The organism is Parachlamydia sp. AcF125 (genome assembly GCF_018342475.1).
Classification (GTDB): Bacteria; Chlamydiota; Chlamydiia; order Chlamydiales; family Parachlamydiaceae; genus Parachlamydia.
On sequence record NZ_JAEMUD010000001.1, the window covers coordinates 692,057 to 922,742 of the forward strand.

157 protein-coding genes and 2 tRNA genes (2 of these 159 cut by a window edge) are annotated in these 230,686 nt (G+C 41.0%); 96 read left to right on the forward strand and 63 right to left on the reverse strand.

From position 1 onward, the window contains the following. Positions 1-307, reverse strand: the start of a protein-coding gene (locus PARA125_RS02820) for an alpha-ketoacid dehydrogenase subunit beta (RefSeq protein WP_213157197.1). Its footprint begins 671 nt before the window's first position; 307 of the gene's 978 nt are visible here — the first part of the coding sequence; its start codon is at positions 305-307; its stop codon lies beyond the left edge, outside the window. A gap of 4 nt (positions 308-311) precedes the next feature. After that, positions 312-1,394 (reverse strand): thiamine pyrophosphate-dependent dehydrogenase E1 component subunit alpha, encoded by a 1,083-nt coding sequence (locus tag PARA125_RS02825; RefSeq protein WP_213157198.1) that lies wholly within the window; start codon positions 1,392-1,394, stop codon positions 312-314. A gap of 213 nt (positions 1,395-1,607) precedes the next feature. Between PARA125_RS02825 and PARA125_RS02830 the strand changes: the two genes are divergently transcribed. From PARA125_RS02830 to PARA125_RS02895, 14 genes are all read left to right on the forward strand, one after another. Further along, positions 1,608-2,015: an acyl-CoA thioesterase gene (locus PARA125_RS02830; RefSeq protein ID WP_213157199.1), complete on the forward strand. Its 408-nt coding sequence runs from the start codon at positions 1,608-1,610 to the stop codon at positions 2,013-2,015. 425 nt (positions 2,016-2,440) lie between these two features. Then, on the forward strand, positions 2,441-3,064 hold the full coding sequence (locus tag PARA125_RS02835) for a DUF47 domain-containing protein (protein ID WP_213157200.1): 624 nt from the start codon (positions 2,441-2,443) through the stop codon (positions 3,062-3,064). 2 nt (positions 3,065-3,066) lie between these two features. Then, on the forward strand, positions 3,067-4,125 hold the full coding sequence (locus PARA125_RS02840) for an inorganic phosphate transporter (protein WP_213157201.1): 1,059 nt from the start codon (positions 3,067-3,069) through the stop codon (positions 4,123-4,125). Between the two features lie 330 nt (positions 4,126-4,455). Then, positions 4,456-5,181 carry an outer membrane beta-barrel protein gene (locus PARA125_RS02845; RefSeq protein WP_249274141.1) on the forward strand — a complete coding sequence of 242 codons (726 nt, stop codon included), beginning with the start codon at positions 4,456-4,458 and terminating at the stop codon, positions 5,179-5,181. A 128-nt stretch (positions 5,182-5,309) separates the two neighbouring features. After that, entirely contained in the window at positions 5,310-6,293 is a 984-nt protein-coding gene (locus tag PARA125_RS02850; protein ID WP_213157202.1) for a hypothetical protein, read from the forward strand. An 18-nt stretch (positions 6,294-6,311) separates the two neighbouring features. Then, on the forward strand, positions 6,312-8,957 hold the full coding sequence (pepN, locus tag PARA125_RS02855; RefSeq protein WP_213157203.1) for an aminopeptidase N: 2,646 nt from the start codon (positions 6,312-6,314) through the stop codon (positions 8,955-8,957). Beyond that, complete coding sequence (locus tag PARA125_RS02860) at positions 8,950-9,747, forward strand: hypothetical protein (RefSeq protein ID WP_213157204.1); 798 nt, start codon at positions 8,950-8,952, stop codon at positions 9,745-9,747. Before pepN ends, PARA125_RS02860 begins: the two co-directional genes overlap by 8 nt. Next, positions 9,740-11,170, forward strand: coding sequence for an RtcB family protein (locus PARA125_RS02865; protein WP_213157205.1), 1,431 nt, complete (start codon positions 9,740-9,742; stop codon positions 11,168-11,170). The genes PARA125_RS02860 and PARA125_RS02865 overlap by 8 nt, the downstream gene beginning before the upstream one ends. A gap of 4 nt (positions 11,171-11,174) precedes the next feature. Further along, positions 11,175-12,164 carry a zinc-dependent alcohol dehydrogenase family protein gene (locus PARA125_RS02870; protein WP_213157514.1) on the forward strand — a complete coding sequence of 330 codons (990 nt, stop codon included), beginning with the start codon at positions 11,175-11,177 and terminating at the stop codon, positions 12,162-12,164. 100 nt (positions 12,165-12,264) lie between these two features. Then, entirely contained in the window at positions 12,265-13,641 is a 1,377-nt protein-coding gene (locus PARA125_RS02875) for an MBL fold metallo-hydrolase (protein ID WP_213157206.1), read from the forward strand. 3 nt (positions 13,642-13,644) lie between these two features. Then, a complete protein-coding gene (locus PARA125_RS02880) occupies positions 13,645-14,760 on the forward strand; it encodes a hypothetical protein (protein WP_213157207.1) in 1,116 nt (371 codons plus the stop codon). Between the two features lie 325 nt (positions 14,761-15,085). Beyond that, positions 15,086-15,919, forward strand: coding sequence for a hypothetical protein (locus PARA125_RS02885; RefSeq protein ID WP_213157208.1), 834 nt, complete (start codon positions 15,086-15,088; stop codon positions 15,917-15,919). A gap of 319 nt (positions 15,920-16,238) precedes the next feature. Further along, positions 16,239-17,099 carry a hypothetical protein gene (locus PARA125_RS02890; RefSeq protein WP_213157209.1) on the forward strand — a complete coding sequence of 287 codons (861 nt, stop codon included), beginning with the start codon at positions 16,239-16,241 and terminating at the stop codon, positions 17,097-17,099. A gap of 349 nt (positions 17,100-17,448) precedes the next feature. Further along, positions 17,449-18,288 (forward strand): AMP nucleosidase, encoded by an 840-nt coding sequence (locus PARA125_RS02895; protein ID WP_213157210.1) that lies wholly within the window; start codon positions 17,449-17,451, stop codon positions 18,286-18,288. Here PARA125_RS02895 and mfd read toward each other — a convergent pair. The 3 genes from mfd to PARA125_RS02910 all read right to left on the reverse strand — a co-directional run bounded on the left by mfd (position 18,285) and on the right by PARA125_RS02910 (position 25,591). Next, the gene (mfd, locus tag PARA125_RS02900; protein WP_213157211.1) at positions 18,285-21,596 is read right to left on the reverse strand and encodes a transcription-repair coupling factor; all 3,312 of its coding nucleotides are present in this window, start codon (positions 21,594-21,596) and stop codon (positions 18,285-18,287) included. The genes PARA125_RS02895 and mfd overlap by 4 nt on opposite strands. 16 nt (positions 21,597-21,612) lie before the next feature. After that, the gene (gene alaS, locus PARA125_RS02905) at positions 21,613-24,243 is read right to left on the reverse strand and encodes an alanine--tRNA ligase (RefSeq protein ID WP_213157212.1); all 2,631 of its coding nucleotides are present in this window, start codon (positions 24,241-24,243) and stop codon (positions 21,613-21,615) included. A 247-nt stretch (positions 24,244-24,490) separates the two neighbouring features. Beyond that, entirely contained in the window at positions 24,491-25,591 is a 1,101-nt protein-coding gene (locus PARA125_RS02910) for a hypothetical protein (RefSeq protein WP_213157213.1), read from the reverse strand. Positions 25,592-25,886: 295 nt separating this feature from the next. Here PARA125_RS02910 and PARA125_RS02915 point away from each other — a divergent pair, with 295 nt between their 5' ends. Both PARA125_RS02915 and PARA125_RS02920 read left to right on the forward strand, forming a co-directional pair. Further along, on the forward strand, positions 25,887-26,468 hold the full coding sequence (locus tag PARA125_RS02915) for a hypothetical protein (protein ID WP_213157214.1): 582 nt from the start codon (positions 25,887-25,889) through the stop codon (positions 26,466-26,468). Positions 26,469-26,500: 32 nt separating this feature from the next. Continuing rightward, positions 26,501-27,094: a hypothetical protein gene (locus tag PARA125_RS02920; protein WP_213157215.1), complete on the forward strand. Its 594-nt coding sequence runs from the start codon at positions 26,501-26,503 to the stop codon at positions 27,092-27,094. A 12-nt stretch (positions 27,095-27,106) separates the two neighbouring features. Here PARA125_RS02920 and tsaB read toward each other — a convergent pair whose 3' ends face one another. Genes tsaB through PARA125_RS02935 form a run of 3 tightly spaced genes read right to left on the reverse strand, consistent with a single transcriptional unit; the run spans position 27,107 to position 31,316 of the window. Continuing rightward, on the reverse strand, positions 27,107-27,793 hold the full coding sequence (gene tsaB, locus PARA125_RS02925; RefSeq protein ID WP_213157216.1) for a tRNA (adenosine(37)-N6)-threonylcarbamoyltransferase complex dimerization subunit type 1 TsaB: 687 nt from the start codon (positions 27,791-27,793) through the stop codon (positions 27,107-27,109). After that, entirely contained in the window at positions 27,790-28,956 is a 1,167-nt protein-coding gene (locus PARA125_RS02930) for a deoxyguanosinetriphosphate triphosphohydrolase family protein (RefSeq protein ID WP_213157217.1), read from the reverse strand. Before PARA125_RS02930 ends, tsaB begins: the two co-directional genes overlap by 4 nt. Continuing rightward, complete coding sequence (locus tag PARA125_RS02935) at positions 28,944-31,316, reverse strand: hypothetical protein (protein ID WP_213157218.1); 2,373 nt, start codon at positions 31,314-31,316, stop codon at positions 28,944-28,946. The genes PARA125_RS02930 and PARA125_RS02935 overlap by 13 nt, the downstream gene beginning before the upstream one ends. 393 nt (positions 31,317-31,709) lie before the next feature. Between PARA125_RS02935 and lon the strand changes: the two genes are divergently transcribed. The 17 genes from lon to PARA125_RS03020 all read left to right on the forward strand — a co-directional run bounded on the left by lon (position 31,710) and on the right by PARA125_RS03020 (position 61,605). Beyond that, on the forward strand, positions 31,710-34,202 hold the full coding sequence (lon, locus tag PARA125_RS02940) for an endopeptidase La (protein ID WP_213157219.1): 2,493 nt from the start codon (positions 31,710-31,712) through the stop codon (positions 34,200-34,202). Between the two features lie 10 nt (positions 34,203-34,212). Beyond that, positions 34,213-34,710 carry an adenylyltransferase/cytidyltransferase family protein gene (locus PARA125_RS02945; RefSeq protein ID WP_213157220.1) on the forward strand — a complete coding sequence of 166 codons (498 nt, stop codon included), beginning with the start codon at positions 34,213-34,215 and terminating at the stop codon, positions 34,708-34,710. Positions 34,711-34,720: 10 nt separating this feature from the next. Beyond that, complete coding sequence (locus PARA125_RS02950) at positions 34,721-35,887, forward strand: rhomboid family intramembrane serine protease (RefSeq protein WP_213157221.1); 1,167 nt, start codon at positions 34,721-34,723, stop codon at positions 35,885-35,887. 520 nt (positions 35,888-36,407) lie between these two features. Then, positions 36,408-37,316 carry a ribonuclease Z gene (locus tag PARA125_RS02955; RefSeq protein WP_213157222.1) on the forward strand — a complete coding sequence of 303 codons (909 nt, stop codon included), beginning with the start codon at positions 36,408-36,410 and terminating at the stop codon, positions 37,314-37,316. 133 nt (positions 37,317-37,449) lie between these two features. Further along, positions 37,450-38,436 carry a tyrosine recombinase XerC gene (locus tag PARA125_RS02960; protein WP_213157223.1) on the forward strand — a complete coding sequence of 329 codons (987 nt, stop codon included), beginning with the start codon at positions 37,450-37,452 and terminating at the stop codon, positions 38,434-38,436. Between the two features lie 112 nt (positions 38,437-38,548). Then, positions 38,549-40,144, forward strand: coding sequence for an ABC-F family ATP-binding cassette domain-containing protein (locus PARA125_RS02965; RefSeq protein WP_213157224.1), 1,596 nt, complete (start codon positions 38,549-38,551; stop codon positions 40,142-40,144). A 24-nt stretch (positions 40,145-40,168) separates the two neighbouring features. Then, complete coding sequence (locus PARA125_RS02970; protein WP_213157225.1) at positions 40,169-40,930, forward strand: TrmH family RNA methyltransferase; 762 nt, start codon at positions 40,169-40,171, stop codon at positions 40,928-40,930. Between the two features lie 201 nt (positions 40,931-41,131). Next, complete coding sequence (gene hemF / locus PARA125_RS02975) at positions 41,132-41,968, forward strand: oxygen-dependent coproporphyrinogen oxidase (RefSeq protein WP_213157226.1); 837 nt, start codon at positions 41,132-41,134, stop codon at positions 41,966-41,968. Positions 41,969-42,453: 485 nt separating this feature from the next. Continuing rightward, the gene (locus PARA125_RS09720) at positions 42,454-42,855 is read left to right on the forward strand and encodes an aromatic acid exporter family protein (protein ID WP_249274143.1); all 402 of its coding nucleotides are present in this window, start codon (positions 42,454-42,456) and stop codon (positions 42,853-42,855) included. Positions 42,856-43,274: 419 nt separating this feature from the next. Further along, a complete protein-coding gene (locus PARA125_RS02985) occupies positions 43,275-44,903 on the forward strand; it encodes a DUF4116 domain-containing protein (RefSeq protein WP_213157227.1) in 1,629 nt (542 codons plus the stop codon). A 741-nt stretch (positions 44,904-45,644) separates the two neighbouring features. Then, positions 45,645-47,297, forward strand: a complete 1,653-nt coding sequence (locus PARA125_RS02990; RefSeq protein WP_213157228.1) for an F-box protein — start codon at positions 45,645-45,647, stop codon at positions 47,295-47,297. 289 nt (positions 47,298-47,586) lie between these two features. Beyond that, positions 47,587-48,807 (forward strand): BaiN/RdsA family NAD(P)/FAD-dependent oxidoreductase, encoded by a 1,221-nt coding sequence (locus PARA125_RS02995; protein WP_213157229.1) that lies wholly within the window; start codon positions 47,587-47,589, stop codon positions 48,805-48,807. A gap of 2 nt (positions 48,808-48,809) precedes the next feature. Continuing rightward, positions 48,810-49,400 (forward strand): 16S rRNA (guanine(966)-N(2))-methyltransferase RsmD, encoded by a 591-nt coding sequence (gene rsmD, locus PARA125_RS03000; RefSeq protein ID WP_213157230.1) that lies wholly within the window; start codon positions 48,810-48,812, stop codon positions 49,398-49,400. Between the two features lie 127 nt (positions 49,401-49,527). After that, the gene (gene secD / locus PARA125_RS03005) at positions 49,528-54,090 is read left to right on the forward strand and encodes a protein translocase subunit SecD (protein WP_213157231.1); all 4,563 of its coding nucleotides are present in this window, start codon (positions 49,528-49,530) and stop codon (positions 54,088-54,090) included. A 335-nt stretch (positions 54,091-54,425) separates the two neighbouring features. Next, positions 54,426-56,207, forward strand: coding sequence for a single-stranded-DNA-specific exonuclease RecJ (recJ, locus tag PARA125_RS03010; RefSeq protein ID WP_213157232.1), 1,782 nt, complete (start codon positions 54,426-54,428; stop codon positions 56,205-56,207). Between the two features lie 230 nt (positions 56,208-56,437). Further along, complete coding sequence (locus tag PARA125_RS03015; protein WP_213157233.1) at positions 56,438-58,093, forward strand: SulP family inorganic anion transporter; 1,656 nt, start codon at positions 56,438-56,440, stop codon at positions 58,091-58,093. A gap of 17 nt (positions 58,094-58,110) precedes the next feature. Beyond that, positions 58,111-61,605 (forward strand): coiled-coil domain-containing protein, encoded by a 3,495-nt coding sequence (locus PARA125_RS03020; protein ID WP_213157234.1) that lies wholly within the window; start codon positions 58,111-58,113, stop codon positions 61,603-61,605. Positions 61,606-61,640: 35 nt separating this feature from the next. On the opposite strand, the gene PARA125_RS03025 is transcribed toward PARA125_RS03020, so the two are convergent. The 3 genes from PARA125_RS03025 to PARA125_RS03035 all read right to left on the reverse strand — a co-directional run bounded on the left by PARA125_RS03025 (position 61,641) and on the right by PARA125_RS03035 (position 65,101). Continuing rightward, positions 61,641-62,798, reverse strand: coding sequence for a CPn0927/CPn0928 family alpha/beta hydrolase fold protein (locus PARA125_RS03025; RefSeq protein ID WP_213157235.1), 1,158 nt, complete (start codon positions 62,796-62,798; stop codon positions 61,641-61,643). Positions 62,799-63,330: 532 nt separating this feature from the next. Then, entirely contained in the window at positions 63,331-63,807 is a 477-nt protein-coding gene (locus PARA125_RS03030) for a hypothetical protein (protein WP_213157236.1), read from the reverse strand. An 883-nt stretch (positions 63,808-64,690) separates the two neighbouring features. After that, positions 64,691-65,101, reverse strand: a complete 411-nt coding sequence (locus PARA125_RS03035) for a hypothetical protein (protein ID WP_213157237.1) — start codon at positions 65,099-65,101, stop codon at positions 64,691-64,693. A gap of 372 nt (positions 65,102-65,473) precedes the next feature. On the opposite strand from PARA125_RS03035, the gene PARA125_RS03040 reads away from it, so the two are divergent. After that, positions 65,474-66,853, forward strand: a complete 1,380-nt coding sequence (locus tag PARA125_RS03040) for an amino acid carrier protein (protein ID WP_249274144.1) — start codon at positions 65,474-65,476, stop codon at positions 66,851-66,853. Here PARA125_RS03040 and PARA125_RS03045 read toward each other — a convergent pair. Beyond that, entirely contained in the window at positions 66,835-67,419 is a 585-nt protein-coding gene (locus PARA125_RS03045) for a DNA-3-methyladenine glycosylase I (protein WP_213157238.1), read from the reverse strand. The genes PARA125_RS03040 and PARA125_RS03045 overlap by 19 nt on opposite strands. Positions 67,420-68,110: 691 nt before the next feature. Between PARA125_RS03045 and ald the strand changes: the two genes are divergently transcribed. Continuing rightward, the gene (gene ald, locus PARA125_RS03050) at positions 68,111-69,223 is read left to right on the forward strand and encodes an alanine dehydrogenase (RefSeq protein WP_213157239.1); all 1,113 of its coding nucleotides are present in this window, start codon (positions 68,111-68,113) and stop codon (positions 69,221-69,223) included. Positions 69,224-69,233: 10 nt separating this feature from the next. After that, positions 69,234-71,996: an Hsp70 family protein gene (locus PARA125_RS03055; RefSeq protein WP_213157240.1), complete on the forward strand. Its 2,763-nt coding sequence runs from the start codon at positions 69,234-69,236 to the stop codon at positions 71,994-71,996. A 140-nt stretch (positions 71,997-72,136) separates the two neighbouring features. On the opposite strand, the gene PARA125_RS03060 is transcribed toward PARA125_RS03055, so the two are convergent. The 5 genes from PARA125_RS03060 to tsp all read right to left on the reverse strand — a co-directional run bounded on the left by PARA125_RS03060 (position 72,137) and on the right by tsp (position 78,983). Next, positions 72,137-72,652: a CDP-alcohol phosphatidyltransferase family protein gene (locus PARA125_RS03060; protein WP_213157241.1), complete on the reverse strand. Its 516-nt coding sequence runs from the start codon at positions 72,650-72,652 to the stop codon at positions 72,137-72,139. Between the two features lie 156 nt (positions 72,653-72,808). Continuing rightward, on the reverse strand, positions 72,809-74,677 hold the full coding sequence (locus PARA125_RS03065; RefSeq protein ID WP_213157242.1) for a heavy metal translocating P-type ATPase: 1,869 nt from the start codon (positions 74,675-74,677) through the stop codon (positions 72,809-72,811). 63 nt (positions 74,678-74,740) lie between these two features. Further along, positions 74,741-75,361 (reverse strand): DedA family protein, encoded by a 621-nt coding sequence (locus tag PARA125_RS03070; RefSeq protein WP_213157243.1) that lies wholly within the window; start codon positions 75,359-75,361, stop codon positions 74,741-74,743. Between the two features lie 22 nt (positions 75,362-75,383). Then, entirely contained in the window at positions 75,384-76,898 is a 1,515-nt protein-coding gene (gene gltX, locus PARA125_RS03075) for a glutamate--tRNA ligase (protein ID WP_213157244.1), read from the reverse strand. Between the two features lie 123 nt (positions 76,899-77,021). Beyond that, on the reverse strand, positions 77,022-78,983 hold the full coding sequence (tsp, locus tag PARA125_RS03080; protein WP_213157245.1) for a tail-specific protease Tsp: 1,962 nt from the start codon (positions 78,981-78,983) through the stop codon (positions 77,022-77,024). A 730-nt stretch (positions 78,984-79,713) separates the two neighbouring features. Between tsp and PARA125_RS03085 the strand changes: the two genes are divergently transcribed. The 7 genes from PARA125_RS03085 to PARA125_RS03110 all read left to right on the forward strand — a co-directional run bounded on the left by PARA125_RS03085 (position 79,714) and on the right by PARA125_RS03110 (position 85,172). After that, complete coding sequence (locus tag PARA125_RS03085; protein WP_213157246.1) at positions 79,714-80,355, forward strand: hypothetical protein; 642 nt, start codon at positions 79,714-79,716, stop codon at positions 80,353-80,355. 321 nt (positions 80,356-80,676) lie between these two features. After that, complete coding sequence (locus PARA125_RS09930; protein WP_283248325.1) at positions 80,677-80,802, forward strand: hypothetical protein; 126 nt, start codon at positions 80,677-80,679, stop codon at positions 80,800-80,802. Further along, positions 80,793-81,104: a hypothetical protein gene (locus PARA125_RS03090; protein WP_249274145.1), complete on the forward strand. Its 312-nt coding sequence runs from the start codon at positions 80,793-80,795 to the stop codon at positions 81,102-81,104. Before PARA125_RS09930 ends, PARA125_RS03090 begins: the two co-directional genes overlap by 10 nt. Before the next feature lie 126 nt (positions 81,105-81,230). Next, positions 81,231-81,704 (forward strand): hypothetical protein, encoded by a 474-nt coding sequence (locus tag PARA125_RS03095; protein WP_249274146.1) that lies wholly within the window; start codon positions 81,231-81,233, stop codon positions 81,702-81,704. A 605-nt stretch (positions 81,705-82,309) separates the two neighbouring features. Then, entirely contained in the window at positions 82,310-82,747 is a 438-nt protein-coding gene (locus PARA125_RS03100; protein WP_213157247.1) for a helix-turn-helix domain-containing protein, read from the forward strand. Between the two features lie 222 nt (positions 82,748-82,969). Continuing rightward, positions 82,970-83,575, forward strand: coding sequence for an NAD(P)/FAD-dependent oxidoreductase (locus PARA125_RS03105; RefSeq protein WP_213157248.1), 606 nt, complete (start codon positions 82,970-82,972; stop codon positions 83,573-83,575). Beyond that, complete coding sequence (locus tag PARA125_RS03110) at positions 83,553-85,172, forward strand: ComEC/Rec2 family competence protein (RefSeq protein ID WP_213157249.1); 1,620 nt, start codon at positions 83,553-83,555, stop codon at positions 85,170-85,172. Before PARA125_RS03105 ends, PARA125_RS03110 begins: the two co-directional genes overlap by 23 nt. On the opposite strand, the gene PARA125_RS03115 is transcribed toward PARA125_RS03110, so the two are convergent. Genes PARA125_RS03115 through mutL form a run of 3 tightly spaced genes read right to left on the reverse strand, consistent with a single transcriptional unit; the run spans position 85,160 to position 89,911 of the window. Further along, the gene (locus PARA125_RS03115; protein WP_213157250.1) at positions 85,160-86,923 is read right to left on the reverse strand and encodes a HAMP domain-containing sensor histidine kinase; all 1,764 of its coding nucleotides are present in this window, start codon (positions 86,921-86,923) and stop codon (positions 85,160-85,162) included. The genes PARA125_RS03110 and PARA125_RS03115 overlap by 13 nt on opposite strands. Positions 86,924-86,926: 3 nt before the next feature. After that, positions 86,927-88,009 (reverse strand): M24 family metallopeptidase, encoded by a 1,083-nt coding sequence (locus PARA125_RS03120; protein ID WP_213157251.1) that lies wholly within the window; start codon positions 88,007-88,009, stop codon positions 86,927-86,929. A 27-nt stretch (positions 88,010-88,036) separates the two neighbouring features. Further along, positions 88,037-89,911, reverse strand: coding sequence for a DNA mismatch repair endonuclease MutL (mutL, locus tag PARA125_RS03125; protein ID WP_213157252.1), 1,875 nt, complete (start codon positions 89,909-89,911; stop codon positions 88,037-88,039). Positions 89,912-90,185: 274 nt separating this feature from the next. On the opposite strand from mutL, the gene PARA125_RS03130 reads away from it, so the two are divergent. Continuing rightward, positions 90,186-92,015, forward strand: coding sequence for an MFS transporter (locus tag PARA125_RS03130; RefSeq protein ID WP_213157253.1), 1,830 nt, complete (start codon positions 90,186-90,188; stop codon positions 92,013-92,015). Positions 92,016-92,028: 13 nt separating this feature from the next. On the opposite strand, the gene PARA125_RS03135 is transcribed toward PARA125_RS03130, so the two are convergent. The 4 genes from PARA125_RS03135 to PARA125_RS03150 are packed head-to-tail and all read right to left on the reverse strand — an operon-like array spanning position 92,029 to position 95,514. Further along, positions 92,029-92,691, reverse strand: a complete 663-nt coding sequence (locus PARA125_RS03135) for a protein-L-isoaspartate(D-aspartate) O-methyltransferase (RefSeq protein ID WP_213157254.1) — start codon at positions 92,689-92,691, stop codon at positions 92,029-92,031. Positions 92,692-92,723: 32 nt separating this feature from the next. Continuing rightward, positions 92,724-93,863 carry a glycosyltransferase family protein gene (locus PARA125_RS03140; protein ID WP_213157255.1) on the reverse strand — a complete coding sequence of 380 codons (1,140 nt, stop codon included), beginning with the start codon at positions 93,861-93,863 and terminating at the stop codon, positions 92,724-92,726. Between the two features lie 12 nt (positions 93,864-93,875). Beyond that, complete coding sequence (locus PARA125_RS03145; protein WP_213157256.1) at positions 93,876-95,042, reverse strand: glycosyltransferase family protein; 1,167 nt, start codon at positions 95,040-95,042, stop codon at positions 93,876-93,878. 22 nt (positions 95,043-95,064) lie between these two features. Then, a complete protein-coding gene (locus PARA125_RS03150; protein ID WP_213157257.1) occupies positions 95,065-95,514 on the reverse strand; it encodes a hypothetical protein in 450 nt (149 codons plus the stop codon). A gap of 675 nt (positions 95,515-96,189) precedes the next feature. Here PARA125_RS03150 and PARA125_RS03155 point away from each other — a divergent pair. The 3 genes from PARA125_RS03155 to PARA125_RS03165 all read left to right on the forward strand — a co-directional run bounded on the left by PARA125_RS03155 (position 96,190) and on the right by PARA125_RS03165 (position 99,760). Next, on the forward strand, positions 96,190-98,358 hold the full coding sequence (locus PARA125_RS03155; RefSeq protein WP_213157258.1) for a GreA/GreB family elongation factor: 2,169 nt from the start codon (positions 96,190-96,192) through the stop codon (positions 98,356-98,358). A gap of 134 nt (positions 98,359-98,492) precedes the next feature. Beyond that, complete coding sequence (gene rdgB / locus PARA125_RS03160) at positions 98,493-99,086, forward strand: RdgB/HAM1 family non-canonical purine NTP pyrophosphatase (RefSeq protein WP_213157259.1); 594 nt, start codon at positions 98,493-98,495, stop codon at positions 99,084-99,086. Then, positions 99,086-99,760 carry an NYN domain-containing protein gene (locus PARA125_RS03165; RefSeq protein ID WP_213157260.1) on the forward strand — a complete coding sequence of 225 codons (675 nt, stop codon included), beginning with the start codon at positions 99,086-99,088 and terminating at the stop codon, positions 99,758-99,760. Before rdgB ends, PARA125_RS03165 begins: the two co-directional genes overlap by 1 nt. Here PARA125_RS03165 and PARA125_RS03170 read toward each other — a convergent pair. Together PARA125_RS03170 and PARA125_RS03175 are read right to left on the reverse strand one after the other, a co-directional pair. Further along, positions 99,761-99,833: transfer RNA gene (locus PARA125_RS03170), tRNA-Ala, on the reverse strand. Positions 99,834-100,020: 187 nt separating this feature from the next. Then, entirely contained in the window at positions 100,021-102,288 is a 2,268-nt protein-coding gene (locus PARA125_RS03175; RefSeq protein WP_213157261.1) for a patatin-like phospholipase family protein, read from the reverse strand. 639 nt (positions 102,289-102,927) lie between these two features. Here PARA125_RS03175 and PARA125_RS03180 point away from each other — a divergent pair. Next, positions 102,928-104,031 carry a phosphodiester glycosidase family protein gene (locus tag PARA125_RS03180; protein ID WP_213157262.1) on the forward strand — a complete coding sequence of 368 codons (1,104 nt, stop codon included), beginning with the start codon at positions 102,928-102,930 and terminating at the stop codon, positions 104,029-104,031. Positions 104,032-104,151: 120 nt separating this feature from the next. Here PARA125_RS03180 and PARA125_RS03185 read toward each other — a convergent pair whose 3' ends face one another. After that, positions 104,152-105,189, reverse strand: coding sequence for a hypothetical protein (locus PARA125_RS03185; protein ID WP_213157263.1), 1,038 nt, complete (start codon positions 105,187-105,189; stop codon positions 104,152-104,154). Positions 105,190-105,207: 18 nt separating this feature from the next. Beyond that, the gene (locus tag PARA125_RS03190) at positions 105,208-105,675 is read right to left on the reverse strand and encodes a hypothetical protein (protein ID WP_213157264.1); all 468 of its coding nucleotides are present in this window, start codon (positions 105,673-105,675) and stop codon (positions 105,208-105,210) included. A 521-nt stretch (positions 105,676-106,196) separates the two neighbouring features. On the opposite strand from PARA125_RS03190, the gene map reads away from it, so the two are divergent. Beyond that, positions 106,197-107,090: a type II methionyl aminopeptidase gene (map, locus tag PARA125_RS03195; RefSeq protein WP_213157265.1), complete on the forward strand. Its 894-nt coding sequence runs from the start codon at positions 106,197-106,199 to the stop codon at positions 107,088-107,090. A gap of 155 nt (positions 107,091-107,245) precedes the next feature. On the opposite strand, the gene PARA125_RS03200 is transcribed toward map, so the two are convergent. The 3 genes from PARA125_RS03200 to PARA125_RS03210 all read right to left on the reverse strand — a co-directional run bounded on the left by PARA125_RS03200 (position 107,246) and on the right by PARA125_RS03210 (position 110,055). Then, positions 107,246-108,253: a 1-acyl-sn-glycerol-3-phosphate acyltransferase gene (locus PARA125_RS03200; RefSeq protein WP_213157266.1), complete on the reverse strand. Its 1,008-nt coding sequence runs from the start codon at positions 108,251-108,253 to the stop codon at positions 107,246-107,248. Between the two features lie 8 nt (positions 108,254-108,261). Next, positions 108,262-109,800 (reverse strand): Rne/Rng family ribonuclease, encoded by a 1,539-nt coding sequence (locus PARA125_RS03205; protein ID WP_213157267.1) that lies wholly within the window; start codon positions 109,798-109,800, stop codon positions 108,262-108,264. Between the two features lie 75 nt (positions 109,801-109,875). Next, positions 109,876-110,055, reverse strand: coding sequence for a hypothetical protein (locus PARA125_RS03210; RefSeq protein WP_213157268.1), 180 nt, complete (start codon positions 110,053-110,055; stop codon positions 109,876-109,878). Between the two features lie 422 nt (positions 110,056-110,477). Between PARA125_RS03210 and PARA125_RS03215 the strand changes: the two genes are divergently transcribed. From PARA125_RS03215 to menC, 4 genes are all read left to right on the forward strand, one after another. Further along, positions 110,478-110,954, forward strand: coding sequence for a YceD family protein (locus PARA125_RS03215; RefSeq protein ID WP_213157269.1), 477 nt, complete (start codon positions 110,478-110,480; stop codon positions 110,952-110,954). A gap of 33 nt (positions 110,955-110,987) precedes the next feature. After that, the gene (gene rpmF, locus PARA125_RS03220; RefSeq protein ID WP_213157270.1) at positions 110,988-111,173 is read left to right on the forward strand and encodes a 50S ribosomal protein L32; all 186 of its coding nucleotides are present in this window, start codon (positions 110,988-110,990) and stop codon (positions 111,171-111,173) included. Between the two features lie 102 nt (positions 111,174-111,275). Then, complete coding sequence (locus tag PARA125_RS03225) at positions 111,276-112,289, forward strand: phosphate acyltransferase (protein ID WP_213157271.1); 1,014 nt, start codon at positions 111,276-111,278, stop codon at positions 112,287-112,289. A gap of 83 nt (positions 112,290-112,372) precedes the next feature. Continuing rightward, positions 112,373-113,356 (forward strand): o-succinylbenzoate synthase, encoded by a 984-nt coding sequence (menC, locus tag PARA125_RS03230; RefSeq protein WP_213157272.1) that lies wholly within the window; start codon positions 112,373-112,375, stop codon positions 113,354-113,356. Positions 113,357-113,944: 588 nt separating this feature from the next. On the opposite strand, the gene lpxB is transcribed toward menC, so the two are convergent. From lpxB to PARA125_RS03260, 6 genes are all read right to left on the reverse strand, one after another. Further along, positions 113,945-115,126, reverse strand: coding sequence for a lipid-A-disaccharide synthase (gene lpxB, locus PARA125_RS03235; protein ID WP_213157273.1), 1,182 nt, complete (start codon positions 115,124-115,126; stop codon positions 113,945-113,947). Between the two features lie 5 nt (positions 115,127-115,131). Beyond that, complete coding sequence (locus PARA125_RS03240; protein WP_213157274.1) at positions 115,132-115,812, reverse strand: lipid-A-disaccharide synthase N-terminal domain-containing protein; 681 nt, start codon at positions 115,810-115,812, stop codon at positions 115,132-115,134. After that, the gene (locus PARA125_RS03245; protein ID WP_213157275.1) at positions 115,809-116,528 is read right to left on the reverse strand and encodes a glycosyltransferase family 2 protein; all 720 of its coding nucleotides are present in this window, start codon (positions 116,526-116,528) and stop codon (positions 115,809-115,811) included. Before PARA125_RS03245 ends, PARA125_RS03240 begins: the two co-directional genes overlap by 4 nt. A 65-nt stretch (positions 116,529-116,593) precedes the next feature. Continuing rightward, positions 116,594-117,364, reverse strand: coding sequence for an alpha/beta hydrolase family protein (locus PARA125_RS03250; RefSeq protein WP_213157276.1), 771 nt, complete (start codon positions 117,362-117,364; stop codon positions 116,594-116,596). After that, positions 117,348-118,619, reverse strand: coding sequence for a polynucleotide adenylyltransferase PcnB (pcnB, locus tag PARA125_RS03255; protein WP_213157277.1), 1,272 nt, complete (start codon positions 118,617-118,619; stop codon positions 117,348-117,350). The genes PARA125_RS03250 and pcnB overlap by 17 nt, the downstream gene beginning before the upstream one ends. Positions 118,620-118,820: 201 nt before the next feature. Then, the gene (locus PARA125_RS03260) at positions 118,821-119,999 is read right to left on the reverse strand and encodes an amino acid permease (protein ID WP_249274147.1); all 1,179 of its coding nucleotides are present in this window, start codon (positions 119,997-119,999) and stop codon (positions 118,821-118,823) included. Positions 120,000-120,137: 138 nt separating this feature from the next. Here PARA125_RS03260 and PARA125_RS03265 point away from each other — a divergent pair, with 138 nt between their 5' ends. After that, positions 120,138-123,842, forward strand: a complete 3,705-nt coding sequence (locus PARA125_RS03265; RefSeq protein WP_213157279.1) for a DEAD/DEAH box helicase — start codon at positions 120,138-120,140, stop codon at positions 123,840-123,842. Positions 123,843-123,974: 132 nt separating this feature from the next. On the opposite strand, the gene PARA125_RS03270 is transcribed toward PARA125_RS03265, so the two are convergent. Next, positions 123,975-125,972, reverse strand: coding sequence for a protein phosphatase 2C domain-containing protein (locus PARA125_RS03270; RefSeq protein WP_213157280.1), 1,998 nt, complete (start codon positions 125,970-125,972; stop codon positions 123,975-123,977). Between the two features lie 602 nt (positions 125,973-126,574). Next, positions 126,575-128,041, reverse strand: coding sequence for a ribosome biogenesis GTPase Der (gene der / locus PARA125_RS03275; protein WP_213157281.1), 1,467 nt, complete (start codon positions 128,039-128,041; stop codon positions 126,575-126,577). Between the two features lie 333 nt (positions 128,042-128,374). Here der and PARA125_RS03280 point away from each other — a divergent pair, with 333 nt between their 5' ends. The 3 genes from PARA125_RS03280 (at position 128,375) to PARA125_RS03290 (ending at position 132,299) form a co-directional block, all read left to right on the forward strand. Continuing rightward, positions 128,375-130,228: a SulP family inorganic anion transporter gene (locus PARA125_RS03280; RefSeq protein WP_213157282.1), complete on the forward strand. Its 1,854-nt coding sequence runs from the start codon at positions 128,375-128,377 to the stop codon at positions 130,226-130,228. A gap of 261 nt (positions 130,229-130,489) precedes the next feature. Continuing rightward, positions 130,490-131,989, forward strand: coding sequence for a WecB/TagA/CpsF family glycosyltransferase (locus PARA125_RS03285; protein ID WP_213157283.1), 1,500 nt, complete (start codon positions 130,490-130,492; stop codon positions 131,987-131,989). A 28-nt stretch (positions 131,990-132,017) separates the two neighbouring features. Continuing rightward, a complete protein-coding gene (locus tag PARA125_RS03290) occupies positions 132,018-132,299 on the forward strand; it encodes a hypothetical protein (RefSeq protein ID WP_213157284.1) in 282 nt (93 codons plus the stop codon). A 249-nt stretch (positions 132,300-132,548) separates the two neighbouring features. Here PARA125_RS03290 and PARA125_RS03295 read toward each other — a convergent pair whose 3' ends face one another. Continuing rightward, on the reverse strand, positions 132,549-133,055 hold the full coding sequence (locus PARA125_RS03295; protein ID WP_213157285.1) for a hypothetical protein: 507 nt from the start codon (positions 133,053-133,055) through the stop codon (positions 132,549-132,551). 663 nt (positions 133,056-133,718) lie between these two features. Between PARA125_RS03295 and PARA125_RS03300 the strand changes: the two genes are divergently transcribed. The 7 genes from PARA125_RS03300 to PARA125_RS03330 all read left to right on the forward strand — a co-directional run bounded on the left by PARA125_RS03300 (position 133,719) and on the right by PARA125_RS03330 (position 139,973). Beyond that, positions 133,719-135,677: a tetratricopeptide repeat protein gene (locus PARA125_RS03300; protein ID WP_213157286.1), complete on the forward strand. Its 1,959-nt coding sequence runs from the start codon at positions 133,719-133,721 to the stop codon at positions 135,675-135,677. A 65-nt stretch (positions 135,678-135,742) separates the two neighbouring features. Beyond that, positions 135,743-135,813 (forward strand) — tRNA-Gly (locus tag PARA125_RS03305). Between the two features lie 90 nt (positions 135,814-135,903). Next, positions 135,904-136,722, forward strand: a complete 819-nt coding sequence (rpsB, locus tag PARA125_RS03310; protein WP_213157287.1) for a 30S ribosomal protein S2 — start codon at positions 135,904-135,906, stop codon at positions 136,720-136,722. Between the two features lie 3 nt (positions 136,723-136,725). Next, positions 136,726-137,565 (forward strand): translation elongation factor Ts, encoded by an 840-nt coding sequence (gene tsf / locus PARA125_RS03315; RefSeq protein WP_213157288.1) that lies wholly within the window; start codon positions 136,726-136,728, stop codon positions 137,563-137,565. Positions 137,566-137,634: 69 nt separating this feature from the next. Continuing rightward, positions 137,635-138,045: a hypothetical protein gene (locus PARA125_RS03320; protein WP_249274148.1), complete on the forward strand. Its 411-nt coding sequence runs from the start codon at positions 137,635-137,637 to the stop codon at positions 138,043-138,045. After that, positions 138,023-138,955: a phosphatidylserine decarboxylase gene (locus PARA125_RS03325; RefSeq protein WP_349305648.1), complete on the forward strand. Its 933-nt coding sequence runs from the start codon at positions 138,023-138,025 to the stop codon at positions 138,953-138,955. Before PARA125_RS03320 ends, PARA125_RS03325 begins: the two co-directional genes overlap by 23 nt. A gap of 448 nt (positions 138,956-139,403) precedes the next feature. Beyond that, complete coding sequence (locus PARA125_RS03330; RefSeq protein ID WP_213157289.1) at positions 139,404-139,973, forward strand: hypothetical protein; 570 nt, start codon at positions 139,404-139,406, stop codon at positions 139,971-139,973. On the opposite strand, the gene PARA125_RS03335 is transcribed toward PARA125_RS03330, so the two are convergent. The 3 genes from PARA125_RS03335 to PARA125_RS03345 form a co-directional block, all read right to left on the reverse strand. Continuing rightward, positions 139,958-140,272, reverse strand: a complete 315-nt coding sequence (locus PARA125_RS03335; RefSeq protein ID WP_213157290.1) for a hypothetical protein — start codon at positions 140,270-140,272, stop codon at positions 139,958-139,960. The two genes, PARA125_RS03330 and PARA125_RS03335, sit on opposite strands and share 16 nt — an antisense overlap. 50 nt (positions 140,273-140,322) lie before the next feature. Continuing rightward, on the reverse strand, positions 140,323-140,913 hold the full coding sequence (locus PARA125_RS03340; RefSeq protein ID WP_213157291.1) for a hypothetical protein: 591 nt from the start codon (positions 140,911-140,913) through the stop codon (positions 140,323-140,325). A 978-nt stretch (positions 140,914-141,891) separates the two neighbouring features. Then, positions 141,892-142,632: a Bax inhibitor-1/YccA family protein gene (locus PARA125_RS03345; protein ID WP_213157292.1), complete on the reverse strand. Its 741-nt coding sequence runs from the start codon at positions 142,630-142,632 to the stop codon at positions 141,892-141,894. A 608-nt stretch (positions 142,633-143,240) separates the two neighbouring features. On the opposite strand from PARA125_RS03345, the gene PARA125_RS03350 reads away from it, so the two are divergent. Next, positions 143,241-146,693: a penicillin-binding transpeptidase domain-containing protein gene (locus tag PARA125_RS03350; RefSeq protein ID WP_213157293.1), complete on the forward strand. Its 3,453-nt coding sequence runs from the start codon at positions 143,241-143,243 to the stop codon at positions 146,691-146,693. Between the two features lie 364 nt (positions 146,694-147,057). On the opposite strand, the gene PARA125_RS03355 is transcribed toward PARA125_RS03350, so the two are convergent. From PARA125_RS03355 to PARA125_RS03365, 3 genes are all read right to left on the reverse strand, one after another. Next, the gene (locus PARA125_RS03355) at positions 147,058-147,396 is read right to left on the reverse strand and encodes a hypothetical protein (RefSeq protein WP_213157294.1); all 339 of its coding nucleotides are present in this window, start codon (positions 147,394-147,396) and stop codon (positions 147,058-147,060) included. Positions 147,397-147,477: 81 nt separating this feature from the next. Next, entirely contained in the window at positions 147,478-149,730 is a 2,253-nt protein-coding gene (locus PARA125_RS03360) for an F-box protein (protein ID WP_213157295.1), read from the reverse strand. A 614-nt stretch (positions 149,731-150,344) separates the two neighbouring features. Then, positions 150,345-153,374 carry an F-box protein gene (locus tag PARA125_RS03365; RefSeq protein WP_213157296.1) on the reverse strand — a complete coding sequence of 1,010 codons (3,030 nt, stop codon included), beginning with the start codon at positions 153,372-153,374 and terminating at the stop codon, positions 150,345-150,347. 697 nt (positions 153,375-154,071) lie between these two features. Here PARA125_RS03365 and PARA125_RS03370 point away from each other — a divergent pair. Next, positions 154,072-156,465 (forward strand): class I SAM-dependent methyltransferase, encoded by a 2,394-nt coding sequence (locus tag PARA125_RS03370; RefSeq protein ID WP_213157297.1) that lies wholly within the window; start codon positions 154,072-154,074, stop codon positions 156,463-156,465. Positions 156,466-156,742: 277 nt separating this feature from the next. On the opposite strand, the gene PARA125_RS03375 is transcribed toward PARA125_RS03370, so the two are convergent. The 3 genes from PARA125_RS03375 to PARA125_RS03385 all read right to left on the reverse strand — a co-directional run bounded on the left by PARA125_RS03375 (position 156,743) and on the right by PARA125_RS03385 (position 160,401). Next, positions 156,743-158,377 (reverse strand): NAD+ synthase, encoded by a 1,635-nt coding sequence (locus PARA125_RS03375; RefSeq protein WP_213157298.1) that lies wholly within the window; start codon positions 158,375-158,377, stop codon positions 156,743-156,745. Positions 158,378-158,479: 102 nt separating this feature from the next. After that, positions 158,480-159,820 (reverse strand): NADH:ubiquinone reductase (Na(+)-transporting) subunit F, encoded by a 1,341-nt coding sequence (gene nqrF / locus PARA125_RS03380; RefSeq protein ID WP_213157299.1) that lies wholly within the window; start codon positions 159,818-159,820, stop codon positions 158,480-158,482. 101 nt (positions 159,821-159,921) lie between these two features. Further along, complete coding sequence (locus tag PARA125_RS03385; protein ID WP_213157300.1) at positions 159,922-160,401, reverse strand: hypothetical protein; 480 nt, start codon at positions 160,399-160,401, stop codon at positions 159,922-159,924. A gap of 141 nt (positions 160,402-160,542) precedes the next feature. Between PARA125_RS03385 and PARA125_RS03390 the strand changes: the two genes are divergently transcribed. The 6 genes from PARA125_RS03390 (at position 160,543) to PARA125_RS03415 (ending at position 177,341) form a co-directional block, all read left to right on the forward strand. Beyond that, a complete protein-coding gene (locus PARA125_RS03390; protein WP_349305649.1) occupies positions 160,543-161,514 on the forward strand; it encodes a tRNA dihydrouridine synthase in 972 nt (323 codons plus the stop codon). A gap of 22 nt (positions 161,515-161,536) precedes the next feature. Then, entirely contained in the window at positions 161,537-162,208 is a 672-nt protein-coding gene (locus tag PARA125_RS03395; RefSeq protein ID WP_213157301.1) for a class I SAM-dependent methyltransferase, read from the forward strand. A 79-nt stretch (positions 162,209-162,287) separates the two neighbouring features. Further along, positions 162,288-164,081, forward strand: coding sequence for a putative Ig domain-containing protein (locus tag PARA125_RS03400; protein ID WP_213157302.1), 1,794 nt, complete (start codon positions 162,288-162,290; stop codon positions 164,079-164,081). Positions 164,082-164,699: 618 nt separating this feature from the next. After that, positions 164,700-165,629 carry a 50S ribosomal protein L11 methyltransferase gene (locus PARA125_RS03405; protein WP_249274149.1) on the forward strand — a complete coding sequence of 310 codons (930 nt, stop codon included), beginning with the start codon at positions 164,700-164,702 and terminating at the stop codon, positions 165,627-165,629. Positions 165,630-165,952: 323 nt separating this feature from the next. Then, complete coding sequence (locus PARA125_RS03410) at positions 165,953-167,305, forward strand: ankyrin repeat domain-containing protein (protein WP_213157303.1); 1,353 nt, start codon at positions 165,953-165,955, stop codon at positions 167,303-167,305. 94 nt (positions 167,306-167,399) lie between these two features. After that, a complete protein-coding gene (locus tag PARA125_RS03415; protein WP_213157304.1) occupies positions 167,400-177,341 on the forward strand; it encodes a hypothetical protein in 9,942 nt (3,313 codons plus the stop codon). 54 nt (positions 177,342-177,395) lie between these two features. Here PARA125_RS03415 and PARA125_RS03420 read toward each other — a convergent pair whose 3' ends face one another. Continuing rightward, positions 177,396-177,572: a hypothetical protein gene (locus tag PARA125_RS03420; RefSeq protein ID WP_213157305.1), complete on the reverse strand. Its 177-nt coding sequence runs from the start codon at positions 177,570-177,572 to the stop codon at positions 177,396-177,398. Positions 177,573-178,018: 446 nt separating this feature from the next. On the opposite strand from PARA125_RS03420, the gene PARA125_RS03425 reads away from it, so the two are divergent. From PARA125_RS03425 to PARA125_RS03465, 9 genes are all read left to right on the forward strand, one after another. Continuing rightward, positions 178,019-179,161 (forward strand): branched-chain amino acid transport system II carrier protein, encoded by a 1,143-nt coding sequence (locus PARA125_RS03425; RefSeq protein ID WP_213157306.1) that lies wholly within the window; start codon positions 178,019-178,021, stop codon positions 179,159-179,161. Positions 179,162-179,440: 279 nt separating this feature from the next. Next, positions 179,441-180,499 (forward strand): dTDP-glucose 4,6-dehydratase, encoded by a 1,059-nt coding sequence (rfbB, locus tag PARA125_RS03430; protein ID WP_213157307.1) that lies wholly within the window; start codon positions 179,441-179,443, stop codon positions 180,497-180,499. A gap of 2 nt (positions 180,500-180,501) precedes the next feature. After that, positions 180,502-181,386: a glucose-1-phosphate thymidylyltransferase RfbA gene (gene rfbA, locus PARA125_RS03435; protein ID WP_213157308.1), complete on the forward strand. Its 885-nt coding sequence runs from the start codon at positions 180,502-180,504 to the stop codon at positions 181,384-181,386. Between the two features lie 14 nt (positions 181,387-181,400). Then, the gene (rfbC, locus tag PARA125_RS03440) at positions 181,401-181,943 is read left to right on the forward strand and encodes a dTDP-4-dehydrorhamnose 3,5-epimerase (RefSeq protein WP_213157309.1); all 543 of its coding nucleotides are present in this window, start codon (positions 181,401-181,403) and stop codon (positions 181,941-181,943) included. 344 nt (positions 181,944-182,287) lie between these two features. After that, complete coding sequence (locus PARA125_RS03445) at positions 182,288-182,908, forward strand: L,D-transpeptidase (RefSeq protein ID WP_249274150.1); 621 nt, start codon at positions 182,288-182,290, stop codon at positions 182,906-182,908. A 64-nt stretch (positions 182,909-182,972) separates the two neighbouring features. Continuing rightward, positions 182,973-183,683 (forward strand): ribonuclease III, encoded by a 711-nt coding sequence (gene rnc / locus PARA125_RS03450; RefSeq protein WP_213157311.1) that lies wholly within the window; start codon positions 182,973-182,975, stop codon positions 183,681-183,683. A gap of 11 nt (positions 183,684-183,694) precedes the next feature. Next, positions 183,695-185,068 (forward strand): DNA repair protein RadA, encoded by a 1,374-nt coding sequence (radA, locus tag PARA125_RS03455; RefSeq protein ID WP_213157312.1) that lies wholly within the window; start codon positions 183,695-183,697, stop codon positions 185,066-185,068. Continuing rightward, a complete protein-coding gene (locus PARA125_RS03460; RefSeq protein WP_213157313.1) occupies positions 185,052-185,744 on the forward strand; it encodes a hydroxymethylbilane synthase in 693 nt (230 codons plus the stop codon). The genes radA and PARA125_RS03460 overlap by 17 nt, the downstream gene beginning before the upstream one ends. After that, the gene (locus PARA125_RS03465) at positions 185,723-186,370 is read left to right on the forward strand and encodes a uroporphyrinogen-III synthase (RefSeq protein WP_213157314.1); all 648 of its coding nucleotides are present in this window, start codon (positions 185,723-185,725) and stop codon (positions 186,368-186,370) included. Before PARA125_RS03460 ends, PARA125_RS03465 begins: the two co-directional genes overlap by 22 nt. Before the next feature lie 553 nt (positions 186,371-186,923). Here PARA125_RS03465 and PARA125_RS03470 read toward each other — a convergent pair. Continuing rightward, positions 186,924-187,100: a transposase gene (locus tag PARA125_RS03470; RefSeq protein WP_502920489.1), complete on the reverse strand. Its 177-nt coding sequence runs from the start codon at positions 187,098-187,100 to the stop codon at positions 186,924-186,926. A 397-nt stretch (positions 187,101-187,497) separates the two neighbouring features. Here PARA125_RS03470 and PARA125_RS03475 point away from each other — a divergent pair, with 397 nt between their 5' ends. The 5 genes from PARA125_RS03475 (at position 187,498) to PARA125_RS03495 (ending at position 190,973) form a co-directional block, all read left to right on the forward strand. Further along, positions 187,498-188,112: a Fe-Mn family superoxide dismutase gene (locus PARA125_RS03475; RefSeq protein WP_213157316.1), complete on the forward strand. Its 615-nt coding sequence runs from the start codon at positions 187,498-187,500 to the stop codon at positions 188,110-188,112. Between the two features lie 201 nt (positions 188,113-188,313). Beyond that, positions 188,314-189,219 carry an acetyl-CoA carboxylase, carboxyltransferase subunit beta gene (gene accD / locus PARA125_RS03480; protein WP_213157317.1) on the forward strand — a complete coding sequence of 302 codons (906 nt, stop codon included), beginning with the start codon at positions 188,314-188,316 and terminating at the stop codon, positions 189,217-189,219. A gap of 21 nt (positions 189,220-189,240) precedes the next feature. Beyond that, the gene (dut, locus tag PARA125_RS03485; protein ID WP_213157318.1) at positions 189,241-189,690 is read left to right on the forward strand and encodes a dUTP diphosphatase; all 450 of its coding nucleotides are present in this window, start codon (positions 189,241-189,243) and stop codon (positions 189,688-189,690) included. Positions 189,691-189,753: 63 nt separating this feature from the next. Continuing rightward, on the forward strand, positions 189,754-190,203 hold the full coding sequence (locus tag PARA125_RS03490; protein ID WP_213157319.1) for a PTS sugar transporter subunit IIA: 450 nt from the start codon (positions 189,754-189,756) through the stop codon (positions 190,201-190,203). Positions 190,204-190,226: 23 nt separating this feature from the next. Continuing rightward, on the forward strand, positions 190,227-190,973 hold the full coding sequence (locus PARA125_RS03495; protein WP_213157320.1) for a PTS sugar transporter subunit IIA: 747 nt from the start codon (positions 190,227-190,229) through the stop codon (positions 190,971-190,973). 55 nt (positions 190,974-191,028) lie between these two features. Here the strand turns inward: PARA125_RS03495 and PARA125_RS03500 are convergent, their stop codons facing one another. The 6 genes from PARA125_RS03500 to sufB all read right to left on the reverse strand — a co-directional run bounded on the left by PARA125_RS03500 (position 191,029) and on the right by sufB (position 199,605). Next, positions 191,029-193,590, reverse strand: coding sequence for an ATP-dependent Clp protease ATP-binding subunit (locus PARA125_RS03500; protein WP_213157321.1), 2,562 nt, complete (start codon positions 193,588-193,590; stop codon positions 191,029-191,031). A gap of 294 nt (positions 193,591-193,884) precedes the next feature. Further along, a complete protein-coding gene (locus PARA125_RS03505; protein ID WP_213157322.1) occupies positions 193,885-194,829 on the reverse strand; it encodes an L-threonylcarbamoyladenylate synthase in 945 nt (314 codons plus the stop codon). A gap of 9 nt (positions 194,830-194,838) precedes the next feature. Beyond that, positions 194,839-196,074, reverse strand: coding sequence for an aminotransferase class V-fold PLP-dependent enzyme (locus tag PARA125_RS03510; protein WP_213157323.1), 1,236 nt, complete (start codon positions 196,072-196,074; stop codon positions 194,839-194,841). Between the two features lie 12 nt (positions 196,075-196,086). Next, on the reverse strand, positions 196,087-197,394 hold the full coding sequence (gene sufD / locus PARA125_RS03515; RefSeq protein ID WP_213157324.1) for a Fe-S cluster assembly protein SufD: 1,308 nt from the start codon (positions 197,392-197,394) through the stop codon (positions 196,087-196,089). Then, positions 197,391-198,152 carry a Fe-S cluster assembly ATPase SufC gene (gene sufC / locus PARA125_RS03520; protein WP_213157325.1) on the reverse strand — a complete coding sequence of 254 codons (762 nt, stop codon included), beginning with the start codon at positions 198,150-198,152 and terminating at the stop codon, positions 197,391-197,393. The genes sufD and sufC overlap by 4 nt, the downstream gene beginning before the upstream one ends. A 16-nt stretch (positions 198,153-198,168) precedes the next feature. Continuing rightward, positions 198,169-199,605, reverse strand: a complete 1,437-nt coding sequence (gene sufB, locus PARA125_RS03525) for a Fe-S cluster assembly protein SufB (protein ID WP_213157326.1) — start codon at positions 199,603-199,605, stop codon at positions 198,169-198,171. Between the two features lie 753 nt (positions 199,606-200,358). Here sufB and PARA125_RS03530 point away from each other — a divergent pair. The 3 genes from PARA125_RS03530 (at position 200,359) to PARA125_RS03540 (ending at position 202,658) form a co-directional block, all read left to right on the forward strand. Continuing rightward, positions 200,359-201,207 carry an RluA family pseudouridine synthase gene (locus PARA125_RS03530; protein ID WP_213157327.1) on the forward strand — a complete coding sequence of 283 codons (849 nt, stop codon included), beginning with the start codon at positions 200,359-200,361 and terminating at the stop codon, positions 201,205-201,207. Further along, positions 201,200-201,673, forward strand: a complete 474-nt coding sequence (locus PARA125_RS03535) for a hypothetical protein (RefSeq protein ID WP_213157328.1) — start codon at positions 201,200-201,202, stop codon at positions 201,671-201,673. Before PARA125_RS03530 ends, PARA125_RS03535 begins: the two co-directional genes overlap by 8 nt. Before the next feature lie 106 nt (positions 201,674-201,779). Further along, complete coding sequence (locus tag PARA125_RS03540) at positions 201,780-202,658, forward strand: aldose epimerase family protein (protein WP_213157329.1); 879 nt, start codon at positions 201,780-201,782, stop codon at positions 202,656-202,658. Between the two features lie 25 nt (positions 202,659-202,683). On the opposite strand, the gene PARA125_RS03545 is transcribed toward PARA125_RS03540, so the two are convergent. Continuing rightward, positions 202,684-204,285 carry a hypothetical protein gene (locus PARA125_RS03545; protein ID WP_213157330.1) on the reverse strand — a complete coding sequence of 534 codons (1,602 nt, stop codon included), beginning with the start codon at positions 204,283-204,285 and terminating at the stop codon, positions 202,684-202,686. Between the two features lie 392 nt (positions 204,286-204,677). Beyond that, a complete protein-coding gene (locus PARA125_RS03550; protein ID WP_213157331.1) occupies positions 204,678-206,285 on the reverse strand; it encodes a hypothetical protein in 1,608 nt (535 codons plus the stop codon). A gap of 425 nt (positions 206,286-206,710) precedes the next feature. Here PARA125_RS03550 and PARA125_RS03555 point away from each other — a divergent pair, with 425 nt between their 5' ends. The 3 genes from PARA125_RS03555 (at position 206,711) to PARA125_RS03565 (ending at position 213,369) form a co-directional block, all read left to right on the forward strand. Further along, a complete protein-coding gene (locus PARA125_RS03555; protein ID WP_249274151.1) occupies positions 206,711-212,146 on the forward strand; it encodes an RHS repeat-associated core domain-containing protein in 5,436 nt (1,811 codons plus the stop codon). Beyond that, positions 212,143-212,715: a hypothetical protein gene (locus PARA125_RS03560; protein WP_213157333.1), complete on the forward strand. Its 573-nt coding sequence runs from the start codon at positions 212,143-212,145 to the stop codon at positions 212,713-212,715. The genes PARA125_RS03555 and PARA125_RS03560 overlap by 4 nt, the downstream gene beginning before the upstream one ends. Positions 212,716-212,799: 84 nt before the next feature. Beyond that, the gene (locus PARA125_RS03565; RefSeq protein WP_213157334.1) at positions 212,800-213,369 is read left to right on the forward strand and encodes a hypothetical protein; all 570 of its coding nucleotides are present in this window, start codon (positions 212,800-212,802) and stop codon (positions 213,367-213,369) included. A gap of 666 nt (positions 213,370-214,035) precedes the next feature. Here PARA125_RS03565 and PARA125_RS03570 read toward each other — a convergent pair. The 4 genes from PARA125_RS03570 to PARA125_RS03585 all read right to left on the reverse strand — a co-directional run bounded on the left by PARA125_RS03570 (position 214,036) and on the right by PARA125_RS03585 (position 224,109). After that, on the reverse strand, positions 214,036-216,753 hold the full coding sequence (locus PARA125_RS03570; protein ID WP_213157335.1) for a tetratricopeptide repeat protein: 2,718 nt from the start codon (positions 216,751-216,753) through the stop codon (positions 214,036-214,038). A 247-nt stretch (positions 216,754-217,000) separates the two neighbouring features. Beyond that, positions 217,001-219,295, reverse strand: a complete 2,295-nt coding sequence (locus PARA125_RS03575) for a tetratricopeptide repeat protein (protein ID WP_213157336.1) — start codon at positions 219,293-219,295, stop codon at positions 217,001-217,003. Between the two features lie 264 nt (positions 219,296-219,559). After that, positions 219,560-221,716, reverse strand: coding sequence for a hypothetical protein (locus PARA125_RS03580; protein WP_213157337.1), 2,157 nt, complete (start codon positions 221,714-221,716; stop codon positions 219,560-219,562). Positions 221,717-222,381: 665 nt separating this feature from the next. Beyond that, entirely contained in the window at positions 222,382-224,109 is a 1,728-nt protein-coding gene (locus PARA125_RS03585) for a hypothetical protein (RefSeq protein ID WP_213157338.1), read from the reverse strand. Positions 224,110-224,512: 403 nt separating this feature from the next. On the opposite strand from PARA125_RS03585, the gene PARA125_RS03590 reads away from it, so the two are divergent. The 4 genes from PARA125_RS03590 to PARA125_RS03605 form a co-directional block, all read left to right on the forward strand. Next, a complete protein-coding gene (locus PARA125_RS03590; protein WP_213157339.1) occupies positions 224,513-227,341 on the forward strand; it encodes a hypothetical protein in 2,829 nt (942 codons plus the stop codon). 190 nt (positions 227,342-227,531) lie between these two features. Further along, the gene (locus PARA125_RS03595) at positions 227,532-228,779 is read left to right on the forward strand and encodes a hypothetical protein (protein WP_213157340.1); all 1,248 of its coding nucleotides are present in this window, start codon (positions 227,532-227,534) and stop codon (positions 228,777-228,779) included. Positions 228,780-228,915: 136 nt separating this feature from the next. Next, the gene (locus tag PARA125_RS03600; RefSeq protein WP_213157341.1) at positions 228,916-230,100 is read left to right on the forward strand and encodes a hypothetical protein; all 1,185 of its coding nucleotides are present in this window, start codon (positions 228,916-228,918) and stop codon (positions 230,098-230,100) included. Between the two features lie 114 nt (positions 230,101-230,214). Continuing rightward, positions 230,215-230,686: the 5' portion of a SycD/LcrH family type III secretion system chaperone gene (locus PARA125_RS03605; RefSeq protein ID WP_213157342.1), read on the forward strand. It continues 98 nt past the right edge of the window; 472 of the gene's 570 nt are visible here — the first part of the coding sequence; the start codon lies at positions 230,215-230,217; its stop codon lies off the right edge, out of view.

Here is a 230,686-nt window from a genome sequence, read left to right on the forward strand (position 1 = left end):
AGCGCATTTTAGCGAGCTCATTCACAATTTGGTCATAAGCGGGAAAAATGTAATCGGCAAATTGGATTTCACAAATAGGTTTTAAGCCCTTCTGGGCCATCCCTATCCCCACTCCAATAATTCCTTGTTCGGCAAGAGGGGTGTTAAAACAACGGTCATCCCCAAAAGCTTCGTGTAGGCCAGCGGTTACGCGGAAAACGCCCCCAAACGGACCCACATCTTCGCCAAATGTCACCAAACGGTCCTCTTTGGCAAATTGTTGATGCAAGGTTTGATTTAACGCTTGGATAAGGTTCATTTCGGGCATGGATCTATCCTCTTTCCCCATACAATTGGTTGATAGCTTGGAATTCTTCTTTTAAGCGTTGCGGGATTTCAAAATAAACGTCTCTAATTAAAGAGGAGAGGGGAGGGGGTTCAGTTTTTTTAGCCGTTTCGATAGCCTCATCGATCTCTTTTTTGCTTTTAGCAAGAAAAGCTTCTTCTTTTTGAGTATTCCAAAGTTTTTTTGATTCCAGATATAAGCGCAATCTGCGAATGGGGCATTTAGTTTCCCAGGCTTTAGCTTCCTCTTCCGCACGGTAACGGCTAGGATCATCTGAAGTGGAATGAGCTCCTAGCCGATAAGTCATAGCTTCAATCAAAATGGGGCCTTTTCCTTCTAGGCAAAGTTGTTTCGCTTTAGACACTGTTTCATGGATAGCAAAAAAATCGTTTCCATCCACCCGAAAAGCTTGAACTCCATAGCCAATTCCTTTGGGATAAATGCCGTCAGAGGCAAATTGATTTGCGCAAGGAGTTGAAATGGCATACCCATTATTGCGGCAAAAGAAAATAGCGGGCACCTTCCGTACCGCTGCAAAATTGAGGCCCACATGAAAATCTCCTTCAGATGTTGCTCCTTCACCAAAGTAAGCAATCGCAATGGCTTTTTCTTGGTGTATTTTCATTGCATAGGCACAACCGGCTGCGTGGGGAATTTGTGTCCCAATAGGAGAGGAAACGGGAACAACATTTAAGGCTTTGGATCCAAAGTGATTTGGCATCTGCCTACCAAGAATCATGTCCTCGTTATTGCCAAACATATGGTGTAAATATTGTTGAACGGTGTATCCCCTCCAAAACATGACCCCCACTTCCCGGTATTGAGGATACATCCAATCTTCCATACTTAAAGCTGCTGCGCTAGCTACGGCACAAGCTTCTTCCCCTGAGGAGCTTAATGCAAATGACACGCTACCTTGGCGTTGAAGAGTAATCATCCGTTCATCAATACTGCGCGTCAAAAGCATTGTTTCGTAACCGCGGACTAATACCTCCTCGGGTATAGAATGCTGACACTCTCTAGATAGAACGCCATTTTCATTTAAATAGGAAATTGTGGAGATTTGCATGTCGTTTTTAAATGTCCTTTTTTATAAACACGCTAAAAAATAACCGATTTTTATTATTCGCACAAGAGTGGGAACTGCTCGCTTGAACCTTTCGATGGCTGGAACCAGAGGGGATTGCGCCACGCTTCCCTTCATTTTAAAAAATCTTGAAAGATTTCTAACGCTTATGCTACACCAAAAGACTCTTTTAACTTTCCACAATGAGAAGACTAGATGTACATTAGTTATAATAAGGTCCGTATGCATGATACCGATATGGCGGGAATTTTGTATTTTCCACGCCAATTTCGATTTGCGCATGATGCTTTAGAAGATTGGGCGGAATCAGAGGGGCTGGGATTTAATCAAGTTTTCCATCACGAAAACTTTATCTTTGTGATTGTGCATGCGGAAGCGGACTATCTGGCCTCCTTGCAGGTAGGCAATAAGCTCGAAGTGCACCTTAATATTGAACGAGTGGGAACAAGCTCGTTTAGTGTAGTTTATCGCATTTACAAAGAAGATAAAGAATTAGTCGGCACAGCCAAGACTGTTCACGTGACATTAGATGCAACCACGCGAAAGAAAATTGAAATTCCTTTGCAATTCAGATCCATTTTAGAAAAGCATTTGGTTAGGTGAATACTAATTCCATTTGCTCTGAAAATAAGGTGATCTCTCAGGCGGTTGATGGCTAAAAACTCCAGAAAGATCTGAGTAGATAGGAAAGTAACTTAAATTGTCTAATTGAAGAAGGGGGCCTTTAAGCATTTCTCTTCTGGCTGCATTTTCAGCTGTTTCCCCTATTCAACCTTTTCAACAGAAATTGCCTTGCCAAGTGGGACTTTCCCCTTTCGATTCATGCAATCCTTTGAATTGCCTATCTTTATGCACTTCAATCGCCCTCTTTTAACTTTGGCCGTTAAATTCCACTCTCTTCCATAAGAAAGGTAAAAGTGCCCTCTAATTGCCTAGTTATGAGTTTTTTAAAAATTTGTATTTATCTTTTTTTGTAAAAATGTCAAAAAAAAATAAGCAATAAGCATCAACCATTGGGGCAAGTTTTTATGTTTTCGAATCTAATTCCTAACGAGACCCGTTTTTTTGAGTTTTTTGAAAAGCTTGTCGATTTAACCTTGGAAGCTACGCAAAAATTTTACACCCTTGTCAAAGATAACGAAGATCCCAAGCATTACTCTCTCTCTATTCAAGCTCTTGAACATAAGGCAGATGAGTTAACCCAAGCCTGTATTGAGGATTTACACCAAACATTTTTAACCCCTATTAATCGAGAAGATATTCACAAGCTAATAACTTGGCTAGATGGGGTGATAGATGGAATTGAAGAAGCGGTTGAGTCGCTGATAATTTTTAAAATACGGGAAATGAGAGCCGATTTTGAGCACTTGGCCCGCATTCTTTTAATGTGCGTAGAAGAACTCTATAAGGCTATCAAACATTTGCGCTTTATGAAGCATACAGAAATCAAGCAACATTGTTCTGTCATTGATGCTTTAGAGGACGAAGGGGATATGACTTTCAGACATGCGATGGGGCGCCTTTTCGAGGAAGAGCTGGATCCTTTGTCTGTCATAAAGTGGAAAGAGATGTATGAAATCTTAGAAAAAACCATTGACCAATGTGAAGAAGTTGCCAATATCGTAGAAGGTATTTTAATGGAGAATTCTTGAAAATGATCTGGGTTATCGTCGCGGTTATTTGCGCTTTAATTTTTGACTTTGTCAATGGGGTGCATGACGCTGCTAATTCGATTGCAACGGCTGTCTCCACACGCGTTCTTAAGCCAAGGACAGCCATTTTTTGGGCTGCTGGTTTTAATTTTGCGGCCATTTTTTTATTTGTACCCCGTGTTGCTGAAACAATGTCTAAAATGGTCAAGATTGAGCCCAGCCAAAGCGACTATGTTTTGGTGGTTTTGATAGGAATTAGCAGCGCTATTTTATGGAATGCATTCACTTGGTTTTTGAGTATTCCTTCAAGCTCTTCCCATGCTTTAATTGGGGGGTATGCAGGGGCTGGGCTAGCACATGCAGGCTGGCATGTCCTAGATTGGGAGAAGTTAAGCGAGATCTTTTTCTTTATTGTGCTTGGACCTTTTCTAGGGTTTTTCGTGGGGTCGATTCTGATGGTTTGCCTGTGTAGGATTTTTTACCGATGCAGCCCTTCTCAACTGGAGAGAGGATTTCGAAAGGGACAGCTTATTTCAGCAGCTTTTTATTCATTAGCGCATGGGGCAAATGATGCCCAAAAGACTATGGGGATCATTTTAGCTATTTTGGTGGCAGCTGGTTTATTAGAACCTAATGTTAAGCTTTCTCTTTTCAATCTAGACACGCTTTGGATTATTCTTTTTTGCCAAGCGGCTCTCAGCTTGGGAACGGCTTTAGGGGGATGGCGTATTGTCAAAACGATGGGAATGAAAATAGCCAAGATTCGGGCTGCAGGGGGCTTTTGCGCAGAATCTGCTGGAGCAATGACTCTTTTTTTGGCTACCTCTTTAGGGGTTCCAGTATCTTCCACCCAAACCATGACGGGAGCCATTATGGGAGTAGGGTCTGTGGGAAAAAAGCTTTCCTCAATCAAATGGAAAATCGTTTTTCAAATGATGATAGCATGGATTTTAACCATTCCCAGCACGGCAGGGGTAGCAATTTGCCTTTCATTTTTGCACTTGCATGTTTTCGGTAAAAATGAGGGAATTCTCAAAGGTGCGGCGGCAATGCTTAACTAAACCTCGCCTAATTTTCTAAGCATAAAAACTTTAAGGCTAGTTCTCCCATTTAATTTTCTGCTTGAATCTTCCTATACGCCTACATAAAGCTCTCGAAAATAGTTTCGTGCTATCCCTTGCTGTATAGATTTTAAGCTATAAAAAAACACTCTCGGGATTTTTACAAGAAGCGGATATTAAAAATTAAAGAATTCCCCTTTTATTGTTAATTGTTTTGCTATCCTTTTGGTTTATCTAAAATGCTGAATTTTCTGGATTTTAATTTTCCTAATGTTTAAAAATGTATACCTATTCTAAAACTTCATACACCTGATTTTTAATGAGGAAATCATGATGAGAGAAACAAGCGGATTAAACTTGAATAAAGTTGCCCGATTTTTGGTCCTTGCCCTCCTTTTAGGGGTGGTAAGCCAGCAAAAAATTCACGCAAAAGTTTGGGGAAAGGTGGATTTTGGCCCAGCTTATGTGCATATCGATGTCTTGAATTCTAACCGCACTGTGAAAAGAATGGACCTGATTGCGTACAAAGCAGATGCCTCTATAATCGTTAAAGACGGCTGGTGTGTAAAGCCGAGCGTTTTGTATGGAGCAAACCAAGGGGATTTATTTACAGCAAGTTTAGGCGTTGGGCATTGTTTTCCTATTGGCGATAAATGGGTTCTAACCCCTGCTGTAGGGATTGGCTATTCTTTCACACGTACTACCTTTAAGATGCCTGTTCAAGGCTACAACTTCATTTTTAAAGAAAGATTTCGCTCCTATTCTCCCTATATCAGTATGGAAGCCACTTATCGTATCAGGCCTGATCTAAGAGTGTCTGGTCAAGTTCAGTACTCCTGGAGTCGTACGCATACCACCATTAAGCAACCGGCACTTAACCAACGGTTGAAAAGTAAAGATCACACGAGTGGCCCAAGTTATGCGGCGATGTTAGAATACGATTTGTCTGAAAAAGTTTCTATCAATGCCGGAGCAGCTTATAACCGTAGTCTGAGTGAAGAAAAGCACGGGATTCGCGGATATGGCGCTAAAGTTGGCCTAGCCTACTGGTTTTAGTGAAAAATTGCGCTCCCCAAAAGCTCGAAAGAGCTTTTGGGAAATTTTCTTTTTCTCATGACTATTAGCAGCAAATAAGCTATAGTGCTTTTTTGAGTTCTATTGTTAACGCTTAAAGGACGGTTGTCATGAGAATCGGGTTAGGTATACTCCTTTATCTCTCCATCTTCTTATCCTTTTTTGAGCACAGCTACGCTGAGCGCCTCATCTTGCATTTCGATTTAAAGGAAACGATCATCGCTTCAGATCGAGTTGCTGGAAAAACGGTAAAAGATACAATCAATCAGGCCCTGGCGTATAAGTACAAAGAAAAATGGAGCGAAACAGTCGCCGAGCCGATCTCTTATCAAGAATATGTCTATCGCTACCTTCTACCTGGAGATAAACAGAGTTCTCAACTTAAAGAAAAAAGACGCCAAAAACTTTTTCATTTTTTGGATTTTATTCAGGCCTCAGCCTATCCCATCAAAAATCAGGTTTTAGCTGAATATCGCTATTGTTTAAGCCAATTGGATTTTGCCGAGCTCCTTCAAATCTTCCCTTCTTTTTTTAAAATGATTCGACATTTGCAAAATCAAAGAATACCCTTTACTTTGCAAATTCGGGCTTTTGGGAATGAGTTACAACAGGTTGTGCAAGCTATTAATAAACAATTGGGATGTGATTTTATTAAAAATTATGCGCGCTTTGAAAATCGATCCCTGTTTCTTGAAAATAGGCCAAGGCCTATTACCTCGCTTCAAGAAATTTATCAATTTTTTAAAATATGCAGCACAGGTTTGCAAGATAAGAGAGAGGAATGGAACGTGCAGCGAGAAAATACAGCCCCGGAAAAATTATTTCCGATCGATTTGGAGGATCCTCATACGATTGCAATTTTCTTTGGGGGTCATACTCTTTCACTCGAGTCACAAAACAGCGTGCATTCGATTGATATCCGGTCTGGCCGCTCCTTATCTGCCCGAGATTTGATGCAGACACATAATCTAGTTATCGTCGACATGCTTCAGGCAATAGAAGATGATGATTATTTCATTAAACATGTGAGCCAAGCTTGTACTCATTCGATGAAACAAAAACGTTTAGAATTATTAAAACCCGTAGAATTTTAACAAACCAAAAGTAGATCCATGAAAAGTGATGCTCCCAAGCCTATTTATTTAGCTGACTATAGACCCCCAGATTATTTGATCGAAACAGTTGATCTCCATTTTGAGCTAGAAGATGAAAAAACAACAGTTGCTTCCAAGCTTTTTATCAAGCAATCAGAAATAGGAAAAGGAGCTCCTCTGGTGTTGAACGGAGAATCTATGCAACTCCTCTCTATCAAGGTTGATGGTAAGCCCCTTGCAGAATCTCAATACCAGTTGGATGAAAAAAGGTTAACCATTCCTTTCCTTCCTGCCTCTTGTATTTTGGAAATTGTGACGCAAATCAACCCGCAAGCAAACACAGCCTTAGATGGACTCTATAAATCCGGTGGGATTTTTTGTACCCAGAATGAGCCTGAAGGTTTCAGACGGATTACCTATTTTCTAGATCGCCCCGATGTCATGTCTAAATATACCACCACAATTGTGGCCAATAAGGAGCGTTTTCCTTTGCTTTTATCTAATGGAAATTTGATTGGAAAAGGGGATCTAGTTGGGGGCAAACATTGGGCGCAATGGGAAGATCCGTTTGCAAAACCATGCTATTTATTTGCCTTAGTGGCAGGCGATTTAGGGTGTGTAGAGGATGTTTACACGACCCGCTCTGGAAGAAAAGTAGATTTAAAGATTTACTGCGATAAAGGGAATGAGTCCAAATGCCAACATGCGATGCAATCTTTGATTTACTCGATGAAATGGGATGAAGATGTTTTTGGCTTAGAATACGATTTGGACATTTATATGATCGTGGCGGTCGACTCCTTTAATATGGGCGCTATGGAAAACAAGGGGCTGAATATCTTCAATACCAATTGCGTCATGGCGGATGCTGCATCAGCCACCGATGATAATTTTACACGCGTTGAAAAAGTAATTGCCCACGAATACTTTCATAACTGGACAGGCAATCGAATCACCTGCCGCGATTGGTTTCAATTGACTTTAAAAGAAGGATTAACCGTTTTTCGGGATCAAGAGTTTTCTGCCGATAGAGGGTCGGTCCACCGCATAGAAGATGTACAAGCTTTGCGCGAATTGCAATTTGCTGAAGATGCGGGACCTATGGCTCACCCCATTAAGCCAAGCTCTTATATTCAGATTAACAATTTTTATACAACGACCGTGTATAAGAAAGGGGCGGAAGTCATTCGGATGATCCGTACGCTGATTGGAAAAGAAAATTTCCGCAGAGGAATCGATCGGTATTTTGAGCTTTATGACGGTCAAGCTGTCACGACGGATGATTTTGTGCATGCCATGGAATGGGCTTCGGGGAAAGACCTAACGACCCAATTTAAGCGCTGGTATACCCAAAGTGGCACTCCTCACTTAGATCTAAGCTTTAAATATGACGCTGCAAATAAACGCTTTGAAATGACGGTTGAGCAGTCTTGTGCGCCCACCCCAGATGGAAGTGAAAAGCTCCCTTTTTACTTTCCATTTAAAGTGGGATTGTTAAACGATAAAGGGGAAAGCCTTTCTTTTATCCCACCAAACAGCTCGGAGAAGATGACGGAAGCAGTGCTGTGTATTTCTCAAGCAAAAGAGACTTTTATTTTTGAAGATGTATTCAGTAAGCCCATCCCTTCAGTCAATCGGGATTTTACGGCTCCCATTACTTTGGCAGCCCCCTATAGCCGTCGCGATTATGCGCTTTTGATGGCCTATGATCCTAACCAGTTTAATCGTTGGGATGCTAGCCAAACGTTGGCCACACAAGTGCTTTTAGAAATGGTAGAAGATTTGCATGAAGGACTTGACCCCATGATGGATGAGGACTTTATGGGGGCGTTTGGAAAAACCTTGGCAGATCCTTCATTAGATAAAGCCCTCAAAGCAAGGCTCTTATCTTTGCCAAGTGAGGAAATGCTGCACCAAAAGCAAAAAGAAATTGACTTCGATGCTGTCCATCTGATGCGGGAATTTGCCATCTTGGAATTAGCGACCCGTTATGAAGAGGAATTGCTAAATACTTATAAAGAATGCCATTCAGATGTAGAATACACGTTTGATGCAGTTTCTGTAGGCAATCGAGCCTTGAAAAACCTCTGCTTATTTTATCTTTCGGCTACTTACAAACCAGAATTTACGCAGCTTTGTGAACAGCAGTTTCTAAAAGCCAAGAATATGACAGATCACTTCTCGGCCCTCGCTTTACTTAATCAGATCGATTCTCCTGTGCGCCAAAAAGCCTTAGATCAATTCTACGAGCGGTGGAAGCATGATCCTCTGGTTATGTGCAAATGGTTAAGCGTACAAGCATTTTGCAAATTAGATGGAGCCTTAGAAAGAGTGAAAGCACTGACAAAAGCTCCTCCATTTGATTTTAAAGTGCCAAACCTTGTGCGAGCGCTTTTTGTCAGCTTTATGGATAACCATGTGCACTTTAATGCCAATAATGGAGAAGGGTATGCATTTTTAGCAGATACTATCCTTTATCTGGATCCCATAAACTCGCAGATGGCTGCTAAACTAGCGGGGGGATTTAAAAAATATGCTAAGCTCGATTTTTTAAGAAAAAAAGCGATGAAGGAGCAGTTAGAAAGAATTTTGGCCCATAAAAATATCTCCAATAACGTCTATGAAATCGTGTATAAAACTTTGAAATCAGACCAAAATGGCTAAACAAGCACAGCGCCTATTTTTTGGATTTGAAGCAGAAGCTCCCTGGCCCGCAGATTTGCCAGCAGGGAGAGTTTTAGAGGAATCTTGTAGGCATATGACTTTAGCATTTTTAGGAAATGTAGAAGGGCAGAAGGTTAACACCCTGCTGCCCACTTTTCCTAAGCCTAGCTTCCAATATGGCTTACTTGGGTATGCTGATCGGCTCACTTTCCTCCCTAAGCAGCATCCGCGTGTGGTGGCTTGGCATGTAGCATGCAGTCAATTGGTTGAAGAATATCAAAAAAAACTTATAGATTGGTTGCAAAAGCAGGGTTTCAAATTTCGGGAGCGAGAATCTTTTCTTCCCCATATCACCATTGCGCGTGCCCCTTTTTCTTTTCAAGTTTGGCGAAAATCTTTCAAACCTTTTCCTATAGTTTTGAAAGCGATCCATCTTTATGAAAGTCTTGGAAACTTAAATTATGTCTCTCGGTGGAGTTATCCTTTAATTCCTCCCTTTGAAGAACTGGAACACACCGCAGATGTCGCCTTTTGTATAAGAGGAGCGACACTTTCCGATCTCTGTATGCATGCTCAGGCTGCTTTATCTTTTCTTTTTCCTCCCATCCACTTGTTTTTCCCTCCCCTGAGCGTCATTTATTCTTTAGAAGAAATCATTAGGCATTTAAATGCAGGGATTACACGGGCCGATGGGGAGTTAGGATGCCCTTTCAAAGCTGTCAGCTTACACGGAGAAATTCGGGAGTCTAAAAACCACTTTTTAGAATGGGAGATGATTGTCGATGTATAATCTAAAAAAAATCCAACCTGCCACCTACCTTTTACCTCAAGAAGAGGGAATGCTTGTTCCTGGATTAGTGATTGCGACAGAGGAGTTGATACGGGAAGGAGATTTTGAAAAACCCCTAGAACAAGTCCGCCATGTGGCTCACCTTCCAGGTATTGTAGGCTATAGCGTGGCAATGCCCGATATTCATTGGGGATATGGATTTCCTATTGGAGGAGTGGCTGCCACGGATGCGGAGACAGGGGTAATCAGCCCCGGAGGAGTAGGCTATGACATCAATTGTGGAGTTCGCTTAGCGTTAGTTCCTCTGCCCTTCAAACAGCTTTCTTCTCGCACTAAAGAGGCCCTCTTAAATGCAATTTTTAAGCATGTGCCCTCAGGCTTTGGGCATGGTTTTTCTAAGATTAAAAAAAAGCTTTCAGATAAAGATTATCGAGAGCTTATCGGCAAGGGAGCAAAGTGGTCGATTGAGCAGGGTTATGGCTTCGAGGAAGATTTAGAAGGTATGGAGAGCCAGGGTTTTATTGCAGGCGGGGGGTTAGAGGCTGTGTCCGTGCAAGCGCGCAAGAGGGGAGAAAGTCAGTTGGGGTCCATCGGTTCAGGAAATCATTTTGTGGAAATTGGAGAAATTCAAAAAATTTTCCTCCCAGAGCTTGCCAAAGCTTGGGAGGTGGAAGAGGGGCAGACCTACATTTTGATTCATTCGGGCTCTCGCGGCTTTGGACATCAGGTTTGTCAAGACTCTTTGGATGATTTTCTCAAGCAAGGGTATGCCAAAGGATTGCCCGATCGGCAGCTTGTGGCAGCCCCTATTCAGAGCGAGGCAGGCCGAAACTATTTCAAAGCGATGGCAGCTGCTGCAAATTACGCTTTCAATAATCGACAGCAAATTTTACATGCTGTTAGGCAAAGCTTTTCAGAAACATGCCAAATTTCACCTGAAGAAATTCGGTTGCTTTATGACGTTTGCCATAATATCGCTAAATTTGAAATGCATGAAATCAAAGGGGAAATGCGCAAACTTTGTGTCCACCGCAAAGGAGCCACGCGAGCTTTTGGGAAGGGGACCGCGGAGCTTAACTCTCTTTTTCAACAAACAGGACAGCCTGTTTTAGTTCCAGGAGATATGGGAAGAGCCAGCCATCTCATGGTGGGGAGGGGAAATCCTTTGACGTGGTGTAGTGCATGTCATGGAGCAGGGAGAGCAAAAAGCCGTATCCAATCCTTGAAGTTGTGGAAACAAAAAAATCCGCTTCATTATATGAAAGAACAAGGGATTCTTGTTAAAGCCCATTCTCCTCGTACGATTGCTGAGGAAATGCCTGATGCTTACAAAGATGTAGACAGCGTTGTAGATGCGGTACAGGAAGCTGGGCTTGCCGATAAAGTAGCCCGATTAAAACCTTCACTCGTCATTAAGGGATGATATGATGCGGGCTATGGTACTTGAGAAACCCGGAACTCCACTCAAACGTGTTACTCTTGCGATTCCCGAGCCTACCTCTACACAGATTCTTGTACAGGTAGAAGCTTGTGGCGTATGCCGAACCGACCTGCACATTCGAGATGGGGAGCTCACTCAGCCCCATCTTCCGCTCATCTTAGGGCACCAAATTGTAGGGATAGTGACAAAGGTGGGAAGCGAAGTTAAAAATTTTAAAGCTGGGGATCGAATTGGCGTGCCTTGGGTGGGGGGTTGCTGTAATGCCTGCGAATATTGTCTTTCTGGACGTGAAAATCTTTGCGATCATGGAAGCTTTACAGGTTATCAACTTCAAGGGGGCTTTGCTGAATATGCCGTGGCGAATGAATCCTTTTGCTTTTCTATTCCTGTTGAATTTTCTTCCCTACAGGCTGCTCCCTTGTTATGTGGAGGTTTGATTGGATACAGGGCTTTAAGAATGAGTGGAGAGGCTAAAAAGTTAGGATTTTATGGATTTGGCTCTTCTGCGCATTTAATGACTCAGTTAGCAGTTTACCAAGGAAAAAGCGTCTATGTTTTTACACGTTCTGGGGATGAAAAAACCCAGGCTTTTGCCAAGCAATTGGGGGCGATTTGGGCAGGTAGTTCTGATGAATTGCCTCCTGTTCAGCTAGATGCTGCGATTATATTTGCGCCTGTAGGAAGCTTGGCTCTGGCAGCTTTAAAAGCGGTGGCCAAAGGGGGAAGGGTTGTCTGTGCAGGCATTCATATGAGTGATATTCCCTCATTTCCTTATTCTCTTCTCTATGGGGAAAGGATGATCTGCTCAGTGACCAACCTCACTAGACAAGATGGCAAGGAATTTTTAGAGTTAGCACCCAAAGTTCCGATTCATAGTCAAATAAATGTTTATCCTTTAGAAAAAGCTAACCAGGCTTTGGATGATTTAAAACAGGGAAAAGTGAACGGCTCTGTAGTCCTACGAATCAAAGAATAAATTAAAATTTATTTGATTTTTATTGTTGATTATAAATGATTATTTAACTACCATGCATGTATTTGTTTATCTATTTATTTTATAATTGTTTCAATTAGCAATGAAAATAAAAAAAAGCGAAAATCCAAATTTATCAATTCATACTTACCTCATCATTGATGAAGAGACACAGCAAGCTGCCGTCGTGGACCCTGCTCGAAATATTGAGCCTTTACTTGCGTTAATTGAAGAAGAAAAGGTTCAAGTGACCTACATATTGGAAACGCATGTGCATGCAGATTTTGTCTCGGGAGCAAAAGAACTTAAGCACCATTTGCAAAAAAAGCCTGTGATTGTCTGTTCGGGGCTAGGGGGGGAAGAATGGCAACCTCGTTATGCTGATCGCCTGATTGCAAAAGATCGCGAAATACTCAACCTTGGTCATTTGGCTTTACAAGCCTGGTACGTACCTGGGCATACTCCTGAACATATCATGTGGCTTATTTTAAAGCAGGATTCTCCCCTGGCTGTATTCTCAGGGGATTTTCTTTTAGGAGGTTCGCTGGGTCGCCCAGACCTTTTAGGGCAAAGCAAACTTTTTGAACTAGCCAAACTGCTTTACCAAAGCGCTTTTCATGTTTTAAGGGATTTACCCGATCATCTACCCGTTTATCCGGCGCATGGGGCAGGCTCTTTTTGTGGAAAAAACATTGCCGATAAAAGTCTTCTCATTCTAGGGGAGGAAAAACGCACAAATCCTCACTTGATCCCCCAAGCAGAAGAAATGTGGATTAAACAATTATTAGAGGGAATGCCTCCGGCGCCTAGTTATTTTTCTCGTTTAAAACAGTTAAATGTTAAAGGGGCGGATTTAATTCAATCGCTTGTTCCTCCTCGCCGGTTAGAAGCTCAGGAATTGCATTCACCCGGCCTGGTTGTCGTAGACCTTAGAGACCAAGAAGCGTTCGCCCAATCATTTGTAAAAGGATCTATTAATATTCCTTTTGGGCTTTCTTTCACTAAGTGGGCAGCTGAAATTCTGCTTGCAGACTCTCCCCTTGCGCTTGTCACCCCTGATATCGAAACTTGTGTCCAAGCTTTGAAGCTGCTTAGGTTGATTGGCTTAGATCATGTGATCGGTTATATGATGTGGCAAGAGGAATTGCTAGCCCCATCCATGAAGGATTCTTTTCCTTTAATGCTTCCCCAGAATGTCCATTTTAATCCTAATGAGCCTATCATTGATGTGCGAACTCGTGAGGAGTGGGATCAAGGACATATAGCAGGAGCGCTTCATATTCCTTTAGCGCTTTTTGCTAAAGAAGAGCTTGAGCTTTCTCCAGACAAGCCCCTTCTTATGATTTGCGGTAGCGGTTATCGCTCTTCAATTGCAGCTTCTCTCGCAAAAAGAAAGGGATTTATCCACTTAGCTAGTATTAAAGGGGGGATGCAAGCTTGGAAAAAGGCCTTATTACCTATTATAAAATCGGAGGATTAAACGATGTCCATTATAAAAGCAACCAGTCACTTAGTGACAAACCATGAAAATTGGCACCTTGAATATCACGATAAACCTGCGGTTCCATTGGCACAAGTTGTGAAAAGATGCTTCCTTTCGGTGTTTATTGTCTCTCCCTTTTTTTTAGCAGTGAGCCCTTTTCTTCTTCCTCTGGGGGTCACAGCTTTTTGCCTGGAAAAAAAAAGACAAAAGAGAACGATGGCGATTTTGGAAGACATTACCCGTTTAGAAAGTTACAAAAAAGCAAGACTTGAAAAGTATAAAAATAAAATAGCTATTTTTGAAAAAAAAGCGCTGCCTTTTTTAGAGAAAAACTCTTTGGGGAGTTTGGTAAATTTACCGACGTATTTTCGAGAATGGGATGAGGATAAAAAGCGAGTTTATTGGAAAAAATTTTCGCAGATAAATTTTTACCAAAACTATCTCTCCCAAAAAAAATTTAGAGAGGAATTTGAAAAACTTGAAAAAATTCAAAAAGAAATGCCGGTTTGGGAAGACACTACCCCTTTAGAAAGTTACAAAAAAGCAAGACTTGAAAAGTACAAAAACAAAATAGCCATCTTTGAAAAAAAAGCACTGCCTTTTTTAGAGAAAAAATCTTTGGGGAGTTTGGTAAATTTACCGACGTATTTTCGAGAATGGGATGAGGATAAAAAGCGAGTTTATTGGAAAAAATTTTCGCAGATAAATTTTTACCAAAACTATCTCTCCCAAAAAAAATTTAGAGAGGAATTTGAAAAACTTGAAAAAATTCAAAAAAAAATGACGATTGTGGAAAAGCAAAATGCTATTTTGCCGAGTGATGACAACAATGAAGCTATCCAAAAAATTCTGGAACTTAAAGCAGTTAAAAACAAATTTAAGTTAATGAGGGCTACAGAAAATCTTAAATTATTTATTTGTGCAATGCTCCCCCTGGGATTTTTGTTCTCACCTTTAGGTAAAGGTCGGTCTTTATTTAAAGGAAAGAAAGAACTTTTGCCTCAGTTGCCACTTTTTGATAAGTATGCTGATCTGGTAGAGGCGCATAATCAGCTTATCGAAAGACATGAATGTCTTGTTCCTTTGTTGATTAAGCCTTTTAAACTTCAAGCTTAAGAGGCCAAGTTTTTTGCTTGTCCTGTGTGTGGTCTCAATGAGTACTTTAGCTTGGATTACATACCAACGGGAGCACTAGCTAGGCTAAGTTTATTAAGTTTTACTGAAGAGCTGCGTTCTCAAAAAAAGGGAATTTTTTGTTAAAGTGAATGAACCTATCCCGTTTTAGTAAATTTATGAGTATTGATAATAATCGCCTTTATCAAATGGCAAGCCGTTTTAGGCAAAAGGCTTTAAGTTTCTCCAAATAGATTGTCTGCTTTAAAAAGGCATGCAAGCTTGGAAAAAAGCCTTATTACCTATTATAAAATCGGAGGATTAAACGATGTCCATTATAAAAGCAACCAGTCACTTAGTGACAAACCATGAAAATTGGCACCTTGAATATCATGATAAACCTGCGGTTACACTGGCACAAGTTGTGAAAAGATGCTTCCTTTCGGTGTTTATTGTCTCTCCCCTTTTTTTAGCAGTGAGCCCTTTTCTTCTTCCTCTGGGGATCACAGTTTTTTGCCAGGCAAAAAAAAGACAAAAGAGAACAATGGCGATTTTGGAAGACCCTACCCGTTTAGAAAGTTACAAAAAAGCAAGACTTGAAAAGTATAAAAATAAAATAGCTATTTTTGAAAAAAAAGCGCTGCCTTTTTTAGAGAAAAACTCTTTGGGGAGTTTGGTAAATTTACCGACGTATTTTCGAGAATGGGATGAGGATAAAAAGCGAGTTTATTGGAACAAATTTTCGCAGATAAATTTTTATCAAGGATCTCTCTCCCAAAAAAGACTTAAAGGCGAATTTGAAAGACTTGAAAAAATTCGAAAAAAAATGGCAGCTTTGGAACAGCAAAATCCCATTTTATCGGGTAGTGATAGCAATGAGGCTATTCAAAAAATTCTGGAACTTAAAGCAGTTAAAAATAATTTTAAGGTAATACAGGCCAAACAAGAGCTTAAATCATATATTTTCTGTATGTTGCCCTTGGGATTTTTGATGGATCCTAAAGGCAAAGACCGGCCTTTATTTGAAAAAAAGAAAGAACTTTTGCCTCAGTTGCCACTTTTTGATCAGTATGCTGATCTAGTAGAGGCGCATAATCAGCTTATCGAAAGACATGAATATCTTGTTCCTTTGTTGGCTAAGCCTTTTAAACCTCAAGTTTAAGAGACCAGCTTTTTACTTGTCCTACGGTCTCAATGAGTCCTTTACCTTGGGTTACATAACCACGGGAACATTAGCTAGGCTAAGATTATCAAGTTTTGCTGAAGGCCTGTGCTCGCAAAAAGTGGAATTTTTTTGTTAAATTGGATGAACCTATCCCTTTTTAGTAAATTTATGAGTATTGATAATAATCGCTTTTATCAAATGGCAATCGTTTTTATAAAAAAGTTTTAAATTTTCTCTAAATAGATTTCTGCTTTAAAAAGACATGCAAGTTTGTAAAAAGTTTCTATTACTGTTTATAAAATAATAGGATTAAACAATGCCGATTGTAAGGACAACTAGTCGCCTAGTGACAAACCATGAAAATTGGCAACTTGAGTATCGGAATAAGAGCCGAGTTATCAGTAAAACGAACGCAAGTATTTCATTTGTGAGAGAATGCGTGATTTCGGCTATTGCTTATCCCATTTTTTTAGTTGGAAGCCTTATTTTTCTTCCTGAAACGCTTTTAGCACGCTATAGGGCAAGCACAAGGCAAGCGAGAACAATGGCGATTTTGCAAGACAAAGCTTTGTTAGAAAGTTATAAAAACAAAAAACTTGAAAAGCATAAAAATAGGATAGTAGCGTTGGAAAAATCGGCGTTACCCCTTTTGGCAACAAGATCTCTTTTAACTTTAAAACCGTTGAGTTATTCCAAAAAATGGAGTGGAGATAAAAAACGAGATTATTGGAATAAATTTTTAGAGACGGATTTTTATCAAGAGTTCCTCTCCACAAAAAATTTCAACGCTTTTCTATTAGAAAGACTCGAAAAAATCCGCAAAAAGTTTTCTGTTTTAGATAAGCAAAATGCTGTTTTACCGGATGATAAGAGCGATTCAGCCCTTCAGGAAATCCTACTCCTCAAGGCGATCAAAAATAAGTTTAAGTTAACCCAGGCACAAAATCATCTCAAAGTGACTTTTTTAAGAATATTGCCGTTTGGATCGATGCTGTATGCTCCAATAAAAGCTTGGTCTTTCTATGAAAGAAAGAAAGAACTTTTGCCCCAGTTGCCACTTTTTAATAAGTATGCAGATCTGGTAGAGGCGCATAATCAGCTTATCGAAAGACATGAATATCTGGTTCCTTTGCTGACTGAGCCTTTTAAACCTCAAACTCAGAGGGCGGGCGGTTAATTTTAAGTAATTGATAATTAGATATTTAAAATTACGATTGAGCTTTTTCATATTCTGTATTAACCTGAGTTTTAAATTGTCTCCTCTCCTCAGTAAAATTATTGGTATAGGCGAAGGAATATCAAGATTACCCCCAAACATAACTCTTAAAAAATATCGATACAAGTTGAGGAATTGTAGAGAAAGAAATGCACGAGATTAAAGTCAGGGCAATCAAATTCCTTTTCCGCTCAAAAAAGAAAAAAGCTATTTCCTTCTTTGATGGGATGGGGAGGAATGATAGAAGAACTTCATAGAAGAAGGCGGGACAGTAGAGGCAAATTGGAAAGAATAATTGGAGAAAAAATTCATGACCGATAGTGAAGTAACGAACTTTGATAGAGAAGAAGAAGAGATTGCAATAGGCACGTTAGAGAGATATTCCGGATCAGATGCCGCTGAATTTCAACCCTATCTCCTGTTAACGAATTTTCCTAAATATGTGCAATATTTTGCTTCAAGCCGCGATGTGCCCATCGTGGAAGGATCGATGTTTTCAGTCGCCCATTCCCCCAAAGAAAAGGTGAGTATTCTCGATTTTAAGATTGGGTCTCCTGCAGCTGCGTTAATCGTCGATTTATGTGCCCATTTGCCCATTAAAGCAAGCCTTCTTTTAGGGATGTGTGGAGGATTAAGGCGCCATTATCAAGTGGGAGACTATTTTGTGCCCGTTGCAGGAATTCGTGGGGAAGGAACTTCAGACTTCTATTTTTCACAAGAAGTGCCAGCTCTTGCAAACTTTCTTGTTCAAAAGGCCGTGACAAATGTCTTGATGGAAGATGGGATTAAATATCATCTTGGAATTACCCATACCACAAACAAACGGTTTTGGGAATTTAACGCAGATTTCAAGGCCCGTTTGAATACGACTCGACCTCAAGCCGTTGAAATGGAATGCGCTACTCTTTTTATGGCAAGCTATTATCACAAGTTACCGCTTGGCGCGTTACTTCTTATTTCAGACCTTCCTTTAAGTCCGAAAGGTATCAAGACTAAAAAGAGCTCCCAAGATGTTTTTACCAAATATACGGGTGAGCATGTGGAGTTAGGAATAAAGGCTATTGAAGAGTTAGATAACTTACTTAAGTTAGAAGAAAAAGGCGTTTTTAGAGGTAGAAGGCGCAAATTTGAAAAAACAATTGGCGACTAACGCCTAAATTTTTCTTTTTCCCACTTTTCTAGAGCTTGTTTGGTCACTCTTTCAAGCTCTTCCGCTGTTTTTATTTTCCCTAATAAAATTTTATGGGAAAGAGTGTGTTTCCCTTTTTTCCATTCAATAGACAGGGCAAGCTTATCAAATTTTAATAAGAGATAACCTCGCTGCGAAGCAAATACACGAATACGTGTAAGCGCTAGCAGCCACTGAACCTGAGTAGGTAGCGGGCCAAACCGATCTTTTAGCTCTTGTTCGATAAGCTCCACATCACTTAAGGCAAGCGCTTCGCCTAAACGTTGATAAATTTCCATGCGTAGGCTGACTTCATTAACATAATCTTCTGGAAGGCAAGCATCATAGTGAAATTCAAGCTTCGTTTCGCATATTCCTGGAGAAAGTTCTCCTTGCAGAGTTTGAACAGTCCTGCGCAAAAGCTTACAGTAAAAATGAAATCCGATGGCTGCGACATGGCCTGATTGCTCAGTCCCCAATATGTTGCCTGCCCCTCGAATTTCCAAATCATGCATCGCAAGCTTCATCCCTCCTCCATAGCCACACGCTTGGGCCAGCGCTTGCAACCTTTTCCGGGCTAAGGAGGGAAGAGAGTTTAAACTGGGGACTAAAAAGTAAGCATAAGCCCGCCTATTCCACCGGCCCACACGTCCGCGCAATTGGTATAAATCGGCTAATCCAAATTGATCTGCACGACTGATGAGAATCGTATTTGCATTGGGAATGTCGATCCCGTTTTCGACAATAGTAGTTGAGACTAAAATATCTGCAGAACCGCTTTTAAAGGCATGGAACACCGCATCGATTTCATCTGCGCTCATTTGGCCGTGTCCTACGACCACCCGTGCCTGAGGTAGAAGTTTTTTGATTTTAGCGGCGACTTCAAAAATTGTTTCAACGCGGTTGTGAATGACGAAAGCTTGCCCATCCCGGGACAGTTCCCGTAGTAGAGAATTTTTGAAAACATGATCGCTTGGTTCTGAAATTACCGTAGTAATAGGCAGACGGTCTTGAGGAGGAGTATTGATGACAGACATATCTCTAGCCCCTACAAGAGACATGTAAAGGGTTCTAGGAATGGGAGTGGCAGATAGAGTGAGGCAATCGACACCCATTTTAATTTTTTTTAAATGTTCCTTGGCCTTCACGCCAAAGCGATGTTCTTCGTCAATAATCAACAAGCCTAAATCGTGAAAGACCACATCTTTGCTAATGAGTCGGTGAGTCCCGATCAAAATATCGATGCTTCCCTTTGCAACCTGTTCCAAGGTTTGCTTAGTTTCTTTAGCCGTACGGAAACGAGAAAGCACCCCAATCCGGACGGGGAAGTTTGACATTCTTTCTATAAAGCTCTCGTAATGTTGCATAGCCAAGACAGTTGTGGGGACAAGTAGAGCCACTTGTTTATGCCCATCCACAACAGCTTTGAACGCGGCTCGCATCGCCACTTCAGTTTTACCATATCCTACATCGCCACAAATCAGCCGGTCCATAGTTTTCGCAGATTGCATATCTTCTTTAATATTTGCAATGGCTTGCAACTGATCTTCTGTTTCTTGATAAGGGAAATCTTTTTCAAAGGCTTGCATATCTGCACTATCGGGTGGGTAAATCGCGCCTACTTCTAAAGAACGGCTAGCATAAAGTTGCAGCAGATCTTTTGTATATCCCACTATCGCTTCTTCTGTTTTTTCTTTGGTTTTCTTCCAACGGGTACTTCCCAAGGTATGCATACTTGGAAGTTCGTCGCTGCTTCCAATATATTTAGTGACAAGATGAGCTTGGTTAAGTGGAACGTACAGTTTGCCGTTCTCAGCATATTCAATTAGAAAAAATTCACTCAATACTCCATTGTGGTTAAGCTTTTTTTCGATTCCCAAAAATCGACCAATTCCATGGTTGAGATGCACCACCATATCGCCGGGAATAAGATGATACGCCTCTGAAGGAGGAGTATGGTAAGTGCTGCGCAGTTTTTGCCGGCGCAATTTATAGCGATGTGACACTTCTGTGAAAGGGATAACTAAGAGCTGTTCTTGAGGAAGAACCAAACCGCTTGAGAGATAACCCTCTTGGTAAATGGTTTGGAGGGGAAGCTGAATGCTTTTTTGAGCTATTTTTTGTTTAAGGGTATTTTCCTCCAATTCACTCGCACATAAAAAATGGAGGCTCGCTTCTCTCGGGATATGGGTAAAGCCCTCTAAAATCTCATTCCCCGACACCTCTTGCTCTTCCTCCCTAAAGGGGAGCAGGTAATCGATTAAAGGGACGAAAGGGGAGAGCCATCGTTTAGCCACTAAATTCTTGTTAAACATGCTAAACGATAAAGCATGCATAGGCGCATTTTCAGAGTAGAAGCCTTTTTCTTTTGCCTGGTGAAGTTTAACTTCTGTAAGTTCTTCAATAGGTTGCCGGCTCCAGTAAATTTTTTGCAAAGGCGCGATTTGGTTAAAAAAATTGTCTATGCCTTGAAAAGAGCGTGTCGGTGCCCCGCAAATGTGAATTAAGGAGGAATAACGATCTTCAAGGGCTAAAAGATCATCAAAAATGACGATAGTTTGCGGGCCTAAATAGTCTAAAATTGTAGAAAGCTTAGAAGACTGTTGGATCAGCTCCATCTCTTGAGCAGGAGTGATCTCAATCTGCTCTATAGGTTTAATCGATCTTTGACCAATCGGATCAAACAAGCGAAGCGATTCAAGCTCATCTCCCCAAAATTCGAGACGGAAGGGATCGGGAGAGGCCACAGGAAAGATATCGATAATTCCTCCTCTGACAGCAAATTCCCCTTTATCAGCAGCTACCGCGGCACGCCGATATCCCATTGCCTGCAGGCGCTGGATGAGATTTTCGAAGGAGAAGGTTTCCCCTTTTTTTAAAGTCAGATAAAGAGAGTCAAAATTTTGAGGGGGAATTAAGCTTTGAAGACAGGCTTGCAAACCGCTAATAATAATGTGTGGTTGCGAAGCTACTGAGACTTGCCGGAGAGCTTTATATCGCTCACCTACAGTATCAGGGCTGGGAGCGATATTTTCTGAAGGCAAAGTTTCCCAGGCGGGGAATTCCAGGAGAGGGGCCTTAGAAAAGAAAGGAAAGTCATGATACAGACGGCTTTCTTCCTGACTACCCCCTGTTAGAATCAAAATATGCTTACCTGTGAGTTGAAGGGCAAAAGAGGCAATCAGAGCTTTAGGAGCATTCCAAAGCTCTTCAATAAGCACTGAATCACCTTGCTGAAGAGCTTCTTGAAGCTCCAATAGTTTTGGGTGTTTTAGAAGTTGTTCGATCACACGGCCTCTTCACTATTTAGAGCGCTTGTAAAAGCTCTCGGAATTTTGTTAAAGCCTCTGCAATTTTGTGAGGGGCTTTACCTCCCGCTTGAGCAATGTTGGGCTTCCCCCCACCGGTGCCTTCAATGATCGGGGCGAGTGTTTTGATGAGTTGGGAAGCATGGATGCCTTTAGTCACAAGATCATCGCTAACCCGAATGATTAAATGGCATTTATCCCCTTCTGCTACAGCTAAAGCAAGGGTGCCGGATCCCATTTTAGCTTGCAAAAGTTCAAGAAAATTGCGCAGTTCAGCGGGTGAAATATCTACTTTAGCAATAATAGCCGGAATATGGCGGATCATTTCGACTTGTCGCACAAGCTCTGTGAGCATCTCTTCCATCTTTCCTTTTTTCAAATTTTTTATTTCTTGGGCGAGTTGTTTATTCTCTTCAAGCAGTTTCTCGATTCTTTCCTGCAATTTCTGAGGCTGAGTTTTCAGCAGTTCTGCTAGAGAATCGACAAACTGTTCGCTATGGCGCGCAAAGCTTTCTGCTTCTTCACCGGTTACAGCTTCAATACGGCGCACTCCAGCTGCAATACTGCTTTCTTTAGCAATACGGAATAAACCGATATTTCCTAAAGCAGAGGTGTGAGTTCCCCCACACAGTTCTTTAGAAAAGTCTGCATCTACAACCCGTACTTTAGCTCCATATTTTTCCCCAAAGAATTGCTTGATATTTGTACATTTTTGGGCCTCATCGTAAGCTATCTCGTAGGTTTTGACGGGTAGGTTTTGCCTAATTCTTTGATTCACAAGATTTTCAATCTCCTGCACTTCTTGCTTGGTTAAAGGTTTGTGATGGCTAAAGTCAAAACGTAAACGACCTGGTTCTACCACAGACCCTGCTTGTTTAACGTGTTCTCCGAGCACATGATGAAGAGCCCAATGGAGGAGATGAGTAGCTGTATGATTATTTTCAATTTTCTGTCTGCGAGGAGAGTTGACGGAGGCTTCAATAAGATCGCCAACTTTTAAATGCCCTTGTACAAGTGTCCCTACATGCGCAATAACCCCTTGATAAGGAGAAATAGTATTAGCCACTTGAAAGAACACTCCATGGGAATTGAGCAGGGTGCCTGTATCGCCAACTTGGCCACCCATTTCTGCATAAAAGGGAGTTTGGTTGAGGATGATCATGGCCTCTTGACCAGCGATGATTTGATCGACAAATTGATCGTTAACCACTAGCCCGGTCACAGTTCCCTTTGAAGTGAGCTGTTGATAGCCTAGAAAAGCAGTGCCTGCATTTGCCTTAATAAAATCGACAAAGATATTAGGCGAGGCAATCTGCTGGGTGGTCTTTTGTACTTGCCGCGATCTTTCTTTGGCTTCATTTTCTAAGACCTCAAACCGCTCCTTATCAATCCCTAAATTAGCATCGCGGGCAATCAGTTCAATTTCTTCTAAAGGAAACCCATACGTATCTTTTAATTTGAAAGCATCGTCGCCTGAAATACGCTGATGCATATGTTGGGCACTTTCGATAATTTGATTAAGAATATTTCCTCCTCGCCGCAGTGTGCGCAGGAAGGCCTCTTCTTCTACCGTTAATATTTCTGCAATTCTTTGTTGCCCCTGTACTAGCTCCTTGTAATCTTCTCCCATCGTAGCCACAAGGCGCGGCAAAATATGGGCTAAAAAAGGGGTGTCCATGCCAAGCGAGCGGCCATAACGCACGGCTCGCCTTAAAACCTTGCGCAACACGTAACCACGATCGACATTGCTCGGTTGAACACCATCTGCAATTGCAAAGGCTAGGCAACGTAGGTGATCGGCAATCACATGGAAGGCGGGAGCTGTTTGTTTATTGTGGGGTTCGTAGGTCTTGTTAAAGACTTGCTCAGTTTGGGCAATTAATTCTCGCAGGACATCTGTACCAAATACAGAATCCACATCCATTTTCAAGCCTACCACTCTCTCTATGCCTGCACCTGTATCAATCGACGGTTTAGGGAGAGGGGATAAGCTGCCATCTTCTAGGCGATTAAATTGCATGAATACGAGATTCCAAAATTCTAAATATCGCTCGCCGGTGACATCTTCGGAAGGATTATTTGCAGGGCCATATTTAGGCCCTCTATCATAATACAGCTCAGAACAAGGACCGCAAGGGCCCACTTCTCCCATGCTCCAAAAGTTATCTTTCTCACCAAAACGAGTAATTTTATTGGCTGGGACATAACGGGTCCAAAGTTCAAAGGCTTCCTCATCATCTCGGAAGACGGTTGGCCAAATAGACTGAGGGTCAAACCCAAATACTTGGGTGGAAATATCCCAAGCGAATTGAATGGCTTCTGCTTTAAAATAATCGCCAAAGGAGAAATTTCCTAACATTTCAAAAAATGTGAGATGGCGGCTTGTATGGCCCACATTTTCTAAGTCGTTGTGTTTGCCTCCTACCCGAATACATTTTTGGCTGGTGGTAGCTCGCTGATAATCGCGCGCACTTTTCCCTAGAAAGACATCTTTAAATTGATTCATGCCTGCGTTTGTAAATAAAAGAGTGGGGTCATCGTGCGGAAAAACAGGGGATGAAGAAATAACACGGTGGCCATGCTCTTTAAAATAATTGAGGAATTGGCGACGGATTCTTTGTGTCTCCATGAAAAATAGCGTCCTTCGTACAGGGTTAGAGAGAAAAAACTTAAGCGATTAACTTGAATTTCGGGCTTTTTTCGATCAAGAGCGGCTTTTGACTTCGCGAACAGGATCCTTCTGCGAGAAGAGCCTACCGTTGGGAATCAAAGCCAGTCTGGATTTCTGCTCCAAAAACACCAAGTTCAGGTTATTAGTATGAGCTTAAAAGATTTATATTCCAAGAAAAGAATACTGCTTTAGGTTAATTCTTCTGTTAAGTGGTGGAGCTTTTTGAAGAACTAAAAATTAATTTGCATCCTCTTAACAGGGCAGAGAACTTCGGAGGAGTTTCAAAAGGAGAGACAAGCAAAGGACTTGGAGGAGAGCGCAGGGGAGAGGTAGACAGAGCATTTGAAGGTGCCTTAAGAGAAGAGGTGAGCTGAGGAGCGCTTGCCACTCTGGGGAGGGGGGATAAACGCTGCTGCATGAGCGCTCCTCGGCGAGGAGATTTAGAGGGAAGAATGACCCACTCCTTTGGAGGATATCGTTCCGTAGGCGGCACAGCTTTTTCCCAAGGAGGTATTAAGTCAGTAATAAAAGCATCGGGAACAAATTCGGAAAGACCAATTCCAACTAGAAAACCAAGTAAACCCGTTTTAACCAAATCGACCATTAACCCTCCAAAGGCAGCTTGAGCTTTTTTGGATGCTTTATTCAGGCTTGCAGCGTTTTTCAACCCTTTGGATAATGAGGCGATAACCTGATCCACAGTAATAGGTATATTCATGGCTAAAAGGATTGCTTGTACCACCTTTTTATGTTTATTTATCTCCTCTAAGAGTTTTTCGCGATTATTCACCAGCATATCCATGGAGCTAGTGGTATGATAAAAAAATTCTCTCACATGATGGCTGTTATGAGGGGGATTACAGGAAAAACTTTCCGCAGCCTCTATCATCAACATGCTAAGCTGAAATGAATCTAATAAAATCAAATAAGCACATCGAGCAATCCGCTGTAGGCGAAAAGAAACCGAATACCCAAATGTTTTGTACCAAACTAAGGTCGAAGGAGAGATATAAGCTTTTTTGGATTGCATAGGCCAGGTGGCTGGATAACGAGGGACGTAATGTCCCTTAAAAGCTAAGACTAATGATTGGTAATGCCTACGAATAGCAGCTTGCTTTTCAATGCAAAGAAAAATGCGATTGGCAATCATAACGGCTTGTGCGATCCCTCGGATGACAGGGATATTTGCGGCTCCTAAAAAATAGGCCGCATTTCCTGCGGCGAGCGTAGCAAAGTTGTTAGGATCTTTATAGGACTGAAACCTTTTCCAATAGCACCACCCTCGGTGAATCGTATGTACTACCATAAAAGGTATCCAGATAATAGCTGGGAGAGGACAAAAGGGGGTGGACATTCTGAGGGTCGTACGAACCAGATCAGAAGCTTGCATAAAAAACCTATGAAATAATTAAATTTATTCTTTAATCGAACAATACTTAATTTTTATTTTATGTTTCCATAGAATTTTTTTGAGGAGAAAGCATTGTTTAGAAAAAAAACAAGAGGTATATTGAAACGGATCTAAAACGTTTAGGAAAGAAACTAAAAAATAAAGCTCTACTTTTAATTAAACGTATGGGCGAATAACTAAAGGAGACCCCATGGTCAGTCCGGTAGCAGGTAATAATATCTCCTCGGAATTGTTTACAGATTCCAAACCAATCACAAGTGAGCAAATTATCCCTGTCTATATTAAATACCGCAGGGCTAAATCCATAGCTTACGTAGGAATGCTATACGATGCGCTTGTGTTATTTAATGCAAAACATTTAAAAGAAACCAAGAATCGGGCCCATATTACCGCTATTTTTAAAGAAGCCCGCTTTGCCATTTTGACGAAAAAAGACGGCGAATTTATAAGTTTGAAAATTCATCGGCATACAGAAGAAGATATCATTCCTTCTACACGCATTAGAGAACTGCTATTTAAAGAAGGAAAAGGGGAAGAAAAATGGATGCTTCCTCAGTCTTTTAAAGAACCTCCTAAAAATTTTATCGAATTTTTTGAAAAGTCTGAGTATGAAAATTATAAAAAATTTTATTTAGGAAAAGTGGAGGTTTTCCCACAACCGATCGAAGTAGAAGCAAGTGCTGCAGCAAAAGGGGAACCTCAAAATCCTCCCTCTAAGGCAAACAAATTATTTAAGTTTTTTAAAAATCCTTTTCCAAAAACATCCAATTAAAAAGCGACTATAACAACCCTATAGGCAAAATTATGACTTTTGGCGATTACCCGTCACATTGGCTGCCGCGCAGGAGCTTATCCAGATGCGAAAAACTACCTGAACCCGTTGTAAAATATGGGGAAAAAATTCCTGTTTATATCCGCAAAAAGCCTCTTTACCCTGTCGATCCTCGTCTAGCTGTAGTAAATGGAAGGGATGTGCTCATAAAGCATGTTAACCGCCTTTTCGAAAAAATGCAAAAAGCCTCCTCGGAAGAGGAAAAGGTTAAGAAAAGGAAGAGAATTATTGAAATTTTGGGAGATGAGCCTTATTTGGGCAGCTGCTTTGCCCTTTTAGAAAGGAAAGAAGAAAACGTGAACGTTCTCACCGTGAGAGAAAGAGAGGTAGAAAAATTAAAAGAGGCTCTTTTTTTATTAGAAATGCAGGCGGAAGGAAAAACAGAAACTTTTTATGTCGATGGCCAAGTCGAGATCCGGGCATTTAATGAACGAGAATACAAACAACATACAGATGCAATAGGGTATGCTCTCAATGCGATGCAAACAAACAATCCTGCCCCGACTCAAGCTAAGCCTGGCTGGAGGGGAAAGATTGGGAGAATTTTTAATAAAAAGTCTTCCTAAATTAGAAGCTTGCTAAAAACAAGCCCTAATTTTTTCTTTTTCGATCTCGGCCTGGGTTTTTCTCAAATAAAGAAGGTCGATATTTCCCTCATGAGAAACCCGGCCTGCTTGAATTTCTTCCAAGGCCGCTTCATAGAGGGCGTGTGGAGAAGGGGATGTTTCTATCCATTCTTTTTGCAGAAAAGGGCATGCTTGTAAAATCTTTGGCTGCAAAATAGATAGGTTTGGCGTAATTAAAACCTCACTTTTCTCAATTTCTTGTGCTAAGTCCTCTAAAAGGCATAATTTTGGCTGAGGTTCAAAGGAAACCTTTCCCTCGGTTTGCACACCGGATTGAATATAAACTCCTCCTATTCTAGCGTCGATCAAGGCAGAAAAGTGGCCATCCTTGGGGGGAACCCAGCCTTTTAAACTGGAAATTCCTATTAAAGGAAGGTGTAAAGAGTAGGCAAGCACCTTAGCACTGATGGCTCCCATTCTAAGACCTGTATAAGACCCAGGACCTGCTCCACAGATGATGTGAGAAAAATCCACAGGATTAAGTTTTAATGTAGTTAACCCCTCCTGAATAGCGGGCAGAAGATGAGAGGAGCTGCTATTTCCAAAGGGGAATGCTTTTTGGAAGACAACCCTTCTGTCTGCAAAAATAGCTATTAACCCTCGTTCGGTACTTGTTTCAATTAAAAGAGAATAATTCATAATTCTATAGGCATGGGAACAATCAGTTGTTGCAACGTTCGCACAAAATAATTATCTGTCATTCCTGCAATGTAGTCAAAAATTTGTTGGATTTCTGAGAACTGAGAACGATAACTTTCAGTTTTATTGTGCAGAAAATGGGACCAAAGGTGGCTATTTTCCCTGTTTTTTTGATGATCATTTAAGAGCGTTTCAAGCAAGATGCGGTAGCTTCTTTGGATTTTCTTTGACTCTACTTTGAGCAAGGGATGGACATAAATATGCTTGAAATTAAATTGGCGCAGAAGTTTAAGCGCTTCAAAGACCTCCTCCGAAAGGGCAATGTAATCTTTGCCATAGCTATTTTTAATGATATCTCGGGCGACAAAGGAGAGAATTTCCCCATTAGAAGTTCCTAGAATTGTTTTGGGAACCATTTTCCTATCCAGAATTTTCAACTGGATGGCGTCTTCAATGTCGCGTCCCAAATAACTAATGGTATCGCACAGTTTAACTAAGCATCCTTCCATAGTGCCTGGAATGATATTGAAATCAGGGTCTTTTAATTTTAAATTTCTTTCTTTAAAGTGATCTTCCCAACTCTTCCCAAAATGAGGTTTTAGAACACACCCTTGCATGCCTCCATCATGGCAGAGGAAGCCGTCATAGACATTTAGGCCTAGATTTAAGGGCTCGATATGAGTAAATAAGTGACAGGATTGCCAGGGGTGAGCAAACGCGGTTAATCCATATTCCTGAGCCAATTTAGAAAGGTATCGCTCTCCTTCATGTCCAAAGGGGGGATGGCCTACATCGTGACCTAAAGCAATTGCTTCAACTAAATCGAGGTTTAGGCGTAAAATTTCTGCAATGCCGCGCGCGAAATTACTCACAAGCTGGACATGCAAACTGCGATGGGTAATGTGATCGTTTTTGACAAGATAAACGACCTGCGTTTTATCCACATAGCGTGCATAGGCCTTAGAGTGCACAATCCGATCCACATCTCTTTTATAAGGCAGCCGGTGGTCTTGCTCTGCCCCAAAATATCTCGTATGGCTTTTGGAAAGCGCAGCATGCCCATGTAAATAACATGCTTCGTTCTCTTCCACAAAATTGCGATGAGTAGAAAAAAAATCTTTCTCATTTATTTCTAAGCTAGAGTGAGCTTTTAACGCATCCATCGGAGTGGTAAAGGGGTAATAAGTTTTTGGTATTTTGCTTGAACTTTTTCATAAAGTTTTTTAATTTGCAGGTTCCCTTCTTGGCCTTCATAAGTTTTTTGAAGAATTAATAATCCTTCCATTCCCTTTGGTAAAACTTCTTGGAAAAGTTCTATGGCTTTTTTCTCATCCCCTATTCGCTTACAAATTTTTTTATACTTTTTGAACCTAGGAAAGAGTAACTTGAAAAAAAATTCGAGAGCATTTAAGTTTTGTGGATTGGGTTTAGAGAGGCCTAAGCCGAACCATCCCTTTAAAGAAACTGTAGTGAGTCTCCCCTTATCATCTATCTGAATATCGTAATCTTCTTGGATTTTAGAGAGCTCAGACAAATTTTCTAGAAACCCTTCCAACTGTTGTGCCTGATCTTTTTCGCGAAAGGGTGGCTGCATTTGATAGATGTAGGGTTCAATTTGCGTTGCTAATCTTACCCACACACTTTCAGGTGCAAGCCACCCAAACTTGACAAACGAATAGTCTATTACAGTTAACTGTCCTGCTTGATAAGTGAGCGTGGAATAGATTTCAGCACAGGGAGCATCATTTGCAAACAAGTTTTCCGGGCGAGTGGTATAGCTTGCTTTAAGTGGAAACTTTATCTCAGCGTCAAATTTGGTTAAATTCCCCTCTAGGAGTAATTTTAACCCGGCTGCTTCAGAAACGTATATTCCAAAGTTTTTATCCACATCCTTTTGGTGGGATTTATTTAGATTTTCTTGAGGATAAAAAACAATCGATTGGTTGAGAATCATCATGAATTCCAGCAGTTTAATTCTCATCAAGGGTTCAATGACGCTTTCAGATTGTTTGGTCGCTTCGGCAATTTTCTTTATCTGTTCTTCAGAAAAATAGGTGTTTTCTTTGAAACGGGCCAGTTGCTCGCAAACAAACGTTTTTTCCTTGGGAGAAGTCGTATATTTCTCAATCAGGGAGGCTAAAAGGTGCTCGAGAAAATTTCCAGGGAGATGGGAAATGGTTAGATCTTGCGCAGTTCCCGGATAAGCGTCCAAAATTTTTTTAACTATAGGAGCGTGTTTGAAATGATCGATGACTTTGCTTGTTTCTTCGGGGTTATTGTATAAATGTTGATAATACAAATCTCGAATGATTGAAAACATTTTCTGATCTAATTCCAACCGTTGATTTTGAATTTTAATAGAAAAATCTTCCGGTTTTTCAATAAAATTCTTTGCGAAAAGCTCAATAGCAGATTCAATGGCACTGGCAAAGCTTATATTTTTATCTACCCCTTGGAGTGTTTTCTGAAGGTTTGTGAGTTGGTAATCGAGGAAGCCATTTTCGCCCATCTCGATAAAATAAGGAGCGCTTTTTTTAGGAATAAATTGTCCCTCCTCTTCCCCATACAATTCACTAAGCGTGAAGCAAAATTCTGAAGAAGGAAATGTGCCGTCATCAGGAAAAGAATTTCTGCCCATTAAAATGATTTGAATTAGACGAGTGACTTTTGCCCGTTGGGTGGAATTAGAGGCCAATAAGATTAAATGAGGAAAATGCTCTTTGGCCAGTTGTAGTGCTTTTTGAAATTGATAAAGAGAGGCTTTTATTAAAGGATTGCCCTCTTCGTCTTTAACCACGCAAATTTTGGCAAACGGATTATATTGAGCGCGGAACGTTTCATATAATGGGGTAGCTTTAGGTAAAGCGCGTAGCCAGCTGTCATTAAAACGGCGCTCCACCTCCTCAAAAAATAGTTGATCGTGTGGTTCTTTTGCGTGTTTTTTGCGAATGGAATGAGCATATTCTAGGAGCAATTCGGGCTCGGAAAAAAGTCCTTCTAAAGTTTGATCGTCGTGTAAAGGAAAAGGTGCACGTTTTTTTGTCTCCTGCTCCGGGGGAGGGGGAAGAGACACAGAGGACGAGGGAGGCGAATTAAGGCTGCGTTTCACTTTCTTACGGATATCTTTAATAGACTGCTCGATTTCTTTTAATTTTCGTCTAATAGATGAATTGGTGGTCCCGCAATTGTCAATCCGCTCATAAATTTTTTGAATAGCGGCAATTTTCTGGGGAGAATAAGAACTGGGCAATTTGCCGACTTCGGTTTTTTTTAGCCCTTTTTTGATTTGTTTTAACTCTTCCCGTAATTTTTCGGAAAGCCAAACGACATTTGGCCATTTATGCGTTTTAAATAAAAAAAACTCTAAGCGATGAAAGAATACGCGAATATGGTCCCAACAGATGCTAAGCGCATTGATATTTAGCTTCTCTTTAACTTTTTCGCCTTGCGTATTAGTGGTGGTTCTCGTCCGCGCGCAAGGAAGTAAATACAAATAGTCGGAGGTTGATAATTGAGTTGTCATATCAGCCAATTCCTCTTCGATTTATTTCAAATCTCGAATTTGGGTTCATAAAAAGAAGCCTTAAAACTTGAGAAAAAGAACTTTTGTTGAGCCTTTGGTAAGTTTATTATAGCAAAAAATGTATAAGCGTCAAAGAGTCTTTATTTAAGGGTAATTAAAGGATTACCGATATTTTTGGGAGTTTTATTTCTTTATACAAGAAATAGGCAAAAAAAAGAAGGATTATGCCGTCCTTCACCTTGAGGATTGAAAAATTTGTTCAAAACAAGTAAAATCACGACTTTTGACTTGTTTTAATCTCAATCTGAGTGGCTTAGCTAACCAACCGGGGTCGAAAGACGCATGAAGGACAGTTTGTGAAGGGCACATACAACAAAAAAACTGAGGCATAATTTGATTCCAGAGAATGAAAATAATCCGCTAGATGTTGAATTTGAAAATGCTTTGTTGGACTCCATAGACAAGGCACCGAAAAATATCAAGCAGGGATCTGCTTTACCAAGCGATCTGTATGTATTTCCTTTATTGCGCCGCCCCTTTTTTCCTGGAATGGCAGCGCCGATTGTCATAGAACCGGGCCCATTTTACGAAATCTTGAAACAAATCGCAAAGTCTGAGCATAAGTGTGTTGCCCTTTTTTTAACAAAATCGGAAGATTCAGATATCTATAAAGTTAACTTTAATGACCTCTATCAAGTGGGCGTAATGGCCCGTATTCTTAGAATCATTCCCATGGAGCAAGGCAGTGCCCAAGTCATTTTAAACATGGAAAAGAGGATTAAATTTGAAGAGTCCTTATCCGATGAAGCCTTTTACTTAAAAGCGAAAGTGAGTTACATCGAAGATAGCCCTATCTTGACAAATGAATTAAAGGCTTATGCCATTAGCATTATCTCCACTATTAAGGAGCTACTTAAACTCAATCCTTTGTTTAAAGAAGAACTGCAAATTTTCTTAGGACACTCAGATTTTACAGAACCGGGTAAACTGGCTGATTTTGCGGTTGCTTTAACTACAGCTTCGCGCGAAGAACTGCAAGACGTTTTGGAGACATTTGATCCAGGTAGGCGAATCGATAAAGCGCTTATCTTATTAAAAAAAGAGCTTGACCTCAGTATCTTGCAAAATAATATTAACCAGAAGATTGAAGCAACTATCTCTAAAAGCCAAAAAGACTTCTTCCTGCGCGAACAGCTCAAAACGATTAAAAAAGAGTTAGGGATTGAGCGAGATGATAAATCTTTAGACCGGGAAAAATTTGAATTAAGGCTTAAAAGTCGAGATGTACCCCCCGATGTCTTGCAAGTAATCAGAGAAGAAATGGATAAACTCAGCGCGCTTGAACCTCAGTCAGCGGAATACGCTGTTTGCCGTGGCTACTTAGATTGGTTGACTATCATTCCTTGGGGGATCTATTCGGAAGAGCGGCATGATTTGCAAGAAGCGGAAAAAATTTTAGCAAAAGATCACTACGGCCTGGAAGATATTAAAGAGAGAATTTTAGAATTCATTGGCGTGGGAAAACTCTCAGGGGGTATTAAAGGGAGTATTATTTGTTTAGTAGGCCCTCCAGGAGTGGGAAAAACCAGCATTGGGAAAAGTATTGCTCGCGCGCTAAATCGCAAATTTTACCGTTTTTCTGTGGGGGGAATGCGCGATGAGGCTGAAATTAAAGGGCATCGCCGCACCTACATTGGAGCTATGCCAGGCAAACTTATTCAAGCCCTAAAGTTTTGCCAAACGACCAATCCTGTGATCATGCTGGATGAAGTAGACAAAATGGGGAGCAGCTATCAAGGAGATCCTGCTTCAGCTTTGTTAGAGGTCCTCGATCCCGAGCAAAACTGCGAGTTTTTAGATCATTATTTGGATGTCCGCTGTAACCTATCAGATGTTCTTTTCATTGTGACAGCGAACGTTTTAGATACCATCCCCGAACCGTTAAAAGACCGTATGGATATCTTGCGCTTATCCGGCTATATTATGCAGGAAAAGATTGAGATTGCTAAAAAATACTTGATTCCTCGCAATCGCAAAGCGATGGGCTTAAAAGCTTCTCAAGTTTCTTTTACCACGGATGCCCTGCGTGCAATTATCAACGGTTATGCGCGTGAATCCGGTGTGCGAAGTCTTGAAAACAATATTAAAAAGATTTTAAGAAAGCTTGCTGTTAAGATTGTGCGAGAAGAGCAAGAAGAAGGGAAGAACAAAAAGAAAAAATCTTCTAAGCAACTAGCAGTACGTGAGAAAATGCATCGCATTGATGGAGATTCTTTAACGGAATTATTAGGTAAACCCGTTTTTGTTTCCGATCGTTTTTATGAGCGTACCCCTGTCGGTGTTTGCATGGGCCTAGCATGGACTGCCCTGGGAGGGGCAACGCTTTACATTGAAGCGATTAAAGTGGCGTCTGAAAAAACAGAAATGAAGCTTACTGGTCAAGCAGGACAGGTTATGAAAGAATCTTCTGAGATTGCTTGGAGCTATTTGCATAGCTCCATTCATAAGTATGCTCCGGAGTACACTTTCTTTGAAAAATCTCAAGTGCACATTCATATTCCCGAAGGAGCTACACCAAAGGATGGGCCTTCTGCTGGAATTACCATGGTGACAGCCTTATTGTCTCTTCTGACAGATACGCCTGTTTTGGATAATTTGGGGATGACTGGAGAGTTAACCTTGACAGGGCGTATTTTAGGGATTGGCGGTGTGAAAGAAAAGTTAGTAGCAGCTTGCCGGTCGGGTTTGAAAACGTTGATTTTCCCCAAAGATAATATGCGCGATTATGCGGAATTGCCCTCTTATATTAAAAAAGGGTTAACAGTCCATTTTGTTGAGCATTATGATGAGGTCTTTGAGATTGCCTTTCCCCAAAGGCATCGATAAAGAGGCGAGCATGAAAAAAACTTGGAAAAAAGCCTGCGAAAAAAAAATATGTCTTCCTGATCAAATAGAGAGCTTTATTTCCGCTTTGAGAAAAACGGGAAAAACGATTGTGACTCTCAATGGATCTTTTGACCTTTTGCATGCAGGTCATCTTCAAATCTTATTTGAAGCTTCACAAATGGGAGATTATTTGATTGTGGCCTTAAATACGGATCGTTCCATTCAAACCTATAAAAATCCTTTGCGCCCTATTATTCCCCTCCACTATCGAATAGAGATGATGGCTGCTTTGGAATTTGTGGATGCTGTCACTTGGTTTGATGAAACCGATCCCCGGAACATTCTTTCAAAAATTAAGCCCGATGTTCATGTGAATGGCTCGGAGTATGGAATGGACTGCATTGAAGCGGAAGTTGTTAAAGCCCATGGCGGACGAATACACATTGTTGACTTAGTACCTGGTCTGTCTACCTCGCAGATTGTGCAGAAAATAGCTGCGATTCATTAAAGGAATAAACATGCGGTTAGTTCATACCTTTCATGACCCAAACCTTGCTCACTCCTTTGGGTCATTTTTGCACAAGCAAGGTGTTGAGTATCAAATTGAGCAAAATGTGAATAAAGATTGGGGAAGCCCCGATTATGGATTGATGAGCAGTGAGATTTGGATCTTCAATGAAGAGGATTTAGAAAAGGTTCAAGGTTGGCTCGATGCGTTCTCTCGCAATCCGGGAGAGCTGAGGTTTAAAAAAAAAGAAGATGAGCAGGAGCTGCTTCCCATGGATCCATTGCTTCCCGAAGAAGAAGCTCCTCCGTTTTTCCATCGTCAAAGGCAAGTTTCTTCAGGAGTCTCCCAACCTATGGGGCGGGTGACTCTCTACTTTTGGTTAGCTTGCATTTTAATTTTCTTCATTAGTCAGTTCACTACTCCCCAATTTGAAACCTCTGCGACTCATCTCCCTTATCCGGTTTCGCTATCATTGGTCAAAAAAGCCTTGCTTTACGATTATCCACAAGCTTTTGAAGTTCTCGATCGGTTTGCCGAAGCATTTGAGGTAGAGAAATTGCCTACTTCTCCAGAAGCAAAAGCTCTTTTGCAAGAATTTTCCCATACTCCTTATTGGGAAGGAATTTATGACCAGATTGTCAAGCATTTTCAGTATTCCGGTGCGATCTGGGAATTTAAAGCCCCTATGTTTGAAAAAATTAGGCAGGGAGAAGTTTGGAGACTCTTTACTCCTGCTCTTCTTCATAGCGACCTTTTTCATCTTTTTTTTAACATGCTTTGGCTGATTGCGATTGGGCAGCAAATTGAGCAGCGCATTGGAAAAGGTAAATATATTTTGTTTATCTTGTTAACGGGTATTTTTTCCAACACCGCTCAATATTTAATGAGTGGCTCAAACTTTTTAGGCTTTTCCGGTATTTTATGTGCAATGATTGCCTTTATTTGGGTGCGGCAACGTTATGCTGCTTGGGAGGGTTATCAGGTACAAAGGTTGACTTTAGGGCTTAGTTTGTTTTTTATTTTCACTATGTTAGGTATCCAATTGCTCTCGTTTGCTTTAGAGGTCATGCAGCTGACAATTCTATCGCCGGGAATTGCCAACACGGCGCATTTGAGTGGAGCTTTACTTGGTTACTTGTTAGGGAAATTGCCCTACTTCTCTTGGAAAGGCTCTTAAATTATCTCGTGGGCTTGGCTGAAACGCTTAAGAATATACCTCAGAATATACATTGCCAACGCCGCACAAAAATGCATGTCGCAAAGCAAATAACAGGCTTGGAGTAACTCTTAAGGCCAAAAATTTTCACACGCAGGGTGGAAAATGGTAATCAATGGACAGCTAGTAGTCACTTGCTTAGACTGCATAAAGCTATTTATCTTTCCCCTAAGATCGAAGGCTTGTTTTTTTAAGGATTGCTTTTTCGACGCTATTTTGTTTTTTTAAGCCGAGCTTTTGAAGTTTTTCTGCAATCACTCGAACTTGATCTGCTAAGGTTTGAGAGGAGGATACCGAATTTGAACTGAAAACGGGGAAACGGAAGGGGATGACGTTACGGGGATGTCACGCTCTTAACCTCCTTGATGAAAGCTAAATTTGAAGTAGATATTCTATGTTTAATTCTTTATGATTACCGAGAAAAAACAACTTATTAACTTGAAAAACGATAGACTTTTTCTGAATTTCCCGAAAGTTAAATATGAGCGTTCGAGACCTTATTATTCTAGGCACTTCAAGTCAGCAGCCAACTCGCTTTCGCAACCACGGGGCTTATCTTTTCCGCTGGAATAACGAAGGTTTTTTATTTGACCCCGGAGAAGGCACACAAAGGCAATTTATCTTTGCGAATGTGGCCCCCACTGTGATCACCCGCATTTTGATTTCTCATTTTCATGGAGACCATTGTTTAGGGCTTGGCTCCATTTTAATGCGTCTCAATCTGGATAAAGTCACCCATCCCATTCATTGTTATTATCCGGCAAGTGGTAAAAAGTATTTTGATCGCCTGCGTTATGGCACGATTTACCATGAAAATATTCATGTGATCGAGCACCCTGTTTCTGAGGCTGGCGTTGTCCACGATGATGGGGCTTTCAGAATTGAGGCCACTTTTTTAGATCACGCCGTCCAAAATATTGGGTGGAGAATTACTGAAGCGGATGCGCGCAAATTTGATCGTGAAAAATTGCTTTCATCCGGCATTGTGGGGCCTCAAGTTAAGGAATTGCAAAAGCAGGGACAGTTAATGAAAAATGAAAAGCTGGTTCTGCTGGATGAGGTAAGTTCCATACGTAAAGGGGATAGTATTGCTGTAGTGATTGATACGCGTGTATGCCCGCAAGCGATTGAAATTGCGAAAAATGCCAAAATTTTGCTTTGTGAAAGTACCTATCTGGAAGAACACCAAGAATTAGCTTACCGCCATTATCACCTCACAGCTAAGCAGGCAGCCCAAATTGCCAAAGATGCAAATGTGCGAGAGCTCATTTTAACCCACTTTTCAGCTCGCTATTTGGATGTAGAAAAAATGGAGGCGGAGGCACGCACGATTTTCCCTGCGACTTATGCGGCCGAAGATTTAAAGGTTTTTCCTTTTATTAAAGAGTAGGGATATGGCTATAGTCTCTTTAATTAATTAAAAAGTTTTATTTAAAATTTAGGCAAATTAGACAATTTCGTAGACAAAAAGCCCTCTTTTTTTACAAGATCAAGGTTTGTTCCCCACAAATGAGGTTTTTAACGTGTTTATCGAAGCTGCCTACCGTTTTCTGGAGTATTTGCGAATTGTTAAAAATGCGTCAGAGCATACAGTTCGCAATTACGCCATCGACTTGAATGCTTTAAAAGAGTATCTCGAGCATGATTTCTTACCAGAAGGCGAGCAGCAGTTGCCTCCTAAAATTCGCTACAATGAGGCCTATTCTGAAAGGCTAAAAATGTATGACTCCTTGTTAAAGTTAGAGGCAATTTCACGTAAAACCATTCGAGGTTTTCTTGCTTACTTAAGTGAGCATCAAGTTCATAAGCGTACAGTTGTGCGCCGGCTTTCTTCTCTACGCTCCTTTTTCAAATATACTCTGACGCAAAAATGGATTTCAACCAATCCTACAGAAGAGCTTGAGTCGCCACGTGTGGAAAAAAAAGTTCCTAACTCTCTTTCTTACGATCAAGTACAGGCATTGTTTGATCAACCTGATGTGAAAACATTGCTAGGGTTTAGAGATCGCGTGATTATGGAGCTTTTCTATAGCTCAGGCTTGCGAGTAAGCGAACTTGTTGCTTTAGATCGGCATGAATTTGACCCAAAAAATTTGTTGATTAAGCTTAAAGGCAAAGGAAAAAAAGAGCGAATCATTCCCATCACTAAAAATGCAGCAGATTGGATTAGCGCTTACTTGACGCATCCTGAAAGGTGCGTAGAGACAGACGGGCATTTGGCACAGCAAGATCCCGATGCTATTTTCTTAAATCGCCTTGGTACACGTTTGACAACCCGTTCAGTGGACCGAAAGTTTGATAAATATTTAACTGCTAGTGGCTTGATTGGCAAGGTGACGCCGCACACGATTCGGCATACTATCGCCACGCATTGGCTTGAAAATGGGATGGACCTTAAAACCATTCAAATGATTCTAGGGCATACCTCTTTAGCCACCACGACTATTTATACCCAAGTTTCTAAAAGCCTTAAAAAGAAAGTATACGATCAAACTCATCCAAGAGCTTAAAGAATGAAGGGGATATAATAGGCTTTTGGTGGATTTTTCACTTTCTTCTTTCTCGTTTTTTTGATAAATTAATCGTATTTTAATCTCCTGAATTTTTGGTAAGTTTAAATTTATGATTACACTTAATAAGATCTCGAAAAGTTTTGGAAGCCGCGTGTTATTTGATGATGTCACCATCACTTTCAACGTAGGCCGTCGTTATGGTTTAACTGGTCCCAATGGAGCCGGAAAATCTACCCTTTTAAAAATTATTATGGGGGTTGAAGAACCTACAAGTGGAACAGTGACTCTGCCGGATCATGTAGGAATATTGCGTCAAAACATCGAGGAATTCAAAGACTTTTTGGTCTTAGATGTGGTGATTTCCGGTAATTCTCGTCTATGGAAAGCGCTGAAAGAACGGGATGCTTTATATGAAGTTGAAATGACCGACGAAGTGGGCATGCGCTTAGGCGATTTAGAAGGAGTGATTGCAGAAGAAGATGGCTATTCAGCAGAAGCAAATGCAGAAGTATTGCTCTCTGGAATGGGATTACCTTCCGAGATTTTCACTAAAAAAATGCATGAAATCCCCACAGACCTTCAGTTCAGAGTCTTGTTATGCCAAGCTTTATTTGGAAACCCAGAAGCTCTTCTTCTGGACGAGCCGACTAACCATTTGGACCTTGAATCGATCGGCTGGCTAGAAACCTTTTTAAGAAATTACAAGGGGACCCTTATTGTCATTAGCCACGACCGTCACTTTTTAAATTCTGTGACCACCGATATCGCTGATATTGACTATGACACTATCATTGTTTATCCGGGCAATTATGACGAAATGATCGTAGCAAAAACAGCTGTGCGGGAGCGTGCCGAACAAGATGCTAAATCTAAAGAAAAAAAGATTTCTCAATTAAGAGAATTTGTGGCTCGTTTTGGAGCTGGAACTCGGGCAAGCCAAGTGCAATCTCGATTGCGTGAAATTAATCGCTTGCAGCCGCAAGAGCTAAAAAAATCCAATATTCAACGTCCTTATATTCGCTTCATTCCCACAGAGAAAGCCCCCGGAAAAATTGTGATTAAATCGGATCATTCCTCCAAAGCCTATGATCACCCGGTCGTTAAAGGTTTTAACCTCGAAATTGAACGAGGGGACAAAATTGGCATTATCGGAAATAATGGCCGGGGTAAAACAACCTTGCTAAAGCTTCTCACTGGTTTATTACAGCCTGATTCGGGAAAAGTAGAATTAGGGCATAATGTGCAAATCAGTTATTTCCCCCAAAACCATAGCGAGATTGTAGAGAAAAAGGATTCGGTTACAGCATTCGAGTGGTTAAAAGAGAGAAAACCGGGCATTTATGATCAAGATATTCGCAGCGTGATGGGAAAAATGCTTTTCGGCGGAGATGATGCTTTTAAGCCTGTGACTTCGCTTTCGGGAGGGGAGACTGCTCGTTTGATTTTAGCAGGCATGATGTTGTCAGAACACAACGTATTGCTATTGGATGAACCCAACAATCATTTGGATTTGGAAGCTGTTTCTGCCTTAGCCTGGGGATTATCGGAGTATAAAGGAACAGTCGTGGTTGTAAGCCATGACCGTGATTTGATTTCCACCGTTGCCACAAAAATTATTTCCTTTGAAGCTGACGGAGTTCATCTATTTGACGGGCCATTAGAGGAATATCTAGTTGCTAAAGAAGAAAAGATGAAATCTTTCTAATGCTTTAGTAAAGCATCAGGTAGCATGTTTGATTTCACAAAAAGAAAGTTTCTCGGCTTACCTATTGAAAGGCAGCATAAAAAATGCGCGGAATTAATCCGTTTTCTTTACGCGCAAAAAGTGGAGAAAGAAGAGAGGGAAAAGCTTTTAGAGACTTATCAAACGCTGCTAAGTTGGATGAAGATGGATTTAATGGCTTTGGGTAATTTCAAGAGCCTAGCTGATCAATTTCATTTTCATCTCAAAAAAGCTAAAATGTCTTTAAAGGAATGGAACCTATTGCCTCAAATTTCCACTCAAGATCGGGAAAAGGGATGGGAAGAGCCCGGCCTTATCGCCATTTATTTGGATAACATCCGCTCAGCTTTTAATGTGGGTAGCATCATTCGGACAGTCGAAGCCTTTTCCCTAGGGAGCGTTTATTTTTCTAAAGACACTCCTTTTATCGAGCATGCCCAAGTTCAAAAAGCATCTATGGGTACTTTTGAATGGGTCACATGCTTTAAAGATGTTTCATTACCTGATCTTCCAAAACCTCTCATAGCCCTTGAAACAAGCCCTGATGCCCTTTCTCTGTATGATTTTGTCTTCCCCGAAATTTTTTCGCTGATTTTAGGAAATGAAGAATATGGGTGTTCTGAGTCCACCTTAAAAGAAGCTGATTTTCTCCTGCAAATTCCTCTTACCGGAAGGAAAAATTCCATAAACGTAGCGAATGCCTTTGCCATAGCGGCCGGGGAGATCTGCAGACAAAAAAGGGTGAGGGAATCTTATGACCAAGTATAAGAAACTCCTCTGTTTTTTCCCCAGGTGGGAAGCTTATTAACGATCTGCTCGTTCGCTGCAGTCTCACCTTTTATGCTTATCCATCCCTTGTTAAGTTAAAAATAAAAATAAGTAAACAGGACAAGGTTGCGTTTAGTGCTGATAAATTTTGGAATAGTATGCTAGCATGAGGCTTTGAACTAAAAAAAAAGAGGTGCCAAGATGCAGCTGAAATCTACATGCTTGCTAGAAAATTTCCAAGAAACATCTGGTTTTCGACAAGAGGTTATCTGCTATCTAAAGCACTTGCGAGACACAATCATTCGGGCTTTTGAGGAGCTTGAAAATGGAGAGGTATTTGAGCGCAAAACTTGGCCCTACCATTCAGGAGAAGGGGGAGGAGAGATCTCGGTTCTTCGGGGAAAGGTTTTTGAAAAAGCTGCTGTGAACTGGTCTGGTGTATTGGGCGATAAATTCCCTATGAATGATGGTGAAGGGGCTTTTTTTGCCACAGGGGTCAGCCTAATCACCCATATGAACAATCCACACGCTCCAACAGCACATATGAATGTGCGTTATATTGAGACGGCGAACCGAACCTGGTTTGGTGGAGGATATGATTTAACTCCGATGGGATTTCCTTATGAGGAAGATACCCTCCATTTTCATGCGGTTGCGAAAGAAACATTAGATCGACATGGGTCTCATTTATACCCCCAATTTTCCCAGAATGCTCGAGATTACTTCTACATTCCTCACATGCAAAGGGAAAGAGGAGTGGGAGGCGTTTTCTTTGATCACTACAATACGGGAGACCTATCGCGAGATTTCTGTATGTGGAAAGATGTGGGAGAAACTTTTACAAAAGCTCTCATCCCCATTCTTAAAAAGAGAATCAATCAGCCTTTTTCTGACGAGGAAAAAGAAGTTCAGCTTAAAAAGCGCGGACATTATGTGGAGTTTAACCTTCTCTATGATCGCGGAACAAAGTTTGGCTTTCAATCTGGAGGTAATCCAGAGGCTATCCTTTGTTCATTACCGCCTGTTGTAAAGTGGTAGCAGAAATCGAGGAACTGAACACCGCGCCTAATTAGTTGAAAATAAAAAAAATACACCGTCTTAAAGTATAGGAACAGCAGAAGATTTAAACGAATTTACCATTATCTGCTTGGATAAAATGCGGTTTAGAAAAAGGAAAACCTTTTTAGACCGGATCGGGCTTAAAGTGGCGATTCGAGGAGGGATTGCAGCGGGGCTAAGTTGGTTTTTAGGGGTCTGGTTTAGTAAAGCTCTAGCCCACCCGGATATACTTGCAAGTGGAACATGGTGTGTGTGTGGTCAGCTTTTGTTATATTACAGGCGCATCTGGGAGGTACATATAAAGCTGCATGGGAGCGCTTCTTAGGGTTTTTGATTGGGTCTTTAATTGGCGGAGTTTGTAAGTCGTTTTTGGGGCTCACCCTTTAACGCTTGGATTTTTTGTCATTTTGGCAGTTTGCTTACTTTCCTTTTTGAATTTAAAAGACAGCATTCGGATCGCTTGCATGCCATTATCGGTGGCCATGATTCTTTGGGGGATGTCTCGGTCGATTAGTCCTTGGACATTTGCGTTTTTTCGGTTTATAGATTCGGCGCTTGGAATCCTAACCGCTGTGATCATTGCCTACACCTTGTGGCCTTCAGAAGCCACCCAAATGTTGCAACAGAAGTTGCCTCAGCTCTTAAATTTAAGCGGAAAACTCTATCGAATGCTTCTAACTCTTGATGAAGAATTTGAAGAGTTTAATGACAGTTATCGCAAAAGTTTGAAGGAAGGGGATAATCTCCTACTGGAAAGCCGCAAGTTTCTCAGTGAACCAAAACTGGAACTTCTGATTAAGTCTTCAATACTGAACAGTGGGAGAATTTGGTTGAAGACGCGGAAAGGCCAATTTTGCCGATATTGAAAATGACTTTGTCTTTTTTTAACCTTAAGCAAGTCATTGAGGAATTGCTTATACTGGAAGAAAAAATTAGCCATCTAAACCGCGTGATACGATTGCCTTTTTGCTTAAAATGCAGCGGGCTAATTTTTGTTTCTGCCTAAAAATTTAGCTGTAATAAGCCTAACTAAGCTGCCTCCCTCAATTCTAAAAAAGTGTCTTAGTGAGAATTTTCCTGGCTGAGCTTGATCCTTTACTAAAACTTGGCTAAATCTTGGGCCGTTTGCACTAAATCTCTTCCGGAATTTTTTCCTTTAAGTTCTTATAGGATTTAATAAGGTTTTTTATTTTCATTATCTATTTTAAGCTTTTTCTTTTCTTTTTGACTTTTAATCTTCCATTTGTTGTAAGTAATTTATCGTGGCAGTCAAAAGGGGGTAATTATGGTCACAGAGAATGTTAGTTTTTTAATAAAATCAGATCGTATATTTGACTATATTCCAATTGTGAGTACAGTAACTAACTTGTTTGATTTGTTTCAGAAACATTTTGTTTTGCCAGAAAAAGCAGATATTTCAAAAAGTCGCTACTATACTTATTTGAAGCAAAAAAAATGTTCCCGCTGTGTTGTCCTGCTATTCCCTTTTTTGGGGAATATTATTATGGGAGTTTATGATTTTGCTAATAGAAGATTTAATAATAGAAACTCCATGCTTGAAGTTGTTCAGAAGAATGGGGCGGCGCTTCAGTTTGCCAGCAAAGCGCTTAGAGGAGATAAGGAGACAGTACTCGCGGCTGTTCGGCAAAGTGGGCGAGCGCTTCAGTTTGCCAGCAAAGCGCTTAGAGGAGATAAGGAGACTGTACTCGCGGCTGTTGGGCAAGATGGAATGGCCCTTAAATATGCTAATGAAGCGCTTAGGGGGGATAAGGAGGTCGTACGTGTTGCTGTTAGGCAAAATGGGCGGGCGCTTAAGTATGCCAGCCAAGCGCTTAAAACGGAGGAGAAGGTTGTACTTGAGGCTGTTCAGCAAGATGGAGAAGCGTTTAAATATGCCAGCCAACAGCTTCAAGACAATAGGGACTTCGTCCTTGCTGTTGTTGAAAGGAATGGAGTAGCGCTCAAGCAGGTTAAAGAGTGTTTTAAAGGCGATGGGGGTGTAGTGCTTGTTGCTGCGTTGGAGAATGAAGAGGCACTTGAATGGGCTAGCCCGCATCTTAAAAACAATCGAAACTTCATGCTTGCTGCTTTTCAGCAAGATGGGCAAACGCTTGAATATGCCAGCAAAGAGATTAAACGGGATAAGGGTGCAGTGCTTGTGGCTGTGGGGGAGAATGGGTGGTCACTCCAGTATGCTGACGAACAGCTTAGAGGGGATGAGGAGGTAGTGTTTGCCGCTGTTAAGCAGGACGGGCTGGCGCTTCAGTTTGCCTTGTTAGGTTTGAATAAGAATCAGAAGATAGTGCGTGCCGCTGTTGGCCAGGATGGATGGGCGTTTCAGTTTGCCAATGAAGGGCTTAAAAAGGATAAAAAATTCGTGCTTAAAGTTGTTCGGCAGACTGGGTGGGCACTTAAGTTTGCCGACGAAATGCTCAGAAGAGATGCCGAAGTCGTGCGCGCTGCTGTAGAGCAGAGCGGGTGGGCCTTACAGTATGCTAGCCCAGACCTTAGGGAGAAGGAAGAATTAGTATGGGCCGCTGTTCAGCAGGATGAATGGGCGTTGCAATATGCTGGCAATGCGCTTAAAAACAATAAGGATTTCATGCTTAAAGCTGCTAAACGGAACGTGTTGCTAATTCAGTATGCTGGGGAAATTCTTAAAAATGATAAGGATTTCATGCTTGAGATGGTTCAGCGGGATGGATTGATGCTGCAATATGCTAGCGATGTAGTTAAAGACAATGATCAAGTCGTGCGCGCTGCTGTAGAGCAGAATGGATGTGCGCTTATGTTTGCCAGTGCACGGCTCAAAGAAAATGAGGAGATAGTACGTGTGGCTGTTCACAAGAGTGCGGCAGCATTCGAGTATGCCGGCGAACAGCTTAAGCAAAAGCTCAAGCGAGAATTAGGATAGGCGGCATAAAACCCCTGCTTGGCATTTCATTGAAGGCTTTCGGCCTTTGCTGAATTTTGTCAAAATAGTTTGTATCTTTATCGCTTACTGCCCAAAAAACTTTTTCAAGTATACCTATTTATTGCAAGAAGGGGACGAAGCCTAGGGGGCACAGGAAAAAGGCTGACATTCCTCCAATTTGGTATTAAGACTAAACCCAAAGGGGCCAAACCATGTTATAGTAAATCTTTAACCATGACATAAATCCTCTTGGATAGTAGAGGCTCAAGTCTATGGCGTTTATATTCTGCAAAATTACTTAGAGCAAGAGCTAACCTCTTATTTCTTAGAGGTAGCTTTTAAATAACGTGTGAGTGAATCTACGGCTAGATCTCTATCCAGTTAGCTGTATTCTTGACAGAATCCAGCTAAAAGGTTGGCACAGCGCTTCTCAGCAGGAAAGGGGTAAAAGGCGAGTCCTCTATCAGTGGGTAGGCTCGCGTTAAAATTAGCCCGAATAGCATTCAAGATGGAGGCCAATAAACCTTGCTGAGAAAAGCCCGACAAATTCTTAGAAGATTGTGTATGACATCGCTTTTTGCCAACCTACCACACTTTTAGAAGAAACGGCTAAAGCCTCAAACGAATGATGGTGATTACCTTTATTAAAGACATGTGATTGAATGACTAGAATCAGTTTATTTTTATGATACAATCATGTTAATTTTCTTAAAATTGTAAGCATAAAAAGAGAGCAGGGAAATGAATAGTGTCGTTGCAACAGGCGGAGCAGGTTTTAAAGCTCATAATCAACCTATCATTGAAAACGGACTAATAAACGAAAAATTGCCACCTGAACTTTTTGTACACATCCTAAGCTATCTAGATAAGATCGACATCCAAGCGGCTGCTAAAGTTAATCGCTTGTGGTATGCAACCTCCCTAGATATCGTGAAATCCAACAAATTTACTTTAATAAAAAACTTTGCAAAATGGTTGGGTGAAAATTTGCCAAAAAAATCATGTGCAAGTCAGATAGAAAGGCTTTTGCGCCTTGGAATTGATAAAAAAATTTTGGGAGCTGTAGACCTCTTAGCGGTTAAATTCTCAATTGATGAATTGAAGGAAGAAATTTTAGACATTTTAAAAGATTTAAGTGAGGAGGATTGCACTTGCTTAGAGAGGGTGCCGATAGGCAAAATTAGTTCAATTTTTTTTGAAGACGTATTCAATTTAGCCAGTGCTTATCGAGAAATAGAAATTGCCAGAAAGGTGTCCCCCAAAAATAGGGGAAATTTCATCCTTGAAAATGCTTGTACAATATTGATTCAGCATCGAAAAGTAGATAAAGCGGTAGAAGCTGCCATGTGGGTGCCCCGAGAGTATAGGAGAAATTCCATCCTTGAGAATGCTTGTAAAATGTTATTGCAACATCGAAAAGTAGATAAAGCGGTAGAAGTTGCTATGCTGATACCCTGCGAAGATAAGAGAAATTTTATGCTTGAGGGTATTTCTACAATATTAGCTCAAAGCTTAAAAGTAGAGCAGGCGGTAGAAATTGCCAGGATGATATCCGATGGCGGTAGAAGAAATTCTATGCTTGAGGAGATTCCCATAATTGCAGAGCAAAGTTTAGAAGCAGAGCAGGCGGTAGAAGCTGCCATGATGGTATCCGATGTGGATAAGAGAAATTCTATGCTTGAAGATATTTGTCAAATATTAGCACAAAATAAAGATACACATAAGGCGTTAGAAGTTGCCGCGTTGATAGCCGACAAAGATAGGAGAAATTCTATCCTTGAGAATGTTTGTAAAGTATTAGCGCAAAATGGAAAAGCAGAGCAGGCGGTAGAAGTTGCCGCGATGATAGCTGACATAGCTAAGAGAAATTCTATCCTTGAGGATGTTTGCAAAGTATTAGCGCAAAATGAAAAAGTAGGGGAGGCGGTAGAAGCTGCCGTGATGTTATCTGACCAACGCAGGGCAGATTCTATGTTTAAGGAGATTTGTAAAATATTAGCACAAAATGAAGACAGAAGTAAGGCGGTAGCAGCTGGCATGATGATACCCTTTGAAAGTCAGAGAAATTCTATGTTTAAAGGTATTTCTATAACAGCCGCAAAACGTGGAATAGCAGTTAAGGCGGTAAAAGCTGCTATGAGAATAACTCGAGAAAACATTAGAAACTTTACGCTTAAGGATACTTCTACGCTATTAGCCCAAGGTGGAGAAATAGATGAAGCAGTAGAAGTTGCCAGAATGATATCCTACGAAAACGTTAGAAATTTTACGCTTAAGGATATTTCTACGCTGTTAATCCAAAGTGGAAAAGTAGAGAAGACGGTACAAGTTGCCATGATGATATCAGACAAAAATGTCAGAGATAATGTTCTTAAAGATATTCCTAAAAAGTAACAATAAGGAAGGGGGCTCATTCTCTTAGCTTACGCAAGGTTGATATCTATCAATTAACCTTATACAGGGAAGATAGGCCTTTTAAGTCGAATGAACCTTTTCTCCAACCTTTGGCTAGTATGGGAGTTAGACCAACGGCTAAGGAAAAGACAGGCGCCCTGTATGCCTGTTTCAAAAGAAAAGGAGAAATGGTTTGCTTCCTTGCGAATTCCTCTGAGATTGTTCTCAGGTCTTGGATAAAATGCCTTTTTACTTTATCCTTTTCTTTTTTATTTCTGGGAATTTTAGCATGTCTTTAAAGTGTGTGGTAATAGGTGGAGGAGCTGCCGGGTTTTTTGGGGCAATTGCCTGTGCGCAAAAAAATCCTTTAGCACAAGTGACCATTTTGGAAAAAACCAGGCAAGTTTTAGCTAAGGTGCGTATCTCGGGTGGGGGGAGATGCAATGTGACTCATGCCTGTTTCGACCCTGCCCAACTTGTTAAAAATTATCCTCGGGGGAACAAAGCTCTATTAGGTCCTTTTCATCGCTTTCAACCTAGAGATACGATTGAGTGGTTTGAGAAACGGGGGGTAATGTTAAAAACAGAGGAAGATGGGCGAATGTTTCCTCTTACAGATAGTTCTCAAACAATTATTGAGTGTTTAATGCAAGCAGCTCGCAAAGCCAAAGTGGAGATTAAATTGGAAGCGGGTATTGTCCGGATAGAGCGTGAGGCAGGGCAATTTAAGCTATTTTTAGGCGATGGGGAATGCCATTATGCGGATCGCCTTTTGCTGGCAACGGGCAGCCATCCTTTAGCGTTTCAATGGGCAGCTGCGTTGGGGCATACGATTGTTCCTCCTGTGCCTTCCTTATTCACTTTCAATATACAAAATTTTTCGCTTAAAGAATTGGCAGGGGTTTCAGTGGAACAGGCCGAAGCCAAAATAGAAGGCACTGCCCTTGCGCAATCGGGCCCACTTTTAATTACCCACTGGGGTTTTAGTGGGCCTGCTGCTCTCAAGCTTTCTGCATGGGGAGCTCGAGATCTCCATCAAAAGGGTTATAAAGGCACTCTTGTAATTAATTGGATTCCTCAATTTTTAGCAGACCGGGCCCTTTCAACCCTGCAGCAGGGGCGCAAAAAGCTTGCGCGTCGGTCTTTAGGATCAGAAAATCCTTTCTCTTTGCCCCGCCAATTATGGAAAGCCTTGCTGATACGTGCCGAGATCGAAGCAGAAAAAAAATGGGTGAACCTAGATAATGCCAGCCTAAATCGGCTTGTGCAACGTCTTCAAGAGGATCGCTATCTTATTGAAGGGAAAAGCACTTATAAGCAAGAATTTGTCACCTGTGGAGGAGTTCACCTGGACGAAATTAATTTTAAAGCCATGGAAAGTCGCCTATGCCCGCATCTCTATTTTGCGGGAGAGATTTTGGATATCGATGGGGTGACGGGTGGTTTTAACTTTCAAAATGCTTGGACAACTTCCTGGTTAGCGGGTCAAGCGATGGCAATTGAGGAATAAAGATGCGAATTATTGCAGGCTTACATAAAAATCGTCAGATTCTAGCCCCAAAAGGGGATAAAACGCGTCCCACTTCTAATCAATTGCGCGCGGCTTTATTCAACATCTGTCAGTTATATATTGAAGATGCGCATTTTTTAGATTTATTTGCCGGCTCGGGAGCGATAGGATTGGAGGCTTTAAGTCGGGGGGCTAAAAAAGTGGTCTTTGTTGACAACCAGCGAGAGAGTATTCAATGTATTCAACACAATCTTGCCAATCTTAAGGAAGAGGCCCGTGGCCAGGTTTTTTTTAATGATGCTTTTGACTACTTAAAAGAATCGGCTGTCTGTCATGAGAAATTTGATATTATTTATGCAGATCCTCCTTATGATTCCTGTTTGATAAAAAAAGGGGAAGCCTTAGGGTTTAGTGAAAAAATTTTGCAAATGGTGAATGAAAAGAGCTTGCTGCGCATAGGGGGGCTTCTTTTTTTAGAAGATTCGCGCGCTTCTCTAGCAGAAGTGGAAGCATATGGTTCCCTTCGCCTCCGAAGTGCTCGACAATTTGGCCACTCAAAGCTTCTAGAATATCAAAACTTCTTAGAAGGCTAAAAAAGACCTTTGGTTACTCTTTTTGGTAGTTCATAGTGGACAGAATGCGCTTTTTTTTGCTATTCTTCCCCTTTTACTCACGTTACGTATTTCACGTTCAATTTAATATAGAAGGAAGCATATCGCGATGGAAAAACAAAAACGATGGCAATTATATTTGATCATAGCGGTTATTGTTCTGACTCTCTACAATATTTTACCGACAGTTTTCTATTATAGCAAACCCTTGTCGAGCCCCATCGATGCTCCAAGGGCGCACGATGTGGCAGTGTCGATTGTAGACAGAGTCAATGCCCTTGAAGATCAATCCAGAGAATGGTTGAAATCATTCTCTAAGCTGCTTGGAATAAAACCTGAATATATTGAATTGAATGCAGAGGACCCTCGCTTATTTCGCGTGGGGTTTAAAAGTCCTCAAGATGCAGAGCTTTTTAAAAGGTTTTTGCCTCAAGCTGGATCCCTCATTGGATTTGTACCCGCCCAACTCAGCCTTTATCCTGGAGCTTCTTTAAATGGGGCTCAAGAAGTATTAGTGGCACGCCAAATTGGGGTGCATCTTGACCCAAGTGAAGTAGACCAACTCTTCAAATTTATTCCCAAATATCAACCCGACGGAACCCTTTCAAACACCTACCGAGATCTGGTGTATGATCGCGCAGCATTGATTGCTCATAGCTTTGCGGGCCCTAGTGAAGCTGGTACGATTGTAAAAGCGATTGTTAAAAATCCAACCAGCCCAGAAGTAGAAGAAAGAATTCTAGCTTTAGCGCGCGAAATTGGGGATATTGATCAATCATTTGCCCAAGAAAGCGGGATTGCCAAAAGATTATTTGCTAGTTTTATGCAAGTGAATGGCGAAAATCCAAAAGAGCTTGCTCAGAAATTTTTAGCTAAAGTTGAAAATTTAAAAACTAAGGTTGAGGCTCGTCGTGAAGCTTTAATTTTAGAGCAAAAAAAGAAAACAGATAGCGGCGAATTTTTAGGTGAAGCAAAAGAACAGGAACTAGCCGCTCTAGGTAACCAAAAACAAACCTTAGAAACCGCTGCTCATGTGCTGCGCAATCGAAGCGCAGAATTTAATGCTAGCCTTTCTCCTCTTTCTTTAGAAGAAATCCAAAAAACATTGGCGACTACTCCTTTAAACCCAAAAAATGCTCTGCAAACCATTAGTTTGCAAGGTCGCAATCCTTTTGTCGATTCCCTTTTAATTGATTGGGGAAATGATCGGATTTCTATTAAATTTTACGAGGATGTGCAAAAAAATCGAGAGGCTGATCCAAAGAACGAAAGTTTAGTTTATCTCAAAAATAAGCTAAATCACTTTATCGTCAATAATATCGCCTTAGCTTCTCGTTTAGCAGATGAAACCATTTCTCCTGATGCGGAGACTTTTTCAATTAACTTGAATCAATTGACGAATGCGCAAAGTTTCTTAACTTTTGATTTAGGCTCTTTAGCAAACAAGCAAATTCATCAAGTGATTCACCAGTTAAACCAAACTTGGGTGCCACAGCATCCCGACCTTGTAAGGGAAAATTATCCTATTAATCTGTTCGATGCTTTCAAAAAGCTTCCCGCACAAGACCAAAAATTGGGATTGGTGGTCTATGCACCCGCGATGTATGCAGAAGCTCCTCCTCAAGGGTTCAATATGGGATCATTATATGTGATTGCCAAAGGATTGGATACGATTATACAAACATATCGGGATAATCCCAAATCTACGGATAGCGAATTGCTTATCCATAACATCAATCAATTGAACGATCTGTTGCGCAAAAATGGGTTTATTGGTTATCCAGGCTCTTCTTACGACATGGGGGCCGAATTTAGCAAAGACTTTATCTTTGAATTGCAGGGCTACTACCAACCACTTTTAACGGCTACGCGAGAAGATTTTAGGGTTAAAGGAAGCAAGAAAATGGCTGTATTAGATTTCACAGATGTGGAGCAGCGCATTTTAACGCAGAATAAAATCGGCGACCGTATCCAAGAAGATTTGTTAAAGTGGGTGGAAGATTATAATGCTGCTCAGGTAGATCTAGACGTGACCCGTAAATATCTCATTCCAGCTCCTACAAGAAATCCTTACTGGGAAAACTTTAAACTTAGCGTTGTAAAGTATTTCAGGGGAGACGATCGTAAAAATTTAAAATGGGGGCTAGATCTTTCCGGTGGTAAAACCGTTCGGATTGGATTACGAGATCACAACAATCGACCTGTGACTAACCCAGAGGATTTAAAGCAAGCGACAAATGAATTGTATACGCGGATTAACAAAATGGGCGTTTCAGAGCGTACCATTCGGGTTGAAAATAGCCATATCATTCTAGATTTTCCAGGATCTCAGGCCCTTTCGGCATCGGAGTTAGTGCAGGCCTCTGCCATGTATTTTCACATTGTGAATGAAAAATTCAGTCCCAATAATCCTGCCTTAAAAGATACTGTCAACCAGTTCTTGCAAGGTGTTTGGAATGAAGCAGTGGTGACTAACCGCAAAGATGCCCAAGGGGTGAATGAGATTGCTTGGAGACATTTAGGGGGCGATGGCCAACACACGTTTCCGCGCGGTGAAGCCGCTCGTGTTCTTTACGAGAATGGCTTACGCCTCCCTTCGCCAGAGGATACCACGGCTAGCAATGCTTTTAATGATACCTTGTCGGCTATTGCGATTATGCGTGGGGATGATTACTCCGAATGGGAAGGGCAATCCACCCCCTTGCTTATTGTTTTCCGCAATTATGCGCTGGAAGGCTCTAGCTTAACAAATGTTCAAGTGGGATATGACCCCACCCAAGGTAACATTCTGAGTTTTGGGGTGAAAGGCTCTTACGACGGCAATAAGATGGCAGGAAATCCGCGTGATAATTTCTATGCTTGGACTTCACAGTTTGCAGAAGATAAAATTCTGGGAACCCCGAAAGAAAACTACTCCCATGGAAGAGGGTGGAGAATGGCTGTCATTCTTAACCAAAAAGTGATTAGCCAGCCAGGCCTACGCGCAGCTCTAAGAGATGGCGCAACCATTAGTGGTCGTTTTTCACAGCGTGAAATCAACCAACTAGCCGCTGATCTTAAAGCGGGTTCTTTGAGCTTTACTCCTTATGTTCTTTCAGAGCAAAATGTAAGCGCTGAATTAGGAACCCAAGAAAGAGTTCGTGGGATTGGAGCCTCTTTAGTGGCCTTAACACTGGTGGTGATTGCCATGGTGGGTTACTACCGATTTGCTGGATTTGTGGCTTCTTGTGCCGTATTGCTAAACATTTTAATTATGTGGGGCGTCTTGCAAAACATCGGTGCAGCTTTAACATTGCCTGGAATTGCAGGAATTGTCTTGACAATCGGTATGGCAGTCGATGCAAACGTCTTGGTGTTTGAAAGAATACGGGAAGAGTTCAAGATTTCGGGGCGTATTGGCTCCGCTATCCAAGCTGGATATCGCAAAGCATTTAGTGCGATTGTGGATTCTAACGTGACCACCATCCTTGCAGCTTTAGTCCTTATTCAGTTTGATTCAGGACCTATCAAAGGCTTTGCCATCACTTTGATCATAGGAATTATTTCTTCTATGTTTACCGCCTTGTTCATGACCCGCTATTTCTTCGCAGGCTGGGTCAAAAAACCCCATAATAAATCTCTCACTATGTCTGAATTTATTGGGAAAACGCAGTTTGATTTCATTGGGCAGACGAAAAAAGCAGTCATGCTTTCAGTCATTGTCATGTTGATCGGAGGCTATTTGTTTATTGCACAGAAAAATACGATTTTTGGGATGGATTTCACGGGCGGATATTCGTTGAACTTAGAGGTGCAAGAAAAAGCAGATCATCCATCCTATCGCCAGGAGGTGACGAACAGCTTATTGGCGGCAGGTGCGAGTGTGACAGATGTGCAAGTACAAGAATTGAGCAAACCAAATCAATTGAGAATCCAATTAGGCATGGGGATGGAAGAGCAGGGGCATCCTTTCTACCAGCTTCCTGAAGTTTCCAATGAGGAGGGGGGGCTTTATGAATACCAGACCAATCCTCGGATTGTCTGGTTAGTCAGCGCCCTTGAGGAAGGGGGAATCTCTCTTCCCAAAGATCAATTGGAAAGCCTTAACAGAAACTGGACTGTCATGAGTGGCCAGCTCTCAGAAGCGATGCGAGATAATGCGTTGATTGGTTTGGCTATTGCTCTAGCAGGTATTTTGATTTACATTACTTTACGTTTTGAATTCAAATACGCCATCGGAGCGGTGATTGCTTTAGCCCACGATGTGATCCTGACCTTGGGAATCGTCGCTTTGTTTCATAAGCTAGGCTTCCCTGTGCAGATTGACTTAGAAGCGGTGGGTGCTATCATGACAATTATTGGGTACTCTTTGAATGATACCATTATTGTTTTTGACCGCATTCGTGAAGATGTTAAAATTTATCGCAAAATGTCCTTCCGCGAGATTTTAAACCATTCAATCAATGTGACATTGAGCCGTACAATGATGACGTCAGGCACTACTCTGCTTGTCTTGTTAGCATTGGTTTTGTTAGGCGGTCCATCCATTTTCGGCTTCTCGTTAGTGATGACTATTGGGGTGATAGTCGGTACTCTCTCCTCACTATTCATTGCAGGACCTGTCATGCTCTATTTTCACAATAGGGAACTGGCCCAACAACAAAAAGAGCAAGTTGGATATCGAAAAGTTTAGTTTAAATTTTCGATCTTACGGATACAACAATTCCCTGGGACCATTCCCGGGGATTTTTTTTGTAAACGGAATCCCTCTAGAATTGGTGGTTGAATTTTATCCTGCGATGATTTCTCACCAATTTGATTGGATTTATGCGATGAAAGATTGACAAACAGGGATTTACCTCTGTATAAGTATACCTTTGGAAATTGCTTCTCATTCTAAAAATCCTATCAATCCTAATCAATTTGCACAATTGTGGTTCCTCTCCATATCTCCAGGATTAACGCTGGAAATATGTTCCCAAGAGAGGGAGAAGTAACTATTTTTATCATCTAGAATGGAGTGATTGCATGCTTTCTTGGCACAATGAAACAGCCGATCTTGTCTGGATTTATCCGCAAGAAAATGCTGAATTGGCTGAAAAAATTGTCAAAGAGTTTAAAATTCATCCAGTCGTTGCCCAGGTTTTTGTCTCCCGAGGTTTTACCACTGTCGAGCAAATACACACTTTTTTATATGGGAGATTGCCCGATTTATGTGACCCCTTTTTAATGGGAGAGATGCCCCAAGCAGTTCAACGGATTGCAAAGGCTATCGAAAATGGAGAAGGTATTTTGATTTATGGGGATAACGATGTCGATGGAATGACTGGTACAGCTCTTTTAACAGAGTTTTTTCGTTATATCGGCGCCAATGTCTTTTTTTATGTCTCTAATCGCGGCGCGCACCGTGGTAGCTTGATTGTAGAGGCCCTCGAATATGCTTTAAAAAATGAATGCAAACTGTTAATCACGGTAGATTGTGGCATTACTGCGGCAGGAGAAATTGCAAAGGTTGTCGAAAATCATATTGATGTGATTATTACAGATCATCATGCGCCCACAGACAAAATTCCAAATTGCATCGCCACTTTAAATCCTAAGCTTGTCAACAATTCTTATCCTAACCAAGATATCACAGGAGTGGGGGTGGCTTTCAAGCTAGCTCATGCTGTGACAGAACATTTAACCTCAGAAGGAAAAATTCCGCCTAAAAAGGTGGATCTTAAACGCTATCTCGATCTTGTGGCGTTGGGCACCATTTCTGATATGGGAACGCTGCAAGGGGAAAACCGGATTTTGGTTAGCTATGGATTGCAAGAATTGGCAAAAAGAAAACGTTTGGGGCTATCGAAGCTGATGTCTATCTCCGATGTCGATTTAAATGACCTTTCCACCTTCACAATTGCTTCGAAAGTTGCCCCCCGTTTGAATAGTTTGGGAAGAATCGATGATCCTCAAAAAGGGGTTCAAATGCTTTTAATTCGGAATGCTGCCGCGGCAGAAAAAATGGCGATAGAGCTCGATCTCAATAACATTGAGCGGCAGCGTATCGAAAGGGCTATGGCGGTAGATATTGAGAGTAAGCTGCTCACCCATCCGGAAATCTTATCCAAAAAAGCTATCGTCATGCATTCTGAAAATTGGCATCCAGGAGTGATTGCGATTTTATCGACACGCATTGCAAAGTTTTATAATCGCCCCACTGTCATCATGGCGTGTGATGACAAAGTCGCCAAAGGATCTTTGCGTTCCATCCCGGAGTTTCCTCTATTGCCTATTTTAGATCAATGTTCCGACATTTTAGTCAACTATGGAGGACATGATTTTGCGGCAGGCGTCACCTTAAAATTGGAGCATATCGAAGAGTTTAAACGGCGCTTCATTGAAACGGCTGAAGCAACCCTAAAAGATAGCGATGTCTTAACAAAATTAAGACTAGATGCCAAAATTAACTTTGATGAGCTTACCTTTGATTTTATGGAATCCTTAAAGTTGCTCGAGCCTTACGGAAATGGAAATTCTCAGCCGATCCTTTATTGTGATGCTAAGCAGGCCTTTCCTCCAAAAGTTCTCAAAAAAGCTCACCTTAAGCTTTATTTAGTTCAGGGGGAAGGAGACAGGATGCTCGAGGGAATTGCCCTTGGAAAAGCTGCCCAGAGTCCCTTATTACGCAAAAAGGATCTCATTTTGCGAATTGCCTTCACTCCGCAAATCAACAATTACCAAGGGCAGAGCATTCAATTGATGATTCGAGATTTTCAAATTTTAGGAAATTCCCAAGATGTAGACCCTCTTCCTCCGATTCTCTAAATAGAGCAATCTAAGTGGCAAAAGCTGATAAGTATCTCTTAGCTACTTGCTCTATTGATGGGTAGCTTAATGAGCGGAAGTTTGCCCAATTCCCGAGCGATAGGGTTGCTCATCAAGAACTTATCTTAAAAAGTTAAAATTTATGTTAAAAAAGACATTTTGCTGTTTCTAATCTCGTTTGTAGTGCATGATAGTTTCGTTCCGATTGTGCATTTATTTAGAGAATTTAAATGTTTTATCCAGAGTTATTGACCACTCTTAAAACTTACTCGACCGAACAGCTGGCTCGAGATTTTACGGCGGGAATGATCGTCGGGATTGTGGCGCTGCCTTTAGCGATTGCTTTTGGAATTGCCAGCGGTGTGACCCCCGAGCAAGGAATTGTGACTGCTATTATCGCAGGCTTTTTGATCTCTGCTTTAGGAGGGAGCCGAGTTCAAATTGGAGGGCCCACGGGGGCTTTCGTCATTATTGTCTATGAAATAGTGGAAAAATTTGGTTTTGAAGGATTAGCGGTTGCCACCATCCTAGCTGGCTTAATCATGATTGGCATGGGGCTTGCAAAGCTTGGCACGTGGATCCGATTTATTCCATTGCCTGTAGTCATCGGATTTACCAGCGGGATTGCCGTCGTCATTTTTTCCTCTCAAATGCGAGACTTTTTTGGGCTACAGATGACCCGGATCCCCAGCGAATTTCTGGGCAAATGGATGGCGTATGCCCATTCGAGTAGTTCCTTCAACGTATATGCCTGCGGAATAGCGATTCTCACGCTCCTCATTTCGATTTTTACCCCTCGTTTTTTTCCAAAGATCCCGGGAGCGTTTTTAGCGTTGGCCTTTGTGACAGCCCTGACTTATTTTTTAAGCCTTCCTGTCGAAACGATCCAGGATCGGTTTGGGGATTTAAAAATGGCGATTCCTGCTCCTCAAATCCCAAGCTATGACTGGACAAGAATAGAGGATATCATGCCTTCTGCTATCACCATTGCGGTTTTAGGGGCTATTGAAGCTTTATTAAGCGCCGTTATTGCCGATGGGATGATTGGAGGAAAGCACCGTCCTAATTCGGAATTAATTGCGCAAGGGATTGCCAATGTTCTCACCCCCTTTTTTAGAGGGATTCCCGCCACAGGCGCGATTGCGCGCACGGCTACTAATATTCGCAATGGGGGGCAAACGCCAATAGCGGGTATTGTACATGCTTTAACCCTATTAGGAATTGTGGGATTTGCAGCTCCTTTAGTGGGATTGATCCCCATGGCATCTTTAGCAGGAATTTTAGTATTAGTGGCTTATAACATGAGCGAATGGAGAGAATTTAAAGCCCTTCTCTCTGCTCCTAAAGCAGATCGACTTGTGCTTCTGACAACATTTTTCGGCACGGTTTTTTTTGATTTAATCATTGCCATTCAAGCAGGAATTGCTTTATCAGCTTTTTTATTTATGAAAAAAATGAGCGAAGTCTCCGACATCAAAAAATTTCAACACCAACTCCATGATCAGGCGGATCCAGACACGTTTTATTTTCTAAATGCAATGCGCCACGTGCAAATTCCAGAAAATGTGCAAATATTTGAGTTAAATGGGGCTTTTTTCTTTGGGGCGGCAGGTAAGTTTGAAGATGTTTTTATGACATTCTTGGAAAATAAAAAATTTATCATTTTTAGGATGAATCAGATCGTCCTATTAGATGCCACCGGACTCCATACCATTGCGCGTTTAGCGCAGGCCGCTCAAAAGCATGGGAATCAGCTGATCCTTTCCGAGCTTACCCCTAGTTGTAAAAAAGAAATGCAGATTTCAGGAATCTTAAATAAAATTGGGGAAGCCAATCTTTTTGATTTTCTTCCCGCAGCTATTCAGGCAACCAGACAATCAGCTTAAATTGAGGAGAAGTTGTTTTGCGACTCAAAAAAATAGAAATTACAGGATTTAAATCGTTTGCCGATAAAACCACCTTAGAATTCCATGAGGGGATTACGGCAATTGTAGGACCCAATGGTTGCGGGAAATCCAATACAGCCGACGCCTTTCGGTGGGTACTTGGCGAGCAGTCTGCCAAGTCGTTGCGCGGTGGAAAAATGCACGATGTGATCTTTGCGGGAGCTTCTCAGCGCAAGCCTCTTAACATGGCTGAGGTAACCCTTACCCTGACAGATAACCGAGGCGAGCTTCCTATCGATTATCACGAAGTTTCGGTGACGCGTCGCCTGTTTCGCAATGGGGAATCGGTTTATCTGATTAATGGAAATCCCGTGCGTTTAAAAGACGTCCAAAACCTTTTTTTAGGTTCGGGCGTGGGAAAAAACTCTTTTTCCATGTTTGAACAAGGAAAGCTCGACCAGGTCATTAATTATAGCCCTCAAGAAAGGCGTTTTATTTTTGACAGTGCGGCAGATATCGGGCCTTTTCTTCAGAGGAAAGCTGAAGCGCTTAAGAAGTTACAGCAATCCGAAGGAAATATCACGCGTATTAAAGATATTCACCTTGAAGTCGAAAAGCAGATCACGGTTTTACAGGAGCAAGCTGAAAAAGCGCGTATTTTTAAGGAGAATAAAGCCAAGCTCGAATCTTTCGAAAAAATGGTCCTGCTCATGCGTTGGGATACCCTAGAAGCTAAATTAGAATCACACAAGAAAAAGGAGCAAGGGCATAAAGAGCACTGGGAGATACAGGTAAAGGAAGCCTCATTGCTCCATGACAAATACAAAGAAGCAAAAGTTGCCCTTGAGCAAGAGGAAAAAGTTTTTCAAAGTCGAAAAGAAGAGGTTTATAAAACTCAAAGTGAAAAAGAGATCAAATCTCAAGAAATGCGTTCAAATGAAGAACGTTTGAGAGATCTTCTGGAAAAAGAAAAGAAATGGAAACGGGAGCTTGAAGCCATTATTGAAAAAAGACAGTTTCATCAGGCCGAATCTGAAAGCTTGCACAAACAGCTATCTACACTAGATGCAGAGCAAAAAGATTGGGAAAAAAAGCGGGAAGCCCAATTGCAAAAAGTGCATTCCATGGATGAAATTTTGAGAAAAAAAAGAGAAGAATGCCAAGAAAAACAAAGAGAGCTTCTCCGTCTCATTCAGCAAGAGAACCAGTATGAAAGCGATTTAAAGCAAAACCGCTTGCGCTTAGAGACGAACGTAGAGCGCTCGGAACAGCTTCAAGAGCGTAAAACTAAACTTTCACAAACTATCGAGCAGTATGCTGAGCAAGCTGCTATGCGCAAAAAAGAGGTGGAAGAATACTCGGATGCCATTGATCGGCAGCGTGAGCTTTTCAATGCGTTAGAAAACCAACTTCAGGAATTGGTCCAAGAGATTGAAAAAGGGCAGCGGCATCTCAGCGAATTAGAAAAAGAGATGGCGGAAGGGAATGCTCGGCAAAAAGTTTTACAGCGCATGAGAGAGGACTTAGAAGGTTTTTCGGCAGGAAGTAAAAAGCTTTTACAAGAATCGGCAAATGTAAAAAGTTCTCTTCACAAAAAAATTCAGGCTCTCTACGAACGTATAGAAGCTCATCCCGAACCGGCTAAAGCTTTTGCTGCTGTGATGCGTCCCTACGCCCAGACATTGGTAGTAGAAAGTCGAAAGGACTTATCAGAGGTGATGACTTTTATTCTCAAACATCAGCTTAAAGACGTCTCCCTCTTATGCTTAGAAAGCATTTCGACAACTCTTCCAAACCATTTTTTTGCAGATCTGAAAGTTTGCGATACGACCGAATCCGCCATGCAATTACTGCTAGAAAAGCAAGCCATACAGATCTTAACGGAAGAAGAAAGCTTTGTGGATCATCGAAAAGTCATTTTTTTTGGTTTTCACAAAGAAAACAATCCTTTTGCGCGCGAAGCAGAACTCAAAACCCTAGAAAAAAAACTTCAGGAGCTTGAAAAGTCCCTTAAGCTTCAAGAAGAGCAGCTGGCAGAATTGTCTGCAAAGAAATCGAAATTGCAAGTGGAAAGAATGGAATTAGATAAAGGCATTCGAAAAGATGAAATGAAATTGATGGAAAGCAATTTCTCGCTGCAACGTTTGCTGGGGGATTTGGAAAAAACTAAAAGCGAAAGGGCCCAAGTGGAAGCGGACTTGCGCCATTTAAAACAGGCTCATGAAGAACTTATCGTTTTAACGGAAGGTTTAGAAACAAAATTAAAAATCGCCCGCACCCAGGTTCAGAGCAATCAAGGAACGATTGCTGCCTTATCTGAACAGGTGGAAAAAGAATCCCAACAGCTTAAACAAGAACAAAATGAGTTTCAATCTACTGAAGCTCAATTTCGCCAGGTAGTAGATGAATCTCGCAAAGTTAACCATGCTTTACATGTGTTAGAAGTTAAAAATAAAGAAGGACATGAGCAGCAAGCACGCTTAGAAGAAGAGCTGGAAATAAGCCAAGAGCAACAAGCTCAGTTTGAGCAGAAGGGAGCTGAATATGGGGTCTTAATAAAGACAGTTGAAGCAAACCTGGAGAAGGTCGTTGAAGCGTGTTCCGAATTAGAACAAAAAGTGGCGACTAAAAAAATGCGCCTTGAACAAATGGAGAGCCAGATGGCTCAATTAAATCAACAGCTCAAAGAGCAAGAAAAAGCTTTTTATCAGCTGGAAACACAAGCTGCACAAACCCAGGCGCAGCGCGAAAATATTCGCGAGGAATTGCTGGAACGTTATCATTTGACCGTGGAAGAAGCCCGCAGTCAGGTGACCCAGAAGGAAAATTCGTTAGAGCAAGCAGAAAAAACGTTGAGGGGCTTGCGCCAAGAGATCGAGTCTGCTGGAGACATTAATCTTACCTCCATTGAAGAATATTCTAAGTACCAAGCACGCTATCAATTTTTGAATGAACAGATTGATGATCTGGAAGTCTCAAAGACCGAATTAAGGGAGATTATTGAGCAATTGGATGGAGAAAGTCGCAAAATTTTTAAAGAAGTTTTCGAAAAAATTCGCGCCAATTTTCAAAAGAACTTTCAAATTTTGTTTGTAGGGGGTGAAGCTGATTTGCAGTTTACCGATACGGACGATGTTTTAGAAGCCGGAATTGAAATTATAGCAAAACCTCCAGGCAAGCAAATGCGCTCCATTAACTTACTATCGGGAGGGGAAAAATGTTTAACAGCGGTAGCCTTGTTATTTGCGATTTTTGAAGTGAAGTCAGCGCCCTTTTGTATTTTGGATGAGATCGATGCCCCGCTAGATGATTCCAACGTTGAGCGCTTTGTGAATGTAGTGAAGGAATTCGTGGATCGTTGCCAATTTATCATTATTACGCATAATAAGCGGACAATGGCCATTGCAGACCGGTTGTTTGGTGTGTCGATGGAAGAGAAAGGGGTTTCAAAACTGCTTTCCATTGAATTTAGCCAGGCGGAAAACCATGAAATGGACATTGTATCCGTGTAAGGATGTGGCTGAAAAAAGCCCCCTAAACCCCTTCTTTAAGAGGATGATGAGGTTTCTAACAAGCTTTCAATTTTTTTTGCTAAAAATTCAGGATTTGTTAATTCCTCATTATGCCCTTCAGGAATCCCAATAAACACCTTATTTTTTGTTGGGCATGCTTTATCATCCAATAAAGCTTTAGCTAAAGAAGCTTGGGCAGCTATGATCCCATCATTAATCACTTTAGAGCTATCCTTTATTTCTTCATATTGGGAAACCTTTGCCGTCTGTAGGATAATTTCGGGAGCTTGAAGCTTTTTAGAAACTTTAGCAGAATCCATGTTCCATCCAAAGATTTTTACCAAAAAAGCGAGTAGCCTGTTTGTAAGAGTGGCAGCGGTTTTATACAGCGTAGAAAAGCTTCTTCCTTTTACAAAGACGTATTTAACCTCTTTCTTTAGGGGGTGTTTTTTCAGCGCATCACTTTGCACGCCAGCGCCAATAGAGTAGGAATATCCAATAATTTCTTTGGCTCCTATCCCGTTTTCCTGATCTTCCAGGAAATTAAGCATCGCGCGATAGGCTTTTTCCATGGCTTTTCTGTTGGGCCAACCGGTACTAGCCCCTACTCCCGGGTAGTTAAAGACAAGGGCATTGCTCTTAAGTTCACCCAACATGTCTGTAAAACTCTTGCTAAAAAACTGTTCTTCATAAAATTGCGCATTCCCCAGAGAGCTCAAAACCCACCTGCCATTATTCAAAGTAGAGGCTGTGCCTGCAATCATCGCGTCTATTTTATATCCATCCACTTGGATGGTTATGCGCTTAAATTTCCATTTATCAGTAAGTGGGATGTGTGAGCGCACAGAGTTAGCATAGTTCTTAGAATATCGAAGAAGTTGAGGGCTTGAAGAAGGCACTAAAGCGATTTTTCCCATGAAATTATGAAGGAGTTGGTGAATTCCTAGGGGGAAAAAAAGGATGGCAAATATTTGCTTAGCGATTCTAACAATTTTATTTTCAGAACTCCAAGTGTAGTGGACAGGTAAAGAGCGAGTTTGGGTTAAATCTTGGCGTGTCCTTTCCACGTAATCAGGTTGCTCATAAAATGCTTTTCTTCCACCCAAAAGTTTCTTGAAAGAGGTTGAAGGAAGAGAATGATAAGGGGATTTTTCAGAAGAAATTCTTAAAAAAGATGCAGAGGCGGTAGCCATTATTAAACTCCCAATAAGACAAGCTTAATATTAAAATTAAAAATTATATGGTTATTTGTAAAATATTTCCAGAATTTTTATTCCTGAACTAAGGTTTAAAAAAGTTTTTTAGGTATCAACCGATAAAGAGAGCACTCCCTTAACAAAATTTGCTTCAAGGAGGTAATGAGGAGAAAAAGGAATTGCCTCCAGAGGAGGAAGTCACGCTACCCTACAGGGGAAGAGTTAAAAGGTATGGCAAAGCAAAGAGCTTATGGCAGGCTTAAAATACAGAAGGCTTAAATCACAGGAAGAAAAAGAGCTCTCACCCTATGAGGAAAAAAGCTTTTCACAAAAAGCATAGAAAAAGGGGCGCAGGCCGTAAGTGTCATTAAGTACCCTAAAAAAGGAATTTGGGTCTATTGTTTTCAAGGAGTGGGCCTACTAGCCTGAAAAAAATAAAAAGCAATGCTTAAAGGTAATTAAGCATTGCCTGACAAAGCTTTTAAATTTTCTGAATAATGAATTCTTCTTTTTGAAAGGTTGTCTGTTTTCAATAGCTGTGATAAGCAGAGTTACCATATGGCAGGTCCGACTGAGTAGACCTAGAGGAAGAAGAGAGAGAAGTTTTTGAGTATAAAGATCTAGCGTTATCGTAATCAAAAGGCTGAGCTGTCCGCGGATTAATGGCAATTTTTAAAGTTTGTATAAAAATCTTTACAGGAGCCAAAACAAGTTTGATCGGGATATTTACCGCGGCAACCACTGCCTTCTCAAAGAAAGAAACGGAGTGGTTAAAGCTGCACTTGTTATCTTTGAAGGGAGCCCCCGCTAAGTGTTTGGCGGCTGAACCTGCACAATCGATGGCTTTGAAGAAGGGCGTTATAGTTTCCAAGCTAATATCCGCGATGGCAACAGGCAGCGCTAGCAAGCGTCCTGCTAAAGTTTTGCGCGAATAGGAAAAATCATTAAGCTTGCCATAAAGAATTTCTCGAGTGGTATTAGCCTTTCCTTCTAAAAAACTTGTCATAGGGTACCTCCAAGCTGTAAAAAAATAACTGTTATTCAAATATGCAAATAAAAAAAAGCCTATCAGAAAATAAACCTACTGTCAAAAAAAATAAATATAAACGAAAGAAAAAAGGAACATATCGCATACCTGCTACCTTTAATTAATAAAAAAAGTCTCATTTATTTGAGTTTAAACCATAAGCTCTTTTCTAATTTTAAAGATGATGAGAATTTTTTGTCCCAAATGGCCTAGGATAGGCATAAACTTGCAATTTCTTCACAGCCAGGGGAGGAGATCTTTGAACTTTGGATAATAAAGAGTTGAGACTCCCTGGCATTATAATAAAATATCCCTCTATTATACAACTCAGCTTCTGCTAAAGGTTCGTTAAGGCCCTTTTGCTATTTCCTCAAATTTATGTCAACATATCTGTTCGGCTATACTCCATAGTTTTATTTTAAATTTTAAAGAAGAGGAGTTATTATTTAAAATGAGGTTGCTTAATTAGGCGCGAATGTGCTTAGAAAGCTTATTTTCCGAGAAAATAGAAAATAGGAAAAATGATTCGAGCTAGCCTCGATATTTAGTATTCATTACCTGATTAGCCAAAATCCTCATACAGCTTGCGGTTTACCTTCTCTTTTAGATGGGCAAATTCGCTATGACAAAATTACAACATTCTTATCTAACTGGAGTGGGAGCCAGGGCTAAAACTTACTTAGAGCAAGGATTATTTTACAGCGGAGGTTTTGCTGCTTCATTTCAAAAAAGCAACAAACTTATCTAAAGAAAAAGCCGCGTGCGGTAGGTTTTTGAGCGCTGACAATCGCTGAAAGGTTGCGAGTGAAGAGCCCTAGAAAAAGCTCTGTTGTTTCTAAGAATAGTCCTCACAGGGTGAAGTTTATGATCCGTTGCTACCAAACGTGGGCGTTTTATAGTTAAAAAAGCAAACGCTCTGAGGGTTTTTGGCAATAACCACAGTTTGATAAAAGATTTTAAGAGGGGCTACAATGAGCTTAATAGGCAAACGGGCTGCTTCAAGCAACGATTTTTCAAAATCCCTGATACTGTGTTTGATTTCAAAGCCTGACTTAGGGGATAGCACGGCTCCCCCTAAAATAATTACTCCAGCTACAGCAAATTGAATCGATCTAACAGGGGATGCCGCTATTTCGAGCGTAATGTCTATAATTGCAATAGGCAATGAGAGGAGGCGGCCTAAATTTTTATGGGAGGTAGAAAAACGGTTAAAATTTGTAAAAATTTTTTCCCGAGCAGTTTCGAAAGCTTCTTTTACAGGGTCGAAAGTCATAAGTCTTTTCTTGTGATAAAAATTTTGATCCTCTCGAATCTTCATGCTATGCATTGGCAGGTCTTGTGTCAAGGAAAAAGCCTAAATCTGCCTTTTGAAAAAAACATTCCTTTAAAAGGGATGATGGCTTAAAATTTTATCATCCGCTTTTTAATCCTATTTTGTGAGTGTTAGCATGTTTTTCAATCCAATAAAGCGATTACATTCCCGCTCGGATTACCCAATTTCTTTTCTAAATTTTCCTTTTTTTACCTCTTTGAAGCGCAAGTTTCCTACCGCTTTTTTTATCTGAGAATGGCTCCTTTTGTTAGCTGTCTAGCCACTCGTTGTTTGGATATCTTTGAAATTAAAGCATGCCATTAAGTGTTATGCATGCAAACATTTATTTTTTATAACGGAAAAGATATGTTTTCTGAGCTCTTTCAATTTTTTTTGAATTTGGATACCTTTTTTTGGGGTTACGTCGGCTTTTTTATTATTTCGGTTTTCGGCTGTTACCTTACCATTAAAACAAGCTTTTTCCAAATTCGCGCCTTTCCTTCAGTCATGCAAACATTTGCCAAAGAAATCCTCCCCCAATCTGGAAACGAGCGGGGATTGCAGCCGATTAAAGCTTTTTTTGCCTCCATTGGAGGAATGCTTGGGGTGGGCAATATTGTCAGTATTGTGACGGCCATTCAATTAGGTGGGCCGGGCGCGTTATTTTGGGTATGGGTAGCTGGTTTTATAGGAACTTTGATCAAATATGCGGAAATCTACCTTGGGCTCAAATACCGCGTTCAAAATGCTTATAAAAGTTATGATGGGGGCCCCATGTATTTTCTTAAACGGTCTTTTGGAGTGGAATGGGTCTCTACGCTTGTTTGTATACTCTTATGTATTTATGGGGCAGAGATTTATCAATTTAATGTGGTGGTAGACACTTTGGCATATTCTTGGGGGGTAAATCGATTACTTATTGCCACCATTCTTTTAGGATTAGTTTTATATGCAAGTTTAGGGGGCGCCTCTCGTGCAGCTCAAATATTTTGCTGGATAATGCCTTTTTTCATGGCAATTTATATGAGTCTATGTTTATGGATTGTTTTTTCTCATCTTTCAGAACTTCCCTCCGTTTTTTCAATGGTGGTGTATTCCGCATTTAATGGACATGCTGCAATAGGGGGATTCGCAGGAAGCACCGTGTTGATTGCGGTCCAAAATGGGATGGCCAGCGCGTGTTATGCATCCGACATTGGGATTGGATATGACTCTATCATTCAAAGTGAATCCCATACCATTTATCCAGAGCGGCAAGCTAGAATGGCATTTTTTGGGGTGGTCCTTAATAACTTTATCTGCACGTTAAGTATTTTAGTGGTTTTAGTGACCGGTTTATGGACAACGCCTTTAAAGGGGGAAGGAGTTCCGGTGGTGCAAATGGCATTGGCGCAACATTTCCCTTGGATTGCATTTATCATGCCTATTCTAATTCTAATTTTGGGATATACCACTTTGGTTTCATTTTTGATTGTCGGAATCAAATGTGCGCGCTATCTTCACCCTGAAAGAGGAGTCTCACTTTACTTGATTTATACCGTGTGCGTATTAACGTTTTTCGCTTTTTTTGATCAAACAGTTGCTCTTTTAGCAATGCGTGCGGCCGGTGCCTTATTGTTGGTTATTAACCTATCAGGAATTTATCGCTTAATAGGTGAAGTGGAATTTAACATTCACGATTCTGCTTTAAAAATTCAATCTGAGCAAAGCTGAGAATGGCGAAAGCAGTCGGTTGTGTGATCATTGACCAAGCCAATTGCTTGCATGTGGGCGTACATGATGGTTGGCCCTACAAACTTAAATCCTCTTTTTTTTAAATCCCGACTTAGGGCTTGCGAATGAGGCGTTTCGATAGGGATTTCTTGGAGAGAGGCCCAACGGTTTTGAATGGGTGCTCCTCCCACGAACTTCCAGACATACGTGTCAAAAGATCCAAATTCTTTTTGAATATCTAAAAATAACTGTGCGTTTTTAATAGCAGCTTCTATTTTTAACCTATTGCGAATAATCCCTTCATTGTTCATTAAGGCGGCGATTTGTTTCTCATCGTAGGCCGCCACTTTTCGGGGATTAAAGTTTGCAAAAGCTTTGCGATAATTTTCCCGCCTCTTTAAAATAGCCAACCAACTTAGCCCTGCTTGAGCACCTTCTAAAATAAGGAATTCAAAGTGTTTGCAATCGTCATGCAGGGGTACGCCCCATTCGGTATCATGATAATTTTCATACAGAAGATGCCCTTCTGTAACCCATTGACAGCGCCTTTTATTTTGTGAGTTCATAACGCAATTCCTTTTTTAAAACTTTATTTATCTTCTTAAAGTTTAGATGAGGCATCATTTAAAAAGAGAAGTGCCTCAATATAGGATAAGTGGCTTTTCTCACGCGACTAAAATCTTTGCGATGTATCCATACGCTCACCTGCCATGCTTATTATTTGGGGATAGGGCGGGTAGCCCAACCGATGGGACCTTTTTGCCTGTTGGAAGTTTACAGAATGCCTCTAAGTGTTTGATAAGTTTTAACAGATCATTCAGCAATCCCGCCAAGCCCTTGTTTGTTGCGGGAGGAAAGGTGAAATAGGGGAAGGCTTAACGTACCCCCTGGAAATCTGGCGCAAGGGAAACTTTTGAGGGCGATTCGAGAGTAAGGATTAGGATTTTATATAAATATTTGGAATTAAGTCAAATTCCCTAGAGTTTTAAAATTTCAAAAGGCATTAGCTCAATTTCCTCTTGTCCCTAACGGGGGGTTCAAGAGATTTTGAGGGTTTTGGCAGTAGCACCTCATCCATTTTAGCCCTTTTATCTGTATAAAGGATTAGGAAAGCAGCTGTTTCGAAAAGATGTCTAGCTTTTTTTACTCTTCTTTCTCTTCCTATGGAGAATTTAAGTGGAAGTAAACCTGCAGGTTGCCTACAATTTTAGTTTGCTAAAAATAAACATCTTTAATGAATGACACTTGAGTAAAGCTATGATTATCGGCGTTCCAAAAGAAATAAAAAATCACGAGTATCGCGTAGGATTAACTCCCGCTAATGTAAAAATTTTAAAAGAGTGTGGGCACACGATTTTAGTTCAAGAAGGCGCAGGGGAGCAGGTTGGGTTTAGTAATGCTCATTACGAATCTGCAGGGGCAAAAATTGTATCGACGGCTGCTAAAGTATTCCAAAGTGAGCTGATCATTAAAGTAAAAGAACCGCAAGAGTCTGAATTCTCTCTAATGCATGCAGAACAAACTCTTTTCTGCTATTTACACTTAGCCCCCGATCCCGCGCAAACGCGGCAGTTGCTCGAAAGAAAAGTGGTCGCAATCGCCTATGAAACCATTACCGATGCATATGGGCGTCTTCCTTTATTAGTCCCCATGAGCGAAATTGCAGGGAGAATCGCTATTCAAGTGGGGGCCTTTGCCTTGCAGCTAAATAATGGAGGCAAAGGGGCCCTCTTAGGTGGTGTTCCTGGCGTCGCTCCTGCTCAGGTTGTGGTATTAGGGGGTGGCGTTGTAGGAACAGAAGCAGCTCGTATGGCGATGGGGCTAGGAGCTCAAGTGACCATTATCGACAAAGATCTGAATCGCTTACGCCAGCTGGATGCTTTATTTGGCCCTCGCTTGATTACCCTTTATTCTACCCCGGCAACTATTGCAGAAAGCTTAGTTAAGGCGGACTTAGCCATTGGCGCTGTTCTTATTCCAGGCAAAAAAGCCCCACGGCTTGTTTCTAAGGAAATGGTGGCTAATATGTCACCAGGATCGGTTATCGTAGACGTAGCGATTGATCAAGGGGGATGTTTTGAAACAGCCGTACCAACCACACATGCAAACCCCTTATATGAAGTCAATGGAGTCGTGCATTATTGTGTCACAAATATGCCAGGGGCGTGTGCAGCGACATCCACGCGTGCATTGACGAATGCGACAATGGAATATACTCTTGAATTAGCAAATAAGGGAATTAAAGCTGCATTGCTCGAAAATGTTTATTTAAGGCAGGGAGTAAACCTTTATAAAGGCCAAGTCACTTATCAACCGGTTGCTCAAGATTTAGGTTATGAGTACTGTCCACTAGAAGTTTGCTTAAATTAATGAGAATGACATGCGTTATATTATTGGCATAGATTTAGGCACAACAAATAGTTGTGTTTCCTATGTGGATACCTATAATCCCAAATTAGCGGTGGAGACTTTCCGCATTCCACAGCTGACAGCTGTTGGATTTGTAGAAGCCCAATCCATTTTACCCTCTTTTTGCTATCTTAGCTTGCCTCATGAGTGGCCTGTAGGCAGTTTTGATCTCCCCTGGAAAAAAGACAGCCAGTTTGCCGTAGGAAAATTTGCTCAAATTCAGGGAGAAAAAACGCCAAATCGAAGTGTACAGTCTGCTAAAAGTTGGTTATGCCATTCGTCGGCTAGCCGGCGCGACAAAATTCTCCCTTTTGAAACTTCCGAGGGGATTGAAAAAATCAGCCCTGTCACCGCCTCTTCCCGCTATCTTCAGCATATTCGGGAAGCTTGGAATTTTCTGATGGGAAAAGGAAACCCGGAAGACGAATTCGAATCGCAAGAAATTATTTTAACTGTCCCAGCCTCTTTTGATGAAGTGGCCCGCTCTCTTACCGTGGAAGCTGCAAAACAAGCGGGTTTTATTTCCATGACCTTGCTCGAAGAGCCTCAGGCTGCTTTTTATTGTTGGATTTCCGCGCATGAAAAAAAATGGCAGCAAAGGTTCAAAAAAGGGGATTGCATTTTAGTTTGCGATGTAGGGGGAGGCACCACCGATTTTAGCTTAATTGAAGTGGTCACTAAAGAGGAGCAACTTGCTTTTCAAAGGATGGCAGTTGGCGATCATCTGCTCTTAGGGGGGGATAACATGGACGCTGCCTTAGCTTATTATTTAGAAAACAAGCTGCAGATTGAGCTCACCCCTTTACAGCGCCTGCAATTAAATTATCAAGCGAAACATGCTAAAGAACAATTATTGGAAGCTACAGTAGAAGAAGGGGCTAGCTATGCTTGTGTCTTGCAGGGAACAGGATCTAAAGTTATCCAAGGAAGCCGGCATATTCCCATCACGAAAAAAGAAGTTGAAAAGCTTTTGGGAGAAGGATTTTTTCAGGTCTATCCTTGGGAAGAGGCCATTCAGCTAAAGCGGGGAACATCGTTTCGAACCATGGGACTTCCTTATGAGGCAGAGCCCTCTATTACCAAACATCTCGCCCATTTTTTACAAAAAGCCTCATCCATTCGTAAAGAAATGAAATCCCCTAATTTTGTTTTAGTGAATGGGGGAACGATGAAGCCTTCCTTGTTTCAAAAGGCTGTCATGGATTCTCTTGCAGCTTGGTTTCCCCAACAACAGGTAGAATTGCTAACTTCTCCTTCTTTAGATTTAGCGGTTTCAAGAGGGGCTGCTTATTACGGAAAGGCGCGCAGAGGTCTTGGTGTTAAGATTGCTGGAGGAGTACCGCGAGGTTACTATTTAGGAATTGAAGCAAAAGCGGCCAATGAAACATCTGTTTTTAAAGCTCTCTGCTTATTGCCCAGAGGATCGGAAGAAGGGGCGCATTTCGAGCCAACAGAGACCTTCTGGCTTTTGCCTAATAAGCCTGTCTCTTTTCAATTATATAGCAGTGAGGTTAGGCTTGAAGACCAACAGGGAGAACTTATTGAAGTAGACCCTAAAGAATTGCATCCTCTTCCTCCCATCCATACCATTCTCCGCTTTGGCAAAAGTGGGGAAGAACAAAAAATCCCCGTACGTTTGCAAATTTCTTTAACGGCCATTGGAACGCTAGAACTTTGGTTAAGATCGGAAAAAACCGCTCACGAATGGGCGCTGGAATTTCAAGTGCGTACGGCAGCCGGGCAGGAGGATAGCTTGCTTGGCATGCAGAAAGCGCGATCAGATGAAATTTATGATAGGCAATTTCTTAAAAAGGGGAATGATTTGCTTGTCGAATTGTTTACCGGTCTTAATCAAGCTTCGAAAGAGATTATGGAAAAATTGGAAAATGTCCTTGAAAAGCCTCGAGCCGAGTGGTCGCCAAGTATCTTGAGAAATTTCTGGGCAACCTTGGCCGCGCAAGCTCCCCAGCGCAAACGCTCAGAAGAATTAGAAAAGCGATGGTGGAACTTGGCGGGATATTTGCTGCGCCCAGGGTTTGGCTACCCGTTAGATGATTTTCGGATCAAAGATCTGTGGAAAATCATTTTGGAGGATTTTAAACGCCCTAAAGGGGACGACGTTCAGATTCAGATGTGGATTTGCTTTCGACGGATTGCAGGAGGGCTGAGTAAAGGACAGCAGATCCAGTTAAGCAATGAACTTTTAGCGTTTATTTGGAATAAACGCACCCATACGTTTGAGATTAAAGGAAGAAAATTTCTTTACCAATACGCCGAAAAAATACGGGCTCTTGCCTCTTTTGAATGGTTAGACGTGCCCCTAAAAATCAAACTTGGAGAAGCTTTACTGAAACGGATTATTGCCGGAGAAGGGGAGGCTTATGATTACTGGGCTTTAGGGAGAATAGGGGCAAGGCATTTATTTTATGGCTCAAGTGCGCATGTGGTTCCAAGGGAGATTTGTACAGGCTGGGTGAAAACCTTGTTATCACTTGACCAAAAAGATTTGCGTCCTTATTTGTTTGCTATTTTGCAGTTAGCTAGAAAGACAAATCACCCTGAATTGAATCTGGCAAATGAGGTCATTCAACAAGTGGAGAGGGTTTTAGATAAAGAATTGCATGCCGTTGAATTAAAGCGCTTATTGCAAAATGAGGGCATGGCTAGCCAAGAAGACCGGGATAGAATTTTTGGCGAACAGCTCCCCCATGGGCTTACCATGGAGCTGTCTTAGAGACCTGGTTTTGCGCCAAAAAATAGGCCCATGGAGGCATACCTCGAAGGCCCTTTCTGCCAATCGATTGCGATCCCGTTCTTAAGCTATACCGAAAAACGATGGATTTTTCTGGCAGATGCTTATCTTAACTCAGGCATTTAAATGGCTGATTTTTCGCGTGTCTTGGAATAAAAATAAAGTTCAAATAAGGCTAGAACCCCTAGTAAAAGAAAGAGGGAGAAAGCGATAGGGGGAACTGGGATTTGTAAAGATAAAGCAATCAAGACCAGGAATTGGAGAAAAGTAGAAATTTTTCCACACCAAATGGATCTCACGCGGTGCTGGCTGAGCCGATTGGTCGCAATTAAATAACAGGTATAAGTAATAACAGCTAAATCTCGGCAAAAGAAAGCCACAAGCTCCCTCGTGGTAACAGGAGCATTTTCTTGCACAAGAATGCTAATGATGAAAATGACAAAAAGCTTATCCATCAAGGGATCTAGCATGGTGCCTATTTGGCTGCAAAGATGGTAACGCCGCGCATAGTATCCATCTAAAGCATCGCTCAACATGGCTAAAATCAGCGCGGCAATCCGATAAAAAATGTTTTCCTGCAAAAATACAAGGGCTAAGGGAATTCGAGTTAATGAAATAAGGTTTGGAAGGGTGAACATAAAAACAATCCAGCATTAAATTCTTAAGCTTTACCTAAATTTTGGATCTTTTTGGGTCTCAAGTAGAAAAATCCAAACCCAGATAGACATAATTAGAGACTAGTTTAATGTCTCAGCCTTTTAATTTCACGATTTCTTCGTGTGTAAACCCTTTTTTTACTTTGAAAGACGCAAACTGATCAACATGACAATCAGCGTGACACCCACATCCGCAAAAATGGCGAGGGCGAGGTTGCTCATTCCAAAAAGTGCCAGGGCGATAAAAATTAATTTAATAAAAATCGCGAGCGCAGTGTTGAATTGAATAGTGCGAATTGTCCTTCTGCCTAGTTTGACTAAATAAGGGATCACGTCTAAGCGGTCATTTAATAGCACAATCGAGGCGGCTTCAAGAGCAGCATCGCTGCCCAGGGAACCAATTGAAATCCCCACGTTTGAGAGGGCTAATGCAGGGGCGTCATTGACCCCATCCCCTACCATGGCAACCGTTTCGTATTTATAAATCAAATCGCGTATAGCCGAAGCTTTATCTTCTGGTAATAGGCTGGCCTTAACCTCGGGAATGCCTACTTCCTCTGCCGTGATTTTGGCAGGTGAAGGATGATCTCCTGTTAGCATAATAGGTTGGATGCGCAGCTGCTTGAGCCCTTCAACTAGGGGTTTACTTTCAGGTCTTATTCGGTCTGCCAAGGCAATCACCCCTTCCACAGCTTGATGAGTGGCTATCACAATGGAGGTTTTACCTTGTTTTTGTAAATTTTCAACCACCTCCACCACTTCTTGAGGAACGGTATGTTCTTCCAATATGAAGGGTAGCTTCCCAATGCAATGATGGGTATCACCGCAAACAAGGCAATCTGCCTTGGCTCCTTTACCTACAACACTTTGAAAATTCTTAACTGCATGCAGGGATAATTTTTCCTCTTTAGCGGCATTGACAATACTTTGGGCAAGGGGGTGCTCAGAAAAAATCTCAATTCCAGCTGCACATTCTAAAAGATGCTCTTTCGAGTGATTGCCAAAAGGAATGATATCGGTCACAACGGGCTGTCCGTAGGTCAGTGTACGAGTTTTATCTAATGCAATAGCTTTGATCTGGCCAATGGCTTCAAGGAACCTTCCCCCTTTAATTAAAGCTCCTTGAGAGGAAGCGTTGCCAATAGCGGAGTAGATGGAAACGGGTGTTGAAATGACCAAAGCACAGGGACAAGCAATCACAATTAATGCAAGCCCGCGTAAAAGCCACGTATCGAAGGGCTCATTATAAAATGCGATAGGGATAAAAACTAAAAAAAACGCTATCACAATGATGAAAGGCGTATAATACTGAGAAAATTTTTCAATAAACTTTTGAGTGTTGGCTTTGACTTGTGTAGCTTGAAAAGTCAGCTCTTTGATTTTAGCAAAGGTGGTATCTTGAGCTGCTTTAGTCACTTCCACTTCTAACACGCCTTGCTTATTTAATGTGCCTGCAAACACTGGATCCCCGGGAAACTTATCTTTGGGGATAGGCTCACCGGTAATGGACGTTTCGTCTACGTAGGAATTGCCTGCCACGACTTTGCCATCTAGGGGGATCAGATCAGAAGGCCTGATAAGGATGATTTCTCCCACTTTCACTTGGTCGATTGGGACCTGTAAATTGTTTTGTTTTAAAGATACTACTTTAGGCATTTTGTCGATTAAAGCGCCTAAAGCGGATTGGCTTTTTTCAATCCCTATATCTTCTAGTTTTTCCGCTAGGGTGTAAAGCACGATCACTACTGCAGCTTCTTCATATTTCCCTAAATAAAAAGCGCCACAAACCGCGATCAGCATCAAGGCATTGATGTTTTTAAAATCAAAGGTAATCAGAGCCTTAAATCCATGCCAAAGGGTTTGATAGCCTATGCCTAAGATAATGAGAGTTAAGACAGGAATTTCAATATGCACGGGTAAGTGGATATGTGCCAAAGAAAGAAACTCAAGAATTCCGACAAGGCAGCATATGATTAATAACCAAACAAATTTTTTATCTCGAAGCATAGGTAGCGTCCTCGTTTTGCAGGTTGTCGTTGTTTATTCCCTTATAAATAAACGAGACGAAAACTAAATGATAGGAGTTTCTCTTCTTTTTTTGATCCATACGATGAGTAAGGAAAGGGTAATTAAGCTGGCAAGAATAGAAATAAAAATAAAATTATAAGTTTTAAATGTACGGATAAGAAAGGCATAATTTGCTCCAAAGCTGTAGCCTAAATAAAACAAGGCAGAACTGGAGATTAAGCAGGCAAAACCATCGCGTAACAGGAACTTAAGGTAGTGCATTTTACCAAGCCCTGCGGTCATGAACAGAGCATTGCGGGCCCCTCCTGGTACAAAGCGACCGATGATAAAAGTAAAAATACCAAACTTTTCATAGTAATGATGCAATCTGGCAATACGCTGGGGAGTGAGAATTCTATTAAACCAACGGATATCGTAGAGTCTCGGACCGAGGCGCCTGCCTATCCAATACGCAATCGATGCGGAAAGCCAGCACCCCATATAGACCCATACAAACAAACGCAAAGTTTGCTCCGGAATGCAAGTGCTGGCTAATGTACCGGCAGTTAAAAGGCAAAGGTCTTCACTGATAGGGACATTAAAACCTGCCAGCATTAAAAGCAAAAAGATAAACCAATGGGCTGAATGTGCATGAGAACAGGCATACTGGAGGATTTCTTCCATGATTGCTCCTAGCACAACTTACTTATGCAGTTTCATTTTTCATAAGATCTGCACAATTTTTTGCCTCCCATCCTTTCTTAAAAAGAGCCATTTTTTTGTTAGAAATTCCGCCTAGGAATTCAATCGCATTCAAAAGGCGAGCCCGTGTTAAGTCTTTTCCCAAAATTCCCACGGAATCAAAAAGAGGAGGACCTTGGTTTTTTCCCATAATGCTTGCAAATAAAAGAGGCATAATCACTTTTTTATGGTTTACCCCAAAGACCTCTGCTGCTATACGGGAAGCCTGGTTTACACCTGTACTACCCCAATCTTCTAACGCATCCATGCTCCAAATCATCGATTGTAGGATGAAGCACGCTTGTTCGGGGGTATGGCCTTTGATTGTAAAAAGTTCCGGGGTATAGCGAAGGTGATTAATAAAAAAGAAATCGCACAATTCCATAAACTCCCCGAAAGTTTTAATTCGAGAGTGGCACAAGGGCATGAGCTTGCGCATATAAGCATCGCTAAAATTCCACTCTTTAAGACGGTCTAAAAGCTTATCTTCAGGGATATTTTTGATAAGGTATTGTTGGTTAATCCAATCGAGCTTTTGAATATCAAAGACGGCCCCTGAAACCCCAATTCGCTTGTAATCAAACTCGCTGACAATTTCTTCCAAGGAATAAATTTCTCGATCACCTGGCATGCTGTAGCCCATTAAAGACAAAAAGTTTATAAAGGCTTCAGGGAGATAGCCGCTATCTCGGTAAAAGAAAATAGATGTGGGATTTTTTCGCTTAGAGAGTTTTTTGCCATCCCGACCTAGTAAGAGTGGCATATGCATAAAGACAGGGGATTTCCAACCAAACAATTCATATAGCAAAACGTGTTTGGGAGTAGAGCTCATCCATTCATCACCCCGTATGACATGAGTAATTTCCATCAAATGATCATCTACTACGTTGGCTAAATGGTAGGTAGGGAAGCCGTCAGACTTCATTAAAACTTGGTCATCTACATCTGTCCAAGGAAATACCACGCGCCCTTTTATGGCATCTTCATATACACATTCTCCCTTCAGAGGCACTTTTAAACGCACGACGTAAGGGATGCCTGCAGCTTCTTTTTCTCGAATTTCTTCAGCACTTAAATTGCGACAACGACGATCATAGCCTTGTCTTCCGCCTGTTTTTGCAAGAAGTTCGCGCATTTCAACAAGCTCTTCAGCTGTGCAAAAGCATTTATAGGCGCCATCTCGTGCGAGGAGGTGGTCACATTGTTCTTTGTATAGCGGAAGTCGCTCAGATTGCCTATAGGGGCCGTAATTACCCCCGATATCAGGTCCTTCATCCCATTCAATTTGGCTCCATTTCAAAGCTTTATAGATATTTTGCTCATATTCGGGGCGGCTGCGACTTTGGTCTGTGTCTTCAATTCTTAAAATGAACTTTCCTTTATGATGGTGAGCAAAAATCATATTAAATAGAGCCATGTAGGCTGTCCCGACGTGGGGATCACCTGTCGGAGAGGGTGCGATGCGGACTCGTACTGACATAATAAAAATTTTCCTTAGGTTATATGTTAACCTGGGCCTCAGAAAAGCAAACTCCCAGGTTATTAAGAAGAAGTATTATAATAATACCTGCTTAGAATTCAAGGAAAACCTAAGTGGCTGTTATCATTTATTGGATATCATTAAAATCAGATCTTTCATGATATTATAGGTTTCAGTTAGCTGTAAGTCGTTTTGCCCAAACGAGCTCTCTTCTTCCTCCTCATTTGGAGGCATGTTTTTTTCTTTCTTTTTTAGGTCTTTCAAGAAGGCTTGAAAATTCTTATTGTGTTCAATCCGATAAGTAGAATTTGTGCGGAGGGTTTCTAAGTATTTAGTGTAGGTTGCCAATTTAGGCTGAAGATCGAATTTATAGAGCATCCGAATTTTCGCACGTTGTGCGGGGGGGATATCTGCGAGATCATCGTCAAAGTTTTCTTTAATGCGATCACTTTCAAGGGGAAATTTCGCAAATTTTTCTCCGATTTCAGCTTCTGAAAGAGCTCCGGGAACAATAATGTCGGCATACACTCCATTCAATTGAGGAGTTTTGCCAGAGACAGTGTAATAGCGCCCGCGCGTCACCTTGTATTCTCCTTGCGGATTCACAGAATCTATCGCATTTGAATTGAGGGTAAAAGTTTGAAAAGATCCTTTCCCATAACTATGATCATCCCCCACAATAATAGCTCGACCATAATCTTGCAACGTTTGCGCCACAATTTCAGAGGCAGAAGCGCTAGCTCGATTAATTAACACGATTAAAGGACCATCCCAGGTTGTTCTAGTTTCCAAATTACGAAGATGTTGAATTTTCCCACTGCTATCTTTAATGGTAACGACCACCCCTTTTGTAATAAACAAGCCTGTGACATTCACAGCTTGGGAAAGCATGCCACCGGAGTTATAACGCAGGTCCAGTATAATCCCTTGAAGTTTATGTTCTTTTTGCATTTTTTTTATTTCATTTTCCAAATCGGCTGCGGATGAACTTTCAGGATCTTGATAAAATGAATAAAGTCTTAAGTAGCCGATCACCCCACTTCCAAACGGGTCGTAAGAAGCTTCGTAACGTGTTTCTTTGAGAACCACTTCTCCACGCAAAATGGGAATATCGAGCTTTTGTTCAACAGGATGGCCATTTTCGTTGCTCTCTCGAATCACTGTTAAAATAACAGGCGTTCCTTCATGGCCCCGAATCAATTCTACAGCATTTGTAATGTCCATCCCGACAACGGGCTCTCCATCGACGGCAATAATCCGATCTTTGGTTTTTAGCTCTTTTCCGAGAGCTGCAGGTCCTCCTTCAATAATCTTAACAACTGTGAACCCATTAAGGTCGTCCCTTAATTGCGCCCCAATCCCTAACAACCTTTGTTGCACAGTGATCATAAATTCCGTGGCTTCATCGGGGGTAAAATAAGCTGTATGAGAGTCTAGAGCAGAGGCGCTGGCTTTTAAGAAGGTTGTTAGAATGCGCTTTTTGAATTCTTCAGGATTAGAATTTAGAATTTCTTCTTCATATTTCTCCTGCCGCTTTTTGATTCTTTGAAGCGATTTTTCTTTTAGTTCGTGGGTTAATTTTGCCACACTCTCAACTTGGAGGGCTTTAATGCGAGATAAACGAGTGAGAAGTTCTTGTTCATCTTTTGCCCATTGCATCTCTTTAAATTCTTCTGGACTTACGTGAGTGGGGAGATGCTGAGTATCAACTTGCTGGTCTAAAAGGCGTCGACGATGGATGGCTTCCACCATTTTTGTTTGGGCTTGTTCAAATACAGTGAATTGCCGATTTTGGTAGTCTGCAAGGATGCGCTCAATTTGGGCGTCATAGAGGTGTAGCCAGGGGGAAATATCTGCTTGAATAAAGTAAGTTTTAGTGGGGTCTAATTCTTCTAGGTAGTTAGCCAAGATACGCTGAATTAAGGGGGGCGTTAGTTGGTGATGAGAAGCGTGAGATTTCATGATTTCTTCTAGTTTTGCGTGCGCAATTTCGGGAGTAATTTCTGGAAGTTTTCCTTCCATAGACGAAAAGGCGCAAAAAACAAAAAGCGCATAGATAAATCGAAATAGGGGTGAAATTCTCATGTAAACTCTCATTTGGTTATTCATGATTAAGGGATGTTTCGCTTTTGTTTGGAGAGGAGTTACCAGTTTTTGGATCAGCCATTTTAAATAGTAAGTGTTAATCCATTTTCTGCTCAATGAAACATTCGATACCTTGAAATGGATTTTTTGGCAATCCTCGCTTTCAAGGGATATTTTTTAAGGTTAAAGTTTTATAACTTCCCGATCTTTTTTACTATGGATAAATAAAAAAAGCTTGTTTTTTTTGTAGATAAATTTCAATCAGCAAGGTGAATGCGCTAAGGATGGAAAAAATAACCAAGCTTATGCGCCCACAGAAGCGACATTAAAGGAGCCTGAGTGGTATAAACACATGCCAGGAATAGAGGAATATATCCTTCCCGTTGATAGATAATGATAGCTACAAATTTATATCAAAAACAGCCATCAAACAACCGAGACTACCACAAGCGAAACAAAGCCTGGCTGCTCAACCACTTTTAGGCATTATTGAATGCCTCAAAAAGGTATATATCGGTCTTCTGGGCTTATCTAGCATCCCTTGGCATCCCTTGCAGAAATAGCTTTCTCAAAGGCTGTCTATGCTCTAGAAATGAAAGAGAGGCTTCTTTTCCTAAAAGAAAAAGTTAAAGTAAAAAAACTAGCTAATAAAGCTAAACTCTGTTATTAATTATGGCGATAGAATTAAAAATCTAATTGTAGTGCATATTGTAAAATAAGGTATAAGAGAATGGGGAGTTTTTATATAGGGTTTTATCGATATAATCAAACTTTTTATACAGGTACAGATGCTCAGCCTGATGTCCTACACCTCTTCGTAAAACCCGAAAAAAGTTTTATTGAATATACTGCTATGCCACTAGGCACTGGCCTAGGTTATCTTCCTATTTGCAGTTTTTTTTCAGGTGCAGCGAGAGTCGCCAATGCGGTTAAAGTCATTTTCAAAGGACTATCCACATTAAAACCCCTAGCAGAAGATGCACGTAAAGCAGAGCTATGGAATGCTTTTAAAAATCTTTTTCGCGGAATTGCGGAGATGGTTCCTTTCACAGGAATCGCTTTAATCTTATTTGACTCCATACGAAGTTCTGTTTACTGTGAAAAAACCCTCGAGAAAATAAAAGAGCAAGAAAATGTTGCAGGAGTCGCTATAGATGGAAAGATCGTTTTCACCCTGGACTTAACCACAGTCGATCATATCATTAAGAATACCCCCGAAAAACTAAACGAGCGCCGTTTAGCAATATTTCGAGAGATATGCTTAACATGGCTAAAAAAAGCCGAAGAAAAGGGAGATAACAGAGGGGTAGGCGAACTTTTCCAGGACTTGCAAGCCCGCTATAAAAAGTCTCCTGAGAGTGTTGTCCAATAAAACCCTCACCTGTATTAGACGTTAATCTACTTTTTCATTTCTGGGTTTCAAACCATTAGTCCAAAATATTTTCAGGGATGAACAGAGTGGAAAATGGCTTGAAATTGTCTTCTAATCCATTTTGCTCTTACCTGATTAAATTATTTCTATTCACTCCTCGCCTGTTTAATCCTTCTACTTCTTAATCGTTTTTTTCTAATTCAAAAAACATTTATCTCTATTTCCTTGGTTTGTTAAATTAATGGAATCTTAATAAACCCTTAAATAAATAAATATAAATTTTTGGTTTAATTGGGGTTTCTCAAACTAAGGGTGGTAAATATGAATCTAGTAAAATTTAATCAAACATGTAATCAATTAGAAACGTTCTTCCATGTGTCTGAATGTATTCCTTTCCTAGGAGCGACCACTTCTGCCATGCGCGCTAATTGGGAGGTATGCAAATAGTGGCAAGCGTGGTTTGCTTGTTTGTAGCAGTCTTGGGCATTTTTGCAGGCGGGTGTTTGCAGGATAAAGTCTTGGAACAAAAATGTGAGGTCTTACTCCGCTTTGGTGAAGAGTTTGCTTGCCATGGGTTTTTAAACGCCATTAGAGGTTTTGGTGTGCTGCTTATTTCTGCGTCCACTTCTGGAATTGGAAACGTAATCATGCTTGTTCCCAACTGGAGCAAAAGTCCTACCTTTACGCCGTTTTTCAAATATGGGCAGCTCACAGAAAGAAGATTCCATTGTCATTGTCAGGCTTCTTAAATAAGTTTTTTAAAAAAGGGAAGACTTAAAATTTCCCCTTTTCTTTTGTCTGTTCGTATTCAATCAAAGAGAGTTTTTTTCCTCAAAAAAAGGGATCTAAGGTAAGCTTGGTAGCTTGAAAAGCAAATGCTATTAACTGTTTTAATTTTTTTGATAGGTCTAACAACCGTTGTGCTAGATACCATTAATGATAAATGCAGATTGGTAGAAAAGGGATTAAACATGCTAGAATGTGTCCCTGTGGTGGGAATGTTATCTTCTGCGCTGCGTGTAAAAATCGCTTATGTGCAAGCAATGGTGGGCTTAGCTTCTTTTGCAGTAGGAAGCATAGGCTTTGTTGCTGGAATGTGTTTAAGAAGCCAAAAATGGCAAAAAAGATTTAAAAGCGTGCTTTTATTTGGCGTGGAGCACCAGATTCATGGAGCTTTAAATATATTAAGAGGGTATGCGGTGTTAATGCTTGGGGCAGGCACATTTGGATGGGGTAACCTCTTCATGCTCATTCCCAACAACTTTAACGAGGAGCCGTTTGGGCCCTATTTTTACCACTATCGTAAAGGGGCGGGGGGGCCTAAGCTTGATATGCCCATTCTTTGCTGATTTTTATCCTTTCCTTATAGAAAAATAATTTTCTTTTTACATCTCTTGTGTTTAATTTAATTATTTAATATGATATAATCGAATGCTTGCATTTTTGCAAAAATGCGTTCTTTTATTTTATTCAGATTCATTTGTAAGTAAATGAGGGGCGTTTAATTTAAAGGCGAAGATTTATTCGAGAGAATGTAAAAATTACCGGAGGGGGACTTACAGGTACATTCCAGGAATGGGGCCCATTTTCAATAAAAACGATGAGCGAGTTATTTTTGTTAATTTCTGCTAGATTTTTTTTGCTATATTTTTTAATCTATTTACCGTTTTGATTTCATTTTTCACCGCGATAAGAATTTGAACCTTTCCCGAGAGTAAAGCGGCTTTTTTAGATCGAAAAATTTGTAAAAAAAAGCTTGAATTAAACTCCTTTTTATGTAAAATGAGTAGTTCTCATTAAGGCGGACATCGTTAGACCTTAAAGATATGGTGCTAGGCCGCCCCAAAGTTTTAAAAAATTGGACCCTTAGGTGTTTTTGCGCCTTAGCAAGGGTTCTAAAAGTGATAAGTTGTCTTTTATAACAAAAATATTAGTGTGAGGTAGGAGGTATAAAATGCCTAAAAATAAAGAAAGCCAAAAAAATCCCAGTGGAAAAAAAATTGTTTCAATTACAGAAGCAGCGAAGTTAAATAAAGTCACCAGACAAGCTATCTATGTTGCAATTAAATTAAACAAGCTTAAAGCCCAAAAAGAAACCACACGATGGACTATTAATCTTGAAGATTTAGAAGCTTATCGCAAACAAAAATACTCGAGAACAAAATCCATGTACAATGGCGAGTTATTGTTTGATAACAACAGAGGCTTCTTTTCTGTTAATCAAGTAGCAAAAATGCTGAACGTGCCGGCCCAAAAAATTTACTACGCGACCCGGATTGGAATCTTAAAAGCACACCGTAAAGGCGCAGCTTGGGTGATCCATGCGGAAGATGTAGATGCCTATAAAGAAAGCTATTTGAGCAAGAAAAGCAGCCGCCGCAAAGCGAGCTAATTTTCTGTCGCTAGTTGACTCGGCTCCTCAGAGTCCATTTAATGATAATAGCAATAGAAGTGAGGGAGCGCCTACCTCTACTTTTGTAAAATCGGCACCTTTTGTATGATCTAATTCTGTGCACCATAACAAAAAAGGGATCGCGACTTTTTTGTTATGTTGCTCTCTTTGAGAAAGAGGCCTGAGGTTGCGTGCTCTGGTATTAACAAGAGGGAGAATACCGTGGAATTTGGGAAATTATTTGCTGTTAATGTGGAGTTCAAAGACCTCGATTTTCCCAGAGAAAAAGACAAATACCTCTCTTTAGAAGTTGTTTTAATTGCGAGAAACCATCAAATTCTACAACCACTCCTCTATGAGCTCAAACATAAAGCTTTAATAGAACTTACGCGTGAGGGAATTGCCCAACATGCGATTCACGAAGTTTTTTCGGAGGCGTGTTCTTTATTGGGCGAAGTGGCCTCCTTAAATCGGCAAACAAAGCAAGTTTGGTTAAGTAACCACCTGATCGTCTCTTATCAGCATTTAATTTTGGTGACACAGGAACATTCTATTTTAGACGATATTACCAAAGAGGAAGAATTTACCCTTGCGTTACAAGCCCTTTTTAGCGCTTTGCGCGTGCAGGCAAAAAAGACAAGCGTGATGAAAAAAACAGGCTCTTATGGGAGCCGCAAAACAAAAAGCATCCAAAAAACGACTTATTATTCCGATAAAGAATCATTGCCCAAAAATCTTGAGAACGTCCCTTTTCCAAAAAATGCCGAAACAGGCCCCCTAAACTTACGTTCAAACAAGCGTCTTTATGAACTACAGTTGGGCGAGTAGCCGAGGGGCATTTGAACAGTCCTTTGTTCGCTTTATTTCAAAACAAAGGAATGCCATAAGTAAGGGGGCTTATGCCCTTTCAGAAAACTGTGAGCGTTTCTGGAGGTTTCACCCTGCCTTACTGTATGGCTTTTCGATGATGCTGGGGATTCAAGCTGCTCTTTTTAAGGGGGCTATTCTTTTTTTACCTTTTTTTGTGCTCTGGCTTCCTCTGGTAATCACTCCCCTAGAACGGTTTTTGCAATTAAAAATAAGACTCATATTAGCTTTAGGAATGGTTATAGGAGCCTATCTGTATGCGCACACGATTTACTTATATCCGCAAGTTCCCTCCGAAGGGATTCAAGGAATTGCCTGTATTGATATTTCTTCGGTGAAATCAGTCAAGAGCTTTCAAGGGCAAAGTTGGAAGTATACAGGAACTATGCGTAGCTTTATTCCTGCAGATGAACAAGCTTCGATTGCGCGCAACGTTCCTTACACTCTGTTTTTTTCACAACATTGTGATGCAGCTTCCTCTTATTTGGTGGAGGGAATATTAAAGGAATGGCGGCCAGGTTATTACATTCTAAAGTTAAAAAAAGATGAAACATGGCATCCCTTACCTTATACATGGAGTATGGCGGAACTGCGCTACAGCTGGAAGCAAAAGCTTTTTCAGTATATTTTAAAGCAAATTCCTCAAAAAAGAAGTGCGCGCTTTTTGGCCGGAATTGTAACCGGAGAGTTTGACGATAGCCAGCTGAGCTTTGAATTTTCCCGGTTTGGTTTGCAACACATTATGGCTATATCAGGGTTTCATTTTGCCATCATTGCTTCCATATTAGGTTTTTTTCTAAAGCAAGTATTTTCAAAGAATGGGCAAATCTTTATTTTGCTTATCTTATTGACGGGTTATTTTATCTTTTTAGGCCCTGCCTGTTCGATTATGCGAGCGTGGATCACCATTTCTATCAGCCTTTTAGGTTGTCTTTTGAATAAAAGGGCGTTTGGACTTAATTCATTAGGGATTGCTTTGATGATTATGCTATTGTTCAATCCACTGAGCTATCGGAGCCTCGCCTTTCAATTCAGTATTCTCACTACGGGATCTATTCTCTTGTTTATGCCTCTAATTTTACCTTTAATAGAAAAAATTTGGAAGAAAAGGCCCTTAAAGGAGGCAATTCGCATGAGCTTAACGGATCAACATGGGTATGTGATTTTGAGCATGTTTCGAGAGACTTTAGCGTTGTGCTTAGCCGTTAATTTAAGTGCGCTTCCTCTGATTCTTTTTTATTTTCATAAGTTTCCGCTGCTGAGTTTGGTTTATAATCTTTTTTTTCCATTCTTAGTAAGTATGGCTATGTTTTTGCTCATTATAAGTATGTGTATCGGATGTATTTGGCCTTACGCTGCCCAATTGCTGTATACTGTAACGAGTGAGTATACGGCTTTGATGTTAGATTTTACCTTTAATATGCCTACTTGTATGGATTATTTCTTGCGGGTGCGCTACTTCCCATTGGAAATTCTTGTAGGCTATTTGATGGTATTATTGATAGTCGGTATTCTCTTTAGCCCTAAAACACAATCGACAAGTCCTTATTTTACTTGAATATCTCTATGAATCGGAAGGCAGATAGTAAAGGTTGTTCCCTTATCTAATTCTGAGGCGACATAAATTTTTCCAAAATGTTTCTCAATGATAGTCTGAACGATCGATAACCCTAGACCCGATCCTCCCATTTTTTGAGAATGGACTTTATTCACGGTGTAAAAACGTTCAAAAATATGCTCAATCTCTTGAGCTGGAATCCCGATTCCCTCGTCTGCGATTGTAAGCTTAGCGATATTGTCTATTTTTGAAAGAGCGAGGGTGATTTTTGCAGGAGGCTTTGAATATTTAACTGCGTTTTCTAATAGGTTGAGCACCGCCATTTCCATGAGATCTATATCCGCCGTTAAGAGAATATCGTCCGATTTAATTAAAGTCATTTGGGCTTCTGGAAACCTATCTTTGATGGTATGGATGCAATTTTTCACTAATTGAGAAAGGTCGCATTCGATCAGGCGGGAAGAGGGGAGATGTTCAATATCAGAAATGGTTAACAAGTTTTTAATGAGCGTGGCCATCCTTTGACAATTGCGCACGATTTTTCCCAAAATTTCTTCCCTGACGGGAAGAGGAAGGTCTGGATTATCGTTTAGCGCTTCGGCAAAACCGTGAATAATGGTAATGGGAGTTTTAAGCTCATGGGAAGCATTGGCAATGAAGTCTTTTCTCATTTCTAAGATTTTATAATGGGACGATTTATCTTGTAACACCAAAATGGCCCCCGTATTATCAGTCTTGGGCGCTGCAATGACATCTAAATAAAGCTTCTCTTGGCGGGATTTAAGTTGAATATTGTCTGTTAAAGGATGCTTTTCGTGTTGGCAGGCTGAGAGCAAAGCGTAGCATTTGGATTGCCCTGTCAGGCTGAAAGGACTCCCGACAAGCTGTTCTGGGCGTAATTCTAACCATTCACACGCCTTATTATTTGCATACGTGACTGTCATGTTAGGATTTACAGCTACCACCCCTTCCATTAAAGATTCCAAAATGGTTTCTTTTTCTTTTCTTTCAGAAGTAAGATTGCTAATGTGATTTTTAATTTTTGCTGATAAAGCATTAAGCGTTTCAGCTAGTTGCCCGAATTCATCCGTCCGGCCAGACCAGCTTAATTGGATTTCTGGAATAGAAGTATCTTGACCACTTTGGAAAGGCTTGACGATACGCAGAATTTGCTCAATAGGCCTTGTTAAGTAATTGATGATAAACCAAGTCATCAAGCTAAACAGCAGAAGGATGGCTGTAGAAAGGGCTAAAAAATTTACTTCAAAGTCATGGGTGAGGTCTGCCACATAATAATAGGGAAATGCCGTGCGGAGGACATATGTTTTGCCATGAAAATCGAACGCCTTAGCAATGTAGACAAATTTTTGGGAAAGAAGATTGGAATATGCTTCATGGTAACCATACCCATTTTTAAAGGCTTCTAACACTTCAGGATGGGAAACAACATAATCTTGTCTAAAGCGCAACCCCAGCAAACGCTTAGTATGGGAATCGTACAAGACTTTATGGTCGGTGGAAATCACGCTGACACGAAAAAAAAACGCGGATTTTTGGTATTTCAATCTTCTCACTAAGGCTTCATGATCGGGAGCAGATTTTATCCGCGCAATCAATTCTGTTGCCCGCTCTTCCATGGCCTTGATCACCAGCTTTTTGACTGTAGAGGAGATAAAAGGATAAAGCAAAGCCGTAAAGATTAAGAAAATGATAATATAGGCGATTAGAATTTTTTGACGAAAGCTAAACATAATTTATAAGATGAGGATCTCTTTCGAGCGGTTAGTCAGATTTTCATATCCCTTTTCTGTAATAATGATCGTATCTTCAATGCGAATACCCCCTACTTTTGGAAGGTAAATCCCTGGCTCAAGAGTGATCACCATCCCAGCTTCTAAAAGAACATCTGCATAAGGAGGTTTATTGCGGAGAATAGGGAATTCATGTACTGCTAATCCAATTCCATGCCCTAAGCTATGAGTAAAATTTTCCCCATAACCAGCCTCTGCAATGAGATTTCTTGCAGCTAAATCCAATGCTCCGATGGGAGTGCCAGGACGGCATAAATGTAAAGCCGCTTGTTGGGCTTGGAATACGCAATCGTATAGAGGCAATAGCTGAGGTTCTACATGGCCAAAAAAAAGGGTGCGCGTCATATCTGAATGATAGTGGGCATATGTTACCCCAATGTCGATTAAAACAGGATGCCCTTTCTTAAGCTGAGTAGATCCTGCCCGATGGTGAGGCATCGAGCTATTCGTTCCAAAAGCAATAATAGGTTCAAAGGCCACTCCCTTTGCTCCATGCCTTTTCCAAAATAGCTCAAGCTCAAGGGCGATTTGTGCTTCTGCGATCCCTTCTTTTAACAATCTACACACATAATCAAATCCTTGTGATCCTAAGATGGCTGCTTGGCGAAGTAAGCCCATTTCTTCAACTGTTTTAATGGCACGCAAAGGTCGCAAAGGTGAATCAAGGGGAGCTAGAGAAAGGGGATGTGAAGCTTTTCGTATCTCCTCTTGGAGGCCTAAAAAGCGCAGGTAGCTTGTTTCGCTGCTTGAAAATCCTAGGGTTGTAATAGAAGGAAGTTCGTTTAAAAGAGAGCTTAAAGCATGTTCTTGGGCAAGCAAAACAGGAAAAGGGCTGCGCTTAAGACATTGCTCATAATAACGGCCATCGACAAGGAGATAACTATGATGAGGGTGAAGCAAAATTGTGCCGGATGAGATAGGAAATCCAAGTAAATATAAAAGGTTAATTTCATCTTCGATCAGCAGGGCATCACACGGAAGCTGAGAAAATAAGGCGGCTAAGCGTTCTTTAGAAGGTGTGGGCATAATGAAACTCAAACTATTCCTTCATGCTCATGGTTGAAATTGCCTTGCAATTTCTTCGCGTGAAAGATGGATGGCGATTGGTTTTCCAAAAGGACAATAAAAGGGAGAGTCACATTTCCAAAGCTGCCGCACAAGATTTTGAGCTTCTTGTATGGAAAGAAGATGGTCTTTTCTAATTGCTGATTTACTTGCAATTTGAGCTAAATACTTCTCCCTTTCTTTTTTAAAAGAAGCCGATTGGTGCATTTCTGTCAAACCTTTCATCAGCTTATCCACAAAAAGGGAGATATCGCTATTCCCAAAGAGGCTAGGTATGCCGTCGATAATAAAAGTTGTCGGCCCAAATTCCTTGATTTGAATTCCCATGGCATTAAATTCGGGAAGATACTCTTTTAGTAAGGAGGCTTCTAAAGGAGTCGTTTCAAGGGTATAAGGGATTAAAAGAGTTTGAATAGAAAATGGGGGGGAAACTTTCTGCAATTGTTCAAATAAAATACGAAAATGAGCGGCACGCTGATCGATCAACCCGATGCCGATCTCGGCGGGTTTACTCGAAGGAAAGGCATTGGTATAATGGGTCAAAATAAAGCCTTTGATTGTTGTGAGGACGAGAGGGACGTTTTTTTGCGGGGAAAGAGGAAGAGACTCGGGGAGAGGGGCTTCTTCTTGGTTTTTCGTGGGTTCTATTTCCGCACAGGCTTTTTGGGGGTAATTTGTAGGATAGCTCGATTCCTTCAAAAGAGAATAGTCAAAAAAATGTCCACCTAAACTTCCAAAAGAGAGGGGAGGGGGATTGTCCAATTGTTCCCTCTCTTCAAAAGGAGGAGTAAAACTCAAAGGGGCAGCAAAGCTAATAGGGGTGCTTTCCTGGTTGGAAGGATATAAAGCTCTTTGCACAGAAGAAATAATCAATTCTTTAATGAGCGATTCTTGCCTCAAGCGAACTTCTTTTTTTTGAGGATGCACATTTACATCCACCAAAGCGCCTGGGAGGGATAAATGCAAAATGAATAAAGGATACCGATTAGTTGCAAGTGCGGTTCCATATCCTTCGCGCACAGCAAAAGAGATAGAGGGGCTTGTCACGGCCCGTTGATTAATAAAAAGAAACTGGCCGGTGCGATTTGGACGGCTCACCGAAGGGTAGCCGATATAGCCGGTTATTTTGCATCCCTCTTTTTCCCCTTCCACAAAGCACACATCTTGCGAAAACTCCTGCCCCAAAACTGCCTGAATTCTTTCCCTTAATTTTTCAGAAAAAGGGGAAGTTGGTTGAGGAAGGGGCGTTTTTAAAAGGGTTTCCTGATTACTAATCAGCTCGAATTGAATGTCAGGGTGTGCAAGGGATTGCAGGGTTAAAATTTTAAGAATTTCATGGGTATCATAGGTGGGAGATTTTTGAAATTTTCTGCGGACAGGGACGTTAAAAAAAAGAGATTTTACTTCAACTGTTGTTCCTGGTGAGCGAGCAGCTGGACAACACCGAAGAATTTTTCCCCCTTCTGCTAAAATCAGCGTGCCTTTTAATTTATCTTCCTCAGTTTCGCCAGAAGCGGGGGATGTAAGGAGCATAAATTTAGAGATAGCCGCAATCGAAGGAATGGCTTCTCCTCGAAAGCCCATGGTACTCAATGTTTCCATATCCTCAACTTCCCTCAGTTTGGAAGTCGCGTGCCTTTCCAGCGATAAAAGCGCATCATCTTCGGTCATCCCATATCCATTATCAGAAATTCGAATTAACTGCCTTCCCCCTTCTTGAATTTCGACACAAATCTCAGTCGCTCCCGCATCGATCGCATTTTCAATGATCTCTTTTACGACCGAGGCGGGGTTCTCGATAACTTCGCCTGCAGCAATTTTATTGATGGTGTGTTCGTCTAAAATACGGATTTTGGAAGGCATATAAAATTTCTTTTTTAGGTTATTCCCTCAACTTTTATCGACAAAAGTTTAACAGATTTCTATGTTTATCGCTACAAACTTAGTGATTTAAATCGTTAAATGAAGGGATTTAATTCAAAAAAAACACTTGTAGCTAAAGGTCGGAGTCGACATACTCTTACTTGGACTGATTTGCATTCAATCAGTTAAATAGCTTAAACCGTGATAAAAGATAAAGACACTATAATAATCCGTTAAAGTCGTTTGATTTAGATTAACCAACCAAAAGAATAATATGCCAAAAGCAAAAAATCGGATGGTGAAAGCTCTTCGAAGAGTTAACAAAAAGAGCTTGAATCAACCTATAATTCGCCGAGTTTCCTCATTTACTTATTTGAATGTTACCCAATTTTTAGGCGCTTTGAATGATAACATCTACAAGCTCTTAATTGTTTATTTTTTCATTCAGTTAGAAGGAATAGAAAATAGCCATAAAATATTAGCGATGACCGGGGCTATTTTCGTGCTGCCGTTTCTTTTGTTTTCAGCTTCATCGGGAACGCTTGCCGATCGATTTAGTAAACGAAATATCATTGTTTTAACAAAAGTCTTCGAATTAGTCATCATGGGATTCGGCATCTTGGCTTTCCTGTACGAAAGCAAATGGGGGTCTTGTTGTATCTTATTTTTGCTGGCTACTCAAAGTGCAGTTTTTGGTCCTTCTAAGTATGGGATTTTGCCCGAGCTGGTAGAAACAGATAAAATTTCCAAGGCTAATGGTTTAATGTCCTCCTTTACCTTTTTGGCCATCATATTGGGAACCTTTTCCGCTTCGTTTTTGCTCGACATCACGGGTCGAGATTTTATTGTCGCCTCCCTCTTTTGTACCTTAATTGCTTTTGTGGGCATGTTGACAAGTTTTTGTATTGAATATACGCCCCCTGCTGGATCGTCTAAAAGGTTTAATATTCGCTTTCTTCATGAGATTTATGACATCCTTCTGTTTGCCCGCCATGAACCCTCTCTTTTAGCCGCTATTCTCGGTTCTGCTTTCTTTCTCTTTTTAGGAGCATTTGTGCAGCTAAATATGATTCCTTATGCGGTTCAATCTCTCCATTTAACCGACATTCAGGGAGGCTATCTCTTTTTATTAACGGCCATGGGAATAGGAACTGGCTCTTTAGTAGCGGGCAAGATTTCTGGAAAAATTGTGGAATTAGGACTCGTTCCTCTAGCAGGCATGGGAATTGTCTTTAGTTGTTATTTAATGGACCTTTTTTCAGATCATTTAGCAGTGATTCTGCCCTTGGTGGTGGTTTTGGGAATGTTTGGGGGGATCTATCAAATTCCTTTAGACTCTTATATTCAAGTGGCTAGTCCCAACAAATATCGAGGTCAAGTGATTGCGGCAACCAACTTTTTAAGTTTTTTTGGTGTGCTTTGCGCCTCCTGTCTTCTTTATATTTTAGCGGAAATTTTTGGTCTAGGAGCAGACAAAGGATTTACCATTATTGGAAACATTTCCTTAATCGTTACCATCGCTGTCACTTTCCAATTTTTTGATTATCTGAGCCGATTTGTGGCAATGGTTCTTTCCCGTTTACATTTTAAAATCCGGTTCCATGGAATAGAGAACATCCCGAAAGCCCCAGCAATTTACGTGTGCACGCACACTGCTTGGAATGATACTTTACTTTTGTTGGGAGCCCAAAGACGCCGCATCAGATTTTTTATTGAGCACGAGCAAGAGCACACCAAATGGTTTAAACGCTTTTACCACTTGTTACGGGTGGTGCAAATTCCCTCTATTCAGCCGCTTCAAAATAATGCGCAGTGCTTGGCAGATATTAAAAAAACTTTAGATCGGGGAAGCTCCGTGTGCATTTTTGTGGAAAACGAAAATGTGTGCGAAGAACTCTATGCCTTAGAGCAGGCTTACTCGATTCAAAAAATTTTAAAAGACACCCCTTACCAAATTATTCCGGTTGCCATTGAGAAAGGGGAAAAAGAATCGTCTTCCCCTTTTTTCACTCGATTGCTAGAAAAGTTTCGCGTGCCCGCCTCCATTTCGTTTGGTGCCGTTGTCTGTAAAAACTTTCCCAACGGGCAGCTGGTATCTCAGTAAACTTTGAAATTTTTTAGAGCGGTCCCCTTTCTTTCCATCCCTCTTTCCCAATGAGGGGAACAAAACGCACGTATTCAAGGCGCTCTGTGGAAAATGTTTGATCGGGGAGGGCGCGCACTCGAATAAGCTCTTGGCCTAGAGTGTCTCCAACCGGCATAATTAAACGCCCTCCCATTTTAAGCTGCTGGCGTAGCGATTGAGGGACTTTAGGTCCACTAGCGGTGATAATAATGGCATCAAAGGGGCCTTTATCGGGCAATCCAAGCGTGCCATCTCCAATCACTACCTCGACATTGGTGTAATTTAAATGTTGCAAGCGCTCTTGGGCTGTTTGTGCTAAATGAGAAAGCCTTTCAATTGTGTAAACATTTTTGCAAATGTTGCCTAGTACGGCAGCTGCATACCCAGAACCGGTTCCTATTTCTAAGACAGTTGAATTTTCATCGACTTGAGCTGCTTGAATCATCAGAGCTACAATGTAAGGTTGGCTAATCGTCTGCCCTTCTCCAATTGCTAAGGGGCTATCTTCGTAAGCATATGGGATGAAGGGCGGAGGGACAAATTGATGACGTGGAACTTCACGCATCGCTTTTAAAACGCGCGGATCCTCAATATGGCGAGGAATTAATTGCTGTTCCACCATCAAATTTCGTTGTTTTTTATAAAAATCTTCCATACTATTTTTTTACTAATCTTAATTAATTTAAATCAATTAATTTGTTCGAGCAAACTTTTTACTCGTTGATCCCAAGTATGGTTTTGTAAAACTTTTTGCTTGCCTTTTTGCGCCACAGCTCGCCGATGTTCTTCATTTTCAAGGAAGTGAGCGACCTGTTCTGGCAATTGATCGATTTTGGACGATTGATAAAGAAGAAGATCCTCATAATTATTGAAAAACTTATTTAAGTAAGCATTTTCAGCAGTTATGACTAGGGCATCGCAGGCTAATCCCCCCAAAATCCGTTCTTGCCCGCCTCTTTTAAGATGGGGGCTACTATTTAACACAATTTTACTTGTTTTCATGACGTCATATGAAGCGGCATAGTCAATTGGCGGGTGAAAGGTCGTGCGGGCTTCTTTCCCTAGAGCTTTTTTCCAATAAGCTTGGTCTTCTGTCGAGCAAAATAAATGCACAGGTAGATCCTTTAAGGCTTTGATAAGATCGATACGCCCTTTTCCTTTCACGCACAGCTCAATTTCACGGAAAATAGTGAAGTAGGGGATTGCTCGCAGATCGAACCGTTGGATTTGTTTAATTTGTTGATTAAGTTCCCAATTAAAGGCTTCGATAAAGGAAGTAGAGGAGTCTGCAAAGGTCTGATGCACAGCAAATTGCATGGCTTTGGCAAGATAGGCGGGGTAGTTTTTCTTCCACTGTTGCATGCGACTTTTACAATCAATGTAAGAGGCTAGCATGACAATTTCAAACGTTTTACTCTGTTCAGTTTGCTCCAAAACTTCTCTTTCAACGGCGTGAGGTAAGAATAGGTGGTTGGAAAAATGGAGCGACTCCAAAAGCTCACAAAAAAACTCATCCACACAAGCGATGCTTATATGGGGACTTTGAAGTAAGCCATAATAGTGATAGGGTACATCCACTAAGTAAGAAAGATGGGGCTTTTGAATGAGGTCGCACAAAAAATTTCCTTCAGCATCAAGCGGCGCTCCATTAAAACATATGGTAAGGTCAGGAGGATCGCGGAGCAGAGTGTTTTCTATTTCTTCTCCCTTTAACAGCCGGCAATTCAAGCCTGCGCGACACAAAGCCTCGTAAAGCTTTTCTGAAAAATGGTGTAAAACTTGATATTGGCTGCTTTCAGGCATCAAAACATCAATGCGATTCATCATGAGAAACCCCGTTTATTCAGAGGAAAAATAACGATTGAGGTGGTGTAATAATTGAGTGGCGCGATGATCCCATGTGTGGCCAGTTTGAATGATATGTTGCCCTTGTTGAACTCTTGCTTGCCTTTCAGCTTCATGGTTGAGAAAATAACCGATTTTTTCGTTAACGGATTCCCATTCTCCATGGCGATAGTAGAGAAGGCTATTGCGTTTAAATTGCGCTAAAAGGTAGGGATTTTCTTGGCATACCACCAGGGCTCCCAATTGGGTACCTGCTAAAATGCGTTCATGCAGGCCACTCTTAATCCAGGCACAGCTACTTAACACAATTTTTGCCTGTTGCATGATTTCCAGAGCTTGTGGATAAGGCACGGGGGGATGGCATCGTACATTTGGCTTATCTTTAAAGTAGTCGCTCCAACTTTTAGATCCATCAGGAGCTCCAAAAACCTCGACTTGGGCATCTTGAATGCCGCGCACTAGTTCCGTTCGATCTTTGCCTCGGATGTAACGTTCTAGAGTGTCCAATAGCTCTATGAAGTTGATTTCTTGTGAGGGGATAGGATTTCCTTGTTTAGCCTGCCTATCGACTGCTTGCACAAAAGCATGGAGATAAGAAATACCATCCTGATATAAAGCCATTTCCACGGTTTCATGGAGGGCGTTGACTAAGGGTTTAGAAAAACGGTGATCCCAGCTTTCGCGGATTTTTTCATAATCGATGCAGGAAGAGAACATCACCACTTCGTGTGGGCGCCTTGAATCTAGGTTTTTAAGCTTTTTGTCTACTCCATGAGGAAGAAAAAAGGTATATTCACAGTCAAGTTCATTAAAAAATTGGCTTCCTAAATTGTCGACGCAAGTGGTAAGGGTTAAGGGGCTATTAGCTAAAGGAAAGAAGTGAGTAGGGGCGTCCACCAGATAAGCGACATGAGGAATTTGAATCAGGTCGCAAAAAAAGCGCCCTTCCTCGTCTGGCAAAAGGCCGTTAAAAGAAAGGGTGCAGTCTGGCGGATTTTGAAAAATTTGATCGAGAAAGGGCTCGGGATTTCCTTTCTGCGCTTCGAGGATACGACAAATAACTCCTTGGCGAGAAAGGGCCTCGGCAAATTCTCTCGTAAACTGATTCAAGACACCGTATTGGCTGCGGGAAGGGACAAAGATATCGATACGATTGATCATTTTCTAACCGAGTGGGTTAAGGTTATTTAATAGGAATCCATTTTTTGCGCGTTCCTAATAGCTTTCCTTTTCTTTTTTTGGTCTCTACCTCAGCTGCCTTGTGCTTCTGCAGGTCGCGTCTTGCTGTTTGCTCAATGCCCAGCATCGCATGCAATCTCTCGGCAACTTGGCTTTTTTGTTGTTGCACTTTTTCCCATAAAGAGGTTCCCATATTTTGGGGATTATCCAGGAAGGCTTGGATATCATGGGGAGGCATGGCTGAATTTGAGTAAACGTTTTCGAGCTGTTTCTCTATATCTCGGCGCATATCATTCATTCTTTCAAGCATTTGGGTGAGTTCTTCATCCGAGATAGGCTTTTTTTCTGAAGGAAAAGGTGCTCCAGCTTTTCCAAGGTATGCAGGAGAAGCCTTTTTCTTTGGGATTTTTTTATTAAAAGCAAAATCAAAAATACTCGGTCGGTTTTCTTCCATCTTCGCTCTCACCTACAAAGAAAAATGCTCAATTTGCTAAAGAAAAATCTTTACAGTTTTAATTGCACCTTATCAGGCTAGTCAAAAAAGCTCAAGAAAGGGACTAACGAACGCCAGAGACTAGGCTTCCTATTTTGCTAAAATTTTTTCTATGTCCATCAATTGCAGGGCTTTGAAAAAGCTAGGCTTTCGCAAATTTTTATTTGGCCCCTTTCCGTCCAAATTTTGGTTTTTCTTTGAGGTTTTCCACTCCTTTGAATTTAACAAGCAGGCAGCTTTTCACAGAAAATCTACCCTAGCTGCCAAAATCGGGTGGGTTTACTGAAAAAACAAACGGGGGAGGGAGGGGATTTACAAAAAGAACCGCCCTGCTTGCTGAGGGGCGAGTTGCCGATAAGGAGCTTTCCTATGCAAAGAATTGAAATAAATCCAATGAAAAGCTATACTTTTTCGTGCAGGAACAATCATAATTTTAATTCGAATAAACTCTTAATTAAAAAGACTAATTTGAGGCGTGTTAGGTTGAAGAAAATGTGCTTGGCTGATTCCAAAAGCCAACTTGTACACACTCAACTGATAGAGATGCGTAGGGTTTATTCTACCAATTGTTGTAGGAATAATCCTGGCTAATTAGTTTTTTTATTTAAAATGTTAGACAAACGAGGGATGACGGCAATGGGCTATTTGGAAGAATTTCACGCGCAAATTCAAAATAGAGATTTCAATAAGTTTTTTCAGCTTTGGGAAGAATATTGTACGTGTGATGTGGTAGATGCTGAGGAACTCCTTCAGTTACTAGGCATGTTAAAAAAGTCCGAGCTGGCTAAGCATTTTGGCCCCTATGTGGAAACCGCTCTTCCCACCTGGGAGAAAATCGAAAATCCAAAAGATGCTTACGAAGTTCTAAAATTGCTGATCGATTTAGAAACGACAAATTCTCCTTCCTTAGCTGAAATCACTTACAATACTCTTAAAAAACACCATGGTTCCGATCCCTTATTTGAAGAGCGCATCCGGTTAGTGGGGCTGCGCAAAAAAGATAAATTTCAAGGGGCTATCGCCAACTATGATTTATTAGCTCATTTGCAAAAAGGCAGAGCCGTTTTTCATACTGCAGGTTGGGGAACCGGCGAAATTATGGATGTTTCTTTAGTAAGAGAGCAAGTGATCCTGGAATTTGAGTGGGTATCGGGGCGAAAAGATCTTTCCTTTGCCAATGCTTTTAAGACACTTATTCCCCTTCCTGATCACCACTTCTTAGCGCGCCGCTTTGCAAATCCTGACCAGCTCGAAAAAGAAGCTAAAGAAAATCCCGTAGCTGTCGTTCAATTGCTCTTAAAGGATTTGGGTCCTAAAACTGCCGCCGAAATTAAAGACGAGCTATGTGAACTCGTGATTCCCGAAAAAGAGTGGAATAAATGGTGGCAAGGGGCCCGTGCCAAAGTAAAAAAGGACACCATGATTGAATCCCCCGAAGGGATCAAAGATCCTTTTAGACTGCGTAAAAAAGCTGTGAAGCATGAAGAGAGATGGCAAAATGCGATCGACACTCAGACGGGTACGAATGAGCTTCTCCAAACTTCTTATCAATTTGTCCGTGATTTTCCCAATATTTTAAAAGATCAAGAAGTGAAAAAAAACTTGCAAGCTAAAGTGACTGGCTTACTCACCAAATCCGATCTTCTTCCCGAACAAGAGCTACAAGCCCATCTTTTTCTGGAATCTTTTTTAGGGCTGACAGAGCATGGTAAGATGGCTCAAGCTTTAATTGTAAAATCGGAACAACCTTTTGAACTGATTCAAAAAGTGGATATTACGCCATTTAAAAAACGGGCTTTGATGGTTGTGAGACAATTCCGGTCAGATTGGTCTCATATTTTTCTGGAAATGTTGGCTAAAACAGATCAATCCCCTTTGAGAGAATACCTCCTGAAGGAAATCTGCGCGGACGCCGAGGCAAAAACTTTGTTAATTAACCTTTTGGAAGATTTGTTGCATTATCCTACAAAAAATCCTGAGTTGTTCGTATGGTATTTCCAAAAGGTCGTTAAAAAAACCGAGGAGATTCCTTTCCACGACAAAGAGGGTCAAGGGCGCTTCTTAGATAGCTTCCTTGTGCTTATGCATAAATTAGAGGGGGATCCTCAAAACCGCGAGCTTATTCGCAAAATGTACAACTTAATCAGCGAAAAGCGTTACGCCGTGATTCGTGCTTTGATTGAAGGGATGAGCAAAGAGTTTGTAAAAGAGTTTTTATTGCTTGCCTCAAAATGCCAGACTTTCACAGAACATGATTTAAAAATCTTAGCTTCTTTAGCTTCTGTAGTGCATCCTACTTTAGGGGCGTCTAAGCAAAACAAAGAGGCTAAGCACGATCCAAACGTTATCTGGACCACTGAGGAAGGATACTTACAAACGCAAGAAAGAATCCGGCAGATTGGGACGACTGAAGTGGTGGAGAATGCGCGTGAAATTGAAGCTGCGCGTGCCTTAGGCGATTTACGCGAAAATTCGGAGTATAAATTCGCGCTAGAAAAACGGGCTCGCCTTCAAGGAGAATTAAAGCATCTTTCTGAACAGCTTAATCGCGCGCGCATCATCACCCAAGAAGATGTCTATCTCAATCAAGTAGGTGTAGGGAGTATTGTGGAATTAGAAGATGCAGAAAAAAATTTGATTTCTTACACGATTTTGGGGCCTTGGGATGCCAATGCAGACACCAACATTCTCTCTTTTCAATCTAAGTTTGCCGAAGCCATGTTAGGGAGGAAAGTGGGGGAAAAATTTGAATTTCGCAATCAGTCTTTCACTGTCCGAGCAATTAAAACCATCTTTCAAAGTTAACCCAATTTGGCTCTTCTTTAAGATGATTTAAATAAGTCTAATTCCTGGTAGAAGACAGCCGCGGTGTTTTCTATCGGGAAGGCGATAAGATAACTCTCTTGCGCCTAACTGTCCTCTACTTACAGGAGATTGAAATGGAAATTGTCGTTGCGAGTTCGAATTTACATAAAATTCGTGAATTTCGCGAAATGTTTAAGTGTTTGCCCAAAGTCGATCTCTTATCTCTTCTTAACTTTCCTCACTATAATCCCCCTCCAGAAGAAGGAAAAACCTTCCAAGAAAATGCCCAAAGAAAAGCCCTAGATGCAGCTAAAGCCCTTGGCAAATGGGTGCTAGGAGATGATTCAGGATTGGTTGTTCCCGCTTTAGATGGGGCGCCAGGGATCTATTCAAGGCGTTATGCGGGTGAAGATGCCACCGATGCGGAAAACAGACAAAAACTTTTGCAAAATATGCAGCACCTCCACGATATTCAGCGTTCCGCTTATTATCAATGCTCGCTTGTCCTAGCTTCCCCCACAGGAGAAATTAAAAAAAATGTGACAGGAATCTGCGAAGGAATTTTGCTAAAAGAAGAAAAAGGGCGCTACGGATTTGGGTACGATGCCTTATTTGTCAAACACGACTATGATAAAACGTTTGCCGAAATAGATGATTTCACTAAAAACCGAATTTCTCATCGTTATAAAGCTTTTGAAAAGTTGTTAGGAGTTTTGCAAAGCTTATAATGCATTATTTTATTGATGGCTATAACCTCATGTTTCGCATCTTGCGCGTGGGCGACAATCTCACTTTGCAGCGCGAAAAAATCATTGAAGACCTTCACACCAAAATTGAAGCTTTAAACCTAAATGTGACCTTAGTTTTTGACGCTCAGTATCAACTAGGAGAAGCGTCGCGCACCCATTATAAGCGGTTAGAGATCGTATTTTCTGCAGCCGGCGAAACAGCCGATGAGTTGATTATTAGCGAATTAAAGGCGCGTCAAATCCCTTTTCAGTGTACCGTGGTGACTTCTGATAAGAAATTAGCTTGGTTATCCAGGCTGCAAGCCGCTAAAACAGAAACGGTCGAAGAATTTATGGGATGGCTCAATAAAAGGTATGCCAATCGTGGACGGCGCACCGCTCTGCCCCGCCTTCAACCAGAGAAGAAGCTAAAATCGCCGCCAAAAAAAGTAGCCGCTGAACCTCTCTCCGCAGTTCTCCCTGAAGATTGCTTTTCTTATTATCTCCAGGCTTTTCAGAAAAACTTGGAAAAACTTGAGGAGGAAGCTCCTCTAAAGCGGAAAAGAAAAACTTCGCTTAAAAAAAATAAACCAATCAAAGCCGAGCGAGACTTATTGGAATCAGATTATACGCGCTGGGAAAGACTTTTTAATGAAAGGCTGAAAGAGGTCTAATGGAGTGTAACGGATTCGAACCGATGGCCTCAACAATGCCATTGTTGCGCTCTACCAACTGAGCTAACACCCCAGAAGCTCTCCATCATATTGAAGAGACCATTTTTTTTCAATAACTCTATTGTAAAAGTTAGTTACTCCTATTGGGGCTAACTTCACACTTGTGAAGCTATTAATGGCTTGATAGAGCGCACACTGAGAAGTTGAGGTTTTAACCCCTCCTGCTATTCTTTATAAGCTGCGATACCTAAACCAAGCTACTAAATTGAATCCGGGTCTAAGACTTTGCAGATATTTCGAAGAACATCTCGGTTTTCCTCTATTAAAGCCTTTCCACTGTCTTCAAGCACTTTAATGGTCTCAGGTCGTGTGTCATCAAGTCCAGGAGCATGGCCTTCAAACTCATACTGAAGGCGATGGTATGCGCCAGGGCTTAGCATTCCTTTAAGAATTTCGTTTGTTTCAGATTCGGGTTGAGTTAACTCAAACCAGAGTGAGGGGAGAGAAGGACCAAGATCTGCACAAGGATTTCCTGTTCCAAGAGATAGCAAAAATAGATTTTTTTGAATGGATCCATTATCAAGAGATTCAAAAACACAGGGGAGGGCAGGGTTATTTTGCAAAGCACCTCCATCAATTAAAAAGTCATTAATGGAGGGGTGTGGGCAAACAGGAAAAAATGTTGGAGCAGCCGATGTCGCTTGAGCAGCAAATCCCATAGAAAAATCTTCCTTTAGTTCAGTAGTTATTGAATAAAGCGGAGGAGGAGGCGTACGGGTATAATAGTAATGAGGAGAAAGCACGCTTGGGTATCGATCCTCTAACTTTTTTAAACTATATGAAACTGTTTTTAATCCTGCTTTGGTGAAAATATGTACTGTCTTATCAAAAGCATAGGAGGAAGGAGTTTTGGTAAGAAATGATATAACCCCTGAAACACAATTTTTAAATAACTGTTCAACCTTATCTCCAATTGCATTCACAGTATTAGCGGTGACTACTACATCGGTTAGGGCAGATGACAGAAGAGCTGTGTTGCCCAATTTTTCCATAAGAAACGGTGAGGGATCATTATACTTGCTGCGATGAATAGCCCAAGCTATTTTTTCGTGGAATTTTAACTCTTCTGGAGGAGGAGCATATGCAGGATTTAGCTGGAAAATGGCTGAGTGTTCGTTAGTATAGATATTTAAAAGATCTTGAGCTGTATACTGTGGAAGTCTTGGGTCTTTTTCCTGGGGCTTACTTAGTCCTAAGGCCAAAATTCCCCCAGTGGAAGTCCCCCCAATTAGCTTGAATAAACTTGCTATGGGTTTTTTTGTTATTTTCTCGATTTCTACTAACACAGTGATTGGAATAATGCCCCGAATTCCTCCCCCGTCTAGCGAGAGGATAGGGTAGATTGTTTTTTTTTCAGCTTCCGCGTTTAATCGCCCCTCCGGCGGGGAAGAAATGTCATCTTTAAAATTACGCTTAGCTTGCTCGATTTTTGTTAAATAAATTTTTTCGCACTTTTCATAAGTGTTCTTGCATAATTGCATTTTGTTGTAGGGCATACCTTGCCAAACTTCTAGGAGTACATCCTTTATTTCATTTAGCCGAGCTGGCATCCAACAGCTCTTTAGGTTTTGTTTAATACCCTTTAAAGCATTAACACTCCGCAAGCACTCTCTTATTTCGGAATGGGTACGATTTAAAAGAGGTTGAATCGTAGAGCGTTCTTTAATATCCTGAGGCATAATGCGCGTGATCAAGGAGAAATTCCTACTAAATAGTGATAATTCACTTTTGCTAGAAATGGAGTTGATTTGGTTGGCCGAAAAAGATTGTAAAACCCTGTAGTAGCCTATTTCGCGGCTCCCACGATCTTGATTAATCTTTTCACAATGCTCTTGTAAACGCCTACTTTCCCACAATGAATAAGGGATGCTGTTATCTACTGATGGTAACATGAGGCTTCCTTTTTCGGAACGGGTACCATTTAAAAGAAGTTGAATCTTAGAGCGTTCTTTAATATCCTGAGGCATACTGGCTTTGATCAAGGAGAAATTCCTACTAAATAGTGATAATTCATTTTTGCCAGAAATGGAGTTAATTTGGTCGGACGAAAAAGATTGTAAAATCCTGTAGTAGCCTATTTCGCGGCTCCCATGATCTTGATTAATCTTTTCACAATGCTCTTGTAAACGCCTACTTTCCCACAATGAATAAGGGATGCTGTTATCTACTGATGGTAACATGAGGCTTCCTTTTTCGGAACGGGTACCATTTAAAAGAAGTTGAATCGTAGAGCGTTCTTTAATATCCTGAGGCATACTGGCTTTGATCAAGGAGAAATTCCTATTAAATAGTGATACTTCACTTTTGCTAGAAATGGAGTTGATTTGGTCGGACGAAAAAGATTGTAAAACCTTGTAGTAGCCTCTTTCGCGGCTCCCACGATTCTGATTAATTTCTTCACAATGCTTTTGTAAGCTGTTACTTTCCCACAATGAATAAGGTTTAGTGTTATCTACTGGTGGTAACATGAGGCTTCCTTTCTTGGATTTAGAGTAAAGAGGTTGCTCTATTTTTTAATAAGCTTTCTTGGAAAGCTGGATACAATATTCCTGCAATTTCTGCAAAAAAATTTACCCATTTTAAATAAAAAAGTCCAAAGGGATTTGCTAACTTGTAGTTAAATAGAGATGCTCAAGAATCGTTTAAGACCTTGGATTATTAAACCTGGAAGACTGCTATGCTTTTAATTTTAAGAATTAAAGGTTGTGAGCAACTTATGCCAGTTAAAACGCAGGGGACAAGTGAGGGAAACCGAGCACTGGGCTTTACAATAGCTTGGTTGGCTGTCGAGCGAAAGCTCGGAGCCCATGGTGACCCAGCCATTTCTCACAAGGCCAGGGGGAGGGCCAAGGAAGCAAGGAATTTGAGTTTCACGAACAACCTATGCTAGCCTTTCTTAAAAAAAGTCTGAAGAAATTTCTATCGACACTCTAAGGTTAGCTCATGTATAGGAGAAGAGAGGGATGCAAGGTTTCCATTTAGGAAAGCAGCTGTTAAACGCTTTGAATCGCTCTTTTAGAATTCCACCTGCATTCTCGATTTATGGAAAAATGCCTCGGCATTCCCTCATTTATTGAGAGAAATTGCCGTTTAAAAAGAAGGAAAACATGTTTAATTCGATCATCCACCGCTTATTTTTTATTGGTTGCCTAATCGCGATTAAGACGGTCAGCGCACTCGAGCTTCCTGAAGGAATTGTATACACTCGCCTTTTTTTAGCGGATCAAACCTCTGTCCATGTCCTTGAAGTGGATCCTCATTTTTTTGAGATTATGCCTATCAAAAACAAGGATGAACTCGAAACGGTTAGCACTATAGCTAAACGACATAAAGCTATTGCAGCGGTCAATGGGGGATTTTTTAAAAATAAGGGGGATTTTGCCGGCCTTCCGATGGGAATTTTAAAAATAAATAACCAGTGGTATGGCACTTCTTACGAGCCAAGGGGGACAATTGGATGGTCTCAAGCCAATGAAAAAGTGTTTTTTGATCAGATATCGACCCAAATTTACGCCTATAGCGGAAATGCTGTGATTCCCATTGATGGGATAAACCGCATTTTAAAAGATAACCAAATTACATTGTGGAATTCTGGGATGGGAAAACAGCTTGATTATCCTAACCTTGGACTTCAGCTATTGGTCCAAGACCAAAAAGTTAGCAAAATTACAAGCAACAGGGCTCCCATTCCTCCAAATGGTTTCTCATTACTGGTAGGGACCCATAAAGCCGCTTCCTTTCCCCCGATCGCGGAAGGGGATGATTTTATTTGGGATATTCATCTCATTCCTCAATCTCATCCTCCTTATACGAAAAGTGAAGATTGGAGCGACTTAACTCACATTGTGGGAGGCGCGCCCATTTTAGTGCGGGGAGGTTGCCTTGTTAAAGATTTTTCTTCAGAACAGATCGGCTTTTATTTGCTAAATGCGCGTTTGGCTCGTACAGCCGTAGGAATTTTGGAAAACGGACATTGGTTGTTTGTGGTGGCCGATGGCTCCTATAAAAACCCATTGAATCCTAAAGGGATCACTATCTCCGATTTAGCGAGTTTGATGCAAAAGTTGGGATGTAAGGAGGCTCTTAATTTGTGTGGAGAAAAATATGCGACCATGTTCTTACAAGATAGGGTGATGAACGACACTCCTGACGGGGAGAGAAAAGGGGAAAAAGTAGCGGATGCTTTAATAGTTATACCCAAAACAAAATGAGCGGCCATTTAAAAAAAAGCCCAAGCTTTAGGATGCTTTTTTTATTTATCCGCAGGGACTCTATCTAAAATAAAGTTTACCTTTTCGCAAATTCCCTATAGCAACTCGAGAAAAAGGGTCTTAGGGATTAAAAGAAAAGTAGCTTTTAATGCGCTCAGGAAAGTAACTGAAAATCCAGTTTTGAAATTTAAGGCGGTATTTCTGATAGAGAATACCGCAGTAGAGGATTAAAATTCCGATTAGGCCGAGGATAACAGGAAACCAGCTCGAATTTTCAAAAATCCGGTAAGCAAGATGACTTAAGTAGAGGAAAATTCCCAGGGCTCCTGCCATTAATAGAATTTTTCTTTGCACAAGGATAGATAGAAAAAGCAACCCCAGGTTAACCAGCAGATAGAGCAGTAAGGTTCCTTCATTTTCAGGACGGCCCCACCACATCAGGTAGCTTAAATTAAACCAAAAAGCGAGCGTTCCAAAGAAATAACTCCAAAAGGCGTAATTTTCTTTCCCCCCGCGATCTAAAAAATGCCCTGCTGCGATGAGCCCTAATCCATAAAAAAAAGATACCCAGTGGGTGAGAAAATCCGCGTCTTCTTGAAATAAGCGCACAAAATCCAAAGCAAAAAACCATCCTGCTAAAAAAATAGGGATGGTGATAAAGGGAGAATGAAAGAATCGTAGGGCAACTAATCCTGCTAGGAGGGTTCCCACTTCCATAAATATCCGGCTTCCTCTGAGGCGGGAGTAAAAATTTGCATATTCGTCAGGATAGCTATCTGGCCAAATCTGTAAATAAACTTCCAAGCCATAAATCGCTAAAGGGATCATACAAATGGCAAGTGTGAAAAGTAAGCCAGCGGGTGTTTGTAGAGTTTTATTTTTCCATAGCGCTCTTCCAGACCCGCCTAGGAGGATAGAATAAAGAGAAGCTGTTAAAAAAATACCCCCTCCCCCTAAGAAATCCCAGTTTAAGCCCATAAATAAAACCATGGCACTTATGACTGTGAGAGAGCCTAAACAATAGAGTAGCTTAAAAGGGATGGTTTCTTGGGAGGATGATCGAGTTGTTTGAAGGGCCTTCCAAAGGACATTCGCTTTTTCTTTAGAAATATTGGCTTTCCCAGCTTGCAAGAAAAAATCTTCTTCCGAAATGTCCATTGGAATGGCTCACGTCTATTAATTAATATGCACTTGATCTTTCCGACCTGCATAAAGGTTGTAAACTATAGTCAGTTCGGTTATCTGCCGATCTTCATTAAAATGCAACTTCATAAAGGCGATGTAAGTTTTATTTTCTTTGGTTGTGCAAAGGCAATAAATGGTAGCGGATTGTGTGTGAGGGGAGACTGAGAAGCTCAAAACCTGGGCATACCATTCGCCTAACACACTTTTAATCCTTTCCATATATTCTAAAAAGCTTTCAGGAGTTTCTTTTGAAAGCTCCCCATTCACGGTTTTGCTAAATGAGGGAGCAAATATCAGCTCAGCCTCTTCTCTCGCTCCTCTTTCATCAAAGCTATACTGATTGAGAAATTCCACATAGCGAGAAGTAGAATCCAATAAAGTTTGATAATCTTCAGAAGCGTGAACTAAACTAGTAAAAAAAGCAAAAAATAGAGTTGTCGTAAGCAATAAATGTTTCATAATAAAACCCCTTTATTAAGATGGTGATTATATTATAATGGATATTGATATTTATTAAAATAAAAATAAAATAATCTATTTATGCTAAGTGTAATATAACTGTCCTAACTATTTTTATATAAATTGAGGGTCAATTCTCCACTAAAGCTGATAGTAATCTTCTAAAACTAACCTGAGGGGCAAAGCAGGTATTTTCTTGGATACACGCATCCTGTGCTTTTATAAAAGGTTTCCAATTAAACCTCCTTTTCCCAGAAAGCCGGGGTAAAAGCATTCCCTGTCCTTGCTTCTAAGGAATGCTTTCTTTGCCATTCTAAATAGTCCCCTTTGATTGAATAAATTCGTCACAAAGACCATAAATAGCTATAATGGGTTTCTCTTTATAGCTTCGATTCTTTCTTAGGAGTTTTGAAAAGCACCATCTGGAGAATCTAGAGCCTTTTAGAGAGGGAAAATTTATTGAGAATACCTATTTTCACTGGGGGTCAGCTAGCAATAGGGGTAAAACGAGGAACGCACACATGAATGAGAAATATAAACAAGATTTTATCCGCGCTGGAAAGATTGCGAATGAAGTCCGCGATTTTGGTAAATCCTTAATCAAGGTAGGCGCTTCTTATCAAGAAGTGATTGCCCAAATTAAACAAAAAATTCTTTGCTTAGGGGCGCTTCCCGCCTTTCCCCCTCAGATTGCTCTAAATCATGTAGCTGCTCATTTCTTGCCTCAGCCAGATGAAGATATGACTTTTGGCGAAGATGTAGTCAAGTTAGATGTGGGAGTATGTTATCAGGGGGCGATTGGGGATTGCGCGGTGACAGTAGACTTGTCTGGCAAATATCAAGCCCTCATAGATGCTGTAGAAAATGCTTTATTAAGTGCCGAACAAAGTATTCACGTAGGGTTACCCGTTAAGGAAATAGGGAGAATCATTGAGGATAAAATTGCTTCATATGGATTCAAGCCAGTAAAAAATCTTGCCGGGCATGGGTTAGGTCTCTACAAGGTGCACACGGCTCCCATGATCCCTAATTACTGCGATCATTCTACTGCGGTGGTAAAGGCTGGCATGACGTTTGCTATTGAACCCTTTGCTACCGATGGGAAAGGGCTTATTTATGATTCCGGCGATCCTACCATCTTTTCTTTCGTACGTGCTAGAACTGTGCCTCTCTCTATCCCTCGAGGAGTGATAGCGAAAATCAAGAGTTTTAATGGCCTTCCCTTTTCCATGGATGACCTTATAGGGGGGGAATATGGCCCCAATGAAATTAGAAAGATTTGTGGGGACTTAATTAGAGCCGGAGTGATTATGGGCCATGCACCTCTTTTAGAAGAAGGCCAAGGAATGGTTGCACAAGCAGAAAATTCTGTCATGGTGGATAAAACAGGTAAGGTCTTTGTAACCACCCGGTAAGCAATAGAGCTAAGGATAGAGATTAAGAGCTTGCCTTAAAATTAGGGGCTCAGAAAGCCGCACAGAAAATGAATGGCTGCTTCTTAATAAATCCTAGAGAAGGAGATAGGGAGAAATGCCTCTCTATTCTTCTTGGAAATTAGCCAAAAAAGCTTTCAGCTATTCCTGTATTCAGAGATTTTTTTATAATCTTGGCGTACAAGTTTCCACAACTGATCGGCGCGCAGTTTTCGACGTAATTTCTTATCAGAAGTTTCGCTCCCGGGGAATTTTTCCATGTCAAACTTTGCGCCAAAAGAGAGAAAAAGAGGCGTACAGCGCGTATGACGATGCTCACCTAGCTCTTTTTTAATGCTATTAGGAGGGGGGAGCAAATCATAAGTGGCTAAAGCCAGAGGATAAAAATGAGTGGGGTGTGCAGCTTGCTGCGACATCAGCCAAAACATTTCGATACTTTGAGAATCAAAGGGGGCGACATCCAGGCTTCCTTGCTCATCTGGACGGTCTCTTCCACCACTTGGAGCGACATAGATACATTTTCCTCCTTCCGAAAATAGCTGAGCCATTCTTTTCATGGTGCGCTGATTATGCAGAAGCTTTTGGGCTTTCTCTTCGGGAGGATTTTCAACGTATTTTTTTGAATAGATACATAGTAAATTGCGTCCTTTACTAAAAGGAACAGCCATGGGATCCATCACAACTCGGTGGCCTGCTACGAAAATCATCTCTTGGGCAAATTTGGGGTGAGTGTTTTCTAAAAGCAAGCTGATCGCCTGAGGATCAGGCTCAGTTTGGTGGTTAGCAAACAAAACGACATTATGCTTTTGAGCGAGTAATTCTACCATTTCATCCACCCGCTCTAGATGGAAAACTTTTGAGCGATCAAGTTTGACCAGGGGGCGTATATATTCAAGCCCAAACTCGTAGTAATTAAAAGGAGAGGTGATTTGTTGATGAAAAGGTTCAAAGTGAAAAGGGGAACGAATTTGATCGATCACAAACTCTAAAAAACGGTGGTGTAGGGCTTCAAAGCTGGCGATATCTTGTCCATTTGAAGTGATAGCTTCGGCATAACTAATATAGAAGTTTTTTAAGGCTTTGGCAAATGATTCTGAAATCAGGCCTTCGCGAAGACTTTTTTCTACCCGTTTAACATAGTCCATTTCTAGGCTTAAACCTCGATCCTTTTATCGGTGATGGTCGAATAGAAATGGAAGTCATTGAGATGAAGATTATCATTTAACTCAAATTCTAAACGGGCATTTAAACCTTCAGCGATTTTTAATAAAAACCTCTTGTCAATTGTGGCTAAATAATGGTCAAGCTCTGGGTGAATCACTAATTTGAGAGCAAATTGTTGGTGATGAGCAATCGCTTTTTTAAGCGCTCGCTCAATCTCAATCGATACACTCTCGTGTGTTTTAACAAGGCCTCTCCCACTGCAATAAGGGCAAGAGGTGAAAATAGTTTGAATAAGAGATTCTCGGTTGCGCTGACGGGTCATTTCGACTAAGCCAAATTCGCTCATTCCTAAAATCGTACATTTTGCAGAATCTTCTTTCATGCATTCTTTTAGGCGGTCAAGAACTCTTCTTTGATTTTTTCTATAGCGCATGTCGATGAAATCGCAAATGACAAGTCCTCCAATATTGCGCAGGCGTAGCTGGCGAGCAATTTCATCGGCAGCTTCGAGGTTAATTCTCACAAGAGATTCTTCCACATCCACTTTATTATTAGAGCTTCGACCTGAATTAACATCAATGGTGTACATCGCTTCTGTACGGTCAAAGAAGAGATATCCTCCACTTGGCAGCCAAATTTTTCGACGTAAAGTTTTCTCAATTTCTCGTTCGACATTAAACCGCTCAAACATGGGAACATTGTCGCGGTAATATTCGATACGCAAAGCGTGCTCATTGGCATAGCGGCTATAAAGATTTTTACAACTTTGATAAACGGCATAATCGTCAACTAATAGGCGCTCAAAACGTTTGTCAACAGCGGTAATAACGGCGCGTTTGATTAAGTCAGATTCTGCATAAAGCAAGGTGGCCCCGCTCGACTTATGGAAGTTTTCCATAATGGTATGCCAGGTATTAAGTAAGTCGGTTGCCTCTGTAATTAACATTTCGGGTGTAGCACGGGCACTGGCTGTCCGGCAAATAAGCCCCATGTCTGTAGGCATTTCAAACGCTCGGATCAATTTTTTTAGCCTTTCTCGGGCTGTGCGATCTTCAATTTTTCGAGAAACACCGCGATGTGAAGAGTTAGGAAGCAAAACTAAATAACGGCCGGCTAATGAAATATTAGAAGTTAAGCGAGCCCCTTTGGTCCCTATAGGCTCTTTCACCACTTGAACCAGCACAGGCTGGTCAATCTTCATAACCTCTTCGATATCGAGTTTTTTCTGCTGTTTATCATCAAGGGTTTTGATATCGTAATCCAGATCAAAATCCATATCATACACTTGCTCAAATTTTTTGGTGTTTTCCAAAATATCTGAAATATGGATAAATCCATTTTCCCCTTCATTAATGTCAATGAAAGCGGATTGGATATTATGAAGGATATTGGTCACTCGGCCTTTATAAATATTGCCAGCTAGCTGACGTTCTTTTTTTCTCTCGACGATGAGATTGTAAAGTTGTCCATTGCGCAAATGGGCATATCGAAGCTCTTTAGATTCGATATTAAGTAGAATTTCATCCATGGGTCATCCTAACAGGTAGGAAAGGCGGGAAGCGAAAAAGACCGATTAAAAGTAATAGCTCTCATCTGTGCGTTTTTAGTAGAAGATCTCCAGATTGACGGCTCTAACTTTTGATCCATGCTTAAAGATTAAATAGATAGATTCTTCAGATAAAATCATCCATGCTTCAGATTTCTGGCGTCGATTTTCGCGGTAAAAGCCTTTCTGTTTAGCTTGTTTTTGACTGATTAAACCCCCATTAAGTGGGGAAGGCAAAGCGTTTTCTCCTGTAATAAAACAGAATCAAATTCCGCTTCGCTTAAAGGTTCTATTTTAGGGTAAAAGCAGGATCTTTTCTACAAAAAAATAAGAGACAAGAAAACAGATGAGCGGGAAGGAGGGGTAAGCTGTTTGAAAATTTTTCAAAATTGCTTCACAAGAGCTCTTTCTAACCCGATTTGATTTTAAAGGTTGGAGCTTTTTTGGAAACAGCTATGCAAAAAGAGGACCACTTTTTTACTTGCATTGCCTTCTTTGCTGCATGGGTATAGGGAGAATTTGCGGCTCTTATCCCTTGTTGGATGGCTAAAAAAGTAAAAGGGGTTAACGTTACTAGGAATTTTATGGAAAAAAAGAAGAAAGAGTTGTAGAATGTGAGATTATTTAAATACAATCTCTTATATTTTAAGGCAATCTGTATGGAACGTTTGTTTAAAGTCTATGTCGATCGCTTGAAAACAGAAGATAAAGTGGACATTCATGAAACCGTGTCGTCCGATTTTCTCGACATTCATGAAGAAGCACTCTCTTTCAAAAAGACGGTTGTGGTAGGGGGAGAAGCTTATCTTGCAGGCGATGAACTTATTTTACACTTGCAAGCAGAGGCAGAAGCGCATATTCCGTGTGCAATTTGTAATGAAGATGTCTCTGTTGAAGTGCACTTAGAGAATTTTTACCATGCTGAGCCTCTGGCCAAAATTAAGAGCGGTGTATTTGATTATCAGGAACTTTTGCGTGAAAGCATTCTATTGGAAACTCCCGAATTTGTTGAGTGCGAAGGCAATTGTCCGAAAAGAGAAACATTTAAAAAATATTTAAAAACTAAAGATCCATCCGCAGGGGATGGGGAAGACCCCGATGGGTATCAACCGTTCTCGGATCTTGAATTAAAATAATGCCTAGGCGTTTAAGGTTAAAAGGAGTCAATCATGGCAGTACCACGTAATAGAACTTCAAATGCAAGAAAAAATTCCCGTCGATCCCATCATGCAAAGAAAGCAAAAAGTGTGTCTGCATGCTCAAATTGCGGGGCATCAAAGCTTCCTCATACAATTTGCCAAGCTTGTGGAGCATATGGTGATCGAATTGTATTGGGAAAATCAGAAGCTGAATAAGCTTTTCGTTTTGTCTTTTCCTCGAGCGAAATAACGTCTTATCTTTAGCAATTGCTTGCGATTTGGCAGAACGCATGGGAATTTTCTTTTCTGAGTACCAAGATGAGGAAACAAAAAGAAAAAATCTGCGTAGGGATTGATTTAATGGGGAGCGATAGCTCTCCACAAGTCCTTTTTGACGCCGTTTTAAAAGCCGCAGCGCTTCATCCTGCCCTTTCGATGCTTGTATTTGTCCCTGAAAAATTATGGGATTACTTTCAAAAGAAAATCCCTCCCCCTCTGCAAATCACGTGCGTTGGCGTTTCGCAAGAAATCTTGATGGAAGATCATCCCCTAGAGGCCATTCGTCGTAAGCGGCACTCTTCTCTGGTGCAAGGCATACAACTTTTAAAGGAAAAAAAAATTGAGGGTTTCGTATCGGCTGGAAATACAGGCGCTTTGATTGCAACTGCCACTTTAAATGTTCCTCTTTTGCCTACCATTAAGCGTCCAGCTCTCCTCATTACAATGCCAACCGAAAAGGGAAAAGTAGCCGTCATAGATGCGGGGGGGAATATCACCTGTAAAGCAGAAAATTATGTGCAGTTTGCGCAACTGGGAGCTATTTTCCAAAAATGCTTAGCAAGTATAGGCTGTCCAACCGTAGGATTGCTTAATGTAGGCGCAGAACCTTTAAAAGGGCCCCATGAATTAAGAAAGGCTTATCAGGAATTGCAAAGGTATACCCAAACTTTTTCTCATAAAGGAAAAGATGTCCCTTTAGAGTTCAGGGGAAATGTAGAAAGCAAGGATGTTTTTTGTGGAAACGTGGATGTGGTAGTGACTGACGGTTTTTCAGGCAATATTCTTTTAAAATCTTGCGAAGGCGTTTCTTCTCTTATTTTTAAACTTTTGCGAAATGCTTTGGGGAATTTCGAGCAACTGGATGCTATTGAAAAATTGTTTGACTACGCGGAATACCCTGGGGGGCTTTTATGTGGCCTGGAAAGGGTGGTGGTTAAATGCCATGGCAGCGTTACTCCTCGTTCTATGCTGAATTGCATTTCTGGAGCTGTCCATTTTATCGAACAAAATTTGGTCGAACGTATGCGAGAACAGCTCTTGCTCTTGTCATAAGCGCGCCTAAGATACGCTCTCGCCAGTTATTCATTCATTTTAAATAAGTTTGTTAACAAACTTAAATTAAACCCCCCATAAAAATGCGTATTCAAAAGATCTCTCTTTTTCCGTATCAAATTCCTTTAAAAAATAAGCAGGTTAGAGAAGGTGTTTTAATCAACATTCTCGACCACAATGAAAACAGTGGGTGGGGAGAGATTGCCCCTCTTCCAACATGGAGCCAAGAAACTCTCGAAGAAGCTTTAGCTCAATTAATCCAAGAGAAGCAGGCTTTATTAAACCAGGTATGGGAAAAGGAAGCTTATTTAAAAGAATTGGCAAAGTTAAATCTTTATCCCTCAGTCGCTTTTGGGATTGAATCCGCTCTTTTGGCGATTTTAGACCCTTTTTCGTCTATTGCCATTCCTGCTAGCGCGCTTTTTATGGGGACCTGCGAAGAGATTATGCAGCAAGCTGCTCTCAGGCAAGCAGAGGGATTCACTTCTGCCAAGCTGAAAGTCGGCCACTTAACTTTTAGAGAGGCTGAAAGCATGATTGCGTCCCTAAAAGATTGCTTTCGATTACGGATCGATGTCAATCGCGCCTGGAATACAAAAGAGGCTTTGGCTTTTTTCTCCCAATATGCTTGGGATACTTTTGATTATGTGGAAGAGCCCTTTCAAAATCCCCACGATCTCCGATGGTTCGAGCTACCTCTTGCGGTTGATGAATCTTTCCCCTGTGATCTTACTTTAGGAGATTTGGAAAAACTTCCCACCCTAAAAGCTATCATTTACAAGCCGACAATCCAAGGGGGAATGGTGGGATGCCAAGATTTACAGAAATGGGCTTTTAAAAAGAGTGTTCAGCTTGTATTGAGCAGCTCTTTTGAAAGCGATATTGGCCTTGCCCATGTGGCATTGATGGCTAAGCGCCTTTCTGCATGCCCTCCAGTTGGGTTGGGAACCTATCACTACCTGATTCATGACTTAAGTGTTGCTCCGCTCCAGTTCTCAGGTGCAAAAGTTCAAATCCCTGCTCACATTTCCCCAAATTTGGAGAAGCTGACGATGGCTGTTTTTTAAGATTTGCAGCTTGAGGTCCCTCCCATTTCTTTTCAAGCTTATCGATATAATATTGGATAGCTTTGCGATCAGTCTAGTATGCATGATGCCTCTCGCCGTTTTGATAACCATCTTCCATCTCCTAGGCTCTCTTAATATCTTCCTCCTCCTGCGAGTAAAAATATTCCAATAATCAGAGGCATGGCTTTAGCAACTGCCCCCCATTAACTTCCCCTATTTTACTAGCTGATCCTGTTGCTCAATTCTTTTAAATGCATATTTTAGCCACTTTAATTTTTCTTATTTAAAAATTGCTCTTCTTTTGTCACGTGTTCTGCAGGCTTTCTATCAGGAAATGACTTTCTTCCTAAAAACCATGGAGACGAAGGGTATAAAGCTTTTATCCCTGCTAAGGAAAGGCCAATTGCCCAAATTGCAGGAAAGAAGAGGGGGCTGTAGGAACAAGTGGTGATGCAGAAATAGAAACAAGTATTAATCTATCCGTTTGAGCTCCCCCTCCATTATTACCATGAGGATTCCTTGTAATTTTATTTACCGCTCAGAATTTAGTGAGAGAAGGATAAGGTCCAACCTTTTCATGTACTTACCTTAGCCACTTTTTTCTTCCAGCATTTCTAGGATTGCTTGGGTTGCTTGTTCAAAAGGGTGGCTTTTTTGTGCCAAGAGGGGAATAAGGTCTCGGCAATTTTGGATGCACATCTGCCGATTAGCCGAATCAGGATTGGAAAGGTCTTCCATTTTAGCATAGACATTTTTAGGGGTCAGCCCCGTGGCAATAAGTTCAGGGAAAATTTGTTTCTGAGCGAGAATGTTAGCGATAGAATAATAAGGAAGATTTAAGCGAAGGATATATTTGGCAATGAAACGGTTAAGCGCGGTTAATTGATAAATCACTGTTGAAGGCCTTTGATGGAGGGCGAGTTCTAAGGTCACCGTGCCCGATTTGGCAATAGCTGCGTGGCTATCTTTCATCAGCTCATAGGTATAGGCTTTAGGTACAAGAAAGATATCTCGATGTAGTTTTAAATGGGTTTCTTCAAGGATGCTTTGCATAACAGGAATAATGCCGGGATGTGCGCATGAGAGAGCAAAGGTGCGATCTTCCCTTCTCATCAGTTGGGCGACTTTAAGTTGAATGGGCAAATTGCGTTGAATTTCCCCTTTACGGCTTCCTGGAAATAGCGCGATCAATTGAGCTGCTGGTTTGATCCCTAAAAGCTCTATCCAATGGGGATGGTAGGAATGCCCCTTAATCGTGGTTAAAAGCGGATTTCCAATATATTCCACATGTAAGGGGGTATGGGAAAATAGTTCTTTCTCAAAAGGTAGGATAGAAAGAAGCAGATCTAAGGTGTTTGCCATGTGCTCAATGCGCTCTTTTCCCCATGCCCAAACGCTTGGACAAATATATTGCGCGATTTTTCCTTTGTATCCTTTTTTCCTCAAAGATTTAGCCAACCTTAAATTGAAACCGGGATAGTCAATGAGCACAACAGCCGCTGGTTGCGTATCCAGAATGGCATTTCGAACTTGATAGAATTGCCGTATAAGCTTGGGCAAAGCGCGCAAAACATCCGAAAAGCCCATCACTTCAAAATCTTCCATTTTTAAAATAGAAGAGGAGAGAAAAGGGCGCATTAAGGGCCCTCCAACTCCCGTAAAGGCATACCCGGGAAGTTTTTGCCGCAAATTTTGGAGAAGATTTTGGCCATGCAAATCTCCACTTTGCTCTCCAGCAAAAAAGAAAATAGATGTTTGTTTTAAATTCATGCTTCCTACTTTACCTGTAAAGGTTTTTTTGCTTGTGCAATCAACATTAAATTGCGGATTGCTGGGATGAGGCCAAAGGCTGGAGCAATAAAGTGGACAGGATCAAAAATGCGCAAAAAGTATAGGAGGCTTAAACATTCCCCTATCGCACTTAACCACCAAAACAAGGGCCCTAGATAACTTTTTTTTTGCTTTTCGGCACACCACCATTGGATCCAAAAGCGGCTGGCGAACAGAAAGAGGCCGATCGTTCCTAAAAAATGCCAAAAGAAGCTGGTTTCTTCCCCTTGATGCCAGGGAGAAGAAGGGATGCGAAACCAATTTGGGGCATTGAGCAAATGGGCTTGGGCGTAAAAGCCTAAGGTCACGCTAAAAGTGCTTAAAATAAGCAGCCCAACTACAGTGTGGAAAGCGACCTGATCTGTTCGCGGTTTCATCAAATTTAAATTGCGCCAAGAAACGACAGCATTTGTGGCTTGGATTACACACACATGATACTGCATTTGAATAAAAGCATGGCATAAGAGAAGAAGATTGCCTGCTAATGAAAGCTTCCAAAAAGTGGGGGTAACCAGGCTTTTCTTTTCTTTCTCGCTCATTATCCATTGTAAAAGAGAGCGCCACGTAAATAACCCGTAGGGGAGAAAGCCTAAAAAATATAATCCCTCACGCCAATGGCCACTCATGGAAGCTCTTTCTCAATCGTGTAGTTAAGTTTACGCTGTGCCATCCAGCGCACAGCTAGCATGTCTGCAACCGTATTAAAAGAGCGATTGAAGAAATTATATTTAGTTTTTCCCTCGGTTCTTTCGCGGTGATTAACCGGCACTTGAGTAATGCGGAAGCCCTCTAAGTGAAACAAAGCAGGTAAAAAGCGATGCATGCCGTGAAACATCTTAATCTGTTTTAGGCAAGCTGCGCGATATACTTTAAGGGAGCATCCCGTATCTTGCACGCCGTCCTGACAGAGGCGGCTGCGAACAAAATTGGCTAGGCGAGAGGTGATTCTTTTGACCCAAGTGTCTTTACGGTTAGTGCGGATGCCACAGACTAAATCGTATTCTTGAGCTACTTCTAAAAGCAGAGGGATATCGTGGGGATCATTTTGTCGGTCTCCATCTAATGTGATCACAAATTCTCCTCTGGCAGCTTTAAAGCCAGCATCAAAAGCGCTAGATTGTCCAAAATTTTTCGCGAACATTAAAACGCGCAGGTAGGATTTTTCTTGAGCTAAATGCTTTAAGATATCGGCCGTTTTGTCTTCCGATCCATCCTCTACGCAGATCAATTCCCACGGGTGGCCCATTTTTTCCATGACTGATTCCACTTCATTTATTAAGGGAATGAGGTTGTCTTCTTCATCTTTTAATGGAATGACGATCGAGTAATATGGCTGTTTCATGTTTTAATTGTTCCCAGTTGGTTTGAAGAGATTATAACTTTTTCCCAATTATCCTGCACGCAGGTTCAACGCGCGATTTGGCGGGCTAGCCATTGGGCTCCTTCTACAAAAATATGGGGAGGGGTTCCATGCCCTTTATGTCCAATTGAGGGAAAAACTACAAGCTCTGCAGAAGGGGAACGTTTGCCATGATCAAAGGCAGTATTGGTAATGGAGCGGATACATTGGAAGCAGGCATCTGTGCTCACGCGGAGATCGCGGTTACCTATGTAATAACGCAGGTTTTTATCAATCAAGAGGGAGGCCATATTTTCTAAATGATGGGAAGGACTAGGGGGGAGGTTGAGTTCTTGGTATTCAGCTAAACAACTCAGTTGGGTCAGCGGCGCAAAACCTAAAACGGTAGAAATGTGCGGATTTTGAATGGCAAGCAATGTAGCAATAAAACCCCCTCGAGAAAGTCCTGCGGTACCGATGGTTTGGGAGAAGGTATAATTTTTTTCTATCAAGTCGTCGACAAATTCACTGCATTTCTTTACAAATTTTTCGAGAAAAAAAGGATCTGCGCTCAAGCTGTTGATCCACTCCCGCATAGCTTGAGAATGGTCGAGCCCTTCCCCGTGCCCTGGCAAGTCGACAGAAAAAACACGCATGCCAAGCCCTTCCCAAACGATGGAAGGCTGATTATAAGGATCGACAAAAAGGGTGTCTTTTTTTGACAAAGCAAAATAAAAAATACAAGGCAAAGGGCCCTCTTCAAGAGCAGGGCCGCGAAAAGAGACGTTCATTCCAGAAGGAGCAATTAAAGCAGTTTGCTTTTCATTTGGATGGGGCATGGCGTGAGCCTTTTTTAGAAGCATGCATATGGCTAGATGTAATGGGGTGAGTCCGTTTATAACCGTGCTTCACTTGCTGCTTCCAAAGGTTTTTGCAATGGGCATATGTCTCTTCTAGAGATTTATCCACTAAAGAGCGGACTTTCAAAAACTTAAGAACATATATAAACTCTTTATTGCGCATCAATTTAGGACCACAGTGCCTTTTTCCTGATAGGGGTGTTAATCTAAATTGCATGGCGAGCACAAAAGCCATAGTAGAGCTTAAGCGGCGGGGAAAATGAGTAAATGAGGAGGTAACCACTTCTTTAATAATAGAAGAAGTGAGCATCATAATTTCACCCATATGAGGGGTTTTTCCTTGGTCTATATATTGCTTTTGAACTTCTTGTTGTAAAATAGGAAATAGCAAGCAAGAACTTAGGACAGCTCGTTCCAAAAGATTCTTACCGGCATTCTGATGGATGTAATCGACTGTTTTTAAATAACGATAAACTTGCTCGCCTGGCGGATTTGCCAGAAATTTGTTTAAGAGCGGAAATAAGAGCTCGAGGATTCCTCCTTTTGCCATCAAATGAAAAAAAGGGGCTGCTGCGCCTGATTCCAGCATTCTAAAAATTTCCTCTAAAACCCTGGCGGGAGAGCTTTTCATAATTTCAGTTCGGCACTGTATTAGCGCTCTTTTAGAGTCGGAGTCAATTTCAAAGCCGAAGCGAGCCCGAAATTTTAAAAGGCGAATCATCCGCACAGGATCTTGCTTGAACCGAGTAGATGGATTGCCAATTGTACGCAAAAGTTTGTGTTGAATATCTTCCCACCCCCCTACGAAGTCAATGATGGTGTGAGTAGATGGATCGTAAAACAAGCCATTAATTGTAAAATCTCGCCTTAGGACATCTTCTTCAGGTGAGCCCCATTGGTTATCATGGAGAATCAGATCGCTCTCATTATCCCCAGAGCGAAAAGTTGAGACCTCGATGATTTTGTGCTTAAAACGAATATGGGCTAAACGAAAACGACGGCCGATTAAAAGGCAGCTTCTGTGGAAAAGTTGCTTGATTTCTTCAGGTTTTGCCGAAGTTGAAATGTCGTAATCTTTGGGAGTTTGCTTAATCAGTAAATCTCGAACGCTTCCCCCTACGAGATAGGCCGTATATCCGGCATCTTTCAATTTTTGAAGAACATAAAGAGCATCCGCGTCAATCATTGTATGATCGATTTCATGCTCACTTGCAAGATAGGTTTTTGGTTGCACAGAAAATTCGCAGCTCCCCAATACCAGGAATAGGTTGGTTTGAAATGTGATTCGAGAGAGAAATTGTGCACTAGCATGTCAACAACTGCAGCATCACTTTTAACACCCCTCAATTAAGCAAAAGCTTAATTATTAGTAAACTATTAAAATACTTGTAAAAAGTCAAGCGAATTATCAAGAATTAATCGCTTTAGCAATTGATTAGCTGATTAATTTCTGAAATGTCAAAGCCAACTCTACGAAGATTTCAAAGACCACAAATAGAAAAAGAAGGCTTAACAAAAACTTTCCTCCCATTAAGGTATAAGGACCTTTTAAGCCTAAGTGGTAGCGTCCTGACCACACCATTACTATGGGAAGTAATCCTAATAAAATGGCACATCCAAACCCTCCTGCGTAACTTAAGGCGATTAAGAAAATATGGGGAAAAGTAAAAGCAATCAGAAGGGGAGGAATAAAAATGAGGAGACTGAGAGCTAACTTGCCGCCGGAAGTTTTTTCAATTTTCAAGCCATCAGCTAAAAAGTCGAGCAATCCTAGAGTGACTCCAAAGAAAGAAGTCACGAGGGCAAAAAAAGCAAAACATTGGCCCACGAGGTAAACAGAAGAATGGTCAATAAAATACTTCAGAGGTTGTACAGCGGTATCTCCCTTCTCAAGCGCTTCTACAAGGCCACCTGGGCCATAAGTTGGTACAATCCCCAAGATTAACCATTGCCAAATAATGTAAGCGATAAAAGGAATGGCACTTCCAAATAAAATGGAAAGACGAATTTTTTTTATGTCAAAAGATAAATAATGGGTCAGCGTAGGAATGATCCCTTGGTAAGCAAAAGCTGTAAAAGAGACAGGCAGGCCCATTAAAGCAAGTGTCCAGCTATGCTCCTTTAAATTTTGGGGATTAACGAATGGAGCGCCAATGATGACAAAAGCGCAAAAGAAAATGGCTAATCCTAGCATGAGATAACTGTTAACCTTGCTCACTAAATGGGCCCCATTAAAAACAATAGGAGCAAAGCAAGCGACAAATAGCAAAGATCCCATCCATTCAGATAGGGAGTTTGAGAATAAATTGACGACTAAATCTCCACAACCCACAATATAAGCAACGGTTAAGCAATAAAAAAGGAACAAATACACAATCCAGGCTACCATTTTTCCTGGGAAGCCCAAGGTCTGCTCAGCCATGGAAACGATATTGGATTCTTTTCCCATCCACAAAGAAATCTCTAAAAACAGGAGTCCAGTACTTGCCATAAAAAGCCAGCAAAGAAGATAGATGACCAAAGAAGGAACAAAACCTCCAAGACTGGTTAAAACAGGTAATGCTAGCATTCCACCCCCCACGGAGGTTCCAGCAATTAACAATGTTCCGCGCATAATATCTCTCATTTGGCTCATCCGTACCTAAAAATTAAATCAATCCCAGTGAAAATACTTGTAAAAGTGTATGTTCTATTGCAATCTTTTTCAAGTGGTTTATGTTTCAGTTAAAGTGGATTAGAGAGGAGTAGATCTATGGTTGAACTTCCTGAATTTTTAAAGTTCTACCAGCAAAGTGCGGAGAAAGCATGGAAACAGCATGCGATTTGCGATTTAGAATTTTCGGGTCCTACTTATCAAATTCAAGTAAAAGATCCCCGCACGCATAAAAAAGAATGGGCATTTTTACAGCTGGACGAAAAAGGGGAGATCAAAGATTGCTTTTGCTCTTGCATGGGGGAAGAAGAAAACCCGGGGTGTTTGCATCTGTCTGTTGCCTTTTTAGGTGTGTACGGCCGTTATCGGGAGCCCTTGCATCAACGTTTTGAAAGTTCTTGGTGGAACCAGTTATGCCAAGGCTGCGCCATGCAGGTGGGGTATTCATCCGATAGAATGATGCAAGTTGGCGCAAGCCATTACGAAGGTGTTACAGGTGGAGAAGTCTGGATATCATTAGAACTTTTATCTCAAGAAGCTCAAACACGCTGGCATCAAATTCTGGATGCTCCTTTAGGTGAAACCGAGGAAACCTCTTTAAAATTTTCCAACTTAACCCAAGAAGAGCTGAGTCAATGGCGCTCAGGGCAGCCTAGCTTAGGACTTAGCTATGTACTCTCATTTTGGAATGATTTAGCCAAATGGTTAATGGAAATGCAAGAATTAGAGATTCCTTATACCCTTGTCTTTCACGAGGCTTCTAAAAAAGTTCCTAAGGGGATTACAATTGACTTTAAATATGTAAAAATATTTTTTAAGCTCTCTGAGGCTATCCTAGAAGATGCTATTCCAGCCTTGAATACCGTCGCATCTCCTTTAAAAATGTTTCCTTTGCCCGAGCAAGCGATCGACCAGATTATATTTGACGATCAAAAAGGGATCATGCATATCCAAATTGACGAAAAGGGGGCATGGGTCAAAAAAAATGGCATTCATTTTCACGAATGGATATACGTTCCCTCTGAAGGATTTTATGCTTTAGCTCCCATTCACCTGTTCCCTGCAAAAAAATTACAAGGCGAGCAAATTGCTCTAGCTTTGGATACCCATTTTGTTTTTATTAAATCGCGTTTAAAAGGGTGTAGACTAGAGGCACTTCCCCGTCCTCTCGCCTATACCTTCCAATTCGATCCTAGCTGGAATTTGCATGTGGAAGCTTATTTGTTTCGTCCAGGAGATCTTTCAATGGAGGGATCTTGGATTTTTGGCGATTGGGTATTTCTCAAAAAGGAGGGTTTTTTTCGCATTGAAGGAAAATTTTTCAAAGAAATAAAGAGAGTGGTCACAAAAAATGAGATAAATGAATTTGTGAGTCAATATCGGGTTTGGCTTAATACGCAGGCTGGCTTTGAAGTTCATTTGACAGGCAAGGAAACGCGCTTAAGCTATATTTTGAGTGAGGATAATCGCTTGTACTTTTTTAAATCGGTTGAAGGAGAAAAAGGGGTTATTAGAGGATATGATTTTGGCGCATGGGTCTACCTAGAAGGGGAAGGTTTTTATCCCAAAGCAGAAGCAAGGACTCTGGTTGCTGCCTATCCGGGTTTATCAATCTCAGCGGAACAACTGCCCTTATTCATTCGGATGAACCAGGACGAATTGCAACTAATTCCCCGTTTTTTTAGCGACAGTTGCCCTATTGTCAGATGTGGCTTGGAAATTGGGGTAAATGAGGCCCAAGAAATTGTGGTAAGCCCTAAATATGAATATGCCAAAGGGTATCAGCCTGCAGATGTACAAGTTTTTGAAGGTTTTTCCTTTGTGGAAGGGGAAGGATTTTTCGAATTGACAGGAGAGCGTTTTCTTCCTGAAAAGTATCGTTTCCCCTTTGTGGTGGAACCTAAAAGGCAAGCTGAATTTTTTTCCGAAGAATGGGAAAATGTTAAAAAATATTCCTGGACAATTGATCCAAAGCTTGCATTTCCTCGTTATCAGCATTTAGTCCTCTTAAATGTGAGTAAAAAAGAGATTTTTGGGCGAGGATGGTATGGGCTTAGATTGGCCTACCAGACAGATAAAGGGATGATTGATATTCATACATTTTGGAAAGCACTCAAAAAAAACCAACGGTTTCTTTTTACAGAAGCGGGCTGCTTTGACCTATTAGAAAAAAGGTATGAATGGTTGCGGGCCTTTGGTAAAAAAAGAATGGATTTACGCTCTCATCGGCTCCTCATGACGTCCTTAGAACTGATCCGTTTGCAAATTATGGAAGAGGTCCATTTAAGCCATCTCGATCAAGCCTCTTTAAACGTTTTGCAAGAATTGCTTTATTTTCATCCACAAGAATTTCCTGATTTGCCTCAGTTTAAATGTCAGCTTCGCTCTTACCAACAAGTCGGGGTTTTATGGCTCTGGTTTTTGTATCAACACCATCTTTCAGGTTTTATTTGCGATGATATGGGATTAGGCAAAACACATCAAGCGATGGCCCTGATGGCGATGGTGCTGCAGTCGTTCTCGAAGCAGAAAAACAAGTTAAAAGCAAAGTTTTTAATCATTTGTCCTACCTCTGTGATTTACCATTGGCAAGAAAAAATGGCTATTTTTTTGCCGGATGTTAAAGTCTTTACTTTTTACGGAAGCGGTCGCCGCTTGGAAGATTTTGGCAAACAGTATGAAGTGATGCTAACTTCATACGGGGTTTGGCGAAATGAGCAAAAAGTTTTAAACCAAATTCCATTTGCTGTGGCTTTTTTTGATGAAGTCCAAATCGCAAAAAATCATACAAGCCAAATCTATGCCTCTTTGGTGCATGTCAATGCCGACATGAGAGTCGGCCTGACGGGTACGCCCATCGAAAATCATTTGAGAGAGCTGAAGGCGCTATTCGACATTATAGTCCCTACCTACATGCCAAATGATGCTTCTTTTCGAGAGTTTTTTATCAAGCCTATTGAAATTCAAGGAAATGGTGAAAGAAAACGGCTTTTATCTCGTTTTGTAAAGCCCTTTATTATTCGCAGAAAGAAGGAGGATGTGCTTTTAGATTTGCCCGAAAAAACCGAAGAAATCTCCCATTGCACTTTAGCCGAGGATCAAAAGCGGCTGTATGTGGAAGTTCTAGAGCGGTCAAGGGAGAAAATTTTACAAGTTTTGCACGATCGCACGGTTGCTATTCCCTACATGCATATCTTTGCGCTGCTGGCTTCACTGAAACAAATTTGCAATCATCCCGCTGTCTTTTTAAAAACCCCGGTTGAATACCAAGACCATTCTTCCGGTAAATGGGAGCTTTTTAAAGAACTGCTTAACGAAGCGCGGGAGAGTTCTCAAAAAGTGGTGGTTTTTTCGCAATATTTGGGAATGCTCGACATTTTCGAGCTTTACCTGCAGCAAAACGAGATTGGATATGCCACGATTCGAGGATCTACGGTGGATAGGCGGGCTCCTATTAAAAGGTTTAGTCAAGATCCGAAATGTGAGGTTTTTATCGGCTCTCTTCGAGCGGCAGGCTTGGGGATTGACCTAACGGCTGCTTCGGTGGTGATTCATTATGACCGCTGGTGGAATGCGGCTCGCGAGAATCAAGCGACGGATCGGGTTCATCGAATGGGGCAAACTCGAGGAGTGCAAGTGTTCAAATTGGTCACATTAGGGACAGTAGAGGAAAGGATCGATCAATTAATCTCTCAAAAAGGGCAATTATTAGAAGAAGTAGTGGGGGTAGATGAGCAACAGGTCCTCAAGCAGTTTAACCGGGAGGAGTTGATCCAGCTTTTACAATTTATCGATAAGGGTTAAGAGGAGGAGATTATTTCTCTTCGGGCTTTTAGCTCTCATTACACAAAAAGCGCCTGAGCCTTTCCGATATACCGCGAAAAATTTTTGTTAATAAGGGAAAGCTCGCTAAAGTTAGCAGGCTCTCATAAGAGCTTACTTCATGGTAAGGGCAATTAAGCTAAAATCATCTGATTTGCCAGCCCGATACTCAAGCCATTGATGCGCTTTTTTGGGATCAGTATCCCAGCTAGAAAATAAGGCGGAGAGTTCTTCACTTTCCCTCGCCTTACCGGTCAGTTGGACGGCGAATTCCTTATATTTCTCTAAGCTTTTCTTATCTATTTCCTTTCCGGCCATCTCGTTGACGAATGACCCCATCTTGACAAGAGGCGATTGAGTACAGTGGTTATAGATGTCAAACGCAATCTCATCTCCACTCATTTCTTCAAGCACATGCTCAGAATAAAGGGTGTGTAATGTTTGCAGTAGCTTTTTAGATTCATTGTTAAGCATATTTTGCCAGTTTCGTATGGCCATATCCTCCGGTTTATTGGAGCTGTAATCAATTATCCAATAAGCTGGGGACGTGGCTTGTAAAATCCATTCTTCAGGATTTTCCGCAAGGGCTTTCAATTCGGGATAACGCTCCAATTTATTGGCCTCTTTTAGCTCTTGAAGTGCTTGAGAAGGAGTTTTTCCCAATGTTTTGGCTTCCATATTGTCGCCAAATCCATCAGATCCTAAGAGAATAGTATCCCCACTTTCAAGCTCTTGAAAAATAGGCTGTATATGCTTGCCTCTTCTACTCTCTATTCCCATCCCAAAAAAGGCGCCTGCTTCCTTATAAGTGCTAGAAAATGGGGTGGGGGACAAATCTTTGGCAGAACCATCTTGCCTTTTCAGCATTACGCGCGCATCTCCCAGGCAAAATCCGACGGCATATCTCTTTTCTCCATACGGGATGATAAGTGTACATGCCATGGTGGAAGCAACGCCCATAGAGCCTTCACACATGGTGGTAAGCTCTGTTCTAAGCATGGCTTGAGTGAGGGCTTCCACAATATTGTCTAAAGAGAGAATTCCGTTTTCTTGCTGATTTATTAATCGAGAAGTCAGGATTTCTCTAAATAGGTTGGTTAATTCTACTGATCCTACATGGGAGGATTCCTTATTGCCGGCCGCATCCGCCACAATGGCTAAATCTATGCTACCTACCCGATCTATAGCAACCCAATCCGCGCAAAATTCATTTTGGGGCAAATATCCTTTTGCCTGAAGAATAGCCGTGGTCTTCATCGTGTCATCATTTTGGCTATGCACAAATTTCTCATCTTTATTTGCCACGAACTGAGATTCAGATTGCTGAAGGCTATCGTCGAGGGTGGTAATCTTCTGGAATTGATCTAGTTCGAGCCGAAGTGAGTGGCCATGGGTGAGCGATGCAAATTTTTCTTTCAACTCATTTAGGGCTTGAACCATTGAGGTATAATCGTGGTTTTCATCAGTCGTATAGGTATACTCTTTTCCCTTTATATGAGTGGCTAAGCCATTTTGTAAGATATTGAACTCTGTAGTCTCGAGGTCAATGAATTTAAGGTCTTGCACTTCAACCTTCTCTCTCTCAAAGGGACGAACTATTTGCCATCCTTCGTTATCTTTTCGCACCCATACAAGTTTATTCTTATGAATTGCGAGAGCAGGTCCTCGCGGTAAATCTTTCAGATAAGCGAGATGTTCGATTATTTTTGCAAGTTGTTCGGGTTTTTCAGTGTGAAGGGGGAGAATATGTTCCACTATTTTTGTTAGTTCTTCAGGCCTTTTTAATAAGGCTGTACTAGAACCTAATTTTCCCAAAATCGCTATCTTTTTACTTTGCAGCCTTTTGGATTGTGTTTTTTGCTCATTGGCAATCAGCCCTTTAAATGTGTTGCTTGTGGCGACTTTATACATGCTATCGAGCGAATTGCCATTCAAGTTTTTAAGGTTAGCTGCTACTTTTTCCTTATTTACCCATACTCCCTTAGTTATTCCTAGTATAATGCGATTGATGGTCCTTCCCCAAAAGTTGCCGCTAATGGAAGACTCGATTTCTTTGACGGTAAATTCTTTATTTCCTAGCCTAATTGAGGGGGAATTAATTTCATTACTCATGGTAATCCCTTTGCGCAAGCATTTAGTTAGAAATTAAGGAGACCTCTTACTTTATATTATAAAATTTGTTTTTTAATTAAAATTTGTTTTTATAAGAAGTGTTGTTTTTTTAACAGCCAGCATAAGTGGGCTATAAAGAAAAAAAATATCTTAATTTTTTTAAAATCTCACAAGTTTACTTAAAAGAGTGAGTTCATTCTGAAAGCTAGGCTATCAGCCATATCCTTACCGTTTTATTTTAACCGCTTTTAAAGGCCATCAAATTTTATTGGCCGAAGATCTAAATTGTATGGCAGGAGAAAAAGGCAATTTATCCAAATGCATTTGCTTCGCGGCATTCATCATGCCGCGTAAGAATTGATAAGCAAATTATCAAACCAGCCAAAATCCGACATTCTCGGGAGCTTACTAGGTTTAAAAAATCGATAAACAAGAAGATTTTAAAAAAGCTAAAGAGCTTGAGCCTGAGTTGGACATGTATCAGGTTAAACTAAAAGACATTGAGGGAATCAGATAAGCTATAAATAAAAAATATTATCCTTGTAAAAGCAAGATTTAAAATTAGACAAGGTAGCAGCCGCAAAATTACCTAAGAAGGTTTTTTAAGGCCAGTTCAAATGATTCTCATCGGTTTCGTCCCAATCGGAAAACTCCTCGTCATCTTCAAAGAATTCTTCCTCTTCTGTCGGAGTGGAGACCATTTTAGGAGGTTTGGGGCGGGTCTGTTGCATGGCTTCTTCTTGTTTCTCCTTACGGGTTTTTTCCTTTCCTTTTAAATGCATGAGGATAGGAACACCTGTGAAGCCGTAAGTTTCTCTAAATTGATTGTAGAGGTATTTTTTATAACTCTCCATCATCAAGTTGGGATAATTCACAAACAGAATAAACTTGGGTGGATTAATGGCGACTTGAGCCATATAATAGACACGCAAACGTTTACCCATCATCATCGGAGGGTGGTTGCGTTGCATTGCAGTTTCAATGAACTTATTCAATTGATGGGTGGTGATCCGCTTTTGCGAATTTTCATGTACCGTTTGGATTCCATCAAAGATTTTCTCAACATTTCTGCCTGTTTTAGCGGAGATGAAAAGCTTGGGACAATGATTGAGAAAGGAGGCTTCGTTCTCAATTTCTTTCAGGCAATGCTCCATTCGAAAACCTTTGACCAAGTCCCATTTATTAAAAAGCATGATACACCCTTTGCCAGCTTCTTCAACCATATTGGCAATTCTTTTTTCCTGAACTGTAATGCCTTGTTGTGAATCCAGAACGAGCAGACAGATATCTGCTCGGGCAATGGCGCGTTCTGTGCGAATGGCGGCAAATTTATCTACGACTTCATGTTCCGCATGTTTTCTGCGAACCCCAGCCGTGTCGATAAGCGTGTATGTGTGTCCCTGGTGGGTAAAAGAAACGTCTACGCTATCGCGGGTTGTCCCTGGAATAGGGCTCACAATACATCTTTGGTCGTCCAAAAGATAGTTGATCAAAGAGGATTTCCCCACGTTGGGACGTCCAATAATCGCAATAGATAGGGGTTTATCGGTTTCTTCTTCTCCAATTTCAAGGCTTAAAGGATCTAAAGCTGCCTCTAGAAGCTCGGCAATCCGCCAGCTTTGCGTAGCAGATACCGCGACTTTATTGGCAATTCCCAGAGATTGAAATTCATAAATAAGATAATCCTGGGAGGGGTGATCGATTTTGTTGACTGCCAAGCAGAGGGGCTTGGAAGTGCGCAATAAAATTTGAGCCACTTCATGGTCTAACGCTGTCAATCCTACTTGTGCATCAACCACCATGACGATCGTATCAGCTTCTTCAATGGCGATTTCTGCTTGTCTTTTCACTTCTTCGTTGAATGGGGCATCTGAACGAGGGTTGATGCCGCCCGTATCAATCACTTGAAAGTGCCGGCCAAACAAATCAGCATCGGCATAAAGGCGATCTCTCGTCACGCCTTCTGCTTCATCTACAATGGCAATTTTCTTACCGCAAATTTTATTGAAAAGAGCAGATTTTCCCACGTTAGGTCGGCCTACGAGAGCGAGTTTTGGTAGTCTTGACATAATCAAATCTTTCACGTTAAGTTTTATGAACTTACTTACTATAAAGAAATAAAGCTTAAAAATAAATAGAGGATTGGATTATGGGAGAGAAAGGGAGGGCAAGCTAGCAAAAACAGAGGACTCGAGTAGATGCCAATCTTGCTTGCGGGCTTAGGTTTTCTTTTTAAGGATTATTCTTTTAAAAAATAGTAACATTGAATATAATGAATTTTTAATTTTTTAATCAATATTTTAGCATTTGTGGTTTTTAATAACAAAATGCATCTTAATCTTATGTTAAAATCCAAAAAAACAGCTGTAGATTTTTTCTTACCGCTCAAGGAGTCGATGTAAATGGGCTCTTCGATTGATCGTCTCTCCTTTTTTAACTCTTTTCAGGACTTAAAAAATTATTCTCTCAGCTTTTTAGCTCAAGATATCAGCGCTGGATTTTCAGTGGCTTTACTGAGCGTTCCTCAAGCAATGGCTTATGCAATGGTTGCTGGTCTTCCTTTGTCGTGTGGCATTTTAGCCGTTATTTTTTCCTCTTTAATTGCTGCTGCTTTAGGATCCTCCCGTCATTTAATTGTAGGGCCTAGCAATGCGATTGCGATCATGGTCCAGGCAGGAACCTCTCAAATTTTATTCAATTATTTTAGGGATCTTGAAGGGGCTGAGCGAGAATGGATGGCGGTACAGATTTTAACCCAATTGACTTTATTAGTCGGGCTTTTCCAGATTTTAGTGGCTTCGCTTAAACTAGGGCGCTTAACCCAATTTGTCAGCCACTCAGTCGTGGTAGGTTATGCCATGGGAACAGCGATTGCGATCATTATCGACCAATTTTTTATTTTTTTAGGGATTGCTCCCCTGGGAGGCGTGCACGCTTTTTATGAAAAGGCTTGGTACTTAGTCTCTCATTTAAACCAATTTCACTTGCCTACCTTATTAATTAGCCTGGGAAGCTTATTTCTCATTGTCATTTTTCGGCGAAAAGACAAACGGATTCCGGGTGCTGCAATTGCTTTTGCGTTTATGGGGATTGTGGTGCAGCTCATGGGTTTAAATACAGAAGATGCAGAGTCTTTTGTGGGAGGCCGCCTTCAACACGTTTTGTTAATCGGGAATTCAGGGGAAGTTTACACGGGGCTGCCAGACTTGGCATTTCCTTACTTTAATACACACATTATGAGCAGTGTGGTGCCTGTCGCTTTTGCGATTGCTTTGATGAGTATTCTTGAATCTGCCGCTGTGGCCAAATCGATTGCTGCCATTACCGGTCAGAGGTTATCGCTCAATCAAGATATTTTTGCGATTGGAATGGGAAATTTTTGTGGGGCTTTTTCAGGAGGGGCCATGCCTATTTCTGGCAGTAATTCTCGGAGCATGCTGAATTATATCAGTGGAGCCCAAACCCGATTTGCTGCTATTTTTGGGGCAATTTTTGTCGCCACCTTCTTAATGGCTTTTGGATTTTTCATTACGCGTATTCCTGTAGGGGCTTTAGCAGCTCTTCTCATTGTAACCGCTGTCAGCATTGTCAATCGCAAGCAATTTTTACTTTGCCTAAAAGCGACTAATTCGGATGCGCTTGTCTTATGGATTACCATTCTTTCCTGCATATTTTTTAGTTTGGACGTGGCCTTCTACATCGGAGTGGTGATTTCAATTACTCTTTATTTGAAAAAAGCGGCTCTCCCTCAATTAATTGAATATGGGATCGATGACTCAGGAAAATGGTGTTCAGCTGAAACTGCCACAAAAAACGACAAGAAAAAAATTCGGGTTATCAAGGTAAAAGGGGAGCTGTTTTTTGGCGCAGCAGACCTGTTCCAAAGCACCCTAAAATCCATTGCTGAAGATGATACCACTACAAAAGTGATTATTTTACAGCTTAAACATGCGCGTGACCTGGACGCGACAGGTTGCTTGGCTTTGCATCAACTCTACAATTATCTACATAGCTCAGGCAGGCACCTTATTTTAAGCGGTTTGACTTTTCCTACCTGGGAAGTTTTAAGTAATTCAGCTTTGATAGACCTGATTGGAAAAGAAAATCTTTTCTTTTTGAATGAAAGGCGGCCTCACCTTCACATGAAAAAAGCCTTAAGAAGAGCCGAAGCTCTCTTATGCTCTGCGTCAATCCCTTTAGAGCCAGAAAGCGTAGATTTAACCGAAAAAAGTTATCTCGAAGTTCGAGCGGATTAACCGCAATTCGTTCTACCCCTCTTGCAATCAACTTATTTTTTTGTAATAGTCGGTTTATAAGCGAAAATCTTATACTTTTTTCTTTCGGGAAGGTTTTTTAGCCTAAACTTTGGGAGGGGTAGAGATTTAGAGAGAGACTGACAGCAAAAACAGGTTTTTTGCGTCATAGCCTGCCAGTTAAGTTAAAAGTGACTGAAAATTAAGCAAAAACCTCAAAGTTGAAGGCCGCATTGAAATTCAGACTAATTAAGGAAAGAGGCCATGCATCCTCGAGCTCTTATTTTACTCGGAATTCCTGTCAGTGACTTAACCCAAGAAGAAGCTGTACAAGCGATAGTTAAAACTATCGAGGCACCTGCTGGACCCCAAAAAGCCATTCGGTATGTAGGCTTTATGGATAGGGAAAAGTTAGGGGGCATTTGGGGATGGGGAGTATCGACAATTGATCAGAGAGAATGGTTGTCTATGCTTTTTAAATCTTTCCTTATTTTGCCATCTGATCACGCCTTAGTGTGGTTAAGCAAAGCCTTAGGAACTCCTTTAAAGGAGCCCATACAAGAGAAGGAATTTTTATCCGAGCTAATAAAGGAATTAGTTTATAAGAAAAAATCTATTTTCTTTCTTGGAGGAAATGAAATCGAGTTAAAGGCCTTTGTAGAAGGCTTAAAAAGAGATTATCCCGAAATTCAAATTGCCGGGATGGAGTGTCCTCAAATTAAATGTGAAGGGGAGAATCTTACTCACATGGATAACTTAGACGATGTCCTTGTGGAAGATATCAACCAAACTGAGCCTGATTTAGTTTGGATGCATTTAGGAAGCCCAAAGCAAGAAATTTGGCTTAAGCGGGTTAAGCAGCGTTTAAAAGTTCCTGTGGCGGTAGGAGGAGGTTCTTTTCATTCTCCTGTTGCCGGGCAGTCGTTTATGCAAAAAGTTTCAAGCTGGTGGCAGCAATTTTTTAGCGTGGTGAAATTTTCCTGGCTTTCTCTTCCCTTAATCACTTACCAAAGTTTGCTGTATTTCTTTTACCACAAAAAAATTGGTCATTCTTGGGCCTCCAACGTTAAAGACCCTCTGTTATTTCTTTCTTTTGAGCAAAGCTTTGTAGTATTTCAGCTTCCACCTGTTTTAGATCACACTGTAAGCGATCAAATTCTGGTTCAATTAAAAGATGCTTTGGGGCATCCCTGCTTAACTTTCGATTGGAGTAAAGTGGTCTATTTTGATATAGAAGGGCTAAATTTTCTCACTCAATTGGTCACAAAAGTGTGGAGAGAGAAGAAAGAAATTTATTGCTGGGGATTAGCCTCACATTTAAAATATTTATTGAATTTTCATCGACTTTGGGTTTTGTTAGCCCCCTATTTTTTGGAAGATCCTCGCCAATTTCTTTCCCATTTTTGCGAAAAAGAAAGGGGAAAGGACCATCTCTACTTATCTATTCAGCAAAGGCACGCGCACCTGATTGTCACTTTTTTTGGGACCATGGGAAATCAGTTAAATTATAGCAGCTATTTAGCAAGTTGGATCCCCATGATTGAAGATAAAGAGTGTATTTTAGATTTTACGTATTGTGCGGCCATGGATAGTCGGGCTTTTGGATTTTTGCTACACCTAAGAGAGTATTTGAAAACCCATCATAAGTTTCTTAAAATTTGTGGCCTTAAATCTAGCCTAAAACAAGAATTTGCGCTGACAAAAGTTCATCATTCATTTAAATTTTTTGACAATATAGAAGAAGCTTTAGCTAAAGTTTCTTGATCGAAATCTAGAAAGCGGAGGAAAAAAGATGAGAAAAAAACTTATGGTATGGACGGTTGCGGGGTTGTGTGTGTGTATGACGAATCTTTACTGCGAAGAGGGTTCCAATGAGAAACCTACAGAAGAGGTGGAAGAAGAGCTAATGCATGATGAGGAAGAGGTTGCGGATCGCAATTCTGAAGAACGAGATCAAAGAAGCTTGTATCTCCAAAATCAAGAAAACGTGCGGCGTCGGATGGAAATGCGTTATAATCGTTGGAAAAGAGCTCAACGAAGGCAGCAGGAGTTATCTGAAAGGCGCGGGAGCTAAAGGCTCCCTCTTCAATACATGGGAGGGGTTAAAATCCGGCTAACTGATTGAGCAGAATCGAATGGTGCTTCCTAGAAAGGGAAGCGTAAATTCAAGCCAGGCAAGGCTTATTCTAAAAAGAAGCGTCTTTAAGAGCGCTCCCTAACATACCCGGTTGTCCCATTGCGCTACTAGCCAACAAGCCCGGAGTTTAAGGGGATTGCATTTCTGGCTATTTAAAAATCCTCACCATTATACGGGCCTGCGTTGCTAAAAAATACTAAAAATGGGGCTAGATGAGGCCATGCTTTTGCAAAAGAATCGGGAGATTAAAGCTTTTACAAGGGTTTCAGGATATTTTTTTGTTTGAATTTCTTTAAAATCTTTTTCATACAATACTTTAAAATTCATGCCAAGATGCAGAGGTGAATTTCCTCCTCCTTTTGCAAATAAGCAGGAAAAGTAACCTGGGATATGAAACCGTTCTTCAGTTTTTTTATCAGTGGGGATAAATAAAATTAGAATTTTAGCCCTGTCTTCTGAGGTCAAGTTTAAAGCTACCTTAGGATCCCATTGCCCATCGTTAGCAAAGATAATATCAGACTTGTCGCCTCCTTGAAAGAAACTGTAAATTTTTTCGTAATGGCACGAGGTGGCATCTTTTCTCTTTTTTAAGCCAGTTGCAATGGTTTCAATCCATTCTCTCTTTACGTGGAGGATCAAAGGGAGCCGCATGCTTTTGAAAAATAAGCTCCCATTTAGGTGGAACAATGCCACATATTTTTTCCATAAAAAGTTCGGAGAGCTCCCGGTTAGTAGAAGGGCTGATATGCATTTTGTTTAAAAGGACTTTTTGATCGAAGCTAAAAGTCTTGCTATAGTTAGAGGATTTAAAAGTGAAGAAATTGGGGATCCTTTGAATAAAGGAGGGCGGTTTTTCTTTAGGATTTATGATCTTAATTTTAATTTTTTTATGGAAGAGGCTTAAAAATCCGGTTTTTTGTAATTCACAATGGGGATCGAAAGCGTTTAATTTTTTATTAAACTCCTGAAATTTCAATAAACTTTTGTTTTTAAAATTCTTTGTGAGCTACCCTATTTCTCATTGATAAAGTCTTCTATCTTCTCACCTAAGAAATTTAAATGGATTTTAGCCAATCTCTTTTAGGAATTAATGAATTTACCCATTACTTTCTCTGGCAGACTGCCGATTTAACGGCTGCTAAGGCTCTTGCTTTTTAGCTTTAGAGTTCACTTAAGGGTACGGATATTTAGCCCTATAGAGGGGGAGTTTTGTTCTTTTAAAAAATCTAGCAGTAGGATAAAACAGAGCATAATTGCCTGAACTTTGGTTTTTGGTCGCGGAGCTTCTAAAGATCAAGAAGCCCATCTAAAGTTCAGTTTGTTTCCTTAAATATCTGATGTGAATTTGGTGGGTCTATGCGCAAATGGGTTGTCTCTGTTTTCTCCCTTATCGGTATCGTAGCTGGGATTGGGGGATCTTTTTATTGGCTGAATCAGGAGGAAACCCTTGTGGTCCCCACGCCCCCTAGGGAAGAGGCCTTTGAAATGGAGGTGGCGAGTCGTTTCATCGCTGATGGCCGGTTTGTAGAGGCTTTGGCTATTATTCGACAATATGAACCTGAAATGGAGCGTTATTCTGCCAATGGCAAGCAGTGGCTTAGGCTCATGATAGATGTCAGCGAGAAGCAAGGAAATATTCAGCAGTTAAGGATTTTACACCGTTCTTTTCCTGAAGCTTTTGATTCCAATGAAAGAGCGGCTTTAACGATAGCCGATCAATGTGTCGTCGATCGAAAAGCAAAAGACTATCAAAACATTCGATCGCTATGGAAAGGGAAGGAAGAGCAAAAAGAGAAATGGCTTTTCTTAGATGTGAAAATGTTAGCGCAAGAAGGACGGCTTTCTGAGGGGATAGCTCTTCTTAAATGTCAGCCTTTGGAAAATCAAAAGAGCGAATTAAAACGTCTAAGTCATTTAGCCCTTTTTCATCTCAAAGAGCAAAATCCTCGCCTGGCGTGGGATTCCCTCAATCAAGCCTATAAACTCTCTCCCCATGATCCTGAAATCCGTTCTTACCGTGGAAAAGTCCTTGAAATGATGGGGAAAAAGCAGCTTGCCCTAGGTGAATATTTGTCTGCCCTTCGAGAGCATCCCGATAATCTTTTTTTGATTGACCAAGCTGCTGAGTTTCATCTCAGGCAAAAAAATTATGCGGAAGCTATCGATTTATGGACAAAGGCCCTTCCTCCTCCAAGTTTAGACCATATTTGGTTGAAAACTTTGTTTTGGGGCCGTATAACAATACCTGCTCAATTTGAATGGAAGGAAGAAGAGTCCCCACGTGGGAACTTAAGGCCGTTGGTGAATTATTTATTGGCGCTAAAGCCAGGGGAATTTTGGGATGCGGCTGCTTTCGCGGAATTGGAAGCAATACAAACCCCTTTAAGTCATCACCAGACTATTTTTTGGCTGCGGTTGCTCGCAGAATTAAAACAAGGAAACGAAGCCCTGGCTTATGAATTGATTGCAAAAAATCCTTTTAAATGGGAGTCATGGGATCCAGTGTTGGAGCAAGGTTTGTCTCAAATCCTTGCCTGTAGACAACAAAAAGAGCTCGAATCGTGGGTTCAAGATGCGCCTTTACTATATCCTGAACGAACTTTTTTCGAAGAGTTGAATACTTATGCAAAAAGGGGCGATAGTTTGGATGGCTATCCTTCCCCTCTAAAAGAGATTTTAAATAGCAAGCATGCTTTTACGGCTGCGCTTTTAGCTGCGGGCTGGAATGAGGCTGCCCTTTCAATGTATAATGGGGAGAGTCTATCGGAAATACTTCCCGCTTGGGTTGCTTGCCGATTGACGCAAGCGTTATGGGAAAACCGCCATGCTGGCGAGGCTTTGCGTTTTGCTAGCAAGCAAGAAAAATCTCCCGAGCTATCTTTAATGATAGGGGAGCTTCTGATTGAGAAAGGAGAATTAGAAGTAGCCCGTGCGAGTTTGCACCACTTAGTAGAAGAACCTGAAGTAGGCTTAAGAGCAGTTCAATTGGTTAGTGAGCTTTATCAAAAGGAAGGCCTTTATGCCCAAGCTAAACAATTTATCGAGCAATTTCCCGCCTTTAGGGACTCAGTCATGGGGAAAGAAGCGTTAGCCCGAATTGCTTTAAAGCAAGGGGATGAGGATTCAGCAAGAAGGTTGTATGGTTCCATTCAAGATGAATCTGTCGATGCCAAAGCCTATTTTGTGCGCAAAGCCATGGAAGAAAGAAATTGGGCTCAGGCTAAAGCTTTGACTTTAAATATGCTTGCCGAGTTTCCCACAGATCCTTTTTGGCTAGAAACGCTCAAAAAAATTAAAGAAGGGCAACCCAAATAAAAAATCGGAAAAAAGGGTTGCACTAAAAACAGATCATTTGCATAATTTCTATTTTCACTTGAGCTGCGCCTGTAGTTCAATGGTAGAACAGTAGCCTTCCAAGCTACGAGTGTCAGTTCGATTCTGATCAGGCGCTACTTTTCACAATTCAATAAACATCACAAACACCAAGACCGAAATTTTTCCTTCAAGGAGAAATGCCGTCGTCAAAATAAAGGGACAAGGCTTGGCACAGCAAGAACCATTTCAAGAAGTTACAATAAAAGATTTATTGGAAGCAGGGGCGCATTTTGGCCACCAAAAACGTCGTTGGAACCCGAAAATGAAACGTTTCATTTTCGAAGAGCGCAACGGCCTTTATATCATCGACTTAGCAAAAACTTTGCAGCAAATTCGGTATGCAAAAGAAGTTGTTAAGCAAGTCGTAGAAAATCACAAATCTATTCTATTTGTGGGAACAAAAAAACAAGCCAAAGCCGTTATTCGCGATTTAGCTGAACAGTGTGGCGAATTTTATGTTTGCGAGCGCTGGTTAGGTGGAATGTTGACAAACCTAACAACCATTCGCCAATCCATTAAGAAACTTGAGCGAATCGAAAAACGGATCTCGGCAGGGACGGAAGGATTTACAAAAAAAGAATTCTCTTTGCTTACCAAAGAACAAATTAAGCTCGAAAAGAACCTTTCAGGGGTACGCGGCATGCGCAAATTGCCAGGACTCGTGATTGTAGTGGATCCAAGCAAAGAACACTTGGCGGTTGCAGAAGCAAATAAGCTCGGCATCCCTGTGATGGGTTTAGTGGATACAAATTGTGATCCGGATCCTATCGAATATGTGATCGCCTGTAACGATGACGCTTTAAAAAGCGTAAAATTAATCGTGCAAGCATTAGCGCAAACGATCATTCAGACAAAGAATGAAATGAACGTTGCCGCAGGCAAAGGGGATGGAAAAGGGTTCGAAGATGAAGAGCTCGAAGAGGAAGAAGAATTTGCAATACGTGTGAGTGGCTTAGAGGATGAGCCTGGTAAAGAGGAGGAGTAAATTATGTCGACAACCGTAACTCCAGCCATGATTAAAGAGCTTCGCGAGCGCACAGGGATTGGCATGGGCCAATGCAAAAAAGCTTTAGAAGAAGCCAACGGAGACATGGAGCTGGCTATCACCAACCTACGCAAATCTGGAGCAGCCTCAGCTGTTAAGAAAGAAGGGCGGGTAACTAACGAAGGGATGATTGGTGCAGCCCAAGTTGCTAAAGCTATCGCCCTTGTAGAAGTGAACGCAGAGACAGATTTTGTGGTAAAAAATGAACGTTTTCAGCAATTTGTCCAGGCAATTTCCCAAGAAGCTGCTGAAACAAGCCCCGCTTCTTTAGAGGCTTTCTTACAACAGAAATATTCTAAAGACGACAACATGACGATTGATGAACTCCGCTCTTCGCTCGTTCAAGCAATTGGGGAAAACATCCAAATTAAGCGCCTGAAAGTTTTGCCTAAAAAGGCAAACACTTCCGTGGGAGTCTATTCTCATCTGGGAGGAAAAATGGTGACTGTGGTGGAAATTACAGGTAGTGATGCGCAAGAAGAGCTTGCCAAAGATATCGCGATGCATGTGGCAGCAGCAGCACCTGAATACGTGTCTCCTGACCAAGTTCCAAGTGAAGTATTGGAAAAAGAGAAAGAGATTGCACGCAGCCAAGTGGTAGGCAAGCCTGACTTTGTGGCAGAGAAAATTGTGACAGGGAAATTGAATTATTTCTATGACACCACATGCTTGATTTGCCAAAAATATATCAAAGACGATTCAGTCAAAATTGAAGACCTCGTCAAGCAGAAAGGGAAAGACCTGCAATTGACTAGCTTTGAACGTTGGACTGTTTCTCAGTAAAGGGTTGAAACCAGTCGCAAGATTTGTTTGCGATTGGTTTTTTATGAAGTTCATTTTAGAGAGGAGCAAATGGCTAAGAAACTTTCTATTCTGTTAGTGGCTTTAGTTGCTTTAAACCCCATTTTAATGGCTGATGAACTTCGCCCCATCACCGCTGATACCCCTCGATTTGACCCTTCTAACGAATCGAAAACGGATCCTCTTTCCCAATTAGACCGCGTGATTGAAGCCTCTGGAGAACTTTTACAGAAGCAAAAACAGCTGAAAGAGTTGTTAGCTGAATACATTCACATGCAAAACGCTTACCTCCACAATCAACAAGATCGTGAAATGCTTTTTCGCCTTGTGAAGATTGCTTATAAAGCTCAAAACTTAATCCAAGAGACCCATTTGTCATACGCTTTTCCTCCTGAGTTTTTAAAAGAACTTAGCCTTTTCTCTCAAGTTGGAGCAAAGCGTGGATTGCCCAGACCTTCGTAACATGGAAGCCATTCACTACATCGATCGCCTTTCGCAGAAGATGGAAAGGGAAAAAGTGTACGGAGAGCAATTTCTCAAGCTTTTGTACGGTCAAGATCTGCTCAGTCGAGTGTTAGGAGCTTCTGTCCTTTTTTTTCTTGCTCGCTTTCCTATTTTTTCTTTCTTCTATGGATGGTGGCAATCTCAACCGTGGACAGCCAAAAAAATCCAGCCTTTCATCGATGCTTTTCAGGTGGATTCGTCCGAATTTGCAGGGCCTGTTGAACAATTTAAATCCTTCAATGACTTTTTTATTCGCAAGCTTAAAGCTGAGGCAAGGCCCTTTGTCCATGGGGAAAGCGTGGCGATTACACCCGCTGATGGACGTTATTTATGTTATCAAAACATTGAGCAAATCGATGGATTTATTATAAAAGGGAAAAAATTTTCCTTAGATGGATTGCTCAAAGATGCACAGCTTGCCAACCGGTATAGAGAAGGCACAATGGTTATGGCCCGTTTATGCCCTACCGATTACCATCGCTATCACTTCCCATGCGATTGCATCCCAGGTATCGCCAGAACCATTCCGGGAGATCTTTACTCCGTTAACCCAATGGCCATTCGGCACAACCTGGAAACTTATACGGAAAATAAAAGAACATTGTGCGTGCTTGAAACAAAGCAATTTGGCCAAGTGCTTTTTATTGAAGTGGGAGCTACCTTTGTGGGGAGCATTCATCAAACTTATGTGCCTTATTCCCAAATTAAAAAAGGAGATGAAAAAGGGTATTTTTCCTTTGGAGGATCCTCCCTTATTCTTCTTTTTGAACCGAACAGATTGCAATTGGATGAAGATCTTATTCAAGCAGGTTTGAGCCACATCGAGACCAAATGTTTAATGGGTCAATCGCTTGGTCGGTGCCTCTAAAGTTTTAATAGTGTTTTTCTAAGGTGCCTTGTTCCTAAATTCTAATTTCCTAAGACAAATTAAAAATATATCCTTGAGTGTAGCGGTAGCGCGTCGCTTAGGATACCTACAAACCAATTATAAGGGAAAGCATGTTCACCTTAAATTTTATTTTATTGATAGTGGATCGAGGACTGGCTCAGCCATCTAGGAAACATGATAGGCTGGTTTGCAGTTTCCTAGCAATTGTGGTTGATTAAGTGGAAGGGGTATCAAATCAATATGTGCCTTGAAAATTTCTACCACACGCCTTCATTGCGTCACATTCATTGCAAGCTCTTTTACGATTTTTTGATTGAAAGGCTCGCAAAGCTTCTATTTTTGTTAGCGTTTATATTCTTTGGGATTTATCTTTATATTTTTTACATGCTATAGCGGATTTTAAACTTAAGCAAATTAGGGGATTGTTATGACATTTAGTATTTATTGTTCTAATAATTATGGAAATAATCAATTCGCTTCACATTTAGAAGGCAATTGTGCTAAGGCAGAGAAAATAAAATGCGCGAGAGGAAATGAAGCGGCTGTTGAGATGATAAATCGGCCTGGATTGAGCAAAATGGTCGGTAACTTTGTCGCTCTGCAGCAGCAAAACGAAAAAGAGGAATTTTCTTACTTTACCTCTTTGATTCAAAAAAAATTTGAACCCTCTCTGCCTTGTTCACTTAGCACAGAAAAGTTAGATGAGCTTGCTCGTTCTCTCTTTGCTAGCTATCGGGTGGAAATAGTGAAAAAGTTGTGTGCAGAGATAGAGGTTTGCCCGCAAAAGTGGAATTTTTCTTCTGAAGAATGGGGGCAAAAGCGCCTATCTTTTCAGGATTTTGTATGGCAATATATCAAAATGGACCATAGTTCTGGTCCTCAATTTATAATTAATAAGGCTATAAAGCATACTTTTGCGGTTCCTAAAGAATATATGCCTAAAATACATGCTTGCGACTTACCTTCTGAGCAAGAAGATTTTTATCCTAATTCTTGAGGAGTAGGACAGCGTAGCATGTGAGTAAACAAGGCTCCCTCTTCTTCCTCGAATAATTGGACAAGCGCACTTTGATAGTCCGGGCAATCTATCGTTGGAGTTGCTTTGGTTGTATTTCCTACATTGTAAGGAATTTTTATTGATATTGTAGATACAAATATTAATTGGGCTGCTCCACAGCGTAAACTATCTTTGAAAGGTTCTAAGCTTTGAGGAAGGAGGATATATTTAATGTTATCAGGGGTGATTGACCCAAAAGCCCATGTCTCCATGCAACCTAATAGATTAGGAGAGATCATTACTTCTCGATCATGCCCTTCGCATGCTGTTCCATCTGTTTTGACAAGATTTAATACTGCATCGTATTCTCAGAGCCTTCTTTCTTATTAACTGGAAGCACAAACAGTATAGATGCATGGGCTCGTTCTGAAAGCCTCTGCAAAAACTCTGGGTTAGATGATGCTGTGCTGAAAGATTGAACGTCTTTTTCAAGAGGGTCTTCTGTTCTTTCTAACACGACTGGAAAGCCGCCTTTAGCCTCATGAGTTAAGGATGTTGTTATCCCTTTAGCTGCATGTATATAATTTAAGCAAAGTGAGTCGTTGTTCGCTTCGTTTTTATCAGCTGATTGAATAATAGAGATTCCTAATGCAGCGCTTCTTCTTTTTGTAAGAATTCCTTGTTCCATTACGTTGTTTAGAATTTCAATTTGCTTAGCGAGATGAGGCTCAGGAGTGGCTATTTGCAAGCGGTGCATAGTTACAGCTTCATGAAGTTGAGCTCCCTCGGCGTAAGGCGTTCCTCCCGAGCTACCTGTATTCAAAGCTCCAGGCACAGAAGTTGGTAGGCTGGTTTGTCCTGGAGGGGTTTCTTGGTTTTCCCTTTGTTGGTATTCACTATAGTTCTGCCCGGATGATGAATAGCTTGGGGTAGGTTCCATACTATCTCCTTATTTTCTTTTTTTAACTGTCTTTTAATTTAGGGCTAATTTCTAATATGTATTATATATCACCCGGTATTTTTGTAAACTAATTATTTAAAATAAAAAGCCTTCTAATAGAAATTTACAGATCAAAAATAAGTTCTTTTGATGGAGAAAAACTCCATGCCTCGCGATCTGTTTTTTTGAAAAATAAGATAGTAAAGTAAATGATTAGCTTATTGAGTGGTTAGCCTATAGAGAGCAAATCTCATATAAAATATTATATATAAAAGGGTAGTAAATACTTTCTTCGCGCCTATAACGTAGCCGAAGTGCTTAAGGGAATTTTTTGGGTATGATATGGAAGATTCTTGTTTATTTAAGCAACTAAGGAAAATTTAGCGAAAATGATAAAAAATTTAATTGATTACTGCTTAAATCCCGCGGTTGGAGGTGGCAACATCCTAATTCCTTTAACTTTAGAGGAAAATATTGGCTAAGGTTTGCTTGCCTCTATAGGCTTCAAGAAGGCAAATTAGCTTGATGGCTAAAGGATAAAAACAAAAAAATTAGCTGGAGAATATAGAGAAACTAGCTAAGGGATTGAAGGAAATACACAAATTGAACTCTAGGATACTTTGAATAAAAGTAAACGAGTTGAAACAAACGATTAGGAGAAGGGGTGATGTTTTTTAGTTGGATTGTGAGTCGGAAAAGGCGGCAGAAATTCAAAAAATAAGCCTCCCGCTTATTTGTTCACCTACAGGAAAAACGGGATACTTTACCCTTAAAAGAAAGGGAAGAGATCAGCATTGTTGTTAGGTTTGTTTAGGCCTTCAATAATCTTAGTAGATTTAAGCAGCGAGACTCGAAACCCGCAGAGAAACTGGGAGATATGATTTTGATTTTTTAGGAGGAACGCTTCCATGTGGACTGAGCTCATCCTTTCAAGCGAATGGTAGGGGAGGAGCCACCCTCGCGGAGTGGCTTTTAAGGTTAGCGCTCTCTTAATTTGGATAACAGGCGTAAAAATTCCACATATAGCCAAATTAATGTCACCATGAGGGCAAATCCGCCATACCATTCCATGTATTTGGGGGCCCCTTGTTGCGCACCTTGTTCGATAAAGTCAAAGTCAATGATAAAGTTCAAAGCTGCGATGGCAACCACGAACAAACTAAACAAAATCCCCACAATTCCCCCTCCATAAATGTAGGGAACGCTCACGCCAAATAGGGATAAGAGCATTGTTGCGAAGTAGACGATCGCAATCCCGCCTGTTGCAGCTGCCACTCCCAGCCTAAAATTGTCTGTGGCTTGAATAAAGCCAGACCGATAGGCCACTAGCATGGAAAAAAGGGTTCCAAATGTTAAAGCGGTAGCTTGGATCACGACGCCTGGAAATTGTTTTTCAAAAACAGAGGAAATGCCGCCGATAAAAAGCCCCTCGAGGAGAGCATATCCAATCGAGGTGACAGGAGCCCATTCTTTTTTAAATGCAGTTACAACAGCCAAAATTAATCCCCCAACCACGCCAGCCATCATCCAAGGATAGATAACTTGAACATTGCCTGTTTGATAAAACTTGATCCATGTCCAGCCAGCGGTTAAAAGGACGCAGGATAAAAGGATAGCGGTTTTATTGACGACCCCAGACACGGTCATTTTTTCCTCAAGAGAATAATACCTTTCGCTTTGGAAAGTATTGCCTAGTAAAGCAGGATTTGATGAACGCATAGCTCTTTCCTCCATGGTTAAAATAGGTAAATAGGCAGTATAACCGATTTTAGAATTCTTGACAAAGAGGAGAGAAAAGCTGCAAACAAGTCTTCTTTATGCATTTCTCAGATTTGAAGAAAACACCTTTTGTGGCATTGAAGTTGCCGCTTATACACTTTTACGAGTCAAGACCCTTGAGAATTAGTTTTAATAGGAAAAGCCGTTTGGCGGGCATAGAGCGATCAGAGGACTCTTTAATGCCCGCCTGGAAAGTGATCCTCAGGCGTTTAGTAGGATTCCGAATCCTTTTATTAAAGCGGGGGTGCCTCAAGGTTTTTTTAACCCGTGATGCCATGAGTGCAAAAAACTCCTTCAGCTCCCTGCTTATTAGGCTTTAAGGGGACCTACCCCTGAGTCGTTACATCAAAATAGCCCTGGCACCTTCTTTTGTTCGAATAAAGGCCATCTTCGCCCTCTTCCCCATCCTTTTTGGCAGCCAGCAGTAGTAAAGATAGAGATAACCCATGCGCGTTAATTTCCTGGAAGCTAAAATAGAGCGTGTTTTTCTTTCTTCTTTTCAAAAAATGAGAGAAAATGAAATTGAATGGATATAAATGGGAACCGGCATGTCAAAAAATCGTGAATCCCGAAGGTTTTATCGCCCTTCTATACAGCACTTAGATATTCCTGCCAAGGCCAATCGCGTCTTAAACGTGATTTTGGTAGCGCTGTTGCTGGTGATTATCCGTGTTTGGCATTTAGCTGTGATTCAGTACGAAGACCGCTTAGAATCCGCTAGCAAACCTCAAAAAAAAGTGGTGCTAGAGGCCTCTAAAAGAGGGACTATCCGGGACCGCTTTAACATTCCTCTGGCGGTAAATAAGATCCAGTACGATGCGGCCATTGTGTATTCGGAGCTTCAACAAATTCCCTCTGTAACCACAGCTTATGGACCGGAAGGGAAGAGGATTAAAGTTTTCAAAAGAAAACAATACATTGAAAACCTGTCCCAACTTTTGGGAAATGAACTACAGCTGGATCCGAATTGGATTGAAGATACCATTTATTCAAAAGCAGCCTTTCAGTACCACGTCCCTTTTGTGATTAAACGAGAGCTTACGGAGCAAGAATATTATCGCCTTAAAGGCCTAGAGAATGAATGGCTGGGCATCCATGTCATGTGTGTTCCCCGGCGCCATTATCCTCAAGGGAAAGTGGCGGCCGATATTATTGGCTATATGGGAGCAATTAGCCGCGAAAAGTATGAAGGAATTCTAGCTAAAATTTCCGAATTAAAAGAATTTCTTCAAAAAGAGGAATCGGGGGAAGATCCTTTTCTCCCCGAGGGTTATGACTCTTCTCAGCAAGTTAGACAGGCGCTGGTTGAACTGGAAGAACATGCTTATACCATTAACGATTGGGTGGGAAAAACAGGCATTGAATCCCAATTTGAGGCAGATTTAAGAGGTTATCATGGCAAAAAGTTTTACCATTCAGATGCTCGAGGAAATTTTTTAAAAGAACTCCCAGGATCCACAGAACCTTTATCTGGAAGGCGCTTTCTTTTAACAATTTCTTCTGAACTCCAAAATTATGCAGAACAGTTGCTCGCCCAAAATGAACAGATTCGCAAAGTGCGTGTCACAAAGGAGGATTCGGTCAATTTGACCACGCGAGAGCCCTGGATAAAAGGAGGATCGATTGTGGCCATGGATCCCAACACGGGGGAAATTTTAGCTATGGCGACTTATCCCCGCTTCGATCCCAACGATTTCATCTCTTCAAGCCATAAAGAAATCGGCAGGAAAAAACGGGCAAACGTTCTGAGATGGCTTGAAAATGAAGCGTATATCGCGGATATCTGGAATCGACGCCGTCCATTTGAAAGGGAGCTTTACGATAAGAAAAAAGAGGAGTTTTATGAAGAAGAGGTGATGATGGAGTGGGAACAATTCCTCTCGATGATTTTACCTCCCGAGAATCCCATTCGAGAGTCCTTACAAAAGATTAAAAACGTGAAATTAGCGGTCGAATTTTTAAAGCAGGTGGAAGCTCTTACCCAGCTCTGCGAAGATAGCCGTTTGCCCGCCATTTTTAATCATCTGTATAAAGAAGAGGGGCATATCCTTCTCGGCAAAGCTCTATCGGCTATGGAAAGAGAAGCCCTACTTAGAAAAATGCGCGAGAATCAAGAACCCCTTGCGGAGCTGAAGCACAAACTTTCCCCTTATTTTGAAAATCTTCCCACAAATTATGATAAAGTCTTACTGGTGGACCTTTGCCGCTTAGCGATTCAAGAAAACGCTTTTTTCGAGGAGCTTTTAGAAGCGGTTGGGGACCAGACCCTCGTGTTTTATTGCGATGCTGCGGCAGCCCAAGTGGGACTTATGGAAAACATCCGTACCCTTTCTAAAGAGTTATTTCATCGCGTGGATTTTGCCGAATGGAGAAAACAAAACCAACAATCCTTTTTAAAACAAAAACGGCTTGAAGAAAAACAGGCCAAACAATATGCCCGCCCTTACTTAGATTTGCTAGATCGGCACGAAACTTTGCTGTTTAATGCATTTTGGAGCCAAAATAAATGGGACCTTATGTCTGTTTTTTTAACGGGAAAATGTGGAGCGGTGGATGAACAGATTGGGATATATATTGAGCACTTCAACAAAATGCGGCTGGAAGTTGAAGAAGGCTTACATACAGATGAAAAATGGTTTTTATCCTATTCTAAGCTTCAAGAAGCCTTAGAAGCCATTCCTGCTTCATTGATCCCCGATTACTTAAAGACGATGCGCGGCTATCAGGATTTGACGCGCCCTCTCTTTGGGTCTTATCGCATGTTGCGCAAAAGTGGCAAACAATGTCATCTCGAAAAAGATTTAGCTGCAGGCTTTTATCCAAAATATGGATTTGGATATGGGCGCTCTCAAGCTTATCGCCAGGCGGCAACTCAGGGATCCATCTTTAAGCTCATTACCGGCTATGAGGCTTTAAGACAACGTTTCATGCTGCTAGACGGGCAGGCGGCATATACCTATCAAGACTTGAATCCTTTAACATTTGAGGATCGCATTTTCCGAAAAGGGAAAGAACTTTTTGTGGGGATTACTGAAGAAGGAAAACCTCTTCCTCAACATTATAAAGGGGGGCGTTTGCCTAAAAGCCTTTCTTCCCATATTGGCAAGATAGATATCAAAAGAGCTCTAGAAACCTCGAGCAACCCTTATTTTTGTTTGCTTGCCGGGGATATTTTTCAAGATCCGAATGATTTAGCACGCGCTGCTCAAGATTTTTCCTATGGTGCTCCTACGGGAATTGATTTGCCCGGTGAAATTGCAGGCAACGTCCCTAAGGATCTTGCTAGCAATCGTACGGGACTCTATGCCACTGCCATTGGACAACATACGTTGATTGTGACCCCTCTACAGACGGCTGTCATGCTATCTTCTCTGGCTAATGGGGGAAAAATCCTAAAGCCTAAAATTGTACGGATGGCAGCAGGCAAAAAGCTAGAAGTGGGAAATCTATTAAAACCTTCTGGAGACCATACTAGAAGCCAGATAGAATGGTTTCCCACTATTGTTAAAAAAGAGGTTTTTATGCCTGCCACTATTCGAAAAATCCTTTTAGAGGGATTACAGCAAGTCAATGCGCATTTGCATAAAAATAGCATGCCGGCCTTGTCTAAACTTTACCAGGCGCATCCAGAGGCGATGCAAAGCTTTATTGAACTTAAAGACCAAATCATAGGGAAATCCAGCACGGCTGAATCTGTGGAAAACTTGGATTTAGATTTTCGATGCGGGACTAATATTTACAATCATGTGTGGTTTGGGAGTATTTCTTTTGAGTCTAAATTCCAGGGCTATGAATCTAACCGGTTTGTTTATCGCGATCCTTTTGGCAATCCAGAACTAGTGGTCGTGGTGTACTTACGCTATGGGGCTCTAGGAAAAGAAGCCGCTCCTCTTGGTGCTCAAATGGTGCAAAAATGGCGCGAAATAAAAAATCGGCATAGTGGGGATTTTTTATTAAACCCTCCCTCAACTGCTCTCACTCAAGGAAAGACAAATCTCTAAACTTAGACTTTAAGTTTTTGTGTTAGCTTGTATGCACATTTCAATGAGAAAATAAAAAATTAATGCTTTAAAGCATTCTTTGAGAAAGAAGCCTTTAAGTGGCGATTACTTTGTTTAAAGCAAATAAGAAAGCGAATGAAAAGCTATTAGAAAAGATCACAAGGAAACCCTTAAAGAAACTAAAAACAGGAATGTTTGAAAGAGCCTTTGCCTGGCTGAGCAGGCGTTGACTACTAAGCAAGCACTTCAAAAGAATGAAGAGTACGCCCTGCAATAGGATTGAGCAGCGGATGAGGATAATTCCTAAGAGGCTAAAGTGTTTATTTATAAAGGATTTATAGAAGATCTTCAATTTTTTTATCTGTTAAGTCTCTTGCAATTTCTGCCGCTTTCCCAATTCGCCCATTTTAGCGAATGCTTTATAGATATGAGAGAAAGCCCTTTTTTTAGAATAGGGGGTAGTGATGGTATTTGCAATTTCTAGAGCTTTTTCGAATTGGCCAGTGTCTGCTAATGCTCTAGCCATTTCTAAAAAAGCGTGGGATTTAAAAATATTGAAAGAAAGCGTATTTGCGATCTCCAATGCTTTCTCAAGGTGGCCAGTTTTTGCTAGGATTACACAAATAGGGGCGAGAATCGATTTTTTAAGAGAGCTGCTACATATACCATTGGTAATTTTTAATGCTTCCTTAAGTTGACTCATTTCTGTCAGGGATTTAGAAATGGGGAGAGGGCCCTATCTTTTTCCCCTTTATTGAAAATAGTATTTATGATTTCTAGCACTTTATCTAGCTAGCATGCTAGAAATCGTTGAAACAGCCTTAGAGTGGTAGAATGTGTCTAGAATTGCATTTGCAATTTCCAATCCTTTCTTAAATTGGCCCGCTTTAGCTAAGAGGATAGAAATCTTGGCGAGGGCTTTTTCTTTTTCGCATTCCTCAGTAATTGCATGTCCTATTTTCAAAGCTTTTTCAAATTGGCTAGCTTTAGCTAAGAGGATAGAAATCGCAGCAAAAGCTTTATTTTTTTCATCTGCATCACAAATTGTACGCCCAGTTTTTAGAGCTTTCTTAAATTGGCCAGCTTCAGCTAAAAAGATAGAAATTGCAGAAAAAGCTTCCTCTTTTCTCCATCCAATAGGAATAGCCCCTCCCATCTCTAAGGCTTTGTCGAATTGGCCAGCTTCAGCTAAAAGGATAGAAATCGCTGAAACAGCCTTAGAGTGGTAGCATGTGTCTAGAATTGCATTTGCAATTTCCAATCCTTTCTCAAATTGGCCCGCTTTAGCTAAGAGGATAGAAATCTTGGCGAGGACTTTTTCTTTTTCGCATTCCTTAGTAATTGCATGTACTATTTTCAAAGCTTTTTCAAATTGGCTAGCTTTGGCTAAGAGAATAGAAATTGCAGCAAAAGCTTTATTTTTTTCATCTGCATCAAAAATTGCCCGCCCAATTTTTATGGCTTTCTTAAATTGGCCAGCTTCAGCTAAAAAAATAGAAATTGCAGAAAAAGTTTCTCCTTTTCTCCATCCCTTAGGAATTGCATTTCCAATCTCTAAGGCTTTCTCCAATTGGCCAGCTTTGGCTAAGAGGATAGAAATCGCAGCAAAAGCTTTATTTTTTTCATCTGCATCACAAATTGTACGCCCAGTTTTTAGAGCTTTCTTAAATTGTCCAGCTTCAGCTAAAAGGATAGAAATTGCAGAAAAAGCTTCCTCTTTTCTCTCTCCATTAGGAATGGCCCCTCCAATCTCTAAGGCTTTATCGAATTGACCAGATTCAGCTAAAAGGATAGAAATCACAGCAAAAGCTTTATTTTTTTCATCTGCATCACAAATTGTACGCCCAGTTTTTAGAGCTTTCTTAAATTGTCCAGCTTCAGCTAAAAGGATAGAAATTGCAGAAAAAGCTTCCTCTTTTCTCTCTCCATTAGGAATGGCCCCTCCAATCTCTAAGGCTTTATCGAATTGACCAGATTCAGCTAAAAGGATAGAAATCTTGGCAAAAAATTCAACTTTAAGGTGTTTATTAGAAAGGGTATGTCCCATTTCTAGCGCTTTATCAAGCAGATTTTTTTTGATAAGTTTTTCCAGACTGTCCCAAATATAAGGGGCGTAACTTATTTTAGTGGCAAAGATATCTTTAAAAAGCCAAGGCAATTTTAGGACTTGGGCTTGTTCTTTTAAAGCTTCACAAGCTTCTTTATCAAGAGAATGTAAGATAAGCAAAAATTTAATTTTCTCAACAAAAATGGAGATTTTTAGTTGGGAAAGAGTGGCAAGTGCTAAGAAGTTGCGATTAGTTCTTAAATTTTTTAAATCGGTGCATGTTTTCTGCCAAAAAGTGGTGGAATCATAGAGTAGCTCTCTACGAAAAGGGAGGTTTTGTTGAGAAATGCAATGATCGACTGCACATTGGATAAGTTTGTGAAGGAGGGAAGCCTCTTTTCTTTTTGCGACCTGTATGATCGTTGCATGCCATTTTTTATTGACTTCTGAGCAATTTTTATAATCTTCCCCTTCTAGAGCACTTAATATATGTTCAAACATTTCCTGAGGCAGAACTTCTAGCCCAAGAGATGTATCTAGGCACAAAGAGGGGTATTTTTTCCTCCTTTTAGGGGGAGGATTGTTATCATCTGGAGTAAGCATGCGCTTTTGCTTGACAGCGCCATTTGGGTTAGCCCAACTGTTTATATCTCCAATGGAGGGAAGATCAGAAATAACCTGGGGGAGATTTAAGGATTTTATTTTTTCAATGATGGCAACAAACGCTTTCTCTCTGCCCTTGGCAGATGGCGCTTTGCTCTCAATCCTTTTTACTATATTAACTAACGTGTCTTTATCCCCACTTGTTAGGAATATTTGGTTTTTTTCAGCAAGCTTGCAAACGACTTTTGCCACTTTCAAAGGCATTTTCAGCTTTGTGCTGCTGGTTAGCTTAGTCGTTAAATAAAGGTTAGGGACATCGCTAATGGATTTAATCTCTGCTAATTTGTGGCGAAACTCATCCTGATTATTGGCAATTAAAAACGACATAAGCCACTCTCTTCCTTAAAACTTTTTAAAAAGAGTATACTAAATAGCCCTCTTTTTTTTACGAATTACTTTAAAAACTTATGAGAGGGGGATTGATCTTTAAGATAAAAGCTAAGCGATTGGCTGCTTTTTGCAAACGGCAAAATAAGCTTAGCACTACTTAGAAAGGACAGGCTTACCCTTCATCGTAACTTTAATCTCCTCTACCTTTAACAACTTAGGGGGCTCTATAAGCATTCTACCTGTTTACTATAAATTACAACAGCTCAAACCACCCACAACCTTGTATAAGCGCAAGCGCCGTACGTTGCTAGTTAAACAAAGAAGGGTAACTCTCCCTCGCAAGTCCTAGGTGGGACTAGAGTGTAGTAAGGATCATATGAAAGGTAAAAGGGCCCTCAATAGAAGGTGAAGTAAAGAGTAGCAGAAAAAGTGGTAAGAAAAGCTTTGAAGAAAACTCAAACCTGGGAATGTTGAAATGGCCTTTGCCGGGCTACACAACCTTTGGCTACTAAGCAAGGGCTCCAAAAGAATGAAGAATATAAACTGAAATAGGATTGAGCAAGTAGGCTAGGATAATGTTTAAGAGGCTAAAGGATTCATTTAGGCGGGATTTAGGGAAGTTCTTCAGTTTCTTTATCAGTTATGTCCCTTGCAATTTCTGCTGCTTTTTCAACCTCTCCAATTTGAGCTAAACCTTTAGAAATGTGGGAGAGAGCGTGGTTTTTAAAAAAGGGAGTGGTTATGGCATAGGCAATTTCTAGGGCTTTCTCAAATTGGCTAGTATCTGCTAATGCTCTAGCAATTCTTGAAAAGGCCTCAGACTTAAAAAAATCGAACCAGAGTTTATTTGCGATTTCTAACCCTTTCTCAAGGTGGCCAGCTTTTGCCAATATTCCTCCAATAGGAATGAGAGCCAACTCTTTAAGAATACTGTCATTTATACTATTTATAATTTTTAACGCTTCCTCAAATTGGCCTATTTCTGCTAGAGATTTAGAAATGGATGAGAGGACTCTATCTTTTTCCTTTTTATCAGAAATAGTGTTGGCGATTTCTAGCGCTTTTTCTCTTTGGCCAGCTTTTGCAGCAGCTGTACAAATCTCAAAAAGAATCCTCTTTTTTTCTTCTTCATGGAAAATTATTTTTGAAGTTTTTACAGCCTCCTCAAATTGGCCCATTTTTGCCAGGGATTCAGAAATGGATGAGAGAGCCCTATCTTTTTGCTGTTGATTAGAAATAGTATTTGCAATTTCTAACGCTCTTTCCTCTTGGCCAGCTTGCGCAGCTGCTCTAGAAATATTAAAAAGAGCGGTTTCTTTTTCTTCTTGATTGAAAATTATGTTTGAAATTTTTGCGGCTTTCTCAAACTGACCAGCTTGTGTTAAGGCATCAGAAAGATGGGCAAAAAAGCTATCTTTAAGATTTTCGGCAAGTGAGTGATGGATAGTTTCTAAGGCCTTCTCAACTTGGCTAATTTTTACTAAGGTGAAAGCAATTGTAGAAAGTGCGGTCTCTTTTTCTTCTTGATTGGAAATCATATCTATAATTTTTAGCGCTCTCTCAAATTGACCATCTTCTATCAATTTTACACTAATTTTAATCAAAGCCATATCTTTATAAACAGTCTCGGTAATGACATTTACATTTTCTAGCGCCTTTTCAAATTGGCCTGCTTTAGCTAGCATTAAAGAAATTTCTGAGACAGCCACACCGTGGTAAAATCCATCTAAACTCGCATGGGCAATTTCTAATCCCTTCTCGAGTTGGCCAGTTTTGGCTAAATTTGTAGAGATTTTCAAGAGAGCGCCCTTTCTTGCGTATTCTCGACAACAGGCACTTGCCATTTCTACTGCTTTCTCAAGTTGGCCAGCTTCTGCTAATCTTATAGAAATCTTGGTGTGAACCTTATCTTTGCCAAATCTATTAGAAATTGTAAGCCCAATTTCTGCAGCTTCTTCAAAGTGGCCGGCTTTTGCTAAGAGAATAGCCACCTTTGAGAGAGCTTTATCTTTATGATGTTGATCAAGAATTATACCCCCCATTTCTACAGCTTTCTTGAATTGGCCAGCTTTTGCTAATCTTATAGAAATCTGTTGGAGAACTTCACCTTTTTTATCTCTGTTAATGATCTTGAGCCCAATTTCTGAAGCTTTCTCCAGATGTCCCGCTTCAGCTAAAAGGATAGAAATCACAGAGAAAACTTTATCTTCTTCCTCTTCATCGCAAATTTCACCCCCAATTTTTATGGCTTTCTTAAAGTGGCCAGCTTTGGCTAAGAGGATAGAAATTGCAGAGAAAGCTTTATTTTTTTCATCTTCATAAAAAATGTTATGCCCAATTTTTATGGCTTCCTTAAATTGACCAGCTTCAGCTAAAAGGGTAGAAATTACAGAAAAAGCTTCCTCTTTTCTCCCCCCATCAGGAATTGCCTCTGCAATCTCTAAGGCTTTCTTAAAGTGGCCAGTTTTGGCTAAGAGGATAGAGATCTTGGAGAGGACTTTTTCTTTTTCATATCCTTCAACAATTGTATGACCTATTTCTAGAGCTTTTTCAAATTTGCTGGCTTTGGCTAAGAAGATAGAAACCTTGGCGAGAAATTCCGCTTTATAGTACTTATTAGAAAGGGTATTCCCAATTTCTAGCGCTTTTTCAAGCAGATTTTTTTCAATAAGTTTTCTTAGGTTATCCCGAATATAATGGCGGTAATCTATTTTAGTGCTAAAAATATCCTTAAAAAGCCAAGGCAATTTTAAGACTTGAGCTTGCTCTTTTAAAGCTTCCCGAGCTTCTTTATCAAAAGAACGTAAGATAGACAAAAATTTAATTTTCTCAACAAAAATGGAGATTTTTATTTGGGTAAGGGTGGCGAGTGGTAAGAAATTGAGATTAGCTCTTAAATTTTTTAAGTCGGTGCATGTTTTCTGCCAAAAAGCGTTGGAGTCATAGAACAGCTCTCTACGAGGAGGGAGGCGTTGTTGATAAACGCAATGATCTACTGCACATTGAATAAGTTGGCAAAAGAGGAAAGCTTCTTTTCTTTTTGCGGTCTGTATGATCGTTGCATGCCATTTTCTATTGACTGCTGAGCAATTTTTATAATCTTCCCCTTCTAGAGTACTTAATATATGTTCAAATATTTCCTGAGGCAGATCTTCTAGCCCAAGGGATGGACTTAGGCATAAAGAGAGATTTTTTTTTCTCCTTTTGAGGGAATTTTCACCTGGCGGATTATCGTCTGAGGTGAGCATGCGCTTTTGCTTGGCAGCGCCATTTGGGTTAGCCCAACTGTTCGTATCTTCAACCGAGGGAAGGCCTGAAATAACCTGGGGGAGGTTTAAGGATTTTATTTTTTCAATGATGGCGGCAAATTCCTCCTCTTTCTCTTTTCCCTGGGCATAGTGCGCTTTGCTCTCAATCCTTTTTACTATGTTGACGAATGTGTCTTTATCTCCACTTGTTAAGAATATTTGGTTTTTTTCAGCAAGCTCGTAAACGACTCTTGCCACTTTCAAAGGCATTCTAAGTTTTGTGCTGCTGGTTAGCTTAGTCGTTAAATAAAGATTGGAGGTATCGCTAATGGATTTAATCTCTGCTAATTTGTTGCGAAATTCATCCAGATTATTGGAAATCAAGAAAGACATAAGCCACTCCTTTCCCTAAAATTTTTAAAAAAGATATATTAAATAGCCTAATTTTTTACAAATTTCTTTGAAATCTTATGAGAGGGCGATTGATCTTTAGGATAAAAACTAAGCGATTGGTTACTTTTTGCAAAAGGCAAAACAAGCTTAACACTAGAGTCTCAGGGTTTTTAACTTTAGGAAGGGAAGGCTTTCCCTTTCTTGCAACTTTAATCTCTTTCTAACTTTGATAATCTAGAGGGCTCTATGAGCATTCTACCTATTTGCCATGGTTTACTTAGAGAAAGCCCTGCTGGCCGAATTGGTAAAGCCTCCTAAAAATTAACGCTTAGAAGAGTTGCATCCATTAATTAAACAAGACATTTATTTTACAAAGTTACTACAAAGGGCGTTACCGCACAAGGGGCTTACATTTTTGCCTCTCTTCTATCTCTTGGCAAGCATGCATTTTTTAGAGGGTAAGTTTAACTTAAATCCCTTGGCTTTGAAATACAAGCAGGCCTTGCTGAAAATTACAGGAGGTATGCTCCCAACTCTATCTTCCCAAAGCAAAGAAAGGATTGGCTACCCACCTAAGGGCTATGCAAAAGCTCTGTTTTTTGTAGAAAATAGGTTTTTAATTGCGCTTGATGACTAAAGTCAGCTATAAGTTCCCTTTCAATATAAAGTAAATTTTAATCTACAAGATAGGAAAAATATGAACCCTCTTAATCCTATAGCGACTCGTACAACAGAAGAAGGCACCTTCATCTTTGTTGAACAGGAAGATACCCAAAAAATTTATGCTCAGATTCCTAATGCAGAACCTCTTGTTCCTGTTAGTTTACCAGAAGAAACTGAAATGCAAAGTGTAACGGCTGCTAAGATACAGAATCTATTGCAAAGCTGCTATTGGCAACCGGTTTATGAACCAGAAACAAATCAAGTCAAGCTTAAGGCCCTTTCCCCACCCATTGAAAAATGGACAGAAAAAGCCTATCTTCCTTTGTCTGAAGAAGCTATTACCCTTTGCCGAGCAGATGGGAAAGTGAGTTATGCTGTAGCCAATACCCTCTTTACCTGGGATTGGGAAACAGATAGCGTTGATTTAGAGTATACGGTGAAAAATGGCGCTTGCATTACAGCTCTAGCAGAAGGAAAAGATGGCTCTTTGATTATTGGAGATGAAAAGGGTCAGCTGCATGTCTCAGGGAGAGTCATTCCAACAGGCTATGATAAGTCCATTGAAGCTATCCAGCATTTTCATGATTCATGGGGGCTTATAAAGTATAAGTATGAAACGGAAGACGAGAAAGGAGAAACAGTCACGAAGATAGGCTTAATGAGAATAAGTTTTACTTTAGGAGAAAAAGATATAGTAAGCTCTCTCAGCCTTTTACCGCTAAATGAGAAGTCTTGTGTGTTAAGCGATGGGACTCGCGCGTTATTAGACGAGAGCACGAAGAAGGTACAGTGGAGAGGTTTTGATCAAGCCACAGGAAAGTTTACTAAAAAGCTTGGCTTCAAGGTTTTAGAAGAGGGAATTGAAGAGGTTCGTTTATTCTCCGAAATGAAATTGCTCTTTGTCCATCAAGATAAAAAAACGCTTACTTTATACGATAAACATACTGGTAAGTCGTATAAGTGGGAAGATCATGAGTTATGGTGGAGGGTATATTGCGAAAGCGACTCCCTTAGTTGGCTAGATAACCAAACGATAGCTGTTGGTGGTTTAAAGGGGAGTGTAAATTCTTTAAAGTTTTATTATGAAAGTAGCTTGGGGAAAGAGCCTTTGATTTCAAAGCGTGCTGGAACATGGGCTGTTATAAAACTGCTTCCTCTTGCCGACGGTTCTATTATGCATGTAACAAATACCACCCCTTCAGGCATACATGTGGTGACTAGAGAAGGAGAAATTGCTTTTAGTCGTGACCTCGAAGGTAATCCCGTCGTTACCTCTCTCTCGCAGTTAGCTAATGGCTTTGTAGCTGTTAAGACCTCATACCCTCATTCAATTAGAATTTTGCAGCCTCACATTAAAGAGAACAAGGTGGCAGGTAGTAAGGAGCCGGAATTTGCCAGCTCTTTAGCAAGCTTAGAAGGGGCGTTTAAAAGGGGAGATTTTTATAAGGCTCGCCGTTTTTATAAGCAAGCTAAGAAATTACAAGCGGATAGCGATGTACCTTCTCAAATTTCCCTGATTTACCTTAAACGATCTTTAAATAAAAAGCTTTATAGAGAGCTTTTGCTAGAGCTATTTTCTTCGCAAACTAAAAAAGAAGTAAGTAATAATAAATTAAAAAACGAAATCACCCAATTAAAAGACAAACCATGTAAGAAGAGATTATTTGTGGGAGAAGGAACTTTTTCTTTTACCGAAGCTTTTATTACTAAACATCAATTTACCCATACTCGTTTAGCTTCTTCCATTGTGGCGACTGAGTTGGCTGTTCCTGCCGAAAAGAAGCAAGAAACCTTAGAAAGAGCCGCGCGGCTAAGAGAACGGGGAGTTACGGTCTTATTTGGAATTGACGCCCAAACTCTTCATAGCCACCCATTTTTTAAAGGAAAAAGATTTAAACGCATTCACTGGAATTGTCCTTTTACAAAGGAAGGGGTTAGCCAGGACAAATTTAGACACGTAATTCCCAATTTTTTTAGCTCTTGCGTACAATTGCAGCAAAGGGGAGATCGGATTCATGTAAGCCTCATGCAAGAAAAGGAAGGGGATTATTGGAAAAAACGGCAAATAGAAAACCCTATTGTCTTGGGAGCAACGCAGGCAGGTTATCGCCTTATAAGAAAGCGGCAATTTGGGTCTGAGCGCTACCCTGACTATCAACATGCCAAGACAAGTGGAGCAGAACATTCAAGTGAAAGACAGAGAGAATTCGTGTTTGAAAAAACAGATCGATCTCCTATAAAGTTAGAAGATGAATCTTCAGGATGCAAAGCCCTCTTAAAGCGTGCAGAAGCTTTAAAAGACCCTAATCAAAAAGAATATAAAATCAAAAAGCATACCAAGAATTCAGCTAAGCCTAGTCAATCGGAAGGTTGTTATTTTGATTGCAGTACAGATGAAGACTCTTCAGATGGCTATGATTCTGACTAATCTTTTAAAAAGAGGGGCAAGTGTAAGGCAATCGGCAAGAGGAATTTAATCCATGCCTTTGTTCATCTTGCCTGTTAAGGCTTGGGGAGCGATACTTCTTAGTCGCCTAAGAAATTAAAAGTTTTTTAGCTCTTAGAGGAGAATAAACCCGTTTAGCCGTTTTTTATTGCCTCTATATCTATCTGCCTCTTGCATAACCTGGCTGCTGGAATCTGTTATTAAAATTTCAATGTGACGGGTATGCAGGAGGTTTAATATTTTTCCTCTTCATGAATGCTTAAGCCCATCTTTGCACAATGGGGAATTTTCGTCCGATGGTGAAAGCTTTTTCTGTCACCCTTAAGCCAGGGGGGCTTTGGCGCCGTTTGTATTCATTTTGATGGATTTTATGGATAATCTCCTCTACTAAACTTAGAGGGATGTGGTGTTTTTCAGCAATCCATTGAGCTGTTTGATGCTCTTCCACATACCCTTTTAAAATTGCGTCCAAAATTTCATAGCTTGGAAGGGAGTCGGAGTCCTTTTGGCTCGGCCTTAATTCAGCTGAAGGGGGCTTGTGCAGAGTGCTCCAGGGAATCACTTCCTGGTCTCGGTTGATCCATTGGGATAAAGCATAGACTTCTTGCTTGCAAAGATCGGTGATCACTCCCAGTCCCCCACACATATCTCCGTATAAAGTAGAGTATCCCACAGCCAGTTCACTTTTATTTCCCGTGCTTAAAACAATATAGCCATGCTTGTTCGAAAGCCCCATTAAAATCATCCCCCGAATTCTAGCTTGAAGGTTTTCTTCTGTGATATCGGCAGGCTTATTGAGAAAAAATGGATTTAAAAGTTCTAGGTAGCTTTGAAAAGGGGCTTCAATTGGAATTGTCCACAATTCGATCTTCAAATTTTTCGCCAATTGTTGGGCATCCAAGAGGCTTTCAGGAGAAGAATAGCGGGAGGGCATAGCGACGCCAAGCACATTTTCACGGCCTAGAGCTTCTGCAGCTATGCATGCGACTAAGGCAGAATCAATCCCTCCCGATAATCCTAAACAAGCGCGCGTGAAGCCAGATTTATGAAAGTAATCGCGGACGCCGATAACCAAGGCAGAATAAAGGTTTTCGAGGGGAGACTCCATCCACTCAATTTCAGCAAGGGGTTGAGAAAGGTCGACAATATGCATCTCTTCTTTAAAGCCTTTAGCAAGGCTGCACAAGCGCCCCATCTCATCTATCAAGCAGCTATGCCCGTCGAAAATGAGGCTATCATTGCCTCCTACCTGATTACATAGCAAAGCCGGGCATTGTAAGGTCATCGCCGCCTTAGAGAGGGTAACGAAGCGATCTCTTAATTGGCCGACACAAAAGGGGGAAGCGGAAAGATTTATCAGCAAATCGGGTGATAAGGGGATCAAGCTTTTAATGGGATCATGCCGATAATGGGTAAATTTCAACAAATGGCTATGCTGCCACATATCTTCGCAAATGGTAATGGCCACATTTTTTCCACAAAGAGGCCATACACGAATCTGCTCCCCTGGCTCAAAGTAACGCCTTTCATCAAACACGTCGTAGGTGGGTAAGAGGTGCTTATCTTGAAAACCCAGAATTTGCTGGTTCTGAATAATCGCCGCACTATTGTAAAGTTTCTTCTCTAGAATATGGGGGTTTAAGCGAGGAGTCCCTACAATCAGGGCGATATTCTGGCTTTGCGCGACAATCTGTTGTAAATGCTTCTCAATTTCCTCCATAAAATGGGGCAGAAGGAGAAGATCTTCTGGAGGATAGCCTGTTAATGCTAGCTCAGGAAAGACAATTAAATCTACTTGGTTTTGTTTACCTTTTTCAAGAGCAGCGAGGATTTGTTGAGTATTCCCCTCAAGGTCGCCAATAATGGGGTTGATTTGGGCAAGAAGCACGCGCATGATTTGTCAATGTTTCCGTTTGTTAAGGTGTGCAAAAAAGGAGAGAGAGCGCGCCGAAAAAATTTTCCGAAGCTCTCTTTAATAGACTCGGCTGGAGAGGAGTTAGCTTCCAAAGTCGTCTAGAACGATATTTTTGCGCGGTACGCCATAATCATCGAGTAGTTTCAACACGCTGATGTTGTGCATGGGAGGGCCGCAAACATAAAATAAACATTCTTCAGGGCTTTCCATTTTACTGAGCTGTCCCAGCTCAAAAGCTTTAAAAAGGTAATTCGTTTTAATCGGGTCTTCTTTGGGCCACCCTGCCGAAAGATCTTCTGGTAGAGGCTCCGATAAGACAAGATGATAAGCGAAGTTAGGATACTTTTGAGCAAGCTCTTCATATTCTTTTTGGTAAATATTTTCTTTCAGGGAACGTGCTCCGTACCACATGGAAACCTTTCTTTGAGTATTTTCCGTATGAAACATATGGAGAATGTGACTGCGTCCAAAAGAGGATCCTGCACCACCGATTAAGAAAACAAGTTCTCGATTATCGTTAATCATAAAAGACTCCCCATAGGGCCCAGACAAGCGAACTTCATCCCCCGGCTTTAAACCAAACGTATAAGAAGAACAAATGCCCCACGGAATGGAATCCGAAATTTTTCCTCCCACAAAAGGAGGGGTGGCAATTCGAATGTTAAACATGAGCTTTCTCCCTTCGGCAGGATAAGAGGCCATGGAGTAAGCCCGGATAATTTCATTCGAGCCGCTAGGCAAATGACTAAAATCAAGGGTTTTATCAAATAAATTGAATTTTTCCCAGTCGGCATAGAATAGAGGATCCATCGTCTCTTTCCAGTCGGTGGTGTTGGTCTTAAAGGGGGGAACGTGAAATTGTAAATAGCCTCCAGACTTATAGGGGACCTCCTCTCCTGCTGGGATTTCAACTACCAGTTCCTTAATAAAGGTCGCTACATTTTTATTGCTTACAACTTTGGCTTTCCACTCTTTGACAGCCAAAGAATGCTCATCTACTAGAATATGTAGATCATGCTTTACTTTAGCTTGGCAAGAAAGCCTCCAGCCTTCTTTGAGTTCTCTTTTATTAAAGGTTCCTCGATCTGTTTCTAAAGGTTCATCCGCTCCTTCTACAATGCGCACGCGACACTGTTTGCAGGTGGCTTTACCGCCACAAGGGGAGGGGACAGGGATCCCATTAGAAGAAAGGGCTTGGAGCAAAGTGGAGCCGCTAAGGACATGTTTGGTCAAATCAGAGTCACTATTGACTTTGATCTCACATTCTTCGCTAGCGACAAACTTGGCTTTGGTAAAAAGAATCAAGGAGGTTAGGCTTACCCCGATCAAAACGAAAGCGGCAATGGCGTAGAGCGATAAAAAGGGATCGATGCCAAGAATGTTGGCTGCTAAGGCCAAAGATAAATGACTCAAGTTAAACATAGCTCCGTGAGAAAGTTAGGGCCTATCCATTTGTTTGTAATTTTGAACCATAGCTTGCAAGACTTTTTTCTCTCAAGAAAATAACAGCGGTCCCAAGTCTTCTATTCTTTGTAGGCAAACGCCGGATGGATGATTGCCGCGGAAAGTTCTTTGATAATTAAAGCGGTGCGAAGTGCAGGAAAAGCAATAACAGCAAGGAAATCTTCCAGCAAAGTGGGGCAGCTTTCACGTAATTGTGTCCAATGCCTTTTCATCACTTGAACGAAAGAGTCTGTTTGTTTGGAGGTGACATAGCGACCCCAGTATTTTTTTATGGTGGTAGCGTAAGAGCCAGTTTGACCGCGGAAGGGATCTCGATAAGCATGTTCAAGAGCCGTGAAGAAGTTTTTTGCAAAGTGAGCGACTAAAAAAGCGAAAGAACCCGGGGCTCCTATGCAGTGGACAAAGCACTTTTCTAAAGCTTCGGTTCGTAATTTATGATCAAAGAAATCCACTTTAGCTACCGGTTTGCGGCAAAATGTTTTATTCCATTCATTTTTAAAAGCAGAAGTTGCATGATAAGCGCCAATATCAATATTCATAAAAACCTCCCTGGTTGAAAATTAGGTGTACTTAGTCCCACCTTATTCAGTATCATAGATAACCAGCTGTTTTTTCAAAGCATTTTTTTTGTAAAACAAATTGAAGACATTCATAATCAGCAGCTAAAAGGAAAATAAAAAGTGAATTTACTTCCAAAAGGAATAGGAGGCTGTCCCTATCTTTTTTTAGCCCCCATGGAGGGATTGGGAGACCGCCCTTTTCGCAAAGCCCTCTCTAAAATAGGAGGATTCGACGAAGCTTGCACCGAATTTCTTCGAGTGCCCTCTAATGCACATGTCGCAAGCTTAGCAAAACAATATCAAAAAGAAGACACCTTTCCCATTCCGCAAGCGGTGCAAATTATGGGATCCCATCCAGAGCTTATGGGAGCAATGGCGCAAGAACTTGCCAAAAAAGGCGCTCCTCGCATCGATTTGAACTGTGGGTGTCCTTCTAACACGGTGACTGGCCGAGGTGCCGGATCAAGTCTTTTAAAGAATCCTTCCCAATTATATCAAATTGCAAAGACGATGGTCGAGGCGGTCTCTGTTCCTGTCACGGCTAAATTGCGCTCAGGATATGAAGACATTTCTTTATTTAGGGAAAACCTTCTTGCCGCCCAAGAGAGCGGTGTAAAGTTTGTGACTTTGCATCCTAGGACAAAAGCAGAAGGTTATGCCCCACCTGCTCGATGGGATTTAATCGCAGAGGCTAAAACAATCCTTAAAATTCCCGTAGTGGGGAATGGGGACATTTTAAAAGTAGAAGATGCCGTGAGGATGTTAAAAGAGACAGGATGTGATGCTTTAATGATCGGGAGGGGCAGCGTCATCAACCCTTGGATTTTTCATCATATTCGTGCCTTTTTTGCAGGTGAGACCTATGTCCCTGAAAAAAACGCCCTCCAAAATTTTGTGAGAAATTTTTGGGAGACGATGGTAGAAACAGGGATGCCCATTTCCACGCAACTTAATAAATTGAAACAACTGATGAGTTTTCTCTTTAAAGCAAATGCACCTCTTTTAGAAAAAAGAGGAGAGATGCTTTCAAAAAGATGTTCAAACCCCGCTGAATTTCTTGCATTTGTTTTTCCTATATTGCAAGAAGGATAGAAAAGATGCAAAGGAGCAAAACATGCAGGATTGGGAAAGGGCCTATCAAGAACTTCCTGGAGAAGCCTATTTGCAGGTATTAGAAAAAATTCATGCCACCTTGAAACCAAAAACCTATTTAGAGATAGGCGTTCAATATGGATTTAGCTTTAGCCTGGCCAGACCCGGCACTTTTGCTGTGGGGGTAGATCCCCATCCTTGCATTCAAACTGATCTTCAAGCCTGGTCGCGCGTTTATCGGCAGACGAGTGAAGCTTTTTTTATTTCTTATCCAGGCGATCCCTTTGATTTGATTTTCATTGATGGGTTGCATCAATATGAAGCCGTAGTGGATGACTTTTGCAATGCTGAGCAGTGTTGCACTTCAAAATCTGTGATCTTAATTCACGATACCATTCCTTTAAGCGCCGAAACTTCTAAAAAAGATTTTAGCCCTGGATTTTGGACGGGGGATGTATGGAAAATTGTGCCAACCCTGCTTCAAGCGCGTCCCGATTTAGCTGTATTTACTATTGCCTGTCCTCCCAGCGGGTTAACCGTGATCAAGGGTTTTGGAAAACAGGAGGGAATCTGTCCCCAAGTGATTGAGCAATTTCGCAATCAAGCATATGCGTGGGTGGCACCTCAAAAAAAATCTGCTTTAAACCTTGTGGAAAATAAACCAGAAGCATGGATGCCTTTTTTATTAAAGTAAGAAAGTTTCTAAAATATTTTGACGTTTAAAATTCAATCCTCTAAATATTTTGGTTTAGGACCTAAACACGGGGATTAGTATGCACAATTTTTTCAAGTTTTTGCTTTTTACGACGTGCCTTTTTGGACAGATAAGCGCGAGTTTATATGGTGAGCATTCTAAAGGAAGAACTCAAAATAACTTTATCCCGAACTTTAAGGTGGGAATTAGTCCCCGCTCCCTGACACAAGAGGCCGCAGTGGCATTTGTAGGTGAAGTTGGGCGGCGCAACTACCGCGCAAATGGGACGTTGGGTTGGCTATGGGGAAATCAAAGTCGTTTTAAATTTTCCGCAGAATTCCTAAGCCAAAAATTGGGTTATCGTTTTTCAACCGGCAAGCAAGACCGTTGGATGCATCAATATGCGGTGGGGGCTGAGTATCAGCACGATTTTTACCACCCTCTTTTATCTAGCGGGGAGATTGGGCTCTATTACTCTTATGCCCCCAGTCGCAAATTAGGACATAAGGTGCGCGATGATTTTCTTTATTCACGCCGTATCGCCGGTTCAGATAGCTATGGCGGGTCATTGGGAGCTACCGTGACCCCATGGCGTTCCGGAAGTTTGCATATAGATGCGGATTATGATTCTGTAAGATATCGTACAAGATATAAATCTAAAAAACGGGTCTCAGGCTTTGGTGGAAGCCTTAATTACCATCAGGATCTATCCTACAATTTTTTCTTAGACCTCTTAGGAGAGTTTAAGCGTCCCTATAATTATGGAAGAGCTCGCCTTGGCTGGCATCATCCTAATTGGGCAGGCTTAGTTGTGGGACTATTTGGTGCGCATACGCGCGGTAAATCCCGCCTCCCCAGCCATACCACGGCAGGATTGGAGCTAACGTACGCGTTTGGGGAGCGTGCAGAATCCTCTGATGCATGTGTTCCTTGTTATTGCGAACCTGCTTTAGCCTCATGGGTGAGCACTCCAGCAGTGTATATGCCCCAAGTGTTGGCAATCGCCGAAGAAAAAAGAAAAAAAATAACTCCTTGCCAAGTTTTAACTAGCTCCCCTATTCCTGATGCAAGTTTTACAGGTTCGGCGGCTTATACTCTTGATATCAGCCCTTATTTTAGCGATCCGAGCGAAGCTTCTTTAACCTTTAGCGCAACAGGGCTGCCTCTAAATGCCTCCCTTGATGCTAAGACAGGAGTGATTTCGGGAACCGGCCTACACAATAATCAATCTTATTCTGTCACTATTACAGCCAAATCTGCAGATGCTTGTGCAAGCGTAAGCCAAACATTTACCTTGAATTTTCCTTGTGAAGCTTTAGAGAGCACGCCTATTTCTGATGTACAGTTTATCGGAACAGGATCCTATTCCCTGAATGTGAGTTCTCATTTTAGTGACCCAGCTGGGGCGCCTTTAACTTTTAGTGCTTCGGGGTTGCCTACAGGTTCTACGATTGATGAAACCTCGGGTCTCATTTCAGGCCCTAACTTACATGATAACCAGAATTATGCTGTCACCGTGACAGCCAATGCTGCTGAAGCTTGTGAGAGTGTAAGTCAATCCTTCACTATCACTTTTCCATGCAGCCCTCCCACCTCCACTCCGTTTACAGCCCCTATAGAGGTTGGAACAATAGTAGGGCGCCCTTATACCGTGACTACATTGAGTGATCACTTTTCTACTGATCCGGCTTTCCCGTTTACCTATATGCTCACAGGATTACCCGAAGGCTCTGATTTTGATCCCACTACTGGGGTGATTTCAGGGGTTGGAGTTGCTCCTGTGAGTTCATTTACCGTCACTATTACAGGTACCACTGCCTGTGGAACAACAAGCCAGACTTTCGAATTGGTATTCATTAGAACGTCACGATAGAAACCATTTTTTCTGAAGCAAAAGGCTCACAAGGTGAGCCTTTTGCTTTTTGGAATAAAACTGATTTTAAGTTAGCATGCTGTGCGAAGACAACACTTGGAAAGAGAAGAGATGAATATCGGGATTGTGAGAACAGGGGAGAGGAGGGCATCCTATCGCGGTAATCCTTTTTAGAGAAGAGCCTAACGTAAAACTCCACGAAAAATTAAGCCAGCCTTTTCAAGGCTTGTTATTGTGGTTCGTAGGGGATAGGGAAGTGACTGGGCTCCTTTAGAAGAGCTTTTAGAATGGCCTTCTTGTTTTGGTTGAATTAACCGAAGATGATGAAGCCTATCTGGCTTGCTGTTTTATTGTAAGATATTGAGAAGCTCCTAAACAGTGACAGCGACAAGTACCATTCCTTTTTGCCCAGAGCCAATCCAAACATTTTACAGGGATGATAAATAGATAGACGCAAGCCTGCAATTCTGATACTCTGCTTCTTTGCGAGGAGGATGTTGCTAATTCTTCTCGGCCTCTAGATTTACATTTTGGACAGAATCGGTCCTCCAAGAATCTCTAAACATTATAGGCTGTATAGCTTGCTGGGCTTTCGCGAGGCCTGATCAGCGGGACGGTTTGCTTCTATCTAATTGTGGGCTTGTTTGGTCTTCCATTTTAATAATTGCTGGCCGATTAGAGTGTTTAGGGGTGCTCGCAGTTTTAACCCCTCATCCTTGGGAAAATCGGTCCATGATCACATATCGCTTTTTTGTCAAATCTCACGACTCGGTAGATGCAGCTTGGGAAGAACTAGTCCATTTTGGGGCTCATCCCCTTTATAGTGAAGAGACAGAAACCGGCAAAGAAGTCATTGCAGATTTAGGAAATGTGCCCTTTTTTGATTTTCCCTTTACCTCTTTACAAACGATTGGTGCTTTTGCCCCTATTCATTTCAATCCCATTGATTGGGAAGCGCAATGGGCCACACATGGACTCGATTATCGGGAGGGATGTGTGCATCTGGATCTTAATCGCCTAATTGAGGCTGAAAATTTGCCCATCGTTAGGCTTAAGCCAGGTCCTGGATTTGGAGATCTTTCTCATGCTTCCACACGTCTTGTTTTACGCTTAATGAAAGGCAAAGTGTATGATCAAGCTGTCTTAGATATTGGGTCAGGCAGCGGGGTTTTATCGTTGGCTGCCAGTATCATGGGTGCAAAGATTGTGTGGGGCATCGATATCGACCCACAAGCTGTTGAGCATGCAAAAAATAATCTTTTGCTTAATGCATGCACCGGAGAAATTTATTTTTCGGTCGATCCCCCTTTACAGCCTCTTCAGCAACAGCAAAAGGTACTTGTTTTAATGAACATGATTGCTTCCGAGCAAGCTATCGCTTGGGAAAGCCTTCAGCCCCTCCATCAGCTTCCAGGGGAAGCTCTTATTTCCGGTATCCTAATTGAGGGAAAAAAGGGTTATTTACAACAGGCCAAAAAATGGGGGTGGAAGTTGTTAGGAGAAATCGAAGAAGAAGGCTGGCTAGGACTGCATTTTTTAAGAAAATGAGGCTTTTATTCTCCTTTCTTTTCGGGAGCAACCAATTGCAAGTCATTCTTAGACAAGACATGTTTCTTCTCTGGTTGTCTTTTTCATTCGGCGAGCGTGCGAGTGGAACTCCTTTGCATACGTCAAACTTTGGTAGATAACACTAGTTCCTGCTGACGGGGTTCTTAAAATGTTCCTCAGCCGTTTATGGGGAAAGCCTTTGCATTGATATCCTAAATTTTACAATTTGCAAAAATTCTTGACTAAATGAGTTCTAGTAAATTAAACAGATGCTAATTTAAATGTTAGTCGCCTCTATTTTTTACTGTAAAAGGAGTCAAAAGATGCAAGTTTCTACACGATTTGATTACGATCCATTCTATCCAGTCATTCATTGCGACCTTATTAGAAATAAATTGAGCACGGAAATCGCAAAAATTGAAAAAGAAGTTTACCGTTTAAGAGGATTTATTGGGGCTTTTGATGAATCGATGCAAGAAAAAGCTGCCTTAACGACAGATGTAATGGGCGCTTATCTAGAAGTTTTCAAAATGCCCGGTGAAGAAAAAGAGATACCAGAAATTCGAGAGCAAATTGATGCAAAAATAGAAGAAATTCGAGAAAGATGCTTGGAAAATCATAGGGGAACATTGGCCGCTAGAGAAGTTGTCATCATAGAAGGGCGAAATGTTGAAATTAATGCTCACACTAAACCAGCTTTGGAAGAAGCTTTCCTGCAGAGATTGGAAGAAAAAATTTCCCAACTAAAAGAAGAGTTTCCCATAGATGAAACGACTGATCTAGAACAAATGTGTTGCCAAATTGAAGAAAAGTTTAGAAGGCATACAGAAATCTTTGAAAAACTTTTTGAGCGCAAGCAAGCTTTGACTGGACAAGGCTATGAATTTCAGGAAGCTTTAGAACCCAAGCTAGCTGCCTTAAAAGCCGCCAAACAAGAGTTAAAAAAAGGCTTAAAAGTGTCCAATGTCTTTATAGCCTGCCAACTAGGGGTAGTGGACTATCTTGAACAAGAGGTTAGCAAGCAATGGTTATGGGAGCGCAAAAGCTTTGTTAATAAGATTTCTGAGGTTGGCTTTTCTCTTTTACACTATGCGGCTTATCATGATCGCCCGAAAGTTGTGCAATTTTTAATCCAGAAGGGGGCGGATGTCACTGCACGAGATAAAGAAGGTTATTTACCGCTACACTGGGCTGCTGCGCAAGGCTCTGTCAAAGTGGTGAAATTATTGCTTACACGTCATCCTGCATCTATTGACGCCAAAGGAATGTTTGATCGTACTCCTTTGCATCGCGCAGTCTTTAATGGCAAAAATGGAGCTGTTAATCTTTTAATTAAAGAAGGAGCCAATCTTAATGCGCAAACGAGTGAAGAAAATCACTTACAAACGCCGCTTCATTTTGCGGTTTTGCAAGGAAATATGGGGATGGTAGCCACCTTAACCCAATATCCACACCTTGACATCCGGATTGCAGATAGCCAGGGGAGGACGCCCGTGCATTATGCTATTGAAAACGGGGTATTGAGCGTCCTGCTCCTTTTGTTAACTCATTCCAGCTGGCAAAAAGTTGCTTTGCATAAAGATGCCGTATTTTTAGAAAGTCTTTTAAAGGTTGTGCCTAAGCGAAATGAGGAAGAAATAAGAGCGCAATTGCTTTTGCACTTTCCCCAAAAATAAAGGTAATGATTCTTTGATTTAAAATATCGGCAAAAAACGGCAATTTTTTAGGAAGTTTGCTTAAAAGGTTTACTTAGATAAAGCAGGGAGCCAAATGAACAATATAGATTTTAAACTAAACTTATCATCTTTTAGCTTGGCCCCTGCAAGTTCGCCCAAACAAAGACAGCCGATTCGACAACAAATTGAATTTCTTAAACTAAAAATTTCACAAGCAGAAAAATATCGGGTGGAAGAGTTGTACCAACAAACTCTTGAACACATAGCGGATTTTAAAGAAGAAGACGTTAAAGGTTTGGCTCCTCTTCTCAAAGCAAGCCCCCACTCTATCGAATTCCAAAGGCAGTTAGCTTTATCCATCGGAAATTTGTACATTTCAGATAAAATGTTGGCTGAAAGAACCTTTGAAGAGCGTTTGATCTACTATAAACAAGCGATGTTTTATTATGCCAAAGCTATTCAAATCGCTGAAATGCACGGCTTGAGTGAGTGTAAGTTGCGGGATTGCCATCAACAAGCTTCTCGATTGTTTATTTGCCTGATTGCAGATATTCAAGGAACTAATAATGCCTTTTACCATCGCTTAGATGAGGCAAGAAGAAAAGTAAAGGGGGATTTGGAAGAATTTAAAAAGATTTACAACCAAATTAAAGACTTTCGGGGCTTTTGCACAAGTGAAGAGGACTATCATAATTATGTGCTAAATGTATTTTATCATCAGGTCAATTTGCTTCTCTTTGATCCTCACAGAAGCAATATGGATCTATTTCTAAAAATGGATGGGGATTTTGTGCAAGAAATTCGCTCCGACCAAGAAGGAAACTTCGACATCAATCCTCATGCCATTTTTCTAACCCAGAAATATAGGAAAGAGCTAAACGGTATAAGAGAGCAATTTAATTTAAGGATCAATGAACCAATTGTAAGATTTCAAAAAAACATTTTCAAGTTATACAAAAGGCTTTTTAACCTTATCCTTAAAGATGCGTTTAGTATCTTAGGCCCTCCTCCTCTTCAGTTAGTTAAGTTTGATATTCGAGCGATGGGATCGATAGGTCGCAAAGAGGCGTGCCCCTTTTCTGATTTGGAACTCATGATTTTTTATAAAATTTCCCCTAGAGATTGTGAAAACAAGGAAGATTCTGAAAACATTCTTACCTATTTTAAAAATTTATGCCACATTTTGGATATCCAAATCCGCTCTCTTGGGGAAACCTCTAAAAGCTGTGAAGAAAGCCTCACTTTCTCTTGCATACATACTAAAAATCCTAGTGGCTTTCATATGGATTCAGGCCCTCATGCAGATTTCGATTTGCTTAAGACTCCTGGTAAAATGGCTGAACATCGGCAAAAGTGTAGGGATTATGATCCGGTTTCCGTTAGCCATATGGTATTAACTTCTAAAAGTTTATATTCTAGCGATGCGGGTTCACTCTTTAGGGAATATGAAGAGTTCCTTGAAAATAGTTTAAGCAGCAAAAAGAAAGCTGCTGGTTTTATCAAAAATCGCCTTGAAAGCTATAAAAGATTAAGATTAAGCGATGCCTATGATAATGAGCTCACTAATATAAAGAATTTATATGTTTCGCCGCTTAACTACCTTCTGGGAGATATGGCTCTTTATTTGGGAATCAAAAGTTCTAATACTCTCAAAATTGCTCAAAATTTGGAAAAGAGATTCACTGAAGAAAGTTGCACGCTTCTTTTTCACGGTGTGGAAGCCTTATATAAAATTCGTTGTCGCCTGCATAAATTTTATGGAGAGCAAAAGGAAGAAGCGATTGTCTTTTCGCGCCGTTATGCCCCTCTTCCCCCCTCTAATTTGGCCCATCTTGATAAAGATGAAGTTTTCGAATTAAGAAAAATTCGGTTTCTTATCTTGGAACCTTTGTATGCTTTGCTAGAAAATCTTTACAAGGCGTCTGATCTTGAACAAGTTGTCCAAAGCTTTGAAGAAAAATTTACCAGTATTGATCTTATACAGCTAGCTTTTGACCAAATACTTGGTCATCATCACAGCGAGTTTGGGCACAAACTTGCAGTAGAGGTGTTTGTTTCCTATCTTATTGAAAAGGACTTCTCGCTTGACAAGCATTTTGTTTACTACCAGAGCCTTTCTAAAAGAATAGATCACGCTCATCTGAGAGGAGTTTACCTTAGCACCTTAGTTTCCTCTTGCCAGCATCCACCTCAGTCACTGAGAAAACTTTATTTTTATCCTGATCCTGCCGGGCGTCGCGAACTAGAATCCAAGCAGCGGCACAATTTCGAAACCCAACTAAAAGCCATAGCGATAAGCCAAACTGAGCTTAAAAAGGATGAGATAAATGTTTGCATGGAAAGTCTTCTTTTTAACGACGTGCTTTTTTTGAAGCAAGAATACGTCAAAGAACTTTTGGACAAGCAAGGATATATTCGAAACCGCCAGACAAAAGTAGTCTTGCCAAATTGCTCTTTTTACTTTAAACAGCAACACCCCGACCTAGCAATGGCCTTTAATCCAGGCAAAGAGAAAGCGGTCTCCCTTCTGCTTCAGCGCCTCTTTGGACTTGAAATGCCCTTTTCTGAGGTTTTAAAATTCACGGTTTCTGCAGCTCGCGGAAAACCCGTCTCCTATTTAGTCCAAGTTTCCCTAGCCCCGCGCGGTTGTTCATTGAACGAGGTAGAAAAAAAACAGCTAGAAGCCTTAGATTCCAAAAACCTGAGCGGTCTAAGTGAACTCTTTCTCTCTCTTCCTCTAACGCTTGGGCAGTTGAAGATGGAAGATTGCATTTTGACCACCCTCAAAGATGACAACGGAGAATTTATGCAGCAGATTCTCCCCATTGCCAATGAATCTGCCTGGTGTCCTCCTTTAATACGAAAGACTGAAGATCAGTTTGAGGTCAAACTATTTTCCATTCTTTTGTATCTTTTTCAAGACAGTAAAATCCATCCTCAAGTCATAGATCGCTTTCTTACTTTGGAACCCAGCATTCTTCTTAAAGAATGGTTAAAAGATCTAATGATATGGAATAAGGCAGCCCTTTCTAAAAAATGGGATAAGGCCTTTCCAAGCTGCTCTGATTTTTGTTTGTTTAATCAAGGGACTGGCTTTCGCTTAGTGAAGCAGTTTCAGCGCTTGCACGCTTTTTTACAACTGCGACAAAAAGCTAATAAAGATGTGTGGGCAGCTGAAATTTTAAAAACCATCATTCATTGGGAAAATGAGGAGGTTGTGGAAATAGGGGATTTAATTTTTAATCACTACCAAACCCAAAAAGTGAAGCCTCTCACTGCCTACGAACCGACCACTACTCTTTTGCAAGAGCAAGTTTTAAGCTATCAAAGCATTCCTCCAGCAACCAGAAGGCAATCTTTTTTCCCTCCAGCCAAGATGTTGGGAGAGATAGAAGAGGAAGAAAGAAAAAATCTGGAGAAAATGCAAACTCAACAAAACGATAGTAGTATTGTGGTTCTTCAAGGTAAAAAGGGCGTACGGTTGGAAAAAGCTTTTTACCAACCAAAGCCAGGGGAAAGGGGGGATTTACGTACTCAAAGCCAGATCTTGGATAATCTACTTGCTATCAAACACCCTTATGAAAAATTAAACCTGGCTCATTGTGCAGCCCTCACTGATGACAAATTAGGGCGGTTTTTAGTTAAAAGTTTGCAAACCTTGGAATTCTTAGATCTGCGCTTTTGCCCTCAAATAACAGATGCTTCCCTTCGCCATATCGCTGCTTGTTCCCATTTAAAAGAACTTTACATTAGCTATGGCCAAATAGCCAATTTTGAAGAAACAAAAAAAAGCTTCCCTTTGCCCCGTATTCCCTTTATTTCTTCGAATAATCCCCTTATTTTTCCGATGCTTAAAAAATTGGAAATTACTTTTTGCCCAAAACTTTATTCCCTCTATATAAGGGCAGAAAAATTAGAGGATTTTGTCCAACACAATAACCCCCGTTTAACTAAAGCCCTAATTGAAAGCGGTTATTTGCCCCCTAAAACTGTAAAAGAGGGAAAAGCCAAAATACAAATTAAAAAAATTCCCTTAACTCAACCCGAGGAAGTGAAGGGAAAAGCAAAAAATGAAATAGAGGAAAAGGAAGGCGAGGAAGTTGAAACAAACAGCCTCTCTATTCCTTCTTTGCCGCTAGAGGAGCTTTTGGCAGAGCTGCAACAAATCGAAAGAAATATTTTTGAGCAAATCCGCTCTTTAAAAAAGGCAGGCGTGCCCCTTCAGATTAAAGAAATCGAAGCCTTCCTACCCGCAAAAATAAAACGGGATATTTTTCGATTTGCCAGTGAAAATAATGTTGATACGGTAGAGTGTATTGAGAGATTCTGCCAATATCTTCGCGATATGAGTCAACATCAGAAGGAAGATAAAGACCCTTTCGTTCCTTCTCCTAGTGATTATGAATACTTTGTGGCAGATACCTGGAATTATTCTGAATTTGCTGCTCTAGAAGGCGATCTGCAAAGTCCCCCTTTTATTTCCTATCATGCTGATAGCGCTATTAAAAAGAGCCTTGACCAAATTTTATCGCTTATTCAAGAGGCCAAAGCTACAATGGATAAAATTTGTGGAAAAGAGGTGATATCCCTGCTCGGCAATACAGGCAGCGGAAAAAGTACCACTCTTAACTATCTCATGGGTTGCGAGATAGTGAAATGCTCTCTGGATGAGAATGACTTGGTAATTAGGTTAGATGCGATAGACCCTGTGGTTAAAATTGGACATGATGACCAAAAATCAGAGACCGAATTTCCCGCGGCCTTTAATTTGCAGGATCTCGTCTTCTGCGATATGCCCGGTTATCTTGAGACCCGCGGACCAGAAGTCGCGATTGCTCATGCCGTTAACATTAAAAACATCTTGTGCAAAGCCGCATCTAATCGATTTTTAGTGCTTGTCAACTACCATAGCTTAGTAGGAGACAAAGCGGGAAATGTAGATAATTTTCTCTCTTTTCTTCAAAACCTCTTTGCTAAAAAGCTGGACGACATCAGTGCCGGTATGCTGATTGGGGTGACGCGTGTTCCTGAAGAAATTGGGATTGAAAGGATAAGGAACGCCTTCATCAAGATTGCTAAGGCAAATGGCTGGGATTTAGCGCCTTATCGCCAAAATATTGTGTCGATAGATCCCTTAAATCCATCTGAGCGTCTGAGCCTCATAGAGAAGCTCCGAGCATGCTCTTCTTTTTCTGGGAAAAAAGGTAAATATCGCACAGCCCTAGCGCTAGAAGAAGAAAAGTTAATCTCTCAAATTGCGAGCGAGATCTCTAAAAAAGTTAAGGCCTACTGGGAACTCGACAAAGTGCATGAAATTCTTAAGGAGTATGAAATATTAAGGGATTTTCAATTTATCGAACACCCTTCCATTGAAGAGGCTATAAACAGCCTTCAAGAGGAGATCAAGACCAAAGTAGAAGGATTTATAAAAGAGATTCAGGTTTGCGCTCAAATAGATAAGCCTGAGGAGAGAGTGGCCACGATTGACAAAATGCATCGCTTGGAAAAATGTTGCCTATTGGATGCGTGTTTCAATCTAGAGCCAAACTGGGTCACCCTGAAATTTAAAGAGATAGAAGCCGCAGTCCAAAAAATTGAAGAAGAGCTGCAAGACAAGGTCAATAAGCGTATAGAAAAGGATTTTCTCCTATTAATTGACCAGCTAAGTCGGTTACTTAAAAGTTTTGTGGAAAAGCCGAGAGAGAGAAAGTTATTGGCAGCTTTTGAGTGTTCTCCTTCCGATTTAATGGAGAAGTTTTTCAAACAATTTACCAGCAGGATTATTCAAGATTTATGCACTCTCTTTGACCAAGTAGAGCGTGAAACACATTTACGTCCTCGTAAGTACTATTCAGGAGATCGCCTTTCCTTAAAAGATTTAAAACGAAAAAAAGAAGCAGACATTCACAAGTTAATTTCTTCGGCCCTCACTCAAGCCAAAATTTCCGAGTGGCAGGCCAGCTTTGATGCCGCTTGGACTGGTCTCTATGGAAAACAAAAGGCCCTTATTGAGAAAGAATATGTTTCCTTAAGCGCAAAAAGATTGACTGTTAAAGAATTTCATCTTCTTGCCCAATATGAGCTAGTTGCTGAAGAAGTCAAGTGTGTTCTACTTGCCTTTGAGCATCTCCGCTCTTTAGACAGTTCTATCTTGCATACTTGCGAAGAAAGGACGGCAACTATTCTAAATACTTTGTATGAAAATGCGTTTTACTTAAATAAACAAAAAAGAGTGGCGGAACTGTTCAGTAAGATTGAAGAAGTATTGCAAAAGACGCCAATCAACGAATTAGATCAGGCACAATTGAGGGCCCTTAACCAATGCTATAAAGAGCTAGCCGACTTAGATAAAGAGAAATTTGCCCAAGCTTGTGAAAGGGCTAGGAAGACCTTCATCGAGGAACCAGAAAAAAAACTTAGCTCTTCCTTAAACAAGATCCCGGATCAATATAAATCACACATAGAAACCCTTCTTAAAACCATTAGTTGTATCCAATATTTATCCGCATGTTTTGGTCATAAAGAGATCGTATCTGTGATAGAACGTAGCCAAAGCACGGTCCGGGCTGAAGAGGCTAGAAGGCGAGAAATAGATGTGGCTTATTTTCAACGGGTAATCCCCCAAAAACTTGAAGAAGCCAAAGCTCACGTCAACGTGTACGCCAAATTAAATTTTGCGCGCGTCGTAGCATTGAATTTAAAACCTGAAGAGGTTGAAGATTGTCTAAAAAAATTACAACCCATTCTACCGGAATTATCCTCCTTTTTAAAAGAGCGTTCGAAACTGCATAGGGCTATCGAAAATGAAGCCATATACTACTATTACAAAGTAGATGGTAAAATTAAAGAGATCCAAGAGGGGTGTGATGAAGAATTAACACGCTATTTTAAACATATTGATAATTATGCGGAAGCCTTAGTTCGACAAAAAGAAATCAATGGATTTTTAAATCGCTTGCAGGAGGAAGCTAAAAAGATTGCCGAAACGCAGCCTGAGCTACTCTTAAAGCATAAATTTACGGTAAAAGCAGGCTTCCCAGAAGAGATTGTAACCGGGCTAAAAGCCGCCCGGCATGGAATGAAGATCCTTGCCCTCCTTGATGTGGAAGTTAGTTCCATTTTTGAGCAGACAAAACATCATATTCAAACTGTTCAAGCGGCTCTTCTGATAGCAGCGCAAAAAAAAGAAGTGGAAGCCATTACGAAAAGAATTGAAGAAATCTGCGCTTCACGGGATTTTTTATCCAATATCGAGCGTATTCAAAAAGATTTAAGTGTTCTAAAGCATAAAAGCCCCGAAAGTTATAAGCAAGCAATCTCTAATCTCTTAATCCACATTACAGCATGGATAAATGCACAAGAGCATATTAACGCCCTTGAAAGGGGCGACTACAGAAATGTTGCCACGACTTTTATCACTATACAAACCCTTCATGCTCAATTAAAAGGCCATATGGAAATTGATAGTAGAGAGTTTGCTCAGAAGTTTGGTGAACATATAGACGGGCTCTTAGCTAAAGCTCTTCAAGAAATTAATTGTGAAATTAATTGTGACACAACAAATCAAAGCTTTTTTCAAATTAAACACTTGAGAGATTTTCTTGAAGTCATACGTACTTTCAGTAATCTCGATATAAAGTTGAGTAAGCTTGAAGAGCAATTGAAAGAAGCGGCAAGAAAACAATGGCCTTTTTCAAAATGGGAACAACTTTTTAAGCTAACAATAGGAGAAAGAGATACCGAAAGGATTAAATTGACACAAGTTATAGTAAAACAATATCTAATAGCAAGAGAATTGTCCTCTTTATTTGAGGAGTTTAAAAGGGAACTGCAAGAGATGCTTGATGCTTTTCCTGTGCATGGCGAAATTGATAAACTGGGTTGTCAAATTTCCGCCTTGTCTTCTATTACTTCTGCAGCAGAAGAAATTATTGCCGCTTGTCCTCATTTTCGGGTTATCAACACAAAACTATTTAACAAAAAAGCCAAGGGAATCACTTATAAAAATGCTTTAGAAAGGTTAGCATATGATTTTCCTCTTGTTGATCATCCTGTAGATGTTGTTTCTAAAAACAAGTTGTTAGAATGCTATAAAACATTTAAAAAATGCTATAACGCCTTATTAACTACGCTTCAAACTAAAAAACAAAATTTTGATGAAAAATTCCTTATTAAAGAAATTCGAGATTTATCGCAATTTTTAAGCCCTTATGCGACTGTTTTATATAAAAAACCCAAAGAAGCTGCGGAATTATTAGCAAATATTTTTGCTCTTTGGACCTATGTGAACGCCCCAAAAAATCGGGATCCAGTCTATGATGACATTGATGCTTTGCTTAGACCCCATAAGACGCAACTTTTAACTATTTTTCGGCTCGTGGGGCTCGATGGTTCCAAAGAATTAGAAAACCAGCTTGCTGAAGTCAAAACAGGTGAAGGCAAGTCGATCAGCCTTGGTATCCTAGCAACCTTATTTGCTCTGCTGGGATATAAAGTCAATGTGATTTGCTATAGCTCCTATTTATCAGAACGGGATTATAAAGCTTTTTCCACACTTTTTGAAAAACTATGGCCCTCTACCTCGTTCCCAAACCCTCCTATCTCGTACTCCACTATAACCCAATTAGCCAATAAGCTTATGCATAGCGAGAGCTTACCTGACTATCGAAAGATCGTACGCAATTTTTTCCAAGTCGACCGTGAATCTATGTCACGCTTCAAACCGGAAAAAGAAAGCAAAAGTCTTTTGCTTATTGACGAAGTGGATGTGTTTTTTGGGGAGAGTTTTTATGGACGTTCACATTGTCCTGCAATCGCTTTGTCTTGCGAAGATCTTTTCTATAAAGTTTGGGAGAGAAAAGATGTATTGCTTGCTCTCCCTGCTGAAGAAGCTATCGATCAATTAATAGCAAGTGCTGAAGTACAGAATTTAACAAAGCGATATCGCCTCCAATCCTTATTAAAAAATGAAATTGCAAAAATGCTGAAGGAGTTACGGCATTTTCCGGGTGATGAAAATCATACGAAGTATGTGGTTCAAAATGATCAAGTCGGTGTAGTGGATCATGCGGGAAATCTTTGCTTTAATATGGTAGGTTATGACGTCTCTTTTGCTTACCTTTACTGGCATAAAAAAGGAGAAATTCACACAGACACATATTTAAAAAAAAACTTAGCTATGCACATTACTAGTGGTTTTGTCCTATACTCCCAATTACCTGACTTTTTTTCTTTGAAATTAGGTTTAACAGCGACATTAGGGGCCCTTTCTGAAGAGGAAAAATCTATTTTAAAAAAATATGAGTTTAACAGAAGCTCTTTCATCCCTTCCACCTTTAACAAAAAAGAACCAGTTAGAGAAGAAACTCTACATTACTCAGATGAGAAAAAATATTTTGAAGCCATTAGGGAAGAGATCAACAACAAGCTTAGAGAAGAGAGAGCTTGTTTTGTAGTTATGAAAGAGACAAAAGATGTGGAAAAATTTAACAAATATTTATCGACTATTCCAGTCGCTAGCACCCATTTCACCGCTCCTGAATTGCTAACAGAAATGGTTCCTGATGAAGAAAAAGGAGCAATCATTGCAAGAGCCACCTCCCAATATAAAATAGTCCTTATGACTCGCAGCTATGGACGAGGCATTGATTTTATTTGTCGAGATACCGCTTTGCTAGCCAAAGGAGGCATCCATATTATCCTGGCCTTTTCCCCTGAAACCCTGACAGAGGAGATACAAATCGAAGGGCGTACTTGCCGTCAAGATAACCCAGGAAGTATTCGCAAAATTTTGCTTACCGACGATTTGTTTAAGCATGGTTTCTTTTCTTCTAAGGATGAGTTAGCGGGCATTGAAGATTTAGATTCCTATTTAAACACCAAGCGACAGGAGTTTAATTCTAAACGATTCCAGAAAATGCAAAACAATTTAGAAAACAGTCAGATAAAACATGACAAATCTCTTGGGTTGGTTAAAAATATTGAAGAATCGCAGGATGACTTAGCGTATTCCATCCTACAGGAATTTAATGGATAAGGATTGTAGGATTAAATCAGTCGTAAAAGACGACTTTAATTGCCATGCTATGCTTTAGAAAGATATTCCAACTAGCAGCCTTTCATACCGAGCTAAGTCAACTTTGACATCGAGCTTTAAAGCGTAGTGGGCAGAGGCGCAAACTAACAAGGGATCGGTTTGGAAAGCGGGTAAAAGTATAGAGGGATTCCAAAAGTAATATTTCACCCTTATCCGGAAGGGCGTCTCCACCCCACTTCTCCTGGGTAAAATCGTATGTATATGCAGTAAGGCTGCCCTTAGGGACGCATCAATGGAGATTTTCCATCACGCCTTAGTTTGAGTTCATGAGCATTTTTCCTTGAAAAAATAACAATTTTTTGATATACTTTTTATAAACTTTCATAGAAAGAAACTATATAAAGGATTAAAAATGTATAAGTATTCAAAAGTTTTGTGTACTCAACATCAAAGCCATCAAATGCCCTTTTCTCTCCTTATTTCTCCTCTTTCTATTATTATTTCCCTAATTATTTAATTCTTATTTTTATTGCTTCTCTTCAAAGAGAGCAACAGCCAAATTTTCGTATTCATATTAGTTTTTTGAAAAAAAGTCCTCTCTTTTAGGCATAAGTGTGAAAAAAGCCGGTTTACTTGAGAGCAAATAAACCCAGACTAGTTAAAAATAGGATTCTAAAATGAAAAATAAATCTCTTGTCGTAAGCACTGGCCTAGCGATGTTTTCGATGTTCTTTGGCTCAGGAAATCTTGTATTTCCTTTAACTGTAGGGCGTGAGGCGGGGGGGCACTTTGCTTTGTCCTCTCTGGGATTTTTACTGACAGGGGTGCTGGTTCCTTTCTTAGGCGTTTTAGTCATGTTTTTGTACCGAGGGGAAACCCACTCCTTTTTTTCTTCTTTAGGAAAAGGAGCGGCTTTTTGGTTTTCCCTCTGTGCCCTTTCTCTTATGGGGCCTTTTGGGGTGTTGGCGCGCTGTATAGTGGTGGCCCATGGCACTTTTGGCTTAGTCGTTCCCGGGGTATCCTTGCCTTTTTTTAGCATCCTATCTTGTGCTGTCATCTTCATGCTCACCTTGAACAAGCGAAAAATCGTGTCCTTTCTCGGTACTTATTTGACCCCTATCCTTTTACTGTCCTTAGGGGCGATCGTCTTGTTAGGATTATGGCATGGAAGTTTCCCTGCAGATTATACTGTGACCAAGTGGAGCGCTTTTCAAATGGGATTTCTAAAAGGGTATCAAACGATGGACTTGTTAGCGGCATTTTTCTTTTCCACCTTCATCCTTGAGCATTTACAGAAAAATTCGGCTCAAGAATTAAGCCAAAATACATTAATTAAAATCTTTTTTAAAGCTTCTGTGGTAGGGGCGAGTTTGTTGTCCATCATCTACATCGCGCTTGTCACTCTAGGAACCGTTTACGGAGAATCTTTTAGAGAGGTTCCTCAAGAGCAATTGCTAGGCCTGATAGCTGAGCAGGCTTTAGGATCTTACGCCTCTCTTGTATTATGTGTGGCCGTTGTCTTAGCTTGCTTGACTACCGCCATCGTCTTAGCCTCTTTATTTGCAGACTTTTTACGGACAGAAGTTGCAAAAGAGAAGATTTCTGCTCCCTTTTCTTTGCTTGTCACGCTTTCGATCGCTTTTACGGTTTCAACCTTTGAATTTGCCGGGATTGCGGGATTTCTAGGACCTTTACTTGAAGCGATCTATCCAGCTTTAATTACCTTGACAGTTTTAAGCATTGTTCACAAGTTATGGGGATACCAATTACACCGCTGGCCCATCGCAGCAACTCTTGCAACCAAGGTCTTGTGGTTCTAAACCTATGCGCTTGAAGGGGAAAACTGGCGAATTTTCCCTTTTTCTTTCATTTCTTTGCACACTTATTTTGGATTTTTTATTCGAAAATGGTAGGTTTTGTATTTCTGGCGGGATCTTTGGAGGTTCGTGTGTGTAAGAGCCACGACAGGATTTTTTCTTAGAAAAAAGTTTTGGTAGCTGTTGGTTAAGTTAAAAGCAACTGAAGCTCCAAGCAGAAAACCGAAAATCCTGGTTCCTACAAATAGGACTAGGGGTGGATAGCGGAGGAGTTGCAAGCAGATGGTTTTAGTGACAGGGGGAGCAGGTTTTATTGGGTCAAATTTCATCCGAAATTGGCTTCAGTATGAAAAAGATCCAGTCGTCAACCTCGACAAATTAACGTATGCGGGAAACCTTCATAATTTATCAGAAGTTTGTGAAAATCCCCTCTATCGTTTTGTTCGAGGAGATATTCAAGATCGCGCTTTAGTGCGCGAAATTTTGCTCCAATATCAACCCCGTGCAATCATTCACTTTGCAGCTGAATCTCATGTAGATCGCTCGATTCACTCTCCCTCTAATTTCATCCAAACAAACATTTTAGGAACTTACTGTTTGCTTGAAGAGGCGTTGGCCTATTGGAAGGAACTCTCAGATGAGAAAAAGAAGCATTTCCGCTTTCTGCACATTTCCACAGACGAGGTGTTTGGGTCCCTTTCTCCCTTTGCTCCGGCTTCTACAGAAACGAGTGCCTACTTGCCTAAAAATCCTTATTCGGCCTCCAAAGCTGCCGCCGATCATCTAGTAGAGGCGTTTGGCCACACTTACCAGCTGCCCATTTTAATTACGCGCAGCGCCAATAACTTTGGCCCTTGCCAATTTCCAGAAAAATTTATTCCCCATCTTATTTTACAAGCCATGCAGGGCAAACCTATTCCCCTTTATGGAGATGGATTGCAAGTGCGCAACTGGATTTATGTACAAGATCATTGCAATGCCATTCGGAAGGTTTTGATTCAAGGCACAGTGGGAGAGTCCTACAATATCGCAGGCATAAAGGAAACCACAAATTTGGAATTAGCTGAATGGATATGTGAAATTTTGGACGAACTTAAACCTGATGCTTCAGTTCGCCCTCATTCTTCTTTGATCGTCCATGTTAAAGATCGCCCAGGACATGATCGCCGCTATGCTTTGGACGGATCAAAAATAGGGAAAGAGTTGAGCTGGATGCCAGAAGCTAGTTTTGAAACTCAATTGCGAGAAACCCTTAAGTGGTATTTAAACCATCCTGGATGGGTTAATAACATTTTGTCTGGCGAGTATCAAAATTGGATTAAACATCACTATCAAGGATAAAAATGAGAAAAGGGATTATTTTAGCCGGGGGGAATGGAACAAGGCTTTATCCTCTTACTATGGCTTTATCAAAGCAGTTATTGCCAGTCTACGATAAACCCCTGATTTATTATCCCATTTCTACCTTAATGTTAGCGGGAGTTCGAGAAATCTTAATTATTTCCACTCCTCATGATCTTCCCCGTTTCCAACAGTTGTTAGGGGATGGTTCACAGTGGGGACTAGACTTTTATTATGCCTCTCAGCCTCATCCTGAAGGTTTAGCTCAGGCTTTTATGATTGGGAAAACCTTTATTCAAAATCAACCCTGTGTCCTCACCTTAGGAGACAATATCTTTTTTGGAAACGAGCTTAGCCAGCGTTTAAAAGCAGCCGAAAAGACAGAAGAGGGAGCGACAATCTTTGCCTACAAAGTTCATAACCCCCAAAGATATGGAGTGGTAGAGTTTGATGAAAATAGGCAACCGATCAACATTATAGAAAAACCTGCCATGTCCAAGTCAAGGTATGCGGTGACAGGTTTATATTTTTACGATCACCAAGCTTGTGAAATCGCGGCTCAATTGAAGCCTTCTAAAAGAGGGGAATTAGAAATTACGGATTTGAATAATCATTATCTGCAGCAGGGTAATCTCCGTGTCCAAGTATTTGGAAGAGGGATGGCATGGCTTGATGCAGGGACCTTTGAATCTTTGCTTGAAGCTTCGGTCTTTATCCAAACTATTCAACACCGACAAGGAGTTAAGATTGGCTGCTTGGAAGAAATTGCCTTCCGCATGGGGTATATTGGGGAAGAACAATTGGAAAAGTTAGCCCATTCTATGCGCGAGAGTGATTACGGAGCCTATTTGTTAGGACTCTTAGATGAACAAAATCTGAAACTTTAACAGCTTGAGGGAGCATGAACATTCTCAAAACAGAAATTCCCGAGGTGCTGTTGATTGAACATAAAGTATTACGCGACGCGCGAGGGTTTTTTTTAGAAAGTTATCGCGCCTATGATTTTGCTAAAGGGTTAAATATCTCTGCAAATTTTGTGCAAGATAATCACTCTCATTCCATTCAAGGGGTATTAAGGGGTTTGCATTACCAATTAAAAAGGCCGCAAGGGAAGCTTGTAAGAGTTATTTCAGGGGAGATTTTCGATGTGGCGGTTGATTTACGTCAATCCTCTCCCACTTATGGAAAATGGGTGGGGAGGTATCTCTCCGCGGAGGCTCCTGCTTCTCTGTGGATCCCTCCTGAATTTGCGCACGGCTTTTTAGTTTTATCTCCTCAGGCAGACGTGTTGTATAAAACGACTGATTACTATGACCCTTCTTCTGAATATTGCTTGAGATGGGATGACCCTCATGTAGGAATTGAATGGCCTTTACAAAAACCCCCTTTGTTGTCAAAAAAAGATAGGGAAGGGAAATTTTTTAAAGACTTACCCCCTTTTTAATTCTCCTGAAGATAAAGTCTCTTGAGTTGCTTATCTAGCAAATACTTAAGCGTTTTATTGCATAAAAAATAGGCCTCGTCTACCCTAAAAAGGGGCGAAGAAAAGGATAAGAGAGAATCCTAAAAGTTTGAGGAGATTTTAAAGGCAAATCGAAAATGATTATTTTTTCCAGCTTAGTGTAAATAAAAAGTTTTTTTATCCAGAAAAAGCGCTGAAAATGAATTTCAAACAGGTAAAAATAAATTTTAAATAATAGTTTTTACCTATGCCTTCTTCTCCCTTGAGGTTAAACGCCATCCATGATAAGGTGCCTTTTCATTAAATACCATGATTCCATAATGTACATGAAACGCACGATTTCCATTTTAATCTCTTTGGGGTTGTTATTAATCTTGAATAACCCGTTGCAAGCGCACTCACTACCCAAGCAACTGGTAGATAGAATGAAGGAATTGAGGCAGCCGCTAACACCTCATGTGATTGTAGTAGATGTGACCTCTCAAAAATTGTTCTTATTCAAGGACCATAAAATAGTCGCGAGTTACCCTGTTTCAACTGCTGCTAAAGGAACAGGTCAAGAAGCTAACAGCTATAAAACTCCCCTCGGTGTTCACCGCATTGCAGAAAAAATTGGAACGCATGCTCCTCTTAATGCGATTTTTATCGAAAGAGTGAATACGGGAAAAATTTGGACTCCTTTTGCTAAAGCTAAGCAAGGAGCCGATCTTGTCTTGACACGTATCCTGTGGTTAGAAGGCTTAGAGAAAGGCTTCAATAAAGGCAAAGGCAAAAGGGGGGAAAATGTAGACAGTTTTCAAAGGTATATTTACATCCATGGCACAAATGCTGAAGGTTTAATTGGAACTCCCGCCTCAAAAGGATGTATTCGCATGAAAAATGAAGACTTGCTCTCGTTGTTTGCGTTTATAGATCCTGGATCTATTGTGTATATTGCGCATTTTTAAAAGGTTAAAGAAAAAAATCGTTCTATCCACTATACTTGTTACTGTTTTACATTTTAATGGTTGTATGAAAGCATTGGATTTATTAATTCCCCATATTTCAAATATTGAAACAAAGTTAGGCTATGAATTTAAGGATAAGGACTTATTGGCCTTAGCTTTTGTCCACCGTTCTTTTATCAATGAAAATCGAGAAATTCACGAGCACAATGAGCGTTTAGAATTCTTGGGAGATTCTGTGTTAGGTTTGATGATTGCAGATTACTTATACCGCAATCTCCCTTCCACCCCCGAAGGAGAACTCTCTTATTTAAAATCCAGGCTGGTGGAAGCAAGTTCTTGTGTGACATACATTCATAAATTAGATCTCGAGCAATTTTTGCTGCTAGGGCGGGGAGAGAGGATGAATGATGGCAGAGGCAGAGAATCCATCCTTGCTGACTTACTTGAAGCCATTATTGGGGCCGTTTATTTAGACGGAGGATTAGAGAGCGCCAAAGCCTTTCTATTCAAAAATTTTTCCGCTGAGATCGAAGCGATTTTAAAAACCCCCGTGCGCAATTGGAAAGCCTTGCTTCAAGACTATTGCCAGAAAAAATATCAAACCACCCCTTCTTATCACGTCATGGAGGAAAAAGGGCCCGATCATAGCAAAACGTTTAAAATTTCTGTGTTTTTAAAGGATGAGGAAGTTGGCAAGGGAGAAGGGGGATCTAAAAAAGAAGCCCAGCAGAAAGCAGCTGAGGATGCTCTTTCTAATATGGATATTCAGGAATAATGAGGTAAAGCGTGGCGATTAAGCAAAAAAACGTATGGTACTGCAGTGAATGTGGCCATAAACAGACAAAATGGTTGGGGCAGTGTCCCCAATGTTCCCGCTGGAATACCTTCCATGAAGAAGTGGAGTTCTTAGGGGGCACCCGGTTTGAGTCGGCTCCTTCTCTCTCCGCTAATAAACCCATGCGCATTAAAGAGGTGTCGTCGGTTGAAATCCCCCGCATTTCAACCCACATGCAAGAATGTGATCGTTTAATTGGAGGTGGGCTTGTTCCCGGTTCCCTGACCCTTGTAGGAGGCGATCCTGGAATTGGAAAATCCACTTTGCTGCTCCAGCTTTCAAATGCTTTAGCCATGCAGGGGTTAATTATTTTGTATGTTTGCGGAGAAGAATCTGTTGAGCAAACTTCCATGCGTGCAAAACGTTTAGGCGTTGAGACGGATAACCTTTATCTCTTAAACGAGACAAATTTTTCGGCTATTAAGGTGCAAATTGATAACATCAAACCGGATGTTCTCATTATTGACTCCATCCAGATTGTGTATAAAAGTGAGATTAGCTCTGCTCCTGGTTCAGTTTCCCAAGTGCGGGAAACCACGACAGAATTCATGCATTTGGCAAAAGGGCGTAGAATTGCCACTTTTTTAATCGGCCACGTCACTAAATCAGGAGAAATTGCAGGGCCCCGCGTGCTTGAGCATTTGGTGGATACCGTGCTGTACTTTGAAGGAGATAAGCAGCAGAATTACCGAATGATTCGGGTGGTTAAAAATCGGTTTGGTCCCACAGATGAGATAGCGGTATTTCAAATGAATTCGGGAGGGCTGACTCAAGTGCCTAATCCCTCCCATATCTTTTTAGAAGAAAGGACTAAAAATAGAGTGGGCTCAGTGGTCATCCCGACGATTGAAGGAACTCGGCCCATTTTGATTGAAGCCCAAGCTCTTGTAACCGAAACAGTATTTAGCACCCCTTCACGCCGCTGTACAGGCTTAGATCAAAACCGCTTAGCCCTTCTGTTAGCGGTGCTAGAGAAAAGAATGCGTTATCAATTGTATAAATGCGATGTATTTGTCTCGATTGCCGGGGGAATACGGGTTACCGAGCCAGGTTTAGATTTGGGCGTACTTTTGGCAGTGGCCTCTTCCATGCGCAATCGGGTGATCGATCCAGAAACCGCAGTAGTCGGCGAAGTGGGCTTAGGAGGGGAAATTCGCAGTGTTCCGCGAGTGGATAGCCGCATTAAGGAAGCTTTACACATGGGATTTACTCGCTGTGTCATTCCTAAACGAAACCTAAAAGGCGTTTCAGACGAAATCCGGCAAAAAGTCGCTTTAATTGGGGTAGAATTTGTGGAGGAGGCAGTAGATGCTCTCATTGCCTAAAGGGGTGCGAGTGGGCGCGCGCGAGTCTCCGTTATCCCAAGCTCAAGTTGCAGAAGTTCAACAAGCCTTAAAATGCTACCATCCTTTAATTGAATTAGTGCCAATTTGGATCCAAACCACAGGCGATAAAGAGCAAAAGATCTCTTTGCGCTCGATGGAAAAGACAGATTTTTTCACAAAAGAAGTGGATGAATTATTGCTATCTGGACAATGCGATATTGCGGTACATTCTGCTAAAGATTTGCCCGAACCTTTGCCTAAAGGTTTAACTTTAATCGCTTTGACAAAAGGAGTAGATCATAGAGATGCCTTGGTGTTGCGAGAGGGGCAAACCCTTGACAATCTTCCCTTGGGCGCCTTGATCGCCACCTCGTCGGAGAGAAGAGAACAGCAAGTTCGCATGCTGCGCCCCGATCTTCAATTTAAGGATTTGCGCGGAACAATCGGGCAACGCCTCAGCCTTTTAGAATCAGGGGCGGCTGACGGAGTTGTAGTGGCAGAAGCTGCGCTTATTCGCTTAGGGCTTAGTCATTTAAATCGGGTGTATTTGTCCGGAGAAACGACCCCTTTGCAAGGAAGATTAGCTATCCTGGCGAGAACAGGGCATGTCGAGATGCGCCAAATTTTTGCTTGTTTAGATGCCAAGAGTGGGCAATGTCTCGCATCCTTTACCTAGGGCTCACCGTTCCAGATGAATTGCATCAGCAGGCAATACATTGTCCTCTCATTAAAATCGTTCCTCGCGCCCTTTCTGAGCCCGATATTAGACTGGCTTTTGCCGATTTTCTTGCTTACACTCATCTTGTTTTAACTAGCCAAACCACGATTCCGCTATTTCTTGAAGCAGCCAACTTTTATCAACTAAGCCTGGATGCCATCCAAACCAAAAAGGTGGTTGCCGTAGGGCAAAAAACAGCGGCTAAACTTTCTCAGTATGGATTAAAAGCTGACTTTATTCCTCAAGAAGAAACTGCGGAAGGGATCAGGGACTTATTTGCCGATTGGGATAAAGATCTCGTCTATCCGTTCTGGCCCCATTCATCCCTTTCTAGGACTATTTTAAAGGATTTTTGGACCCAAAAGGAAATTAAATATCGCGAGTGCATTCTTTACGCCACTGTTACCAATGATGAGATCGTGCTGCCAGACCTTTCCTCAATCGATGAAATCATCTTCACAAGTCCTTCCACAGTCGATGCTTTTTTAGAAAGATACCAAAGCCTTCCAAAAGATAAAAAATTGACCTCTATAGGCCCTGTTACGGCTCGTCGGTTAAAAGAAGCAAAGGAGCAAATATTTTAATCGATTTCAATAGCGCTTGCTGCTGTTCAGCAGAACGGGGGAGCATTTGAGTACGCCGGTGCAGGGTCTAAAAAGATGAGGGTCTAGTGGTGTTAGCCGCTGTTCCCCCATCTGAGATTATTTTAAATTGATAAAAACTAGCTTATCTCCCAAAGATTGGAGATATCTCCTAGGGATAGCATAAGCATGGCAACAAGGGTTGGCCAAGCCTTAGTAGGCAAAGTTGGATGGCTGTTCTACCCCGGGGAATGACGTGCCAGCTTGCTAACAAATTCTTCTAATAAATCTTAAATGGCTGTTTTTAATAAAGCTGGGCAAATAAATGGGCAATTGCTATGAAGCTAGCCGCAATTTAAAAGAACTTGATGAAACTCTCTTTTAATGTTCATAAAAAATTAAAAAAACTTTCTTATAGCTAAATTTATCTCTTGCGCAGTAGCAGGAGTTAATTAAAACTAGGGTTAGAGGACAAGCTGAGCATTAAGTGATTAATAAATAAAAAGTTAAGGTTGATTTTGTTATGTAAAGGTAGGCATAAGTTGGGCTTAATTTCCTATTTTCTTTCTCTAAAGCTTTTAATCTTTGCGCTTCTGGAGACATTCATCCCACCGAATTTAGCCTCCCATGAGTAATATGTGGGAGGCGTTACGCTATATTTGCGGCAAACCTCAGCTACTGTCGCGCCCACTTCTACTTCTTTGAGTATTTGAATGATTTGTTCTTCTGAAATCTTTTTTTAATTGTTTGTACCTTAAATTTATTAAATTTTAGCACGAATCTCTATTTCTTTTTGGATGATTTTTATGGGACAAGGTCAGTTGGCATTTCTGCATGCCAGCGAAAGGTTGGAAGGCGATATGGAAGTAGCGCTTACCCCTGTTCGGAGGAAGAGAGGGGAGAGTGCTTTAGTGGGTTAATGAACGGCTTAAATCCGAATAAGCAACAATTATTTTTTAAGGTTTGCATTTCTTTCGAAGCTAAATTTTAAGTACACTTCCGTTCTTTATTGAATGAAGTACAAGGTGCGAGGAAAGTTGAATTTCTTTTCAACTGCTTGCCAAAAATATTCTTAATCATTCAGAATGCCCTAAGATTCTGTTTAACCGTTAACTTTAAAGGAGTCCAATATGACGCATCAATACAAGCTACCCGATTTGCCATACGATTTTGGGGATTTAGAACCGGTTATTTCTAAAGAAATTATGTCGTTGCATTATAACAAACACCATGCAACCTATGTGGCGAATTTAAACAAAGCTTTAGAGCAATATGCAGATGCTGAAGCGAAGCAGAACCTTCCGACGATGATTGGATTGCAATCCGCTATTAACTTCAATGGGGGCGGACACATCAACCATTCGATTTTTTGGACAAATTTAGCTCCTCAAAAGAGCGGGGGTGGAGATCCTCCACAAGGGGCCATCGCAGAAGCCATTCAGAAACAATTTGGCTCTTTGGATAAATTTATCGAAATCATGAACGCCAAAACGGCTGCCATTCAAGGTTCTGGTTGGGGTTGGCTCGGCTATTGCAAAAATAAAAAACAACTCGAGATTGCGACCTGTGCTAACCAAGACCCCCTAGCGGCCAAAGGGCTTGTTCCTTTGTTGGGAATTGATGTGTGGGAACATGCTTATTATCTCCAATATAAGAATGTGCGTGCTGATTATCTAAAGGCCATTTGGAGCATTATTAATTGGAAAAACGTGGAAGAGCGTTTCTTAAAAGCTAAAGGAGAGTAAGTTTGGGATTCTCAACATGTCTATTTTTTAATTTGCATGTTGAGAAGTTTAAAAATGGGAAAACATCTTGAGTTAATCCCCTCTGTCTCGTAAACTAACACTTGTCATTAATCACAAAATATGTAACTTGCTGGAGCTCTTAAACTAATGATTTAAATTGGAGTAAATGGGTTTCTAGCTAAGCTACGACTGAGGGTAAAGATGGGCTTGTTTTCCCGCGATAAACCAAAAATTAAAATCCAAACGACCAAAAGAGATGGGTTTAGTGGATGGTTAAAATGCACGCATTGTAATGAGCTCATTCACACTAATCAAATTGAGCAAAATAATAATTGCTGCCCAAAGTGTGATTATCATTACCGTTTATCTGTAGAGGAAAGGCTAAAGTCCTTGGTCGATCCTGATACCTTCCAAGCGATGTTTAATGAATATCAACCCGTTGATTCTTTAGGTTTTGTGGACACAGAACCTTATCCTGAGCGTTTAGCCTCTGCAAGAGAAAAATCTGGCCGTGATGAAGCGATAGTGGTAGGGCGCTGCCAAATGGATGGAAGACCAGTCGCGCTTGGCATCATGGACTTCCAATTTATGGGAGGCTCCATGGGCTCTGTGGTAGGTGAAAGGTTAACGCTCTTGATTGAATATGCCCTCTCTCATCGGATCCCTTTAGTGATTGTTTCCACCTCAGGGGGAGCTCGGATGCAAGAATCGGTGCTATCCTTAATGCAAATGGCTAAAACTTCCGGCGCATTGGCAAAACTTCATGAAGCCAAAATCCCTTATATTTCCGTTTTGACAAATCCTACAACGGGCGGAGTGACAGCTTCCTTTGCTTCTTTAGGGGATATTATCATTGCGGAACCGAATGCTTTGATTTGTTTTGCCGGGCCGCGCGTCATTGAGCAGACCATTGGCCAACAGCTTCCTCCGGGGGCTCAAAAATCTGAATTTTTGCTTAAGCATGGGATGATTGATTGTATTGTGAGGCGCTCTGAATTAAAGGGCAAAATTGTAGAATTTTTAGATTTCCTTGCTGCAGATTTAAAGGAAATCACTCCAGACTCTTCGCAAGAAAATGGAAAGAAAAAAGGTGGGGCTAAGCGTTAGCCCTAAAAGAAAGAGGAATATATGGATTCTGATGGTTGTCATGTATGGATAAAAACTGAAGAGGGAGTCTCTTTGCCGGCTTATGGATCAAGCGGGGCCGCTGGAGCTGATGTAAGAGCATATCTCAAAGAGGATGTGATCTTATCCCCAGGTTGTAGCGCACGCATTCCTACGGGGATTTATTTCGAAATTCCCACGGGATTTGAAATTCAAGTTCGTCCGAGGAGTGGTTTGGCTGCCAATCACCAAATTACCGTGTTAAATACCCCGGGTACCATTGATGCGGATTATCGTGGGGAGTTGCAAGTGATCTTGATAAACCACGGTAAAGAGCCTTTTATCATCACAAATGGTATGCGAATTGCTCAAATTGTTCTTTCTCCTGTTGTGCAAGCAACTTTTGCATTTAAAGAACAACTCACTGAAACGGCACGCGGTACTGGCGGCTTTGGACATACTGGACTCCATTGATACGCCCAACGATTAATTGATTCGCCTAACGATTATCAGCTATTTTCTAACAAACGAACCTCTATGATTAAAATATCCAAATATTTGGATCCAACTCTTGTCACTTTTTTAGACGTCGATACTCGCGATGAAGTTCTTTATCAATTGGTCGAAATGGTTTACAACGCCAATTTGATTAAAGATAAAGAAGCTTTTTATCAAGCGATTATTGAAAGGGAAAAAATTGTGTCGACCGGCATTGGAATGGGTGTGGCACTTCCACATGCTAAGCTTGCCTCTTATGACCATTTTTTTATTGCGATCGCGGTATTGCGCAAAGGGATTGATTGGAATGCGCTAGATCATGCTCCTGTTAGAATCATTTTTATGATTGGCGGTCCAGATGACAAACAGACGGAGTACCTCCAGATCCTATCTTCGCTGACTTTAATGTTAAAAGATGAGCAAAGAAGAAAAAAAATGTTAACTTTGAATTCAGGAGACGCTATTCTTGCGCTTTTCGATGAAACTTAAATGTTAAGACAGGAGGCTAGTCTATGGATTTAAAAATCAAAGATGTTGCAGATCTTCTCAATGTATCTGAAACCACGATTCGTCGATGGTTGGTGGATCGAAAAATACCTGCTTATCGAATTAACCATCAATATCGCTTTAGCCGAATTGAAATTGAAGATTGGGTATTAAAGCATAAGCTGGGGAAAACACAGGAAGAGGGTTATTCTCCCTTTGTTAAGCAAGGGGGCTCTGCCAAGCCAAAAAAGAATCCCTCTAAAGAGGGAGAAAGCGCCACAGGGGGTAGTAAGCAATACGGATTATATCGCGCCATCCACAAAGGAAATGTTTTACACCATGTCCCCGGAGCTACTAAAGAGGAAGTGATCAAGAATGCTACAGCCATTATTGCCAACGATCTCAATTTAGACGCAGGAGTGTTGACAGACCTTCTTTTAGATAGAGAAAATTTACAACCGACCGCCTTAAACAATGGAATTGGGATTCCCCATACGCGAGATTTTGTCTTAAATACCCATCACGATATCGTGGTGGTGGTATTTCCTCAAAAACCCATTGAATATGGGGCATTAGATGGGAAACCTGTCCATACCCTCTTTTTCTTGTTTGCTTGTGAAGACAAACGGCATTTGCATCTACTCGCCAAAATTGCACATTTGAGCCATCAAGCGACCACATTAGAGCTTTTGCAAAGTAAACCTGATAAAGAAGCGTTTTTAGAATACGTCAAAAATTGGGAAAGTAGCATCCAAAAAGTGCAAAACGCTTAATATCTCTTAAGATCACGATAAGAATCTCTTACCGTGATCTTTTTAAGGCTTTAACTTAACGAGGGCTAGACAGGGGGATAGAGGCGTCTTCCTCTTGACTAAGCTGCTTATTCTTCTCAGTCAACACCAAGTGATCTCCCTCTGCAGAAACCAGATAATGAAACTTCTCATCGGGATGCAGCAAGATTTTTTCTGCAAGCGGATCCTCTAGATACTGCTCGATCGTGCGGCGTAGAGGACGTGCTCCCATCTCGGGTTGGAACCCTTGGTCGACCAAGAAGTTTTTGGCCTTCTCATCCAGTTCAATGGTAATATCTCGGCGAGCAAGCCTTTTTTGAACTTTCACGATCTCCAGTTCAATCACTTGGAGAAGAGCTTCGCGCTGGAGCGGATGGAAGATAACCATGTCATTCAAGCGGTTTAAGAACTCTGGCTTGAAGTGTTTTTTAGTGGCTTTTTCAATTTTCTCCTTAATATTAGAGTAGTCCATCAAGCTTTCCATAGCCCCAAAACCCACTTCGGTGCTTTTCTTGATTAAGTCAGCTCCTAAGTTGGAGGTCATGATAATAATTGTGTTGCGGAAGTCTACTTTGCGCCCAAACGAATCGGAGAGACGCCCCTCTTCCAAAATTTGCAAGAGTAGGTCCATCACATCGGGATGAGCTTTTTCGATCTCATCAAAAAGAACAACTGAGTAAGGTCGTTGTCTGACTTGCTCAGTGAGCTGGCCCCCTTCTTCATGCCCCACATATCCGGGAGGAGAACCTGTCATGCGACTTACCGCAAATTTCTCCATATATTCGGACATATCCACTTGGATGAGCGCGTCTTCTCCTCCAAACAGGTGAATAGCTAGCAGGCGGGCCAATAGCGTTTTTCCCACGCCTGTGGGCCCAAGGAACATGAAGGCCCCAATCGGGCGATTTGGATCTTTAATGTCCGCGCGACTCCGCCTAATCGCCCGACTGACAGTTCTAATGGCTTCATCCTGACCAATAAGTCTATTGCGCAAAATTTCTTCCATTTTGAGAACTTTTTGCGTTTCTCCTTCTGTGAGTCGGTTGATCGGGATACCAGTTTGACGAGCCACCACGTTGGCAATATCTTCATCTTCGACCACGACTTCATGTTCTTCTTTATTGATCTCCCATTGGGCTCTAAGCTGTTGAAGCTGTTCTCTCAAAGTTTTTTCTTTATCCCGTAATTTAGCCGCTTTTTCATACTCTTGCTTGCTAATGGCTTCTTCTTTGCCTAGGCGGATTTCTTCAATTTCTGTTTCAAACTTGCTAATATCTTGCGGCTGATTCATCATCGAAATGCGCATTTTAGCCCCTGCTTCATCGATCAAATCAATGGCTTTGTCGGGTAAGAAGCGTCCATGGATGTAGCGGTCGGACAAAACAGCAGCAGCTTCTAAAGATTGCTCAGTATAAATGCATTTATGGTGTTCTTCATATTTGCTTTTTAATCCCGTCAGGATTTGAATAGTTTCTTGCACACTTGGGGGTTGAATGATAATTTTCTGAAAGCGACGTTCAAGCGCTGCATCTTTTTCAATGTGCTTGCGGTATTCATCCACGGTGGTGGCCCCGATACATTGCAATTCTCCGCGTGAGAGAGCAGGTTTTAAGATATTAGAAGCGTCGATCGCCCCTTCTGCAGCGCCCGCTCCTACGATGGTGTGCAGCTCGTCAATGAAAAGCAAAACGTTGCCGTTTTTTTTGATTTCTTCCATGACCGCTTTAATCCGCTCTTCAAATTGGCCTCGGTATTTTGTGCCTGCAATCATGAGAGCAAGGTCGAGAGTGATCAATTTTTTCTTACGCAGGTTATCGGGGACTTCCCCTTTAACAATCGCTTGGGCCAATCCTTCCACAATCGCCGTTTTGCCTACGCCTGCTTCGCCCACGAGGACAGGGTTGTTTTTGCGACGACGGCAAAGGATGAGGATCAAACGCTCAACTTCCTCGCGGCGACCAATCACGGGGTCCATTTTGCCTTCGCGCGACATTTCTGTTAAATCATGTCCATAAGCACGTAAAGCGGGCATTTTATCGCTTGAGCCGCCGGCATTGCCTGTCGGTTTTTCAAAAGATTTAGGGCCCGCAGAAGCAGAAGGGCGCACTTGAGAAGCTTCTTGCGAACTGCTGCTTGCTCCGATCGGAGGTAACTGAAGATTAAAGGTTTCAAGTTCTTTTAAAACTTCTTTGCGCACTTCTTTCAAGTTAACATTGAGATTTTCAAGAACTTGAGCTGCCACACCGTCCGTTTGCCTTAATAGGCCCAATAGAAGATGTTCCGTCCCGACATAGTTGTGATTCAAGTTCGCTGCTTCTTCATTGGCATATTCAAAGACTTTTTTAACTTTTCCTGTTAAAGCTGGATCGCCGTAGACTTGAATTTCAGGGCCATATCCCACCAATTTTTCAACTTCAGCGCGTACAGTTTCGAAGTCGATGTTTAGGTTGCGCAATACATTGACGGCAACTCCTTGGCCTAGCTTAAGAAGTCCTAGCAAGACATGCTCTGTACCTAGATAGTTATGGTTTAACCGCTGAGCTTCTTTTTTTGCTAATTTGATCACTTGCTTAGCGCGGTTGGTGAATTTATCAAACATAATGTCTACTCACTTGTTTGGTATTAAATGCCTTAATGACCTGAACTTTGGATTTTTCTTCTTGATCTTTCAGTCGATTTTAACTTAGCTGACAGGTTATTTTCTGCGAAAATCTGTCACTGAGGTTAATTTTGCTCTAAATCTCTTCCAACTACCACCCAAAGTTCAGGTTAATGAACACAGAGACGAGAGCCTTATCGTGCAACACACTTCGTGATTTCTTCGAAAATTGCTTTTCCAAAGAGAGCTTTCTAAACTTCAATTTAGGATGGGGCCTATTTTTTTTGCAAATTGTTAAATGGTGGAAGAAGGGCAACTTGCTCTTTTTAAACGCTCAGAAATTGTAAGCCATAATCCTTTTTGTGGGAAGTCACTATCCACCCATATTCTCTGAACTTTAGCATCATCTAAGGAACGTAAAATATTGTAAAGGTTTTCAGCAACTTGTTGGGGATTATCCGATTTTCCCAAGGAAAAAACTTGGCACCTTGGATATTGCCGATCTGAGAAGCCCAAAACATACCCAATCGACTCAGGAGGCGTTTTGGGGTCTAACACTAACTCAGCTTTAGGCGCATAATGGCGGTACATTTGGCCGGGGCAAAGAGGTTTAGCTGAGTTTTTTTCTTTTCTAACCGCCGGCAGATAGCCAAGCACCGCTTGAAATTGTTCGGGTGCTAAAGAGCCTAACCGCACGACCTCCCAGTGGGGAGGAGTAAAATATAAAATAGTCGATTCCAATCCGCAGGTACATTTTCCTCCATCTAAAACCGGGAAATTCACTCCAAAATCTTCTTCTACCCGATGGACTTGGGTGGCGGAGGGTTTTCCTGATAAATTGGCCGACGGCATCACTAAGGGGCCTACTTTTTTGATAACCTCTTGAGTTAAAGCGTGATTGGGAATCCGAAAAGCTGCCGTCATAAGTCCTGCTCGCGCGTTAGGGGGAATAGTAGAGGGGCGAATGGGGAGGACTAATGTCAAAGGTCCGGGCCAGAAATGCTCGGCAAGTAACTCGAAATAAGGAGGTAGAGAATCTGCATAAGTCTGAACCTGCTGATAATGGGAGAGATGAATAATTAAGGGGTTATCTGCCGGCCGATTTTTTAAGGTAAAGATGCGGTTGATTGCTTGTGGGTGACTTAAAGAAGCGGCAAGACCATACACTGTTTCAGTGGGAAGCCCCACAACTTCCCCCTTGGAAAGTAATTCACAAGCTTTTTCCATTAAAACACGCATGACAACCTTCTAACGAAAAAGGACGGCAATCTCTTGCAACGCTTCTGCAAATGCCTCAATTTCTTCTTTGGTATTATAGAGTCCAAAAGATGCTCTGGCGGTGCCTGGAAGGTGAAAGCGTTTCATAGCGGGCTGAGCACAATGGTGTCCTGTCCGGATCGCCATCCCTTTTAAATCGAGCATTGTGCCAATATCTAAAGGATGAATCCCTTCCATAATAAAGCTGATGATGGCTCCTTTTTGTGGGGCGGTGCCGATGACTTTAAAGCCGGGAATTTCAGTCCACAATTGCGTGGCATAGAGTAAAAGCTCGTGTTCCCAAGCTTGAATTTCTTCCCTTCCAATAGCTGTGAGATAATCAAGTGCAGCCCCTAATCCAATCACCTCGGCAATCATAGGCGTTCCAGCTTCAAATTTGAGCGGTAAAGTGTTATAAGTGGTCTTAGTCAAGGTGACATTGTCGATCATATCCCCACCCCCTAGGTAGGGAGGCATCTTTTCTAGCAGAACTTCTTTTCCATATAAAATCCCAATTCCTGTAGGGCCATAAGTTTTATGCCCCGAGAAAACGTAGAAGTCTGCCTCGAGATCTTGTACGTCGACTGGTACATGGGGAGCTGCTTGCGCTCCGTCAATCAAAACTTTGGCTCCCGCTTCATGGGCAAGCTGAATGATTTTTTTGATAGGATGTAAAGTGCCCAAAGCATTTGAAATATGGGCCACTGCCACAAGCTTTGTTCTTTCTGTCAGCAGCTTTTGATAAGCCTCCAGGATAAGCTCTCCCTGGTCATTAACAGGGATCACTTTGAGTATAGCGCCTCGATCTTCACAAAGCATTTGCCAAGGGACAATATTGGAGTGGTGCTCAATCTCCGAAATGATGATCTCATCTCCTGGATGGATAAAAGCTTTGCCGAAAGAATAAGCCACTAAGTTAATCGATTCTGTAGTGCCGCGTGTAAAAATAATCTCCTCTGGTCGCTTAGCATTTAGAAACTGCATAGCTTTTAGGCGTGCGGCATGGTAAAGGTGACTAGAATGCGCTGCAATCTCGTAAATCGCCCGATGGACAGTTCCATACCCTTTTTCATAAAAATGGGTCATGCTATCGATCACCACTTGCGGCTTTTGGGCAGTAGCGGCAGAGTCAAAATAGATTAAAGGTTTTCCATGCATCCTTTGGGAAAGCATGGGAAAATCAGACCGATAATCGGAAACTTTGTTGAGCTTTTTAAAGTAACTCATCCTCACCTCCGCTTATAAAAAAGTTTGCATGCGCTGAGCTAACAGTTGACGAATAGAAGGGATAGAAATTTTGTTAAATACTTCTTGAGCAAATCCCTCGATTAACAACCGCTTTGCATCGGCAGGGGAGCAGCCGCGCGTTTCTAAATAGAAAAGTTGCTCCTTGTCTAGTTGGCCGACTGTCGCCCCATGCGAAGCTTTAACATCGTCAGCAAAAATCTCCAGATTGGGCTTGCTCTCCGCGCGCGCGATATCGCTCAAAAGAATATTATTGTTCAATTGGAAGGCGTTCGTTTTTTGAGCTGCTTGTCGAACTAAAATTTTGCCTTCAAAACTTGAGTGGCTGGACCCGTTTAAAATTCCTTTAAAAAGTTGAAAAGAGTGGCAGTGGGGGCTTTGATGATCCACGAGAACATGTGTGTGGGCTTCCCGTTTTTCATTCAAGGACCAGGTTCCATTCAACTCAGCATGGGCGTTTTCTCCATTTAACACCACCCGGTAGTCATGGCGAGTTGTAGCACTCCCTTCAGTGGTATGTACCGCTACAAAGCGACTGTTTTTTTTAAGATAAGCGCGAGTCGAAGCCATCAGCCAGCATTCCTGGGGAAGCGAGTGAGAAACTTGGGTATAGCGGACAGATGCTTGATCTTCGATCGCAAAATCAGCCCCTTGGTTGACCCAATAAGCCCCTCCAGACAAAGAACTGTGCGTGGAGAGGACGTGGAGTTCCGATTGCGAACCTACAAAAAAATGGAAACGAGGCATAGCCAAACACGAGCTGTCATCAGCATCCATGATTTCTAATACCTGGAGCGGTTTTTCCACTTGCAAACGGGGGGGAATATAGACAAATATCCCATCTGTATGGATGGCCGCATTTAAAGTGGCAAAGGGGTCAGCTTCCTCCAACAAGGTCTTTCCCCATTGGTTGGTCAAAAAGGCTCCAAAGGAGCGGGTTGCTCGCTCAAGAGGGGTTACTACCACCTTAGCGGGTAATCCCGAAAGATCTGACAGCTCAGGCGCGTAATGTCCATTGACAAAAACAAGGACCGATTGAGTGCATTCAGGGGCAATCAAATCTGTCAGCTGGGCTTTTTCTAAGGAAGACTTACGTGCGGCCGTATAGGTACGCGCAAACAGCTTGCGCAAGGGAACATAGCGGAAAACATCGCTTTTAGGAGCGGGAAGGCCTAGTTCCAAAAAATGGTCCCATGCTTTTTGTCGAAGTTTTTTTAATAAGGGATCGGCAGCCACATTGTAGAAGGCCTCTTCAAGAGAAGAGCGAAAAGCCTCGAGATTCGAATGAGAAAGTGTTGTCATTCTCCGACTCCTTGGGTCGACTCGATCAGCCAGTCGTATCCTTTGCTTTCCAATTCGAGGGCGAGTTGGGGGCCACCAGTTTGCACGATTTTGCCATCCAACATGACGTGTACATAAGTGGGTTTAATATAATCTAATAATCTTTGGTAGTGGGTAATTAAAATGATCTCTGTGTCGGGTGTCATAAGCTGATTCACGCCCCTTGCCACAATGCGCATGGCGTCGATATCTAAACCTGAATCTGTTTCATCCAAAATCGCCAGTTTAGGAGCTAAGATAGCCATTTGTAAAATTTCGTTTCTTTTTTTCTCCCCACCTGAGAATCCCTCATTTAAGCTTCGCTCTTTAAACTCGGGTTTAATTTCCATCAACTTCATTTTTTCGTCCAAAAGCTGCTCAAATTCTTCTAGAGCAAGCGTGGGCTCATTTTTTGCTTTCCGATTGGCGTTGTAGGCCGTATGCAAAAATTGGATATTGCTAACCCCCGAGATTTCCACTGGATATTGAAAGCTCATGAATAAACCGAGATGGGCTCTTTCTTCAGGCTCTAATTCCAAGATGTCTTGATCGTTAAAAAGGACCTGCCCTTCAGTCACTTCATAAGCCGGATGTCCAGCTAAGATTTTGGCTAAAGTGGATTTTCCCGCTCCGTTGGGCCCCATAATGGCGTGAATTTCTCCGGGGGAAACTGCTAGGTTTAATCCTTTTAAAATAGGTTTGCCTTCCACAGAAGCGTGTAAATTAATGATTTTAATCATGGTAGTTCCTAAACCTTTATCCCACAGAATTTTCAAGTTTGAGAGTTAATAACTTTTGAGCTTCAACCGCAAATTCGAGGGGAAGTTCACGGATCACGTCTTTACAAAATCCGTTCACAATCATGCTAATTGCATCTTCTTGAGAGATCCCACGTTGCCTAAAGTAAAAGAGTTGCTCTTCGTTTAATTTAGAGGTAGAAGCTTCGTGTTCTACAGACCCCGAGGCATTGCCCACTTCGATATAAGGAAATGTGTTGGCGGAGCATTGATCGCCCACTAACATGGAATCGCATTGGGTGTAGTTACGCGCTCCTTCTGCCTTGGGGGCAACTTTAACGAGTCCTCGGTAACTATTGTGAGAGGAGTCTGCCGAAATTCCTTTAGACACAATGGTGGAGCGGGTATTTTTGCCCAAATGAATCATTTTAGTGCCTGTGTCTGCTTGCATTTTTCCATTTGTGAGAGCTACAGAGTAAAATTCTCCCACCGAATGATCTCCTTGTAAAATACAGCTGGGGTATTTCCAGGTAATAGCCGCACCCACTTCCACTTGGGTCCAAGAGATTTTAGAATGCACACCTGCGCAGCGTCCCCGTTTTGTCACAAAATTGTAGACCCCTCCTTCACCTGTTTTAGGATGGCCAGCATACCAGTTTTGCACCGTCGCATACTTAATTTGGGCGCGATCGAAGGCAATCAGTTCTACTACTGCTGCATGCAACTGGTTGTTGTCATAAGCGGGAGCTGTACAACCTTCCAGATAACTCACAAAAGAGTCTTCTTCGGCAATAATCAAGGTGCGTTCAAATTGACCAGACTCTTTATCGTTAATCCGGAAGTAAGTGGAAAGTTCCATGGGAGAAATAACCCCTTTGGGAACATATACAAAAGAGCCATCAGTGAAAACTGCTGAATTCAGCGCAGCGAAAAAGTTGTCTCCACTGGGCACAACCGAACCCATATATTTTTCCACCAGCTCCGGGTATTTTTGAATGGCTTCTGATATCGAGCATAAAACTACGCCAGCTTCATCCAGTTTCTTTTTAAAAGTCGTGCCAATGGAAACCGAATCAAAGACCATGTCCACCGCCACATTGGCTAAGCGCATCTGTTCGTCCAAGGGGATCCCTAGTTTTTGAAATGTTTTAAGGACTTCAGGATCCACATCATCTAAGCTTTGATGTTGGGGCTTCATTTTAGGGGCAGAATAATAACGGATATTTTGATAGTCGATAGAAGGGTATTCCGCATTCAACCAATGAGGCTCTTCCATTTCCAACCATTTGCGATAAGCCTTCAAACGGAAATCTAACATAAAGGCGGGCTCATTCTTTTTTTCCGATAAAGCGCAGATCACGTCTTCGTTGAGGCCTTTAGCAAAACTGTCTGTTTCAACATTTGTTACAAATCCATATTTGTAATCAGAATCTTGAAAATTGGGCTGTGCGTTCATTTTAGCTCCTGCTCCTTCGCCTCTTCATGGCGCGTTTTAGAGAGTGAAGAAGTCTAGTTTATAAACAATTTATTGTCAATTTTTCCAAAGATCGCTTTTCCCCGATCTTGGTATTTAAAGCCAAGCGTAAATCCTCAAGGACAGGGGCGGATTGCTAGCTTTTCCCCATTTTCTCGTCTCCTAGCGGGTCCAAAGGCGTTTCAAATTTTCTTAAAACATGGGCTTTAGAGGAAAGTTATGGCATAAGTTCCCATTAGCTTCTGGCGGAGGACTATTTGTTAAGGCAAAAAAATATCCCTACTTTTCCCTCTTTTGCTTATTATTTTCTCTCAACAGAGGGTTTCTTTTTCAAAATTGTCAAGGGGTAGCCTAATATCACGCCCCTCTCTTGCGCAGGCGAGCTTGATTTTTTGCTAAAGAGCACCAGTTTTTCGCCACGTAAACTAGGGACATTTGGCCGATCTCATGCGAAAGGGGAACTTCAAGCAGAGATTATCGATAGGCATTTTTCCCCAGCGCGATTTCTTTGCTGTATTAGAGCGTGAATTTAACAGCCCGTCTTTCTCTGATAGGCGCCATGCGAGCCCCTTTTTATAGTAAAATAAAATTTTTTTAGCTTTACAGAGAGATTATACCGACAAAAACTTTGTTATGCAAGTTGGCTATCGCAATTAAAAATAAGGTTGGAAAAGATCTTCTATTTCCCCAAATGAATTTTTGTGATAAAGTCAAGAGTTTTTAAGGAATTAAAATATGCAATATACGCTTTTAGGCCCATTAACTGTTCTCGAGGCCTTAACCAAATTATCTCCAGATAGTTCTAAAACTACGTTGCGCGAGTGGTTAAGAGATGGGCGTGTTTTTGTAGACGGTCAACTCGTTAAAATTGCTTCTACCCCTCTACAATCAGGCCAAACCATTTCATTGGGAAGCAAGCCCGCGCGCAAAGAAAAAGTGCCTATTTTATACGAAGACCCCCATTTAGTGGTGATAGAGAAGCCGGCAGGCTTACTGAGCGTGGCCACGCATTTTGATAAAACGCATACCGCGCACGCTTATTTAAAAGAGCGGTTTAGACCACGTAAAGTCTATGTCGTGCACCGCTTAGATCAAGAGACGTCGGGAGTGATGCTTTTTGCTCTAAGTGAAGAAGGGTATTTTGGGTTAAAAGAGCTGTTTGCGAACCATGATATCGATCGGCAATACACCGCCGTTGTTCATGGAAAAATGCCTCAACGAGCGGGCACCTGGCGATCTTACCTGTATGAAGACAAAGCGTATGTGGTGCATTCCACCCAAGATCCTGAAAAAGGGGAACTTGCCATTACCCACTTCCAAATTTTAGAATCCCGCTCCTCTTATTCCCTTTTGAAACTCACCTTAGAAACGGGGAAAAAAAATCAGATTCGAGTCCATTGTGAAGAAAATGGGGTGCCTATCGTAGGGGATAAAAAATATGGAGGGGAAGAAAGCATCATAGCGCACAGGTTGTGTCTACACGCTCATCACCTGGGATTTGTTCACCCCATTTATAAAAAGGAGATGTCCTTCGATTCCCCCATTCCCGAGAAATTTTACCGGTATTTAAAAACTCATGTATAAGAATCGCGGTTGGTTTATTTTTCTTCTCCTGATAGGATTGCCTACCTTATTTTTTAGCGGCATAACTTTTTATAATTTATATCAATATTCTCGCCTCGATTCAAAAACACAAGTGGCAAAAATTGAATGGTCTATTGTCAAACAAGAGCCTTGGTCAATTTTGAACCTCGTAGGATGGGGAGAAGAGCGGTATGCTTTAAAAACACTTTTTGAATTTGAATACGAAGGGGTTTTTTATAAAAAAGAAGCCTTAGCGGATTCTTTTCGCTTTCGCAATGAATGGGCTGCTAGGCAAGAAATTGCTCAGGAGCAAAATAAAAAACAGTTTGTGTGGTTTCAATCGACCAATCCGCGGCAGGCTTCTTTGCAAAAAACTTTTCCTTTAAAAGGGTGTATTTCGGCTTGTGTGCTCATCGGAATTTTTATTTATTTTATCTGTTTAGGCTTTTCAGTAAGGCCTAATTAGAGGCTCTCATAAGAAGTCTCTTTTTCTTTACAAAAAATATTTCCGCTAAAAGAATGGGTATAAAGCTTCTCCTTCGATCGAAGCTTGCTTTATTTAAGGAAAATGCATGCCCCCTATTATTTTAAGAAATGTTACGCCAACAGGAATTCCATTAGAAGCCATTTTTCTTCCTGAGCTAGGAATGAACATGATCAGCTATAAGCAGGGAAAGATTGAAGTGATCGATCAATCTACTCGCCCCTTGTTTGAAGAACGGTTTGCAGGCCTGGGAGCTTTGATAGGTCCCCACTTTCATCATAGGCTTCCTGCTACTATTCCCCCCATCGCCGATGAATCGTTATTTCCCCATATTGCGCGCGTCAAACAAAAGGGGGTGCATGAGCCATTTTCCCATGGGATTGGGCGTTACGCTTCTTGGAAGGCGGAAGCCACCCCTACGGCGCTAGAAGCTCACTTGAGTGGTGACGATGAATGGCGAGGGGTGAGGTTATCGTGCCTAGAAGGGCAAAATTTTCAAATGCATTTTCGAGCTGAGCTGACGCCCAAAGAGCTGAAAATCCATTTTTCGGTGGCCAGCGAAACCAGCTCACTCGTCGGTTTGCATTACTATTATGCTCTGCCTCAAGGTAAGGGTACGGTGCATTCTCGTATACAATCCCATGTTTTAGAGAACAGCGCAAAAAAGCCTCCACGTTGGAAAATGAATGAACAGCAGGAAGTTGCCATTTCCCTAGGGGAGGAAGAGATAGATACCACTTTCTTTCCCTTTACAAACCCGCAAAGCGGAAAAATTCTTTTAGATGCAGGCAGTTATCAGCTTGAGAAAAGGTATCGATGCGACTCTCCGGAAAACGCCTGGCAGCTCTATCATCCCAAAGCTGCCTCCTTTGTTTGCATCGAGCCGTTAAGTTCCCAAGATCCTCGCCACCCCCACTTAACGCGGAGTGCTCTTCAGGTTGAAATAGAAATTTTAGAGGCCCCTTGAGAGAGGCGGTAAGATAGCCGCATCCCTATGGTAATTTAACTTTGCTGGGAAAAGGAAAACCCTGTATTTTTAGAGCGAACCTTAAAATAAGCCCCATCCTCTTTTTATAAGCTTTAATTCCCTTTAAATCGAGGATACGATTCATCACTGCAGCTCGATCTGAGTATGGGTTAGCATATTTATTCAGGAGAAGAATAAGGTATAGAAAAAGAAGGGGTTCTTTTGTTTTTGCGAGGTTAGCAAATCCTTGATCGATAATTTTATCCAGCCCTTCTTTTAAACCCTTTTCTTGTCCTACGGTGAGCCAGCGAGCAACTGCCCAAGAAGGCTCCAATGCTTCTTTGGGATAGCATTTAAATAATAGAGGGTTTTCTAAGATAAATTGATCGAGTTCTTGTTTATTTAAGCTGTTAAAATGCTCTGCTGAAAGATATTGCATCCCTTGCTGCTGGGTGAGGAGTAGGGGATCCATCTTTAACCGATCTAAAATGGTTCGTTCAAACCTTTCCTGTTCTTCGGCACTAAAATATTTACCTTTTGCTTTATCATAAAAAGCCTTAAGAACTAGATAACCGATATACCGTGCTGGCTGCTCTATTTTTACACTATCAGGATAAAGAAGGTTATCCATTAAATTAGTACTCAATTGCCTAATCCCCCCTAATAAATGTGCGTCTCCCTTGGATGAATGGGTATGATCGCCAAATGATAGCTTTCCTTTGTATGCTTCAAGAAGGTTTTCAAAGAAAGATTCAGTATTCACATTGATATCCTCATCTAACATGGCCCGGCTTCCCAGCAGAACGCTATTGTCATCCATTCTAAAAGCCAATCCCCCTTTATCCCGTATCACCTCATCAATAGCTGCTCTTAGAGATTTCTCATCCTTGTTATAGCGGACCACCTTAAAGGGAGGATCCTGCCATTTCGGAATATCCTTATCCTGGGAGACTAATACGATAGAGTCCGCTTTTAATGCCCATTCCCCTGTAATAAAGGTATCGTGGGTAAATATGTTGACGGCTTGCTCCATCAGCGTTCCTAAGGGAGTTAAAACTGCCATAGAGCGGTTATCCCAGGTAAAGCCCGAGTGAGGGCGGACAAGCTCTCCCAGGGAAAAATGAATCGTATTATAAATACCGGGAATCGCTTCTTTCGCTTTGGCTCCCTCAGCGTAATCTGCAAACGGCCTTAATATTCCGTCCTCCGGCAGGTGTTTAGTGGCATGGATTGCCCAGATTTTATTCTTAAGCTGTGCCGCGGTTGGCTTTAAATTTTGGTTAAATTCTTTTAAAGAAATTTTATTTTTTTTGAGTCCCCGCTTTCCTAAAGTAAATATTTTGATAAGCACGTGGAGAATCCTGACGAGAAGCTTGTGGTTGTAGCGATCGATGATTTGGTTGATTGATTTGAGATGGGCGTGACATGTGCGATAAGATTCGAGACCTGTAAAAATAGGCTTTTGTAAAGAATTGACTTTTTCGACAAGGGTGCTCAGGTTCGTAATGTCACGAGTTTTGCCTATTTTGCGAAAGGTAAGTTTATTTTTTATGGGGTTAAAAGCAACCTTATAATTTTGAGAGAGATAGTCTGTAGGTTTATCAAACTTAGAAGAAAGAGTCAGCATAAAAAAATTCCAAATTTTTGAGGGAAGTACGCCCGAGTTAAGGAATTTTGCGAGGGGGTTTTACCGAAGGATCTCTCCTTTTTCTAACTTTCTCACAATTCCAACAAAAGGCGTGGCAAGTTTTGTAAAATCTCATTTTTTAAGAGGGGGAGTCATTCGCGGGAGGAAAGATCTTTTTAGATGCTGACAGCTATCAGCTTGAAAAAGGGTCTATGCATTTCCCAGGAAAACTCATGGCAGCTTATTATCCAAAAAAGGGTTCATTTGTTTGCCTCGAGTTGCTAAGCTTCCAAAATTTACGCCATCCTATTTAACCATAAGTGACTTCAGATGGAAACAAAAATTTCAGGGGGAGTTTGAGGGATGCGGCAAAATCGCCGCATCCCTTAAGGCTATTTGACTTTACTGGGGAAAGGAAAACCTTTTAATTTTAAGTTGATTCTTAAAAGGAGCCCCAGCCTGTTTTTGTAAGCTTTAATTCCCTTTAAGTCGAGGATATGATTGACCACCTTGGCTCGATCGGAGTATTTTTTAGCATGAAGATTCATGAGCATGAGAAAGACGGAATGAATTTGGAGAGTTTCCATTTTTGCCGCTTTAAGAAAACCTTGATCAACGATTTTATCAAGCCCTTCTTTTAGACCCTGCTCATACCCTACTGTGAGCCAGCGAGCATGTGCCCAACACCCTTCAAATATTTCCTGATGGTAGGATTCAAATAATTGAGGATTTTCGAAAATAAATTGATCGAGTTCCTCCTTATCTAGGCTGCTAAAACAATCAGCTGATAGATATTGCATAACGTGCTGCTGGGTTAAAGGAACGGGGTCCATTTTCAACTTATCTAAAATAGTTTTTTCGAATCTTTCTTGGTCTTCAAAACTGAAATATTTATCTTTTGCCTTATGGTAAAAAGCCATGAGAAGTTGATAATAGAGATACTGTTGTGCAGGAGCGAGCTTTGGGGAATGGCTATTTAGATGGTTGTCCATTAAGGCGCTGTTGGCGAGTTTAATCAATCCCAGCAAAGAGGCATCTCCCGTGGATGAGTGGGAATGATCGCCAAATGATAATTTTCCTTCATATTCTTCCAGAAGGTTTTTAAAGAAAAATGGTGTATTCACGTTGATATCTTCATCTAATAGAGCGGGGCTTCCCAATATGCCAGAATTATCAAGCATTTTGAAAGCCAATCCCCCTCTATCCTGGATGATTTCGTCAATCGCTGTTCTTAAGTTTTTTTCATTTTTATTATAGCGAACAACCGTAAAGGGGAGATCTTGCCCGTTAGGAAGGTTTTCTTCATCCGGGACCAATAAGATAGACTCTGGCTTTAGAGCCCACTTCTGCGTGATAAAGGTGTCGTAAGCAAATATGTTTACAGCCTGATCCATCAATGTGCCTAAGGGAGTCAAGACGGCTATTGTATGAGATTCTCTTGAAAATCCTATACGGGGGCGGACAAGCTCTCCAAGGGCAAAATGAATGGTATTTGAAATAGCAGAAGGTGTTTCCTGTACCTCGGATGTGTCAGGGAGAGCATTCATAAGTTCTGAGAAGGGCCTTAATATCCCATCTTCAGGCAGATGGTTTGTGGCATGAACTGCCCAAATTCTCTTCTTAAGCTCTGTGGCGTCTGGAGCTAAATTTTGGTTGAACTCTTTTAAGGAAATTTTATCTTTTTTTAGCCCGCGCTTTCCCCCAGTAAATGCTTTGACGATCACGTGGAAAATTTTGATGAAAATTTGATTGTTGTAGCGATCGATGACTTTATTGATTGACTTGAGATGGGCATGACAAGCGCGGTAGGTTTCAATATCTGTAAAAATAGGTTTTTTTAAAGCATTTACGCTTTCGACAATGGTTTGCAGGTTTGTAATATCATTCGCTTTGCTTATTGTTCGAAAAGTAAGTTTATTTTTTGCCGTGTTAAAGACAACTTTATAATTTTGAGAAAGATAATCTTCCTGAGTCGTTAGTTTAGAAGAAAGAGTAAGCATATGAAAAGCTCCCAAGGTTTTTATAGGAATAGGTCCATGATTTGATGACAGCGGTTGCGGTCTTTAGGAAAATGCAGACTTCTAAAGCGCAAACATGTAAAATTTTCTTTTACTAGTTATGGGAAATCCAACTCAAGAATTTATTGATAGCTCTTATGAATACAAGAGTAATAAAATATTTTTTCATTTATACGTCTAAGTCTGCAAAAAGCAAATATTTCAAAACTCCTTTCACTAGCGCGATCATAAGAAAAAAATCCATCCGACCAGCCGTCTGACTATCCAAACTGATTTCCGATTAAATATTTCAAAGGCGCCATTTTTACATTTATTTGCAAAAATAAGTTGACACGATTTTAAATTTTAATATAAGTCTTAAGCCATTTAGACATTTTCACTCTCATAGGTGCGCGATGGGTCGATTTATGTGTGTTTTTATCTGCTTATTTTTTGCTGTCTGGCCTTTATTTTCTGAAGAAGCACACCTAGAGAAAAAGTTTGCGGCTAGAGCCTATGCCGAGGAGGAAACGCGTATCACCCAAGCCAATTTGACAGGCATCCCTAGCGCTTTTGTGGGAGGCGTAGTCAATGCTATCACAGGCGATTTGGCGCTTTGCGAAGTCGATTTAGTTATCCCCGGAACTAATCCCCTTGCATTTGAGCGCACGTATAGCAGCTCATTTAATAAAAACGGCACGCTTGAACTAGGATGGAATCTTAACCACTTAACCCGCCTTAAAGTGCTAGGCGAAGGGGTAAGCTTAAACGAAGGGCAGGGAGCTTTAACGCTTTTTAAGCTTGATTCCCAAGACAATAAATTTCACGTCTCTACCGATTCCATTAGCCATGGCATGACCAATTGCGGCAAAGGAGAAATCAGTGGCAGAACCAATACCAAAAACACTTATTTGATCCGTAGCCCATCCACAAAACATGGAGAGCGCCCTTTTTATAAGCTTTGCGATGGCGCAGGTGTGGAAAACTTGTACAAAAAATTAAAGAAGTCTCACAACAGAAAGTATTTGCTAGAGCAGACTACTTTCCCGAATGGAAATCTTCTCAGCTATAGTTATGACGATGAACATCAAATCAAATATTGCGCCTTAAAAAGTGGAGGTGAACATTTAACTGGTTTTAAGTTTTCCTACACCGATCAAAAAAACATCGCCAAAACAAGCGTTCAAATGGAAGATGGGCGCCAGATTACCTATTATTTCCATAAAATTCACGGGGAATGGTGCTTGTGCCAGGTTGAGCGGCCGGACGGAATCATCACGCAGTACGATTATCAAAATGGCAAATATGACCATTATCCCCGCCTTTGCCAAAAAAAGTTTTCCGACACGCATTACACTAATATCCATTATTGGATGAAAAAAGATACAGTCGAGGATGGCAAAGTCATTCGATCAAAAGACCGCCAGCGCTTTCGAGTAAAAGCATTGGAAGAGCCTGTCGGAGCTGATGGTAAACCTGTCCAAACCTACCGTTTTGAATACTACCTCAACGCCCATGATTTAGGGGGAAAAACGGAGGTGTTTGACGTGAACCATAGCAAAACTATCTACTGCTACAATCAAGATCAGCGCCTAACTGCTTTAGATTACTACGGAGAGGGAGATCATCCCTATCGCCAAGAAAGGCTTTATTGGGGATTAGGAGCAGACGCTGGAAATCTGATTGCCCAAACGATTGCAGGCTCTGAGAATGTGTTTAGCTTGATCCATACGTTTAAATACGACGCTGCCGGAAATCCCCTGGAAGAAGAAATTTACGGCAATCTCAGCGGAAAAAACCCCGTCCCCCCTCAAATTGACCAGGAGGGGAAAGCTGTTAAAAATGGGTGTGAGCATCATATTATCTCCCGCACCTTCACTACTGAGGGCTTTAATTTGAAGCTATCGGAAACAGAAGGGGCGCAAAAAAATGCCTACACCTACTACCCAGGCAAAGATTTGTTAAAAACCAAATTTGTCTACGACCATTCTGCTCTCCAATATCGACATTTTTATGCATACAATCCCCACGGTTTTTTGACGCGGGAAATTATCGACGATGGCGCCGCCCATGAAAAAAACGATCTAACAAATGTCACCCAACGGATCATCCGCGAATTTTCTGAACGGCAGCAAGCTCCTTTTGGCCTTACCCAAGAAGAAAAGCTCCTCTATGCGGATGCTAATGGCCATGAAACTTGCGTCAAAAGGGTTTATAACTTTCACGATGCGCTTGGGCAGCTTTATGAGCAGCATCATTATGACCTCGCAGGAAATTTGCGCTATCGCCTGCAATGGGAATACGACAGCCGTGGAAACGTCATCCGACAGGTGAATGCTCAGGGGGAAGAAACTTTATGCCAATATAATGACTTCAATCAGCTCATTTATGAGCAGGGCCCTAATCAAGCTTATCACACAGAATACACCTATGATGGGATAGGACGGCAAACATCCCTTATCACAGTTGACCATAGCGACAATCAGCGCTACACCATCAGCTATCAATACGACAAACGCAACAACCGCATTTCCACTAGCGACTGGTATGGCAACCAAACAAATTACCAATACGACCGTTTTGATCGGCTGGTAAAAACCCTTTATCCCCCCATTCCTTCTCCTAGCGGGCAACTTTATAGACCAGAAGAGCAGACCGAATATAATGCCTTAAATCACGTCACCAAAATGACAAATGGGAATGGGCATTCCCTTTCCCAAAGAAATACCATCCGCGGACAACCCTTCTCTATTATCTATGCCGATGGCTCCTCAGAGATTATGACCTATCATTTAGATGGGACTCTGCAAGAAAAAATCGACAAGAATGGGATGATCACCCGCTATAGCTATGATTACCAAAAACGCCCCGTGCGCATTGAATACCTGGCCTCTTCCGGAGAAAGCCTGGGTTATCATGCTAAAGAATACTCCGCTTTTCATCTCATGCGCGAAATGGATGCTGAAGGACATGTGACTGCTTATCAATATGATAGCTTAGGGCGTCTCAGCGCTATTCTCAAAGAGGATGCTGCCATCTACTACACTTACGATACTCTGGGCAGAAAAAATAGCATTAAAACTTTTTTCGGAAGTGAGCCAACCGATTACACTTTAGAAGTGTTTGAATACGATTTGAAAGATCGGGTGGTAGAGGAAAGAAAAGAAGATGCTCAAGGTACTATCTTGCGCAAGCAGACCTATGTTTACGATGCCAGCGATAATAAATTGCAAATCAGCACCTACTCCGATGCAGGTGTGGGGACAACTTATTTTACCTATAACTTCAACAATCAACCTACCAAAATAGTTGATCCCGACAACAATACCACCTATCTCACCTATAACTACAATTACCGGGATGCCTATGATATGGTCGTCCCCTACTCTGAGTCTACCGATCCCAAAGGCAATGTGACCATTGTCATTGGCAATGCGCTGGGGAAAACAGCAAAAGTGCAGAGAAAAAACTCTTTAGGGCAAATTACGCAAGAGAGGGACTATTTTTATGACGGAGCGGGCCAGCTCATCGAAACGCGCGAAAAAGTCTTTAAGCTAGGGAGATGCGATAGGCAAGTCATCACCCAGTGGACATATGATCCTATAGGGCAGCTGGCAAGCTGCATGGAAGCTGTTGGCACACCGGAGCAAAAAACTACTCTCCACGCCTATAATAATAGCAGTCAAAAAGTGGCCACCTACAAGCCTGATGGCAACCAAATTTTATTTACTTACGATCCCAAAGGGCGCCTATCCACGGTCACCTCTGCCGATCAAACCCTTGGCTACGCCTATAGCTATAATTTGAACGACTGCCCTATTGTGGTTGAGGATTTAATCCACCATACCCAAAGCCGCAAAACGTACGACGCTAATGAGCGCTTGATTGAAGAAATATTAGGCAATGGGCTTAAGCTTTCCTATACCTATGATCGGCAAGGGAGAATTTTAACCACCACTCTCCCCGATCAAAGTAGCCTCGCCTATGCCTATAATGCCGCCGATCTGATAGCCGTAAAAAGATTCTCTGCTTCAGGGGAAGAGCAATACAAACAAACCTACCGCTATGACCAAGCCGGAAATCTTAAAGAAAGGCAACTTCCTTTTAATTTGGGAACCGTTTCTCACTCCTATGATTTGCTTAACCGGCATCGATCTACCCACTCGCCTTACTTTAGCGAAGTAGAGGTGCAATACGACAATACCGGCAATCTGACTTCTCACCTTTTTAAAGACCCCTTGGGAGAGCTTCCTTGTAAATATGAATACGACTCTCTTTACCAGCTTAGCCGCGAAGATACCCTTTCTTCGCATACCTATCAGCATGATTCCCTTTTTAATCGATTTGGCAAAGATGAGCAAAGTTTTGAATTTAACGCCCTCAATCAACTTTTAGGAGATAAGCTAGGGGCCTATAGCTACGACCGCAACGGAAATCTGGCAGAAAAGGGCGACCAAAAATACACCTACGATGCTTGGGACCGTTTAATTTCTGTCACCACAGACACTAAGCGCTTTACTTATGTGTACGATGAGCTAAATAGGCGCTTGTGCAAAGAAGCTGCCCAATGGGATCCTTCCACCCATGACTGGACACCACAGGAAAAGCAATATTTTCTTTATCAAGGCGAAAATGAAATCGGCCTATGCGATGCGGCATATAACCTGCGGGAATTGCGCGTGCTAGGATATGGGCGAGGAGCTGAAATAGGGGCGGCTATTGCCTTTGAAATGGAGGGAAAAACCTACCTTCCCTTCTGCACCTTTGCCGGAAATACGCGGGTATTGCTCAACTCTTGCGGCAAACCTATGGAAATCTATCGCTATACCGCTTTTGGAGAAGAGGTGAGCCTGGATGCTTCCGGTACTCCGAAAGCCCCCACTGCAGCTTGGAGATTTAGCTCCAAAAGATACGACCCTGAGACAGGCTTTATCTATTTTGGAAGGCGTTATTACGATCCTCAAACAGCTCGCTGGACCACAGCTGATCCCTTAAGCTATGCAGCAGGCCCCAATCTGTACGCTTACGTCAATAATAGCCCCCTTACCCACCTCGATCTGTACGGCCTTTGGCACGATTGGGTAGATGCCAGGCGCGAGCGCAGATTCTACGCAAGGGTTAAGACTAATGTTACCAATTATCACAGATCAAGGGAAAATAGGCCCGGTAGAAAAAATAATTCTGTCTGGTTCTGGGATAGCTTTGAAAAAATAACTCCTCGTCAGGTAAACTCGTGTATCTACAATACAAGTGATCAAGGCTATCTCCCTTTAGAATTTGGCGGTAAAATCATGATCTGTAATGGGATGAACAATACTTTTGAAGAAGCAAGAGGGCATGCCTCTTATGTTTCTTCACTGAGCGGCTATAGAACCGATGGCGTTTACAATTCGACTAAAAACTTCATTATCGATACGCTTGAGGCGGCTCTTGGTTTGGGAGGAATTGGAACTACGCCGGCGCGCTTGCTGCGTAGAGAATGGCGAAAATTCCACGAGACCGCCCCTCCAGGCGTAAAAATTCTCCAATTTTGCACAAGCCAAGGTGCGATTCACGTAAAGAATGGATTAAACGCTTCGCCTCAAGCAATCAGGAATAGGGTTTTTGTAGTCGCCGTAGCTCCTGCTGATTATATTGAAAGGGACAGGAGTGCCACAGCCGTTCACTATGTGGCAAAACCTTATAGGGATTTTGTGCCCAGATTAAATGTTTTGAAGGCTATCACCACAAAAGCGCATGTAGTGAGCCTTCCATCCCATCAAGAGGCAGATTGGTTTGATCACAGTTTTCAAAGTCCTACTTATAAAGAGGCTATTAATTCTCACATTCAAACCTACATAGAGAGCAAAGGCTCAGAAATATGAATTTTTTTAGAATTATTAAAATTTTGCTACTTATATTTTTTATGGGTACACTGTCTGGAAAAAAAATGGACCGCTTAGACAACAAGACTTTTTATGGTTTTTTATCTAAAGTAGGAGGTAAAATTGAGAAAAAATATAATTTAACAATCTGTGGCAGTGGAAGTGGCTCTTCACCTGAAGGATACTATATAAATAAGTTTATATTAAGTTTTAACGCCTATGGCCCTTTAAGCCACGAGCAACTAAGAAAGCTTTTAATCGAATGTGCAAATGAACTCGTTCGTGAGGTTAATCTCGAAAAGAAACTTGAACCTTTCCTCATAAGAAAACCTTATCCCATCCAAAATGTTCAAATTATAGTTTTTAACTATGACAAACATGGAGGAGGAGTTAAAGATCCCCTTATTACAGTGGCGCAAATTTCCAATGGCATATTAACGTTTCGGACAAGAGACCCAGAGAACGATTTAAAATACAAAAATAATTTCAAAGAAACATATGAAGAAGTTCTAGAGAAACTGAAAACCGCACCTGTTAGTGAGTCAAAAGAAAAGATCCAACTAAATTAATAAGTTTGGAGATTTTTCCAGCTATACTTATCAATAAAGATACTAATATGACTTTCAGCAGCGCTAGAAACAGGTTGCAAATTTATGGCTGTGTCTAAATGGGTCAGAATTGCCCTGGTTATACTCTTTATAAGTGCTTCCGGACAAAAATTCGAATGCATTGATAGCAAAACTTTGTATGGTTTTTTATCTAAGGTAGGCTGGAAAATTGAAAAAAAACATAAATTAGTAGTTCGTGGCAGTGGAAGTGGCTCTTCGCCTGGAGGATCCTACATAAATAATTTTGCTTTAAGTTTTAATGCCTACGGTCCTTTAAGCCATGAACAATTAAGAAAGCTTTTAATCGAGTGTGCAAATGAACTCGTTCGTGAGATTGATCTTGAAAAGAAGCTCGAACCTTTTCTCATAAAAAAGCCTTATCCCATTGAAAACGTTCAAATCATTATTTTTAACAGTGATACAAATGGCATGGAAGTCAATGACCCCTTCATTGCGGTTGCTCAAATTTCTAAAGGCATATTAACCTTTAGAACAATTGATCCGGAAAATAAATTTAAATTCAAAAATGAATTCAAAGAAACCTACGAAGAAGCTTTAGAGAAACTAAAAATGGCACCGGTTAGTGATTCAAACATTTCAAAAGAAAAGGCATAATTATGATAGGTAGCCCTTTGAAATGGCGTCTCTTATTATTCTCTTCGTTAAGAGATAGATGACCCAGATCCAGCTCTTCTTGCAAAGCTTTTCCCTTAAAAAATGGATAATTAAGGGAAAAAGAGCGTTTTTTATCCGTGATTTGTCAGCAAAAAGGTAATTTTGATTTAATTTGACAAATCATTATTACCATTGCCATGAAGTTGACATCATAAAAAAATAAATAATCTTGACCTCGTTGCAGGTATGTGCGATGAACCCTGTAGACCATCTATTGGGAGTACCCATTGATTCATTAAGAGCATTACATTTCACTTTTGTAATTTGTTGCCAACCTAAAAAATAGAAATAAAGGTAGAACCTGAAGACCGTGGGAAAGAAAAAAACGAGATTTTTTATTAGGCCTCTCGCATAACTCTACTGCCATAATTCCCATTATAAATTCCAGCAATCCAATTAATCTTAGGCAGAATCGTTTTCTTCGATTTCTCTGTAGGGATTCGCGATAATTTTAATTTTAGATCGCTTTAGCCTTTCAATAGGTGTCTTTGTTCCATCGATCAAAATGATGTCATGCTCCACGTCAGTTTTAAAAGAGCTTTTGGCTGGACAAAGCAAAATCAGAATATTTGACCAGCCAATCTTCAGCCCAATTTGGGTTCTTTTCTACTCAGATTGGCCAGCTTTTTCTGCTATTCTAGAAATCTTAGTGAGAGTCTTACCTTTATATTTTCCATCAGGGATAGTATTTGCAATTTCTAATGCCCTTTCAGGGTGGCCAGCTTGGGCTAACGCTGTAGAAATATCGGCGAGGGCTTCATTTTTAAAATTTTCATCAGGTATAGTATTTGCAATTTCTAATGCTTTCTCAAAGTGGCCAGCCTGTGCTAATGCTATAGAAATATTGGCGAGAGCGTTGCTTTTACAATATTTTTCGGATATAGCATTTGCAATTTTTAATGCCCTCTCAAAGTGGCTAGCTTTGGCTAATGCCATAGAAATATCGATGAGAGCGCTACTTTTAGAATATAGATCGGAAATTCTATTTATAATTTCTAATGCTTTTTCAAATAATGCTTCTTCAAAGCGGTCAGCTTGTGCTAATGCTATAGAAAGGCTGGTGAGGACCCTCCTTTTAGAATATGGATGGGAAATCCTATTTATAATTTCTAATGCTTTTTCAAACAATGCTTCTTCAAAACGGCCAGCTTGTGCTAATGTTCTAAAAATATCGGCGAGGGCGTTGTTTTTAGGGCCTTTGGTAGATATGCCACTTGCAATTTCTAACGCCTTCTCAAACTGATTAGTTTTTTCTAACTTTTGTACTACATCCCTGAATGCATTGCTTTTAAGGGGGTCACAGGGAATTCTTCTTATAATTTCCAACGCTTCTTCGAAGTTGTTAGCTTGTGCTAATGCTATAGAAATATCGGCGAGGGCATAGCTTTTAGGGACTTCTGCAGATATGCCATTTGCAATTTCTGATGCTTTCTTTAATTGGCCGGCTTGTACTAGTGCTGTAGAAATATTGGCCAGGGCTTTGCTTTTAGGGACTTCTGCAGATATGCCATTTGCAATTTCTGATGCTTTCTTTAATTGGCCGGCTTGTACTAGCGCTGTAGAAATATTGGCCAAAGCTTTGCTTTTAGGGTTTTCGGCAGATATGCCATTTGCAATTTCCAATGCTTTCTCTAATTGGCCGACTTGTGCTAATGCTATAGAGATATAGGCGAGGGCGGTGCTTTTAGGGTTTTCGGCAGATATGCCATTTGCAATTTCTAACGCTTTCTCTAATTGGCCGACTTGTGTTAGCACTATAGAAATATCGGCCTGGGCGTTGCTTTTAGGGCCTTCGTCAGACATGCCATTTGCAATTTCTAAAGCTTCCTCAAATTGATCGGTTTTTTTTAACTTTTTCACCACATCCCCGAGTGCTTTGCTTTTAATAGATTCATTAGAGATTTGCTTGATAATTTCTAATATATTCTCTAATTGACCTGTTTTTGCTACTAATACTTTAGAAATATAGGCCAGGGCGTTGCTTTTAGGGCCTTCGTCAGATATGCCATTTGCAATTTCTAAAGCTTCCTTAAATTGATCGGTTTTTTCTAACTTTTGCACCACGTCTCCGAGTGCTTTGCTTTTAATAGATTCATTGGGAATTCGCTTGATAATTTCTAATATATTTTCTAATTGACCGATTTTTGCTAAATTAATTATAAATTTATATAAATCTTCATTTATAGTTTGTAAAAAAGCTTCTTCATTAATTTTTCTTGAAATTTCGATGGCTTTATCCCATTGACCTTTTTTTAAGAATTTTAATGAAATGTCTCTGACAATGCTCTGTTGGCCATTATACTTACTTGCAATTTCAAAAGCTTGATCGTATTCGCCTTTTTTGATTAGCTTTAAAGATGCCTTTATAAGGAATTTCGAGCTTTCATCAACTAATTCTGCAATTTCAATAATTGTATAAAATAAACCTTTTTCTATTAGCTTTTTTATTCTATAATAAATGTAATCTTGGTTATTTATATCCGAGCTAAAAATATCGCCAAAAAGCCAAGGTAATTCTAAATCTTTGGCTTGCTCTTCTAAAGTTTTCAATGCTTCTCCATGATAAGACTGCATAGCAATCAAAACTTTAAGCTTTTCACAATAAATCGCATGCTTTAGTTGAGCAAGGTTAGCTACTTTGGAAAAGTTAAGGTTATTCTTTATTTTTTTTAAACGCATTAATGCTTTATATCCGCCGCTTTCCGAATCTTTCCCTTCCCAGTAACTTTCGTAATACCATAATGAATCTTTGACAGCATTGTAATGTCCGATTGCAAATTGGATAAAATCCTTAATAAGCCTGGCCTCTTTCTTTTTAGCGACCTCTAGGATGGCTTCCCTCCATCTCCAATCAACTTTTGAGCAGCTTTCATAATCTTTTACCCCCAGATTGCCCAATAAAAGCTCAAGAACTTCCGGAGGGAGATCTTTCATTTCAAGAAATTCAATTGGAGTTAAAGTTTTAATTTTTTCAATGATCTCATCGAGAGCTTTTTCTTTTCCTTTTACGTATTTATGGCATTTAGTCTTGAGCTTTTCAACTGCCTCAATTAGAACTAATTGATCTTTTGCTCCTAAAAATTTTTGGCCTGTTTCTGCAAATTTTCCAACTTCTTGAGCAACTTTTAGAGGAGAGGTTTCAGCTATATGAATTTTGGAGATAAAAGAGACCAGCCACTTTAGCCAGCTAATCAAAGCTCCATCTTGTTTTTTAGATTTTTCTAATTTTGTATTAAGATAAAGATCACTTGCATGGTTAATTGCTTCAATTTCTTTTATTCGAGCATCGAAGTTTTTTTTATTTTCGCAAATTTTAAAAGACATAACATCTCCCAGGAGAATGTTTAATTTTATTCGATAACTTTTATTTTTTAATTTTTATGCAAATTTGCATAACTTTAATTAAGCTATAAAGAACTATAAAAGATTTTCCTACGCATATTGCTTTATTATACGCTCATGTGTGCTAATTCTCACAATTTTTTGGCCGTCTTTTGGGTTAGAAAAGACGGCTACAGGTTCGTAATTAGAGAGGCGATCTACCTTTAAAAGTTTACTTTGTCTAGTGTCTTTAGCTTCGATCCTGCTCAGATTGGTCAGCTGCTGCTGACATTCTAGAAATAATGGCGAGAGTCTTGTTTTTAAGTTTTTCATTAAGTATAGTATTTGCAATTTCTGCTGCTTTTTTAAAGTGGCCAGCTTGTGCTAATGCTGTAGAAATATCAGCGAGGGCGTTGCTTTTATAATAATCCTCAGGTATGGCATTTGCAATTTCTAATGCCCTCCCGAAGTGGCCAGCTTGCGCTAATGCTTTAGAAATATCGGCGAGAGCGAGGCTTTTATACTCTTTTTCAGATATGGTATCTGCAATTTCTAAAGCTTTTTCAAAGTGGCCAGCTTGTGCTAATGCTATAGAAATATGGTCGAGGGCGCAGCTTTTACACCATTCTTCAGTTATGGCATCCGCAATTTTTAATGCCCTCTCAAAGTAGCCAGCTTGCGCTAATGCTTCAGGAATATGGAGGAGGGCGAGATTTTTATAATCTTTGTGAGATACGGTCTCTGAAATTTCCAGGGCCCTTTCGAAGTCACCAGCTTCTGCAAATGCTTTAGAAATATCAGCGAGGGCGTTGCTTTTATAATAACTCTTAGATATAGAGTTTGCAATTTCTAAAGCTTTCTCGAATTCGCCAGAGCGTGCTAATACTTTAGAAATATTGGCAAGAGCTTCGCTTTTAGGTCTTTCGTCAGATATGGCATTTGCAACTTCTAAAGCTCTTTCAAGGCGTCCAGCTTGTATTAATGCTTCAAAAATATTGGCAAGAGTTTTACTTTTAGAATATTCGCCAGGTATAGCATTTGCAACTTCTAACGCTTTTTCAAAGTGGGCAGCTTGTACTAAAGCTTCAGAAATATCCCTGAGGGCATCACTTTTAGGCCTTTCGTCAGATATGGCATCTGCAATTTCTGCAGCCCTCTCAAAGTGGCCAGCTTGCACTAATGCCCCAGAAATATCAGCAAGAGCTCTACTTTTATAATATTCTTTAAATATAGCATTTGCAATTTCTAAAGCCCTTTCAAGGTGGCCAGCTTGTAATAAAGCTTTAGAAACTTCGGCGAGGGAAAGGCTTTTAGACCATTCTTCAGATATGGCATTTGCAATTGTTAATGCTTCCTCAAATTGATTGTTTTTTGCTAAAACAATGATAAATTTGCTTAAAGCTTGGTTTACAGTTTTTAAAAAACTTTCATCTTTAATTTTTCTTGAAATTTCAATCGCTTTATCGCATTGGCCTTTTTTTATGAATTGCAATGATATATCTCTAACTATGCTTTGGCTGTAACTAGCCGTTTTGTCAGCAATCTTAAAAGCTTGTTCGTACTGGCCTTTTTCTATTAACTCTAAAGATATTCTGCCTAGAGGGCTCAGAGGTTCATCGAGTAGCTTTTCGACCTCAGCAGCTTTATCAATTAGGCCTTTTTCTACCAGTTTTCTTATGCTTTCAAGAATGTATTTTCGATTGTTTATACTTATGCTAAAAATATCATCAAAAAGCCACGGTGACTCTAAGCCTTTGATTTGATCTTTTAAAGTTTCCAAAGCTTTTACATGATAAGATTGCATAAAAATCAAAAACTTAATTTTTTCGCAATAAATCGCAATTTTTAATTGAGGCAGGGAAGTTATTTGTGAAAAATTAAGATTGTTTTTTATGCTCTCCAAATGCATTAATGCCTTATCTTCGCAAAACTTCGAAGGAGGAGTAAAGGGCTCTCTATGAATGCTATAATGGTCAATTACGAATTGAATAAAATTCTTAATAAGCCTAGCTTCTTTCTTCTTAGCAATCTGTACTATCGTTTCGTTCCATTCCCAATCTACTCTTAAGCAGTTCTCATAATCTTTCCCTCCAAGTTTGCTCAATACATGATCAAGCATTTCTTGAGGCAAGTCATCCATTTCAAGCATTTTCTGAGGGGGAGCCTTTAGAGTTAAAGTTTTAATCTTAGCAATGATCTCATCAAGGGCTTTTTCTTTTCCTTTTAAATGTTTATGGCATTTATTCTTAAGCTTTTCAACTGCCTCAATTAAAGCTACTTTATCTTTTTTAGCTAAAAATTCTTGGTGTTTTTCGGCAAATTTGCCGACTTCTCGAGCGACTTTTAAAGGAGCCGTTTGCGCTATATGAAGCCTAGGAATAACCAAGCAAATAACCCACTTTAGCCAGCTAACCAAAGTTCCATCTTGCTTTTTAGATTTTGTTAATTTTGTATTGAGATATAAATCACTTGTATGGCTAATTTCTTCAATTTCTTTTATTCGAGCATCAAAGCTTTTCTTATTTTCGCAAATTTTAAAAGACATAACGTCTCCCAGGAGAATGATTAATTTTATTTGTTAAATTTTATTTTATTTTTTAATTTCTATGCAAATTTACATAATTTTAATTGAATTGTAAAGAATTATAAAAGTTTTTCTACTTGTATTGCTTTGTTATTGGCTCATGTATGCTAATTCTCATACTTTTTCGGCCATCTTTTAGGTTAGAAAAAGACGGCTATAGATTCGTAATTAGAGAGGCCATCTACCTTTAAAAGTTTACTTTGTTCAGCGTTTTCAACCTCTATCCTATTCAGATTGGCCAGCTTTTGCTGCTATTCTAGAAATGTTGACAAGGGCCTCACTTTTATGTTTTTCATCAGGGATAGTATTTGCAATTTCTAATGCCTTTTCAGGGTAGCTAGCTTGTGCTAATGCTATAGAAATATCGGCGAGAGCGTTGCTTTTAATAAACCTTTCATCGTCAGATATGATATTTGCAATTTTTAATGCCTTCTCAAAATGGCCAGCTTGTGCTGCTACTTTGGAAATATCAGCGAGGGATCTAGCCCTACTTTCGTAATGTCTCTTAAAATGACTTTTGGGAATCTTTTTTATAATTTCTACTGCCTTCTCTACGCGGCCAGCTTGTGCTAATGCTTTAGAAATGTCGGCGAGGGCATCGGTTTTATCACATTTGCTAGATGTGGAATTTGCAATTTTTAATGCCTTCTTAAAATGGCCAGCTTGTGCTAATGCTACAGAAATATCAGCGAGGGCTTTGCTTTTAATAAACTTTTCATTAGAGATGGCATTTGCAATATTTAGTGCCTTCTCAAAATGGCCAGCTTGTGCTGCTACTTTGGAAATATCAGCTAGGGATCTAGCCCTAGCTCCGTAACAATAAAAATAACTCTCAGGAACCTTATTTATAATTTCTAATGCCTTCCCTATACGCCCAGCTTGTGCTAATGTTTTAGAAATTTTGACGAGAGCTTGGCTTTTATAAAATTCGGAGGATATGCCATCTACAATTTTTAATGCTCTCTCAAAGAGGCCAGCTTGTGCTAATGCTGCAGAAATATCGGCGAGGGCATCGTTTTCATAACTATCCTCAGGAATGGCATTTGCAATTTTTAATGCTCTCTCAAAGTGGCCAGCTTGTGCTAATGCTTTAGAAATATTGGCTAGGGCATTGCTTCTACAATATATGTAGGATATGGCATCTACAATTTCTAATACTCTCTCAAAATGGCCAGCTTGTGCTAATGCTGCAGAAATATTGGCTAGGGCATCGCTTTTACAAAATTTGTCGGATATGGCATCTGCAATTTCTAGTGCTTCCTCAAAGCGTCCAGCTTGTGCTAATGCTTTAGAGATATCGGCGAGAGCTTCGCTTTTAAGCCTTTCGTCGAATATGGCATTTGCAATTTCTAACGCTTTCACAGATTGATTGGTTCGGATGAACTTTTCTGCTAGATTCCTTACTGCCTCTCTTTTAAAATTTTCATCGGAATTTTCATTTATAATCTCTATCTCAAATAGGCCTTTTTCTATCAGTTTTTCTAGGCTACTAAAGATATATCCTAGGTCATTTATATGAGAGCCAAAAATATCATCAAAAAGCCAAGGTAATTCTAAGTTTTTGGCTTGCTCTTTTAAAGTTTTCAAAGCTATCCTACGATAAGCCTTCATATCAATATAAGACTGCATAGCAATCAAAATTTTAAGCTTTTCACAATAAATCGCGTTTTTTAATTGGGAGAGAGTAGCCGATCCTGAAAAATCAATTTTATTTTTTATATTTTCTAAATATCTTAATGCTACAGGCTGCAAGCAGCTTTCCGAATCTTCCCATGAGTAGTTCTTACAACAAAATAATGAAGCTCTGATAGCATATTGATGGTCAATTGCGAATTGAATAAAATTCTTAATAAGCCTGGTTTCTCTCTTTTTAGCGATCTCTAGGATGGTATTCTCCCATCTCGAATCAACTTTTGAGCAGCTTTCATAATCTTTTCCTCCCAGATTGCCCAATATAGGCTCCAGGAGTTCCTGAGGGAGGTCATCTATTTCAACAAATTTAGTCGTTGTTAAATTTTTAATCTTGATGATCACCTCATCGAGCTCTTTTTCTTTTCCTTTTGCATATTTTTGACATTTAGTCCTAAGGTTTTCAATCACCTCGATTAAAGCTAATTGATCTTTTTCCCCTAAAAACTTTTCGTGTTGTTCGGCGAATTTGCAAACTTCTTGAGCAACTTTTAAAGGAGTTGTTTGTGTGATGTGAACTCTAGGAATAACCAAGCAAATAACCCACTTTAGCCAGCTAACCAAAATTCCATCTTGCCTTTTAGATTTTCCTAATTTCGTATTAAGATAAAGATCATGTGCATGGCTAATTTCTTCAATTTCTTTTATTTTAGAATCAAAGCGTTGTTTGTTATCGCTAATTTTAAAAGGCATAATAACCCTCTACTATGTATGTTAAAACTGAGATTAAAAATATTATAAAACTTTTTTTATTTTATGTAAATTTTAAGTTTTTAAGTTAAACTAAATTTTTATTCTGAGTAAAAGAGGCCTTTGAATTCCTAAACTTGTTTCTTTACCACTGAAGCTTAGGATTCGAAGCTAGGGGAGAGTAAATGATAAGGAATTGCTGTCTTGGGTCAGCTACAGTCAATCGTTTAGTTATCAAGATCGGTCAAATGCCAAGTTGCCTTTACCTCCGATTGAATGCTTAGCTTTGCTATAGGAAGGGGATTTTTTACTCGGTGATAAAGTTTTTTATTTTGCCAATGATCAAGCCATCAGCTTCAGAAGTTGTAAAACTTAAGTATCGTTAAGTAAACTTTTAGATGGCTTTAGGTTAAAGGCATCCTCTATTTGGCCATCAATTGCTGTGGGATAGCCTCTAGCGGCTCCTTTTTTTGAAGCTGCCAAATAAAAATGAAAAGCTACTATGTAATTCTTTTCTAATAGGCTTTCAAAGTTTGCTATGCGTGCATTCTATGAAAGCTTGGTGGTGTATATTAAAAGGAAGCAGGGCCAAACAGTAGGCTTAGGACCAGAGTCCTTGTCCCTTAGCAGTCCTCTGTTTGGCCAAATGGCAAAGCCCCTTCTACCCATCAGTTGGGTCTTCTGGTAGCTTTAGAAGCTGTCGATATCCTAGAAATATCGGCAAGAGCCTCGTTTTTAATTTTTTTGTCAATGATAAGGTTTGCAATGTTGGTGGCCCTCTTAAGTTCGCCCTGTAATGCTAATGTGCTAGAAATTGTGGCATGGGCCTTGTCTCTTAAACTACCGCGAGGCGCGGTATTTGCAATTTTTAACGCCTTCTCGTAACGCTCAAAATGGGCGAATGCTGCAGCAATACTAGGAAAGGTATTGTTTTTACGACTTCCTTCGGTGAGGGGACTTGTAGTTTTTAATGCCTTCTTCACATGGCTAGCTTGTGTTGTTAATTTAGAAATCTCAGCGCGGGCCTGGGCCTTACTTTCAAAATGTGGTCTAAGATGATCCTCGGAAATCTTATCTATAATTTCTAATGCTTCTTTTGCACGGCCAGCGTGCGCTAATTCCTTAGAGATATCAATGAGGGCACCCGCTTTACAGCTTTCTTCCTGGATGTCATTTGCAATTTTTAGCGCTTCTTCAAAACGGCCTGATTTTGCTATGGCTGTAGAAAGGTGGGCGAGATTTTTGCCTTTATCACGTTCGCTGCATAGGTTATTTGCCATTTCTAAGGCTTCTTCAAAGCAACTATTTTGCGCTAATGCCTTGAAAATGTCCTCTAAGGCCAAATGTTTGAGACTCCTATCTGATATAGTATTTGCAATTTCTATCGCTTTTTCAGATTGATTAGTGATTACGAACTTGTGTGCTAGCGTCCTTATCGTGTGCCCTTTAAAATACTCGCTCGTATTTTCATTGATTATTTTTACATCAAATACGCCTTTTTCTAGGAGTTTTTCTATGCCCTCAAGAATGTTGTCGCCTGTGTTTATACCAGGGATAAAAATATCATCAAAAAGCCAAGGTAATTTTAGGTTTTTGCCTTGCTCTCTTAAAGACTTTAAAGCTTGCGGATGATAAGACTGCATCGCCATCAAAATTTTAAGCTTTTCGCCAAAAATCGCGATTTTTAATTGAGGAAGAGTGGCCGCTTTTGAAAAATTAAGATTATTTTTTATGTTTTCTAAGTGGGTTAATAATCTCATTTCCAAGTATGCTGCCTCATTTTTCCAAGGTGCGTTTTCTTCATAGATTAAAGTATCTTTGACAGCCTTATAATGGTCAATTGCAAATTGGATAAAATTTTTAATAAGGCTAGCCTCTTTCTTTTTAGCAGCTTCTAAAATTGTTTCATTCCATCTTCGGTCTACTGTTAAGCAATTTTCATAATCTTCTTTCCCAAGCTTGCTTAATACCCATTCAAGCGTTTCCACAGGGAGATCATCTATATCGTGAAATTTAGTGGTAGTTAAATTTTTAATCTTGTCAATCACCTCATCCAGGTTTTTTTCTTTTCCTTTTGCATATTTATGGCATTTAAACTTAAGGTTTTCAACCGCCTCGATTAAAGCTAATTGGTCTTTTTCTCCTAAAAATTTTTGGTGTTTTTCAGCGAATGTGCAAATTTCTTGAGCAACTTTTAAAGGGGCCGTTTGCGCTATATGAAGTTTAGGGATAATCAAACAAACAATCCACTTTAGCCAGCTAATCAAAGCTCCATCCTGCTTTTTAGATTTTTTTAAGCTGGTATTGAGATAAAGATTACTTGCATGGCTAATTTCTTTGATTTCTTTTATTCGGCAATCAAAGGTCTTTTTATTTTCGTAAACTTGGAAAGGCATAATATTTCTCCATTGTTTATATGAAAAATTTAATTTAGAGGTTATCTTACTTTCTGTTTGTTTAAATTTTCAACAATTATAAAATTTCAATTTTTTTTCATCTTTTTAATTCAAAAAAGATCTCCCCTTGCAAAAAGGGGAGAGTGAGCTAATCCGATTAATTTTTTGTTTCTAAGTGATTGAGGTTTTTTTGATAAGAAAAAATTTAACAAATTTAAAGAAATTTTTTGCCTCCAGGCAGTGAATTTTAAAGGGCTTAATGTTATAATAAAGTTTTTAAGGATGTACCCATTAAGAGGCCAATCTTTTTCTAAAGCTGTAAAAATGAAAGGGATGGATTCCTAATTGCTAGATAAGACGACATTCGCGTCATGGTAAATGATGCCAACAAAGGAGAATGACAATGCCAGTAACAGGATCAGATGCTAATTTGGATCCGCTCAGCAGTCCGCTTGTTGATCCTTATTACGATTCGACCATTCAGCCTTCTACGACTACTTCTAAAAAGGTTTCATCTTCGACAGACACCCTTTTAGATACCTTGTCCTCAGCGGCTGCTACGACCCAATCAAGTAGCCTAGTTCTTGTCGGTCCTTCCGGAAGCCCCTTATTGCCAACCCCCTCTTCCCATGTAGCGCTTTCCACTTACACTGAAACGATACAGGCCGCTTTACGTGAATTTAAGGAAGCTGTCCAGTTAGCTGAAACCCAAGATTATTTGCAAGACAAGGATAGATATCTAGAAAATGCTGCAACTGCCCAAGCTCTCCTTGCCCTTTATAAGACGCTCGTGGTGTTTTCAAGGGCTATTCAATCGTTAGTCAATCAAGAGAACGATACGATTGCTGATCTTAATGCAGCCGCTGCGCAGTTAAACAGTGTGATTCAAGCAGGGCGAGCAGAAGATGCAAATCAGATCAATTTAATGAATCAAGCCACGGCGGCATACCAAGCAGGGGGTTCTGCCAAGGATTATAATGCGGCAGTGGCGGCTTATAATAGTTATTTAGAGACGCGCAATGCTCAGTTGGCATCTGCTCAGTCAACCTATAATGCAGCGGTCGACACTTATAATGCGAGAGTGGCTCAAAATAATGCTCAACTTGCCGATCTGAATGCCCAGGCAGCCGCACTCGGAATCACACTCTCACTCAAAGATCAAAGTACCACAAGTTATGTATCCGCTGAAATGCCGACTGTCACAAACCCGCCAAGCTACCTCTCTCTCCCCACCAGTGGAGTGGCGATGCTCCCTTCTATTACTAATGCAGATACTGAGTCGAGCATTTTAACCACTTATTATCAGCCCGCTGTCACTGCTGCCTTAACACTCATTACCACTAGCAATCATCAAATGGATTTGAACCAAGCCTATCTGGAGCTTCAATATTACTATCTAGCAGGGACGGAGCCCTATTTGCCAAATGCGTATATTCAGCAAAATAGGGAAAATTTAACAGGCAACAGCACTACCTCTTCTGCCGGATCAGCTCTTACAGTTTTAGGCAGCTCCACGCAGACTTCTCCTTCCACCGCTAGAGTGCTATCGGATGCTTTATACAAATCAGCCACCCTACAAGATAGCCAACCCTTAAGTCCTAATCTGTATGATCAACTTGTCTTAAACACTATCCAATTGCTTGGTCAAGTCAGCACTTATGCGAGTTTACCTGCTACAAATGCGCTTGCTCAAAGCAAAGGCTTAATTCCTCCAACCAGTCCAGCTGTCGGTTTATCTGTCGGATATGGGATCGTGCAACAGGTGGTTAGCTCCCTCTCAAGTGAGGCTTATAAAACTGCATTGGGGGGATTAATTTCTGCCAATGGAAGTGAAGCGGGGATTTCAGATCAGGGCATTGCTCAAGCCCAACGTGTCTTAACGGCCACGACTAACTTAGCGATTTTACAAATCGCTCTCGTACAAGCAGCTATGTCCATGCAGTCACCCGGTCTTGTTTCTCAGTTTTTATCCAATCTGGAGAATTTACCTGCCAATTCAGCTTTATTAGCTTCTAGCTCTAAGGGAACGTTGGCGAGTGACCTCCTCCAGGACCCTCTTTCACTGTCTTTATTGAGCTCTGCCATCGCCGCAAATTCCTCTGAAGCAAACGTCAATGTACAAACTGTAAGCACCGCTCTTAGCAATGTGCAGAATCAAGGCGTGAACGTCAATAATTCAAGTGCCCTGCAGCAAGCCCTGATCCAAGAATTTCAAAAAGCAGGCCTTTCAAGCCAGCAGGCAGAGGATTTAGCCGCGCTAACTCTTGCAGAGCTAAGTGGTTCGGCAAATTTACCATTCTTGAATGGCGTTTTAAGTGGGGCAATAGCCTCGGCGAATTTACCTATCAGCACTTTAGCGGCAAATTTGAATAGCGGGGTTAACCAAGGAACGATTGAACAAGCCGTTCAAAGTGCTTTAGCGAAAGCCAGTGGTCCAGACAGCTTTCAAATAGCCCTCAATACGGCACTTGGCCAAGCAGGCTTCTCAAGTGAAACCGCAGCGAGCCTTTCTCGTACTTTGACTATAGCCTTAGCTGAGTCAGCTTTTACAGAAGCACTAAGCGCTAATTTAGTTAACCTAAATTTATTGCAAGCTTCTTTAGCTCAAGGCTTGCAAACCGAGAATGCAGATACACAGGCTAGTCAAGCTATCACAGCAGCCATCCATGGAGGGCGAAGTTTAAGAAGCGTCTCAGATTTGCAAAATGCCCTGCAAGAAGAATTGGTTAATCAAGGGATTTCTCAGGAAGAAGCACAGGCTGCAGCCCAAGCTGCCATTGTGGATTATCTCAACCCTGAAGACAATCCCTTGGAATCAGGCAGCTTGGGAGAGGCGCTTCAGCCCCAAGCCTTAGCCCAGCAAGTATTTTCCCGCGTTTTTGGCTTAGCTTCTCCTGACTTGGGATCTTCTTCTGCTCAAAAATTAGCGGCAAATTACACGCTTGCTTTGCTCGGTTTATCTACTGTAGGGGAATTAACAGAGCAAGAATCCCAATCGGCAACCTCCTTGCTCAGTTTATTTAAAGAGCAATTAGGCGCTCTTTCTAGCGAAGGGCAAAGCGCTATTTTAGCTGAATGGGCCTCTCAAATGAGAGATTTAACCAATCCGAACTTAGAATTGGCACAATTCTTGAGTCAGATTAAACAGCCAGCGACAGTTTTGTTATCGACGGCTATCCCTTCCATGGGAATGCAACAATTGGAGCGGCCTATTGACTCTTTACAGGTGTAGAAGACTAAGCCCTTTGTAATTAACTTTTTAATTCTACAGGGAAAGAGGTCATAAGGTTAAGAAAAAATTTGATAGAATAATAATAGGGAAACAGAGATATAGAGAATAACCTAAGAAATAAAGTGTTATTCGAAAAATTTTGAGCTGCCTTTTGATAAGTCTCAGGGTAGAGGGAAGAAGGAGAAATGTTATGAGTTCTATCAGTTTGGTCAACGTTACCATTGATGGAGTAAGCTATCAAGCAAATGTGGAATATACGGCTTCAGAGGTAGGCCAAGCTTATCAAGGGTATCTGCAAACTTTCGTTGACGTATTCAACATGGACGCTTCATCCGCCACAACTGATATTACTCAAACGACCGCGGACGAAATGAGCGCCGCTATTCAGGGTCTGGTTAGCTTAGCTCAAGAGGGGAAGTCAGTCCAAGTCGATCCAAGTCTTCCTGACAAAACGTACTACATGACCGTGGAAATGGGAAGTAATGTGGATCTCCTGATTCAGTCTTTAAAAGCGGCAGGAGTTGCCGACCCCGCCTCCTCTATTACGGCAACAGAAGCCCAACACTGGAAATCTTTAGCCGCAGCTTCTCCGGTGATTGCCAATATTTTACAAGCCGCCATTTCTGTCTCGGGAGACGGCAACCGCAGTTTGCAATCGTTAGTGGAGTTAATTTATGTCAAAACGGCAAATGAAGTTTTAGGCGATAGTCTGGCTTCCCTCGAAGACGCGTTGAAAATTACCAAGGACTCGTTAGATATTTTGGCTGAATTGCAAACTTTACATAACAGGATTACGACTAACTCAAAAGCACCATTCTCTTCTAAATTTGACTTACACCGTGCGGCAGTGGGGAGTGACCCTAGTTTGTTTAGAAAGCAATATCCGGATGCGGCTAGCGCTTACTTTGGCATACCGATCGATCCCGTGCTTGCTTCGGGTTTGGGCAGTACAAATGGGGCTGGAACCGCTGTCCCAGGGCCTCAATTCCAAGCGGCACTCACTCAACTAATTAGCTTAAGAAGCCGTTTAGAGAAGGAGATTACTTTATTAGCTCCCATCACAGATGCCACAAGTGGAACCGAAGGAGACACGCTGCTAGGAAAATTGAAAAGTGTTCTAGACGATCTTAACACTTACTTTGCGGTAAGCGGTGTGCCTGTCACCGCTTCTACCAATACTACAGCGGCATTTCAGGCATTTAAAAGTTGGATGCTGGATAATTTGGATCAACATAGTAACACCAATGCGGGTAAGGCCGGCTTGATTCAACAAAACATTACCTTTGCGATTACGGCAGGTGAGTCGCTGAACGATAGCCAAAAAGAAGAGGTGAGACGCTATTTATTTGTATTTGAAGAATATTATAAATCCGCCTCCGCTATTTTGCAGGCGCTCACCCAACTCATTACAAAAATGGCCCAAGGGATTAGTAAATAAAATAAAAAATATTATTAATAAAAATATGAATGGGTATAATTAAAACAAGGGTGTTTTTGAGATAGTCTCCCTGAGGATGACTTTTCCGCGCATGGCATTGATTGAGTTCTCAAAAACGTGAAGGAGGGTAAAACATATGGCAACTTCAGGGAAAGATCTTGGCTTTACTTCGCCAAACGATGCAGGTTTTAATGGGCTGACCTTTCTTGAGAACCTAAAAAATATTCTCTTTAAGTCGGTTCCTACTACCAATACCTCTCAACCTGCTTACACAGGGATGAATACAGAGTCGACTGCGCAGGGAAAAACTCTCGATAGCTTCTTTGCACAATATTCGATCAGTAATTATTTGCCCACGACTTGGAAAGACTTTATTAATGCTTTTCGCACATACAATGGAGGCACAAATTCAGGCCCCACCGCAGGGAGTGCCTATACAGGGTTTTACAAGGAGTATACCGAGTATGTAGGCTATTCAACCGGAGATTGGAGCGTTTTATCTTCGGTGACTGATTCCGATATGTCTGCTCAATTTCAAAGCGCCTTTACCAATTTTATCAGCAATTATTCTTATCAATCGGATGGGTCAGTTGGAACGGCAATAGATTTTATGACAGCGTGGCATAATTTCTTAACAGGAACGGCCGCTCTTAACGTTTCTTCTTCTGGTACCGCTGATCTCGACACTTACGAGCAAATTTACGACGCCTTTTTTCCCAATGGGAACTTTGCGACAAAATTAAAGAGTTTTTACCAAGATGTCTTGCTATTCACGGGCACAGACGATGAGGGGACAGATGGGTATTTTATTCCTAGCCAACAAGTTTATAACTGGTTTGAGCAGGTTCAGCAGGATTACAGCCGCATTTTGAGCGGGGCTTCTGGTCCCTTAATCACTTCTGTGGAAACATCCGCTTCGAAGAAAGTGCTAATTTTGAACCGCATCCTTGCTATCCTGATGGATTTGATCGATACTTTGCAAAACGTGGCGTCAGCTCAGGCCGGCCGTTTGAGCATTTTGACCCAATGGCAAAAAGCCTATACGGATGAGATGAACCAAGTGCCTACTTTCGTGCAAGGGGGAGGGGTTCCTGCGGTTGACCAGAGCACCACATCTGGCCGTAATTCACGCGACGATTTGAATAACTTAAACTCTAACTTTACTGAAACCATGCGCTCTAACCGCTCCATACTCAGCGACGATTCCAAAGCGCTACAGACCAACGTTAACCAAAGTAACGATGCGGTGACCCAGCAGAGCGATCTGATCACCACGATCCTTCAGCAATTTAGCACAATTTTAAGTTCCATTTACCGCTAAACTAAGGAGAATAAAAATACCTAGGGTAAAACGAAGGGTAACATTTTTATTCAGCGTGAAAAGGTGGATTCAATCAATAACATAAGTATTTTGAAAGAATAAGGAGAGCCCCTCATGAAAGGTGAACAAAGCCAAATGAAAAAAGCCACCGCGCAAGTGGGAGCTGAATTAAAGGAAGAAAAAATCAAAGAAGTTAAAGCCGCCACCGAAAACGTGGTGAAGAAGGGGCTTGCTCCCAAGGACTTGATGGGGATGAGCGATGCCATGGTGGAAGGAATTTATGGGCAAGCTTATCGCCTATACAATACAGGCAAGTACAAGGATGCCTCCCATCTATTTCGCTTACTCATCATGTTGAATGGAACGGAATCTAAATATTCCATGGGATTAGCGGCCAGCTATCACATGCTAAAAGCTTATGAAAGTGCTGTGCAAGTCTACGCTATTTGTGCCTTATTAGATCCTGAAAATCCGATTCCCCATTACCACTCTTCTGACTGTTATATCCAAATGGGAGATAAAGTTTCAGCCATGATCGCTTTAAAAATGACTCTAGAGCGCGCAGGCAATAAGCCTCAATATGCGA

Coding starts and splice junctions, on each gene's coding strand:
- PARA125_RS02825 (WP_213157198.1), bottom strand. CDS start 1,394: ATGCAAATCTCCACAATTTCCTATTTAAATGAAAATGGCGTTCTATCT.
- PARA125_RS02830 (WP_213157199.1), top strand. CDS start 1,608: ATGTACATTAGTTATAATAAGGTCCGTATGCATGATACCGATATGGCG.
- PARA125_RS02835 (WP_213157200.1), top strand. CDS start 2,441: ATGTTTTCGAATCTAATTCCTAACGAGACCCGTTTTTTTGAGTTTTTT.
- PARA125_RS02840 (WP_213157201.1), top strand. CDS start 3,067: ATGATCTGGGTTATCGTCGCGGTTATTTGCGCTTTAATTTTTGACTTT.
- PARA125_RS02845 (WP_249274141.1), top strand. CDS start 4,456: ATGATGAGAGAAACAAGCGGATTAAACTTGAATAAAGTTGCCCGATTT.
- PARA125_RS02850 (WP_213157202.1), top strand. CDS start 5,310: ATGAGAATCGGGTTAGGTATACTCCTTTATCTCTCCATCTTCTTATCC.
- pepN (WP_213157203.1), top strand. CDS start 6,312: ATGAAAAGTGATGCTCCCAAGCCTATTTATTTAGCTGACTATAGACCC.
- PARA125_RS02860 (WP_213157204.1), top strand. CDS start 8,950: ATGGCTAAACAAGCACAGCGCCTATTTTTTGGATTTGAAGCAGAAGCT.
- PARA125_RS02865 (WP_213157205.1), top strand. CDS start 9,740: ATGTATAATCTAAAAAAAATCCAACCTGCCACCTACCTTTTACCTCAA.
- PARA125_RS02870 (WP_213157514.1), top strand. CDS start 11,175: ATGCGGGCTATGGTACTTGAGAAACCCGGAACTCCACTCAAACGTGTT.
- PARA125_RS02875 (WP_213157206.1), top strand. CDS start 12,265: ATGAAAATAAAAAAAAGCGAAAATCCAAATTTATCAATTCATACTTAC.
- PARA125_RS02880 (WP_213157207.1), top strand. CDS start 13,645: ATGTCCATTATAAAAGCAACCAGTCACTTAGTGACAAACCATGAAAAT.
- PARA125_RS02885 (WP_213157208.1), top strand. CDS start 15,086: ATGTCCATTATAAAAGCAACCAGTCACTTAGTGACAAACCATGAAAAT.
- PARA125_RS02890 (WP_213157209.1), top strand. CDS start 16,239: ATGCCGATTGTAAGGACAACTAGTCGCCTAGTGACAAACCATGAAAAT.
- PARA125_RS02895 (WP_213157210.1), top strand. CDS start 17,449: ATGACCGATAGTGAAGTAACGAACTTTGATAGAGAAGAAGAAGAGATT.
- alaS (WP_213157212.1), bottom strand. CDS start 24,243: ATGGAGACACAAAGAATCCGTCGCCAATTCCTCAATTATTTTAAAGAG.
- PARA125_RS02910 (WP_213157213.1), bottom strand. CDS start 25,591: ATGGTAGTACATACGATTCACCGAGGGTGGTGCTATTGGAAAAGGTTT.
- PARA125_RS02915 (WP_213157214.1), top strand. CDS start 25,887: ATGGTCAGTCCGGTAGCAGGTAATAATATCTCCTCGGAATTGTTTACA.
- PARA125_RS02920 (WP_213157215.1), top strand. CDS start 26,501: ATGACTTTTGGCGATTACCCGTCACATTGGCTGCCGCGCAGGAGCTTA.
- tsaB (WP_213157216.1), bottom strand. CDS start 27,793: ATGAATTATTCTCTTTTAATTGAAACAAGTACCGAACGAGGGTTAATA.
- PARA125_RS02930 (WP_213157217.1), bottom strand. CDS start 28,956: ATGGATGCGTTAAAAGCTCACTCTAGCTTAGAAATAAATGAGAAAGAT.
- PARA125_RS02935 (WP_213157218.1), bottom strand. CDS start 31,316: ATGACAACTCAATTATCAACCTCCGACTATTTGTATTTACTTCCTTGC.
- PARA125_RS02945 (WP_213157220.1), top strand. CDS start 34,213: ATGAAAAAAACTTGGAAAAAAGCCTGCGAAAAAAAAATATGTCTTCCT.
- PARA125_RS02950 (WP_213157221.1), top strand. CDS start 34,721: ATGCGGTTAGTTCATACCTTTCATGACCCAAACCTTGCTCACTCCTTT.
- PARA125_RS02955 (WP_213157222.1), top strand. CDS start 36,408: ATGAGCGTTCGAGACCTTATTATTCTAGGCACTTCAAGTCAGCAGCCA.
- PARA125_RS02965 (WP_213157224.1), top strand. CDS start 38,549: ATGATTACACTTAATAAGATCTCGAAAAGTTTTGGAAGCCGCGTGTTA.
- PARA125_RS02970 (WP_213157225.1), top strand. CDS start 40,169: ATGTTTGATTTCACAAAAAGAAAGTTTCTCGGCTTACCTATTGAAAGG.
- hemF (WP_213157226.1), top strand. CDS start 41,132: ATGCAGCTGAAATCTACATGCTTGCTAGAAAATTTCCAAGAAACATCT.
- PARA125_RS09720 (WP_249274143.1), top strand. CDS start 42,454: ATGCCATTATCGGTGGCCATGATTCTTTGGGGGATGTCTCGGTCGATT.
- PARA125_RS02985 (WP_213157227.1), top strand. CDS start 43,275: ATGGTCACAGAGAATGTTAGTTTTTTAATAAAATCAGATCGTATATTT.
- PARA125_RS02990 (WP_213157228.1), top strand. CDS start 45,645: ATGAATAGTGTCGTTGCAACAGGCGGAGCAGGTTTTAAAGCTCATAAT.
- PARA125_RS02995 (WP_213157229.1), top strand. CDS start 47,587: ATGTCTTTAAAGTGTGTGGTAATAGGTGGAGGAGCTGCCGGGTTTTTT.
- rsmD (WP_213157230.1), top strand. CDS start 48,810: ATGCGAATTATTGCAGGCTTACATAAAAATCGTCAGATTCTAGCCCCA.
- secD (WP_213157231.1), top strand. CDS start 49,528: ATGGAAAAACAAAAACGATGGCAATTATATTTGATCATAGCGGTTATT.
- recJ (WP_213157232.1), top strand. CDS start 54,426: ATGCTTTCTTGGCACAATGAAACAGCCGATCTTGTCTGGATTTATCCG.
- PARA125_RS03015 (WP_213157233.1), top strand. CDS start 56,438: ATGTTTTATCCAGAGTTATTGACCACTCTTAAAACTTACTCGACCGAA.
- PARA125_RS03025 (WP_213157235.1), bottom strand. CDS start 62,798: ATGGCTACCGCCTCTGCATCTTTTTTAAGAATTTCTTCTGAAAAATCC.
- PARA125_RS03030 (WP_213157236.1), bottom strand. CDS start 63,807: ATGACAAGTTTTTTAGAAGGAAAGGCTAATACCACTCGAGAAATTCTT.
- PARA125_RS03035 (WP_213157237.1), bottom strand. CDS start 65,101: ATGACTTTCGACCCTGTAAAAGAAGCTTTCGAAACTGCTCGGGAAAAA.
- PARA125_RS03040 (WP_249274144.1), top strand. CDS start 65,474: ATGCAAACATTTATTTTTTATAACGGAAAAGATATGTTTTCTGAGCTC.
- PARA125_RS03045 (WP_213157238.1), bottom strand. CDS start 67,419: ATGAACTCACAAAATAAAAGGCGCTGTCAATGGGTTACAGAAGGGCAT.
- ald (WP_213157239.1), top strand. CDS start 68,111: ATGATTATCGGCGTTCCAAAAGAAATAAAAAATCACGAGTATCGCGTA.
- PARA125_RS03055 (WP_213157240.1), top strand. CDS start 69,234: ATGCGTTATATTATTGGCATAGATTTAGGCACAACAAATAGTTGTGTT.
- PARA125_RS03060 (WP_213157241.1), bottom strand. CDS start 72,652: ATGTTCACCCTTCCAAACCTTATTTCATTAACTCGAATTCCCTTAGCC.
- PARA125_RS03065 (WP_213157242.1), bottom strand. CDS start 74,677: ATGCTTCGAGATAAAAAATTTGTTTGGTTATTAATCATATGCTGCCTT.
- PARA125_RS03070 (WP_213157243.1), bottom strand. CDS start 75,361: ATGGAAGAAATCCTCCAGTATGCCTGTTCTCATGCACATTCAGCCCAT.
- gltX (WP_213157244.1), bottom strand. CDS start 76,898: ATGTCAGTACGAGTCCGCATCGCACCCTCTCCGACAGGTGATCCCCAC.
- tsp (WP_213157245.1), bottom strand. CDS start 78,983: ATGAGAATTTCACCCCTATTTCGATTTATCTATGCGCTTTTTGTTTTT.
- PARA125_RS03085 (WP_213157246.1), top strand. CDS start 79,714: ATGGGGAGTTTTTATATAGGGTTTTATCGATATAATCAAACTTTTTAT.
- PARA125_RS09930 (WP_283248325.1), top strand. CDS start 80,677: ATGAATCTAGTAAAATTTAATCAAACATGTAATCAATTAGAAACGTTC.
- PARA125_RS03090 (WP_249274145.1), top strand. CDS start 80,793: ATGCAAATAGTGGCAAGCGTGGTTTGCTTGTTTGTAGCAGTCTTGGGC.
- PARA125_RS03095 (WP_249274146.1), top strand. CDS start 81,231: ATGCTATTAACTGTTTTAATTTTTTTGATAGGTCTAACAACCGTTGTG.
- PARA125_RS03100 (WP_213157247.1), top strand. CDS start 82,310: ATGCCTAAAAATAAAGAAAGCCAAAAAAATCCCAGTGGAAAAAAAATT.
- PARA125_RS03110 (WP_213157249.1), top strand. CDS start 83,553: ATGAACTACAGTTGGGCGAGTAGCCGAGGGGCATTTGAACAGTCCTTT.
- PARA125_RS03115 (WP_213157250.1), bottom strand. CDS start 86,923: ATGTTTAGCTTTCGTCAAAAAATTCTAATCGCCTATATTATCATTTTC.
- PARA125_RS03120 (WP_213157251.1), bottom strand. CDS start 88,009: ATGCCCACACCTTCTAAAGAACGCTTAGCCGCCTTATTTTCTCAGCTT.
- mutL (WP_213157252.1), bottom strand. CDS start 89,911: ATGCCTTCCAAAATCCGTATTTTAGACGAACACACCATCAATAAAATT.
- PARA125_RS03130 (WP_213157253.1), top strand. CDS start 90,186: ATGCCAAAAGCAAAAAATCGGATGGTGAAAGCTCTTCGAAGAGTTAAC.
- PARA125_RS03135 (WP_213157254.1), bottom strand. CDS start 92,691: ATGGAAGATTTTTATAAAAAACAACGAAATTTGATGGTGGAACAGCAA.
- PARA125_RS03140 (WP_213157255.1), bottom strand. CDS start 93,863: ATGATGAATCGCATTGATGTTTTGATGCCTGAAAGCAGCCAATATCAA.
- PARA125_RS03145 (WP_213157256.1), bottom strand. CDS start 95,042: ATGATCAATCGTATCGATATCTTTGTCCCTTCCCGCAGCCAATACGGT.
- PARA125_RS03150 (WP_213157257.1), bottom strand. CDS start 95,514: ATGGAAGAAAACCGACCGAGTATTTTTGATTTTGCTTTTAATAAAAAA.
- PARA125_RS03155 (WP_213157258.1), top strand. CDS start 96,190: ATGGGCTATTTGGAAGAATTTCACGCGCAAATTCAAAATAGAGATTTC.
- rdgB (WP_213157259.1), top strand. CDS start 98,493: ATGGAAATTGTCGTTGCGAGTTCGAATTTACATAAAATTCGTGAATTT.
- PARA125_RS03165 (WP_213157260.1), top strand. CDS start 99,086: ATGCATTATTTTATTGATGGCTATAACCTCATGTTTCGCATCTTGCGC.
- PARA125_RS03175 (WP_213157261.1), bottom strand. CDS start 102,288: ATGTTACCACCAGTAGATAACACTAAACCTTATTCATTGTGGGAAAGT.
- PARA125_RS03180 (WP_213157262.1), top strand. CDS start 102,928: ATGTTTAATTCGATCATCCACCGCTTATTTTTTATTGGTTGCCTAATC.
- PARA125_RS03185 (WP_213157263.1), bottom strand. CDS start 105,189: ATGGACATTTCGGAAGAAGATTTTTTCTTGCAAGCTGGGAAAGCCAAT.
- PARA125_RS03190 (WP_213157264.1), bottom strand. CDS start 105,675: ATGAAACATTTATTGCTTACGACAACTCTATTTTTTGCTTTTTTTACT.
- map (WP_213157265.1), top strand. CDS start 106,197: ATGAATGAGAAATATAAACAAGATTTTATCCGCGCTGGAAAGATTGCG.
- PARA125_RS03200 (WP_213157266.1), bottom strand. CDS start 108,253: ATGGACTATGTTAAACGGGTAGAAAAAAGTCTTCGCGAAGGCCTGATT.
- PARA125_RS03205 (WP_213157267.1), bottom strand. CDS start 109,800: ATGGATGAAATTCTACTTAATATCGAATCTAAAGAGCTTCGATATGCC.
- PARA125_RS03215 (WP_213157269.1), top strand. CDS start 110,478: ATGGAACGTTTGTTTAAAGTCTATGTCGATCGCTTGAAAACAGAAGAT.
- rpmF (WP_213157270.1), top strand. CDS start 110,988: ATGGCAGTACCACGTAATAGAACTTCAAATGCAAGAAAAAATTCCCGT.
- PARA125_RS03225 (WP_213157271.1), top strand. CDS start 111,276: ATGAGGAAACAAAAAGAAAAAATCTGCGTAGGGATTGATTTAATGGGG.
- menC (WP_213157272.1), top strand. CDS start 112,373: ATGCGTATTCAAAAGATCTCTCTTTTTCCGTATCAAATTCCTTTAAAA.
- lpxB (WP_213157273.1), bottom strand. CDS start 115,126: ATGAATTTAAAACAAACATCTATTTTCTTTTTTGCTGGAGAGCAAAGT.
- PARA125_RS03240 (WP_213157274.1), bottom strand. CDS start 115,812: ATGAGTGGCCATTGGCGTGAGGGATTATATTTTTTAGGCTTTCTCCCC.
- PARA125_RS03245 (WP_213157275.1), bottom strand. CDS start 116,528: ATGAAACAGCCATATTACTCGATCGTCATTCCATTAAAAGATGAAGAA.
- PARA125_RS03250 (WP_213157276.1), bottom strand. CDS start 117,364: ATGCCCCATCCAAATGAAAAGCAAACTGCTTTAATTGCTCCTTCTGGA.
- PARA125_RS03260 (WP_249274147.1), bottom strand. CDS start 119,999: ATGCGCGGAACATTGTTAATTGCTGGAACCTCCGTGGGGGGTGGAATG.
- PARA125_RS03265 (WP_213157279.1), top strand. CDS start 120,138: ATGGTTGAACTTCCTGAATTTTTAAAGTTCTACCAGCAAAGTGCGGAG.
- PARA125_RS03270 (WP_213157280.1), bottom strand. CDS start 125,972: ATGAGTAATGAAATTAATTCCCCCTCAATTAGGCTAGGAAATAAAGAA.
- der (WP_213157281.1), bottom strand. CDS start 128,041: ATGTCAAGACTACCAAAACTCGCTCTCGTAGGCCGACCTAACGTGGGA.
- PARA125_RS03280 (WP_213157282.1), top strand. CDS start 128,375: ATGGGCTCTTCGATTGATCGTCTCTCCTTTTTTAACTCTTTTCAGGAC.
- PARA125_RS03285 (WP_213157283.1), top strand. CDS start 130,490: ATGCATCCTCGAGCTCTTATTTTACTCGGAATTCCTGTCAGTGACTTA.
- PARA125_RS03290 (WP_213157284.1), top strand. CDS start 132,018: ATGAGAAAAAAACTTATGGTATGGACGGTTGCGGGGTTGTGTGTGTGT.
- PARA125_RS03300 (WP_213157286.1), top strand. CDS start 133,719: ATGCGCAAATGGGTTGTCTCTGTTTTCTCCCTTATCGGTATCGTAGCT.
- tsf (WP_213157288.1), top strand. CDS start 136,726: ATGTCGACAACCGTAACTCCAGCCATGATTAAAGAGCTTCGCGAGCGC.
- PARA125_RS03320 (WP_249274148.1), top strand. CDS start 137,635: ATGGCTAAGAAACTTTCTATTCTGTTAGTGGCTTTAGTTGCTTTAAAC.
- PARA125_RS03330 (WP_213157289.1), top strand. CDS start 139,404: ATGACATTTAGTATTTATTGTTCTAATAATTATGGAAATAATCAATTC.
- PARA125_RS03335 (WP_213157290.1), bottom strand. CDS start 140,272: ATGATCTCTCCTAATCTATTAGGTTGCATGGAGACATGGGCTTTTGGG.
- PARA125_RS03340 (WP_213157291.1), bottom strand. CDS start 140,913: ATGGAACCTACCCCAAGCTATTCATCATCCGGGCAGAACTATAGTGAA.
- PARA125_RS03345 (WP_213157292.1), bottom strand. CDS start 142,632: ATGCGTTCATCAAATCCTGCTTTACTAGGCAATACTTTCCAAAGCGAA.
- PARA125_RS03350 (WP_213157293.1), top strand. CDS start 143,241: ATGTCAAAAAATCGTGAATCCCGAAGGTTTTATCGCCCTTCTATACAG.
- PARA125_RS03355 (WP_213157294.1), bottom strand. CDS start 147,396: ATGAGTCAACTTAAGGAAGCATTAAAAATTACCAATGGTATATGTAGC.
- PARA125_RS03360 (WP_213157295.1), bottom strand. CDS start 149,730: ATGTCGTTTTTAATTGCCAATAATCAGGATGAGTTTCGCCACAAATTA.
- PARA125_RS03365 (WP_213157296.1), bottom strand. CDS start 153,374: ATGTCTTTCTTGATTTCCAATAATCTGGATGAATTTCGCAACAAATTA.
- PARA125_RS03370 (WP_213157297.1), top strand. CDS start 154,072: ATGAACCCTCTTAATCCTATAGCGACTCGTACAACAGAAGAAGGCACC.
- PARA125_RS03375 (WP_213157298.1), bottom strand. CDS start 158,377: ATGCGCGTGCTTCTTGCCCAAATCAACCCCATTATTGGCGACCTTGAG.
- nqrF (WP_213157299.1), bottom strand. CDS start 159,820: ATGTTTAACTTGAGTCATTTATCTTTGGCCTTAGCAGCCAACATTCTT.
- PARA125_RS03385 (WP_213157300.1), bottom strand. CDS start 160,401: ATGAATATTGATATTGGCGCTTATCATGCAACTTCTGCTTTTAAAAAT.
- PARA125_RS03395 (WP_213157301.1), top strand. CDS start 161,537: ATGCAGGATTGGGAAAGGGCCTATCAAGAACTTCCTGGAGAAGCCTAT.
- PARA125_RS03400 (WP_213157302.1), top strand. CDS start 162,288: ATGCACAATTTTTTCAAGTTTTTGCTTTTTACGACGTGCCTTTTTGGA.
- PARA125_RS03410 (WP_213157303.1), top strand. CDS start 165,953: ATGCAAGTTTCTACACGATTTGATTACGATCCATTCTATCCAGTCATT.
- PARA125_RS03415 (WP_213157304.1), top strand. CDS start 167,400: ATGAACAATATAGATTTTAAACTAAACTTATCATCTTTTAGCTTGGCC.
- PARA125_RS03425 (WP_213157306.1), top strand. CDS start 178,019: ATGAAAAATAAATCTCTTGTCGTAAGCACTGGCCTAGCGATGTTTTCG.
- rfbB (WP_213157307.1), top strand. CDS start 179,441: ATGGTTTTAGTGACAGGGGGAGCAGGTTTTATTGGGTCAAATTTCATC.
- rfbA (WP_213157308.1), top strand. CDS start 180,502: ATGAGAAAAGGGATTATTTTAGCCGGGGGGAATGGAACAAGGCTTTAT.
- rfbC (WP_213157309.1), top strand. CDS start 181,401: ATGAACATTCTCAAAACAGAAATTCCCGAGGTGCTGTTGATTGAACAT.
- PARA125_RS03445 (WP_249274150.1), top strand. CDS start 182,288: ATGAAACGCACGATTTCCATTTTAATCTCTTTGGGGTTGTTATTAATC.
- rnc (WP_213157311.1), top strand. CDS start 182,973: ATGAAAGCATTGGATTTATTAATTCCCCATATTTCAAATATTGAAACA.
- PARA125_RS03460 (WP_213157313.1), top strand. CDS start 185,052: ATGCTCTCATTGCCTAAAGGGGTGCGAGTGGGCGCGCGCGAGTCTCCG.
- PARA125_RS03465 (WP_213157314.1), top strand. CDS start 185,723: ATGTCTCGCATCCTTTACCTAGGGCTCACCGTTCCAGATGAATTGCAT.
- PARA125_RS03475 (WP_213157316.1), top strand. CDS start 187,498: ATGACGCATCAATACAAGCTACCCGATTTGCCATACGATTTTGGGGAT.
- accD (WP_213157317.1), top strand. CDS start 188,314: ATGGGCTTGTTTTCCCGCGATAAACCAAAAATTAAAATCCAAACGACC.
- dut (WP_213157318.1), top strand. CDS start 189,241: ATGGATTCTGATGGTTGTCATGTATGGATAAAAACTGAAGAGGGAGTC.
- PARA125_RS03490 (WP_213157319.1), top strand. CDS start 189,754: ATGATTAAAATATCCAAATATTTGGATCCAACTCTTGTCACTTTTTTA.
- PARA125_RS03495 (WP_213157320.1), top strand. CDS start 190,227: ATGGATTTAAAAATCAAAGATGTTGCAGATCTTCTCAATGTATCTGAA.
- PARA125_RS03500 (WP_213157321.1), bottom strand. CDS start 193,590: ATGTTTGATAAATTCACCAACCGCGCTAAGCAAGTGATCAAATTAGCA.
- PARA125_RS03505 (WP_213157322.1), bottom strand. CDS start 194,829: ATGCGTGTTTTAATGGAAAAAGCTTGTGAATTACTTTCCAAGGGGGAA.
- PARA125_RS03510 (WP_213157323.1), bottom strand. CDS start 196,074: ATGAGTTACTTTAAAAAGCTCAACAAAGTTTCCGATTATCGGTCTGAT.
- sufD (WP_213157324.1), bottom strand. CDS start 197,394: ATGACAACACTTTCTCATTCGAATCTCGAGGCTTTTCGCTCTTCTCTT.
- sufC (WP_213157325.1), bottom strand. CDS start 198,152: ATGATTAAAATCATTAATTTACACGCTTCTGTGGAAGGCAAACCTATT.
- sufB (WP_213157326.1), bottom strand. CDS start 199,605: ATGAACGCACAGCCCAATTTTCAAGATTCTGATTACAAATATGGATTT.
- PARA125_RS03530 (WP_213157327.1), top strand. CDS start 200,359: ATGCAATATACGCTTTTAGGCCCATTAACTGTTCTCGAGGCCTTAACC.
- PARA125_RS03535 (WP_213157328.1), top strand. CDS start 201,200: ATGTATAAGAATCGCGGTTGGTTTATTTTTCTTCTCCTGATAGGATTG.
- PARA125_RS03540 (WP_213157329.1), top strand. CDS start 201,780: ATGCCCCCTATTATTTTAAGAAATGTTACGCCAACAGGAATTCCATTA.
- PARA125_RS03545 (WP_213157330.1), bottom strand. CDS start 204,285: ATGCTGACTCTTTCTTCTAAGTTTGATAAACCTACAGACTATCTCTCT.
- PARA125_RS03550 (WP_213157331.1), bottom strand. CDS start 206,285: ATGCTTACTCTTTCTTCTAAACTAACGACTCAGGAAGATTATCTTTCT.
- PARA125_RS03555 (WP_249274151.1), top strand. CDS start 206,711: ATGTGTGTTTTTATCTGCTTATTTTTTGCTGTCTGGCCTTTATTTTCT.
- PARA125_RS03560 (WP_213157333.1), top strand. CDS start 212,143: ATGAATTTTTTTAGAATTATTAAAATTTTGCTACTTATATTTTTTATG.
- PARA125_RS03565 (WP_213157334.1), top strand. CDS start 212,800: ATGGCTGTGTCTAAATGGGTCAGAATTGCCCTGGTTATACTCTTTATA.
- PARA125_RS03570 (WP_213157335.1), bottom strand. CDS start 216,753: ATGTCTTTTAAAATTTGCGAAAATAAAAAAAACTTCGATGCTCGAATA.
- PARA125_RS03575 (WP_213157336.1), bottom strand. CDS start 219,295: ATGTCTTTTAAAATTTGCGAAAATAAGAAAAGCTTTGATGCTCGAATA.
- PARA125_RS03580 (WP_213157337.1), bottom strand. CDS start 221,716: ATGCCTTTTAAAATTAGCGATAACAAACAACGCTTTGATTCTAAAATA.
- PARA125_RS03585 (WP_213157338.1), bottom strand. CDS start 224,109: ATGCCTTTCCAAGTTTACGAAAATAAAAAGACCTTTGATTGCCGAATA.
- PARA125_RS03590 (WP_213157339.1), top strand. CDS start 224,513: ATGCCAGTAACAGGATCAGATGCTAATTTGGATCCGCTCAGCAGTCCG.
- PARA125_RS03595 (WP_213157340.1), top strand. CDS start 227,532: ATGAGTTCTATCAGTTTGGTCAACGTTACCATTGATGGAGTAAGCTAT.
- PARA125_RS03600 (WP_213157341.1), top strand. CDS start 228,916: ATGGCAACTTCAGGGAAAGATCTTGGCTTTACTTCGCCAAACGATGCA.